Here is a 229102-nt window from a genome sequence, read left to right as displayed (position 1 = left end):
GCCGCAGGCGAAGCCGGCGGTATCACCCAGCACATCGGCGCGTACCACGTTGAAACTGACCGTGGCATGGTGACGTTCCTCGATACCCCTGGTCACGCTGCGTTTACCGCAATGCGTGCCCGTGGTGCCAAGGCGACCGACATCGTGATCCTGGTGGTTGCAGCCGACGACGGCGTGATGCCACAAACCATCGAAGCCGTTCAGCATGCCAAGGCAGCTGGCGTTCCGCTGGTAGTCGCTGTGAACAAAATCGATAAGCCGGGCGCCGATCTCGATCGCATCCGTAGCGAACTGTCGGTTCACGGCGTGACGTCCGAAGAGTGGGGTGGTGACACTCCATTCGTACCGGTTTCCGCGAAGATGGGTACCGGTGTTGACGAACTGCTCGAAGCTGTTCTGTTGCAAGCCGAAGTTCTGGAACTGACTGCTACGCCATCGGCTCCTGGCCGTGGTGTTGTGGTCGAGTCCCGTCTCGACAAGGGCCGTGGCCCGGTTGCGACCGTTCTGGTTCAAGACGGTACCCTGCGCCAAGGCGACATGGTGCTGGTCGGTTCGAACTATGGCCGTGTACGTGCCATGCTCGACGAGAACGGCAAGCCAATCAAGGAAGCAGGTCCTGCTATCCCGGTCGAGATCCTCGGCCTGGACGGTACTCCGGACGCTGGCGACGAAATGAGCGTGGTTGCCGACGAGAAGAAAGCCCGTGAAGTGGCTCTGTTCCGTCAAGGCAAGTTCCGTGAAGTCAAGCTGGCCCGTGCTCACGCCGGCAAGCTGGAAAACATCTTCGAGAACATGGGCCAGGAAGAGAAGAAGACGCTTAACATCGTCCTCAAATCTGACGTACGTGGTTCACTCGAAGCGTTGAACGGCGCCTTGAACGGCCTGGGTAACGACGAAGTGCAAGTGCGCGTTGTCGGTGGCGGTGTCGGTGGTATCACCGAGTCCGACGCCAACCTGGCACTGGCTTCCAACGCTGTACTGTTCGGCTTCAACGTGCGTGCCGATGCCGGCGCTCGCAAGATCGTCGAGCAGGAAGGCCTGGACATGCGTTACTACAACGTCATCTACGACATCATCGAAGACGTCAAGAAAGCCCTCACCGGCATGCTTGGCAGCGACGTCCGGGAGAACATCCTGGGTATCGCCGAAGTACGTGACGTGTTCCGCTCGCCGAAATTCGGCGCGATCGCCGGCTGCATGGTGGTTGAAGGCACCGTGTACCGTAACCGTCCAATCCGTGTACTGCGTGAAGACATCGTTATCTTCGAAGGCGAGCTGGAATCCCTGCGCCGCTTCAAGGATGACGCTTCTGAAGTACGTGCCGGCATGGAATGCGGTATCGGCGTCAAGAGCTACAACGACGTCAAGGCTGGCGACAAGATCGAAGTCTACGAGAAGGTTCAGGTTGCTCGCAGCCTCTAACTCGCGCACTTCAGGAGCCACGCAGCGCGTGGGCATGCAAATGCCCCGCGCAGCGTACGGACTCTAAACGCAACGCCCGGTCTGGCTTTTGTCAGGCCGGGCGTTTGCCGCTTTCAGACCCCACGGGTTTCACCGTGTGGCAGTAACAGGTAACAAGACATGGCAAAAGAATACAGCCGTACCCAGCGTATCGGCGATCAGATGCAGCGCGAGCTGGCCCAACTGATCCGTCGCGAAGTCAAAGATCCACGCGTTGGCCTGGTCACCATCACCGCCGTTGAAGTGAGTCGTGACGTGGGTCACGCCAAGATCTTCATCACCGTGATGGGGCAGGACAACAGCGAAGAAATCGCGCAAAGCATCAAGGTGCTCAACTCGGCTGCAGGTTTCCTACGCATGCAGTTGGCCCGTGAAATGAAGCTGCGCAGCGTGCCCCAGCTGCACTTCCACTACGACGAAAGCGTCGTGCGGGGCGCACACCTGTCGGCCCTGATCGAGCGCGCCGTGGCGGAAGACAGCCAGCATCCGTCCACACCTGAAGACGCCAAGGAGTAAGCGGTGGCTCAGGTCAAACGTATCCGTCGCAACGTCAGCGGCATCATTCTGCTCGACAAACCCATTGGCTTTACCTCCAATGCCGCGTTGCAGAAGGTCCGCTGGCTGCTCAATGCCGAAAAGGCCGGGCACACCGGCAGCCTCGATCCACTAGCCACCGGCGTGTTGCCGCTGTGCTTTGGCGAGGCCACCAAGTTCTCCCAATACCTGCTCGATTCCGACAAGGGTTATGAAACCCTGATGCAACTGGGCAAGACCACCACCACGGCCGACGCCGAAGGTGACGTTTTGCAGGTTCGCGACGTGACCGTTGGTCGTGCTGATATCGAAGCTGCTTTACCCGCTTTTCGTGGGGAAATCAGTCAGATACCGCCGATGTACTCGGCGCTCAAGCGTGATGGCCAGCCTCTTTACAAGTTGGCACGTGCGGGCGAAGTAGTGGAGCGCGAACCGCGTTCTGTTACTATTGCGCGCTTGGAATTGCTCGCCTGTGAAGGCGACACCGCCCGGTTGGCCGTGGACTGCAGCAAAGGCACCTATATCCGTACCCTGGTGGAAGATATCGGTGAAAAGCTCGGTTGCGGCGCGTACGTTGCAGAACTGCGGCGCACCCAGGCCGGTCCTTTCAGCCTGGCCCAGACGGTCACGCTGGAAGAGTTGGAAGCGGTGCATGCCGAAGGCGGCAATGAAGCCGTTGATCGCTTCCTGATGCCATCGGACAGCGGTTTGCTCGATTGGCCATTGCTGCACTTCTCGGAGCACAGCGCGTTCTACTGGCTAAACGGCCAGCCGGTACGCGCTCCGGATGCCCCGAAGTTCGGCATGGTGCGGGTACAGGATCATAACGGTCGCTTTATCGGTATCGGTGAAGTGAGCGAAGACGGGCGTATAGCGCCCCGTCGACTGATTCGGTCAGAATGACCGAACGAGTGTGGCTGTTAACAGGCACGGTCAACACTCATTTTTAGATACAGGGATTTGTCCCTGGCCTGTTGAAACTGCCCTTTGGGTGGTTTCCTGAAAAAAGGATTGCCTCATGGCTCTCGACGTTCAAGAAAAAGCACAAATCGTTGCTGACTATCAGCAAGCTGTTGGTGACACTGGTTCGCCAGAAGTGCAAGTTGCACTGCTGACCCACAACATCAACAAGCTGCAAGGTCACTTCAAGGCCAACGGTAAAGACCACCACTCCCGTCGTGGTCTGATCCGCATGGTAAACCAGCGCCGTAAGCTGCTGGACTACCTGAAAGGCAAGGATCTGGGTCGTTATCAGACTCTGATCGGTCGCCTGGGTCTGCGTCGCTAATAAGCGATTGCGCTAGAGGTTGGTTGTCTGCCGTGTGCCAGTGGGATTCCCGCTGGCCCATGGCAGGCTCCCAGCCTCAAGTTTTATCTGGATACACGTTTTACCCTGGACGAGCGTCGGGCCGATTCCCGGCATTGCCCAAGAATTTCGCAAGAAGACAAGTTCCCCAAGAGCCACAAAGAAGGTAGGACACCGTGAACCCGGTTATCAAAAAATTCCAGTTCGGTCAGTCGACCGTTACCCTCGAGACAGGCCGTATTGCCCGTCAAGCCTCCGGCGCAGTGCTGGTTACCGTTGATGACGACGTTACCGTACTGGTGACCGTTGTTGGCGCCAAGACCGCTGACCCGAGCAAAGGCTTCTTCCCTCTGTCCGTTCACTACCAGGAAAAAACTTACGCTGCCGGTAAGATCCCTGGCGGTTTCTTCAAGCGCGAAGGCCGTCCTTCCGAGAAAGAAACCCTGACTTCCCGACTGATCGACCGTCCGATCCGTCCGCTGTTCCCAGAAGGCTTCATGAACGAAGTGCAGGTTGTCTGCACCGTCGTTTCCACCAGCAAGAAGACCGATCCGGACATCGCTGCGATGATCGGTACCTCGGCTGCCCTGGCTATCTCCGGTATTCCTTTCGATGGCCCGATCGGCGCCGCCCGCGTTGCATTCCACGAAAGCACCGGCTACCTGCTGAACCCGACTTACGAGCAACTGAAAGCATCGAGCCTGGACATGGTCGTTGCCGGTACTTCGGAAGCCGTGCTGATGGTTGAATCGGAAGCCAAAGAGCTGACCGAAGACCAGATGCTGGGCGCTGTACTGTTTGCTCACGACGAGTTCCAGTCCGTGATCAACGCGGTTAAAGAACTCGCTGCCGAAGCTGCCAAACCAACTTGGGCCTGGGCTCCACAGGCTGAAGCCACCGAGCTGCTGAGCACTATCCGCTCCGAGTTCGGCGCTGCCATCTCCGACGCCTACACCATCACTGTCAAGGCCGACCGTTACGCTCGCCTGGGCGAGTTGAAGGACCAGGTTGTGGCCAAGCTGTCCGGTGAAGAAGGCCAGCCTTCCTCCAGCGACGTCAAAGCGGCTTTCGGCGAAATCGAATACCGCACCGTTCGCGAAAACATCGTTAACGGCAAGCCACGTATCGACGGTCGTGACACTCGCACCGTTCGTCCGCTGAACATCGAAGTCGGCGTTCTGCCGAAGACTCACGGTTCGGCCCTGTTCACCCGTGGTGAAACTCAGGCTCTGGTAGTCGCTACCCTGGGTACTGCCCGTGACGCACAGCTGCTGGATACCCTGGAAGGCGAGAAAAAAGACCCGTTCATGCTGCACTACAACTTCCCTCCGTTCTCGGTGGGCGAGTGTGGTCGTATGGGGGGCGCTGGTCGTCGCGAAATCGGTCACGGCCGTCTGGCGCGCCGTTCGGTTCAGGCCATGCTGCCTGCCGCTGACGTGTTCCCGTACACCATCCGTGTCGTATCGGAAATCACCGAATCCAACGGTTCCAGCTCCATGGCTTCCGTTTGCGGTGCGTCCCTGGCACTGATGGATGCTGGTGTACCGATGAAGGCGCCGGTTGCCGGTATCGCCATGGGTCTGGTTAAAGAAGGCGAGAAGTTCGCCATCCTGACCGACATCCTGGGCGACGAAGACCACCTGGGTGACATGGACTTCAAGGTAGCCGGTACCGCCAAAGGTGTGACCGCGCTGCAGATGGACATCAAGATCAAGGGCATCACCGAAGAGATCATGGAAATCGCCCTGGGCCAAGCCCTGGAAGCGCGCCTGAACATCCTCGGCCAGATGAACCAGATCATTGGTCAGTCCCGCACCGAACTGTCGGAAAATGCTCCGACCATGATCGCGATGAAAATCGACACCGACAAAATCCGTGATGTTATCGGTAAAGGCGGCGCGACCATCCGTGCGATCTGTGAAGAGACCAAGGCTTCGATCGATATCGAAGACGACGGCTCGATCAAGATCTTCGGTGAAACCAAGGAAGCGGCTGAAGCAGCACGTCAGCGCGTCCTGGGCATTACTGCCGAGGCCGAGATCGGCAAGATCTACGTCGGTAAGGTTGAGCGCATCGTCGACTTTGGCGCATTCGTGAACATCCTGCCGGGCAAAGACGGTCTGGTGCACATCTCCATGCTGAGCGACGCTCGCGTTGAGAAAGTCACCGACATTCTGAAGGAAGGCCAGGAAGTGGAAGTGCTGGTACTGGACGTGGACAACCGCGGCCGTATCAAGCTGTCCATCAAGGACGTAGCAGCAGCCAAGGCTTCGGGCGTTTAATCACCCCCAAGCTTCACGCTGAAAAAGAGGACTCTTCGGAGTCCTTTTTTATGGGAGCAGGAAAATACCTAAAAATCAGGCGGTTAATGCAAAGCAAAAGCCGCAACTTGCATGCAGGCCCAGACGGCATCATGCAAGTTGCACGAATCCGGATTTTTATGTTTTTTATAAGTCATTGTTTATAAAGGATTTAATTTCTATTGCCGACTTGGCACACTGCCTGCAATAACCCTGTTAACGCTGCAGCATCAAGGTTCACACACTGCAGACTTTCAATAAAACAGGAGTTACTCGTATGAAGAAGTTCGCTCTCGCTACTGCTACCGCTCTGACCCTGGCCATGGGTGCTAACGTGGCCTTTGCCCAGACTTCCCAAGCTCCAATGACCTTGGCCGCCGGTGAAGTCACCAAGGCTAAAGAAACCACTTCGGACACTTGGATCACCACCAAAGTCAAAGCTGACCTGCTGACCGAAAAAGGCATTCCTGGTTCGGACATCAAGGTAGAAACCAACAAAGGCGTGGTTTCCCTGTCCTCGACCGTTGCGATCTCCGATTCGCAAAAAGCTACTGCTGTAGCCATCACCAAGAAGATCAAAGGTGTAACTGCTGTTTCTGCTGACGGCCTGATGGCTGGCGGCGCTACCAAGGCTGACAACATCGACAAAACCAAAGGCGCAGCGGCTGACGCCAAGGAGTCCACTTCGGACACTTGGATCACCACCAAAGTAAAAGCTGACCTGGTTACCGAGAAAGGCATTCCTGGTACCGACATCAAAGTCGAAACCAACAAAGGCGTAGTGTCTCTGTCTTCGACCGCACCGGTTACTGAAGCTCAGAAAACTACCGCGGTGAACATCACCAAGAAAATCAAAGGCGTTAAAGCTGTATCGGCCGATGGCCTGAAAGCAGAGTAACGCTCAACAGTTCGTCTGAACTAGGCGGCGGCGGCGCGTGAGTTAGATATCCACTCAATGCACCTGCGAGGTTCATGCGACCGACCACACGGATGTGGTCATTACAGGCCCCGGCATTTATGTCGGGGCCTGTTCTATTGTGGGGTTCTATTGTGGGTTGGATACATGTGAAGGGCAGATGAAAATAAAGTGTGGGAGCGGGCTTGCCCGCGAATGCGGTAGATCAGCCAATGCATCCGGTGACTGACACTCCGCTTTCGCGAGCAAGCCCGCTCTCACATTTGGATAGTGTTGCTCAGGCGTTACTCTGCATCCAGATGCATTGGCGTGACCACCCGACCATCTTTCTCAGCCTGGCCCAGGTTGGCGTCGATGAAGTACACCCGGTCATCTTCCAACTGGCCTTTGTCCACGAGGTAGTCCTTGATGGTGCTGGCACGGTCCTGGCCAAGTTGGCGTAGCAGCACGTCGCTGCCACTCCAGAACTTGATCACGCCGTCGCGAAGCTTCGCGCTGCGGTCATCGCTGCTCAGGTCCTTCCATTCGGCCGGCGGTTGTTGTTTCAGGCGGGTGCGGTAGATGCCTTCCAGCAATGGCGCTTTTTCCTTCTCGGGTACGACAAGCAACGAGGCCTGGGCAGGTACTTTGTCGCCACGACGCTGAAGAATCTTGTAGTAGTTGTACTGGTATTCACGCTCCAGTCGCTGGGCGGCAAGGAATGGCCCATCGCTGCTGGCCGCCGCTGTGCCTTCGATTTCCAGGCGCAGGGTTGGGCGTTCCTTAAGTGCTTTAGCCAACGTGTTCAGGGCGCCTTCCGCATCCTTGTTCAATTCGCTTGAACCTGCGGCGAACGACACATTGCCGAGGTCTTCCGAGCCGCCGCCCGTCACCAGCCCACCGATAAACTTGAAGGGCGCCGTCGCTGCGCGCACCACGAGGTTGCGCAGGGTCTGCCAGACGATCGGCATCACACTGAATTGCGGGTTGTTCAAGTCACCGGTGACCGGCAGTTCGATCGAGATCTTGCCGTCACTGTCCTTGAGCAAAGCGACGGCCAGGCGAATCGGCAAGTCCACGGCATCGGCGCTGTCGACTTTCTCACCCAGTTGCAGCTGCTCAACCACCACTTTGTTCTCGGCCTTCAACTGGCCCTTGGTGATGACGTAGTGCAGGTCGAGGTTCAGGCGGCCCTTGCGGATACGGAAGCCGGCGAACTTGCCGGAATAAGGCGTCAGGGTGGTCAGTTCGACACGTTTGAAGCTGGTCGCAATGTCCAGAGCCGCCATCGGATCGAACGGGTTCACGCTGCCCTTGATGGTCACCGGTGCATAGCGATCAACCTTGCCCTTGATATCGACGCTGGCCGGTTTGGCCTGGCGACTGTCGATGGTGCCGATCTGCCCGTTGAGCTGTTGAATCGCGGTGGCGAAGTTGGGTGTGAGGCTGAAGTCGGCAAAATTGGCCGAGCCGTCATTGATCGCAATCTGCCCGATGCGAATGCCCAAGGGCTTGTCCTTGCTGGCGGGCTTGGGACCTTTGTCGGGCGCTTGCGGAATCAGCAGGTCATCAACGTTGGTGGTGCGGTCGTCGTTGATCATGAAGCGCGCATACGGCTGCAGCAGGTTGACCTTGTCGATCGACAGGCTGTCGCCGTGCTGGTAGTTCACGCCTTCGAGCACCAGGCGCTGCCATTTGAGGAAGTCACGGGTCTTGAGGGTGTCCAACGTGTGTAATTGATCGACCTGCGCCCGTCCGGTGACCTGCAACTTCAAAGGATCGGTGCTTTTCAGGTTCACATCCAGATTGCTGCCGAGCATGCCGCTGCGCAGCTCCAGGCGGATGAACGGGCTGATGTAGGACTGGGCCACCCGCAGGTCGATGTCCTGGGTATTCACTTTCAGCCTGGCACTGACCGGGTTGAGGTTGACCTCGCCGGATGCTTGGAGCTTGCCTTGCTTGCCTACGCCGGAGTCGACCTTCAAGGTAAACGGGCTCTGGTTGAGGCTGTCGAAGTTCTGCAGGTCGACGTTCAGCGGGCCGAGTTCCAGCGCTACCGCCGGCTTGGCCTGACGGTCAGCCAGGTGCACCTGATAGTTACGCAGTTGCACGTCCTTGAGCAGCACTTGCCAGGGTTTGCTGGGCGCGGCGGGTTCGGCTTTTGGCGAGTCGGCGGTGGCGGGGGCGTTTTTCGGCTCGGGCGCCTTGGCCGGTTTGCTTGGCTGGCTGGCGAACAGTTTCTGCCAGTCCAGTTGCCCGTCGGCCTCAAGGGCCGCCCAGGTTTCCAGTTTATTGCTGCGGATCTTGCCGACCACCACGTGCTGCTTGGCCAGGTCCACCGTGGTCTCGCTGACGTCCAGGCGCTCCAGGCGCACCAATGGGCGGCCGTCCGGTGCCTTGATGGCAAAGGGCGCGATGCTGGCGGCGGTGTTGGTCAGGTTCAGCTCGGTCTCTTTGGCCAGACTGAATTTGTACTCGGTGCTGAAGTTGAGTACACCGTCTTCAAGCACCAGCGGCAGTGCGTCACGTACATAGGGCCACCAGGCTTTCATCTTGCCGTTGGTGACTTTCAACGTACCTTCGGAGGTGATCGGCACCAGGCTGAAATTGCCTTTCCAGTCGATCTGCCCACCTGCCGGGCCGGCTGCGACCAGGGTCATGTCGGCGTTGTCTTCGGGCAGGGTGCTGAGGTTCTTCAGCTCGAAGTCGAGTGTGTCGTAGAGGAATTCGATGGGCTCGCTGGGGCGCAAGTCCTCGAAGTGCACATAACCACCGGCCAGCTTGATGCTGTCGATACGCAAAGGGAACGGTTTGGCATCGGGATTGGCCGGTGTTGGCTCGCTGGGCGGCAGCTTGAACAACTGCGCCAGGTTGAGTTGGCCGGACTTGTCGAACAGCAATTCGGTCTTGGGCTTGTCCAGTTGTACATCGGCCAGGTGCAGGGCGCGGGTCCAGAGGCTGTCGATCTGCAGGTTGGCGTAGAGGCGTTCGAACCCGACCTGTTCCTTGCCGGGCTCACCGATCTTCAGGCCCCACAGGGTCAGTTCCAGGCTGAACGGGTTGAGCTCGATTCGCTCGATCCGCGCCGGCACCGTGGCGTAATTGGCCAGTTGCTGGTTGGCGATGCGAAGGGCGATGCCGGGGAGAATCAAAAAGCCCAGCAAGCTGTACAGGGCAAGGGCAGTCAACAAGGCGCCAGCGGCGCGAATCAATCCTTTGGGCATGGGGCGGCGCCATCTATGTCAAACAGGAGTGCCTTGGAGTATGGCACGGGTTTTCGGTTCCGAAGAGCAAGGGCCTTTGAGAAACGTCTTACAGCTGAAGTATCAGGGTTTTCAGGGGAGGTTGCTGATCCTGGGATGGGAAGTCCGCTCCAGGCGTCATGATTTGCCAGTCACGCGCCGGGCGCCCGGCTTTTTCCGCGCAGCGCAGTACCTGTTCGCGCCAATCCTCCATGCTGACTTTCGCCAGGTTGTTGCAGCAGATCAGCACGCCATTGTCGGCAGTAGCCAGTAGTGCAGGCTTGAGCAGGCTCTGGTAGTCGCGCAGCAGGTCGACGGTGCCGAACGCGCTCTTGGCCCAGGCCGGCGGGTCCAGCAGCACCAGGTCGTATTGACGTTGCTCCAGGCGCGGATAACTCGGCAGCTTTTGCCCACGACGCTGGGTGATCGGCAGGCCCGCCAATTGGCGAATCGCCGGGAAGTAGTCGGACTGTACGAACTGCATGCTCGGCAATTGCGGGTTCAGCAAGCCGTTTTCGCGACCCACCGCCAGGTTGCCCTCGGCGAAGTCCAGGTTGCACACCTCGCGGGCGCCACCGGCGGCGGCGCTCAGGCCCACGCCACAGGTGTAGGCGAACAGGTTGAGCACGCTTTTGCCGGCGCTGTGGGCCTTGACCCAGCCGCGGGTGTTACGCAGGTCGAGGAACAGCAGCGGGTCCTGCCCGGCATGCCGCCCACGTACGCGGTAACTGAGCCCCCACTCATGGCCAACCAGGTCTTCCAGTGCGGCGGGGTCGGCACGGTAGACCGTGTCTTCGCGGTCAATGCGCGAATTGCCCCGTGAGCGATCGTTGTACACCAGCAACAACTCCAGGCCCATGTACTGATTGACCTGTTGATGCAGGTCCAGCAGGTCGGTGGTTTCCAGGGATTGGTGGAAACTCTGCACCAGCAATTGCGGACCGTAGCGGTCGATGGTCAGGCCGCCGGCGCCTTCCTGGCTGCCATGGAACAGCCGGTAACAGTCGGTGCCCTGTGCATGCAGTTCGCTGATCAGGTCTTGGCGATGATCGAGGGCGGCGCGCAGCGCCTGATTCAGGGAAGACATGGAGCGCGCCTTGCTGGGAAATTGAGGGCGCGAAGTTTAACAGCTATGCGCCGTCACCTACATCAACCCCATCCGGCGATGGGCGCGTTGCACCGAACCATTGCGCATCGCCCAGCGCAGCATCGGCGCACTGCGCTTGACGCCGGCACGGATCATCTGGCGTTGCAGCGGGCTCTGGTGCTGATCCAGCATCGCGCTGGCCCAATCCGGCAGCAGGTCGATCCCCGCGCGCATCATCAAGCTACCAAATGGCTTGGCCAGCAGGCTGGGGGAGGGGGCGTTCAACAGTAAGCGCAATACTTCACGGCTGCGATCGTCGCACAGCAGTTGCGGGCGGATGCGTACCAGATAATCCGAAACTTCCTGCCGAGAGCGCGGAACATGCCGCGCACCCAGTTGCTCAGCGACCAAGGCAATTTCACTGTAGTACCGGTCCTGGTCGCGACCGGACAGGTGCGGGTTGCGGTAACGCAAGTGGGCGGCCAGGAAGTTACTGACCTCCGCCACATGCACCCAGGTCAGCAATTCCGGGTCGCTGGCCGCATAGGGTCGACCGTCCGGCGCGTGGCCGACCACCTGCAGGTGAATGGTGCGGACTTTTTCGATCAGCCAGTCGGCGTCTTTTCGCGAGCCGAACGTCGTACCCGAAATGAACTGCGAGGTACGCCGCAAGCGCCCGAGCATGTCCTGGCGAAAGTTTGAATGGTCCCATACGCCCGCCAGTGCCAGCGGGTGCAAGGCTTGCAGCATCAAGGCGCTGATGCCGCCGATGAGCATGCTGCTGAAGTCGCCATGCACTTGCCAACTCACCGAGTCGGGCCCGAACAGGCCGGGGTCGCCCTTGGGGTTTTCCAGGTCCAGTTGGCCCAGCGATAGGCCGGTCAGGCTCATCAGCTGGGTTTCGATACGGCTGCGGATAAATTCCATGGCGACTCAAGGGTTTCCTATCGGTTCAGGCGCTTGTCGATCAAGCCGTCCACCACGCTCGGATCGGCCAGGGTCGAGGTGTCACCCAGGCTGTCCAGTTCGTTGCAGGCAATCTTGCGCAAGATCCTGCGCATGATTTTGCCGGAACGGGTTTTCGGCAAGGCCGGGGCCCATTGGATCAGTTCCGGCTTGGCGAAGCTGCCAATTTCTTTACTGACCAGCTCCAGCAGATGTTTTTTTAACGCATCGCTGGGTTCCACGCCATTCATGGGGGTGACAAAGGCATAGATGCCCTGGCCTTTGACATCATGGGGGTAGCCCACCACGGCGGCCTCGGCCACCTGGTCGTGCAGTACCAGGGCGCTTTCCACCTCGGCAGTGCCGATGCGATGGCCGGACACGTTGATCACATCGTCGATGCGCCCGGTGATCCAGTAGTCGCCGTCTTCATCGCGGCGTGCGCCATCACCGGTGAAATAGTAGCCGGGGTAGGGTTTGAAGTAGGTGTCGACCATGCGCTGCGGATCGCCGTACACACTGCGGATCTGCCCCGGCCAGCTGGCTTTGATCGCCAGCACGCCACTGCCGGCGCCGCTGAATTCCTTGCCGTGTTCATCGAGCAGTACCGGCTGTACGCCAAACATTGGTTGGGTCGCGCAACCGGGCTTGATTCGCTGGGCGCTGACCAGTGGGCTGAGCATGATGCCGCCGGTCTCGGTCTGCCACCAGGTATCCACAATCGGGCAGCGCTGTTCGCCCACGGCATTGAAGTACCAGTCCCAGGCCTCCGGGTTGATCGGTTCGCCGACACTGCCCAACAGGCGCAGGCTGGCGCGAGAGGTGTTCTCCAGCGGGCCGTGGCCTTCGCGCATCAGCGCGCGCAGGGCGGTGGGCGCGGTGTAGAAGATGTTGACCTGGTGCTTGTCGATTACCTGCCAGAAGCGTGAACTGTCCGGATAGCTCGGCACGCCTTCGAACATCAGCGAGGTCGCGCCATTGGCCAGCGGGCCGTACACGATGTAACTGTGGCCGGTGACCCAGCCCACGTCGGCGGTGCACCAGAACACTTCGCCGTCGCGGTAATCGAGCACGTACTTGAAGGTCATCGCCGCTTGCAGCAGGTAGCCGCCGGTGGTGTGCAGCACGCCCTTGGGTTTGCCGGTGCTGCCGGAGGTGTAGAGGATGAACAGCGGGTCTTCGGCTTCCATCGGCTCGGGCGGACAGTCGTCGCTGGCGGCGTCCAGGGCTTGTTGATACTTGAGGTCGCGACCTTCGCTCCAGTTAACGGTCGCCCCAGTGCGCTCCACTACCAGCACCGTAGTCACATTCGGGCAACTGGCCAAGGCCTTGTCGACATTCTGCTTCAGCGCCACCGGCTTGCCGCCGCGCACGCCTTCGTCTGCGGTGATTACCGTGCGGCAGTCGGCGTCGAGAATACGGTCGCGCAGGGCATCCGGCGAGAAGCCACCAAATACCACGGAGTGCACCGCGCCAATCCGCGTGCAGGCGAGCATGGCATAGGCGGCCTCCGGGATCATCGGCATGTAGATGCACACTCGGTCGCCTTTCTTCACCCCACGGCTTTTCAGCACATTGGCCAGGCGGCTGACGTTCTGGTGCAACTGGCGGTAGGTGATGTTGGACGATTTTGTCGGATCATCGCCTTCCCAGATGAAGGCCGGCTGATCGGCGCGTTGCGCCAGGTGACGGTCGATGCAGTTGTAGCTGACGTTCAACTGGCCACCGGCAAACCATTGGGCGGCGCCGGTGTGGATGTCTGAGCGTTGAACGGTGTGCCAGGGGGTTATCCAGTCGAGAAAGCGTTTGGCCTGTTCAGCCCAGAAGGTGTCCGACTGATCGATGGATTGGCGGTAGAGGCGCTGATAGTCCTCTTGACTGAGTTGCGCAGCCCGGCGGACGGCATCGGCGGTGGGGAACGTGCTGATATCGAACATGAGCGATCCTTATTCTTGTTTTCGCGACAAGTCATAAAGATGCACCCAGCAGGGGGAGGGTTCAAGGCCAACCTCCAAACGGACGTTGGCCCTGCAATACCTGGATCAGCCGCGGTGACGACCGCGGAAGTAGTTGATCAGGCCCTGGGTCGACGCATCCTCGGCCGAGGTTTCTTCGGCGCCGGTCAGGCGGTTGTAGACGCCCTTGCCCAACTCTTTGCCCAGCTCCACACCCCATTGGTCGAAGGCGTTGATACCCCAGATCACGCTTTGCACGAACACCTTGTGCTCATACATGGCCACCAGGGCGCCCAGGCGACGCGGGCTGATGCGTTCAACCACAATGGTGTTGCTCGGACGGTTGCCCGGGATCACCTTGTGCGGTGCCAGCTTCTGCACTTCGTCTTCCGGGATACCTTTGTCGCGCAGCTCGGCTTCCGCTTCGGCGCGGGTCTTGCCGAGCATCAGTGCCTGGCTTTGGGACAGGCAGTTGGCGTACAGCCATTGATGGTGGTCGGACACCGGGTTGAAGCTGACGATCGGCACAATGAAGTCGGCCGGGATCAGTTGGGTCCCCTGGTGCAGCAACTGGTGGTAAGCGTGCTGGCCGTTGCAGCCCACGCCGCCCCAGATCACCGGACCGGTGTCGGTAGCGACGGGCGTACCGTCCTGGCGCACGCTCTTGCCGTTGGATTCCATGTCCAACTGTTGCAAGTGTTTGGTGATGTTACGCAGGTAGTGGTCGTACGGCAGGATCGCGTGGCTCTGCGCGCCCCAGAAGTTGCCGTACCACACGCCCAGCAGGCCGAGCAGCACCGGCATGTTCTGTTCGAACGGGGCGTTCTGGAAATGCTGGTCCATGGTGTAGGCGCCGGACAGCAGTTCCTTGAAGTTGGACATGCCGATGGCCAGGGCAATCGGCAAGCCGATGGCCGACCACAGTGAGTAACGGCCGCCGACCCAGTCCCACATCGGGAAGATGTTTTCTTCACGGATACCGAAGGCCACGGCCGCCGCGTTGTTGCTCGACACGGCAATGAAGTGGCGGTACAGCTCGGCTTCCGAGCCACCCTGGGCCAGGTACCAGGCGCGGGCGGCCTGGGCGTTTTTCAGGGTTTCCAGGGTGTTGAAGGATTTCGACGAGACGATGAACAGCGTGGTCTCGGCGCGCAGCTTCATGGTCAGCTCGTGGAACTCGCTGCCGTCGATGTTCGCCAGGTAATGGCAGCGCACGCCTTTATGGGCGTAGGACAACAGGGCTTCGGAGACCAGCTCCGGGCCGAGGAACGAGCCACCGATACCGATGTTCACCACGTCGGTGATCGGTTTTTCGGTGTAGCCACGCCACAGGCCGTCGTGGATGCGGCCGACCAGGTCAGTGATCTGGTTCAGCACTTTGTGCACGTCCGGCATGATGTTCACGCCGTTCACCGACAACTTGTCACCCACCGGGCGGCGCAGGGCGGTGTGCAGCGCAGGGCGGCCTTCAGACGAGTTGACCGGTTCGCCTTTGTACAACGCGTCGATCGCGTCCTTGAGGTGGACCTCTTTGGCGAGGTTCACCAGCAGGTCACGGGTTTCGCCGGTGATCAGGTTTTTCGAGTAATCGAGGAAAAGTCCGCAGCTGCTCAAGGTGAACTGGGAGAAACGCTGAGGATCGGCATTGAACGCTTCGCGCATGCTGAAATCCTGCATGGCTTGGCGATGTTGATTGAGCGCTTGCCAGGCGGGCAGAGCGGTAACGTCATGAGGGGTGCGGTAGTACGCCATCGCTGCGGGTTTCCTTTTATTACGGGGACTGCCTTTAGGACACTTTTTTGCCCGGAACATCCAGTCTTTGATCAAGCAATGGGTTCCAGACAGCGCTAACCATAGCGCAGGGCGATTACATTAAACCTAGCGTGTCGATATGTCTTGGCTTTGTCTGCGCTCATGCCGGTACTTTTTTATACCGGCACTTTTTATTGAGGCAGCAATGAGGGCAACTGGAGGGAGGTCAGTCGAGGGTCAGGTGCAGGTTATCGATCAGACGCGTGGCCCCCAGATAGGCTGCCACCAGGATCACGATATCCCGATCTTCTGCCGCTGCCGGGCGCAAATGCACGCCCTGGCGCACTTCGAGGTAGTCCAGGCGCAGCCCGGCGGCTTCGATCTGGCGGACCTGTTCGGCGCGCAGCTTGGCGAAGTCACGGTCACCGGCCTTGATCGCAGCGCCGATCTGGCTGAGGCTGCGGTACAGCACTGGCGCAATCGCGCGTTGCTCGTCGCTGAGGTAGCCGTTGCGCGACGACAGCGCCAGGCCGTCGTCGGCGCGCACGGTGGGCTCGCCGATGATCTGGATCGGCATGTTCAGGTCATGCACCATGGCGCGGATCACGGCCAGTTGCTGGTAATCCTTCTGGCCAAACACCGCCATATCCGGCTGTACCATGTTGAACAGCTTGCTGACCACCGTCGCCACGCCTTCGAAATGCCCGGGACGGCTGGCGCCGCACAGGCCTTCAGACAGTTGTGGCACGCTGACGCGGGTCTGGCCGGTCATGCCACCGGGGTACATTTCTTCGACGGTGGGCGCGAACAGCAGGTTGCAGCCGGCCTGCAGCAGCTTTTCCTGATCGGCGGCCAGGGTGCGCGGGTATTTGTCCAGGTCTTCGCCGGCGCCAAATTGCAGTGGGTTGACGAAGATGCTGGCGACCACGAAATCCGCTTGCTGGGCGGCCTTGGTCACCAGGGTGGCATGACCGCTGTGCAGGTTGCCCATGGTGGGCACAAAGCCGATGCGCTTGCCGGCGCTGCGGGCATGCGTCACGGCAGCCCGCAGTTCACGTACGGTTTTAACGGTGTTCATGCAGAGAACCCATGTTCGGCGGCCGGGAAGGTCACGCCTTTGACTTCGGCGACGTAAGCGCTCAAGGCGTCATGGATGCTGGTCTGGCCGGCCATGAAGTTCTTCACGAACTTCGGCACGCGGCCGCTGATCGACAGGCCGAGCATGTCGTGCACCACCAGCACCTGGCCATCGGTGGCCGAACCCGCGCCGATACCGATCACCGGCACTTTCACGGCCTGGGTGATTTCTGCCGCCAGTTCGCTCGGCACGCATTCGAGCAGGATCATGGCCGCGCCGGCCTGTTCCAAGGCGATGGCATCGGCCCGCATTTGGCGTGCCTGGGCCTCATTGCGGCCCTGTACCTTGTAGCCGCCGAGGATGTTCACCGACTGCGGCGTCAGGCCCATGTGCGCACACACCGGCACGCCACGCTCCGCGAGCAGGCGGATCGACTCGGCAAGCCACACCGCGCCTTCAATTTTGATCATGTGCGCACCGGCTTGCATCAGCTTGCCGGCGTTCTGGAAGGTCTGTTCGAGCGTCGCGTAACCCATGAACGGCAGGTCGGCGATGATGAAGGCGCCATCGTTACCGCGCTTGACGCTGGCGGTGTGGTACGCAAGTTCATCGGTGGTGACGGGCAGGGTGCTGTCATTCCCTTGAAGAACCATGCCCAGGGAGTCGCCCACCAGCAGCACTTCAACCCCGGCCTGGCAACTGGCGTGGGCGAACGTGGCGTCGTAGCAGGTCAGCATGGTGATTTTTTCACCTTTGAGCTTGAGGCTCTGCAAGGTGGTCAGGGTAATGTCTGGCATGAAAAGGGTCCTCGTTCAGGCGCTTGGAAACAGCGAGTAACGCGCGTGAGTCTTCGTTTATACAGGCGCACTGTCTTGAGAGCAGTGCTTATAAGGCCTGGATTGCGCCCTTCAGCGCCGGGTTGGCGGCAGCGGGACGCCTATAGTCGTGAGGAGGACACGGGAAGTCAATTGGATGTGTTACCGCATTGTTACGATGACGGTGTTACCGCTGTTACTGACGCGATTCAGCAACGGTGAGGCGTTCAAGACCGACAAACGGGCAGGCTTCAAGCAGGTCGTGGAGGGTTTGACCATCGGGTAACGCCAGGCTGGCGGGCGCCAGTTCGGCCAACGGGTACAGCACAAAAGCCCTCAGGTGCATCTGGTAGTGCGGCACCTTGAGGCGCGGTGCATCGATCAGGCGATCGCCAAACAGCAGGATGTCCAAGTCAAGCGTGCGCGGGCCCCAACGCTCAAGGCGTTCGCGGCCCTGGTCATTCTCGATGGCTTGCAGTGCATCCAGCAGCTCAAGTGGGGCTAGGTTGCTGTCCAGGGCCGCAACCGCATTGGTGTAGCGCGGCTGGCCAGGGAGCAGTGAGTCACTTTGATAGAAGGTAGAGACCCCGGCGACGTGGGTGCCGGGCAATTGCGCCAGCGCTTCGATAGCGCTGCGCAATTGCTGCTCCGGGGCAGCCAGGTTGCTGCCCATGCCGATGTAGATGCGTTCCACGTTTATTCGCCCGAGGCGTCGGCCGCGCTACGCTTGCGCTTGCTGCTGCTACGGCGACGTTTCTTCGGCCCGGCGCCTTCGCCGTCGCCTTTGCTGCCGAGGTCACGGATCATGTCGCGGCGTTCGCTGTCATTGGCGTCCTGGTAGTCGGTCCACCATTCGCCCAGGCCGTCGGTCTGCTCGCCGGCGCTTTCACGCAACAGCAGGAAGTCGTAGCCGGCGCGGAAACGCGGGTTGTCCAGCAACAGGTCGGCACGTTTGCCGCTGCGGCGTGGCAGGCGTTCCTGCATGTCCCAGATCTCACGGATCGGCATCGTGAAGCGTTTTGGAATTGCGATGCGCTGGCACTGCTCGGCGATCAGCTCATGGGCGGCTTCCTGCATGGCCGGGATCGGCGGCATGCCACGCTCCTGCAAGCGCAGTACGCGTTTTGGCAACGCTGGCCACAACAGCGCGGCAAACAGGAACGCCGGGGTGACCGGCTTGTTCTGCTTGATGCGCAGGTCGGTGTTGATCAGTGCTTCGCTGATCAAGGTGTGGGTGTACGTCGGGTTGTATTCCAACGCCTCGGCGCTGGCCGGGAACAGCGGGTCGAACAACTGCAGGTCGACGAGCATTTCGAAGGTGTCGGCGGCATAGCCCGAGAGGAATAGCTTGAGCACTTCTTCGAACAGGCGCGCCGAAGGGATCTCGCGCAGCATCGGTGCCAGTTCGCGAATCGGCGCGGCGGTGTGTTTCTCGATGCCGAAGTTGAGCTTGGCGGCAAAACGCACCGCCCGCAGCATGCGCACCGGGTCTTCCTGGTAGCGCTGGACCGGGTCGCCGATCAGGCGGATCAGGTTGTTGCGAATATCGTGTACGCCATTGGCGTAATCGAGAATGCGCTCGCTGACCGGGTCGTAATACAAGGCATTGATGGTGAAGTCGCGGCGCTGCGCGTCTTCTTCCAGGGTGCCATAGACGTTGTCGCGCAGGATGCGCCCGCTTTCGTTGCGGGAGGACTGGTTGGTGTCTTCCTCATCATCGTTTTGCGGGTGGCCGGCGCGGAACGTCGCGACTTCAATGATTTCGCGACCGAAGTGAATATGCACCAGCTTGAAGCGTCGGCCGATGATCCGCGCATTGCGGAATTCGGCACGCACCTGCTCAGGCGTGGCGCTGGTGGCGACGTCGAAGTCCTTGGGCGTGATATTGAGCAGCATGTCGCGTACACAACCGCCCACCAGATAAGCCTGGTAGCCGGCGTTCTGCAAACGTTCGACGATATTCACCGCATAACGGCTGAATTGAGCGCGTTGCAGCGAATGCTGGCTGCTGTTGAGCACTTCAGGCGTGCTGCGTTTGTGTTGCGTACGACGCAAGGGAGAACGGAATGACTGGAACAACTTCTTCAGCATGGGATGCACTGTTTGAAGGAATGTTCGGCCATAACGAAGAATGACCGCATGATGGGCGGGGATTCTAGCATTTAGTCAGGGGATGGTGTAGGAACAAGCTGCAAGCCCCTAGCCAAAAGCTTCAAGAGGTTGCTGGACGGTCAAATCGCGGAAACTACAAGGGGAGCCGAAGCTCCCCCAGAAGTAGTTGCGTGCTCTATTTTTATTATGGGTTGCGGGCTTCTTGTTTTTGTTGATCGCCCTCGCCATGAAGCTTCACCTTCATGACACTCCCAATCGGGAGTCAAGAGCAAACGGATTGCTTTGGTCGCTGTGTTGCTGATCTACGATCCAACCAGTTCAGGCTCTGCCTTAGGGCAGTTTTTGTTGTTCTCGGCCTGGTTGCGGGGCAAGCCCCAAATGCAACGCCTCTCCAAAAGAATCAGTTAGCTGCGCCTCCGCCGTGTTGTTTTTGTTATGCGTGAGTCGATTCGTCTTATTTTTATTGTCTTGTACAAAGCTTGTTATTGTTTTTGTACTAAGCATATAGCAGGGTGCGTGCCAACTTTTGCTCCGCCCAGCAAAACCGGGGGGTTGAGGTGGTTTCGGGTTTTTGACGGACCAAAAAAAGCCGGGGCTTCGTTACCGTAAGCCCCGGCTTTTGTTACGCGAAATATCCGCGGTAACAGTTTTTTCACATCTGCGGGTGTTACCTGTGGGGGCGCGCCCTCAACTCTCGCTGGCCACGCCGGTCTTGCGCCGTGGAATGCCCAGGCGCTGGCGACGTTCCCACAGGCATTTACGGCTCACGCCCAGCTTGCGCGCGAGTTCGGTCTCGGTCATGTGGTCCTGATGCTCAAGGACGAAGTGCTGGAAGTAGTCTTCCAATGACAGATCTTCCGTCGGCTCATGGCTGGTGTTGCTACCGCCGCCCTGTTGTGGGGCCAGGCCGATGAAGTCATCATCTTCCAGATCGCTCAGCTCAATGTCGATGCCCAGCAGCTCGGCGGAAATCTCCGGGCTTTCCGACAGGATCACCGCACGCTCGACCGCATTTTCCAGCTCGCGCACGTTACCCGGCCATGAGTAATGCCGAATCGCCAGCTCTGCGTCCGGGGCAAACTTCAGGTCGGTGCGGTTGATGCGCGCGCTCTGGCGCAGCAGGAAGGCGTTGGCGATCTCGTTGACGTCGGCGCCACGCTCACGCAGGGCCGGCAACTTGAGGGCAATCACGTGCAGGCGGTAATACAAGTCTTCACGGAACTGGCCGATCTTGGCCAGGCTCTTCAAGTCTCTGTGGGTAGCGGCGATCAGTCGAACATCGACCTTCTGCGATTGCACCGAGCCCACTCGGCGAATCTCGCCTTCCTGCAACACGCGCAGTAAGCGCGCCTGGGCTTCCAAAGGCAGTTCGCCGATTTCGTCGAGGAACAGCGTGCCGCCGTCCGCCGCTTCCACCAGGCCCGCACGCCCGGCGCTGGCGCCGGTAAACGCGCCTTTTTCATGGCCGAACAGTTCGGATTCGATCAGGGATTCGGGGATCGCCGCGCAGTTCACCGAGATCATCGGCGCCTTGGCACGCTTGGACAGGTTGTGCAGGGCGCGGGCCACCAGTTCTTTACCGGTGCCAGACTCGCCCTGGATCAATACATTGGAGTCGGTGGGCGCGACTTTGCGGATCTTGCTGTACAGGTCCTGCATGGGTGGGCAGGAACCGATGATGCCGATCTCGCCGTTGCTGTTGTCGACGCCTGGCTTGTCATTGGTTTTGCCCGCCGGGCGTTGCTCGGCCGGCGCGCTGCTGGCCGACTGGCGGTCACGCAGGATACGGGCCACTGCCTGGAGCATCTCGTCATGGTCGAAGGGTTTGGCGATGTAATCCACCGCGCCCATCTTCATGGAGTCCACCGCCGACCGCAGGCTGGCGTAGCTGGTCATGATCAGCACCGGAGTGCCCTGGCCAAGCTTGATCAACTCGGTGCCAGGCGCGCCAGGCAGGCGCAGGTCACTGACAATCAGGTCGAACGTGGGAATGCTGAAACGCTCCTGGGCTTCCTGCACCGAGCCGGCTTCGCTGACCTGGTACTGATTTCGTTCAAGCAGGCGACGCAAGGCAGAGCGGATAATGGTTTCGTCTTCGACGATCAAAATGTGCGGCATTGATTCAATTCTCTCGACGGTCTCAGTTCACAGCGGACGTCGCTTCGACATGACGCGGCAAGGTCACCCGAATACGGGTGCCGCGTTGGCTTTCGGTGTCAGCCGGGCTGTCGATGGTGATTTGTCCATAATGCTCTTCAACGATGGAATAGACCAGTGCAAGGCCCAGACCGGTACCTTCACCTGGATCCTTGGTGGTGAAGAAGGGTTCGAACAATCGGTCCATGATGTTCTGTGGAATACCGCTGCCTTCATCTTCGACGATCAGATCGACCGTATGTTCGAAAGCCTCGGTCTTGACGCGTACGGCACCGCCGGCCGGGGTGGCGTCACGGGCGTTGGACAGCAGGTTGATCAGCACTTGGGCGAGGCGTTGGGAGTCGCCGTCGACCCAATGGTCGGGGTCGCATAAGTTGAAGAACTGTACTTCGAAATTGCGCCGGTTCAAGGCCAGCAGCCCAATAGCGTCCTGTGCCACCTCGGCCAGGCACACGGCTTCGTCGTGGTTCTGGTGGGCGCCGGCATGGGCAAAGCTCATCAGCGACTGCACGATGCGCGAGACACGCTTGGTCTGTTCGAGGATCTGCCCGCTGATCTCGGTGATTTCGCCATCGTCTTCACGCTCTTCCCGCAGGTTCTGCGCCAGGCAGGCAATACCGGTGATCGGATTGCCGATTTCATGGGCCACGCCCGCCGCCAACCGGCCGATACTGGCCAGGCGCTCGGAGTGCACCAGCTTGTCTTCGAGCATCTGGGTTTCGGTCAGGTCTTCTACCAGCAATACCAGGCCGCTGTTGCCGGGGGCGAGGGGTTCGTCGATCGCGGCTTTGTGCAGGTTGAGCCAACGGGTCTGGCCGTCGAGGGCCAGGTGCTGTTTGTGCAAATGCTCGTCGGGCAGATTGATGAAACCTTGCAACAGTTCTTTCCACGGCTCACCCAGTGTATTCAGGCGTGAACCCACCACGCGCTGCGCAGCGATGCCGGTGAGTTCTTCCATGGCCTTGTTCCACATCAGGATCTCTTGATCCTTGGCCAGGGAACATACGCCCATGGGCAATTCCTGCAGAGTCTGGCGGTGGTAGCGGCGCAGGGCGTCAAGTTCGGCGGCGAGGCCGGTGAGGCGCGAGTGATAGTCCTCCAGCCGGCTTTCGATGAAATGGATGTCTTCGGTCACGTAGTTTTCGCCGCCGGCCTTGTAGGGCAGGAAGGTTTCCACCATGTCCTGGGACACACTCGGGCCCATCAAACCGGACAGGTTGGCTTCGATGCGGTCACGCAGTCGCCGTAGCGCGTACGGGCGGCGCTCATCGAACGGCAGGTAAAGATCGCGCAGCGCCTGCTCGACCTCCTTTTGTGCCGCCTTGGCACCCAACGGTTTGGCCAGTTGCGTGGCGAATTCCTGGGGTGAGGCCGCATGCAATTCACGCCGTTGCGGGCGGCGCACGTTGTCCACTGCACAGGCTTCGGCGGCGCTGGTTTCTTCAGGGCTGGCGTTGGTAAACAGTGAGATCAGGGTGAACATCAAGACGTTGGCGGCCAATGACGCAATCGCTGCCATGTGCCAGCTGGTGTCATCCAGTACGTAGATCATGTTCAACAACGGGATATAGAACCCCTGCAGGTTGCCGACCAGCGGCAGCAGCATGGTCACGACCCACACCAGGATGCCCGCCAGCAACCCGGCGATAAAACCACGCCGATTGGCGGTCGGCCAGTACAGTACCGACAGCACGCCCGGCAGGAACTGCAAGGTGGCGACAAATGCGACGATCCCCAGGTTGGCCAGGTCTTGACCCGCGCCCAGCAGCAGGTAGAACCCGTAGCCGGCCATGATGATCGCGACGATCAGCGCGCGCCGCGTCCATTTCAGCCAGCGGTAGATATTGCCCTCGGCTGGCGGTTGGTACAGCGGCAATACCAGGTGGTTGAGTGCCATGCCCGAGAGGGCCAGGGTGGTCACGATGATCAACCCGCTGGCAGCCGACAAGCCGCCTACATAAGCAAGTAGCGCCAAGGCCGGGCTGTTTGCGGCAATGCCGATGCCCAGGGTGAAATACTCAGGTTTGGTGGTGGCGCCCAGTTTCAAGCCCGCCCACAGGATCAGCGGCACCGCCAGGCTCATCAACAACAGGAACAACGGCAAACCCCAGCTGGCGCTGACCAGCGAGCGCGGGTTGAGGTTCTCAGTGAAGGTCATGTGGTACATGTGCGGCATTACGATTGCCGAGGCGAAGAACACCAGCAGCAGTGTGCGCCACGGGCCTTCTTGCAGTGGCGTGTGCAGGGCGGCGAGGGCGGTCTGGTTTTGCAGCAGCCACAGTTCCAGCTGCTGCGGGCCGTCGAACACGCCGTATAGCGCATAGAGGCCGACGCCGCCGATGGCGATCAGCTTGATCACCGACTCAAAGGCAATCGCGAACACCAGGCCTTCGTGTTTCTCGCGGGTGGCAATATGGCGTGAGCCGAAGAAAATCGTGAACAGGGTGATCAGTGCGCAGAAAGCCAGGGCCACTCGATGTTGCACCGGTTCGCGGGTCAGGATGCTGATGGAGTCCGCCACCGCCTGGATTTGCAGGGCCAGCAACGGCAGCACGCCGATCAGCATGAAAATGGTGGTCAGCGCGCCGGCCCAGGTGCTGCGAAAGCGGAAGGCGAACAGGTCGGCCAGGGAGGACAGTTGGTAAGTGCGGGTGATCTTCAGGATCGGGTATAGCAGCACAGGCGCCAGCAGAAACGCGCCGGACACCCCCAGGTAGCTGGAGAGAAAGCCGTAACCGTATTGATAGGCCAGGCCCACGGTGCCATAGAACGCCCACGCGCTGGCGTAGACGCCGAGGGACAGGGTGTAGGTCAACGGATGGCGAATGATCGCCCGCGGAATCATTCCGCGCTCACTGATCCAGGCCACCCCGAACAACGCGGCCAGGTAGGCGGCGCTGATCAGCAGCATCTGGGTGAGGCTAAAGCTCATCGGCATCTTTTTGGCTCTGCAGGATGAAAGTCACGACGATCAGGATCAACCACAGCAGATAGGGGCGATACCAGGCGCCCGTGGCGTCGATCCACCAATCCATGATGGCGGGGGAAAACAGGTAGATCCCGACGACCAGCAGCAGGACCAATCGATAGATGTACATGTTGGCCTCTGTGTAAAAACGTGCGGCGATGGTAACGGATGCTTGGCAAGCTGCAAGCGCCTTCAGCTCAATTGCGCTTCGGCCTGCGTGAGTGTGCGCGGTATCCGCGTGGCGTCCCAGTGCTGGATGCCCCAGTCCAGCAGTTCCCGTGGGCGGGCGTACTCGAGTTCTTCCCCGGTTTGCTGGCCGAGGGCGCGCAGAGCCCTTAATAGCAAAGGCGTGGCCTGGTCGGGTGTCAACGGCGGGGAACGGTAGGACTTGCCCAATTTGTTACCGTCCGGTTGGACGATCAGCGGCACATGCAGGTAGCGCGGCTGACGAAGGCCCAGCAATTCCTGCAGGTAGAGCTGGCGTGGCGTGGAGTCGAGCAGGTCGGCGCCGCGCACGATGTCGGTAACACCTTGCCACGCATCGTCGAGGACCACGGCCAATTGATAGGCATAGAGGCCATCGCGGCGACGGATGATGAAATCGCCTACATCACGGCCCAGATGCTGTCGGAATTCGCCCTGCACACGGTCGGTAAAGTGGTAGGCAAGCTCAGGAACACGCAGGCGGATGGCCGCGTCCTGCTGATCGTGACCGGCATTGCGGCATAGGCCAGGGTAGATCCCGTTATAGGGTTCCAATTGTTTACGTGAGCAGGTGCAGGCGTAGGCCAGGCCGTGGTTGAACATATCGTTCAACACTTTGGCATAGGCTTCGTGCCGTTCGCTTTGTCGGACCAGTTCGCCGTCCCATTCAAAGCCATAACTTTCCAGGGCATGCAGGATAGCTGCCTGGGCGCCGGGCTCTTCACGAGGTGGGTCGAGGTCTTCCATGCGCATCAGCCAGCGGCCTTGGTTGGCGCGGGCGTCGAGGTAGGAGGCGAGGGCGGCGACCAGTGAGCCGAAATGCAAATGGCCGCTGGGTGTGGGGGCGAAACGCCCGATATAGGTAGAGGCTGTCATGGGCCGGATACTACTGGAAATTCGGTAAACGCCAGCAACAAAAATGGGGCGTTCGCACGCCCCATTCGTTCAGCTCGGCTGGATTACTTGCCGACTTGTTTTTCCTTGATTTCGGCCAAGGTCTTGCAGTCTACGCAGAGGTCCGCAGTTGGGCGGGCTTCCAGGCGACGAATACCAATCTCGACGCCGCAGGATTCGCACCAGCCGTATTCTTCGTCCTTGATCAGCTGCAGCGTCTTGTCGATCTTCTTGATCAACTTGCGCTCGCGATCACGTGCGCGCAGTTCAAGGGCGAATTCTTCTTCCTGGCTCGCACGGTCGGCGGGGTCAGGGAAGTTGGCTGCTTCGTCCTTCATATGGTCAACCGTACGGTCGACCTCCTGCATCAAGTCTTGTTTCCACTTGTTGAGGATCTTGGTGAAGTGCTCGCGCATGGGCTCGCCCATGTACTCCTCACCTTTCGTCTCTACGTAAGGTTCGAAGCCGTTGAGGCCTTGAGTCTGCTGTTGCTTTGCTTGGGTGGACATGAATAGACCGCCTCTCACTCTTCTAATCCATTGCGCAGGATTGCAACGTCACCGACACCTGCCGGCCCTGCGGCTGCAAGCGGGCGAACTTACCAGATAGATTCGGGGTGCGCCACTCCCGGTTGTCGAGGCCCATGGCAAATGGCTTGCAAACTGCGACAGCCCGCCATTGCTGGGTATATGTTGCCTCGAATGTAGATTTTAGTCGTTTTGCAGGCGCTTGCCCGGACTGCATATGCCGCCGGGCAGGCAATAGAACATGTTTTACGCCGTGGGTTCGGTAGAATCCTGATTTTGTCCTCACCGTTAAGGAAGGCTAATGGCCCAGCCCTACAGTGCGCGCAGTCGCGCCATCGAACCTTTTCATGTCATGGCATTGCTGGCGCGGGCCAATGAGCTGCAGGCGGCCGGCCATGATGTGATCCACCTGGAAATCGGCGAGCCGGACTTCACCACTGCCGAGCCGATCATCCAGGCCGGCCAGGCCGCACTGGCCAACGGCAAGACTCGCTACACCGCGGCCCGTGGCCTGCCTGAACTGCGCGAGGCCATCAGCGGTTTCTATCAGCAGCGCTACGGGTTGAATGTCGACCCCGAGCGTATCCTGATCACCCCTGGCGGTTCAGGCGCATTGTTGCTGGCCAGCAGCCTGCTGGTGGACCCAGGCAAGCATTGGCTGCTCGCAGACCCTGGTTACCCGTGCAATCGCCACTTCCTGCGCCTGGTAGAGGGCGCGGCCCAGTTGGTACCGGTCGGCCCGGAGGTGCGCTATCAGTTGACCGCCGACCTGGTGGCCAAGCACTGGGACCAGGACAGTGTGGGCGCGCTGGTGGCCTCGCCAGCCAACCCGACCGGGACGATCCTCACCCGTGACGACTTGGCCAGCCTTTCTGCGGCCATCAAGGCGCGTAATGGTCATTTGGTGGTGGATGAGATTTACCATGGCCTCACTTACGGCACCGACGCGGCCAGCGTGCTTGAAGTCGACGACGAGGCTTTTGTCCTGAATAGTTTTTCCAAGTATTTCGGCATGACCGGCTGGCGCCTGGGTTGGCTGGTGGCGCCGCCGGCGGCAGTGGGTGAGTTGGAAAAACTGGCGCAAAACCTCTACATCAGCGCGCCAAGCATGGCCCAACACGCGGCGCTGGCGTGTTTCACCCCGCAAACCCTGAGCATTCTCGAAGAGCGCCGCGCCGAGTTCGGTCGCCGCCGCGACTTCCTGTTGCCCGCCTTGCGCGAGCTGGGGTTCGGCATCGCCGTCGAGCCGGAGGGGGCGTTCTATTTGTACGCCGATATCAGCGCGTTTGGCGGTGATGCCTTCGCATTCTGCCGTCATTTCCTTGAAACCGAGCATGTGGCGTTCACGCCTGGCCTGGATTTCGGTCGCCACCAAGCCGGTCATCATGTGCGTTTTGCCTATACGCAAAACCTCGATCGGCTACAAGAAGCTGTGGAGCGGATTGCCCGTGGTCTGCGGAGCTGGCAAGGCTGATGCGCTTTAATCCTCCCCTTGAAGAAGCGCGCCTGATTCGCCGCTATAAGCGTTTTCTCACCGATATCCAGACCGTTACCGGTGAGTTGCTGACTATTCATTGCCCCAACACGGGCTCGATGCTCAATTGCATGGTGGAAGGCGGACAGGTCTGGTTCAGTCGCTCCAATGACCCCAAGCGCAAATTGCCCGGCACCTGGGAAATCGCCGAGACGCCCCAAGGGCGGTTGGCCTGTGTGAACACGGCGCGCGCCAATCAACTGGTCGAGGAGGCGCTGTATGCAGGGGTGATCACTGAGCTCAACGGCTTTACCGCGTTGAAACGCGAAGTGCCTTACGGTCAGGAGAAAAGCCGCATCGACTTTCGCCTGGACTATCCCGACGGCGCGGCCTACGTCGAAGTCAAAAGCGTGACCCTGGGCTTTGATGGGTCTGCGGTTGCTGCGTTTCCCGATGCGGTGACGCAGCGTGGCGCCAAGCATTTGCGCGAGCTGGCGCATCTGGCGCGGCAAGGTGTACGTGCGGTGCAATTGTACTGCGTCAATCTCTCGGGGATTGAGGCCGTGCGACCTGCGGTGGAAATCGACGCCGGTTACGCCGCCGCCTTGCGTGAAGCCAAGGCGGCGGGGGTGGAAGTGCTGGCGTATGGCGTGCAGGTGACCTGCGAACAAATCTGTGTAGACCGACGCCTGGACGTGCTGATCGACTAGAGTTCCACCCACAAGCCCTGGGCGTCTTCGCAGCCGCGCAGGGCGGTCAGGCTTTGCCCGGCGCAAGGGCCGGCGATGCATTCCCCGTTCTCGATCAGGAACAGGGCGCCGTGGGTCGCGCATTGGATCAGGCTGGCGCTGTCGTCGAGAAACTGGTCGGGTTGCCATTCCAGTGGAATGCCACGATGGGGGCAACGGTTGATGTAGAAGTACGCAACGCCGTCCCGGCGCACAGCCAGCAGCTTGCACCCGTCGATGTCAAAACCGAGGCTGCTGTTGGGCCCGAGTGCGCTGGAGGGGCAGAGAAACTTCATTTCAATCCTTAAGTGCCTTGACGTTCAAATGCAAACAATTATCAAATGCCGGCTTCGCCCGTCAGCTGATCGGGTGCTCAATACGATGCCAGATGGGCGTTTGCTGTCACATCGATGAGTGCTTGAGCGGCCCTGCCCTGGAAGGAAACCCTGTTATGCGCCTGAGTGCCAGCGCTATTGCGCTTGTTGTCGGACTGCTGTTCAACCACGGGGCGCAAGCCTCTGAACTGCCACAACGCTGGGTGAGTGCCGGTGGCGCCCTGTCGGAATGGGTGACGGCCCTGGGCGGTGAGTCGAAGCTGGTTGGGGTGGACACCACCAGCCAGCATCCTGAATCCCTCAAGGCGTTACCGAGCATTGGCTATCAGCGGCAGTTGTCGGCGGAAGGCATTCTGAGTCTGCGCCCGCAGGTGCTGGTCGGCACCGAAGAAATGGGGCCACCGCCAGTGCTGGCGCAGATTCGCAGCGCGGGCGTGCAGGTGGAGATGTTCTCGGCGCAACCGGATCTGCCTACATTGAAAGGCAATCTTCAACACCTGGGTAAGTTGCTGGGCAGCGAGGCCAGGGCCAACGAATTGTTTGCCGGATATGAGCAGGCGCTGGACCAGCAGAAACGCTGGGTGAGCAAGGCCCAGTCCACGCAAAAGGCCCCTGGTGTGCTGCTGTTGCTCGGGCACGCGGGTGGCAAACCGCTGATCGCAGGCAAAGACACGGCGGCTGACTGGATGTTGCAGCAGGCGGGTGGGCGCAATCTGGCGACCCATGAAGGTTACAAGCCGTTTTCAGTGGAGTCATTGGCGGGCTTGAGCCCGGATGTGCTGGTGTTTGCTGACCGTGCCCTGACCGGAGACGCAGCGCGTGCGGCACTGTTCAAGGAAAACCCGATCTTGGCGTCGACGCCGGCGGCCAAGAGCGGGCGGGTGTTTGAGGTCGATCCCACTCTGCTGGTCGGCGGGCTTGGGCCGCGTATGGCGCAAAGCCTCGCGGACCTGTCTGCCGGGTTTTACCCGTCCCAGTCCAAGCCCGCCCCATGACCACTCTGGTTAAACCGAAGACGCTGTTTATTGGGCTGGTGCTGTTGTGTGTCTTGGCGATCTGGCTTTCGCTTGCACTGGGGCCGGTCAGCCTTCCTTTGCTGGATACGCTTAAGGCCGCGCTGCGTTTGATGGGGTTGCCGATCAAGGCGCAAGGGCTGGAGCAGGCTGAGTTGATCCTGGGGCAAATTCGGTTGCCGCGTACGTTGTTGGGGTTGGCGGTCGGCGGTGTGTTGGCCTTGTCCGGTGTGGCAATGCAGGGGCTTTTTCGCAATCCCCTGGCTGATCCGGGCCTGGTGGGAGTTTCCAGCGGTGCCGCGTTGGGGGCGGCGGTGGCGATTGTCGGCGGTTCGTTTTTCGGCGGTTTGCCGGATGCGTTCGGGCCGTATCTGTTGTCACTCTGCGCATTCCTGGGGGGCTTGGGTGTGACGGCGCTGGTCTATCGGCTGGGACGGCGCAACGGCCAGACCAACGTCTCGACCATGCTGCTCGCAGGTATTGCCCTTACGGCCCTCGCCAGTTCTGCGGTGGGTCTGTTCACCTATCTGGCCGACGACGCGACATTGCGTACCCTCACTTTTTGGAACCTGGGCAGTCTCAACGGCGCCAGCTATTCACGGTTATGGCCGCTGTTGCTGGTGAGCGCGGGCGTGGCGCTGTGGTTACCGCGCAGGGCTCGAGCGCTGAATGCCTTGCTGCTCGGTGAGTCAGAGGCCAATCACCTCGGTATTGATGTGGAAGGCCTCAAGCGTGAATTGGTCTTCTGCACCGCCTTGGGTGTGGGCGCGGCGGTGGCGGCTGCGGGCATGATTGGTTTCGTGGGGTTGGTGGTGCCGCATCTGGTGCGTTTGCTGGCGGGGCCGGATCATCGGGTGCTGTTGCCCGCATCGGTCCTGGCGGGTGCGAGTCTGTTGTTGTTTGCCGATCTGGTTGCGCGGCTGGCCCTGGCGCCGGCTGAGTTGCCGATCGGTATCGTCACTGCGTTTATTGGCGCGCCGTTTTTTCTTTACCTGTTGTTGCGGGGACGTGCCTGATGCTGCGTGTAGAAAACTTGCAGATCTGCTGTGGTCGCAAAATCGTGTTGGCGGATGTCACGCTTGATCTGTTGCCGGGTGAAGTACTCGGCGTGCTGGGTCCCAATGGAGCGGGCAAGAGTACGCTGCTCGGTGCGCTGTGCGGCGAGTTGCATCCGGATCAAGGCAAGGTGTACCTGGATCAACGTTCTTTGCAGGAGTGGAATGGGGCACAACGAGCGCAGCGCCTGGCGGTGTTGCCACAAAGCTCGACACTTGACTTCGCTTTCCGTGTTGAAGAGGTTGTCGGTATGGGGCGCTTGCCCCACCAGACTGGGCGCGTGCGCGATGATGCTATTATCGAGGCGGCCTTGCAGGCGGCTGATGTCGGGCACTTGAGCGGTCGCAGCTATCTGGCGTTGTCCGGTGGCGAGCGCCAGCGTGTGCATCTGGCGCGGGTGCTGGCGCAATTATGGCCGGGTGAAGCGGGGCAGACGCTGCTGTTGGATGAGCCAACGTCAATGCTGGACCCTTTGCATCAACACACGACCTTGCAAGCCATCCGTACCTTTGCCGATCGCGGCGCGGCGGTGCTGGTGATCCTTCATGATTTGAACCTCGCAGCCCGTTACTGTGACCGCATTCTGTTGCTGGAGGCGGGGCGCCCGCATGCCTTGGATACGCCGGCGCAGGTGATGCAACCTGAGCCCTTGAAAGCTGTTTTTGGTCTGGATGTACTTGTGCAGGCCCATCCCGAGCGTGGGCATCCTCTGATCATTGCGCGCTGAATCCGGCTTTTCCATAGGCAAAAAAAGACCCGGCAAAAGCCGGGTCAAATAACCGTGATTAGCCTGATGAGGAGATAATCTGAGAGTCCGAACCAATGGTCTTTCAGTTATCGGCTGATCTCGCGACCAGTTGTGATAATCATAACGATTCTCATTTGAGAGTCAACCTTTGTTTTCTCAGTGCCTTCGGGTTTTCTCAAACGCGCGTTCGGAATGTCTGTAAACATGGGGCCTGATAGTCGATCTAATTCTTTTGGCGCGTTGAAATAGCGTCAAGTTGACGATTCAGCGCTTCCTTGCGTTCGGCAGGAATGTCATTCCAATGCATGTCCATCAATGCCCCTTCGATGGCATACAGCAGCACTTTCGATGCGCGAAACCCGCGCGTCCGCACGGCCCGGTAGGCATCAACCGCACCCAGGCGACGCAAGTCGGACGCGCTGTGGATGCCCACCGCATGCAGCCATTGTGCTGACGTCTTGCCAAGGTTTTTCAGGTGTTGCAGCTCATCGTTCATCAAGCCTCCTTGCGACGGCCGAATGGTGCGGTGGGTATCGTGACCAGGCAAGCCTGAACAGAAGTGTAGCGCTCAGTAGGAAAAGCGTAGTTCTTTAGTCGGAAACGGCCTAAAGACGTATAAGCATGATGAGGTCAGTCAGGCGGGAAGTCCCCGGCACGCTTCGCGAAACCGGGGCGGAAGCAGAGGGTTTCAGCGAGTGCGATAGCGCAGGCGTGTGCCGAAATTGACCGACATGAGAATCTCGTCAGCGCTCAGTTCAGGCGGGAAGTACGTGCCGGAAATCTGCGCGTGGGCCAGGCTGGCGCCCTCCAGCGGGCAGTTGCGCAGGTCCAGCCCGCGCAAATCGGCAGATCGGAAATAGGCGTCGGTAAAGTCCACGCCCGCCGCGTTCAGTTCGCGCAAGTCCAGCCCACGGAAGTCACCACCGCGCATGTCGATGACACCGTCTTTTGGGCGTTCCTGGTTGAAGCCTCGGACATCGTCTTTATGCAGGAGCGAGTAAAGCGGAGTATCAAGAAGCTTGGGCTGACTCATGACGGCGACTCCCGTTGGATTTATGACGCCATTATAGTGCCACTATTGCTCGGTCGTGCGCCCCAAGTAGGCGACACGACCAAGAAATTTTTCTTACAGGCCTGGCAGACGCTGGCGAATATGCGCCACCAGTGCATCGAGGGTCCCGCTTTCATTGGTCTCGACGCGCTTGCTGAGGAGCAACTCCTCGGCGGTGAGTGGGTCACGATGGGCTTGCTGTTCTTCGATAACAGTCAGTGTCGCGTCGGAAGGATCGTTTTTGTCCGCCTGACGTTGCGCCAACCAGCTGGCGATAACGGCTTGTGGCGCGTTGCAATCCAGAATCAGGAAAGGCGCACCCGTGGCTTCGGCAACTTTGGCGGCCGCATCGCGTTGTTCACGTTTCAGGAAGGTCGCATCCAGCACGACCGGGTAGCCAGCACGCAGCACGGTATCGGCGATTTCGTTCAGGCGTGCGTAGGTCGCGGCACTGGCGTCGGCTGCATAGATACCGGCCTGTGGTGTGTTTTCCACCTGTTGCTCGCCAAACAGGCGCTTGCGCTCCACGTCCGAGCGCAGGCGCACCGCACCCAGTGCTTCCACCAGGCGCATGGCCACATGGCTTTTACCGACAGCCGAAACGCCGTGGGTAATGGCCAGGAAACGCGATGGAATGGTGCTGTAGCTTTCCGCCAGATTGGCGTAGTTGCGGTATTGGCGCAGGGTCGTGGCGCGCTGTACCGGGCTGGCTTCGCTCGGCATGCTGAACAGCGCGATCTTGGCGCGGACCAGGGCGCGGTAGGCTTTATAGAAGTTCAACACTTCCAGGCCCTGATAGTCACCGGTCAACTCCAGATACTGACTGATGAAGCGGCGTGCCAGGGACTTGAGCCCACGGTCTTCCAGGTCCATGGCCAGGAAGCCGGTATCGGCGTACACATCGGTGAAACGGAAGGGCTCGTTGAATTCGATGCAATCGAAGATGACCACGTGGCCGTCGATCAACGTTGCGTTACCCAGGTGAATATCACCGTGGCATTCGCGGGTGAAGCCGTCCTGCTTGCGCTGGGAAAACAGTGGCTTGAGACGCTCGAAGCTGCTTTCGGCCCAGGCTTGCAAGGCTTCCAGCTGGGTCAGGTCAGCCTTGTCGCTGAGGAATGGGCGGATCTGGTCGAAGTTCTGGCGAACCGGAGCCATTACCTCGTCCGGCGTGCCGGCCGGGTGTCCCTGTGGCACTTTTGGCGCTGAGAGATGGAAATGCGCGATCTGCTTGGCCATTTCATCGATGTGCGCGCTGGTCAGTTCGCCATTGGCTTGCAGGGTGCTGAGCAACTGGCTCTGCGGGAACTGGCGCATTTTCAACGCATACTCGATAACCGGCCCGTTGCCACCCAATTGCGGGGCCTCGGCTGTTCCTGTGATCGGCAACACTTCAAGATACAAATCTTCGGTCAGGCGCTGATTGAGGCGCAGCTCTTCGTTGCAGAAATGGCCGCGCTTTTCCAGATCGGTGAAATCCAGAAATCCGAAGTTCATCGGTTTTTTCAGCTTATAGGCGTAAGGGCCGGTCAGTACAACCCAGGAGATATGGGTCTCGATGACTTGGAACGCTTCAACCGGATGGGGGTATAAAGCCGGATTTTGCAGGGCAGCGATCAGGGACTGGCTCACGGGCGATCCTTCAGAGTCTGGGGAAAAACATGGCGGGCATTATGGCTGCTGCGACCGCTTGTGCAAACCGCCGTCCGGCTCATGTTGATCATCAATAAAGTGCGTATAATCCGCCGCCATGACTCGAACCCGATCTCCCCGTTCCCGTAAAAAACCTCCTTCCCGTGGCCTGCACCCCTGGCTTGGCTGGGCGCTCAAGCTTGGCCTGGTAGGCCTTGTGGTGCTTGCCGGCTTTGCGGTCTACCTCGACGCTGTGGTGCAGGAGAAATTCTCCGGCAAGCGCTGGACCATTCCGGCCAAGGTGTACGCGCGCCCGCTGGAATTGTTCACCGGCCAGAAGCTGAGCAAGGATGACTTCCTGACCGAACTCGACGCCTTGGGCTACCGTCGTGAGCCCGTGAGCAACGGTCCGGGTGCTGCGGCTGTCAGCGGAAATACCGTCGACCTGAACACCCGTGGCTTCCAGTTCTATGAAGGCCTGGAAAAAGCCCAGCCGGTGCGCGTGCGATTCTCCGGCGATTACGTCGCCGAGTTATCATCTCTCAACGGCTCGAAACTGCCTGTGGTTCGCCTTGAACCGTTGATGATCGGTGGTATTTACCCGAAGAACCTTGAAGATCGCATCCTGATCAAGCTCGATCAGGTACCACCTTACCTGCTGGAAACCCTGGTCGCCGTTGAAGACCGTGATTTCTACCATCACTGGGGGGTCTCGCCGAAATCGATCGCCCGTGCAGTCTGGGTGAACACGTCCGGCGGCAAGATGACCCAGGGCGGCAGTACGCTTACGCAACAGTTGGTCAAGAACTTCTACCTGACCAACGAGCGCAGCCTGACCCGCAAACTCACCGAAGCCATGATGGCGATGCTGCTGGAGTTGCACTACAGCAAGCAGGAAATCCTCGAGGCTTACCTCAACGAAGTATTCGTCGGCCAGGACGGTCAGCGCGCGGTGCATGGTTTCGGCCTGGCCAGCCAATTCTTCTTTGGCCAGCCGCTGTCCGAACTGAAGCTGCACCAGGTTGCGTTGCTGGTGGGTATGGTCAAAGGGCCTTCCTACTACAACCCGCGCCGCAACCCCGAGCGTGCGTTGGAGCGTCGTAACCTGGTGCTGGATGTTTTAGAGCAGCAAGGTGTTGCCACCGCTGAACAAGTTGCCGCCGCGAAGAAAATGCCATTGGGTGTCACTACCCGCGGCAAACTGGCAGACAGCTCTTTCCCAGGCTTTATCGACCTGGTCAAGCGCCAACTGCGTGAAGACTACCGCGACGAAGACTTGACCGAGGAAGGCCTACGGATCTTCACCAGTTTCGACCCGATCCTGCAGATGAAGGCCGAAGCCTCGGTCAATGACACGTTCAAACGTATGACGGGCCGTAAGGGCGCGGATGAAGTCGAAGCGGCCATGGTCGTGACCAACCCGGAAACCGGGGAGGTCCAGGCCCTGGTTGGCAGCCGCCTGGCCAGCTTCGCCGGTTTCAACCGTGCGCTGGATGCGGTGCGGCCGATTGGTTCGCTGGTCAAACCGGCGGTGTACCTCACGGCCCTGGAAAAACCGAGCAAGTACACCCTGACCAGTTGGCTGTCTGACGACCCGCTGTCAGTAAAAGGTGCTGACGGGCAGGTGTGGACGCCACAGAACTTTGATCGCCGTTCTCATGGGACAGTGTTCCTGTACCAAGGGTTGGCGCACTCCTACAACATCTCCACTTCGCGTCTCGGCCTCGAAGTGGGAGTACCGAATGTCCTGAAGACCCTCGCGCGCCTGGGCATTACGCGTGAGTTCCCGGCATTTCCATCGATCCTGCTGGGTGCCGGCGCAATGACCCCAATGGAAGTCGCGACGATGTACCAGACCCTGGCCAACGGTGGTTTCAATACGCCGATGCGCGGGATCCGAAGCGTGCTGACGGCTGAAGGCGAGCCGCTCAAGCGTTATCCGTTCCAGATTCAGCAGCGTTTCGATGCGGGCTCCATCTACTTGATCCAGAACGCCATGCAGCGTGTGATGCGTGAGGGTACCGGTAGTTCGGTCTACAAGGTGCTGCCGTCCAACCTGACATTGGCGGGCAAGACCGGCACCAGTAACGATTCGCGCGACAGTTGGTTCGCAGGTTTTGGCCAGGATGTGCTGGCGGTGGTGTGGATGGGGCGTGATGACAACGGCAAGACCCCATTCACCGGCGCCACCGGTGCGTTGCAGGTCTGGACCAGTTTCATGCGCAAGGCCGACCCGCTGCCGTTGAACATGCCGCAGCCGGATAATATCGTGCAGGCTTGGATCGATCCGCACACTGGGCAGGGCTCCGATGCCAACTGTCCGGGCGCAGTACAGATGCCGTATATTCGCGGCAGCGAACCGCCACCCGGCGCCGCATGCGGTGGCAGTGCCCCTGCTGACGCGGAATCGGTGATGGATTGGGTCAAGGGCTGGATGAATTAAGCAAAGAGGGTTTCAAGTGAACAAGTGGTGGATTCCAGCTATTACAGCTCTGGCTTTGCTCAATGGTTGCGCCAGCGTGCAGCGCGGCTCCATTCCCGTGGTGGACTCGAGCACGACCGTGTCCAATAACGACCGGATCTCGGCCAACGGCGGGTTCCGCCAGACCGTGACCAACCGTCCCGCCCAGGCCAAGCCGCAAGCTGTGCCGCAGGATTCAGGTGTGGTGGTGATGGTGCCGGGTGGTGGCGCAGCGACGTCGGCGCCGATCAGCGCCGAGCCGTGGACCCCGGGGCCAAGCACCTCCGGTCCGATTGACTCGACCCCGATTCAGACGGCCCCGATCAACCAGGGCACCTACAGTATGCCATCGACGCCGAGTGGCATTCCCTCGTCCTCCAGCGCCGGCGGCCTGTCGGCTGACGAGCAATTGGATGGCCCGGTACTGGCCTTGCTGACCACTGCCCAGCAACAGCAGGCGGGTGGTGATCTCAACGGTGCGTCGTCCAGTCTCGAGCGCGCCCAGCGCGTTGCGCCGCGTGAACCGCAAGTGCTGTATCGCCTGGCCCAGGTACGCATGGCCCAGGGCGATGCGCCGCAGGCCGAGCAATTCGCCCGTCGTGGTCTGACCCTGGCCAACGGTCGTCCAGACCTGCAAGCCAGCCTGTGGGCCTTGATTGGTGACGCGCGTGCCGCACAAGGCGACGCCGCCGGTGCCGCCCAGGCGCGCCAGAAAGCCAAGGTCAGCCTCTGATGGATGCACGGTTTCCCGCCATTGCCGAACAGTTGCTGCTGATTGAGCGAGAGTTGCGTGTGCAGGGCTGGTGGGATGAGGTTGCCCCCAGCGTCGAGGCGCTCAGCAGTGTCGAACCCTTTTCGGTGGACACCCTGGACTTTCACCAGTGGCTGCAGTGGATATTCCTGGTGCGCATGAAGCAGATCCTCGAACAGGACCTGCCGCTGCCCAATGCGTCGGGCATCCTGGAAATGGCCGAGATGGTCTACGCTGATCGTCCGCTGCAAAGCCTTGGCTTGCGCAATGCGCTGAAAAAGTTCGACCAATTGATCGTCGACGCTCGTTAATTGCCTGACTGCCGGTTTTTCCGGCAGTCTTGCGCATATTTCTACCGCTTGACGACATTCAGGCGAGTTTTATCCCTCCTCAAAGCCCTTTCTTCTACGTTCTCATGCGCTTAGTTGGAAAAAAGCGCAATTATTGCTTGACTTGAAGGGCCTTAAACAGAAGAATCCAAAGTCCGCTGTATCGGGACTGCCAGAAGCAGGCCCGCTCAGCAGATCATGAGGCGCACATCCGCGCCGACCTGTTACACCCGCAACGCGTTACCTCGCGCTGGGTGGGAAAAGCCCGCAACACTTGGGACGATCCCAATACTTGCTCAGTCAGTGCTGACGTAGTCGGCGACCACCGTCGCTCATGCTCTGTTGAGAAGTAAACCTATTAAGACCCGTCGGTTTTCAACGGACGGTATTCTGGCGTTTTAGAGGTGAACAACGTGGAGCTTTTATCTGGCGGTGAGATGCTCGTCCGCTTTTTGCGTGACGAAGGCGTCGACTATATCTACGGGTACCCAGGTGGTGCTCTGCTGCATGTTTACGACGCACTGTTCAAGGAACCGGCTGTTACCCACATCCTGGTTCGCCACGAACAGGCCGCGACCCATATGGCTGACGGTTATGCCCGTGCCACCGGTAAAGCCGGCGTGGTACTGGTAACGTCCGGCCCTGGCGCAACCAATGCCATCACCGGCATCGCGACTGCGTATATGGACTCTATCCCGATGGTGGTCATTTCCGGCCAGGTGCCCAGCACCATGGTGGGGACCGATGCATTCCAGGAAACCGACATGATCGGTATCTCCCGGCCGATCGTGAAACACAGCTTCATGATCAAGCATCCTACGGAAATCCCGGAAGTCATGAAAAAGGCCTTCTACCTCGCACAGTCCGGTCGTCCGGGTCCTGTGGTGGTCGATATCCCCAAGGACATGACCAACCCGGCCGAAAAATTCGAATACATCTTCCCGAAGAAAGCCAAGCTGCGCTCCTACAGCCCGGCGGTCCGCGGGCACTCGGGGCAAATCCGCAAGGCGGCAGAAATGCTGTTGGCGGCCAAGCGCCCAGTGCTGTACTCGGGTGGTGGCGTGATCCTGGGCGGCGGTTCTGCACCGCTGACCGAACTGGCCAAGTTGCTCAACCTGCCGGTCACCAACACCCTGATGGGTCTCGGCGCCTTCCCGGGTACGGACCGTCAGTTCGTCGGCATGCTCGGCATGCACGGCAGCTACACCGCCAATCTGACCATGCACCATGCCGACGTGATCCTGGCCGTGGGCGCGCGGTTCGATGACCGTGTGATCAACGGCGCGAGCAAGTTCTGCCCGAATGCCAAGATCATCCATATCGACATCGACCCGGCGTCCATCTCCAAGACCATCAAGGCCGACGTGCCGATTGTAGGTCCTGTTGAAAGCGTATTGACCGAAATGGTTGCCGCGCTCAAGGACATCGGTGAGACGCCGAACAAGGAATCCGTTGCCAGCTGGTGGAAGCAGATCGACGAATGGCGCGGTGATCGCGGCCTGTTCCCTTACGACAAGGGCGACGGCAGCATCATCAAGCCACAAACCGTGATCGAAACCCTGTGCGAAGTGACCAAGGGCGACGCTTTTGTGACCTCCGACGTGGGCCAACACCAGATGTTCGCGGCGCAGTACTACAAGTTCGACAAGCCTAACCGCTGGATCAACTCCGGTGGCCTGGGCACGATGGGCTTTGGTTTCCCTGCGGCCATGGGTGTGAAACTGAGCTTCCCGGACACTGACGTTGCGTGCGTCACCGGTGAGGGCAGCATCCAGATGAACATCCAGGAACTGTCGACGTGCCTGCAGTACGGCCTTCCGGTGAAGATCGTCTGCTTGAACAACGGCGTGCTGGGCATGGTTCGTCAATGGCAGGACATGAGCTACAACAGCCGTCACTCCCATTCCTATATGGAATCGCTGCCGGACTTCGTCAAGTTGGTTGAAGCCTATGGCCACGTCGGCATTCGCATAACCGATCTGAAAGATCTGAAGCCGAAGATGGAAGAGGCGTTCGCCATGAAGGACCGCTTGGTGTTCATCGATATTCAGGTGGATACCAGTGAGCACGTCTACCCGATGCAGATCAAAGATGGCTCTATGCGCGACATGTGGCTGAACAAGACGGAGCGTACTTAATCATGCGGCACATTATCTCCCTGCTTCTGGAGAACGAACCCGGCGCTCTGTCTCGTGTTGTCGGCCTGTTTTCGCAACGTAACTACAACATCGAAAGCCTGACCGTGGCCCCGACTGAAGACCCGACCCTGTCGCGTCTGACGTTGACCACTGTGGGCCACGATGAGGTGATCGAGCAGATCACCAAGAACCTCAACAAGCTGATCGAAGTGGTCAAGCTGGTCGACCTGTCGGAGAGTGCCCACATCGAGCGCGAGCTGATGCTGGTTAAGGTCAAGGCTACGGGTGCCCAACGTGCCGAGATCAAGCGCACGACCGACATCTATCGCGGGCAGATCGTCGATGTGAGCGCCAGCGTTTATACCGTTCAACTGACCGGTACAAGCGACAAGCTGGACAGCTTCATCCAGTCGATCGGGACGGCCTCGATTCTGGAAACGGTACGCAGTGGTGTCACCGGGATTGCCCGTGGCGACAAAGTACTCAGCATCTAACCCAAATTAGCGAATGGCCTTACGGCCTGGATATATAGAGGAACCTCATGAAAGTTTATTACGATAAAGATTGTGACCTGTCGATCATCCAGGGCAAGAAAGTCGCCATCATCGGCTACGGTTCCCAAGGTCACGCTCAAGCGTGCAACCTGAAAGATTCCGGCGTTGACGTGACCGTTGGCCTGCGCAAAGGCTCGGCCACGGTTGCCAAGGCTGAAGCCCACGGCCTGAAAGTGACTGACGTTGCTTCCGCTGTTGCTGCTGCCGACCTGGTCATGATCCTGACCCCGGACGAGTTCCAGTCCGCGCTGTACAAGAACGAAATCGAGCCGAACATCAAGAAGGGCGCTACCCTGGCCTTCTCCCACGGCTTCGCGATCCACTACAACCAGGTCGTGCCACGCGCTGACCTGGACGTGATCATGATTGCGCCAAAAGCGCCGGGTCACACTGTGCGTTCTGAGTTCGTCAAAGGCGGCGGTATTCCTGACCTGATCGCGATCTACCAGGACGCATCGGGCAACGCCAAGAACGTGGCACTGTCCTACGCTGCTGGCGTCGGTGGCGGTCGTACCGGCATCATCGAAACCACCTTCAAGGACGAGACTGAAACCGACCTGTTCGGCGAGCAAGCCGTGCTGTGTGGCGGTACCGTCGAACTGGTAAAAGCCGGTTTCGAAACCCTGGTTGAAGCGGGCTACGCGCCAGAAATGGCCTACTTCGAGTGCCTGCACGAACTGAAACTGATCGTTGACCTCATGTACGAAGGCGGTATCGCCAACATGAACTACTCGATCTCCAACAACGCCGAATACGGCGAGTACGTGACTGGCCCGGAAGTGATCAACGCCGAGTCCCGCCAGGCCATGCGCAACGCCCTGAAACGTATTCAGGACGGCGAATACGCCAAAATGTTCATCAGCGAAGGCGCTACCGGCTACCCTTCGATGACCGCCAAGCGTCGTAACAACGCCGCTCACGGTATCGAAGTCATCGGCGAGCAGCTGCGCTCCATGATGCCGTGGATCGGTGCCAACAAGATCGTCGACAAAGCCAAGAACTAAGTCGTACGTATCAAGGGAAAACGCGGCCTAGGCCGCGTTTTTTCGTTTGGGCGGCGGGTTCTGGTATAAAGCTGCATCGTTTGCGGGCGAACACTCGCCGCAAGTTTCTGTCGAACTTTTTTCACACCGTTGCAAGGTAAAGTCCATGAGCGAACGTCCCGAAGAGCCAAGCCAGGCTCCTGACGCCGAAAGCCTGCTGCCGATCGATGAACATGTCGAGGAAGGGCATGACGCGGAAGGTCGCAAGGTCCGGCATCGTGGCATCTATCTTCTGCCCAACCTGTTTACCACGGCGAACCTGTTTGCCGGATTCTACTCCATCATCAACTCCATGAGCGCACAGAGTGCCTTGGCAGCGGGTGATGCGGCGAGCGCCAGCAAGTATTTCGGTTTTGCTGCCATCGCAATCTTCGTAGCCATGGTGCTAGACGGCCTTGATGGCCGTGTGGCGCGCATGACCAATACCCAGAGCGCATTCGGTGCCGAGTACGACTCGTTGTCGGACATGGTTGCGTTTGGCGTCGCCCCCGCATTGCTGGCGTTTGCCTGGGCACTGGGTGATATGGGCAAGGTTGGCTGGATGGTTGCCTTCATCTATGTTGCCGGCGCTGCCTTGCGCCTGGCGCGCTTCAATACCCAGGTGGGGACTGCCGACAAGCGTTACTTCATCGGTCTGGCCAGCCCTGCTGCTGCGGGAGTGGTGGCGGGTATCGTCTGGGCCTTCAGTGATTACGGCATCCAGGGGTCGAAGATGTCGTTTCTGGTGGCCTTGATGGTGGCTGCTGCCGGCATGCTGATGGTCAGCAACATCAAGTACAACAGCTTCAAGGAGCTGGACTTGAAGGGGCGTGTACCTTTCGTGGCAATTCTGGCGGTAGTGCTGGTATTTGCCGTGGTGTTCAGTGATCCGCCTCGCATCCTGTTGCTGGCGTTCCTGGTGTACGCCGCGTCCGGGCCGGTTCAGTACTTACTGCATCTGCGCCGGGACAAAACATTGCCTTAATGTAATTTCCCCCATACTCCGCAGTCTATTGGTGCATCAGTCCTCCAATGCTGCGGAGTTGCCATGTTAATCAAATTGCCCAAAACGTCCGATTGCCATGAGTCGGATGTCACACCTGAATCCTTCTATCTCTCTCGCCGCAGTTTGCTCGGCGGTGCGCTTGCCGGTGTTGCAGCCAGCAGCTTGCCGCGTTGGGCCAGTGCCGACGAGGTGTCGCGCTATGCCGATGTTGAAGTGGGCAGGGCGCCGAGTTGGTTTGCCGAGAAGCTGCAGGGCACCAAGTGGCAGGCAGTCACGGTGAAGGACGAGGCGATCACGCCTTTCAAAGACGCCACGCACTACAACAACTTCTATGAGTTCGGTACAGGTAAGGGTGACCCGGCCACGAATGCCGGTTCACTCAAGACCGAGCCGTGGAGCGTTGTTATTGATGGCGAGGTGGCTAAGCCAGGCCGTTATGCCTTGGAAGACTTCATGAAGCCTTATCAGTTGGAAGAGCGCATCTACCGTCTGCGCTGTGTCGAGGCCTGGTCGATGGTTATTCCATGGATCGGTTTTCCCATCTCGGCGCTGCTCAAGCAAGTTGAGCCGACCTCGAAGGCCAAGTACATCCGTTTTGAAACCCTCCAGGATCCCAAGAGCATGCCGGGGCAGCGTTCGAGTTTTGGCTTGATCGATTGGCCTTATGTGGAGGGCTTGCGTCTGGATGAGGCGATGAATCCTCTGGCGATCCTGGCGGTGGGTATGTATGGGCGAGAGTTGCCCAATCAGAATGGTGCGCCGCTGCGCCTGGTGGTGCCTTGGAAGTACGGCTTCAAGAGTGTGAAGTCCATTGTACGGATCAGTCTCGTGAGTGAGCAGCCGAAAACCACGTGGCAGAGCATTGCTGCTGACGAGTATGGGTTTTACGCGAACGTGAACCCTACGGTCGATCATCCACGTTGGACCCAGGCGCGGGAGCGTCGTCTACCGAGTGGGCTGTTCAGTCCTAATGTACGTGAGACGCAGATGTTCAATGGGTACTCGGATGAGGTGGCTTCTCTTTACACCGGTCTCGATCTGCGGAAGAACTATTGATGCGTTATCCGATCTGGCGCGTTGGCGTCTTTATAGCAGCGGCGATTTGGCCACTGTTTTGGCTCTATGAAGCGTGGAGTTCTGTCCTGGGTCCGGATCCGGGCAAGGTACTGGTCGATCGGCTGGGGCTTGGCACGTTGATTCTGTTACTGATTACCCTGGCAATGACGCCGCTGCAGAAGCTCAGCGGTTGGGCGGGGTGGATAGCGGTGCGTCGGCAGCTGGGGTTGTGGTGCTTTGCCTACGTTGTGTTGCATCTGGCTGCTTATTGCGTATTTGTGCTTGGGCTGGATTGGTCGCAACTGGGGGTGGAGCTGCGCAAGCGGCCCTACATTATTGTTGGGGCGCTGGGGTTTGTTTCCCTGTTGGTTCTGGCGGTGACGTCGAATCGTTACAGTCAGCGTCGGTTGGGCGCGCGTTGGAAGAAGCTGCACCGCTTGGTGTATGTAATTCTTGGGCTGGGTTTGCTGCATATGTTGTGGATCGTGCGAGCGGACCTCAAGGAATGGGCTATCTATGCTTCTATAGGTGCATTGCTTTTGGTGCTACGGATACCGCCCGTAATGCGGAGAATCCCACGCCTTATTGCGAAAAAACCACGTTCTGCAACAAAAGCGTAATTAAGGGTTGACGGCAGATTCTGGAAGTCTATAATTCGCCCCACTTCCGGCGCAGTCGAAACGTAAAACTCCTTGGTAAACAAAGAGTTACGCAGGATTCGACAGCGACTTGCTTCAGTTAATCGAAGCCCAGAAGGAGTTGGTAGAGCAAAGTGGTTTGGCTCTATTAACGTTTCGATCCTCTCGGTCGAAAGCGGAGAAAAAGAGGTGTTGACAGCAGCGTGTAACGCTGTAGAATTCGCCTCCCGCTAACGAGAGATCGGAAGCGCAAGTGGTTGAAGTTGTTGAAGAAATCTTCGAAAACTTCTGAAAATAATCACTTGACAGCAAATGAGGCTGCTGTAGAATGCGCGCCTCGGTTGAGACGAAAGATCTTAACCAACCGCTCTTTAACAACTGAATCAAGCAATTCGTGTGGGTGCTTGTGGAGTAAGACTGATAGTCAACAAGATTATCAGCATCGCAAGTTACTCCGCGAGAAATCAAAGATGTAACCAACGATTGCTGAGCCAAGTTTAGGGTTTCTTAAAAACCCAAAGATGTTTGAACTGAAGAGTTTGATCATGGCTCAGATTGAACGCTGGCGGCAGGCCTAACACATGCAAGTCGAGCGGTAGAGAGAAGCTTGCTTCTCTTGAGAGCGGCGGACGGGTGAGTAATGCCTAGGAATCTGCCTGGTAGTGGGGGATAACGTTCGGAAACGAACGCTAATACCGCATACGTCCTACGGGAGAAAGCAGGGGACCTTCGGGCCTTGCGCTATCAGATGAGCCTAGGTCGGATTAGCTAGTTGGTGAGGTAATGGCTCACCAAGGCGACGATCCGTAACTGGTCTGAGAGGATGATCAGTCACACTGGAACTGAGACACGGTCCAGACTCCTACGGGAGGCAGCAGTGGGGAATATTGGACAATGGGCGAAAGCCTGATCCAGCCATGCCGCGTGTGTGAAGAAGGTCTTCGGATTGTAAAGCACTTTAAGTTGGGAGGAAGGGCAGTTACCTAATACGTGATTGTTTTGACGTTACCGACAGAATAAGCACCGGCTAACTCTGTGCCAGCAGCCGCGGTAATACAGAGGGTGCAAGCGTTAATCGGAATTACTGGGCGTAAAGCGCGCGTAGGTGGTTTGTTAAGTTGGATGTGAAATCCCCGGGCTCAACCTGGGAACTGCATTCAAAACTGACTGACTAGAGTATGGTAGAGGGTGGTGGAATTTCCTGTGTAGCGGTGAAATGCGTAGATATAGGAAGGAACACCAGTGGCGAAGGCGACCACCTGGACTAATACTGACACTGAGGTGCGAAAGCGTGGGGAGCAAACAGGATTAGATACCCTGGTAGTCCACGCCGTAAACGATGTCAACTAGCCGTTGGAAGCCTTGAGCTTTTAGTGGCGCAGCTAACGCATTAAGTTGACCGCCTGGGGAGTACGGCCGCAAGGTTAAAACTCAAATGAATTGACGGGGGCCCGCACAAGCGGTGGAGCATGTGGTTTAATTCGAAGCAACGCGAAGAACCTTACCAGGCCTTGACATCCAATGAACTTTCTAGAGATAGATTGGTGCCTTCGGGAACATTGAGACAGGTGCTGCATGGCTGTCGTCAGCTCGTGTCGTGAGATGTTGGGTTAAGTCCCGTAACGAGCGCAACCCTTGTCCTTAGTTACCAGCACGTAATGGTGGGCACTCTAAGGAGACTGCCGGTGACAAACCGGAGGAAGGTGGGGATGACGTCAAGTCATCATGGCCCTTACGGCCTGGGCTACACACGTGCTACAATGGTCGGTACAGAGGGTTGCCAAGCCGCGAGGTGGAGCTAATCCCATAAAACCGATCGTAGTCCGGATCGCAGTCTGCAACTCGACTGCGTGAAGTCGGAATCGCTAGTAATCGCGAATCAGAATGTCGCGGTGAATACGTTCCCGGGCCTTGTACACACCGCCCGTCACACCATGGGAGTGGGTTGCACCAGAAGTAGCTAGTCTAACCTTCGGGAGGACGGTTACCACGGTGTGATTCATGACTGGGGTGAAGTCGTAACAAGGTAGCCGTAGGGGAACCTGCGGCTGGATCACCTCCTTAATCGACGACATCAGCTGCTCCATAAGTTCCCACACGAATTGCTTGATTCATTGAAGAAGACGATAAAGAAGCAGCCCGAAATTGGGTCTGTAGCTCAGTTGGTTAGAGCGCACCCCTGATAAGGGTGAGGTCGGCAGTTCGAATCTGCCCAGACCCACCAATTTTGTGTGGGAAACGCCTGTAGAAATACGGGGCCATAGCTCAGCTGGGAGAGCGCCTGCCTTGCACGCAGGAGGTCAACGGTTCGATCCCGTTTGGCTCCACCACTACTGCTTCTGAAAGTTTTGAAAGCTTAGAAATGAGCATTCCATCAAGGCGATGGTGAATGTTGATTTCTAGTCTTTGATTAGATCGTTCTTTAAAAATTTGGGTATGTGATAGAAAGATAGACTGAACGTTACTTTCACTGGTAACGGATCAGGCTAAGGTAAAATTTGTGAGTTCTCTTAGTTGAGAAATTCGAATTTTCGGCGAATGTCGTCTTCACAGTATAACCAGATTGCTTGGGGTTATATGGTCAAGTGAAGAAGCGCATACGGTGGATGCCTTGGCAGTCAGAGGCGATGAAAGACGTGGTAGCCTGCGAAAAGCTTCGGGGAGTCGGCAAACAGACTTTGATCCGGAGATGTCTGAATGGGGGAACCCAGCCATCATAAGATGGTTATCTTGTACTGAATACATAGGTGCAAGAGGCGAACCAGGGGAACTGAAACATCTAAGTACCCTGAGGAAAAGAAATCAACCGAGATTCCCTTAGTAGTGGCGAGCGAACGGGGACTAGCCCTTAAGTGGCTTTGAGATTAGCGGAACGCTCTGGAAAGTGCGGCCATAGTGGGTGATAGCCCTGTACGCGAAAATCTCTTAGTCATGAAATCGAGTAGGACGGAGCACGAGAAACTTTGTCTGAATATGGGGGGACCATCCTCCAAGGCTAAATACTACTGACTGACCGATAGTGAACTAGTACCGTGAGGGAAAGGCGAAAAGAACCCCGGAGAGGGGAGTGAAATAGATCCTGAAACCGTATGCGTACAAGCAGTGGGAGCAGACTTTGTTCTGTGACTGCGTACCTTTTGTATAATGGGTCAGCGACTTATTTTCAGTGGCGAGCTTAACCGAATAGGGGAGGCGTAGCGAAAGCGAGTCTTAATAGGGCGTCTAGTCGCTGGGAATAGACCCGAAACCGGGCGATCTATCCATGGGCAGGTTGAAGGTTGGGTAACACTAACTGGAGGACCGAACCGACTACCGTTGAAAAGTTAGCGGATGACCTGTGGATCGGAGTGAAAGGCTAATCAAGCTCGGAGATAGCTGGTTCTCCTCGAAAGCTATTTAGGTAGCGCCTCATGTATCACTGTAGGGGGTAGAGCACTGTTTCGGCTAGGGGGTCATCCCGACTTACCAAACCGATGCAAACTCCGAATACCTACAAGTGCCGAGCATGGGAGACACACGGCGGGTGCTAACGTCCGTCGTGAAAAGGGAAACAACCCAGACCGTCAGCTAAGGTCCCAAAGTTATGGTTAAGTGGGAAACGATGTGGGAAGGCTTAGACAGCTAGGAGGTTGGCTTAGAAGCAGCCACCCTTTAAAGAAAGCGTAATAGCTCACTAGTCGAGTCGGCCTGCGCGGAAGATGTAACGGGGCTCAAACCATACACCGAAGCTACGGGTATCACGTAAGTGATGCGGTAGAGGAGCGTTCTGTAAGCCTGTGAAGGTGAGTTGAGAAGCTTGCTGGAGGTATCAGAAGTGCGAATGCTGACATGAGTAACGACAATGGGTGTGAAAAACACCCACGCCGAAAGACCAAGGTTTCCTGCGCAACGTTAATCGACGCAGGGTTAGTCGGTCCCTAAGGCGAGGCTGAAAAGCGTAGTCGATGGAAAACAGGTTAATATTCCTGTACTTCTGGTTATTGCGATGGAGGGACGGAGAAGGCTAGGCCAGCTTGGCGTTGGTTGTCCAAGTTTAAGGTGGTAGGCTGAGATCTTAGGTAAATCCGGGATCTTAAGGCCGAGAGCTGATGACGAGTTAACTTTTAGTTAACGAAGTGGTTGATGCCATGCTTCCAAGAAAAGCTTCTAAGCTTCAGGTAACCAGGAACCGTACCCCAAACCGACACAGGTGGTTGGGTAGAGAATACCAAGGCGCTTGAGAGAACTCGGGTGAAGGAACTAGGCAAAATGGCACCGTAACTTCGGGAGAAGGTGCGCCGGTGAGGGTGAAGGACTTGCTCCGTAAGCTCATGCCGGTCGAAGATACCAGGCCGCTGCGACTGTTTATTAAAAACACAGCACTCTGCAAACACGAAAGTGGACGTATAGGGTGTGACGCCTGCCCGGTGCCGGAAGGTTAATTGATGGGGTTAGCTAACGCGAAGCTCTTGATCGAAGCCCCGGTAAACGGCGGCCGTAACTATAACGGTCCTAAGGTAGCGAAATTCCTTGTCGGGTAAGTTCCGACCTGCACGAATGGCGTAACGATGGCGGCGCTGTCTCCACCCGAGACTCAGTGAAATTGAAATCGCTGTGAAGATGCAGTGTATCCGCGGCTAGACGGAAAGACCCCGTGAACCTTTACTATAGCTTTGCACTGGACTTTGAATTTGCTTGTGTAGGATAGGTGGGAGGCTTTGAAGCGTGGACGCCAGTTCGCGTGGAGCCATCCTTGAAATACCACCCTGGCAACTTTGAGGTTCTAACTCAGGTCCGTTATCCGGATCGAGGACAGTGTATGGTGGGTAGTTTGACTGGGGCGGTCTCCTCCTAAAGAGTAACGGAGGAGTACGAAGGTGCGCTCAGACCGGTCGGAAATCGGTCGTAGAGTATAAAGGCAAAAGCGCGCTTGACTGCGAGACAGACACGTCGAGCAGGTACGAAAGTAGGTCTTAGTGATCCGGTGGTTCTGTATGGAAGGGCCATCGCTCAACGGATAAAAGGTACTCCGGGGATAACAGGCTGATACCGCCCAAGAGTTCATATCGACGGCGGTGTTTGGCACCTCGATGTCGGCTCATCACATCCTGGGGCTGAAGCCGGTCCCAAGGGTATGGCTGTTCGCCATTTAAAGTGGTACGCGAGCTGGGTTTAGAACGTCGTGAGACAGTTCGGTCCCTATCTGCCGTGGACGTTTGAGATTTGAGAGGGGCTGCTCCTAGTACGAGAGGACCGGAGTGGACGAACCTCTGGTGTTCCGGTTGTCACGCCAGTGGCATTGCCGGGTAGCTATGTTCGGAATAGATAACCGCTGAAAGCATCTAAGCGGGAAACTAGCCTCAAGATGAGATCTCACTGGAACCTTGAGTTCCCTGAAGGGCCGTCGAAGACTACGACGTTGATAGGTTGGGTGTGTAAGCGCTGTGAGGCGTTGAGCTAACCAATACTAATTGCCCGTGAGGCTTGACCATATAACACCCAAGCAATTTGACCACTCTAACGAGCATCAGATTGCGGTGTGTGAAGACGAAAATGAACCGAAAGTTCGACGCTCACAAAGCACCGAAAGCTGTCACATACCCAATTTGCTGAAGCGAGGCTTAGGCCGCGACTCAGTACCCGAATTTCTTGACGACCATAGAGCATTGGAACCACCTGATCCCATCCCGAACTCAGTAGTGAAACGATGCATCGCCGATGGTAGTGTGGGGTTTCCCCATGTGAGAGTAGGTCATCGTCAAGATTAAATTCCAGAACCCCTGATTGCTAACGCAGTCAGGGGTTTTGTTTTGGGCGGTAGAAAAGACAGCTAACATCCCCATTCGGCCAACAACTGTCCACAGTGCTAAAGTCGCACCCTCGATTTTGCTTTTCCCAAGGAAGCCGTTATGCCGGATGCGACGTCCCTCAGTGCTGGATTCATGGTGGTTCACGGCAACCGCCTGGACGAACTGCGCAGTCTGGTTGTCAGCTGGATGCGCCGTTACCCGCTGGCCCCCCTGGAAAACGAAATCGCCCTGGTACAAAGCAACGGTATCGCCCAGTGGCTCAAGTTGGCTTTGGCCGAAGACCCGGAAGACGACGACATGGGCGGTTGCGGCATCGCTGCGGCAATCGATGTGCAACTCCCCGGCAGCTTCATGTGGCAGCTCTACCGTATGGTTCTGGGCCGTGACGAAATCCCGCCCAAATCCCTGCTCGATAAAGCCCCACTGACCTGGCGCCTGATGCGTCTGCTCCCGGAGCTTATCGATCAGCCGCACTTCGAACCGTTGCAGCGCTTCCTCACCCACGACACCGACCTGCGTAAACGCTACCAACTCGCCGAGCGCCTGGCTGACCTGTTCGACCAATACCAGGTCTACCGTGCCGACTGGCTGGAAGACTGGGCCGCCGGCCGCCACCAGTTGCGTAACGGTCGAGGTGAATCCAAACCCCTTAACCCAGCCAACTGCTGGCAAGCTGAGCTATGGCGCGCATTGCTGCTAGATGTAGGTGAAGAAGGCATGGCCGAAAGCCGCGCTGGCGTTCACCAACGCTTTATTGAGCGCATCAATACACTGGAAAAAGCGCCCGAGCGCCTGCCATCCCGCGTCATCGTTTTCGGCATCTCCTCTTTGCCCGCCCAGGCGCTGGAGGCCCTCGCCGGCCTCGCGCGATTCAGCCAAGTCCTGCTCTGCGTACATAACCCTTGCCGCCATCATTGGTCCGACATCGTCGCCGACAAAGACCTGCTGCGTAACGAGTACAAGCGCCAGGCGCGTAAAACCGGCATGCCGGTCACCATCGACCCACAAACTCTGCACCAGCACGCACACCCGCTTTTGGCTGCCTGGGGCAAACAAGGCCGTGACTACATCAGCCTGCTGGACAGCTATGACGACCCCAACAGCTACCGTGCCGCTTTCCGCGACGGTCGCATCGACCTGTTCAGCGACAGTGAGCCCACCACACTGCTCAATCAACTCCAGGACGATATCCTCGAACTGCGCCCACTTAATGAAACCCGCGAACTATGGCCTGCCGTGGATCCGGAGCGTGACACCTCCATCCGCTTCCACATCGCCCACAGCGCCCAACGCGAAGTGGAAATCCTCCACGACCAACTGCTCCAACGCTTCAGCGCGGACCCCACGCTGCGCCCCCGGGACATCATCGTCATGGTCCCCGACGTCGACAGCTACGCGCCGCACATCCGCGCCGTGTTCGGCCAGCTTGAGCGTAGTGACCCACGCTTCATCCCGTTCACCCTGACCGACCAAGGCCAGCGTGGCCGCGACCCTTTACTGATCGCCGTCGAACACCTGCTGAAACTCCCCGACAGTCGCTTTCCTGTCAGCGAAATCCTCGACCTGCTCGACGTTCCAGCCTTGCGCGAGCGCTTTGCCATCAAGGAGCGTGACCTGCCCACGCTGCACCGCTGGATAGAAGGCGCTGGCATCCGCTGGGGGCTCAACGCCGAGCAACGTGCCGGCCTCGGCCTGCCAACGGAGCTGGAACAAAATAGTTGGCGTTTCGGCTTGCGCCGCATGTTGCTCGGTTACGCCGTAGGCACCGGCGCAGCGTGTGACGGTATCGAGCCTTACGACGAAATCGGTGGGCTCGACGCTGTCCTGATCGGCCCGTTGGTCGCCTTGCTCGACGCACTCAACGATGCGCACCAAGCCCTGTCACAACCCGCACCCGCGAAGGAGTGGGGCGAACGCCTGCAACGCTTGATGCAACTATTTTTCCTGCCGAGTAGCGAACACGACGACTACCTGTTGGGCCAACTCGAACAACTCAGAGAAACGTGGCTGGAAACCTGCGAGTCCGTTGGCCTGGACGACGACTTACCCCTCACCGTAGTCCGTGAAGCCTGGCTAGCTGGTTTGGATCAAGGGCGACTGTCCCAACGCTTCCTCGCCGGGGCTGTCAATTTCTGCACCCTGATGCCCATGCGTGCAATTCCCTTCAAGCTGGTGTGCCTGCTCGGTATGAACGATGGCGACTACCCGCGCGCGCAACCCCCGCTGGACTTCGACCTGATGGGCAGTGACTACCGCCCCGGCGATCGTTCACGCCGCGAAGACGACCGCTACCTGCTGCTCGAAGCGCTGCTTTCAGCCCGCGACCAGCTGTACATCAGCTGGGTCGGCCGCAGCATCCGCGACAATAGCGATCGCCCGGCCTCGGTACTCATCGGCCAACTGCGCGACCATCTTGCCAGTGGCTGGCGCTCCGCAAACAGTGACACGCCGCTGATCGATGCCATGACCCAAGAGCACCCACTGCAACCATTCAGCGCCCGCTACTTCCATGAGGGTGATGTGCTGTTCAGCTATGCCCGCGAATGGCAGTTGCTCCACGAAGCGGCCGATGCCACCGCAACAGAACCTGACCTGGCGCCCCATCAACAGGACGAACCCCTGAGCCTCGGCCAGCTTCAGGACTTCCTGCGTAACCCCGTCAAACACTTCTTCAGCCAACGGCTGAAAGTGTTCTTCGAGGCCGCCGAAGTACCGTTGGCTGACGAAGAACCCTTCGTGCTCGACGCACTGCAGCGCTATAGCCTGAGCGATAGTCTGCTGAGCGCAGCACTCACCGAGCCCGATCACTTCGACCAGGCCTTGAACGCCCAGGCGCTGCGCCTGCAAGGCAGCGGCCTGTTGCCCATGGTGGGTTTCGGCGAGTGCCTGCGCAACGAACTGATCGAGCCCTTGCCCGATCTGCTGCGACGCTACCAGCAATTACTCGCCCTCTGGCCCACCCCGCACCCTGGCGCCGAGCCGATCAGTTTTGAGCATCGCGGCATTCAGTTGGAAGGCTGGATCAGTGGTCTGCATCGACGCAGCGATGGTGGGTTACTCAGCGTTACCACCATCCCCAACAGCATCGGCTCGATCAAGACCCGCAAGTGGCATCGCCTGATTCGGCCCTGGGTCAATCACGTGGTGGCCTGCGCGTGTGGACTGCCGTTAAGCACGGGCTTGGTGGCCAGTGATGACACCTTGCTGCTGCCACCGCTGGTCCGAACCAATGCCCGGGAAATCCTCGGCAACCTGCTGTTGGCCTGGCATACAGGGATGAGCAAACCGCTGCCCATCGCCGTCAAGACCGCGTTTGCCTGGCTCGGCCAAACCGACCCGACCAAGGCTGAAGCGGCCGCCAGCAAAGCCTACGAAGGCGACGGCCTAACCACCGATGGCGAGCGCCGCGAAACCCCAGCGCTCACCCGGCAATTCCCGGACTACGCCACACTCATCGCCAGCGAAGAATTCGAAGGATGGTGCGAAACCCTGTATCGCCCCCTGCTCAACGCCCCCTGGCGATCACTCACCGGTGAGGAGGCCAGCGCATGAGCCGAAAACCCTTGGCCCTGGCCTTCCCGCTCAACGGCAGCCAGCTGATTGAAGCCAGCGCCGGCACCGGTAAAACCTTCACCATCTCCGCCCTTTATCTGCGCCTGGTCCTAGGTCACGGTGGCGAAGAGTCCGGTTTTGGCCGCGAACTGCTGCCGCCTCAAATCCTGGTGGTGACCTTCACCGACGCCGCGACCAAAGAGCTGCGTGAACGTATCCGCATCCGCCTGGCCGAGGCCGCACGCTTTTTTCGCGCGGAAATCGAACAGCCCGATGCCCTGATCGCCGATCTGCGCGACGAATACCCCGCCGACCAATGGCCGGCCTGTGCCAACCGCCTGGACATCGCGGCACAATGGATGGACGAAGCCGCCGTTTCGACCATCCACAGTTGGTGCCAGCGCATGCTGCGCGAGCATGCCTTCGACAGTGGCAGCCTGTTCACCCAGACCCTGGAAACCGACCACAGCGACCTGCTCGGTGAAGTGCTGCGCGACTACTGGCGGTTGTTCTGCTACCCGATGCACGACGATGCACTCAACTGGGTGCGTAACAACTGGGGCGGGCCCGCTGCGTTGATGCCACGGGTACGAGCACTGTTCGGCAGCGAACGGCCCGCCGATGAAACTCGCGAGCCCGCCGAACTGATCAACGCCTGCCTGCAAGAGCGTCGTGAAGCGCTGGTACAACTCAAGGCGCCTTGGTTGCAGTGGGCTGCCGAGCTGCGTGACATCTGCCTGCAGGCCGTGGCTGCCAAGACCGTCGATGGCCGCAAGATGCAAGCCCGTTACTTCGAGTCCTGGTTCGATAAGATCAGCGCCTGGGCTGCTGACGACACCCTCGAACAACTCGATATCGGCACCGGCTTCACTCGCCTGACACCCGACGGCATGGCCGAAGCCTGGAAGGGCGAACCGCCGCAGCATCCTGGTATCGACGCGATGGCCAGCCTCAAGGCCGCCCTCGACGCCCTGCCGACGCCCGATGCCGCAGTCCTGCAACACGCCGCCGGCTGGGTCGGTAAACGCTTCGAAGAGGAAAAGCGTCGCCGCGCTGAAATGGGCTTCGACGACATGCTCACCCGCCTCAACGCCGCCCTGCAAGCCGACGGCGGCGAACGTCTGGCGAGTGTGATCCGCGAGCAATTCCCGGTGGCCCTGATCGACGAGTTCCAGGACACCGACCCGGTGCAATACAGCATCTTCGACAGCATCTACCGCATCGAAGAAAACCACCGCGACAGTGGCCTGTTCCTGATCGGCGACCCCAAGCAGGCGATCTACGCCTTCCGTGGCGCCGATATCTACACCTACTTGCGCGCCCGCCAGTCCACCACCGGCCGCCATCACACCCTGGGTACCAACTTTCGCTCCAGCCATGCGATGGTCGAGGCGGTGAACCATGTGTTCCAGCGTGCGGAAACGGGTCGGGGTGCGTTCCTGTTCCGCGAACCGGATGGCGAAAACCCCGTGCCGTTCCATTCGGTGCTGTCCCAAGGCCGCAAGGAACACTTGCAGGTCGATGGGCAAACGTTGCCGGCGTTGAACCTCTGGTACCTGCCCACCGATCAGCCGATTTCCAATGTGCTGTATCGTCAGCAACTGGCGGCGGCCTGCGCCACGCACATTGTTGAATTGCTCAACGGCGGGCAGCAAGGCACTGCCGGTTTCCTGCAACCGGACGCGAGCTTCAAAGGCGTGCTGCCGTCAAACATTGCCATCCTGGTGCGCGACGGCAAGGAAGCCCACGCGGTACGCGCCGAACTGGCCGCCCGTGGTGTGCGCAGTGTTTACCTGTCCGACAAGGACTCGGTCTTCGCCGCCCAAGAGGCCCACGACCTGCTGGCGTGGCTCAAGGCCTGCGCCGAGCCGGACGTGGAGCGCCCGCTGCGCGCCGCACTGGCCTGCGTCACCCTGAACCTGTCACTGCCGGAACTGGAGCGTCTGAACCAGGACGAACTGGCGTGGGAAAGCCGCGTCATGCAGTTCCGCGGCTATCGTGCAATCTGGCGCACCCAAGGCGTGCTGCCGATGCTGCGGCGTCTGCTGCACGACTTCAAACTGCCGCAAACCCTGATCGCGCGCAGTGATGGCGAGCGTGTGCTGACCAACCTGCTGCACCTCAGCGAACTGCTGCAACAGGCTGCATCGGAATTGGACGGCGAACAGGCGCTGATCCGCCACTTGGCCGAACACTTGGCGCTCTCGGGCCAGGCGGGCGAGGAACAGATCCTACGCCTGGAAAGTGATGAGCAACTGGTCAAGGTCGTGACCATCCACAAATCCAAAGGCCTGGAATACGACCTGGTTTTCCTGCCGTTCATCTGCTCGGCCAAACCGGTGGACGGTAGCCGCTTGCCGCTGCACTACCACGATGAACACGGCAAATCCCAGGTCAGCCTGCGCCCAACGCCCGATTTGATCACCCAGGCCGACAACGAGCGCCTCGCTGAGGACCTGCGTCTGTTCTACGTCGCCATGACCCGCGCCAAACATGCGTGTTGGCTGGGCATCGCCGACCTCAAGCGCGGCAATAGCAATAGCTCCGTGCTGCACCTTTCGGCACTGGGCTATTTGCTTGGCGCAGGCGCATCGCTGGGCGAGTCCGCCGGTTTGGCGCGCTGGCTCTTGGACCTTCAAGAAGGTTGCACGGCAATCAACTATGCCCAAGTGCCCGAAGCGCAAGACATCCTCTTCCACCCACCGCGCAACCAAGCCACGCTGCGCGCGCCCCTGCTGCCCAAGCGCAAGGCGGCGGAAAACTGGTGGATTGCCTCCTACAGCGCCTTGCGCATCGGCGACAGCATGAGCGCTGCCACGCTCGAAGCGCCGGAAAGCCCACAGGCCCAAAAGCTGTTCGATGACGAACGCCTCGACCCCGACGCACCCCGCGAAGTGGCGGCGTCCGGCGGTGACATTCATCGCTTCCCACGTGGGCCCAACCCCGGGACCTTTCTCCACGGGCTGCTGGAATGGGCCGGGGAGGAGGGCTTCAACGTCACACCCGAGGCCATCGAAAAAGCCGTGGGCGCCCGCTGCAATCGGCGCAACTGGGAGGGCTGGATCACCACCCTCGGCAGTTGGCTCGGCCACCTGCTGCAAACACCATTGCCGGTGGAAAACGGTCACGTTTCCCTCAGCCGGTTGCAGCAGTACCAGATTGAAATGGAGTTCTGGTTCGCCAGCCACAAAGTCGACGTACTCGCCCTCGACAAACTGGTGTGCCAATACACCCATAACGGCGTCTCCCGCGTTGCCGCCGAACCGGTGTTGCTCAACGGTATGTTCAAGGGCTTTATCGATTTGACCTTCGAACACGGCGGCCGCTATTACGTGGCCGATTACAAATCCAATTGGCTGGGCCCTGACGATTCGGCCTACACACCGGACGCCATGGAACAGTCGATCCTTGAGCATCGGTACGACCTGCAATACGTCCTTTACCTGCTGGCCCTGCACCGCCAACTCAAGGCGCGCCTGCCGGACTACGACTACGACCGCCATGTCGGTGGTGCGCTGTACATTTTCCTGCGTGGCACGCAGTCCGCGAGCCACGGTGCGTATTTCACTCGACCGCCGCGGGAACTGATCGAAAGCCTGGACCTGCTGTTCCAGGGCAAGCCTATCCCGCCCAAGGTTGAGCCCGCCTGGGAACAAGGAGTGCTGTTATGAGCCTGTCGCCGTTACCGATGGAGGAGCTGACGCCCCTCAGCCGCGCCGTCGACCTGGTGCAATTGCTGGAGCGTTGGGTCGATCGCGGTTGGTTGCGTGCGCTGGACAAAGCCTTCGTCGCCTTCCTGCACGAACTCCACCCACAGGCTGACCCGCTGGTGCTGCTGGCCGCTGCACTGACCAGCCATCAATTGGGCCATGGTCACGTTTGCCTCGACCTGTTCGAGACCCTCAAGGCGCCGGACTTCGCCCTGTCGTTGCCGCCTGAAGGCGACTTGCAAACCGGCGCCATGCTGCTGCCATCGCAGTTGCTCCACGGCCTCGACGGCGCCCACTGGTGCCACGCGCTCGCCGCCAGCCATCTGGTCGCGCTGGCCATCGATGGCAGCGAGTCCGCCCAAAGCCGTCCGTTGGTCCTATCCGGCAAACGCCTGTATCTGCGCCGCTACTGGACCTACGAGCGGCGCATCGATACCGCCTTGCGTCTAAGGCTCGCCACCCAGGAAAACGTCGCCGCCGATCTGCCACAGCGCCTGAGTCGTTTGTTTGACCAACCCCCGCCCGACGGCGTGATCGACTGGCAAAAACTCGCCTGTGCCTTGGCCACTCGCGGCGCATTCAGCATCGTCACCGGCGGCCCTGGCACTGGCAAGACCACCACCGTGGTGCGCCTGCTCGCGCTGTTGCAGGCGCCCGCCGTGGAAGCCGGCAGCCCGCTGCGCATTCGCCTGGCCGCGCCCACCGGTAAGGCCGCCGCACGCCTCACCGAGTCCATCAGCCAGCAAGTGCTGTCGCTGAAAGTGCCGGACAACGTGAGGGAAAAAATCCCGACCCAGGTCACCACCGTCCATCGTCTGCTGGGCAGTCGCCCGGGCACGCGGCACTTCCGCCACCACCTCGGTAACCCGCTGCCTTTGGATGTTCTGGTGGTGGACGAAGCCTCGATGATTGATCTGGAAATGATGGCCAACCTGCTCGACGCCTTGCCGCCCCATGCACGCCTGGTGCTACTGGGTGACAAGGACCAACTGGCCTCGGTAGAGGCGGGTGCCGTCCTCGGTGACTTGTGCCGCGACGCCGAAGCTGGCTTCTACAGCGCCGACACCCGCCAATGGCTGCAATCGGTCAGCGGCGAAGACCTCAGCGCCAGCGGCCTGCAAGAAGACCTCGACGCCAGCCACCCGTTGGCCCAACAAGTAGTGATGCTGCGTTACTCGCGGCGTTTCGGCGAGGGCAGTGGCATCGGCCAACTGGCGCGTTGGGTCAACCAGCAAAATGCCGAAGAGGCGCGCAAGCTGCTCGCGGCGCGCAGTCACAGTGATCTGTTCTGCATCAGCCTCAAGGGCGAGCACGACCACGCCCTGGAGCGCCTGGTGCTGGACGGGCAGGGTGATGGTGCCCACGGTTATCGCTATTACCTCAACCTGCTGCAAAGCGCCCGCCCGTCACTTGATACCCCGCGCGAAAGCGCTGCCTGGACCCATTGGGCGCAACAACTGCTGCAAGCCTTCGACGCCTTCCAACTGCTCTGCGCGGTACGCAAAGGCCCATGGGGCGTGGAAGGCCTGAACCAGCGCATCACCACCGCCCTGCGCAAGGTGCGTTTGATCGAGGGCGACGAGCAATGGTACGAAGGTCGCCCGGTACTCATGACCCGCAACGACTACGGCCTGGGCCTGATGAACGGCGATATCGGCATCGCGCTGAAATTGCCCGAAAGCGACGGCGGCCCCCAGGTGTTGCGCGTTGCCTTCCCACGCAACGACGGCCAGGGCGGTGTGCGATTTGTGCTGCCTAGCCGTCTGAACGATGTGGAAACTGTTTACGCCATGACCGTGCACAAATCCCAGGGCTCCGAGTTCACCCACACCGCATTGATCCTGCCGGATGCGTTGAACCCCGTGCTCACCAAAGAATTGATCTATACCGGCATCACGCGGGCCAAGCGCTGGTTCAGCCTGATCGAGCCCCGAGGTGGTGTGTTTGAAGAGGCGGTCAGGCGCAAGGTCAAGCGCTTGAGTGGGCTGATGCTGGAATTGGGCCACGAACCGGAAAAAACTGACTGACAGGTCATGCCATTTTTCTGATTCAGTCGACTGATTTTTCTGGAAAAATATCGGCCCCCGTGAAGACCTACTCTTCGCGGGGTTTTGCGCCGCTGTGCTATCGTTGCGGCATCATCTAAAAAACACCTGAGAGAATCGCTGCATGAACGTGGCTGTCTCGCCCACAGAGCGCAGTTTGAGCTGGAGACGCATGCTGCTGGTGGCGTTGCTGTGCGTACTCGCGCCGCGCGCCTTCGCCCAGGCGCCCGACCCCGCTGATCTTGCCGCCCAGCGCGCCCAAGCGGTCACTCAGGTGGTACTCGGTATCCTCAGTTATGCGCGCTGGCCGGTCGAGCCTGCGCAATTGCGCCTGTGCGTCGTCGGCCCGACCCAATACACCGACGACCTGATCAAAGGCACCACCCAGGCCACCGGTCGTCCGGTGGTGGTGCAGCGCCTGCTGGCCAACCATCCCGATATCGTCAACGCGTGCGATGCGGTGTACATCGGCAAACTGAGTGCCGATGAGCGTAGCCAGTTGTTCAACTCGTTGATCGGTCACCCGGTGCTGAGCATCAGCGAAGGCGGCGACCAGTGCACCGTGGGCAGCCTGTTCTGCCTGCGGGTGAGTGATGAGCAAGTGTCCTTCGAGGTCAACCTCGACTCCGTGGCGCGCAGCGGCGTGCGCATTCACCCCAGCGTGCTGCAGTTGTCCCGTCGGCGAGCGCCTGCGCCATGACTGTCACCAAAGTGCGACCTACCCTGCGCTCGGTCATCGGCAGGGGGCACCTGATCCTGGCACTGGTGGCGGTGACCCTGGCCAGCATCTCGCTGACCCTGCTGGGTGTGCTGGCGCTGCGGGTGTATGCCGAACACAACCTGCACCTGATCGCCCGCTCCATCAACTACACCGTGGAAGCGGCGGTGGTGTTCAACGACAGCGCGGCGGCCACTGAAGCCCTCAGCCTGATCGCCTCCACCGAAGAAGTGGCCCAGGCCGAAGTCTTCGACGCCAATGGCAAGTTGCTGGCGCAGTGGATACGTCCGGATACCGGCATGCTCTCGCGAGTTGAGCTGGAGCTGGCGCACACCCTGCTCGAACAACCCATCAGCCAGCCGATCCTCCACCAAGGGCGAGCCATCGGCAGCACTCACCTCACCGGTCACGGCGGTAGCCTGTTGCGCTTCCTGCTCAGCGGCCTGGCCGGGATCCTCATCTGCACCGCGCTCAGTGCTTGGATCGCTCTGCACTTGGCGCGACGCTTGTTGCGTGGCATCACCGGCCCACTGCAAAGCCTCGCCGCCGTGGCCCACGCCGCCCGTAGCGAGCGCGACTTCGACCGCCGCGTGCCGCCGGCGCGAATCGCCGAGTTGGACAGCCTGGGCAGCGACTTCAATGCCTTGCTCGGCGAGATGGAAGCTTGGCAAAACCACCTGCAAAGCGAAAACGAATCCCTCGCCCACCAGGCCAATCACGACAGCCTCACCGGCCTGCCCAACCGTGCGTTCTTCGAAGGGCGCCTGATCCGTGCCCTGCGCAGTGCGGCCAAGGCCAAGGAACAACTGGCGGTGCTCTACCTTGACAGCGACCGTTTCAAAGAGATCAACGACAGCTTTGGCCACGCCGCCGGTGATGCCGTCCTAGTGGCTGTGGCCGAGCGCGTGCGTGCGCAACTGCGTGAGGATGACCTGGTCGCGCGCCTGGGCGGTGACGAGTTCGCCATCCTGCTGGCGCCGCTGCACAAGGTGGAAGACGCCGAGCGCATCGCCGACAAAATCATCGCCAGCATGGACCTGCCGATTCCGGTGCCCGGCAACACCCAGGTGTTGACCTCACTCAGTATCGGTATCGCCATCTACCCTGATCATGGCGCCACACCCGGCACCTTGCTCAATGCCGCCGACGCGGCGATGTACCAGGCCAAGCGTTTGTCCTCGGGCGGCCAGCAAACGGCGGAGTCGGAGAATTCCGTCGTCAACGTTCAACACAGGAGTTGACCCCTTGTTCACGACCGCGCGTTTCATGTTTATCACCTTGCTGGTGGCACTGCTCGCCCTTGGCGGCTGCCAGACAGCCCCACCCAAAGGCCTCACCCCGGCACAGGTCGCGGTTCTCAAGCAGCAAGGCTTTGAACTGACCGACGAAGGCTGGGCCTTCGGCCTGTCCGGTAAAGTGCTGTTTGGCAGCGACGTCGAGACGCTCAACCAACCCAGCACCGACATCGTCCAACGCATCGGCAAGGCCCTGCTGGGTGTCGGCATCGAGCGCGTGCGCGTTGATGGCCACACCGATGCGTCGGGCAAGGAAACCTACAACCAGCAACTGTCCCTGCGCCGGGCGAAAAGCGTGGCGACGGTGCTGACCGGCGTGGGCATGAAAGAAGAAAACATCCAACTGCGCGGGTTGGGCAGCAGCGAGCCGGTGGCGCCGAACAGCACAGTGGCGGGGCGTACGGAGAATCGGCGGGTGTCGATTGTGGTGATTGCAGACTGAGCCCGTCCCACCAATCACAATGTGGAACCCAATCAAAATGTGGGAGGAGCTTGCCCCCGATGGCGGAGTGTCATAACCAAATGCATTGGCTGACCCACTGCTATCGGGGGCAAGTCGAATCGTCGCACCGCCCCTCCCACATTTGAGCTGCGTGCGCTTAACGGCTTGGCGTCATGGCTTGGGTCAGGTCATCAACGACGGCTTTGCCCATCTCACACAGGTAATGCGCGGCCCACGCGTATTGCTCGCCGCGTACATCCATGGCGGCTTCCATCGCGAGTTTCTTGGAGTAGAAAAGCAGGGTGGAGGCGTGCTCTAACGCTTCCTCAATGGGCATGCCGGCGTTGACGCGGAACAGGGGTTTTTCGTTTTCACCGTAGTCGCCGAAGGTGACTACGCCGAGGGTGGTGAGGGATGAAAGCGGTGGATCGGGGACGATCTTGGACATGGTTTTTCCTTAGGTTAACAAGTAGAAACCGCCACGGCATGTCGCTAAACATGGAAAGGTGGCAGCTGTACGCAGGTTAGCGAACCGGTAACCTAGGGAACCCGGTAGACCCCGAAGGTCTCCCGCGCACAGCCGCCATAACACGATCAAGCAGGCAAAGAATGCCGGCCAAAGGAGTTGAGGAGGTCGAACCTACGTTTCTCGGGTCGCTAAACCCAGTCGCTGTTTGCAGCGACCCGAGGAGGCTAGACACTCAAATCTTGCGGCACAATAGGCCAGAGATTCTCTAGGAAACGTCCTGCAAATTAAAGCGAATCATCGTTGATGGCCCTTTAATCCGCGAACCTCATCTCCCTTGTCTCCCCCATCAACAACCCGTGATTTTGCTCCGTCACCTCCCGGATGTAGTCCCACAACAACGTAATCCGCTTCAACTTCCTCAGATCCTCCCGGCAATACATCCAGAACTGGCGAGTGATGGAAATCTGCTCCCCCAACACCGGCAACAACCGAGGGTCCTGCGCCGCCAGAAAGCACGGCAATATCGCCATTGACCGCCCCTGCTGCGCCGCCACGTACTGCGCAATCACGCTGGTACTGCGCAAACTGGCGCTGGCGCCGGGCACCACGTTGGCCAGGTACAGCAGCTCCGAGCTGAACGCCAAGTCATCCACATAGCTGATAAAAGGATGCTCGGCTAAATCCGCAGGTTTGCGGATGGGCGGATGTTGGTCGAGGTATTCCTGGGTCGCGTACAGCTGGAGTTTGTAGTCGCACAGTTTGCAGCACACATACGGCCCGTGTTCCGGGCGCTCCAGGGCGATGACGATGTCGGCTTCGCGCTTGGACAGGCTGATGAAGTGGGGCAGGGGCAGGATGTCCACCGAGATGGCCGGGTAGGTGTCGACGAAGTGGCTCAGTTGCGGGGTGACGAAGAAGCTGCCGAACCCTTCGGTGCAGCCCATGCGTACGTGGCCGGACAGCGCCACGCCTGAGCCGGAGACTTGCTCGCAGGCCATGTGCAGGGTGCTTTCGATGGACTCGGCGTAGCCCAGCAAACGCTGGCCCTCGGTGGTCAGCACGAAGCCGTTGGTCCGGGATTTTTCGAACAGCAGGGTGCCGAGGGACACTTCCAGTGAACTGATGCGCCGCGACACGGTGGTGTAGTCCACCGCCAGGCGCTTGGCGGCCACGCTGGCCTTGCGGGTGCGGGCCACCTCAAGGAAAAACTTCAGGTCATCCCAGTTCAGGGAGCCCAGGGACGTGATGTTTTTTTGCATATTGGTCCGGCTTTTATGTGCGTTCTTATTAGAGATTTGCACATCTATACTCCAAAAACAGTCCGAACGCCTCATTTCCCAAGGCGGTTACGCGCCTTGTCTCTGCATAAATATAAGATTGGAGACCACATGAACGCATCTGCCGATATTTCCGTGCAACAGGTCAAGTTGCTGATCAATGGTGAATGGGTCGAGTCCAAGACCACCCATTGGCAAGACATCGTCAACCCCGCCACCCAAGAGGTGCTGGCCAAAGTCCCGTTCGCCACCTCCGATGAAGTCAACGCTGCCATCGACGCCGCCCACCGCGCCTTCCAGACCTGGAAGCTGACGCCGATCGGCGCGCGCATGCGCATCATGCTCAAGCTGCAAGCCTTGATCCGCGAACATTCCAAGCGCATTGCCGTGGTGCTCAGCAATGAGCAGGGCAAGACCATTGCCGATGCCGAAGGCGATATTTTCCGTGGCCTGGAAGTGGTGGAGCACGCCTGTTCCATCGGCACCCTGCAAATGGGCGAATTCGCCGAGAATGTCGCCGGTGGCGTCGACACCTACACCCTGCGCCAACCCATCGGTGTGTGCGCCGGCATCACCCCGTTCAACTTCCCGGCGATGATCCCGCTGTGGATGTTCCCGATGGCCATCGCCTGCGGGAATACCTTTGTCCTCAAGCCGTCCGAGCAGGACCCGCTGTCCACCATGTTGCTGGTGGAGCTGGCGCTGGAAGCCGGTGTGCCGGCTGGCGTGCTTAACGTGGTGCACGGCGGCAAGGACGTGGTGGATGCGCTGTGCACCCACAAAGACATCAAGGCCGTGTCCTTCGTCGGCTCGACCGCCGTGGGCACCCATGTGTATGACCTGGCCGGCAAACACGGCAAGCGCGTGCAGTCGATGATGGGCGCCAAGAACCACGCGGTGGTGCTGCCGGATGCCAACCGCGAACACACCCTCAATGCCCTGGTCGGTGCCGGTTTCGGCGCGGCGGGCCAGCGTTGCATGGCCACCTCGGTGGTGGTGCTGGTGGGGGCGTCCAAACAATGGTTGCCAGACCTGAAGGCGCTGGCGCAGAAACTCAAGGTCAACGCGGGCAGCGAGGCCGGCACCGATGTCGGCCCGGTGATTTCCAAGCGCGCCAAGGCACGCATCCTGGAGCTGATCGAAAGCGGCGTGAAAGAAGGCGCCAAGCTGGAGCTGGACGGCCGCGACATCAAGGTGCCGGGCTTCGAGCAAGGCAACTTTGTCGGCCCGACCCTGTTCTCGGGCGTGACCACCGATATGCAGATCTACACCCAGGAAATTTTCGGCCCGGTGCTGGTGGTGCTGGAAGTGGCGACCCTCGATGAGGCCATCGCGCTGGTCAACGCCAACCCGTTCGGCAACGGTACTGGCCTGTTCACCCAGAGCGGCGTGGCAGCGCGCAAGTTCCAGAGCGAAATCGACGTAGGCCAGGTTGGCATCAACATCCCGATCCCGGTGCCGGTGCCGTTCTTCAGCTTCACCGGCTCCCGTGGTTCCAAGCTCGGCGACCTCGGCCCGTACGGCAAGCAAGTGGTGCAGTTCTATACCCAGACCAAGACCGTCACCAGCCGCTGGTTCGATGACGACACGGTCAACGATGGCGTCAACACCACCATCAACCTGCGCTGATCCGGGAGACGATCATGAAGATTGCATTTATCGGCTTGGGCAACATGGGCGCACCCATGGCCCGCAACCTGATCAAGGCCGGCCATGCGCTGAACCTGTTTGACCTGAACCAGGCGGTGCTCAAGGAACTGGCCGAGCTGGGTGGCACCATCAGCGATTCGCCGCGTGATGCGGCCACCGGCGCTGAGCTGGTGATCACCATGCTGCCCGCCGCCGCCCATGTGCGCAGCGTCTGGCTGAATGAAGACGGTGTACTTGCCGGCATTGGCAAAGGCGTACCGGCGGTGGATTGCAGCACCATCGATCCACAAACTGCCCGTGACGTCGCCGCTGCCGCCGCCAAACACTGTGTGGTGATGGCCGACGCGCCCGTTTCTGGCGGTACTGGCGGCGCCGCCGCAGGGACGCTGACCTTCATGGTCGGCGCCACCCCGGAACTGTTCGCCACCCTGCAACCGGTGCTGGCGCAGATGGGCCGTAACATCGTGCACTGCGGTGAGGTGGGCACCGGGCAGATCGCCAAGATCTGCAACAACCTGCTGCTTGGGATCAGCATGGTCGGCGTCAGCGAAGCCATGGCGCTGGGCGACGCGCTGGGCATCGACACCCAGGTGCTGGCCGGCATCATCAATAGCTCTACCGGGCGCTGCTGGAGTTCCGACACCTACAACCCGTGGCCGGGTGTGATTGAAACCGCGCCGTCGTCCCGTGGTTATACCGGTGGGTTTGGCGCCGACCTGATGCTCAAGGACCTGGGCCTGGCTACTGAGGCTGCACGTCAGGCCAAGCAACCCGTGATTCTGGGCGCTGTGGCCCAGCAGTTGTATCAATCGATGAGCCAGCGTGGGGAAGGGGGCAAGGACTTCTCGGCGATCATCAATAGCTATCGCAAGCCCAAGTAGGGGCGGTTCCGGGAGCCTGCTAATAGTGGGCTCCCGGGTTTTTGCGGCTCAAGCAAACACAAAATATTTACGCACCGTCTCGACCACTTCCCACGTCCCCTTCATCCCCGGTTCCACCACGAAGATATCCCCAGCTCGCAAGTGAATCGGCTCCAGGCCTTCCGGCGTGATGATGCAGTAGCCTTCCTGGAAGTGGCAGTATTCCCACTTCACGTAGTCCACGTACCACTTGCCCGGGGTGCAGATCCAGGTGCCCATGATCTTGCTGCCGTCTTCGCTGGTGTAGGCGTTGAGGTTGACGGTGTGCGGGTCGCCTTCGAGCTTTTCCCATTTGCAGGCGTCCAGGACGGGCAGGGGGTGGGTGTCGCGCAGTACGGTGATGGGCTTGGACATGATGACTCCGAGGAAGGGAATGGAAGGATGCACCCTAAGGCCTAGGGCGTTGCGTCAGTGGTCTGAACTCGACATCGGGATGCCCAGAAGCGCAGCGGTGTGATGATCCGGAAATTACCGCGAACCCCTGTGGGAGCCGGGCTTGCCCGCGATAGCGGAGTGTCAGGCTATGAAGATGCAAGCGGTGCCACCGTCATCGCGGGCAAGCCCGGCTCCCACAGGGCACGGTGACGCATCCGGACGATATATTTGTGCGATTTCTCGTCCGTTCTTCGCAGTAAGTGCGAAAGATTTCCCGTCTCACGCCAGAATTCGCAAGAAAATTCGCAGCCGGCCCTCGTATCATTCACCCCAGTAACCGCCGAGAGCCTTGAAATGAACCCAATAAAAACGTGGTGGGATATCAGCCCACCCTTGAGTACGGCGACCCCGACCTGGCCGGGGGATACGCCGTTCCAAGAAGAGCGCGTATGGCAGTTTGGCCCGGAGTGTCCGGTGAATGTCGGGCGTATCACCCTGTCGCCACACACCGGCGCCCACGTGGATGCGCCGCTGCATTACAGCGCGGACGGCGCGCCCATCGGCGAGGTGTCGCTGGACGTGTACATGGGCCCTTGCCGCGTGCTGCATTGCCTGGACAGCGGCGCGCTGGTGCAGCCGCATCAGTTGGAAGGCCGTGTGGATAACTTGCCCGAGCGGGTGTTGCTGCGCACTTATCCACAAGCGCCGTTGACCGAGTGGGATTCGAACTTCACCGCCATCGCCCCACAGACCATCGAGTTGCTCGCGGGCCTGGGTGTGCGCCTGATCGGGATCGATACACCCTCGCTGGACCCGCAACAATCCAAGACCATGGATTCCCACAACGCCGTGGCGCGCCATGGCATGGCGATTCTTGAAGGCATCGTGCTCGATGACGTCCCCGAGGGCGACTATGAATTGATCGCCCTGCCGCTGCGTTTTGCCAACCTCGACGCGAGCCCTGTCCGCGCCATTCTCCGCCCGCTCAAGGAGCCCACGCGATGAGCCAATGTCCCTTCTCTGCCGATTACCAACCTCCGGAAGAATGGCATAACGCCGAACTGAATTTTTCCGAGTCCATGAGCTACGGCGATTACCTGGACCTGGGCAAAGTCCTCAGCGCCCAGCACCCGCTGTCGCCGGACCACAACGAAATGCTCTTCATCATCCAGCACCAGACGTCCGAGCTGTGGATGAAACTGATGCTCCACGAACTCAAGGCCGCCCGTGAACACGTGCGCCTGGGCGAGCTGCCACCGGCGTTCAAGATGCTGGCGCGGGTGTCGCGGATCTTCGATCAACTGGTGCACGCCTGGGCGGTGCTGGCGACGATGACGCCGTCGGAGTACAAGGCGATCCGCCCGTTCCTGGGCCAGTCGTCCGGGTTCCAGTCGTTCCAGTACCGCGAGATCGAATTTATCCTCGGCAATAAAAGCGCGGCGCTGTTGCGGCCCCATGCCCACCGGCCGGAGCTGTTGAACCAGCTGAAAGTGGCGATTGCCACGCCGTCGCTGTATGACGAGGCGATCAACCTGATGATCAAGGCGGGCCTGGCGATTGATCCGAAACGGGCCGAGCGCGACCCCACGGCGGCGACGGTTCACGATGAATCGGTGGAGGCGGCGTGGCGCGAGGTGTATCGCGACCCGAACCGTTACTGGGACCTGTATCAATTGGCCGAGAAGTTTATCGACCTGGAGGATTCGTTCCGCCAGTGGCGCTTCCGCCATGTGACGACGGTGGAGCGGATCATCGGCTTCCAGCCGGGCACGGGTGGCACGGAGGGTGTGGGGTATTTGCGCAAGATGCTCGACACCGTGCTGTTCCCCGAGTTGTGGCGAGTACGCTCCACGCTCTAAAAAAAGCCCCGGAATTCCGGGGCTTTTTATTTTGGAGTGCGATCAACACTGTGGGAGCGGGCTTGCTCGCGAAAGCGGTGGGTCAGCCAGCACATCTGGTGACTGACACACTGCATTCGCGAGCAAGCCCGCTCCCACAGGGGTTACTGCGCCACGGCTGCTTTCGTGTTTCGGACCCGCAACCGGTAAGCAATATAGATAATCCCCACCCACACCGGCATCGCATACACCGACTCGCTGATGCCCGGAATCGCCAGCATCACGCTGATGATCATTACCATGAACGCCAGGCACAGGTAGTTGCTGAACGGGAACCAGAAGGTCTTGAACGACGGCGTCAGGCCTTGTTCACCCATGGCTTTGCGGAACTTGATGTGGGTGATGCTGATCAGCGCCCAGTTGATCATCAGCGAGGCAACCACCAGCGCAAACAGCAACTCCAGGGCGCTCTTCGGTGCGACGTAGTTGACCACCACGCACAGCATCGTCACCAGGGCCGAAATCGCCAGGGCGCGGATCGGCACGCCTTGCTTGTTCAACTTCATCAGCGACTTGGGCGCATCGCCTTGCTCAGCCAGGCCGAACAGCATGCGGCTGTTGCAGTACACGCCGCTGTTGTACACCGACAGCGCCGCGGTCAGCACCACGAAGTTGAGGATGTGGGCGGCGGTGTCGTTACCGATTAGCGAGAAGATCTGCACAAACGGGCTGCCGCTGTAGGCATCGCCCGACGCGCCGAGGGTTTGCAGCAGTTGGTCCCATGGGTAGAGCGATAGCAGCACGGTCAGCGCGCCGACGTAGAAAATCAGGATGCGGTACACCACTTGGTTGATCGCTTTCGGGATCACCTTGCGCGGTTCGCTGGCCTCTGCGGCGGTGATGCCCACCAGCTCCAGGCCACCGAACGAGAACATGATGAACGCCATGGACATCAACAGCCCCATGCCGCCATTGGGGAAGAATCCGCCGTGGCTCCACAGGTTGCTGACCGAGGCCTGCGGGCCGCCGGTGCCGCTGAACAGCAGGTAGCAGCCGAGCACGATCATGCCGACAATCGCCACCACCTTGATGATCGCGAACCAGAACTCGGCTTCACCGAAGAACTTCACGTTGAGGGTGTTGATCAGGTTCACCGCCACGAAGAACACCAGCGCGCTGACCCAGGTCGGGATCTCCGGCCACCAGAACTGGATGTACTTGCCCACGGCCGTCAGTTCGGCCATGCCCACCAGCACGTACAGCACCCAGTAGTTCCAGCCGGCCAGGAAGCCTGCGTAGCCGCCCCAGTATTTGTGCGCGAAATGGCTGAAGGAACCGGCCACCGGCTCTTCGACGATCATTTCGCCGAGCTGGCGCATGATCAGGAACGCAATAAAACCGGCAATCGCGTAGCCGAGGATCATCGACGGCCCCGCCGACTTGAGTACCCCGGCCGAGCCGAGGAACAACCCCGTGCCGATCGCCCCTCCCAAGGCGATCAGCTGAATGTGCCGGTTCTTCAGGCCACGTTTGAGGCCCACCGGGTTAACCATGTCATCCGCCATTAACATTCCCTTCTACTTGTTTTTCTCAGGGTGGAGTGCACGCCGCATCTACCCCTCAGAAGTGCTGAGGGTCAGATATTACTCTGCGTGAACTTTTCGTAATACAACTGAACGCCATCAAGTGCCTGATCCGCCAGCCATTGTTGGACGGATTCGACCATCGGAGGGGGCCCGCACAGGTACATATCCGCCGATCTGTCCCGCCATTCGGCCAGGTCGAAATGCTCGGTGAGGTAGCCGCGCTTGCCGGGCCATTCGTCCGAGGACGCGCTAAGCACTTCGGTGTAGCGAAAGTCCGCGATTTTTGCGGCATAGGCCTGGATGCGCGCCGCTTCGCACAAATCTTCTGCGCCACGCACGCCGTAGTACAGGTGCACCGGTTGATCGCAACCATTGGCGGCCAGTTCATCGAGCATACCCAGCAACGCCGATAACCCGGTGCCGCCCGCCACCAGCACCAAGGGCTTGGTGACATGGCGCAGGTAGAAGGCGCCGAGTGGCGCTTCCATCCTCAGTTCATCGCCGACCTGGCAGCGTTCGCGCAGGTAGTTACTCATCACTCCATCGGGTAGCAGGCGCACCAGGAATTGCAGTTGATTGCCTGGCAGGTTGGCGAAGGAATACGAGCGCCAACTGTCTGTGCCAGGCACTGACAGGCGCGCATATTGGCCCGGCAGAAAATCCAGCGCCTGATCCAGCTGCACCCGCAGGATCGCCGTGCTGGCCGACACCTGCTCCAGCGCGCTCACGGTGCCCTTGAGCTGAACCGGCCCCGGCGCATTGCACAGGCCCGAATCAAAGTCGAAATAGAATGTCGCGTCGGACTTCACCCGTGTCTGGCAACTGAGCATCTTGCGCTGTTGCAGGTCGAGGCTGGAGAGCGCTTCTTCGTCGACATAGTCCTGGCTGTATTCGCCGGATTCGCAACGGCCCTGGCAAGTGCCGCACACGCCTTCGCGGCAATCCAGCGGGATTTTTATGCCATTGCGCAGCGCGGCATCCAGCAGGATTTCATGGGCCCCGACCGGGAAGAACAGGGTCTTGCCGTCGGCAAAACTGAAGGCCACTTTGTGATTCATTGGTTGAACTCCACGTATTGATGACCTGTGGCGAGCAGGCTTTTTGTGGCAAGCCCGCTCGCCACAAGAAGCCCGGTTGCCACAAACCCCTGTGCCACAAAAGTTCGCTGCTAGAGGTGATAGAAATCCAGCACCGAGTTAATGGTGTCGTTGAGCAGCAATGCGTGCTTGCGGGTGATCAACCAGCTGTCGCCTTCTGGTTTCAGGGTGTAGGTGGCGTGCCCGTAGAACTGCTCCGACGTGGCCAGGCGATAGAAAAGCGTGTGCCAGTTCAACTTGACCTCCAGCGTGCCATCCGCCTGTTCGGCGATGCGCACGTTATTGATCAAATGCAGCGTGCGCGGCATCGGTGTGGCCGACGCGGCCTTGCCGGTGCGCAGGCGGAACACGCGGTCCTCCAGGCCCGAGCGGTTGGCGTAATAGATCAACGACATCTCGCGCTTGGGATCGCGGGTGTAGACGTGTTCCGAGTCCCACTGCGGCAAGTGGAACTCACTCTGCGGGTCGAACAACTGCACATAGGCGTCCCAGTCCTGGGCGTCGCACAGCTCGGACTTGCGGTAGAAGAACTGTTCGATGCGGTACTGCAATGGGGCATTCATCATTTCACCTCCCGCAATTTCAGCGCTTGTTGATCGAGGCCGTTGAGCAGGAACTGCTGCCAGTTGCGGTGTTGGTTCACGTAGAGGCCTTCATGGGTGAACTCGGTGCCGGTCATCGCCGGTTGAATGCCGATGGCTTCGCTGTTCGGTGTGGGGCCGGTTGCCCAGCGGTGGCTGCCACGGGAGATATCGCTCCAGCGCTCCAGGCGGCCCTGGAACCCGCGCTGGGCTTCGCGGAACTCCACCAGGTCATCCGGCGTGCCCATGCCGGACACGTTGAAGAAGTCTTCGAACTGGCGGATGCGGTTCTCGCGATCGGCGTCGGACTCGCCCTTCACCCCTATGCATTGGCTGATGATCTCGGTCTTGTTCCACGCCACCGGGCGGATGATGCGCAGTTGCGAGCTGATCTGGTCGAGGAAGAACAGGCTCGGGTAGATATTCAGGTTGCGCAGGCGGTGCATCATCCACTCGGCCTTTTGCTGGCCGTGCTCGTGCACCAGGCGCGGCATGATGGTGGCGTAGCCGGAGCGCACGCTGGGGTTGGGCATGTCGCTGAACAGCACGCTGTGGCCATTGTTGAAGGCGAACCAGCCGTCATCGGTATTGGCGTCACCGGCGCCGAGCTTGCTGTAGTCCAGGGTGCTGCCGGCGCCTGTGCCGTTCTCGGTGTTCACCTGCTGGCGATGCTGCACCGTGGCCACGTAGTTGTAGTGCACGGTGCTGACGTGATAACCGTCCAGGCCGTTTTCGTTCTGCAGCTTCCAGTTGCCGTCGTAGGTGTAGGCGGATTTGCCCGGCAGCACTTCCAGCTCACCGGTGGCGGACTGCGCGACCATCATGTCGAAGAACACTTTGGCATCGCCGAGGAAGTTCTCCAGGCTGTCGCTGCCATTCACGTCCAGGCTGATAAATACGAAGCCCTTGTAGCTCTCGATGCGCGCCTTTTTCAGGCCACGTGTGGCCTTGTCGAAACCCTCCGGATATTCCCCCGGCGCCTTGACCTTCACCAGGCGGCCATCGCTCTTGTAGCACCAGGCATGGAACGGGCAGGTGAACGTGGATTGGTTGCCCTTGCCGACCCGCGTCAACGTGGTGCCGCGGTGCTGGCAGGCGTTGATCAGCGCATTGAGGCGGCCTTCGCCATCGCGAGTGATGATCATCGGCTGGCGCCCGGCGCGCATCGTCACGAAGTCGTGGTTGTTGGCCAGTTCGCTTTCGTGGCAGGCGTAGATCCAGTTTTTTTCGAAGATCAGTTCCATCTCCAGATCGAACAGTTCCGGCTCGGTGAACATGTCGCGGGCGATGCGGAACACTTCATCCACCGGGCGAAAGTCCAGGCAACCTTCGATAAACGTTTTCCACTGTTCGACGCTTCTTGCACCACTCATGGGAGGCACCTTTTTGATAGGGGCTAATCGGTGGTTCATTAGAGGCAGTGGGGCAGGGCGTGGGCTATCCGCTTAGTGGGGGAACCTGCGCCGGATAATTGGGCAGCAAATACCCAACCCGGTGCAGGAAGGTGACGGGATGCGCTACTGTCTTGCAGGGCAATGGCCGGAAAAACCGGTGGTTTATCCACTTAGTCGACTATTGCTATCCACCCGCTGGCCATTGCGCCGGCGTGGCGCATTATTTGCTGTCGAACAACAACGACGCGCCGCCAGAGCGCGCAACAGCCTAACCGCCGTGGGTGCACCCTGATGAGCAGCCAAACGATTCAACGCTTCGACCTGGAAGGCGCCCGCAGCTGGATGTCCGGCATCTGCGGCCCCCATCGCCTGGCCACCAATACGCCGGAGCGCCTGCGCTTTCACCACAGCGCCAACGTGTTCAAGTCCCGCGCCACCACCCTGGGCGTGATCGAATACGGCACCGACGTGACCATCGACATCGAAGACGCCGAGCACTTCAGCAGCTACAGCCTGAGCCTGCCGTTGGTGGGCGAGCAGGAGTTGAGCAAGAACGGTGAGCGCCTGAGTTCCAACCGCGACCAGGGCGTGATCATCTCGCCCAACGAGCATCAGGTGCTGGCGATTTCCGGCGATTGCCGCAAGCTGCAGGTGGTGATCACGCGGGCGGCGATGAGTGAATCGCTGGAAGGTCTGCTGCAACGGCCGATTGAGGCGCCGCTGCGCTTTGAGTCGGTGATGGACGCAGTGGACGGGGCTTCGGCATCCTGGTGGCGCATGGCGCGCTACTTCATCGCCGAGCTGGAACACGGCAGCGAGTTATACGAGCAGGCCGCCTTTACCCGCGACCTGGAAAGCTCGCTGATCAAAGGCCTGATCCTGGCCCAGCCGAACAACTACTCCGAAGAATTGCGCGATGTCCTCGGCGTGAAACTGCCGCATTACCTGATCCGTGCGCGGCAGTACATCCATGACAACGCTCGGGACACCGTGCACCTGGAAGACCTGGAAGCTGCTGCGGGGGTGTCGCGGTTCAAGTTGTTCGATGCCTTTCGCAAATATTTTGCCCTGTCGCCGATGGCCTATTTGAAGAAGCACCGGCTGTGCGCGGTACGCCAGGAAATCCTCGAGCACGGCTCTACCCGCACCATTTCCGAAATCGCCCTGGGCTGGGGCTTTACTCACCTTGGGCGGTTCTCGGCGGAGTATCGCAAGCTGTTCGATGAGTCGCCGAGCCAGACCCAGCAGCGCAACGATGCGCGGCGCCTGCGTGGCTAGATCAACTCTTCCACCAATTGCAGGCAATGACTGAGCCCTGGCGACTGATCATTCACCCGTCGGCTGAGGATGATCGGCGAGGTCGCGGTGGCCTCCACCACCGGCGTGTAGCCGATGTCTGCGCGGTGCAGCACTTGCACCGAGGCCGGCACCAGCGTCACGCCCATGCCGGCACCGACCAGGCCGATGGCGGTCTGCAATTCGTTGGTCCACTGCGCCACCTTGAGGCTCAGGCCGTGGGCGTCGAACAGCGCGATCACATGGTCGGCATAGCTAGGCCGTGGGTTACCGGGGTAGAGCACAAAGGGCTCGGCGGCCAATTGGGCGAGGGTGGCGGGCGCATCGAGCAAGGGGTGGCCGGCAGGCAGCACGGCGACCAACCGGTCTTCCACCAGCACGCGCTGGACAATGGCCGGGTCATCGATGCGAATCCGCCCGAACCCCACATCGATGCGCCCGGCCTTGAGGGCTTCGACCTGCTGCAGGGTGGTCATCTCCGACAGGCCCAACTCCAGCTCCAGCGCGTCGTGGGTACGCAGTCGGCGGATCAATTCGGGCAGCACGCCGTACAGGGTCGACGGCGCAAAACCGATACCCAGCCACGTCTTCTCGCCCTGGCCGATGCGCCGGGTGTTGTCACAGACCTTGTTCAATTGCTCCAGCAACACGTTGGCGTGTTCATAAAAAAAACGCCCGGCCTCGGTCAGCCGCAGCGGTCGGCCACGCTCAAGCAAAATGACGCCCAGTTCATCCTCCAATTGCTGGATCTGCCGGCTCAATGGCGGCTGGGCGATGTGCAGGCGTTCGGCGGCGCGGGTGAAGTTGAGGGTTTCTCCCAGCACCTGGAAGTAGCGCAGGTGACGCAGTTCCATGACGGCTCCTTTCATACCTTTAAGGTATTGTGTGAGACCCATTCTATATTGGAAGCCTTGAAAAATACGGCACAGAATCGGCTAAAACCTATAAAGAACCCAACGGGTATTGCCATGCCGATTTGCCCCATCGAGTCGATCGAGACGATCATCGTCGACCTCCCCACCATCCGCCCGCACAAGCTGGCGATGCACACCATGCAAAACCAGACCCTGGTGATCATCCGCCTGCGCTGCGCCGACGGCATCGAAGGCATCGGCGAAGCCACCACCATTGGCGGCCTGAGCTACGGCAATGAAAGCCCCGACAGCATCAAGGTCAACATCGACCGCCACTTCGCGCCGCTGCTGATCGGCCAGGACGCCAGCAATATCAACGCCGCCATGTTGCGCCTGGAGCGCAGCATCCGTGGCAACACCTTTGCCAAGTCCGGTATCGAAAGCGCCTTGCTCGACGCCCTCGGTAAACGCCTGAACCTGCCGGTCAGCGAACTGCTCGGCGGGCGTGTGCGCGACGCGCTGCCGGTAGCCTGGACCCTGGCCAGCGGCAACACCGAGCAGGACATTGCCGAGGCCGAAAAGATGCTCGACCTGCGTCGCCACCGCATTTTCAAATTGAAGATCGGCGCTGGTGAAGTCAGCCACGACCTGGCCCATGTGATCGCGATCAAAAAGGCCCTGGGCGACCGCGCCAGCGTGCGCGTCGACGTCAACCAGGCCTGGGACGAAGCGGTGGCACTGCGGGCGTGCAAGGTGCTTGGCGACAATGGCATCGACCTGATCGAACAGCCCATCTCGCGCAATAACCGCAGCGGCATGGCGCGGCTCAACCTGTCGAGCCCGGCGCCGATCATGGCGGATGAATCCATCGAGTGCGTCGAGGACGCGTTCAACCTGGCCCGCGAAGGCGCGGCCTCGGTGTTCGCGCTCAAGATCGCCAAGAACGGCGGCCCCCGTGCGGTGTTGCGTACTGCTGCGATTGCCGAATCGGCGGGGATCGGCCTGTACGGCGGCACCATGCTCGAAGGGGGCATTGGCACCCTGGCGTCGGCCCATGCCTTTCTTACGCTGAACAAACTGGCGTGGGACACCGAACTGTTCGGCCCGTTGCTGCTCACCGAAGACATCCTCACCGAGCCGCCGGTGTACCGCGATTTCCAGCTGCATATCTCCACCGCACCGGGCCTGGGCCTGGCCATCGATGAAGAGCGCCTGGCGTTCTTCCGCCGTGACAAACACTAAGAGGCGCCTGCCATGTTGTTCCACGTAAAAATGACCGTGAACCTGCCGCTCGACATGAACCCCGAGCGCGCTGCCAGCCTCAAGGCTGACGAAAAAGCCCTGGCGCAGCGCCTGCAACAGGAAGGCAAATGGCGCCACCTGTGGCGCATCGCCGGGCACTACGCCAACTACAGCGTGTTCGATGTCGACAGCGTGCAGGACCTGCATGACCTGCTGATGCAACTGCCGCTGTTCCCCTATATGGCCATCGAAGTAAACGCCCTGTGCCGGCACCCGTCGTCGATCCATGAAGACGACCGCTAGGCTGGTTTCCAAACCAATAACTACAAGATGAGGAATGCACCATGTCCATCCGACTGTCCCAGACTGCCCATGCCCAACAGTTTCTCGAAGAAGCCAGCGGCAACCTCAACGACGCGGGTAACCCGCGTACCAAGGCGCTGATTTACCGGATCCTGCGCGACACCGTGAACATCATCGAAGACCTGGAAGTGACCCCGGAAGAGTTCTGGAAGGCGGTCAACTACCTCAACGAGCTGGGCAAGCACCAGGAAGCCGGATTGCTCGCCGCCGGGCTGGGCCTGGAGCATTACCTGGACTTGCTGATGGACGCTGCCGACGAGGAAGCCGGCAAATCCGGTGGCACGCCGCGCACCATTGAAGGGCCGTTGTATGTGGCTGGGGCGCCGTTGAGCAAGTACGAGGCGCGGCTGGATGATGGCAAGGACGACGCGGTGCCGCTGTTCATGCGCGGGCAGGTGCGTGACACCGATGGCAAGCCGCTGGCGGGGGCGATTGTGGACGTGTGGCAGGCCAACACGGGGGGGACTTATTCGTGGTTCGACCCGACCCAATCCGAATTCAACCTGCGCCGACGCATCGAGACTGATGCCCAGGGCAACTACCGGTTCCGCAGTATCGTGCCATCGGGCTACGGTTGCCCACCAACCGGGCCGACCCAGCAACTGCTGGATCAACTCGGACGCCACGGGCAGCGGCCGGCGCATATCCACTTCTTCATTTCGGCGCCGGGGCATCGGCACCTGACCACGCAGATCAACCTGTCGGATGACCCGTACCTGCATGACGACTTTGCCTATGCGACACGGGATGAGTTGATCGCCGAGATTCGCTTCAGCGACGACCCGCAACTGGCGCAGGAGTTTGGCGTGGAAGGGCGGTTTGCACAGATCGATTTTGACTTTGAGCTGCAGACAGCTGGTGCGCCGGTAGAACAAAAGCGCATGCAACGAGTCCGCGCTCTGGAAGATTAAACGCGATTCAAAAATGTGGGAGGGGGCTTGCCCCCGATGGCGGCGGTGAAGTCAATATATTAATTGGCTGAACCATTGCTATCGGGGGCAAGCCCCCTCCCACATTTGACCGATGGTGTTGCGGTTATTTGCGTACCACCAAGTCCAACACCTCATCCCGATCCTTGATCTTCTGCAACACAATCTCCGAGCGGATATCCATCACCCCCGCCGTGCGGTTCAGGTGGTTCACGATAAAGTCCGAAAAGTGCTTGAGGTTGCGCGCCTGCACCCGCAGCACATAGTTGCTGGCGCCGGTGATCACGTAGGCGCTGGCGACCTCCGGCCAACCTTGCACCTTCTTGATGAACGTCTCGTGCCAATCCTCCACATCCTGACGCAACGACAGGTGCACGATGGCCTCCAGCTCGATCCCCAACTGCTCCGCATTCAACACCGCACGGTAACCGCTGATGATGCCCTCGCTCTCCAGCAGGCGCAGACGGCGCAGGCAAGCGGACGGTGACAGCGCGACTTTTTCGGCCAATTCCTGGTTGCTGATGCGGCCATCCTGTTGCAGGAAATGCAGGAGGCGCAGGTCGGTGGCGTCGAGAATCATGGTTAGAATAAATCCGCGTGTTTGGGGGTTAAATTCGAATTTCCTACAGCTTAATTAGCCTGTTGCCCGCCACTTTGCACGAAAATTCTCTAAAAGTTCGTTCATTATTTGGCCCATCCCTACCTATAAAAACCAGGACAACCCATGACCACTCGAAGCCACTGCCAAGCCCTCGACGAACAGGACCCGCTGGCGCCATTGCGCCGCCAGTTTGCGTTGCCAGAGGGGGTGATCTACCTCGACGGCAATTCCCTCGGCGCCCGCCCGGTGAAGGCATTGGCACGGGCTCAGGCGGTGATTGCCGAAGAGTGGGGCAATGGCCTGATCCGCAGTTGGAACAGTGCTGGTTGGGCGGACCTGTCCCAGCGCCTGGGCAACCGCCTGGCGCCGCTGATCGGCGCGGGCGACGGCGAAGTGGTGATCACCGATACCACCTCGATCAACCTGTTCAAGGTGCTCAGCGCTGCGTTGACTGTGCAGCGTCAGCGCTCGCCTGCGCGCAAGGTGATCGTCAGCGAGGCGAGCAACTTTCCCACCGACCTGTACATCGCCGAGGGCCTGGCCGAGCTACTGCAACAGGGCTATTCCCTGCGCCTGGTGAACAGCCCGGACGAATTGCCCGAGGCCATCGACCAGGATGTGGCGGTGGTGATGCTCACCCACGTCAACTACAAGACCGGCTACATGTACGACATGCAAGCGCTGACCGCCCTGAGCCATGAATGCGGCGCGCTGAGCCTCTGGGACCTGGCGCACTCGGCAGGCGCGGTGCCCATCGACCTGCATCGGGCCGGTGCCGACTACGCGATTGGCTGCACCTACAAGTACCTCAACGGCGGCCCGGGCGCCCAGGCGTTTGTGTGGGTCAACCCGGTTCTGGTGGATGTGGTGCGCCAGCCATTGTCGGGCTGGTTCGGCCACACCCGGCAGTTCGCCATGGAGTCGACGTACGCACCGAGTGCCGGTATCGCGCGTTACCTGTGCGGCACCCAGCCGATCACCTCGCTGGCCACGGTGGAATGTGGGTTGGAGATTTTCGCCCAGACCGATATGGCGAGTTTGCGCAGCAAGTCCCTGGCGTTGACCGATCTGTTTATCGCATTGGTCGAAGCACGTTGCGCTGTTCATGAACTGGTGCTGATCACCCCGCGTGAACACGCCCGGCGCGGCAGTCATGTGAGCTTTGAACACCCCGAAGGCTATGCGGTGATCCAGGCCTTGATCGCCCGTGGCGTGATCGGTGACTACCGCGAGCCGCGCATCATGCGCTTTGGATTCACGCCGTTGTACACGAGTTTTACCGAGGTGTTTGACGCTGTGGAAATCCTGGGTGACATCCTCGACAACCGCACCTGGGACCAGGCGCAATTCAAAGTCCGCAACAGCGTCACCTGACCACAACGCAGATAAAAATGTGGGAGGGGGCTTACCCCCGATTGCAGTGTGCCAGCCAATACAGCGTTGACTGATCCACCGCTATCGGGGGCAAGCCCCCTCCCACAGGGAATCTGTGACAACCGTTCAATAGTGCAATCACAATAATAAAGGGGCACACCACGTGACTACGCCAGACACCGGCTTTGCCGAGATCACCCACCGCGAACTGGGCCTGCGGCGCCAGCTCACTTCCGGCCAGATGAGCATGATCGCCATCGGCGGCGCCATTGGCACCGGGCTGTTCATGGGCAGCGCCTACGCTATCGGGTATGCCGGGCCCAGTGTGCTGGTGAGCTACGCCATCGGCGCGTTGATCACCCTGCTGTTGATGGGCTGCCTGGCGGAGATGACGGTGGCGCATTCCACCTCCGGCTCGTTCGGCGCCTATGCCGAGTTCTACATCAGCCCGCTGGCCGGCTTCCTGGTGCGCTACGCCTACTGGGCGGCGATTGTGCTGGCGGTGGGCGCCGAGGTCACGGCGGTGGCGATGTACATGAAGTACTGGTTCGCCAACGTGCCGGAATGGGTGTGGATCGTGTCGTTTTCCAGCGTGCTGATCCTGCTCAACGCCATCAGCGTGAAGACCTTCGGCAACTTCGAATACTGGTTCTCGACGATCAAGATCAGCGCCATCGTCGGCTTCATCATCCTAGCGGTGTATGTAGTGTTCGGCTCCGGCAACCCGGAGTACGGCGTGCAGAACTACACGGCCCACGAGGGGTTTTTTCCCCATGGCCTGAGCGGCATGTGGATCGCGGTGATCGTGTCGATCTTCAGCTACCTGAGCGTGGAGATGATCGCGGTGGCCGCCGGTGAAGCCGCCGACCCGGAACAGGCGGTGAAGAAAGCCTTCCGTGCAACCATCGTGCGCCTGGTGGTGTTTTACCTGCTGACCCTGGCGCTGATGCTGGCCATCGTGCCGTGGAACCAGGCCGGGCAGACCCAGAGCCCGTTCGTCACGGTGATGCAGACCATCGGCATTCCCGGCGCCACCGGGGTGATGAATTTCGTGATCCTGATCGCGGCGCTCTCGGCCATGAACAGCCAGCTCTACATCACCACCCGCATGATGTTCAGCCTGTCCCGTGCCGGCTTCGCGCCCAAGTCCATGGGCACCTTGAGCAAGAGCGGCATCCCGCTGAACGCGTTGCTGCTGTCCAGCTCGGGCATCGCCCTGGCGACATTGCTCAACGTGGTGTACCCGGAAAGTTCGTTCACCTTGATGATGGCAATCTCGATGTTCGGCGCGATCTTCACCTGGTTCATGATTTTCCTCACCCACCTGTTCTTCCGTCGCTATCGCCAGCGCCACGGCGGGCCGAAGCTGTCGTTCCAACTGCGCTTTTTCCCCTACAGCACCTTGCTGGGCCTTGTGCTGATGGGCGCAGTGATGATCACCACGTATTTCACCGAGGCGTTCAAGATGACGCTGGTATTTGGCGTGCCGTTCCTGCTGATTCTGTCAGCGGTGTATTACGGGTTTTTCCGCAAGGGCAGGGCCAAGGCGTCGAACAAGGCCTTGGCGTAACCGGGCAGGCGTTCGAACGCGCGCGCGCATAACAGCAGCTTCCGGCAGGCCCACTCTTCTTGCAGGGGGTGGGCCTTGAAGGTGGGTTCCAGCGGCCAGCGCTCCAGTGCCGCCTGGGGCACGATACCCAGGCCGGCGCCGCGGGCAACCATGCGGATCACCCCATCAAACCCCTCGGCGCGGATGCGTGTTTGCAGGCGGAAACCTGCGTGCAATGCCTGTTCTTCGAGGTAAACCGTCAACGCGCTGTGGGCGGTGAGGCTCACAAAGTCGTGTTGCAGGCTATCGATAAAGCTCCCGGCGGTGAACGGATGATCCTGCGGTGTGATCAGCACCAGCGGGTCATCGCGAAACGGCAAGGTCTGCAGGCCGTGGGTGTCTACCGCGTCGGAAATGATCCCGAGGTCCGCCGTGCCCTGGCGCAAGGCCTGGGTGATGCGCAGGCTCGGCAGTTCCTGCAGGTCGATGTCGAGGTTGGGGTGTTCGCGCAAAAAATCCGCGAGCAACTCCGGCAGGTATTCGCTGAGGGCGGTGGTGTTGCACAGCAGGCGCACCTGGCCCTTGATGCCGTTGGCGTATTCCGCCAGGTCCTGTTGCAGGTGCTCGGCCTGTTGCAGCAGCAGGCGGGCATGGCGAGCCAGGGCTTTGCCGGCGGGTGTTGGGGTAACGCCACGGCGGCCACGCTCAAGAAACTCGATGCCCAGCGAAGCCTCCATCGCCCGGATACGCGCACTGGCGGCAGCCAGGGACAAATGGCTGCGGGCCGCCCCGGCGGTGATGTTACCGGTGTCGAAGATGTGCAGGTAAAGGCGCAGGTCTATCAGGTCAAAGTGCATGCCGGTGTTCTCGGGTGACTGGACTGGCCCCTTCGCGAGCAAGCCCCACCTTTGGAATGCATTCCAAAGGTGGGGCTTGCTCGCGAAGGCGGCATCAGCCTCTCATAAAACAAGAGGCTGCCTCAGTATATGGCGAATTTCAGCCTTCATCCAAAAGTCGCACAATCACCCCATGAATACATTCCTCGCGTTCTACCAACATATCGGCCCCGCCCTGACACTGCTGGTGATCGGCACCTTCGTGCTCGCCGGCACCGTCAAGGGGGTGATTGGCCTGGGCTTGCCGACAGTCTCCATGGGCTTGCTCGGCCTGGCTATGCTACCGACGCAGGCTGCGGCGTTGCTGATCATCCCTTCGACGATCACCAACCTGTGGCAACTGGCGTTTGGCGGTCATTTGAGTGCGTTGCTCAGGCGCTTGTGGCCGATGCTGCTGCTGATCTTCCTGGGCACTGGGCTGGGCACGTTGTGGCTGGGCATGAGCGGGGGAGGCTGGGTGGGCCATGCGTTGGGCGGGGCGTTGCTGGTGTATGCACTGAGCGGTTTGTTCCTGCCGACGTTCAACGTAAATCCTGCGACTGAACGTTGGCTGGGCCCCGTGTGCGGGGTGATCACCGGCATCATCACCTCGGCGACCGGTGTGTTCGTGATTCCTGCCGTGCCCTATCTGCAAGCCCTGGGTTTGAACCGCGATCAGTTGGTGCAGGCGCTGGGACTGTCGTTCACTGTTTCCACCCTGGCATTGGCCGCAGGGCTGGCCTGGCGCGGCACGCTCGGTGGCGGTGAAATCAACGCGTCGGTGCTGGCGCTGGTGCCGGCGCTGTTGGGCATGTGGCTGGGTCAAGTAGTGCGCCAGCGCATCAGTGCGCTGTTGTTCAAGCGCGTATTTTTCATCGGCATGGCGTTGTTGGGCGCCCATCTGCTGATCAGCGGTTAACAATGCGTGGTTGATTCGTGCTTTTTGGTCAAATGTATTTTGCCTCACCGCTGCTTATTCCGAGGGGGCAATGTCGATAGCCTGCCGGCAGACATTGTTAACCCCTCTGGATACCCCATGAAAAAAGTCCTCTTGCTCAACGGCGGCAAAAAGTTCGCTCACTCCGATGGCCGCTACAACGCTACCCTGCATGACACCGCTGTGGCGGCGTTGGATCGTGCTGGCATCGACGTCAAGGTTACCCATATCGACGACGGCTACGACGTGGCCGAAGAAGTCGGCAAATTCCTCTGGGCCGATGTGATCATCTACCAGATGCCCGGCTGGTGGATGGGCGCACCGTGGATCGTCAAGAAGTACATCGACGAAGTCTTCACCGAAGGCCACGGCAGCCTGTACGCCAGCGACGGTCGCACCCGTTCCGATGCCTCGCAGAAGTACGGCAGTGGTGGCCTGATCCACGGCAAGCAGTACATGTTGTCGCTGACCTGGAACGCACCGCAGCAAGCCTTCGACGACCCGACCGACTTCTTCGAAGCCAAGGGCGTGGACGCGGTGTACTTCCCGTTCCACAAGGCCAATGAGTTCCTCGGCATGACCGGCCTGCCCACGTTCCTGTGTGTGGACGTGATGAAACGCCCGGCCATCGAAGCCGACGTGGCGCGCTACGAGCAGCATCTGGCGCAGGTGTTCAATCTCTCGGTGTAAGCTGCGCTGAACCGATAACGAGGAGCGCCTGTGAAAGCCCGATCCGATGAGCTGCAGATCTTCGTCAGCGTGATTGAATGTGGTTCGATTTCCGCCGCCGCCGAGCAAGTCGGGCAGACGCCTTCGGCTGTCAGCCGCACCTTGTCACGCCTGGAAGCCAAGCTCGACACCACGCTGATCAACCGCACCACGCGACGCATGGACCTGACCGAAGAGGGCAAGTACTTCTTCGAGCAGGCCAAGGTGATCCTGGCGCAGATGGAAGAGCTGGAAGAGCGCCTGTCGTCGCGCCAGCAGAAACCGGCGGGGCGCCTGCGCGTCAACGCTGCCGTGCCGTTCATGCTGCATGGGATCGTGCCGTACATCGCCGAGTTTCGTAGCCTCTACCCGGATATCCAGTTGGAGTTGAACAGCGATGACGTGATCATCGACCTGCTGGAACAGAGCACCGATATTGCCATTCGCATCGGCGCCCTGGCGGACTCGACCCTGCACGCGCGATCTCTTGGCTGTACGCCGCTGCATATCCTCGCCAGCCCCGGCTACCTCAAGCAATACGGCACGCCCACCACGGTGGCCGAGCTGGCTAATCACACGCTGTTGGGGTTCACCCAGACCGAAACCCTCAACCACTGGCCGCTGCGCCATGTGGAAGGCGATCGCTGGCTGATCCAGCCCGGCGTGGCCGCGTCCAGCGGCGAAACCGTGCGCCAGCTGGCGCTGGAAGGGCAGGGTATCTGCTGCCTGTCGAACTTCATGACCATCGACGATATCGAGGCCGGGCGCCTGGTGCCGGTGCTGGAGGCGTTCAACAGTGGGTATCGCCAGCCGATCCACGCGGTGTTCTACCGCAACTCGCAGCTGGCATTGCGTATCCAGTGCTTCCTGGACTTTATCCAGGCCAAGCTGGCGCGGTATGCCTGCTGATTCGTGATCTGCGCGCAAGAGTGAATTGGGCGCCAGGGGCTTATTCGTCAAGGATGAGGCCTTGATACTGGGTCCATCACTTACCCAGTCAGGAGAGTCTTCCATGAACGTATTCATTACCGGCGCAGCAGGTTTTATCGGCGGTTCCATTGCCACCGGCCTGGTCAAGGCCGGCCACACCGTCACCGGCCTGGTGCGCAGCGCCGAACAGGCGGCCGAGATGACCGCACTGGGCATCAACCCGGTGATCGGCACCCTGGATGACGCGGCAGTATTGACCGAGCAAGCGCAACAGGCCGATGCGGTGATCAACGCCGCCAGCAGCGACCACCGTGCTGCCGTGGAAACCTTGATCGCGGCTTTGAAAGGTTCGAACAAGCCGTTTCTGCACACCAGCGGTTCGAGCATCGTCGGGGACGCGTCGGGCGGCAAGGCCAGCGATGTCATCTACTTCGAAGACAACCTGCCGGAGCCGACCGTCGACAAGGCCGCTCGTGTGGCCATCGACAATCTGATCCTCGCGGCGGCCAAAGATGGCGTGAACTCGGCGGTGATCTGCAACACCTTGATCTACGGCCACAGCCTGGGCGTGAAGCGCGACAGCGTGCAATTGCCGCGTCTGCTCAAGCAGGCACGCAAGAACGGCGTAGTGCGCCATGTGGGCACCGGGCAGAACATCTGGTCCAACGTGCACATTGAGGACGTTGTGGCGCTGTACCTGCTGGCGCTGACCAAGAACGTGCCGGGTACGTTCTACTTTGTGGAAAGCGGCGAGGCAGCGTTCATCGACATGACCACCGCCATCGCCGAAGCGCTGAAGCTGGGCAAACCGCAGGATTGGCCATTGGCCGAGGCTGAAGCCGAGTGGGGCTATGAAATGGCCAACTATGGCCTGGGCTCCAACAGTCGGGTGCGTGGCAAGCAGGCGCGTGAACTGTTGGGTTGGGCGCCGAAGCGTACGTCGGTGGTGGAGTGGATTCGCAACGAAATGGTGTGAGTTTCACTTGATCCCCAGGGTGTTGCTATCGGGGGCAAGCCCCCTCCCACAGTTGACCGAGTTCCAACTATGGAGTGCAGTCTAGTGTGGGAGGGGGCTTGCCCCCGATTGGCACGACTCGGTCTTCGAGACTAGCTCCATCTCCCTCAATTCCGTACCATTCCCCGCCTTAACCCCATCGCACTACCCATGGTACTTCATGAACCTCACCCGTCTGCGCGCCGATGCCCTGGCCGGCCTCACCACGTCTTTTGCGCTGCTGCCCGAATGCATCGCCTTTGCCCTGGTGGCTCACCTCAACCCGCTGATGGGGCTCTACGGCGCTTTCATCATCTGCACCCTCACCGCGTTGTTCGGCGGTCGGCCCGGCATGGTGTCCGGTGCGGCCGGCTCGATGGCGGTGGTGATCGTCGCGCTGGTGGTGCAACACGGTATGGAGTATCTGCTGGCGACGGTATTGCTGGGCGGCTTGATCATGGTCGCCTTCGGCCTGCTGCGCCTGGGCAAGCTGGTGCGCATGGTGCCGCACCCGGTGATGCTGGGCTTCGTCAACGGCCTGGCGATCATCATTGCCCTGGCACAGTTGGAGCATTTCAAAAGCGGTGAAACCTGGCTCAGCGGCACGCCGCTGTACGTGATGACCGGCCTGGTGCTGGTGACCATGGCCATCGTCTACCTGCTGCCGCGCATCACCCGCGCCGTGCCGCCTGCGTTGGTGGCGATCCTCGGCGTGGGGCTGGCGGTGTACCTGCTCGGCCTGCCCACCCGCACCCTTGGCGACATGGCCCATATCGCGGGCGGCCTGCCGACTTTCGCGCTGCCGCAGATACCGTGGACCCTGGACACTCTCGGCATCATCGCGCCGTACGCGTTCCTGATGGCGATGGTCGGCCTGCTGGAAACCCTGCTGACGCTGAACCTCACCGACGAAATCACCGAGACCCGTGGCTACCCCGACCGTGAAAGCGTGGCCCTCGGCGCGGCCAACATGGTCTCCGGCCTGTTCGGCGGCATGGGCGGCTGCGCGATGATCGGGCAGACCGTGATCAACCTCAGCTCCGGTGGGCGCGGGCGTTTGTCGGGGGTGTTTGCCGGGGTGATGATCCTGTTGTTCATCCTGTTCCTGTCGCCGTTCATCGAGCGCATTCCGCTGGCGGCGCTGGTGGGCGTGATGTTCGTGGTGTCCCAGCAGACCTTCGCCTGGGCCTCGCTGCGGGTGATCAACAAGGTGCCGTTCAATGACGTGCTGGTGATTCTTGCAGTGACGGTGATCACGGTGTTCACCGATCTGGCTACCGCCGTGCTGTGCGGGATCGTGATTGCGGCGTTGAATTTCGCTTGGCAGCAAGCGCGGGAGCTGTATGCCGATGAGCATCTGGAGGCCGATGGCAGCAAGCTCTATCGCCTGCATGGCACGTTGTTCTTCGCCTCGACCACGCCGTTTTTGAACCAGTTCGACCCGGCCAACGACCCGGCCCAGGTGACGCTGGATTGCCGTCACCTGAGCTTTGTCGACTACTCGGCGATTGCCGCGTTGATGACCTTGCGCGAGCGCTACAGCAAGGCCGGCAAGCACCTGCGTGTGCTGCATCTGTCGGAGCGTTGCAAGAAGCTGCTCAAGCGCGCCAGGGTTCACCACGACTGACTGACTACGGCCCGACCAGGTCCTCGAGTTCCTGCGCGCGGGTCTGGGTCATGTCCAGCACGCAGCCGGAACCGTTGACCCGGTCGATGCTGCCGCCGGTGGCGGAACCGGCGAAGGCGCAATTGGCGTCACGGTATTTTATCCACAGGCGCTGCACGTCTTGCAGTTGCTGCTTGCGCGGGCCTTCCTGGGCGGCGAGGGCGGTCTTGTAGGCGCGGTTCAGGCGTGCGTCCTGCACCTTGGCTTCGTTGGCGTTGCACGTAACCATGTCGGCGGTGGTGTTGGCGCTGTCCATGCACTTCTTCAGCGCTGGGTTGTCGGCGGCCGACGCGGTGCCGCACAGGGCAAGGACCAGGGCGCTGGCGGCAAAGGAGGTGCGAATCATGGTCGTTTTTCCTGGGCATGAGTGGAGGCGCATTTTATGACTCGATGACGGCGTTTGAGTTTCCGGCATCCTCTGATCTTCATGTAAGAACACCCCTCGAATTTTCATTCACGCCTGTCGGGCATATCCCAACGCGACAGCGCTTACCTGTGGGCGAAAGTTACTTTCATAAAAATTGAAAATACTCCTCGGTAATGATTTATGAATTTCACAACCAATTCGACGTGACCCTTTCCGAGGAGTACCGCATGGCCGCATCACCGGGCTTCGGGCTGTTGGCATACGCTGCCATCGCCATCATTGCTTTGATCGTGCTGATTGCACGTTACCGACTCAACCCGTTTATCGTCATCACCCTGGTGTCCATCGGCCTGGCGCTGATGGCCGGGATGCCGGCGGACACCATCATGGGTTCCTACGAGGCGGGTGTCGGCAAAACCTTGGGGCACATCGCCCTGGTGGTGGCGTTGGGCACCATGCTCGGCAAGATGATGGCCGAGTCCGGCGGTGCCGAGCAGGTGGCGCGCACGCTGATCAACCGGTTTGGCGAGCGTAACGCGCATTGGGCGATGGTGTGCATCGCGTTCCTGGTGGGGCTGCCGCTGTTTTTCGAGGTGGGGTTTGTGTTGCTGGTGCCGATCGCCTTTACCGTGGCGCGCAGGGTCGGCGTGTCGATCCTGATGGTCGGTTTGCCGATGGTCGCCGGTCTGTCGGTGGTGCATGCCCTGGTGCCGCCGCATCCGGCGGCGATGATGGCGGTGCTGGCGTATAACGCGTCGGTGGGGCAGACCGTGCTGTATGCGATTTTGATCGGTATTCCTACGGCAATTATCGCCGGCCCGGTCTACGCCAAGTTCATCGTGCCGCGTATTCATCTGCCGGCGGAAAACCCGTTGGAACGCCAATTCATCGAGCGTGAACCACGTACCCGTCTGCCGAGCTTTACCCTGACCATGGGTACGATCCTGTTGCCGGTGGTGCTGATGATGATCGGCGGCTGGGCCAACGTGATCTCTACGCCGGGCACCGGTTTTAACCAGTTCCTGCTGTTTATCGGCAACTCGGTGATTGCGCTGCTGGTGGCGACGTTGGTGAGCTTCTGGACCTTGGGGATTGCACAGGGCTTCAACCGTGAGTCGATCCTCAAGTTTACCAATGAATGCCTGGCGCCGACCGCGAGCATCACCTTGCTGGTGGGCGCGGGCGGCGGGTTGAATCGCATCCTGGTGGACGCCGGTGTCACTAACGAAATTCTCGGCCTGGCCCATGCCTTTCACCTGTCGCCGTTAGTGATGGGTTGGCTGTTCGCCGCGCTGATGCGAATTGCCACGGGCTCGGCCACCGTCGCCATGACCACCGCATCCGGTGTTGTAGCGCCGGTCGCCCTGGGCCTGGGTTATCCACACCCTGAACTACTGGTGCTGGCCACCGGTGCGGGTTCGGTGATCTTTTCTCATGTCAACGACGGCGGCTTCTGGCTGATCAAGGAATACTTCAATATGACGGTGATCCAGACCTTCAAGACCTGGACCGTGTTGGAGACTTTGATTTCAGTGGTCGCCTTCGGTCTGACTTATGGTCTGTCCTGTATTTTGTAACCCGGAGAGCCCATGGACATCCTCTACCAGATCCGCGCTCGCCAGGACGCCTTCAGCGCCGGCGAAGGGCGTATCGCCAAGCTGATGCTGGATGACGTGGGATTTGCCGCGTCGGCCAGCCTGGAGGAGTTGTCGCAACGGGCCGAGGTCAGTACGGCCACGTTGTCACGGTTTGCGCGCAGCGTGGGGTGTCGGGACTTGCGTGACCTGCGCCTGCAACTGGCCCAGGCCAGCGGCGTCGGCAGTCGCTTCCTCGACCCGGCGGGGTTGCCGGAACAGTCGGCGTTTCATCGGCAGATCCTGGGGGATATCGAGGCGACGTTGCGTCAGCACTTGTCGGGCTTCAACCAGGCCAGTTTTGTCGATGCGGTCAGCCTGCTGGGCAAGGCGCGGATGATCCATGCGTTCGGCATGGGCGGCCCGTCGAGCCTGTGCAGCGATGAGTTGCAGGTGCGCCTGGTGCGCCTGGGCTATCCGATTGCGGCCTGCCATGACCCGGTGATGATGCGGGTTACGGCGGCGACGCTGGGGCCTGAGCATGCGCTGATTGTGTGTTCCTTGACCGGCCTCACCCCCGAACTGCTGGACGTGGTGGAGCTGGCGCGCAATTACGACGCGCGCATCGTCGCTATCACCCTGGCCGACTCGCCATTGGCCCAATTGGCCGATGTGCTGCTGCCGCTGCAGCCGGCCGAAACCAGTTTTATCTACAAGCCCACCGCCGCCCGCTACGGCATGCTGCTGGCCATCGACCTGCTTGCCACCGAGTTGGCCCTGGCCTCGCCGGACGACAACCAGGAACGCCTGCGCCGGATCAAGCTGGCCCTGGACGATTATCGCGGCGGCCCTGACAGCCTGCCGCTTGGAGACTGATATGAAGTACGACACGTTGATTCGCCAGGCATTGATCATCGATGGCAGCAACACTCCAGGCTATGTGGCCGATGTGGGGCTGCGCGCCGGACGTATCGAGGCGATTGGTGATTTGTCGAGCGCATCGGGCGCGCATGAGGTTGACGCTCAGGGGCGTGTGCTGGCGCCGGGCTTTATCGACGTGCACACCCACGATGACACGGTGGTGATCCGCCACCCGCAGATGCTGCCCAAGCTCAGCCAGGGCGTGACCACGGTGATCGTCGGCAATTGTGGCATCAGTGCGTCGCCGGTGACGTTGCGCAGTGATCCGCCCGACCCGATGAACCTGCTGGGCAGCGCTGCGGCGTTTGTCTATCCGCGTTTCAGCGACTATCGAGCGGCGGTCGAAAAGGCTCATCCGGCGGTCAACGTCGCCGCGCTGATTGGTCACACGGCACTGCGCAGCAATCATATGGAAGACCTGCATCGTACTGCTTCGGCGGATGAAATCGGTGCCATGCGCGTGCAGTTGCGAGCGAGCCTCGAAGCCGGTGCCCTGGGGTTATCCACAGGCCTGGCCTATGCCAGCGCGTTCAATGCCGAGACGGATGAGGTGCTGCAACTCAGTGAGGAGTTGACGGTCTTTGGCGCGGTGTACACCACCCATTTGCGCAGCGAATTCGAACCGGTGCTGGAGGCGATGGATGAGGCGTTTTTGATCGGTCGGCATGCCCAGGCCCCGGTGATCATTTCCCACCTCAAATGTGCCGGCGCCGGTAATTGGGGGCGTAGTCCGCAGCTGTTGGCGTCGCTGGAGCAGGCGGCGAAAACCCACCCGGTGGGTTGTGATTGTTATCCCTATGCCGCGAGTTCTTCGACCCTGGATCTCAAGCAGGTGACTGATGCGTTTCGGATCACCATCACCTGGTCGACGCCGCATCCGGAAGTAGGCGGGCGGGATCTGCAGGACATCGCTGCTGAGTGGGATGTTTCGCTGATGGATGCAGCGCGTCGCCTGCAACCGGCAGGGGCGGTGTATTACGGGATGGATGAGGCGGACGTACGGCGGATTCTCGCGCATCCGTTGTCGATGGTGGGGTCGGATGGGTTGCCAGAGGACCCGTTCCCGCATCCGCGTTTGTGGGGTGCGTTTCCACGGGTGCTGGGGCATTTCAGCCGGGATGTCGGGTTGTTCCCGCTGCACACCGCCGTGCACAAGATGACTGGCTTGTCAGCGGCGCGATTTGGCCTAGCCGAGCGTGGTGAAATCCGCGAAGGGCACTGGGCCGACCTGGTAATGTTTGACCCGTTGCGCGTGCGCGATGTGGCTGACTTCAAGCAACCGCAGCGGGCGGCGGAGGGCATTGATGGGGTGTGGGTCAACGGCGTGTTGAGCTACAGCGATGGACAGGCGAACTGTCGGCGGTTGGGGCGTTTCCTGGCGCGAAGTGGGGATTTGCGTCGGGGATTTTCGTCTCTATAGTGGGCGCTCTTATAAACGGAGCGATTGCCATGCACTTAGGAAAAGTCACCCCCATCCTGCGGATTTTCGACGAGGCCAAGGCGCTGGAATTCTACGTCGACTTTTTGGGGTTCAAGGTGGATTGGCAGCATCGTTTCGAGGCGAATTTTCCGTTGTACCTGCAGGTATCGCTGGGTGAATGCGTGTTGCATTTGACTGAGCACCATGGCGATGCGTCGCCGGGCGCGGCGGTGCGGATTCAGGCCCAAGGGGTGGACGCGTACCAGCAGCAGTTGGTTGGCAAGGATTACCGGTATGCCAAGCCAGGGGTCGAGGAAACGCCCTGGGGCTCGCGGGAGATGAGCATCAAGGACCCGTTTGGGAATCGGCTGGTGTTTGTTGAGGAAGGTGAGGGCTGAGGGGCAAATCGCGGGCAATAAAAAACCGCCTTGGTAGGGCGGTTTTTTTTTGCAAACCCAGTTAGTGGCTGGGGTTGGTCTCTCAAAGGACGCAATCGACTCGCAGGCCGATACTACCTCCGGTCATTCCAACACGCAAGGCCGAGCGATGCTCATCAAAGAACGCTTTCGCGCATTTTTCTGACCTGATTCAACTGCAAAAGCTTGTAATGAATCTCGCGAGAGACACTGGATATTTAACCACTGGCTGACACACCTTCAGCGAGGATGTTCGTTAGAATTTTCCCCGTTCTGCGTTTGTCGCTTTTGGAGTGAGCCGGGTATGCGCGCGAATTCTGGACCGACTGCCACGGGCTAGTAATCCGTGCCGGATTGATGCGGAAGGACCATCAGCCCGGCCACCTCAAAAGGCGCAATCGACTCGCGTCCGAAGGCCCACGTGTTCCGGTAAGTGTGCTGGAGGTAAGGCCCAACTTACGGAGGGCCGAGTATGTCTAGGTTTGCACGACGTACGTGGAACCTCGTAGTGAACTGCCTGCGTGCTTATCACGTTTGGAAGTTCCTGCGGGACAGCTTCGATGACCGTTAAGGTCTGAGAAGTGGAGCCGCCTCGGCTTTGGCCGAGGCGGCTTTTTGGTTGCTTAAACCCGGAAATGACTGACCATCTGCTGCAACTGGCTGCCCAGCCGCGCCAGCTCCACACTGGACTTGGCCGTCTCGTCACTCGCCGTAGCGGTCTGCTCCGACACGTCACGCACGTTCACGATGCTGCGGCTGATCTCTTCAGCCACTGCGCTTTGCTGCTCGGCGGCGGCGGCGATCTGCTGGTTCATCGACTGGATATTCGACACCGTACGGGTGATGTTCTCCAGCGACACACCCGCCTTGCGCGTCAGCTCGACACTGCTGTCGGTGAGGCTGCGGCTGTTGTTCATCACGTTGGCCACTTGCTGGGTGCCGTTCTGCAAACCGGCGACCAGGCCTTCGATTTCCTCGGTGGACTTCTGCGTGCGCTGGGCCAGGCCACGCACTTCGTCGGCCACCACGGCAAACCCACGCCCGGCTTCACCGGCACGCGCCGCTTCGATCGCCGCGTTGAGGGCCAGCAGGTTGGTCTGTTCGGCCACGGCCTTGATCACGTCCATCACGCTGCCGATCTTGTTGCTCTCTTGTTGCAGATGGGTCATGGCGTCGGTGGAACGCGCCACCTCAGCGGCCAGACGCTCGATCTGGGCGATGGCTTCGGCCACCACTTTATCGCCTGCGCGGGCCTGGCCATCGGCATCGGCAGCGGCCAGGGAGGCTTGCTCGGCGTTACGCGCGACTTCCTGCACGGTGGCGGTCATTTCGTGCATCGCCGTGGCGACCTGGTCGGTCTCGATTTTCTGGCTGTTCACGCCGGCGCTGGTCTGCTCGGTGACGGCCGACAGTTCTTCGGCGGCGCTGGCGATCTGGGTCACGCCGTCGCGGATGCCGCTGATCAATTCGCGCAAGGTGGTGCCCATGCGCTGGATGCCTTGTTGCAGCACGCCCAGCTCATCGCGGCGGGTGATCTGGATGTTGTGGCTCAGGTCACCGGAAGCGATGCGCTCCACCACGGCCAGGGTTTCCTGGATCGGGCGGGTGATCTGGCGGGTGATCACCAAGGCAGCAATGATGCCGACCAGCAGGGCCAGCAAGGTGCTGATCAATTGCAGGCTGCGGGCCTGGGCGCTTTCGGCGTCGCGGCGATCCAACTGGATGTCGTACAGCTTGTCGCTGATCGTCACGATATCGGCGCCCTGGGTGGTCATTTCGGCGCGGGCGGTGACGATGTTGGCGTTGGCGGCTTTGTAGTTCTGCACGGCCGTGCGATAGGCGCCCAGGGCAGTTTCCAGCGCGGTCAGTGCGTTCTGCTGGCTGCTACCGAAGACGGCGCTGAGGTCTTTCAAACCCGCGATGGCTTTTTCAATCTGTGCGGCGGCACGGGCTTCGGTGTCCGGGTTGACGTTGCCGGTGTACCCGCGAACTTCGTAGCGCGCCAATTGGAATTGCATCTTGGCGTCGGCCACGGCCTGGAACTGGGCCAGATGCTCCGCGCTGTCAGGCATTTGCTTGACGCTGTTCTCCAGCGCATTGATCTGCGCATTGGCGATGTCGGCTTTGTCGCCCATCACCTGGCGAGAGGCGTTGCCGTTACGGTAGGCCTCACGCATTTTATTTAGCGACTGCTGGTAAGCGGTGATGATCGCTTTCTGCTCGTTGAGCAGCTTGACGTTCTCCGGGCTCTTGAAGCTGTCCAGCAGTTTCTGTTGCTGGGCAGCGAAGGCATCCAGGTTGGTCTGTACGTTCTGGGCCACGGCCTCGTCGCCGTTGGCGAGCATGTATTGCAGGCGCACGATGCGCAGCTTGGTCAGCGACGCGTTGAGCTGGGTGATGTCGCTCATCCAGTTGCTACGGTCGATCAGGCTGCCCAGGCTGGTCCAGCCAGTGAGGGCGAGGATCGAGGTGAGGACCAGCACCAGGCCGAAGCCCAGGCCGAGTTTGAGGTTGACGCTGATGTTACCGAACCAGCTGTTCATCGAATGCTCCGCAAAGGTGATGTCTGTCTGCTGGGCGGTGTTGTTGTTTGAGCCAGCCAAGATGTGTAGCGCTGTATCGGCGGGTGAGTGGGAATCTGAAACTTTTTATTTGTGAATAGATGGGCGCCCCCCGTGAGTAACCGACCAGCGGAGGCTCGCCGGCGTGAGGCGCCGGGCTCATCGTGCGCGCCGGTTTTGTGCTAGTCTGCGGGCCCTTTTAGTTTTGGATGACACGGGAAACTGTGTCGCCCTACAGCGGAGCCTCTTCATGTCCGAAGTTAATCTGTCCACCGACGAAACCCGCGTCAGCTACGGTATCGGCCGTCAGTTGGGCGACCAACTGCGCGACAATCCGCCACCTGGCGTAAGCCTGGACGCAATCCTGGCCGGCCTGACCGACGCTTTCGCCGGCAAGCCAAGCCGTGTTGACCAGGAACAAATGGCTGCCAGCTTCAAGGTGATCCGTGAAATCATGCAGGCCGAAGCGGCTGCAAAGGCTGAAGCTGCGGCTGGCGCAGGCCTGGCATTCCTGGCTGAAAACGCCAAGCGTGATGGCATCACCACCCTGGCCTCCGGCCTGCAGTTCGAAGTGCTGACCGCCGGCGATGGCGCCAAGCCAACCCGTGAAGACCAAGTGCGTACTCACTACCACGGCACCCTGATCGACGGCACTGTGTTCGACAGCTCCTACGAGCGCGGCCAGCCTGCAGAATTCCCGGTTGGCGGCGTGATCGCCGGCTGGACCGAAGCCCTGCAACTGATGAATGCTGGCAGCAAATGGCGTCTGTACGTGCCGAGTGAACTGGCTTACGGCGCTCAAGGCGTTGGCAGCATTCCGCCGCACAGCGTGCTGGTGTTCGACGTCGAGTTGCTCGACGTTCTGTAAGGCCTGCTGATTACCTGTGGGGGCGAGCCTGCTCGTCCCCACAGTGTTTTGCGGGTGTGTTCATGGATGGAACTTGCCATTGAGCTCCGTCGCCGGGCGCAACGCTCGGGCATAGCAGAACAGAAACAGATTACGCACCACCTCCTTCAGCACCCCAGGTTCACTCGAACTCAGGCCATTCACGTCCAGGTCGCCCTGGTCCTGCAGTTCACTCAGCGCTTCTTCTTCCAGTACCGCACAGACTTCACCGGTTTCCCGATGCAGGATCCGCAGATAAGGGTGTGGGCGGTCCAGCCAGGCATCTATCAAATAAGTCATGGGTCGCATCTCCTTGATGAGTTTCAATGAGAATAATTCTTATTCGTGAAATAGCAAGTGCCTATTGGTGATTTCCGGGTTTTTCTGTGTGGATATTGCGAGAGGTCAACGCAGAGGGCGAAACGCCATCCCGCGGCGGGCGCGGGATGGATGCAGCGGATTCAGACTTTACGCACGAACTCAGACTTGAGCTTCATCGGGCCGATACCCTCGATCTTGCAATCGATATCGTGGTCGCCATCGCACAGGCGGATGTTCTTGACCTTGGTACCGACCTTGACCACCAGGGAGGTGCCCTTGACCTTGAGGTCCTTGATCACGGTGATGGTGTCGCCGTCCTGCAGGACGTTGCCCACAGAGTCTTTCTTCACGGCTTCATCGCCGGCCGCTTCGGCCTCGCCAGTGGCGGACCACTCATGGGCGCATTCCGGGCAGATCAGCTGGGCGCCGTCTTCGTAGGTGTATTCGGAATTGCATTTCGGGCAGGGTGGCAACGTGCTCACTAAAGCTCCTTGAAAGTCAGGATGGCTAAAAGTCGCACATTATATAGGGATTTGTGGTCTTACAGGTTGTATGAAATCTAAATGTGGGAGGGGGCTTGCCCCCGATGCCGGTGTGCCAGTCTATACAGGGGCTGGCTCACTACCGTTATCGGGGGCAAGCCCCCTCTCACATTGGTCGGTGTTTGCAGGTCTGACTTAGTGAGTACGCGCGACCGCAAACTCACTCAGCTCAACCAGAGCGTCCCGGTATTCGCTGGCTGGCAAGGCCTCCAGGCACTGGATGGCACGCGCCACGAAATCACGCGCCAGTTGCGCGGTGTAGTCCAGGGAACCCGACGCTTCGACAGCGGCGCGGATGGCTTCCAGATCTTCGATCCCACCTTTCTGGATCGCCTTGCGCACCAGGGCGGCCTGTTCCGGCGTGCCTTCGCGCATGGTGTAGATCAGCGGCAGGGTAGGCTTGCCTTCGGCCAGGTCGTCACCGACGTTCTTGCCCAGGGTTTCGGCATCGCCACGGTAGTCGAGCAGGTCGTCCACCAGTTGGAACGCCACGCCCAGGTGATCGCCAAAGGTGCGCAGGGCTTCGGCCTGTTCGGCGGTAGCGTTGCACAAGGCTGCGGCGCTGTGAGTGGAGGCTTCGAAGAGCATCGCGGTCTTGCCGCGGATCACTTCCATGTAGGTTTCTTCGGTGGTGCTGGCGTCGCGGACCTTCGACAGTTGCAACACTTCGCCTTCGGCGATGATGCGGGTGGCCTGTGAAAGAATCTTCATCACCGGCATCGAGCCGAGTTCAACCATCATTTCGAACGAGCGCGAGTAAAGGAAATCGCCTACCAGTACGCTGGGGGCGTTGCCCCACATGGCATTGGCGGTCTCGCGGCCACGGCGCATCCCGGACATGTCGACCACGTCGTCATGCAGCAAGGTGGCGGTGTGCAGGAATTCGATGGTGGCTGCCAGCAGGCGCAGGTCATCGCCTTCACGGCCCAGGGCCTTGCCGCACAGCAACACTAATAAAGGACGCAGGCGCTTACCGCCCGCCGACGTAATATAGTCGCCAATTTTGGAGACCAGCGGCACTTTAGAAGTCAGCTGCTTCTTGATGATGCCGTCGACGGCGCTAAAATCGTCCGCGACCGCGCGGTAGAAAGCTTGGGGTTGCATCAGCGACAGTCGCTCCAGAAGGGTTGCGCGGCATGCTAGGACCCAGGCCCCCGGGTGTCAAGGCGCGATGGACGGCCTCTTGCAACGCATCAAAGCCTTGCGTACAATCGCGCACCCTGAACTTCCTGGGCAGCACCTGCCTTACGCAATTGCATTCGGGACGTCCATCCCATGCAGCCATGCCAGCCAATACCTCTTCTTATAAAGCGCTGGGTGAGCAGGATTATCGGAGAAATACCATGTCGTACGCAGTAATTGTTACTGGTGGCAAGCAATACAAAGTCGCCCCAGGTGAATACCTGAAGATCGAAAAACTGGAAGTCGCTACCGGCGAATCCGTTACTTTTGATCGCGTTCTGTTGGTCGCCAATGGCGATGACGTGAACATCGGCGCTCCAGTTGTTGCTGGCGCTACCGTTGTGGCTGAAGTGATCTCCCAAGGTCGTCACGATAAAGTCCGCATCATCAAGTTCCGTCGTCGTAAGCACCACATGAAGCGTATGGGCCACCGCCAGTGGTACACCGAGATCAAAATCACCGGTATTCAGGCTTAATTTCAGCCTAATTCCTCACTAGGAGAATTGACTCATGGCACACAAAAAAGCTGGTGGTAGTACCCGTAACGGTCGCGACTCAGAAGCCAAACGCCTTGGCGTTAAGATGTATGGCGGCCAGAAAATCATTCCGGGCAACATCATCGTGCGTCAGCGCGGCACCCAATTCCACGCCGGTTACGGTGTTGGCATGGGTAAAGATCACACCCTCTTCGCGAAAATCGAAGGCGTGATCAAGTTTGAAGTAAAAGGCGCGTTCAACCGCCGTTACGTGAGCGTTGTCGCAGCTTAATTGCGAGATCGCTGGAAAAGCCCTGTCTTGCGACGGGGCTTTTTCGTTTGTGGGGTGAGTCTCTTGCAAAGCTGTTTGTAATGGGCTCAGGCGCTGGTTTTGCGGTCGCTGATTGAGGTCGCTGCGCTCATTTTTGCAAGAGTCTTATGTCTTGGTTTCTTAAGCTCGTCCATGCGACGAGAGGCGTTTTGTTATGAAGTTCGTTGATGAAGTTTCCATCCGAGTAAAAGCAGGCGACGGCGGTAACGGTTGCATGAGTTTCCGTCGCGAAAAATTCATCGAAAACGGTGGCCCCAACGGCGGTGACGGCGGTGACGGCGGTTCCATCTACATGATGGCCGACGAAAACCTCAACACCCTGGTCGACTACCGTTACACCCGGCACTTCGATGCCGAGCGTGGCTCCAACGGCGGCAGCACCGACTGCACCGGTAAAAAAGGTGAAGACCTGGTACTGCGCGTACCGGTCGGCACCACGATCATCGACTCCGCGACCCAGGAAGTGATTGGCGACCTGACCAAGGCCGGCCAGAAGCTGATGGTGGTGCAGGGCGGCTGGCACGGTCTGGGTAACACCCGATTCAAGTCCAGTACCAACCGTGCGCCACGCCAGACCACGCCAGGCAAGCCGGGCGAGCAGCGTGACCTCAAGCTGGAAATGAAAGTACTCGCCGACGTGGGCCTGCTGGGCCTGCCAAACGCTGGTAAAAGTACCTTCATCCGCTCGGTGTCGGCCGCCAAGCCAAAAGTTGCCGACTACCCGTTCACCACCCTGGTGCCAAACCTGGGCGTGGTCAGCGTCGACCGTTGGAAAAGCTTCGTGATCGCCGACATTCCCGGCCTGATCGAAGGTGCTTCCGATGGTGCAGGCCTGGGGATTCGCTTCCTCAAGCACTTGTCGCGTACCCGTTTGCTGCTGCACCTCGTGGACATGGCGCCGCTGGATGACACCAGTGCACCGGATGCCGCCGAAGTGATCGTCAGCGAACTGACCAAGTTCAGCCCGTCCCTGGCTGAGCGTGATCGTTGGCTGGTGCTGAACAAGTGCGACCAGATCCTCGAAGAAGAACACGAAGAGCGCGTCAAGGAAATCGTCGACCGCCTGGAATGGGAAGGCCCGGTCTACGTGATCTCGGCCATTGCCAAAGAAGGCACCGAGCGCCTGACCCGCGACATCATGCGCTACCTCGAAGACCGTGCCGACCGCCTGGCGGCTGACCCGGTGTTCAAGGCCGAGCTGGCCGAACTCGACCAGCGCATCGAAGACGAAGCCCGCGCTCAACTGCAGGCCCTGGATGACCAGCGCGCCCTGCGCCGTAGCGGCGTGAAGTCGGTCCATGACATCGGTGACGACGATTGGGACGAAGAAGACGTGGATGATGAAGACGGTCCTGAAATCATTTACGTGCGCGACTGATTCGTTGCGATAAACTTGAACGCCGCTCCTTATAGGGCGGCGTTTTAGTATCCGGGTTTAACGTTATGGGCCGCGCTGGGTCGCGCAGCCCTCAATCTAAGGTTGAAGATGATGCGGAGCAAAGTGACAGGTGCGCAGCGCTGGGTCGTAAAGATCGGCAGTGCGTTGCTGACGGCGGATGGCAAGGGGCTGGATCGCGCAGCCATGAGCGTCTGGGTCGAGCAGATGGTGGCCTTGCATGAGGCTGGCGTGGAGTTGGTGCTGGTGTCGTCCGGGGCGGTTGCTGCCGGGATGAGCCGCCTCGGCTGGACCGCGCGACCCAGCGCGATGCACGAATTGCAAGCCGCTGCCGCCATCGGGCAGATGGGCCTGGTGCAAGCCTGGGAATCCAGCTTCGCCGAGCACGGCCGCCACACGGCGCAGATCCTGCTGACCCACGACGACCTGTCCGACCGCAAGCGCTACCTCAATGCCCGCAGCACCCTGCGCGCGCTGGTGGAGCTCAAGGTCATCCCGGTGATCAACGAGAACGACACCGTGGTCACCGACGAAATCCGCTTCGGCGACAACGACACCCTGGCCGCCCTGGTGGCGAACCTGGTGGAGGCCGACCTGTTGGTGATCCTCACCGACCGCGACGGGATGTTCGACGCCGACCCGCGCAACAACCCCGACGCCCAGCTTATTTATGAAGCGCGTGCCGATGACCCGGCGCTGGACGCGGTGGCCGGCAGCGTTGGCGGTGCCCTGGGTCGTGGCGGCATGCAGACCAAGCTGCGCGCTGCGCGCCTGGCGGCACGTTCGGGTGCCCATACCATCATCGTCGGTGGGCGCATCGAACGCGTGCTGGACCGCCTAAAGGCCGGTGAGCGCATCGGTACGCTGCTGTCGCCGGAACGCGGCATGCTCGCGGCGCGCAAACAGTGGCTGGCCGGTCATCTGCAAACCCGTGGCACCCTGGTGCTGGACGAGGGTGCCGTGTCGGCGCTGTCCCAAGGTAACAAGAGCCTGCTGCCGGTGGGCGTCAAGTTGGTGCAGGGCAGCTTCCGCCGGGGTGAGATGGTGGTGTGCGTGGCGCCGGACGGTCGCGAGATTGCACGTGGCCTGGCCAACTACAGCGCGCTGGAGGCCCAGAAAATTATTGGACAATCCTCCGATGCAATTGTCGGACTATTAGGCTATATGGCTGAACCTGAACTGGTTCACCGCGATAACCTGATCCTGGTCTAACCAAAGGAACACACCATGCGTGTCATAAAGGGATTGCTCGGCCTGCTGCTGGCCATGCCGTTGCTGGCCTCGGCCGAGGAAATCGGTCAGGTGTCGACAGTGTTCAAGTTTGTCGGCCCCAACGACCGAATCGTTGTTGAAGCCTTTGACGACCCCAAGGTTGACGGGGTGACCTGCTACCTGTCGCGCGCCAAGACCGGTGGCGTGAAAGGCGGCCTGGGCCTGGCCGAAGATCGCGCCGAAGCCTCGATTGCCTGCCGCCAGGTAGGCCCGATCCGCTTCAAGGGCGAGCTCAAGGACGGCGACGAAGTGTTCAAGGAGCGCACCTCGCTGGTGTTCAAGACCATGCAGGTGGTGCGCTTCCTCGACAAGAAGCGCAACACCCTGGTGTATCTGGTCTACAGCGACCGCCTGATCGAAGGCAGCCCGCAGAACGCAGTGACGGCGATTCCGATTTTGCCCTGGCCTACCGCTCAGTAACTCGCAGGCGCGTTTTGCAATCGGCGTCTATGATTGCAGGCTTGCGAGTTGTAATCTCGAAGCGCCGCAATGCGAAGAACATGGGATATCTGGAGTTCGTCATGAGTGCTTTCCACGACCTGAAACTCAAAGCTTTGGACGGACAAGAGCTGCCGCTGGCGCCCTTCAAGGGGCAAGTGGTGCTGGTGGTCAATGTGGCCTCCAAATGTGGCTTGACCCCGCAATATGCAGCACTGGAGAACCTCTACCAGCAATACAAGGACCAGGGGTTTACCGTGCTTGGCCTGCCATGCAACCAGTTTGCTGGCCAGGAGCCAGGGACAGAGGAAGAGATTCAGGAGTTCTGCAGCCTGAACTACGGGGTGACATTCCCGTTGGGCAGCAAACTTGAGGTCAACGGTCCTGACCGTCACCAGTTGTACCGCCTGCTGGCGGGCGAGGGCGCTGAGTTTCCTGGGGACATCACCTGGAACTTCGAAAAATTTCTGCTGGGCAAGGATGGGCGAGTGCTCGCGCGCTTCTCCCCACGCACCGCACCGGATGACCCGACGATCGTCCAGGCCATCGAAAAAGCCCTGGCCTGAACCCCGGGAGGCTTTTGTGGTGAGCAGGCTGTCTGTTATGAACGGGCTTGTTGTGGCGAGCGGGCTTGCCCCGCGTTGGGTGGCGAAGCCGCCCCAATAAAAACGCCGCATCTTGTCAGGAAAAAATGCAGCGCTTGGTTTCAGGGCTGCTTCGCAGCCCGACGCGGGGCAAGCCCGCTCACCACAAAGGCCTGCCAAGTCTGACCGCTCCAGGCTAGCGGCAACCAGGCTCTCGCGCTTTTACCCTTTAATCACCCAGATCAATAGTGCTACCCAGCCTGTCGCACTCCCCATATTATCCGCATCATAAACCCCGTCTTCCGTGGAGTGCCCCCATGCCTGTCCAAGCCTTGTTCAAACCCTTCCAGCTCGGTGCATTGCAATTGTCGACCCGTGTCGTCATGGCACCGATGACCCGCTCGTTCTCGCCGGGTGGCGTACCCAACTCTAAAGTGATCGAGTACTACCGTCGCCGCGCCGCCGCCGGCGTGGGCTTGATCATCACTGAAGGCACAGTGGTCGGCCACCAGGCCTCCAACGGTTACCCCAATGTCCCGCACTTCTACGGTGAAGCCGCCCTGGCCGGCTGGAAGAAAGTGGTCGACGCGGTACACGCCGAAGGCGGCAAGATCGTCCCTCAGCTGTGGCATGTAGGCAGCGTGCGCCGTATCGGCACTGAACCTGACGCCAGCGTGCCTGCCTACGGCCCGATGGAAAAACTCAAGGATGGCAACGTGGTCGTGCATGGCATGACCCGGCAAGACATCAAGGACGTGATCAACGCCTTCGCCCAAGCCGCCAAGGATGCGCAGCGCATCGGCATGGATGGCGTGGAGATCCATGGCGCCCACGGCTATCTGGTCGATCAGTTCTTCTGGGAAGGCAGCAACCAGCGCACCGACGAATATGGCGGCAGCCTAGCCAACCGCTCACGCTTTGCCATTGAACTGATCCAGGCTACCCGCGCCGCGGTCGGCCCGGATTTCCCGATCATCTTCCGTTTTTCCCAGTGGAAACAACAGGATTACACCGCGCGCCTGGTGCAAACCTCGCAAGCGCTGGGCGAGTTTCTCAAGCCGTTGTCTGATGCGGGTGTGGACATTTTCCACTGCTCCACTCGGCGTTTCTGGGAGCCGGAATTCGAAGGCTCCGACCTCAACCTGGCCGGCTGGACCCGTCAGCTGACCGGCAAGCCGACCATCACCGTGGGCAGTGTGGGCCTGGATGGCGAGTTCCTGCAGTTCATGGTCAACACCGACAAAGTCGCGCAACCGGCCAGCCTGGAAAAACTGCTGGAGCGCTTGAATAACGACGAGTTCGACCTGGTCGCCGTGGGGCGTGCCCTGCTGGTGGATCCGGATTGGGCGTTGAAGGTGCGCGAAGGTCGCGAGGGCGACATCCTGCCGTTCAGTCGTGAGGCGTTGACGACCCTGGTGTAAGCGGCGACAGGGCGGGCACCGGATGCCCGTCCTTGCACACTCCGCGAAGCTGACGCTCGAACTGCTCGATAATCGCTGGCCAACCCTGGCGGCTGGCGTGTTGGCGGGCATTCAGCCGCATGCGGCGCAAACTTTCGGCGTCTTCCAGCAACCAGTTGGCTGCCTCGCAAAACGCATTCTCGTCCCCTGGCATCGCCAGCACGCCGTTGTAGCCGTGGCGGATATGCTGGGTTGCAGCGGCTTGGTCATAGGCCACCACACCCAGCCCCGACGCCATGGCTTCCAACACCACGTTGCCGAAGGTTTCGGTGAGGCTGGGGAACAGGAACACATCGCCCGATGCGTAATGCCGCGCCAGTTCTTCACCGCGCAAGGTGCCGCAGAAGATTGCTTCCGGCAGCTCCTTTTCCAGCGTCGCGCGTTGGGGGCCGTCGCCGACGATGATCAGTTTCATCTGGCGCATTGGGTAGGTGTCTTGCAACGTTTCGAAGCAGCGCTTGAGCAACCCCAGGTTTTTCTCCTGCGCCAGCCTGCCCACGTAGAGCACGGCAGTCTGTTCGCTGTTCAATGCCCAGCTTTCCCGCAGCGCATTGTCACGTTTTGCGGGATGGAACAGTTGGCTGTCCACCCCACGCGACAACATTCCCAAACGTTCGAAGTGCCGGCGCTCGAGCTCCAGGCGCTGGCTGGCGCTGGGCACCAGGGTCAGGGTTGAGCGGTTATGAAACCAGCGTAGGTAGTGGGTGACCATCCGGCTCAGCATGCTCAAGCCGTATTGGTTCGAGTACTGCTGGAAGTTGGTGTGAAAGCCACTGACCACGCTGATCCCCAGGCGCCGCGCTGCACGCAGGGCAGACAAGCCCAGCGGACCTTCCGTGGCGATGTACAGCACGTCCGGACGCTGACGGGTCCAGCGCCGCAGCAGCTTGTGCATCGACGACTGGCCCCACTGCAGGCCCGGATATCCCGGCAGCGGCCAGCCACGGCATAGCAGTAACGCGTCGTCGCTGGGGCGGCTCTGGTCGACGCCTTGGCGCGGTCGCACCAGTTCGACTTGATGGCCACGCGCCCGCAACCCCTCGCACAGGCGGCCAAGGGTATTGGCCACCCCGTTGATCTCTGGCGGGAAGGTTTCGGTGATAAGGGTGATGTGAAGCGAAGCTGTCGTCATGACCCACAGTGTCACCGTGGGCCATGTCGTCATTGTGTCATCGAGATGATGGATTTATGACGGGGTCACCTTTTGCTGCGCTGCCATCGCCTCGGCACCTTGCTCGCGCACCCAGAACAACGTCGCTCCAGCCACCGCCGCTGGCATCATCAGCAGGTTGACCACCGGCACCAGCAACACCAGGTAAACAATCCCGCCAAAGCTCATGCTCTGCCAGCGCTTCTGGCGCAGCCAGGCGAGCATTTCGTTCCAGCCCAGCTTATGGTTGTCGGCCGGATAGTCGATGTACTGGATCGCCATCATCCACACGCCAAACAGCAACCAGAGCGGTGCTGCGACCAGATTGACCACCGGAATGAACGACAGGATAAACAGGCCGATGGCCCGTGGCAGGAAGTAGCCCAGCTTGCGCATCTCCCGGGCGAGGGTGCGCGGAACCATCGCGATCAGCTCGCCCCAGCTGAAGGCTGGGAAGTCATCGGTGCCGCGCACCACCACTTCCACTTTCTCCGAGAGAAAGCCGTTGAAGGGGGCGGCGATGATGTTGGCGAGCATGGTGAAGGTGAAAAACACCATCAATACCACCAGCACCACGAACAATGGCCAGAGCAGGTAGTTCAGGAAGCTCAGCCAGTTCGGCAGCGTCGGCATCAGGTGGTCGACCCACAGGCTGAACTGATGACCGGCAAAATAGATCAGGCCGACGAACAGCACCAGGTTGATCGCCAGTGGCAGCAGCACAAACAGACGCAGGCCTGGGCTCAATACGAGTTTGAGGCCTTCGCGCAGGTATTGCGGGCCGGAAATAGCAGGGGCGGGCATGTAGAACTCCGAGCAAAAGGGCGAACGCGCCGACCTTACCGGCTTTACATCACCGGCGAAAGCCGCGACATCAGCCGTAACAAACCTGTCGATCAGTCGGGCCAACTACATAGTGACCGTCTATGAGCTGGATTGTTATTCCGTATTTCCTTAATCTTGCCCCCCTCGATACGCTGCACCCATTATTTTTCAGGGCCCGCGAATTCAAGCCTTCCCCAAGTGCTTCGTGGTCCCTTTTTTATTCCAGCCGCCTTGTAGTCCGGGCGGTCGATAGGAGTGAGTCATGTCTGATACCCGTCATTCGCGAGTGATTATTCTCGGTTCCGGCCCTGCCGGTTACAGCGCCGCTGTTTACGCTGCCCGGGCCAACCTCAAGCCGCTGCTGATCACCGGCATGCAGGCGGGCGGTCAATTGACCACCACCACCGAAGTCGACAACTGGCCGGGCGACGTCCACGGCCTGACCGGCCCGGTGCTGATGGAGCGCATGAAAGAACACGCCGAACGCTTTGAAACCGAGATCGTGTTTGATCACATCAACCAGGTCGACTTCTCCAAGAAGCCTTACGGCCTGACCGGCGACAGCGGCGTGTACACCTGTGACGCACTGATCATCGCCACTGGCGCCAGCGCTCGCTACCTGGGCCTGCCGTCGGAAGAAGCGTTCATGGGCAAGGGCGTTTCGGCCTGCGCGACCTGCGACGGTTTCTTTTACCGCAACAAACCGGTAGCTGTGGTCGGCGGTGGCAACACCGCCGTGGAAGAGGCGCTGTACCTGGCCAACATTGCCAGCACCGTGACCCTGGTTCACCGCCGCGAGACCTTCCGCGCCGAGAAGATCCTGATCGACAAGCTGCATGCCCGTGTCGCCGAAGGCAAGATCATCCTCAAGCTCAATGCCACCCTGGACGAAGTGCTGGGTGACAACATGGGCGTGACCGGTGCCCGCCTGAAGAACAACGACGGTAGCTTTGACGAGCTGAAAGTCGACGGTGTGTTCATCGCCATTGGCCACACCCCGAACACCTCGCTGTTCGAAGGCGTGCTGGAAGCCAAAGACGGTTACCTGGTGGTGCAGGGCGGCCGTGAAGGCAATGCCACCGCGACAAACATTGAAGGTATCTTTGCTGCCGGTGATGTGGCCGACCACGTCTACCGTCAGGCCATCACCTCGGCCGGCGCCGGTTGCATGGCGGCACTGGATGCTGAGCGTTACCTGGATGGTCTGAAAGACGCTGCGTTCTAACTAACACCGCAAAACAAATGTGGGAGGGGGCTTGCCCCCGATTGCAGTGTGTCAGCTAATGAATACTTGGCTGATACACCGCTATCGGGGGCAAGCCCCCTCCCACATTTTGATCCGCGTATGATTCAGGATTTTCGAGTCAGGGGCTGGGCGGTGAACTTTACGCCGGCCAGGCCGTTTGCGATCAATGCGCGGATATTGCCGTGGTCGCTGCCCTCAGGCGTCGCCACCACTGAGCGGTAATGCTCACCAAATGCCAGCAGCGCTTCCTGGTCGCTCAGTCCTTCCAGCACTGCCAGGCCTAACGTCTTGCACGACCCTTCGTTCTGCCCTGCGGCATTCTCTACCGCGCCATTGGTGAACGCCTGTGGCTGGTACTCATAACCGGCAGCGACAAACGCCAGGGTATCGGCAAAAACGTGTTCGCCGCTGTTGAGGCTGGCGCGCAGGGTGTTCAAATCAGTCATGGGGTTTTCCTTTGGCGAACGCCGCCTGTTGATCGGCGCTGGCTTCTTTCTGGTATTGGGTTTTCCACTCGGCGTACGGCATGCCGTACACCACTTCACGGGCGTCATCGAGGCTCAGCTCGATCTGGCGCTCGTCGGCCTCGGCCTTGTACCACTTGGACAAGCAGTTACGGCAAAAGCCAGCGAGGTTCATCAGGTCGATGTTCTGCACATCCTTGCGGCTGTCCAGATGCGCCACCAGCCGGCGAAAGGCGGCGGCTTCGAGTTCGAGGCGTTGTTGGTCGTTCATAAGGTTCACGCAAATCTCAGGGGTTAACGGCTGGCCGCCAGGGTAATCGAAACCGACTCCGCAAAGCGCAACGCATGGGGCTTGTCCACTTCCACTTCGGCGTACAACACCGACTCATTGCTCATCACCAGGTCCAGCAGTTCCTGGGTCAGGCGCTCGAGCAGGGCAAAGCGGTTGCCCTCGACGTGGGCGATGATCGCCTTGGTGATGGTGCGGTAGTTCAACGCATGGTCGATGTCGTTGTCGCGCACGGCTTCCTGGGCGGCATACAGGATGGTCAGGTTGATCAGCACATCCTGCTTGTTGAGGATTTCGTCCTCGTTGATGCCGATGAAGGTGCGCAGGCACAGGTCCTTGACCCGGATGCGCGCCATGCCTGGTTGAAGTTGTGGCATTGCTACTTGCTCCGTCCGATCAGTTGCAGGAACTCCATGCGCGTGGTGTTCGACTCGCGGAACGCGCCGAGCATCACCGAGGTGTTCATGGTTGAATTCTGTTTTTCCACACCGCGCATCATCATGCACATGTGCTTGGCTTCGATCACCACGGCCACACCGGCGGCCTGGGTCACTTCCTGGATAGCGTCGGCGATTTGCCGCGTGAGGTTTTCCTGGATCTGCAGGCGGCGGGCGAACATGTCGACGATGCGTGCCAGCTTTGACAGGCCGAGCACCTTGCCGGTTGGGATATAGGCCACGTGGGCCTTGCCGATAAAGGGCAGCAGGTGATGCTCGCACAGCGAGTACAACTCGATGTCCTTGAGGATCACCATCTCGTCATTGTCAGAGGCAAACAGCGCGCCGTTGACGATTTGTTCCAAGTTCTGCTCGTAGCCATGACACAGGTACTGCATGGCCTTGGCGGCACGCTTGGGGGTATCGAGCAGGCCTTCGCGCTCGGGGTCTTCGCCCAAGCCCTTGAGGATCTCGCGGTAATGGTGGGGCAGGGATAAGGTCATACAACATCCTCACAAACGGCTTACTTGATATGCCGCCCGCCGTTGACGGTCAGGGTGGTACCGGTGACATAGGGGTTGTCCAGCAGGTAACGCACGCTCTGGTAGATCACCTCGGGCCCGGGCTCGATGCCCAGTGCCGACTTGGCCAGTACCTTGGTGCGGTAGGCCGCGTCGTCGCCGTCGTTGAACATCACCATTGCCGGGGCTATGCCGTTGACCTTGATCAACGGCGCCAACTGCGCGGCAAACGACAGCGTAAGGCTGTCGAGCCCGGCCTTGGTGGCGCAATAGGCGATGTGCTGGCGGCTGCCCTTGCGCACCACGTCATCGCTGATGTGCACGATGTCGGCCGGTGTCGAGCGTTGCAGCAAGGGTGAACAATGCAGGTTGATCAGGTACGGCGCAAGCATGTGTACGCTGAACATGTCGGTAAACGCGCGGCTTTCGTCGTCGGGCGATTCTGCTACCCAGGCCGAGGCGTTATGGATGATCGCGCGCAGGCTCTGGGTATGGGTGTTCAGTTCAGCGATAAACGCCAGGATGCCGGCCTCGCTGGAGAAGTCGGCAAACACAGCAATCGCCCCACGCTCGCGCAGTGCCTGCACGCCGGGCCGTTCGCTGCGGTAGCTGAAAATCACTGAGTGACCTTCGTCCAGCAAGCGCTGGGCGCAATGCAGGCCGACACGCTGGCCGGCGCCGGTGATCAGAATCGGGGCGTTCGTTGCAGTCATGGGAGGCTCGAGTCGCTGGCAGGTTGAAACTATACCAGCGACCGGCCGCCCCTGTATTCACGCCGCGGCTTCAGCTGCCTTGCGCGGTGCCGGGGCAGGATGCAGCCAATTGGCCAGCAGATGGGTCGACAGCGGGATGAACCCGTAAACCATCAGTGGCGTGAGCGCCATCGTGCTGACCAGCACGCGCGGCGCCAGGTCCAGCTGGCTCAGCAGCGGCCCCAGGACAAAATTGAACAAGAGTGACACCGGGAAAAACGCCAGCCAGATCGCCACGGCTTGCTTCCAGCGTGGCGGGCGTGCGCCCACTGCGCCGAACCAGCCGTCGATGCCGCGCACGCGGTGTTCGGACGGGTCGGCAAACAGCTCACTGCCACGGCTCAGCCATGCACTGCGGGACGCAGAAAACTCCCAGGTATGCAGGGTTTTTTCATCGGCGAAGCGGAAAATGATCTGGAATTCATCATCATTGGGTGGCGGCGCAAGCACGCCTGAGCCCAGGTAGCCGGGAAAGTCGGTGGCCAGTTGCTCGCCTTCGCGCAGCCAGGCCATCAGTTCTTCATAGCGCCCCTTGGCCACGCGGCGCGCAACCATCAGGGTGACGGGGGAGGTAGACATTGTGTATCTCCAAATATTCGGGTACGCCGGGCCGGGTAGGGGGCGCACAAACAAAGCGACGGGGTGGTGCCGCTCTGTAAAAACAGGCAAGGATTATTCCTGTTTTGCAGAAATACGCCAGAGGCGTTTGTCTGAATGTGCAGGGGCCTTGAAAAAGACAGGTTTAAAGGCGTTAAATGCGGATCCAATCTTCGTTGGTCCTTTGGTCTCAAATGCCTGTGATTACTGCCTCAAGTGATAGCAATTTGCATCCAAAATCGCTCGACACAGCTGAGCTTCTTCCGATTCGTGAAGTCTCGAGAATGACAGGCATCAACCCGGTCACCTTGCGTGCCTGGGAGCGACGTTACGGCCTGATCCAGCCCGTACGCACCGAAAGCGGGCATCGGTTGTATTCCAAGGCTGATATTACGACCATCAATCGTATCCTCGATTGGATCGAGCGCGGTGTGGCGGTCAGCAAGGTGGGGAAAATTCTCGCCCGTGACGACCAGCAAGCCCTGGCTGTTCGCGCCGAGCAAGACTCGCTGGAGGGAAGGGAATGGGCTCAATGGCAGATGCAGATGATGCAGGCTGTCAGCGCGTTCGACGACCGACGGTTGGAACACCAGTACGCCCGGGTTCTTGCCACCTACCCCCTCAGCGTGGCTTTTCAAGACATCCTCATGCCGCTCTGGCACGAGCTGTTGCGTCATCAGGGCCGGTTCGGCCAGGCCAGCGAGTGGTTGTTTTTCGATAACTTCCTGCGTGTAAGGGCCTTGCAGCGCCTGCAACTGGCCTGTGCTGCGCCCGTGCCGCGAGTGCTGCTTGCTGCCATCCCCGGCGAGTGTCGCAAATTGGAATTGTTGGTGGCTGCACTGCTGATGGGCGCAGAAGACTTGGCGGTGAAGGTCCTGGCGGTCGGCCAGCCGCTGGACGAATTGACGCTGATCTGTGAGAAGACTCATCCCCAGGCACTGATCGTGTTTTCCAATCGCGCACACAATCAAGACTTGGTGGGACGTTTGAATCGCCTGGCGCAAACCCTGGACTGTCCATTGCTGATTGCCGGCGACGCTTCGGACCTGGCGGAAAAAGACCTTGTGGGCTCGTCCGTCGGTTGCCTGGGCAGTGAGGGTCGCTTGATGCAACGCCGCCTGCAGCAGTATCTCAGCGGTACCCTGGATACCTGATATCAGGCGTGCACATGCGGATGCACCAGGCGGTGCTGATGCAGGATGAATTGGCGCAGGCGCTCGGTTTCATCCGCATCGCCCTGGCTCAGGCGGTAGGCGAACAAGCCTCGGGCCGTTTCCCGTTCCAATGTGCCGCGCAGGGCGATGCGCTCGTAGCCGGATGGGCTGAACCATAGGGAAAAGGTTTTGGGTGGTTTGACCCGCCCGCGAATCTCCACCAGCACCCCCTTGAACGACACTTCATGTACCCACAACGCACTGAGGTTGCCCCTGACGTTCTCCAGAGCCACCGGGGTTTCCAGTGCCAGACGCCAGGGACGAATCATCGGCCCGTCTTCGAAAATGCTCGGCACGCCCAAACGCAGGTGCACGGCATTGAACTCGTCTTCCACCAGGCGCAAGGGGAAGGTCAGTTGCTGATTATCGAATTGTGCCTGGATGGTGAGGTGGTCGTGAGCGGCCAGCCGGGTAAGCAAGTCGCGAATCTGTGCACCGCCGTTAACGGTCAGGTTCGACGAAGCATCCCGCAGGTTGAGTTGCGGGTTGTGCTGCATGTTCTGAATGAAATCCAACTCGTCCTGGGTCAGGAGCGCATCGCGTTGCATCACTCGTGCTCATTAGGGGGTGTTAAAACGCCATTATCCCCCCGAATGGCCGCACTTCCTAAATTTTGTTAGATCCGCTCGTCGCTTTGAGCGCGGCCAGTTCGGCCTTGACCTGAGCCAGTTCGCTTTCCAACTGGGTGACGCGCTGCTGGGCCTTGACCTGCAACGTGACGTCTTTTTGTACGCCGACGAAATAAGTCTGCTTATCGGCCTCGTTGTACACCGTCGACAGCGACAGCTCATTCCAGAAATGGCTGCCGTCCTTACGGTAATTACGCAGGATTTCCCGGCAGCCGCCACCATTTTCCAACGCCTCACGAATCGCCATCAGGGCCGGCTGATCACGGTCGCCAGACTGCAGGAAGCGGCAATCCTGGTAGAGGATTTCATCCAGGGTGTAGCCGGTCAGGCGTTCGAAGGCCGGGTTGACATAGATCAGCGGCTTATCCTTGCCTTCGCGTTCGGCGACGACGATACCGTCGTTGGAGGCGTTGACGACCAGTTGCATCAGCTTGGCGTTAATCATTGAGCGGTCCATGGCGTGTTTTTGAAAGCCTGGAGTTTATGGCAAGTCCTGAATGTTGCACGGGGTGCGCCGAAAAAAATGTGGCAGCTGTTAATATCCCAGGCTTTCGCTCAACTACAGGATCAGATTGATGAAAGTCGCCATCCTTTCCGGCTCGGTCTACGGCACCGCTGAAGAAGTCGCCCGTCACGCTGTCGGCATTCTCAATGCCGCCGGTTTCGAGGCCTGGCACAACCCTCGCGCCAGCCTCGCCGATGTGCAGGCGTTTGCGCCGGACGCGTTTCTGGCGGTGACGTCCACCACCGGCATGGGCGAATTGCCCGACAATCTCCAACCCCTGTACTCGACGATTCGCGACCAACTGCCCGCCGCCTGGCGCGGGCTGCCCGGCGCGGTGATCGGCCTGGGCGACGCCAGCTATGGCGACACCTTCTGCGGCGGCGGCGAGCAGATGCGCGAGCTGTTTGGCGAGCTGGGCGTGCGCGAAGTACTGCCGATGTTGCGCCTGGACGCCAGCGAAAGTGTGACTCCGGAAGCCGACGCCGAACCGTGGCTGGCTGAACTGGTCACTGCACTGCGCGCTTGACCGGAAACTCACGCAGCAACGCCAGCCAGGCCTGGGCGGCTTTCGACAGGTAGGCGCCCTCACGCCAGATAAAGGCAATGTCCCAGCGCAGGTAGTCGGGCGCCTTGAGCGTCAGGCGCACCACCCCGGGTCGCACCAGCCCACGCGCGACCACGCTGGGCAGCAGCACCACCCCCTGGCCGGCGGCGACCAATGCGGCGAGGAAGTCCGCTTGGCCGCTGCGACCGATTTCCTTCGGCGTAAAACCCAACTGTTCACACGCCTGCAGCAGACGGTCGTTCAGCACGAAGCTGCGCTGGTACATCAGGAACGGCGTGTCGGCCAATTCCTCCAGGCGCACCTGGGCGTTTTCCGCGAGGGGATGTTCAATCGGCAACAGCGCGTCCAGGGGCTCATCGCAGAACGCTTGCCAGGCAAACGCCGGGTCGCTGGGTTTCAGGCTGCCCCCCACTTCCAGTTCGCCGCTCAGGATGGCCTGTTCGATATTGCGACTGCCGCCCTCCAGCAACTGGATGGTCACATTCGGGTAACGCCTGCGGTATTCGGCAAACAGTCCGGCGAACAACGTATCACCGGCCAACAATGGCAGGCCAAGGCGCAACTCGCCTCGGGTCAACTGGTGCATATCGTCCAACTCGCTGAGTAGCTCGTTTTGCAGGCGCAGCATGGCTTCGGCGCGTAGCAGGACGACTTGACCGGCGGCGGTCAGGCGGATCTGCGAGCCGATCCGGTCGAGCAACGGCGTGCCCAGGCTCTGTTCCAATTGCGCGACCTGTTTGCTGACCGCGGACTGGCTGATATGCAGGGTTTTACCGGCCTGGGTAAAGCCACCCCGATGGATCACCTCGACGAAGCTGCGTAGCTGTTTGAATTCCATGTGCGAAATTCCGATTTGGAATAGTTGGCAGTCTAACAATTCGCTGTGGGGATGGGGCATGCCTCTTTAAAATGAAGGCCTGCGAGGACCCAAAGCCCATGAAACGTTTCACCCGTCTGTTGATTGAACTGGTCGTGCTCCTGGCCATTTATCTGTTCGGCTGCCAACTGGCCGTGTGGTGGGCGTGGCCAATTCCCGGCGGTGTGGTAGGCCTGGGCCTGTTGTTGATGGCCTTCGCCAGCGGCCTGGTCAAACCGGCGGCCCTGCAATTGGGCGCAGGTGTGCTGATGGCGGAGATGCTGTTGTTCTTCATTCCGGCGCTGATGAGCCTGCTCGACTACGGCGGCCTGCTGCGCCATGACGGTTGGCGCATCCTGCTGGTCATCGGCCTCAGCACCTTGGCGGTGATGCTGGTGACCGCGTTCACCGTGGAACTGGTGTGCCGCTGGAGGCTGCGCCATGAAGCTTGAGCTGATGCCAGTGTTCTGGCTCGCCTTGACCTTGGGCGCGTATGTCTTCAGCCGCTGGATCTACCGCCGCACCGGGCGTTACCTGTTGTCGCCGCTGATCCTGGTACCCGTGCTGTTGCTGGCGGTGGCCGTGCCGATGAACACGGCCTACGCCGAATACTCCGCCGACACTCATTGGCTGATGCTGGTACTCGGCCCCGTCACCGTGGCATTCGCCGTGCCGATCTGGCAGCAGCGGCGGTTGCTGGCGCGTCACTGGTCGGCGTTGTTGCTGGGGATGGTGGCGGGCAGCGTGGCGTCCATCGCCACCTCATTTGGCCTGGCCAAAGCCTTGGCCCTGGACAGCTCGGTGACCCTGTCCCTGGTGCCGCGCTCCATCACCACGCCGTTCGCCATGCCGGTGTCCTCCGACCTGGGTGGCGTGCCGGAACTGACGGCGGTGTTCGTGATGTTCACCGGTGTGTTTGGGGCGATGCTCGGCGGTGTGCTGCTCAAGTGGTTGCCACTGCGTACCCCACTGGCGCGCGGTGCATTGTTTGGCGTGGGCGCCCACGGTGCGGGCGTGAGCCGGGCCCATGAAGTGGGTGGCGAAGAGGGCTCGGTCGCAGGCCTGGTGATGGTCCTGACCGGCCTGCTCAACCTGTTCGCCGCACCTTTATTGGCGGCACTTCTCTGACGTCGCTTGCGCGGATTTAAACTATTCTCAAGGCTGACCCGCACGGTCATCAAGCTGGCTGCCAAGGCAACTACGGCGGGCAGGGCGTCTGACTAGACTGGCCCATCACTCAAAAAACAATAAGAAAGTGCGCCAAGGAGGTCGTTGCCGTGAGCCTAGCCCCCGTTCCATCGCCACAGAATGTCAAAGATCAGGTCAGCGCCGCCGAATGGCAGACCCGCGTCGACCTGGCCGCCTGCTACCGCCTGGTGGCGATGCACGGCTGGGATGACCTGATCTTCACCCATATCTCGGCCAAGGTGCCGGGCACCGACGATTTCCTGATCAACCCCTACGGGCTGATGTTTCACGAGATCACCGCGTCGAGCCTGGTCAAGGTCGACCAGGCCGGCAACAAGCTGATGGACAGCCCCTACGAGATCAACCCGGCGGGCTACACCATCCACAGCGCCATCCATGAAGTGCGCCACGATGTGACGTGCGTGCTGCATACCCACACCGCCGCCGGTGTCGCGGTGGCGGCGCAGAAGCAGGGCGTCTTGCCGATCAGCCAGCAATCGATCTTCGTGCTGTCGAGCCTGGCTTATCACGCCTACGAAGGCGTGGCGCTGAACCACGAAGAGAAGGCCCGTTTGCAGGCCGATCTTGGCCAAAACAGTTTCCTGATGCTGCATAACCACGGTCTGCTGACCTGCGGCAGCACCATCGCCGACACGTTTCTGATGATGTTTACCTTCCAGCGCGCCTGCGATATCCAGGTGCTGGCCCAGAGCGGCGGAGCGGAATTGATCCCTATCGGGCCGCAGATCCTCGCCGGTGCCAAGGCGATGGTGGCGGCTGTCACAAAGAGTGCGCAAGGTATGGGGGGCGCGCTGGCCTGGCCGGCGTTGCTGCGCAAATTGGACAGCCTCGATCCTGGGTATAAAACCTGATGCCTCTCGCCGAGATCCCGCTGAGTGTCTGGCGCAAACGCAGCCAGACGTTCGACTTCAACGGCCGCACTATCCGCTACTGGGTGGCGGGGCAGGGCGAACCGTTGCTGTTGATCCATGGGTTTCCCACTGCCAGTTGGGACTGGCATTACCTGTGGCAACCCCTGGCCCAACGCAACCTGGTGATCGCCTGCGACATGCTCGGTTTCGGCGATTCGGCCAAACCCCTCGACCACGGTTATTGCCTGCTGGAACAGGCGGATCTGCAACAGGCGTTGCTCGAGCACCTGCGCGTGGACCAGCCGGTGCATGTGCTCGCCCACGACTACGGCGACAGCGTCGCCCAGGAACTGCTGGCCCGGCACTACGAAGGCCGCTTTCACATGGCCAGCTGCGTGTTTCTCAACGGCGGGTTGTTCCCGGAAACCCATCGTCCGGCGCTGGTGCAAAAGCTGCTGCTCAGCCCCCTGGGCTGGATGATCGGTCGTGCGTTCGGGCGCAATGCCCTGGCCAACAGTTTCAGCCAGATATTCGGCCCCAATACCCGCCCCAGCGAAAGCGCCCTGGACGACTTCTGGAGCCTGATCGACCGCAACGATGGCACGCGCATCCTGCACAAGCTCATCGCCTATATCCCCCAGCGTCGGCGCCTGCGTGAGCGTTGGGTGGCGGCGATGCAACACACTGATGTGCCACTGCGGGTGATCGACGGCGAGATCGACCCGATCTCCGGTGCCCACATGGTGGCGCGTTATCACGAACTGGTGCCCCACGCCGATACGGTGCTACTGGCCAACATCGGCCATTACCCGCAGATCGAGGCGCCGGTGCAGGTACTCAAGCACTACCTGGCGTTTCGTGATCGCATCGGGCAGTCGGCTCCGCGAATGGCCTATTCCTGATCGGACGATTATCCCTCAGCCTTATCGAGCACCATTCAGCCCTGGCCGGCTTTATTGTGACCAGCGCCCCCGTGCCTGACACTCGACCCATTCCCATTGTCACCATCGGAGTTCGGTATGAGTGAGTCAGTGCAGTTCCAGGATAAGGTCGTGATCGTCACCGGTGCCGGTGGCGGATTGGGCCGGGCCCATGCGCTGCTGTTCGCCAGGCACGGCGCCAAGGTACTGGTCAACGATCTCGGCGGTTCCACGCAAGGTGAGGGCGCCAATGCGTCGGCTGCCGATCGGGTGGTGGCCGAGATTCGCGAAGCGGGCGGTATCGCCGAGGCCAACCACGACTCTGTCACCGACGGTGACAAGATCGTGCAGAACGCCCTCGACGCCTTCGGCCGTATCGATGTGGTGGTCAACAATGCCGGGATCCTGCGCGACAAAACCTTCCACAAAATGGACGACAGCGACTGGGATCTGGTTTACCGGGTGCATGTCGAAGGCGCCTACAAAGTCACCCGCGCCGCCTGGCCCCATCTGCGCGAGCAAGGGTATGGCCGGGTGATCTTCACCGCGTCCACCTCGGGCATCTACGGCAACTTCGGCCAGTCCAACTACGGCATGGCCAAGCTCGGCCTGTACGGCCTGACCCGCACGCTGGCGCTGGAAGGACGCAAGAACAACATCCTGGTCAACGCCATCGCCCCCACCGGCGGCACACGCATGACCGAAGGCCTGATCCCGCCGCAAGTGTTCGAGCGCCTCAAGCCGGAACTGGTCAGCCCGCTGGTGGTGTACCTCGGCAGTGAAGCGTGCCAGGAAACCTCGGGGCTGTTCGAAGTGGGCGGCGGCTGGATCGGCAAGACCCGCTGGGAACGCAGCCTGGGTGTGGGCTTCGATCCGGAGGCGGGGTTCTCGCCCGAAGACGTGGCGGCGCACTGGCAGCAGATCTGCGACTTCGAAGGCGCGGCACACCCCAAGGACAACATCGAAGCGTTGAAGGAAATGATGGCCAACTTGCAGAAATACAGCCTGTGATCGTTGCTTGAAAAAGCTTTAATCCTGCGGGGCGCTGATGGCGCCCCGTTTTATTGGGGGCAAAAAAAAGCCGCTGCAAACGCAGCGGCTGAAGTCAGACGTTGGATCAAGGAGCGACAAATCAACGTCAGTGAACACCGGTAACAGATTGAAAGCAGGCATCAATCCATTTAAATCAGGCTTTTCTTCCGGTAGCGGAAGCGGGACGGTTGCCCTGAAAGCCCGCTAAGAATAGTCGTTTGTAACAGGATGAGTAATGCCGGTTCGTGACAAGGACTGTTACTGAAACAGCAACAGTTGCGCTGCCTATCATCTATTCCCCTGATAACCCCCTATCCACACGCTGCATGCCCCCGGCCAGACCCCAGCCAGAGCGTCTTGTCATCCTTTCGAGCGACAACACGAATCCCTCCTTGGTGCGCTTATCGCTCCTGAGACGCGGCAGTAGGGTGGGGCCTTCTGTCACTCACCGGGGAAGACGCATGACAAGAACAACAATGCGCGCCATCTTCAGGCCACAGGCGCTGGCCGCTGCGGTTGCGTTGGGGTGCTGTGCCCAGGCACAGGCTGTTTCGTTCAACATTGGCGAGATCGAAGGGCAATTCGACTCTTCGCTGTCGGTGGGCGCGAGTTGGGGCATGCGTGACGCCGACAAGAAGCTGGTGGGCACCGTCAACGGTGGTACTGGCCAGGCGTCTACCGGGGATGACGGACGCCTGAACTTCAAGAAAGGCGAGACCTTCTCCAAGATCTTCAAGGGCATTCACGACCTGGAACTCAAGTACGGTGACAGCGGCGTCTTCGTGCGCGGCAAGTACTGGTACGACTTCGAGTTGCAGGACGAAGACCGCGAGTTCAAGCAGATCAGCAACCACCATCGCGACGAGGGCGCGCGTTCTTCGGGCTATGAATTGCTCGACGCCTTCGTGTATCACAACTATTCGATTGGCGACCAACCGGGCAACGTGCGCCTCGGCAAGCAAGTGGTCAGTTGGGGTGAGAGCACCTTTATCGGCAACTCGATCAACAGCATCAACCCCATCGACGTTTCGGCCTTCCGCCGCCCCGGTGCAGAGATCAAGGAAGGGCTGATCCCGGTGAACATGCTGTTCGCCTCCCAAAGCCTGACCAACCAACTGACCGTGGAAGGGTTCTACCAGCTCAACTGGGAAAACACCGTGCTGGATAACTGCGGCACGTTCTTTGGTGGAGATGTGGCGGCCCATGGCTGTAATGACAACTACACCGTGGGCAACCCGGCGATTGCGCCGTTGCAACCTGTCGCCGCCGCGTTTGGGCAAGGCTTTCAAGTGACCCGTGAAGGGGTGATCGTGCAGCGTGCACAGGATCGCGACGCCCGTGACAGTGGCCAATTCGGTACGGCGTTGCGTTGGTTGGGGGATGACACCGAATACGGCCTGTACTTCATGAACTACCACAGCCGCACTCCGACCGTGGGCACCATCACCAACAATACGAGCCTGGCCAGGCTTGGTGCGATCGCCGGTGCAGCCAATGGCATCGCGCCCGGCTCCGGCGCAGGTCTGGTCCAAAGCCTGATGCTTGGTCGTGGCCAGTACTACCTGGACTACCCGGAAGATATTCGCCTGTTTGGCGCCAGTTTCTCCACCACCTTGCCCACCGGCACAGCGTGGACCGGCGAGATCAGCTACCGCCCCAACGCTCCGGTGCAACTCAACACCACCGACCTGACCCTGGCCCTGATCAACCCGGTCGCAGGGCAACTGGCCTCGCCGATCCGCAGCAACTTCGGTGACGACAACAAAGGTTACCGCCGCAAGGAAATCACTCAGATCCAAAGCACCATGACCCAATTCTTCGACCAGGTGCTGGGCGCTGAACGCCTGACCCTGGTGGGCGAAGCGGCCTACGTGCACGTTGGCGGTCTGGAGGATAAGTCCAAACTGCGTTATGGCCGCGACTCGGTGTATGGCGCCTACGGTTTCCAGGGTGACACCGACGGTTTTGTCACGGCCAACTCCTGGGGTTACCGCGCCCGCGCGATCCTCGACTACAACAACGCGATTGCCGGGGTGAACCTCAAGCCCAACCTGTCCTGGTCCCATGACGTGGCCGGCTACGGCCCCAACGGCCTGTTCAACAAAGGCGCCAAGGCCATCAGCGTCGGCGTGGATGCGGATTACCGCAGCACCTACACCGCCAGCCTCAGCTACACCGACTTCTTCGGCGGCGACTACAACACCCTCACCGACCGCGACTTCATCGCCCTCAGCTTCGGCGCGAACTTCTGATCTGGCTTAAGGAAGGACAAGACTCTATGCGTAAGATAATTGCGGTAATGGCCCTCAGCCTGTTGGCGGCCCACGTCATGGCGGCGGTGTCGCCGGAAGAGGCGGCCAAGCTCGGCACCACGCTGACCCCGGTAGGCGCCGAAAAAGCCGGCAACGCCGATGGCTCGATCCCGGCCTGGACCGGCGGCATCCCGAAAAACGCCGGAGCCGTGGACAGCAAGGGCTTCCTGGCCGACCCGTTCGCCAGTGAGAAACCGCTGTTCGTGATCACCGCGGCCACCGTCGACAAGTACAAAGACAAACTCTCCGATGGCCAGGTGGCGATGTTCAAGCGCTACCCCGAGACCTACAAGATCCCGGTCTACCCGACCCACCGAACGGTCAACCTGCCGCCGGAGATCTACGAGTCGATCAAGCGCAGCGCGTTGAACGTCAAGCCGATCAACGATGGCAATGGCCTCGAAGGGTTCACCGGCAACCGCTACTACGCGTTCCCGATTCCCAAGAATGGCGTGGAGGTGTTGTGGAACCACATCACCCGGTACCACGGCGGCAACCTGCGCCGCATCATCACCCAGGCCACCCCGCAGACCAACGGCAGCTACACGCCGATCCGCTTCGAGGAAGAGGTGGCGGTGCCGCAACTGATCCCCGACATGGACCCGGCCAAGGCCGCCAACGTGCTGACCTTCTTCAAGCAGTCGGTGACGGCCCCGGCGCGCCTGGCGGGCAACGTACTGCTGGTGCATGAAACCCTCGACCAGGTGAAGGAACCACGCCTGGCGTGGATCTACAACGCCGGCCAGCGTCGCGTGCGCCGGGCGCCGCAAGTGGCCTACGACGGGCCGGGCACCGCCTCCGACGGCCTGCGCACCTCGGACAACTTCGACATGTTCTCCGGCGCGCCGGACCGCTACGACTGGAAGCTGGTGGGCAAGAAGGAGATGTACATCCCCTACAACAGCTACAAGCTGGACCAGCCGACGCTCAAGTACGACGACATCATCAAGGCCGGCCACATCAACCAGGACCTGACCCGTTATGAGCTGCACCGCGTGTGGGAAGTGGTCGGCACGGTCAAGCCGAGTGAGCGGCACATCTACGCCAAGCGCCACATGTACATCGACGAAGACAGCTGGCAGGTGGCGCTGGTGGATCACTACGACGGCCGTGGCCAACTGTGGCGGGTCGCCGAAGGTCATGCGCAGTTCTACTACGACCACCAGACCCCGGCCTACACCGTGGAAACCCTGTACGACATCATCGCCGGGCGCTACATCGCGCTGGGCATGAAGAACGAGGAGAAGAGCAGCTTCGTGTTTGGCTTTGCGGCCAAGGCGGCGGATTACACCCCGGCTGCGCTGAGGGCCGAAGGCGTGCGCTGATCACCCTCTGACCTGGCCGGGACCCTTCGGGCTCCCGGCTTTTTTATGCCCGCCAATCACCCCGCTGAATACTTCTTCAACAACCACCAACCACAGGACTAGGGTAGGCGTCACGTTGCATAACAATAAGAACGCAGGATGCAGCAATGACCGCCATGACACGCTGCCTGGACCGTCCTGGATTCATGCCTCGGCTGTCCGCCCACCATCTGTTGCGCCCACGCCTGGCCGGGCCGTTGCTGGCAGCGCCGGTCAGGGTCAAGTTGCTGTGCGCCCCCGGCGGCAGCGGCAAGAGTGCGTTGCTGGCCGAATGTGCGTTGCAGGCGCCAGCGGAATGCCAGGTGTACTGGTTGCCGCTCAATGGTGTCGCCCTGAGCCCCCTCGACCTTTGCCGGCGGCTGGCGCAAAACCTCGGCCTGGCCTTCATCGACGAAGCCACGCTGCTGGCGGACCTTGGCCGCTGGCCAACATCGGCATGGGTGTTCCTCGATGATTTCTGTCGCTTGCCCACCCCCGAAACCGATGCCTTGCTCGATCGCCTGCTCACGGCGAGCAGCCCTTCGCTGACCTGGTGGCTGGGCGCGCGGCGCCGTCCAGCCTGCAACTGGCCGCGCCTGTTGCTCGACGATGAATTGCTGGAGGGGGGCGCCGAGTTGGCGTTCACCCTTGAAGAAATCCAGCAACTGCTCCCGCTGGGGCCGTCAGCGGACAGCGTGTGGCAGTTCAGCGCCGGTTGGTGCGCCGGCGTGCGCATTGCGTTGCTGGGGGATGGCCACCCGCAGAAAACCTTGCTCGATTACTTGCAGCACGAACTGTTCAGCACCTTGCCGCCCGAACTGACGGAAGCCTGGCGCGTGCTGGCCCACATGCCACGCTTTAATCCGGGATTGTGCGAACACTTGTTCGGCTTTGGCGACGGTGACCACTACCTGCGCGAGTTGCAGGCTCTCGGCGCCTTTATCCAGCCTTGGGAAGATACCGAGTGGTTGCAGGTTTTCCCGCCGCTTGCCCGGCTGATACGCGATGACCCCTGGCCGGCCAAGCGTTCCTGGCATCGGCGTGCCTGCCAGTGGTTCACCGCCGAACAGGACTGGCAGGCCGCGTTCGAGCACGCGCTGCTGGCCGAAGAGTACGAGGTGGCAGTCAGCCTGCTGCAGCATTTCAGTTTCGAAGACCTGTTCCGCCAGCAGAACGCCGTATTGCTGCTGCGCTTGCATGAACAACATGGCGAAGAGTTGATGCTCGGCTCTGCGCAACTGGTGGGGCTGGTGACGGCGGCGTTGCTGTTCGCCGGGCGCTTCGACCAGGCCGCGCAATGCATCGACCAGTTGGCACGGTTCGCGCCGCAACCGACGGCGGCGCAACAACGCTACCTGCTGGCGCGCTGGCAGGCACAGTGGGGCTGGCTGCTGCACTTGGGCGGCGATGCCGAACGCTCCCGCGAGCATTTCCTCGAAGCGCTGCAAGCCTTGCCCGACAGCGCCTGGACGTCGCGGCTGATGTGCCTGTCGGGTCTCACCCAGCAAGCGTTGCTGCGCGGTGAATTGGATGTGGCCCAGGCGCTGAGCCGCGAAGCGTTGTGCCTGGCCCGCGCCCATGGGTCGTTGCTGCTTGAGGCGTTGCTTGAACTGGATCACGCACAGCTGCTGGAGCAGCGCGGCGCCCCGTATCGGGCGCAGAGCCTGCTGGAAAATGTGCAGGCGATGTTGCTCAAGCAACGCCTGAAAGCCGGGCCGCTGGTGGGGCGCATCGCCCTGCGCCGTGGGCATCTGGCCTTGCGTCAGGGCCAGGACAGCCTGGCTGCCGAGTGCTTCGAGAGCGGCATGCAGATGTGCCTGCACAGCCAGGACAAGCGCGTGCTTTATGGGTTTCTCGGCCTGGCCCTGCTGGCCGCCAACCGTGGCGACTACGCCGCGGCCTTTGTGCAACTGCGCGAGGCCGAACGCTTGATGCAGCAACGCCAGGTGCCCGACACGGTGTACCGTGCAGTGCTGCTCTTGGTCAGTGGGCATTTCTGGTTGCAGCAGGGGCGCGCCGAGTTGACGGTGGAAGCGGTACGTCGTGTGCTTCGCCACTTTCGTGGTCCCCAGGCCAAACAGGCGCCGCCGGCCACCCTGGAACTGATCCCGCGCCTGGAATACCTGCTGGTGCTGGCGGAAGTGAAGCTGGGCTGCGCCGAGCATCCGGTGGCACGTATCACGGCTTTGCTGGAGGCAACCCATCAACGCGGCATGCTCTGCCTGGAAACCGAACTGCACCTGGTGCTGGGGGAGGTGGCCTGGCAAATGGGCGACTCGGCCCTGGCGCGTCGCTCACTGCAAACCGGGCTGGAGTTGGCGGCGCGTTGCCAGGTACAGCAAGCGATTCGCGAGCTGCGGTTGCGCTCGCCGGGGTTGCTCAGTGAGTTGGGCATGGAGCCCCAGGCGGCCGTGTCGGGCGCGGCGGAGAATCCCCTGAGCCAGCGCGAGCTGGAAGTGCTGCAATTGATCGCCCTGGGCAACTCCAACCTGGAAATCGCCGATCGCCTGTTTATCTCCCTGCACACCGTCAAGACCCATGCGCGGCGCATCCACAGCAAGCTGGGGGTGGAACGGCGTACGCAAGCAGTGGCCAAGGCCAAGACCCTGGGGTTGATGACCTAGGCGCAGAAGGCCTGGCGGTATTCGCCGGGCGTGGCGCCCATGGCCTGGCGGAAGCGATGGGTGAAGTGGCTGGCGCTGGAAAAACCACACATCAACGCGATTTCACCCAAGGGCAGCGCGCCGCTGCGCAGCAGCGCCTGGGCGCGGGTCAGGCGGCGCGCCAGCAGGTACTGATGGGGCGGCAGGCCGAAGCTTTGGCGGAACATCCGCGCGAAATGGTATTCCGAGAGTGCGCATAAGCCGGCCAATTGACCCAGGCTGATCGGGTCTTCCAGATGCTGGTCGATGTACTCCACCAACAGCCGCCGCAGGTACGCTGCTAGCCCGCCTTTAAGGCGCAGCCCGTCGCGTGCGCCCACTTGGCTGAGCAGGGTGTGGCTGAGCATTTCATGGGCCAGGCTGCTGGTCAGCAGGCGCTCGGCGGGTTCGTGCCAGTTCAGCGCGATCAACTGGTGAAAGCGTCGTGCCTGGCCGGCGTCTTCCAGAAACGTACTTTCGCGCAGTTGCAGGGTGCGCGGTTCGCGGTCGAGCAGGGTGACGCAACCGAGGGCGAATTGCTCAGGGCTGAAATACACATGGGCCAGGCGGATCTCGCCGTTGATCACCCAGGCCGACTGGTGTTCGGCGGGCAGGATGCACAGTTTGTCGGGGCCACCCTTGGTGCCGGGTTGGTCACGCCGAAACGTGCCGGTGCCGCCGCCGATGTAGCAGGACAATGTGTGATGGCTGGGGGCCTGGTAGTCCTGCGCGTCGTGATGGTTGCTCCACAGCGCCGCAGACAAGCCGTCACCGAGCTCGGCGCAGGCTTCGAGGCGTGCGTTGGGCGAGCGGTTAAGCGCTTGGAAGACTTGCAGGGATTCCAGATCTGGCATGGTTCGTACTCTCTGACGCCTTGCATCCTACTCCGCGCGCTTGTTGCTGTGATCCCATCGGCCGACAAAAGCGCAAGATTGTGCAAGAGCACGCCTCGGGTCGGGGGCCACACTGTGGCTCAATCGATGGAGCCCGCTATGAACCTTTCCCTGTATTTACTCACCGTGCTGATCTGGGGCACCACCTGGATCGCCCTCAAATGGCAGTTGGGCGTGGTGGCGATTCCTGTGTCCATCGTCTATCGCTTCGGCCTGGCGGCGCTGGTGTTGTTTGCACTGTTGCTGGTGAGCCGCAGGTTGCAGGTGATGAACCGGCGCGGGCACCTGATCTGCCTGGCCCAGGGGTTGTGCCTGTTTTGCGTGAATTTCATGTGCTTCCTCACGGCCAGCCAATGGATCCCCAGCGGCTTGGTGGCGGTGGTGTTTTCCACGGCCACGCTGTGGAACGCACTGAATGCCCGGGTGTTTTTCGGCCAGCGGGTAGCGCGCAATGTGTTGATGGGCGGTGGCCTGGGGCTGGCGGGGTTGGGCCTGCTGTTCTGGCCGGAGCTGGTGGAGCACACCGCCAGCCCGCAGACCCTGCTTGGCCTGGGCTTGGCGTTGCTGGGGACCATGTGTTTCTCGGCGGGCAATATGCTCTCGAGCCTGCAACAGAAGGCCGGGCTCAAGCCGCTGACCACCAATGCGTGGGGCATGGCTTATGGATCGGCAATGCTGGCGACTTACTGCGCAGTGCGCGGGATTCCCTTCGAGATGGACTGGAGCGCGCGGTATATCGGCGCGCTGTGGTACCTGGTGATTCCAGGTTCGGTGATCGGCTTTACCGCGTACCTGACCCTGGTCGGGCGCATGGGGCCTGAGCGTGCGGCCTATTGCACGGTGTTGTTCCCGGTGGTCGCGTTGAATGTGTCGGCGTTTGCCGAGGGATATCAGTGGACCGCACCGGCGTTGGCGGGGTTGGTGCTGGTGATGCTGGGCAATGTGCTGGTGTTTCGTAAGCCCAGGCCAGCGAGCCCGGCCTTCAAGGCAAAGGCAATCTAAAAATGTGGGAGGGGGCTTGCCCCCGATGGCGGTGGGCCAGTCAGCACATGTATTGCCTGACATTCAGTCATCGGGGGCAAGCCCCCTCCCACATTTGAACCAGTTGTCTGGGTTATTTGAGGCCCAGGCGCTTGGCCATCCGCCCGAGATTGGCGCGGTCCAGGCCCAGTTCGCGGGCGGCGCTGGCCCAGTTGTGCTGGTGGCGTTCCAGGCAGGCGCTGATGACCTGGCGCTGATACTGCTCGGTGGCCTGGCGCAGGTCGCCGGTCACCAGGGCGACCGCCTCGGCGGGTTCTTCGACCAGCGCTGCGCTGACATCGGGCAGGTCTAGGTCCTGTGCATTCAGGCTGAGAATCTTCGGACGCTCGCGACAGTTACCCAGTGCTTTCAGCGCGCTGCGTCCGATCAAATGTTCCAACTCCCGCACATTGCCCGGCCAGTTGTAAGCCAGCAGCGCCGCCTGGGCATCGCTGGTCAGGCGCAGGCTGCCCAGCCCCATGCGTGAGCGGTTCTGTTCAAGGAAGAAACCGGCCAGCAGCAACACATCACGCCCACGCTCGCGCAGCGCCGGGACTTGCAGCGGGTACACACTGAGGCGGTGGTAGAAGTCGGCGCGGTAGCGACCGTTGCGCACCTCGTCGGCCAGGTCGCGGTTGGTGGCGGCGATCAGGCGCACGTCCACCTGGTGTTCCTTGTCCGAGCCCAGGCGTTGCAGCTGGCCGCTTTGCAATACGCGCAGCAGCTTGGCCTGTACGGTCAGTGACAGTTCGCCCACTTCATCCAGGAACAGCGTGCCGCCGTTGGCCAGTTCGAACTTGCCGCGACGTTCGTTCAACGCGCCGGTGAAGGCGCCGCGCACATGACCGAACAGCTCGCTCTCCACCAGGGTTTCCGGCAGGGCGGCGCAGTTGAGGCTGATCAGCGGTTTGTCGGCGCGGGGCGAGGCGGCGTGGATGGCCTGGGCCACCAGTTCCTTGCCCACCCCGGTTTCACCGGTGATCAGCACGGTGAGGTCGCTGCCGCCCACCAGCTTGATTTCCTCGACCAGGCGTTTGTGTGGCTTGCTCTGGCCGATCATTTCCTTGTGCTGTTGGCCGCTGGCCTCGCGGTAGATTTCGGCGCGCAGGGTCAGGCGTTCGATGCGTTCGGCGACGTTCACGGTGGCGGCGGCGAGACTGGCGAACGCCTGTAGGGCGTCCAGCTCCACGCGTTCGAAACGCTCGGTGTCGAGGGCGTCCAGGGTCAGCAGGCCCCAGGGCTGATCGTCGACGAACAGCGGGCAACCCATGCAATCGTGCACTTCCAGGTGCCCGTGCAGACCCTCGACCAGACCGTCGTAGGGGTCGGGTAATTCGCTGTCGCTGTCAAAGCGCGTGGGGCCGGGGCTGCTGAGCAGCACGGCAAAGCGCGGGTGCTCGCTGACCTTGAAGCGTCGACCCAGGGTGTCGGCGCTCAACCCATCCACCGCCAACGGCACCAGCCACTCGCTGTCCAGGCGCAACAATGCGGCGGCATCGCAGGGCAGCAGGGCGCGCATGGCTTGCAGCAGGCGACGGTAACGCTCGCCTTCGGGCAGTTCGCGGGACAGGTCGGCGACCAGGGGCAGCAGGGTGGTGAGCAGCGATTGCGCAGTCATAATGACTCCTTGTAGTCCTAATGACTATAAGGTGTAAGAAGTCATACTGACTACAACTTAATTAAATTATTGAAAATAAACGATTTATTAGTTGGCACGAATACTGAGTAGGTAAAGGCAATCAGTAAAGAAGCCCAGGAGGCTCCCATGCTTAGTGCCCAAGACCGTGCCATCGTCAAATCCACCGTGCCCCTGCTGGAAAGCGGCGGTGAAGCGCTGATCACCCATTTCTACCGCATGATGCTGTCCGAGTACCCGGAAGTTCGCCCGCTGTTCAACCAGGCCCACCAGGCCAGTGGCGACCAGCCACGTGCCCTGGCCAATGGCGTGTTGATGTATGCGCGACACATCGACCAGCTCGACCAGTTGGGCGACCTGGTGGCCAAGATCATCAACAAGCACGTGGCCCTGCAGATCCTGCCGGAGCATTACCCGATCGTCGGTGCCTGCCTGTTGCGGGCGATTTCCGAAGTGCTGGGCAGTGAGATTGCCACCCCTGAGGTCATGAGTGCCTGGGGCGCGGCCTATGGCCAACTGGCGGATATCCTGATCGGCGCTGAAGCGGTGATCTACGACGAGAAAGCCCAGGCGCCCGGTGGCTGGCGTGGGGCGCGGGCGTTTATCGTGGTCAAGCGTGTGGTGGAGAGCGACGAGATCATCTCCTTTTATTTCGCTCCAGTGGACAACGGTCCGATCCTCGCCGCCGCGCCGGGCCAGTACATCGGCATGAAGCTGGTGCTCGACGGTGAGGAAGTGCGTCGCAACTATTCCCTGTCGGCGTTGACCGATAGCGGTATGTATCGCATCAGCGTCAAGCGCGAAGCCGGTGGCCGGGTCTCCAACTACCTGCACGACCAGCTGCATGTGGGCGCGACCATCGACCTGTTCACCCCGTCGGGCGAGTTCACCCTGGCGGCCAGCGATAAACCGCTGGTGCTGATCAGCGGCGGGGTAGGGATCACGCCGACCCTGCCGATGCTCGAAGCCGCCCTGGCGACCCAACGCCCGGTGCATTTCATCCACTGTGCACGTAACGGTGGGGTGCATGCGTTCCGTGACTGGGTGGACGCCCTGGCGGCGCAGCACCCGCAACTCAAGCGCTTCTACTGCTACACCGAAGACGATGGCGTGAGCCCGGCGGCGGACAAGGTGGGCTTGCTCAGCCAGGAACAACTGGGCGCCTGGCTGCCCGAGCAGCGCGACTTGGACGCCTACTTCCTCGGGCCTAAGGGCTTCATGGCCGCGATCAAGCGCCACCTCAAGGCCCTGGGCGTACCCGAGCAGCAAAGCCGCTATGAATTCTTTGGCCCGGCTGCGGCTCTGGAATAGGGTTTAGCCGATACACCGGGTCGGCATCATCGCGGGCAAGCCCGGCTCCCACAGGGGATCGCATTCCTCTGTGGGAGCCGGGCTTGCCCGCGATGGCGTCCGACCCGTCACAACATTTCTCTGGATTAATCCGCTGTTAACCCCCCTCTGTTTAAACGGTGGCCTGTGTGTAAACTTGCGGCCATTGGCACAACCAAACAAAGGGATACGGGGATGAGTGACGAATTGCGTTTAGGCAGGGAGCGGCGCTTTCTGGTGTTGCTGGGCATCATCTGCCTGGCGCTGATCGGCGGTGCGTTGTACATGCAGGTGGTACTCGGCGAGGCGCCATGCCCGCTGTGCATCCTGCAACGTTATGCCTTGCTGTTGATCGCGATCTTCGCGTTCATCGGCGCGGCCATGCGTAAAAAAGGTGCGATCACGCTGTTTGAAGGCCTGGTGGTGCTCAGCGCCCTTGGCGGTGTCGCTGCCGCGGGTCATCACGTGTACACCCAGTTCTTCCCCCAGGTCAGTTGCGGCATCGATGTGCTGCAACCGATCGTCGATGACCTGCCGCTGGCCAAGGTATTCCCGCTGGGCTTCCAGGTCGATGGCTTCTGCAGCACACCGTACCCACCCGTACTGGGGCTTTCCCTGGCGCAATGGGCATTGGTGGCCTTCGTGTTGACCGTGATCCTGGTACCGCTGGGCATCTATCGCAATCGCCAGCGCAAAGCCTGAATCATTCACTCAAACGCCCCGGCGCTTCTTCATGAAGACCGGGGCGTTTTTGCGTGTGGGGATTTGTGAACGGAACGTGACGCCGGACAATTTTGGGTGCGCGCAGTGTGCGACATGTTGTCACACGGAAGCCGCCGCAGGACGTTTCTGACCCGCCGAACACCCGCTTAAATTTGCATAAAACCGCCAAGATGTGCTGTCAGTTCGGGGCGCAGGGAAGGCCGCGCACCTCGCGTCGCGCCAGGGATTCAGTGATGTCCGAATGCCTTGTTTTATGGGGGGTTGCATCGGTTTGGCAGCCCCTTACACGCGGTAAGGGGTGCGGCAGGTTGCCCTATAACACGGCATTTTTTGTGGTTTTTGTTGAGAATCGAACGCGATAAGATCGCGAACCGTTGCAATAATGGTGAAGGATTATTGCTGTAATCGATAAAAATTATTTCTTTATAAGACATGGTTTATACATCGCTAGCTAACTACAATCGCCCGCACTGAATGTCCGGTGCTGTTCAATATTTGAGCACTGGAGCGGTCGAAGGGCAGATGGACGGCTCTGTGCGACCCCAAGGTTCCGACAGCCTTTCAACTATCCGCACCAAATGGAATTGGTCTGTAACAAGGCCTTTAACCACGAAATCGAATAAGAACTCACCGCAGGTCCGTGAAACGTCCCCTTATGACGTGATGGGCAGGCTCTTATTCAATCGAAGAGAAATGCCAACCCTTGGCAGGGTGAAGTGTTGGCGATCAAAACCCAACTGCATTGCGCAAGCTGCTTTAGAGGTCGTGAGATGAGTAAAAACAGGTACCCCCGATTACTAGGCTTTTTGCCGCTGCTTGGCATGATGTTAATGCTGGGAGGCTGCAAGTGGACCTTGATGGACCCGAAAGGACAGATCGGTCTGGATCAACGAAACCTGATCATCACCGCCACCCTGCTGATGCTGCTGGTCGTGGTCCCTGTGATCATCATGACCTTCGCCTTCGCCTGGAAATACCGCGCGTCGAACACCAGCGCCACCTACGCGCCGAAGTGGTCGCACTCCACCAAGATCGAAATCGCGGTGTGGTTGGTCCCGATCCTCATCATCATCGCCCTGGGTTACATCACCTATAAGTCGACCCACGAGCTGGACCCGTACCGTCCGCTGGAGTCCGACGTCAAGCCGATCAACATCGAAGTGGTCGCGCTGGACTGGAAGTGGCTGTTCATCTACCCGGACCTGGGTATCGCCACGGTCAACGAGATCAAGTTCCCCGAGCACACCCCGCTCAATTTCCGGATCACCTCCGACGCCGTGATGAACTCGTTCTTCATCCCAGCCCTGGGTGGCCAGATCTACGCGATGGCAGGCATGCAGACCCGCCTGCACCTGATCGCCAACGAAAAAGCTGAAATGGAAGGCATCTCCGCGAACTACAGCGGCGCTGGCTTCACCGGCATGAAATTCAAAGCGATCTCGACGAGCCAGGAAGATTTCAACGCCTGGGTAGCCGAAGTCAAGGCCGCACCTAAACAGCTTGATCAAGCTGAATACGATGCCCTGACCAAACCAAGCCAGAACAACCCAGTCGCCCTGTACTCCACGTATGAGCCGAACCTGTTTCAGAAAATCGTCGACAAGTACGAAGGTATGAAGCCAGGCAAGCCGGTCAAGCACGAGAAGAAAGAAGTGGCCGTGGTTGAAGGTTCTGACACGGGCTCGCATTCAACTGCTGGGGCAGAGGAGTAAACGATGTTTGGTAAATTAAGTTGGGATGCGGTCCCGTTCCACGAGCCGATCGTAATGGTGACCATCGCCATGATCGCGCTGGGTGGTCTGGCACTGTTTGCAGCAATCACTTATTTCAAGAAGTGGACCTACCTGTGGACCGAGTGGCTGACGTCGGTCGACCACAAGAAAATCGGTGTCATGTACGTCATCGTTGCCATGGTCATGCTGCTGCGTGGTTTTGCCGACGCCATCATGATGCGTACCCAGTTGGCCATGGCCACCGAGGGTTCGCCTGGCTACCTGCCACCTGAACACTATGACCAGATCTTCACCGCCCACGGTGTGATCATGATCATCTTCATGGCGATGCCATTCTTCACCGGCCTGATGAACCTTGCCTTGCCGCTGCAGATCGGTGCGCGTGACGTTGCCTACCCGTTCCTGAACTCCCTGAGCTTCTGGCTGCTGGTTTCCGGCGTGGTGCTGATCAACGTATCCCTGGGCGTCGGCGAATTCGCCAAGACCGGTTGGGTTGCGTATCCGCCATTGTCGGGCATCCAGTACAGCCCTGGCGTGGGTGTGGACTACTACATCTGGGCGCTACAGTTATCAGGGCTCGGGACGACATTGACGGGGGTCAACTTCCTGGCCACCGTCCTGAAAATGCGCGCCCCTGGCATGAAACTGATGGACATGCCGATCTTCACCTGGACCTGCACCTGGGCCAACGTCCTGATCGTGGCTTCGTTCCCGATCCTGGCCGCTACCATGGCGCTGCTGTCGCTTGACCGTTACCTGGATTTCCACATTTTCACCAACGAACTTGGTGGCAATCCAATGATGTACGTGAACCTGTTCTGGGCATGGGGTCACCCTGAGGTGTACATCCTGATCCTGCCAGCGTTCGGTATCTTCTCCGAAGTGATCTCGACCTTTACCGGCAAGCGCCTGTTCGGTCACCACTCGATGGTCTACGCATCGGGCGCGATCTCTGTACTGGGCTTCATGGTGTGGCTGCACCACTTCTTCACCATGGGTTCGGGCGCCAGCGTCAACGCCTTCTTCGGTCTGGCGACGATGCTGATTTCCATCCCGACGGGGGTGAAGCTATTCAACTGGCTGTTCACCATCTACCACGGCCGTTTGCGCATCACCAGCCAGGTTCTGTGGACCCTGGGCTTCATGGTGACCTTCGCCATCGGCGGCATGACCGGCGTACTGCTGGCCATCCCGGGTGCTGACTTCGTCCTGCACAACAGCCTGTTCGTGATCGCTCACTTCCACAACGTGATCATCGGTGGTGCGGTATTCGGTTACATCGCTGGTTTCAGCTTCTACTTCCCGAAAGCGTTCGGCTTCAAGCTGCACGAAGGTTGGGGCAAGGCTGCATTCTGGTTCTGGATCTCGGGCTTCTTCGTCGCGTTCATGCCGCTCTACGCGTTGGGCTTCATGGGCATGACCCGTCGTCTGAACGCCACCACCAACCCTGAGTGGGTGCCGTACCTGTACGTCGCCATGTTCGGTGCGGTGATGATTGCTGTGGGTATCGCCTGCCAGCTGATCCAGCTGTACGTGAGTATCCGTGACCGTAAGCAGAACGCTTGCGACTCCGGTGACCCATGGAATGGCCACACCCTGGAATGGTCGACTTCGTCGCCACCGCCGTTCTACAACTTCGCCGTGATCCCGACTGCGAACACCATCGATGCGTTCACCGAAGCCAAGGAAGACGGTACTGCGTACCAGCGTCCGAAGCACTATGAGCCGATCCACATGCCAAACAACACCGCCACTGGCGTGGTGATGGGCGGCCTGCTGACCGTGTTCGGTTTCGCGATGATCTGGCACATCTGGTGGCTGGCAATCGTGAGCCTGGTGGGCACTATCGGTTACTTCATCATTCACGCTGCCCGTGATGATCAAGGCTACATGGTGCCGGTCGAAACGATCGAGCGCATCGAAGCCGAGCAGCACGCTCGCCTGGTAGCCGAGAAGAAGATCCCGGCCAACCGTGTTGAAACCTCGTTGGAACAGGCTTAAACCATGTCGAACTTAGTGACCAATGCTGGACACGCCCATGTCGATGACCATGGGCACGATGACCATCACCACGACTCGGGGCCGATGACCGTTTTCGGTTTCTGGCTCTACCTGATGACCGACTGCATCTTGTTTGCGTCGATCTTCGCGGTGTACGCGGTACTGGTAAACAACGTAGCGGGTGGCCCGTCGGGCCACGACATCTTCGAACTGCCTTACGTGCTCGGCGAAACCGCCTTGCTGTTGTTCAGTTCGATCACCTACGGCTTCGCCATGTTGGCCTTCTACAAGGGCAACAAGAAAGGCGTACTGAGCTGGTTGGCCCTGACCTTCCTGTTCGGCCTGGGCTTCATCGGCATGGAGATCAACGAGTTCCACCTGCTGATCTCCGAAGGCTACGGCCCGCACCGTTCCGGCTTCCTGTCCGCGTTCTTCACGCTGGTAGGTACTCACGGTCTGCACGTATCTGCCGGCCTGCTGTGGATGGCGGTGATGATGTATCAGGTCAATAAACACGGCCTGACCAACACCAACAAGACTCGCCTGACTTGCCTGAGCCTGTTCTGGCACTTCCTGGACGTGGTCTGGATCTGCGTCTTCACCGTTGTTTACCTGATGGGGACTCTGTAATGGCTAATGCACACTCCCATGACCATGACAGCCATGATGCAAGCCACGGCAGCGTCAAGTCGTACGCCATCGGCTTCATCCTGTCGGTGATCCTGACGCTCATCCCGTTCGGTCTGGTGATGTACCCGACCCTGCCGAAGTCGATCACCTTGATGATCGTGCTGGCATTCGCGGTGATTCAGGTTCTGGTGCACCTGGTGTACTTCCTGCACCTGGACCGTTCCAAGGAGCAGCGCGACAACGTGGTTGCGTTCGTGTTCGCAGGGATCGTAATCGTACTGCTGGTTGGCCTGTCGATATGGATCATGTTCAGCATCCATACGTTCATGATGGCGAAGTGAGGTAAGACCCGATGTCGCTTAAGCACTTTATCCAAATCACCAAACCGGGGATCATTTTCGGTAACGTGCTTTCTGTGGCGGGCGGTTTCTTCCTGGCCTCCAAGGGACATGTCGATCTGGCCATCTTCCTGGCTGCAATGATCGGTACGTCCCTGGTGGTAGCTTCCGGATGTGTGTTCAACAACTGCATCGACCGTGACATCGATATCAAGATGGAGCGCACCAAGAATCGTGTGCTGGTCCAGGGCCTCATCTCCCTGAAACTGGCACTGATCTATGCGACCGTCCTGGGTGTTGCCGGTGTGGCGTTGTTGTACAAGGTGGCCAACCCGCTGGCGGCGCTGTTTGCCGTGATCGGTTTTGTCATCTACGTCGGTCTCTACAGCCTGTACCTCAAGCGCAAGTCGGTTCACGGCACGCTGGTGGGCAGTCTGTCGGGGGCGATGCCGCCGGTGATTGGTTATGTGGCTGTAACCAATAGCTTCGACATGGCCGCGCTGACGCTACTGGTGATGTTCAGCCTGTGGCAGATGCCGCATTCCTACGCCATCGCGATTTTCCGCTTCAATGACTATCTGGCTGCGTCGATTCCGGTATTGCCGGTAAAACGTGGTATCCAGGTCGCCAAGAAACACATCCTGCTGTACATCCTGGCCTTCCTTGTGGCGACCTTGATGTTGACCTTCAGTGGCTACGCCGGCATGAGCTACCTCGCCGTCGCTGCCGCCATGGGCATGTACTGGTTGTACATGGCCTGGACCGGCTACAAGGCGGTGGATGACACCGTCTGGGCACGCAAGCTGTTCGTGTTCTCGATCTTCACCATCACCGCGCTGAGCGTGATGATGTCCCTGGATTTCCAAGTACCGAAAGAGCTGTTGTTGACCTACGCTCACTGAGTGGTCCCGCAGTGAAAAAGCCCCGCCTTCGAGAGAAGAGCGGGGCTTTTTCTTGGGCGAGGGTTTAAATCCCCTGGGGTTTTTCTCGTCATACCCCTCAGTACGAGCTGTGCGAATCCATCACCCGTCTACAAGGAGTAGTCCTATGGTCAGCGTAAGTCGTCGGTCCCTTCTCGCCCTGGGCGCCGCCCTGCCTCTGCTGGGACGCGTCGATTGGGCGGTCGCCAGCCCGCCGCCGACCAAGCCTGACAAGGTGCTGCTCAACTATAACGAAAGCCCCTACGGGCCATCACGGGCTGCCCGCGAAGCCATGCACAAGGGAATCGCAACGTCCGGGCGTTACCCCTACAAACACATGTACGCCCTGGCCGGGCTGTTTGCCCAGCAACAGGGGATTGCTGAAGAACAGGTGGCGGTATTTGCCGGCTCCATGGCTGCTCTGCGCTATGCAGTGCTGGCATTCACCAGTGAAACCCGCGGTCTGGTGATGGCCACGCCATCCTATGAAGTGCCACGCCAGGCCGCTGAGTCGAACAGGGCCTCGGTGAAGGAAGTCAGCCTCAACGCCGACCACGCCCACGACATCCCGGCCATGCTCGCCGCCGATCCCCAGGCTGGCATGCTCTATCTGTGCAACCCCAATAACCCTACAGGCACTGTCACGTCCACTGATGCCATCCGCCAGGCCTTGGCAAACAAACCCAAAGGCAGCGTGCTGGTGGTGGACGAGGCCTATATCGACTTTGCCGATGTTCCCAGCGTGGTCAGTTGGGTCAAGGACCACGACGACCTCCTGGTGCTGCGCACCTTCTCGAAAATCTACGGCATGGCCGGTGCGCGCCTGGGCCTGGCGATCGGTCATCCGGCGCTGCTGGAGCGGCTGGCCGTGTTTGGCGGTGACAACGTGCCGGCAGGCAGCACGTTGCTGGGTGGCCTCGCCAGCCTGGAGGACGTGAAGCTGTTGCCGCAACGCAAGGCCCTCAACACTCAACTGCGTGATGAGACAGTGGTGTGGTTGAAAGGGCGGGGCTTCACCTGCACCGCGTCACAGGCCAATTGCTTCATGATCGACGTGAAACAGCCGGCGGAGCAGGTGATCGAGACGCTGGCGGCACACGGTGTGCTGATCGGCCGGGTGTTTAAAAGCTGGCCGCAGTGGGTACGGGTGACGGTGGGGGACAAGCAGGATATGGCGCGGTTTCGCGAGGTGTTTGCGCAGCAGGTCAGTTGACGCGACGCCGAACACATGTGGGAGCGGTACCCAGCAGTGTTGCGGATTAAGGGGCATCCCTTTCAAGGTCTTTGAAAAACCGACCCTATCTGGCTGAGGACGAACACTGCAACTGTGGCGAGCGGGCTTGCCCCGCGTTGGGTTGCGAAGCGACCCCGGAAGGAGGAATACGGTGAGTCAGGCATCTTCGGCCGCGGGTTTCAGGGCTGCTTCGCAGCCCAACGCGGGACAAGCCCGCTCGCCACAGAGTACTTATCGCCTGTTCTACCTAAAGACCTTGAAACGGCTGGGATTAGGGTTACTGCTGCGCGATGCTGTACCCATCAAACGCCGTCTGCTGCTGCAACGCAGTAATCACACTCTTGCGGCTCAGCGGCTGCTCGGCACCGGCGTTATCCACAAAGCTCTCGACTTCCAGCTCCGCTTCATCGCCTTCACCCACAAAGCTGAAGCCCAGGAACTCGAACGCCTCACGGTCAACGTTCAGCTTTGAGCGCGGCGTGCGCAGCGGCAGGGTGACGCTGATGCCATCCTTGCTGATCACAAACACTTCGGCTTCTTTCTTCGGGCGGGATGCCTTGCTCTTGCCGGCGCTCGGGTTGCTGATGGCCTGGTGGCTCTGGTTCAGCACTTTCAACGCCAGGCCGTAGACCAGCTCCTGGAACTCGGGGTCGTCCTTGAAGCAGGACAGGATGCGGCTGATGGAGAACTGGCTGCTCAAGTTTTCCAGGGCAGCATTGTCGGCGGCCTCGGCGTCCTTGAGCTGCTTGAGCTGGCCCATCAGGTCGTAGGCCTTGTCATCGTCGAAGGCATCGTGGGCCTGACGGATGGCCACGCGCAGTTCGCGGATCTGGTCGCTTTCCTTGGAGGTGTGGAAAGCGTCCAGCACCATCTCGCTGATGATCTTGGCGGCGGGCAGATGCTGTGAAAGATTGATGGCGTTTTCGTATTCGGCTTTGGCGTGCAAGGCGACGACGGATTCTTCGGTGGCGGAGTGTTCGGTGTAAGAATCGGACATTGAAATTTCACTACTTCAGTAAACGAGGACAAAAAAGCGTCGCGCATTTTCAGGGGGGAGGGAGGTCAGGTCAAGGTGGGTTCCTGCGGGTAAATTCATTCAGTAGTCGCCTCTGCCCTCAGGGGAAGCGAGTATTTTCATTCTTCAATCAACTACTTTGGCTTTGCGGGCCCGCAGGCTGTTGGCTGAGCTGATGAGGCGTTTGGCATTTTCTGGCGAGCGCAGCAGATAGCCTGTCTCTTCAAGCGCGTTGAACTCTGACAACGAAATCATCACCACAGGCTCGCCTTTTTTCCGGGTTACCAGCAGTGGGATGCGATCTTCGTTGACCCGATCCATCGTTTCGGAAAGATGGGCGCGGGCGTTGGCGTAGGTGACGGTCTCCATGGTGGTCTCCTCGTTCGATGGCTGAAACCTACAGAATTGTGCACGGGGCTTCAAAGGGCAACTTATCAACGGTCAAGTGCCTGTCGTTGCCATCGATTTCGCCCTGACCCATATCAACATCCTTCGCCCGCATATCCGTTACAACACAGAGGCCTGATGAACCCATAAAAACGACCACTGACCTGCGCCCAGGGGACCACCCCACGCCGGGTTATTAAAGGACTAATGCGATGGCGCTTTCCCTTTCCCGCCTGGCCTTGCTGGGGGCGACACTTTGCCTGTCTCTTCCCCTGCTCGCCAACACGCCTGACCCCTCGCTGATTGAACAGGGCAAATACGTCGCGCAACTGGGCGACTGCATTGCCTGCCACACCGCCAAGCAAGGCAAGGTCATGGCCGGCGGCATGGAGTTGAGCACGCCGATGGGCACGATCTATTCGAGCAACATCACGCCAGACCGCGAGACCGGGATTGGCGGCTACACCTTCGAACAGTTCGACCGCGTCATGCGCGAAGGCGTAACGCCGACGGGCATGAACCTGTACCCTGCGATGCCGTATCCGTCCTACGCGAAGATGAGCGAAACCGACATGCGCGCCCTCTACGCCTACCTGATGCAGGGCGTCGAGCCAGTGCGACAGGCTAACCTGGAGGCGGACATGGGCTTTCCGTTCAACCAGCGCTGGGGCCTGGCGCTGTGGAATTTCGCCTTTCTCGATAAACAGCCCTTCCAGGCCGATCCGGCGCGAGATGATCAGCTCAACCGTGGCGCCTACCTGGTCCAGGGCCTGGGCCACTGCGGCTCCTGCCACACCCCACGGGGCATTGCCTTCCAGGAAAAAGCCATGAACGACGCGGGGCGCAGTGGCCAGCATTACCTGGCCGGCGAGACCGTCGAGCATTGGCGCGCCTTGAGCCTGCGCAACCTGTGGACTGTGGAAGACACTGTGCAACTGCTCAAGACCGGGCAGAACCGCTTTGCCACGGTCTCCGGCAACATGGCCGATGTGATTCACCACAGCACCCAGCACTTCAGTGAAGACGACCTGACGGCCATCGCCCGTTACCTGAAGTCCCTGCCGCCCGGCAAGGACGACCTGCCCATGCCGTCCGTGGCCGTGGCGCCCGCCGCGCCCCCGGCGGACTTATTTAGCAGCCGCGGTGGCCTGGGTTACATGCAGTTCTGCAGCGACTGCCATCGCAGCGACGGGGCGGGCGTGAAAGGCCTGTTCCCGCCCCTGGCGGGCAACCCGAGCATCGCCTCCAGCAACCCGACTTCACTGCTGCACATCACGCTCACCGGTTGGGAGACCGCACAGACGGCGACCCACCCACGGGTCTACACCATGCCGGGTTTCGCCCGTTTGAACGATCAGGAAATCGCCGAAATCCTGACATTCGTGCGCACCCGTTGGGGCAACGAAGGCACGCCGATAAGCGCTGCCCAAGTGAAAAAACTGCGTGACCAACTCAACCCGGCTACTACCGATTCGTCGGCGTTTGAAACCCCGCGACTGGCCGATCTGCTTGCCGCCCCGAATGCCGACCAGGTCATTCGCGGCATGCGCCTGCACCTGCAAACCAAGGCGCTGTTGCCCGCCAATGTCGGTAACGCGCTCAACTGCACCAGTTGTCATCTCAACGCCGGCACCGTGGCGGACGGCTCGCCGTTCGTGGGCGTCTCGGCGTTTTTCCCCAGCTACGCGCCGCGCGCGGGCAAGGTGGTGACCCTGGAAGAGCGCATCAACGGCTGCTTCCGTCGCTCGATGAACGGCAAGCCTCTGCCGCCGCAATCGGCGGATATGCAGGCGATGGTCGCGTACTTCGACTGGATGAAAAACAACACCCGCCCTGAAGACAAAGTCGCCGGGCGCGGCGTGGGTAAGGTCGACCCGGCGCTCAAGCCGGACCTGGCCAATGGCAAGCAGGTGTACGCCAAACAGTGCGCGGTGTGCCATGGCGACAATGGTCAGGGCCTGGCACGCGCTGATGGCGAGCTGATCTACCCGCCGCTATGGGGCGAGCAATCGTTCAATATCGGCGCCGGCATGGCGCGCACCTACACGGCGGCAGCGTTCGTCAAACGCAACATGCCGATCGGCTTTCACGAGAAATTCCCGCTGGGGCAGGGTGGGTTATCGGACCAGGAAGCGGTGGATGTGGCGGCGTATTTCTCAGGTCAACCGCGCCCGGACTTCCCCGACAAGGTCAAGGACTGGCCGAACGGCGGTAAACCGGTGGATGCGCGCTACTAGTCCAATTGCTTGAGGCTGGCCTCGAGGATATCCAGGCCTGCCTCCAGCACCGCAGGCTCGATGGTCAGCGGCGCGAGCAAACGGATGATGTGCCGCGACTTGCCGCTGGGCATCAGCAACAACCCGGCGTCCCGCGCCAGGCTCAAGAGCTGGGCGAGCTGTTGCGGCGCGGGTGTGCCGTCGGCGTTGGCCAACTCGATGCCGCGCATGGCGCCGACACCGGTCAGGCGGCCGATGTACGGCAGGCCTTGCGCGCGCCAGCTTTCATAGCGGCTGACGATGGCGTGTTGCTGCTGTGCGCCCCAGGTCTCCAGGTGTTCGTCGGTCATCGCGTCCAGCGTGGCCAAGGCCGCCGCACACGCGATGGGGTTGCCGGAATAAGTCCCGCCCAAACCGCCTTTGGGCAGGTTGTCCATCAGCGTTTTTCGCCCGACCACGGCGCCCAGCGGTACTCCACCGGCGATGCTTTTGCCGAGCAGGATCAAGTCCGGTTCGATGCCCAGCCGCGAAAAGGCAAAGCGCTGTCCGGTGCGGCCAAAGCCCGACTGGATTTCATCGGCAATCAGCAGGATATTTTTCTCATCGCAAAAGCGTCGCAAGGCTTGGGCAAATTCGATGTCCAGTGCGAGAAACCCGCCTTCGCCCTGTACCGGTTCGATGATGAAACAGGCCACATCGTTGACGTCGATTTCCACACTGAACAGGCGCTCCATGGCCTTCAACGCCTCGGCGCAGCTCACGCCGTTGTCGGCACTCGGGTAGGGCAGGTGATACACCGGACCCGGCAGCACACCGACCTTCTGTTTGTAGGGCGCTACCTTGCCGTTGAGGTTGAGCGTGGCCAGGGTGCGGCCGTGGAAGGCGCCGTCGAAGGCGATCACCGCCGTGCGGCCAGTGGCGCCGCGTACGATCTTCAGGGCGTTTTCCGCCGCTTCCGCGCCGCTGTTGGTGAGCATGCCGCTGACCGGGTAGGTCACCGGGATAAATGCGGTCAGCCGCGCCATCAGTTCGATGTAGGGCGCATGCGGCGCCGCGTTGAACGCGTAATGGGTCAGTTGGGTGGCTTGGTCACGAATCGCCTCGACCACGCCCGGGTGGCAATGACCGAGGTTGAGCACACCGATGCCGCCGACAAAATCGATGTAGCGTTTGCCCGTGGTGTCCCAGACTTCGGCGTTCTTACCGTGGCTGAGGCTGATGGGGTGAACGATGGAAATCGACTGGCTGATGGTTTCGTGGCTCATGAATCGCAAACTCGGCAGTGACGGGCGTCTTTTATCTAAGCCGGGCGCCCACCCTTGTCGCAAACGAAATAAAGTCGCCGGGTCATGACTGAAAATCGCGATGTGCGCCTACATAGTCGACCATCCAGCTCAGGAAAGCCTTCACCTTGGGGATCTCGCCGGCATGTTCGGCATGGGCGATAAAGTGCGCGCCGCTGCTGGGCATCGCATAGTCCCAGGGGATCATCAGGCTGCCCTGGGCCAGCTCCTCGGCCACCAGATACTGCGGCACCAACGCGACGCCATAACCCGACTGTGCCGCGCGAATGCACATGTAGAACGTGTCGAAGCGCGGCCCGTGATAGCTGTTCTGCGAGTGCAGGCCCTGCTCCAGGAACCACTCGTGCCAGGCCTCCGGGCGCGAGGTGCATTGCAGCAGGGTGTGGCGCGACGAAGCATCGCTGCCCTCGGCGACGAAACCCGGCGCACACACCGGCACCACCGCCTCACGGAACAGCTCGATGCAGGTCGCTCCCGGCCATGAACCCTGGCCGAAGAAAAACGCGATATCCGCCTTGGCCTGCAACACATCGAACGGCTCCAACTCGTTGCGCACATCCAGGTGGATGTTCGGATGATGCGCCGCAAAATTCTTGAGCTTGGGTACCAGCCAACGGTCGCCGAAGGTCGGCTGGGTGGCGATGCGCAGCACTTCGGTCTCGCCGCCGTAGGTGAGGATGTAGCGGCTGGAGATGTCGACCTGTGTGAGGATCTTGTGCACTTCGGCCAGGTACAGCGACCCTGCCGGTGACAGGTAAAGACGCTGGCGCACTCGGTCGAACAAGTTGTGGCAGAGCATCTCCTCCAACTGCGCCACTTGTTTGCTCACTGCACTCTGGGTCAGGTGCAGCTCCTCGGCGGCGCGGGTGAAGCTCAAGTGGCGGGCGGCCGCTTCGAAGCATTGCAGGGCTGTCATCGAAGGGGTCAAGCGTTTTGAAATCATGCACTTCATTCCAAATCGGAAGGAGCCTTTGCCTAAAGGTCGTTTGTGGCAGCGGTGCGAAGCCGTAGATACTGCCCGGCAGCACTATAAACCGGCGCGGGCTTTGGGGCGTCGAATAATAAGGAATGACAGGGAGAGCCTTGCATGAACCCATTCAAAACCACCTTGGCCGTGATCGGCACCACCGCTGCATTGGGCCTGGCGAGCAGCGCCTATGCGGGCGTAACCCTGGACGCCATTCAGAAAAAAGGCTTCATCCAATGCGGCGTCAGCGACGGGCTACCGGGTTTCGGCGTACCGGACAGCACGGGCAAGATGACCGGTATCGATGTGGATGTGTGCCATGCAGTAGCGGCGGCGGTCTTCGGCGATGCATCGAAAGTGAAGTTCACCCAGTTGACCGCCAAGGAGCGCTTCACTGCACTGCAATCGGGTGAAATCGACCTGATCTCGCGCAACACCACCTGGACCAGCTCCCGCGATTCGGGCATGGGCCTGGTGTTCACCGGCGTGACCTACTACGACGGCATCGGCTTTCTGGTGAACAACAAACTGGGCGTTACCGGCGCCAAGCAACTGGATGGCGCGACCGTGTGTATCCAGGCCGGCACCACCACCGAGCTGAACGTCTCGGATTACTTCCGCACCCACGGCATGAAGTACACGCCGATCACCTTCGACACCGCCGACGAAAGCGCCAAGGGCCTGGAAGCCGGGCGTTGCGATGTGCTGACCACCGACCAATCCGGTCTGTACGCCCAGCGCATCAAGATGGCCCACCCGGACGAGTTTGTGGTGCTGCCGGAAGTGATCTCCAAGGAACCGTTGGGGCCGTTGGTGCGTAAAGGCGATGACGAGTGGTTCAGCATCGTCAAGTGGACCTTGTTCGCCATGCTCAATGCCGAGGAAATGGGCATCACCTCGCAGAACGTCGAAGAGCAAGCCAAGACCACCAAAAACCCGGATGTCGCGCGGTTGCTGGGGGCGGATGGCGAATACGGCAAGGACCTCAAGCTGCGCAAGGATTGGGTGGTGCAGATCGTCAAGCAGGTCGGCAACTACGGTGAGGTGTTCGAGCGCAATATCGGCCAGGGCAGCGTGCTGAAGATCAAGCGCGGGCTCAACGCGCTGTGGAACAACGGCGGCATCCAGTACGCGCCGCCGGTTCGGTAACACGGGGGCTGTTATTCAGAGACCCCATCCTTCCCCGCCGCCTTGGCGCGGTACAGCGCCTGGTCGGCACGCGCTATCAGGGCGGCGGGGGATTCATCCCGTTCGCGCTCGGCTACACCCAGGCTCAAGGTGACGGTGAAGTCGTGGCTGTGCGAACTGTTGCTCAATTGCTGGCGGATGCTATGTGCCAGTGTCTTCGCGCTTTCCAGCGAGGTCTTGGGCAGGACCAGCACAAACTCATCGCCGCCCCATCGGGCCAACAGATCACCTGGGCGAACACAGCGTTGCAGGCATTGCACCACCTGCACCAGCGTCTGATCGCCCACGCCATGACCGTAACGGTCATTGATCGGCTTGAAGTCATCGATATCCATCGCGATCAACGCCAGCGGCAGGCGAAAGCGCTGGGCGCGGTCGCATTCTTCCAGCAGCACTTTCTCCAGGCGGTAGCGGTTGGCGACCAGGGTCAGGGCATCCCGTTCGGCCAACGAGCGGTTTTCATCCAGCTGTAGCTGCAACTGCTGGTTGACCCGCGACAATTCGCGCGTGCGCTCGGCCACCAGTGCCTCAAGGGATTGATTGCGTTGCTCCAACTGCTCGACGGAGCATTTTCGCAGATGAATGTCGCGGTGGGCGCCCACCATCCGTGCGACCGAGCCGTCGGCGTTACGTGCAATCACGTAGCCACGGTCTTCGATCCACAGGTAGCTGCCATCCTTTTTGCGGCAGCGGTATTCGGCTTGGTAGTAGGGGGCACGACGGTGGATGTAGTCGTCAAACAGCGTCATCACCCGGGGGTAGTCGTCTGGGTGAATCACGTTTTCCCAGGTGAATACACTGTTCTCCAGCGCATGGCGGGGATAACCGAGCATTTCGTACCAGCCTGGGTTGCGGTAGACGAACCCGGTGTTGGCGTTCCAGTCCCAGATCCCGTCGCTGACCAATTCGAGGACGGTGTGCAACATGTCGGCGTTGAAGTGAGAAAAGTCCTGTTTCAACGGGTTGTTGTCGGAGGTATCGCCCATCTGCGCGTTCCTTGCGTGGGCAGGCCTGCAAAGCCTGCCGTTGTTGACGCCGATACTCCGTGGCTGGCGCTACTGTACAACGGGGCTTGGACGCTTTGAATAGGGCAGATGTACGGCGAAAGGTTGATGGCTAATGGCTATGGCTGTCTCTGAAGAGTCCGGCTTCCCGGTGAGCGTCTGGCATGCCGCTTCAGGTAATCGGCAGTATTGCATCCGAGTCAGGTATGAGCCGAACTTCTACCCGTTGGCCTAGAGCCCTTGCCGCACTTGCCAGGGTTGCCAATGTCATGCCTGCATCGTTCTGATCGAGCGCCCGGTCTACTGCGGTACGGCTGGTGTGCATACGCTCGGCCAGCGCTTTTTTGCTGATTTTCTGGGCTTTAATGGCTTCTGCCAACTGCCAGGCGATGACACGTTTCAACGCCCCTGCTGACACTTCCTCAATGAGCCCATCGTCGTTAAGAAAGTCGTCGAAGTTGGAGCCAATATGCTTGTTCATAGGTTGTGCCTCATAGCTTGCGTTTACGACGCCGGGCGGTGTCCAGTTCTACCACAGGTGTTTTTTGGCTTTTTTTGATGAAGCCATGCAGCAGCACAATGTCACAGCCCACCAGCGTAAAAATGATCCGTGCGATTTAAACAGTCACTTGTGATCTTTCTACAAGACTGGCGTGAACGTGTTTTTATGTCTGTGGGAAAGATTACTTCGGCGCCGTCATCCTTGTCCGCACCCGCCCATCCGCGTTGTGCTGGTAGATCGCTTCAGGCTGGCCCTGATCGTTGAAAAACACCTGGCCTATCCCCGCTGAATTCCATAACCGCTCGCCCGCTTCGGCGTCCTCTGGAATATGCGGCACCACCTTCATGCTGCGACGGCGTGTGAACCCGTTGAGCGGCGAGCGCGGTGAGTAGAGCCAACGGTTGAGGCGGTCGAACCATTCCAGCAGGCGTGGGGGGAACTCGTTCTTGATGCCGCTGCTGGTGATCTGCCAGATCCTTGGGCCGGCGTTGCGATGGCGGATCAGCACTTCGTAGACGAACGAATAGTGAACGTCACCTGAAAGGATCACGTAGTTACCCGGCGTACGCGAGTGGCGGAAGATATTGAGGATCACCTGGGCAGCGCCACGATGGGCCATCCAGTTTTCCGCATCCACCAGCAACGGGTGCCCGCACCAGCTGAAAATTTTCTGGACTGTTTCGATCAACTTCACGCCAAAGATGGGGGCGGGTGACACGATAATGGCCGAGGGATGGTCGAGCAGCTCCTGTTGCAGCTCACTCAACGCCTCCCAGTCGAGCAGGCCGGACGGTTGCTTGAGGGTGAACTCGCTGCGCCAGCGGCGGGTGCGGGTGTCGAGTACCACCAGGGCCGGGGTGGTGGGTAGCACGTAGTGCCATTGCTGGAACTTGAGCAGCGCGTCGATCAATTCATCCTGAGCGGCGGCATCCAGGTGATTGGCCTGTGGCTGGCAGGTAAGCGCCTGGGTTTGGCTGACCAGCTTGCTGAACGCATCCGGCTGATTGCCCCAGCCCTGGCACAGCAGGTAGGCCAGCAAAGCGTTGCCGATGATGCGTTTGGAGAACGGGTGGCCGTAGGCGGTAGCTTCCCATTGGGCGCTGAGGTTCCAATCGTCGGTGATGTCGTGGTCGTCAAAGATCATCAAGGTGGACAGGTGGGCAAACACCCGGGCGACACCTGGCAAGCCCTCGCGGAATCGGTCGAGTTGCATCTGTTCGTGGGTGTAGCGCTGCAGTTCTTCTGTGCTCAGTTGCGGCGCTTCAGGCGCGATCAGTTCCCAGGCCGTCGGCGACCATACCAGCAAGTACATCGCAATGACTTCAGCGAAGGTGACCAGGTGATTGTCGGCAGTGCTGCTGGTGAAGATCGGCTTTTTCACACCGCCAAAGAAGCGTTCACGCAAGGTTTCGTTGCTGTCCAGTGCCGGCAGCAGGTCGGCGCGATGGTAGTAACTGGCACGATGCCCGTAGAGGCTGGCGCTGTCATCGATCACGGCGCCCTGCAGGTATTCGTCGAACAGGCCCAGGCGTGTGATCAATGCATGTATTGCGCGCAACATCGGCCCGGCCACATCGTCGGCGTACACCTGGTCACCGCTCATCATCAGCAGGGCCGGGCGCTCGGCTGGGGTGTGGGCATCGGCCAACAGGCGGTCGACACACAACAGGCCTTCATCGGCGCTGTGGTGGGGTTTGCGGCATGAGCCGTGTACCAACTGATGGATACGACTGTGCAAAACAAAACTTGGGAAGTGGGCGTTGGTGTACAGCAGGTGGGGTGCCCAGTCGGCGATGCCGGTGTTGTCGAACAACACGTCGTAACTGATCGCGACGTCCAGGGGCAGGGCCTTGTCCAATGGCACATCGATCAAGTGGATAAAAGCATGGTGCCCAACCGGTACGACCTGGCAATGATCAAGTTTGATCTCCAGGGTTTGGGCGGGTAGATGCAACTGCAGGGTCAGTTCCAGAGCTCGACTTCCCACCAGCCACAATACCAGGCGCCGGGGTTCGAGGCGGCGCAGCAGTGGGCCAGCCAATACGGCGGGCAGTGTGTCGAGGTGCGGCATGCAGGTAATGGTTCCACGCTGGGTTTAACCGGCAAGGTTAGCCCAGTGAATGTCATGGTTTTGTTAAACAACAGTACGAAGGGCCGTGCACTGCCCTTCGCATTAAGGCGGGTTAGAGCAACCTTCCTTGACCCAGGGTGTCTAACCCACCTCCGCTTTTGCGACGGTCGTTGGCGGCCGTGCTCCCAAGATCGGCGGCGTTCAGTTGCGAGTGTGTGACGTCAATGCTGCGCTTCCTGCGCTGGGGCTCTGCATCGTCCTGCTGCAGTGGAGGGTATTGAAAGCTGCCCAGTGTGTGATTGATAGCGCTTAGCATGGATGTTTCCTTCTATTGTGTAGAGGACTACTTCGCCTGTTGCAGCGAAGTGAGGCCAAATTTATAGAGGGCGAAACGAGTCAGCTATAAACGCGCTGCTGCAAGATATGACACGGGCGGCCAGTGCTTTCAGAAGTCATCCGAGGCGCTGTTGGCGCAACCGTCCAGCCCGGGAGATGTCGCGCCTTCCTGGCCCTCGCGCACAAAGGCCGCCCGATTTTCCGCCACCACATTGCGCAACGCGCTGTAGTAATCCGGCAGTTTCTGCAGGCTGTCGGTGAGCGGCAACAATGACGCACGGGTATCGACGGTGCCGCCCACCAGGCTGATGGTGCCCAGGGTTTGCACGGTATTACTGTCGCCCAGTGGCGAAACCAGGAAGCTCAAGACCTTGCCCGCCGCATCCCGGCTATTACTGGTGCCCAGCAACGGCAGTTCGACAATCGGCCCATTGCCGATCCCCCACACACCGAATGTCTGGCCGAAGTCGGCTTTATGGCGCGGGATGCCCAGGCGATCCGACACATCGAACAACCCGACCACGCCCACCGTTGTGTTCACGGCGAAGCGCCCCAGGGTATTGACCGACCGTCTCGGGTTGCCTTGCAGCAGGTCGTTGATGAATATCTCCGGCTCGCTGAAGTTGCTCGCGAAGTTATGCACACCCTGCTGGAAAAAATCCGGCAGGTAACGGTAGCCTCGCGCTACCGGTGCCAGGGCGTAGTCATCTACAGCACGGTTGAACGCGAACACGCCGCGGTTGACCGGCTCGGCCGGGTCATACACCGGGTAATCCACCTGCGCGCAGCGGGCAGTCGGCGCGAATGGGGCCGGGCTTGCGCAGCCCGTCAGGTAGGACACTGTCAGCAACAGCATGGCCTGGCGGGCCAGGTGCTGGGGGTAGGTCAGCGAGCACATGGGCACAGTCTCCGCAAAAAAAGGGAGGCCGATCCTGGCAGTGCGACCTTGCGCAAAGATGTCTGGTTTATTGCGCCGTTGACGCTTTATTGCACGATTGAAATATATGACGGACCGTGCCGAATGGTTTTAGATAGCGCCTCGACCCAACCCAGTGAAGACCGTCGGTGAGCAACTTGTTGATTGTGGACGATGACCTTGAAGTCCTCGCCCTGCTGAAGAAATTTTTCCTGCAACACGGCTATGGGGTCGAGACGGCTGCCAGTGGCGCCGAGCTGTGGGCGGCCATGGAGCGCCAGCCGGCTGACCTGATCATCCTCGACCTGATGCTGCCCGGTGACAACGGCCTGCTGCTGTGCCAGCGCCTGCGCCAGCAATACGTGACGCCGGTGATCATGCTCACCGCCATGGGCGAACTCAGCGACCGCGTGGTAGGCCTGGAAATGGGCGCCGACGATTACTTGAGCAAACCTTTCGATGCCCGTGAATTGCTGGCTCGGGTGCGCGCGGTCTTGCGCCGTGCGGGTGAAACGCGGCTGCCGATGGGGGAGGTCGCACGCCCATTGATCCGCTTTGCTGGCTGGCAACTGGATCTCACGCGCCGCGAATTACGCTCGCCCGACCAGGTGATGATCCCGTTGTCGTCCGGCGAGTTCGACCTGCTGCTGGTGTTCGCCGAACACCCCCAGCGCGTGCTCACCCGCGAACAGTTGTTGAACCTGGCGCGGGGCCACAGCCATGACGCGTTTGACCGCAGCATCGACGTGCAAGTGAGCCGTCTGCGCCGCAAGCTGGAATTCGATACCAAACGCCCGGCGATGATCCGCACGGTACGCAATGGCGGTTACCAATTCACCGCCAGCGTGACCCGCTCATGAGCCGCCGCCCACGCGACACCGTGGCCCGCTGGATCGCCCTGACGGTGCTGATCGCGATGTTCACCGCATTGGCGTTCAACGCCCTGTTCGTGAAGCTGGCGGGGGTTTGGGCACGGCCGCCGCTCACCGAAACCGGCCTGCTGGAAAAAATCGCCGTGGTGGTGCGCGTGGTCGAAGCGTCGGCGCCGGCGCAACGACCGCGTCTGGCAGAAGTAATGGCTGACGACGCGTTCAGCGTGAGGTGGTCGGCGCAGCGAACAGCCTTTGATTTGCCCGTGCTGCAGGACCCGGATTTCCAGTCGGGAGAAGAGGCCTTCGAGCACCTGCTCGACGGCCCGATCCGGCCCATGGAAGCCTATGAACCGTCCGATTGGCCCGACGGCAATGGCCACTACATGCTGCTGATGCAACTGGCTGATCATTCCTGGCTGATGTTCACCGCGCCTGCCCGCAGCTGGGGCCTGGACGAGGGCGCACGCAGTGTGATCGTGGTGTTGCTGGTGCTGGTCTCCACCGCACTGGTCACCCTGGTGGCCACTCGGCGACTGGCGCGACCGCTGCAGGACTTTGCCCACGGCGTTCGGCGCTTTGGTGCAGACTTTCGCGCACCGCCCGTCGAACCGGTGGGGCCTCATGAAATCCGCCAGGCGATCCTTGCGTTCAACAGCATGCAGGCGCAGTTACGCCACTTCATCCAGGACCGCACGCAAATGCTCGCTGCCATCTCCCACGACCTGCGTGCGCCGCTGACGCGCCTGCGCCTGCGCGGGGAGTTCATCGAAGACGTCGACCAGCAGCAGCGACTGTTTCGCGACGTCGATGAAATGCAGGCCATGATCAACACCGCCCTGGAATTCTTCCGCGACGACGCCCGCCTGGAGCAAGCGACCCAACTGGACCTGGCGGAATTGCTGCAAACCCTGATTGACGACTACCGCGACCAGGCGATCGACATCACCTTTCACGGTCCGCCACGCCTGGTGTATTTCGGCAGGCCCCTGGGGCTCAAGCGGGTGATGACCAACCTCGTGGACAACGCGATCCACTATGGCGTCGCGCCGGAGATCGAGTTGCAGCACACACAGGACGAGGTCGTGATTCGCGTGCTGGATCGCGGCCCGGGTATTGCGGCTGAACATCGGGAGGAAGTGTTCCTGCCGTTCTATCGCCTGGAGGGCTCACGCAACAAAAGCACGGGCGGTGTCGGCTTGGGGCTCTCCACCGCCCGGGCGATTGTGCTGGAACACGGCGGCACCCTGACCCTGACCGAACGCCACGGCGGAGGGCTGGAGGCGGTGGTGGTGTTGCCCGTTTAAACATGGCATGTGGCGAGCGGGCTTGCCCCGCGTTGGGCTGCGCAGCAGCCCTCAAACCACCCAACTCGGTGTATCTGGAAGTTCACAGTGGATCTATTGGGGCTGCTGCGCAGCCCAACGCGGGGCAAGCCCGCTCGCCACAAAACACTCTACCTTCACAGTAGGGACGTTCACTCAGGTATGCGAGTCGTCGATCACCTTCGGCACCGTAAACCGGAACTCACTCCCCCGACCCACTTCGCTTTCGGCAACGATCTTGCCGCCATGGGCCTGGACGATACCTTGCGTGATATACAGCCCCAGCCCGCTGCCGGTCGGGTTGTTTTCCGTCTGGGTCCAGTAACGGTCAAACACATGCGGCAGTTGTTCCGGTGCAATGCCTTCGCCCGAGTCGCGCACGGAGAACACAATTTCTTCGCCATTGCTCATGGCACTGATGCCGATGTTGCCCTGGCGCGGAGTGAACTTGATCGCGTTGCCGATCAGGTTCGACAGCACCTGGAACAGACGCTCCGGGTCGGCATTGATCTGCAGGCCCGGCTCGGCGTTGAAGGACAGGTCGATGCCCTTATCCATCGCCAGCGGTGCCAGCAGGGAATAGGCTTCCTCGAAGATCTGGGTCACGTCGAGTGCCACCGGCTTGACCACATACCGCCCGGCCTCGATTTTCGAGGTGTCGAGCAAGTCTTCCAACAGCACGTTCATACGCCCGGCGGCCTGTTGCATGGTGTCGATAGCCGAGGAAATGCGTCGCGAGGTGTGTGGGCCATCGGAGCTGAAGGCCTTTTGCATCATGCCGCACAGCATCGAGATCACCGTCATCGGGTTACGCAGGTCGTGGGACACCACCGCCACCAGCTCATCACGCGCCCGCACCGCTTGTTGCTCGCGCAGCACCTGGCGCGCCAGGTCGTTTTCCAGGGCCGAGCGGCGCAGGTCGTTGGCGGCAAAGTGGTCGCCGTGGCTCCATTTGGTGGAGATGCCGGCCATTTCCACTTTCCAGATTTCAAACGAGGTGCGTGGGCGAAGGCGCAGGCCTGCGTCAGAGTTTTCCAGGTCCAGCGGTTTTTTCGGGTCGCCGCTCCAGTTGATGTTCTCCTTCACTTCCGGGCGGAACCACAGCACACCGTTGTCCACAGGCTTAGGCAGGCTCATGGCCAACACGCCACTGGCTACCTGTTGGAACTCGGCGGCCGGTGGGTACACCGACACCAGGTTATGGCTGGAAAACACCGGCTCGCTGCGCGCTTGCAACCACTTGTGCAAGGCACGGATCTGCGCCGGTTCCGGGCAGTTGCCGTAGCGGTGCAGTTGTTTGTCTTCGATGATCGCAACGCCGCCGGACAAGGTCAGATCCATCAACAATTGCGGTTGCTGGGCCAGGCCGTCGAATACGTTCTCTGCCGAGCGCTTCATGGCCTGGTCGAGCAACGCCAGGGCCTCGACTTTCTCCTCGCGCTGACGGCTAAGGTCCAGGGCCTCCATGGCGCTGATCTGCAGCGACAGCACCTGGCCGATGGTCTGGCAGGCGGTGCGCAAGTCGTTCGGCACCAGCAGCGGCTCGCGGTTGCCGCAGCTGATCAGGCCCCAGAGTTTGTCGCCCTTCATCAACGAGATGCTCATGGACGACAACACGCCCATGTTCTGCATGTACTGGCAGTGGATCGGCGACACACTGCGCAGGGTGGCAAAGCTCAGGTCCAGCGGCTGGCCGGTGTCCGGGCGCAGCTTGGGCAACAGCGGAACCGGCTCGTAGGCTGCGTTCGGGATGATACGTAGCCAGTTGGTGCGATACAGCTCGCGGGCCTGCTCCGGGATGTCGGACGCGGGGAAGAACAACCCGTTGAACAGCTCCATGGACGGCGCCGACGCTTCGGCGATCACCTGGCCGTGGCCTTCATCTTCGAAGCGGTAGATCAGCACGCGGTCGTAGCCGGTCATGGCCTGGATTTCAGTCACGCTGATTTCGTACAGCGCTTGCAGGGTTTTCGCCGACTGCAAACGTTGCAGCATCTTGCCCAGGTCGCTGGTGCGACCGTTCAGTGCCCGTGGGCGGAAGTCTTTGAGACGCGGCTCGAATTCCAGCACCAGCACATTCTGATGGCGGTGCAGCAGGCCTTCGAACTCTGCGCCGTTAAAGGAAACGTGCAGCGGCGGCGCGTCAAAAAACGTGTTGTTTTCGGCCATGGCAGCAACGGCCTGGGCGTGCTCGGCGCCCACCAGCGTGTGCAGCGGCTGGCCCAGCAGCGCCTCGGGCACATGGCCGAACAAGCTGCCCACGTTGGCGCTGACCTGGATGATATTCAGCTCGGGCTCGGACAATGTCAGCAGCACGCCATGGGGCTGGATCGCCCCCGGGAAGCGAATCGGCTCGTCGGCACAGTTGGCAAGCAGCTCTTCAAAGTCTTCGGGTTTCATAGCAGTACCTCCTGGCTGTCGAGCCATTGCTCAAAGCAGCGGAATGTCGAACGGGCTGCCTCTACCGCGCGCTGTTTGGCAGGGGCATCCAGCGGCAGGCGGCCCAGGTAATCGAGAAAGTCTTTCCAGCGTCGACCGGTCTCGGCGCCGTATACATTGAGAAACGCCCCACCGTTATCGGCATTGACGTCCAGGCGCTGGGCCATTTCCCGGCGCAGCACTTGGCCGCCGAGGGTCGCGCCTTCCAGCACGTAGAGGACTCCGAGGCAGGCGGCGGGGGTGTCGAGGTTCGGGAGTTCGGCGCAGCGGGGCAGGGCGCCGATAGCCTGTTCATTCAAACCCAACGCGTCGAGGTCATTCAGCAGCGTGGGTGTTTTCGTACGCAACCCCTGATCAAAGCCTTCAGGGATCAAATCACATTCGTACAGCGCCGCTTCCATTGGCCCATAAAACCCGTAGTACGCCTCAAGCAAGCGCTGATACCAGTCGGCATCCAGGCGCTCGGAGAAAAACGGCAGGCGCTTTTCCAACGCCACATGCAGCAGGGCCGTGCCTGTGCGCAACGTTTCCAGCAAAGAGGGCGCACCAACGTCATGGGCCTGTGAATGCATTCAATGAGCTCGAACTGTGGGCCTCTCGGCCATGAATGACGCGTTTTAATGGGCGACAATTCTACACAACTCAAGGCAGGCAGCTGTACGCACAAGGCGAAAAGGCTGACCAGCGGATCAGAAAAGTCGCTCCTTGCTTCATCAATGACCACAGCGCCCGCCGTGAAGTTCGGTTCGAGTGATGTTGAAGCGCTATCAATGCATGGATAAACCTTGCTGGGTGAGCGCCGTTTGCACACATTGGATCAAATGTTCGGAGCTCCAGGGCTTGGGCAGGAACCGCACCGAGCCGCCCAATTGTGCCGCCAGCTTCGTATTACCGGAGGTCAACACCACTGGCACCGTCGGCCAACGATGCGCCACCACCTTGCTCAGGTCGTAGCCATTGAGCAAACCCGGCATCTGGATATCGCTGACAATCAGGTCCACCGGGTCGTCGCCCCGCTCCAGGTAAATCATCCCTTCATCCGCCGAAGGAAACGACGTCACCACCGCGCCGAAATCTTCCAGCACATCCACCATCAACGCCCGAATGATTTCGTCGTCTTCCAATACCAAAATCGATGGCTGAGCCATGATCCTTACTCCACCATCAGGGTTCATAGAGGTGGAGTAGAACACAGCTGCTTAGGTTCGATTGGATGTGTATGAAGCGATGGATGGTCATTCAGAGTGTCTGGGTTGCACATTTGCGCAAGGGGGGGCGGGAGGATAGCGGCGCTGCGCACCCCAAGGACTGAAACGGTAATCTGGATGAGCATGCGCTCCAGACAAACAGGCATAATCGCCCGCTACACCCTCTGTGGAGTCTGCCATGAAGTACGCCCTGTTCACCCTCGTCCTGGCCCTCAACGCAAGCCCCGCTTTGGCGGCCGGCGACGCCGAGGCGGGCGGCAAACTCTTCACCAAGACCTGCGGCGGCTGCCACAGCATCGGCGAGGGTGCGCGCGGCGGTTTTGGTCCGCAGCTCAACGGCATCATCGGCCGGCCCGCCGGGACGACCACGGACTATCAGTATTCCGACGCGATGAAAAACTCCGGTGTGGTCTGGACCCGCGACAAGCTCGCCGCCTATATCGAAGCGCCGAAGAAGGTGGTGAGTGGCACGCGGATGATTTTTTGGGGCATCAACGACCAGGACAAGATTGCCGACATCCTGGCCTACCTCGAAACTTTCCAGCCCCAATAATCACTCTCGTACGTTGCTGAACAGCATCAACCGCGCACTCTCATGCAGCCCTCGGGTCAATCCCTGCAAGCGTTGAAACTCTTCGGGGTGCTGCGCGGCTACGTTCTCTCGCGGGCTGGGTGAGGCCAGGTCATGCAGGGTCGGCGAGCTACCGTCGTGTTGCATCTGCAGCAGGAAGTGCCGGGTGACGCCGCCGATGATCGGGAAGGTGCCTTCGCGCAACACCAGCGGCACCACGCGTTCGCCTTCGGGCGCCGGCTGCTGGATATCACGCCCCAGCGCGCCATTGCGAAACGGCATGCCCGCCATGCCGGCGACGGTGGGCAAAAGATCCGCCAGGCCCACGGCCTCCTCGATCACCCGGGGGGGCAGGCCAGGGGCGTGGATCAGCAGCGGTACGTTGTTGCTCTCCAAACCAAGCTGCTCAAAGGCCGGCGCCATGTGCGGGATCTGGCTGATGCGCGTGTTGTGGTCGCCGAAGAACACGAAAATGCTGTTGTCGTACCAGCCGCCGGCCTTGGCGATGTCCATCAGGCGGCCGATGTTGTAGTCCAGCAAGCGCACCGCGTTGTACTGCTCGACGCTGCGCGACCCGGCGGCCTGGACGTGCTCCAGGGTCACGTCCTTCACCTGGAAACCGTCGTTGTGCCTGGGGATGGTAAAGGGGCGATGGTTGCCGGAGGTTTGCAGGTAGGCGAAGAACGGCTGTTCCTTGGGCACGGCGCGCAGCAACTGGTCGCCTTCCTTGAACAGGTCCAGGTCGGAAATGCCCCACACGTCCACTCGGGGCGAACGCCAGTGGCTTTCCTCATACAACTGCACGCCGTCGATGCTCTGACGAATCAACGCGTTGATATTCGCCCAGCCGGCATTGCCGCCGATCATGTAGAACTTCTGGTAACCCTCGAAGGCGTTGATCAGCGTGTGCTGGCGCGTGATCAGCGGGTTGCGCGTGGCAGTCTCCTGGCGGGTCACGTCCGGCACGCCGCTGATGCTGGCCCACACGGTCTTGGCAGTGCCGGTGACAGGCACATAGAAGTGTTTGAAGAACCAGCTCTGGCTGGCCAGTTTGTCCAGGTTCGGCGTGGGGTTGAGCGGGTTGCCGTAGGCGCCTACGGCGCTGGTGCCAAGGGATTCGAGCATCACGAAGATCACGTTGGGCGGCCGCTCGCCGGCCAGTCGATAGGGTTGTACGCCTTGGCTGCGGATGAAATTGAGTGACTGCGCATCGGGTGTGTCTACCCCCAGGTAGTCGGCGATCAGCGGGTAATGTTTGCGCACCTGGGCTTCATCGAACTGCGACTGGCCAACCTTGAGGGTGTCGTACAAAAACAGCACCGGGTTCAGCCCCACTGCGGCGACTTGGCTGTTGCCGGAAAAGAACGCATCACTCCAGCGCAGGGGCACCGGGTTTTCCAGATTGAGATGGGCGACGCGACCGAGCAGCGCCAGCAGCACGCCGACCACGGCGATGATGGAAACCGCTACCAGGGACAGTTTGCCGCTGGCGCTGGGTGCGCGGTCCAGTGTCAATCGTTCGAGACAGACGAGCGCCCAGACCCACAGCGCCACCGCCGCCAGCCAACAGGCAGTTATCCACAGCACTGGGTAGGTTTCCCACACCATCTGTTGTGAAATCTGTGCGTCTTGCAGGTAGCGCAGCACCGTCGCATTGATGCGTACGCCGAGGTAGGCGTAATGGCCGAAGTCGATGATGTACACCAGGCCGACCACAGCCAGCGCCACCGTCAGATAAGCGCGTGCCAGCCAGCGCAGGGCGGGCAGAGTGATGAGGTTCCAGCGCGGCAGCCATGCCAGTACGGCCAGCGGCAGTAGGAGCAGCACCGCCAGGCGCAGGTCGAACCGCAGGCCGATGCCCAGGGTTTCCAGCAGGGCCGGGGTCCTCAAATCCAGGCCGGAAAAACCCAGCACAAACACCAGCCGCAACGCAGCCAGCAGCACAAACACCAACCCGATCGCGCCCACGCCGTAGCGCAGGCGGCGTGATTGCAACGCACTCATTATTTTTCCCATTCTTTAAAACGACGCAGAACCCATGTGGGAGCGGGCTTGCCCGCGATAGCGGTGGTTCAGTAAACACAGCGGTAACTGATACACCGCTATCGCGGGCAAGCCCGCTCCCACAGTTTGAATTGCATTAGTCCGGCGACTACGCAGTAGACCGTCAGCAGCGGATCGACCAGATAGTCCCAATAGTTTTCCGATGCCTTGAGCCGCAGCGCGAACGCCAGCGTACCCACCGCCAACATCCACACCGCCAGCGTGTTGCGCAGCCACAGCATCACTAGCGTCGCGACCGCCACCAGCACAATCATCGGGCGAGGGTTGAAGCCCCAGCGATACGGATCGAAATAGGTCAGGCCCAAGGTGGCGGGGTACAGCAACAGGCTCAGCAGCCCAAAGAGCAGTAGCATCTGTACCTGATGGTGTCGATCCAGCGCCCGCACCACGCCCAGCCGGCACAACCCCACCCACGCCAGCAACACCAAGGTGCTGATCGCCAAGTCATCAGTAAAACTGCGCACATACGCCGCCAGGGGCAGCGCATTGACCGGGATAAAACTCACCACCACCAACATCGGTAGCAACCACGGCCGCCACGGTACGGTGAAGCGCAGCGCGCTCAGCGCCACGAAACCCAGCAACACAAAACTCAAATGGGCCTGCCACACAGCAACCATCACAGACGCTCCGCCAGCCAGGCTTCGTTGAAGCTGACATGCTTGATAAAGGTGTTATTCCACGAGTACACCAGGTGGTACATGCCGTCCGGGCTGCGGCTGAAATACGGGTATTCGTATTCGAAATCGCAGCCCTGGGGTTTGCACACGCGGTAGTCGAGGTTGCTGAGGAAGCGCTGCTCCAACGGCAGGCGTCGGGCACCGCTGGAGGCGCGGAAGCCTTCGCCGATGATTGCTTTATAGGCCTCGGGCGAAAACGGTTGACCGAGCGGGTCGGGTGACTGGTCCAGTTCCACCACGGTGCGCCACTGTGTGAGCTGTGCGTCGGTGCCATACAGGCTGAGCTTGAAGCGACCGTCCTCCAAGTCATTGAGAGCCACCAGCAAACCATCATCCTGGGTGCCCACCGCCGCCAGCGATGAATTGGGGTTGGCTGGCGCCAGCGGGTAGGGCTCGCTCCAGGTCTGCCCGGCGTCTTCGGTGCGGCTGGCCAGCACGCGGTGGTGGGTGTCGCCGGCGTAACGCAACATCGCCACAGCGCGCAGGCCATCCTGCGGCACGATGGTCGGTTGCAGGGAATGCTTACCGCGGCTGATGCGGAATTTATCGATCACCGCCCCGTCGGCGCTCAAGTACAGGTACTCGGCAAACTTGCCCATGAACTCGTGATATACCGGCAGCCCGATGGAACCATCGGCATGGAACACCGGCGCGGCGCGCACCAGGGTACTGATATTGAAGAACGGCGACGTCACCAGTTGCCGCGGTGCCGACCAACTGGCGCCCAGGTCATCCGATACCATCACATTGATCGCACTGGCGGCCCAGCCACCCACCGACACCGACACATAAAACATCCACAGGCGTTGGTCTGGCGCCAGGGCAATCACCGGGTTGCCGAGCTTGCGGATATAGCGCTGGGTGCCGTCGCGGGTGCTTTCCCGCGTAGCCAGCACCTGCTCGGCGCCCCATTCGCCGGCGCGTGCGTCGAAGCGCGCGGTACGCACTTGCACATCGGCGGCACCTTCGCGGGAACCGGCAAACCACACCGCCATCAGGTCGCCACCGGGCAGGGCAGTGACGGACGAGGAGTGCACAAAATCGGTGAGCTGTGTCGACACAAACCGGCTGGTGTACTGCGGGGCCGATACCACTTTGGCGGCGTTCGGGCTCACCTGGGCAAACGGTGCCAGCACATGGGGCGGATGGCTCTGCCAGGCGGCGAAAAACACCGCGAGCAGGCCGAAGATCAGGAGGACGGAGCGCATAGGGAACCTGTGGGTCAAAGAATTACGGCGCACGTTCATCCGGCAGGCGCTTCCTGCGACCGGTGAGCATGGATAACGGCAGGTTGTCCCGCACCTGGAGGCTTTCAATGATCGCTGCCAGAACATGGACGCAGACCAGGCCGAGCAGCCCATTGGCGGCGGTTTCGTGGATTTGCAGCGGCCAGTCGGCGCCCCACAGGGCATCGACTTCCTGCATCAGAAAACCGCTGATACCCAGGGTCAGCAGCGCCAGCAACGTCAATAGCATCACCAGCGCGCCAATCGGCGAATGGCCCAGGCGATGCTGTGGCCGACCGCTGAGGAGCGAGCGTAGGTGGGCATTCAGGCGTCGTGGCGTCGGCCAGAAGTCCGCCCATTGGGCGCTACGCGGTCCGACAAATCCCCACACCCCACGTACCAGCAGCCAGGCCATGGCGTAGTAGCCCAGCCAGACATGCCAGTCGTCGCCTGCTTCGTTAAAGAAGTAATTGGCGACAAAGACCCCGGCGATGGAGCCATGAAACAGCCTCACCAACGGGTCCCACAGGCGCAGGGATTCGCCTGGCATCAGCCTTTGATCTCGGTCTTCACGGCTTTGCCGGTGACCGGGTCGTGGTAGATCTCGACCTTGCGCTTGTCTTTGTCAAAGCCGTAGATCTCGTAGCAATTGCCGTCGGTGACCTTGAACTTGCTGATGGTGTAGCCTTCGGCCTTGAGCTTGTCCTGGAAGGCTTTTTCGTCTTGCCATTGTGAGCGTTCGGCGGTGGTGCACTGTGGGCCGGCGACGGCCAGGGGGCTGGCGAGAATCAGGGACAGCAGGAGAATTTTGCGCATGGAAAAGCTCTCAGCAAACGTAGGAGTTTGCACAGTGCAAAACCAACCTTAGTGCAACCTTAGTTGGCAACGAGCCGTAACATCTTTGCCGAGGGGGCTCCGGCGAAACCCGGCATGATTTCGCCGTTTCCTACAGAGAATCCGTAATGCGCCTACTCCTTGTCGAAGATGACCGTGCCCTCGGCCAGGGTATTCGCGTGGCCCTGGGCGCCGAAGGCTACACCCTCGACTGGCTGCAAGATGGCGTTGCCGCCCTGCATGCCCTGCGCACGGAATCGTTCGACCTGCTGCTGCTCGATCTTGGGCTACCGCGCCTCGACGGCCTCGACCTGTTGCAGCAACTGCGCGCCGAGCAACACGACGTGCCGGTGCTGATCCTCACCGCCCGCGACGGCACCGCCGAACGTATCGCCGGCCTGGACGCGGGCGCTGACGATTACTTGGTCAAACCCTTCGACGTGGAAGAACTCAAGGCTCGCGTACGCGCGCTGTTGCGCCGCAGCCAGGGCCGCGCGCAACCGCTGCTGGAACACGCCGGCGTCAGCCTCGATCCGGCTACCCAGCAAGTGCGCTATCAGGACGCCGATATCATCGTCACCCCCATGGAGTACCAACTTCTACACCAATTGATGGTGCGCCCCGGCAAGGTCGTCACCCGCGAGCGGTTGTCCCGCGCGTTGTATGGCTGGCAGGACCGGGTCGAGAGCAACACCTTGGAAGTGCTGATCCATAACCTGCGCAAAAAGTTATCCACCGAGCTGATCCGCACCGTACGCGGTGTCGGCTATGTGCTGGTGCTCACCGCATGACCTCGGTTCGCGCGCGCATTCTCGTCCCGGTGTTGGTGTTGATCCTGTTGGGCGATGCCTTGATCAGCTGGTTGGTCCTGCGCGACAGCCATCACGAAATCGAAGAAGTCTACGACGCCCAACTCGCCCAGAGTGCGCGCCTGCTGCAAAGCGTGCTGCGCCAGCGTGACCCTGGGGACGCGGGTTGGGAGCGGTTGTACCAGGCGTTCGACCAGGCCATGAGCCGAGTCGGCGAGGACGGCGTGGCCCATCCCTATGAAACCCGCCTGACCTTCCAGGTCTGGAACAGCGCAGGGGAGTTACTGGTGCGCTCTGCCGAAGCGCCGGTGCTGGCGGCGCCACCGACCACCCTCGGCTCCCACGACCTGATGGACAACGGCAACGACTGGTGCGCCTTCCTCCTCGCCGACCCGCAACAGGGCGTGTTGATCTGGGTGGGCGAGCGCGACGACATCCGCCAGGACGTGATCCAGCGCATCATGCGCCACACCCTGTGGCCCACGCTGATCGGCGTGCCGTTGCTGACGGTGTTGATCTGGCTGGTGATCGGCTGGGGCTTCAAACCGCTGCGGGCCATGGCTCTTTCCATCCGTGGGAGAACTGCCGAGACCTTGCAACCGCTGCACCTCAAGCCGTTGCCGAGCGACCTGGAACCCATGCAAACCGCGCTGAACCGGTTGCTGGTCCAAGTGGATGAACTGCTCGAACGCGAACGCCGCTTCATCGCCGACGCCGCCCATGAACTGCGCACGCCCCTGGCGATCCTGCGCATTCACGCGCAGAACGCGCAAAGCGCCGTCACTGAAGAACAGCGCCGCGAAGCCTTGGCTTTTCTAGTCAATGGCGTCGACCGCGCCACCCGTATTGGTAGCCAGTTACTGACCATGGCGCGCATCGAACCGCAGTTGCACAATCCTGTGTGCGGGCGCGTGCAACTGACTGAACTGGTGCGCGAAGAACTCGCCGAATTGACCCCCCTGGCCATGGAAAAAGGCGTTGAGCTGGTGCTGGAAGGGGAGGAGGAGTGTTGGGTGAAAACCGAACCGGCGGCGTTGGCGATTGCGTTGCAGAACCTTGTGACCAATGCCCTTAACTTTTCCCCGGCAGGCAGTGAAGTGAAGGTGGTGATTGGTGCTCATTGCCTGAGCGTGAAAGACCATGGGCCGGGGATTGATGAGGCACAAATGGAGCGCCTGTACGAACGGTTCTACAGCCGGGGTAATGCCAATGGCGCGGGCTTGGGGTTGGCCATTGTGCAGATGATCGTGGGCAAGATCGGCTGCCGGTTGGCGCTGCATAACCGCAAGCAGGGTGGATTGTGCGCGCGGTTGGTGTTTGAGAACGCTTGAAACGGCCGCACCGCTAATCCCCTGTGGGAGCTGTCGAGCCCCAGCGAGGCTGCGAAGGGATCACCTCGGTATGCCTGCCAGACCGCAGCGCCCGCATCGCCACCCTTCTAAAGCGGAACAATCCGTTTAAATTCGGGTCCAGTCATCACACTCTTCCCCGATAAGGACATCCCCCGTGAAGCGAATCGCGCTGCTCTCCCTCGCCCTGGCCCTGGGCGCCTGCCAATCCAACCAACGCGACTCATCGCCCAGCCTGCTCAAGGACGGCATTCAGTTTCGCCAGAAAACCGTGGCGGTGGATACGGAACACGCCAAGGTCATCATGAAGTCCAGTGGCGGCACTCCCGCCGTCGACTTCTCGATCAGCCGCGAAGGCGACCCCGACCCACGCATGGAAGCCCTCGGCACGGTGATGGACACCGGCGAAGGCAAGGTCTTCAACTGGATCGCCAAGCTCAACCAGACCGTGGCCAGTGCGGGCTTCAAGCGTTTTCCACAACTGGAAATCCAGGCGGACCCCGGCAAGAAACTCACTGTATCGGGTTACGCGAACGACACCCGCACCGGTTACTACTACACCTGTGGGCCGAAGATGAATACGTTCAGCCCGGAGAAGGCAAAAGTGTATCTGGTGGAATTCCAATTCAAGGGCTCGGGGTGTGAGCAGCATGTGTATGACGTGACGGACCCGGCGAATCGGGTACCGGTGGCTGAGGCGGCGAGTGGGGTTAAGTCGGGTTGAGGGCTATGCATCGAACCGCAATTTGATGGTTTGTCTTTTTCGTTTTTGGTGTACCGCTCATATCGATAGGCGCGGCAACTGCCGTGGCGCATGCCATGGGTTCGGGCGTTGACTGAGCGGTAGAGGAGGGGCTTTTGCATTGCATCAAGACGCCTTTTTAGGTTGCTTTGGCTGCGGTGGCCAGGCGCCTTGGTAGCGAAAGGAGATCTGATAGTCGAGGCGGTCGGGTTCGATCGCGTGCTGGAAGTACGGCTGAATAATCGTTATCCAACTCGGCAGCACGTTGAATACGTCGGCATATATCGAGGTCTCTTCGCTTAAGCCCAATGCTTCAAAAACACTGTCTGAGTCTGCGATATCCGCTGAGTACTCATCCGCTTTCAAGTCGTTGCCGTGCTTTTCGTACCATCGTAGTCTGATTTTCATCACTATTTTTGGACGCCCCTCTCTGTCGGTAATTGCGATAGTTTTGCTGAAGACACAGCTGGGAAACCTGATGTTGTTCCGGGACGGAGAGTGAGATAAATGCGCGTTAGGTGGACGGACCAAACAAATGTGGATGCTGCGCTTGGAAGGACCTGAAGGTTTGATACTTCCAGCGCCCTGCGCCAGGGTCGTCATCGGTCGTGCTGACTTCGCCGAAGTACCAATGCTCTGATTCGAAGGTGTTTCCTTCTTCGTCCTCGTGGATGAACTGAAAGCCAACTTCGTGTAGGCCTGGAGGAACCACCAACCCCCATTCGCAAGCGAGGCTTCGACCGGTGATGCGGATTTGACGGAAGTACTCATAGTCAAAGGGTTGGGTGTGACCGAGGTAGCGGCCTTTGTCGGTATAGACACAGACTCGGCTTGAGAACATGTCCGGGACCATGATGCAGGCGACAATCCAGCACTCAGGGGCATCGTCTGACCGGGCTTTAAATAGGTGGCCTGCCACGTTAATCAACTGTTGAGCGCAATGCGTCAGAATGTCCGGTGTGGTTTGTTTGCCTTCGACAAGGTTTTCAATAACTGGGATTCTTAAATTTACATAGTCCGGTGGCGACGATAACTCTTCGTAAAAGCAGTCTTCGAAGCTTTCTGCCCAGCGGGTTATGGCTCTGAGATGTCTAGGGATGTTGCGGAGTTTTTTGTTTGTGAGTGACAGTCTACGCATGAAGCTGAATTCTCGAAGTCTGTGTTATTCGTTTGTATCTTCGTAATCAAACGCGATGAAGTAATCGCTTTCTGAAAGAGCAATTTCATGAGAGAAGTGTTTCTGTATCAGTGCTAGCCACTCCCGGCGCAGTTCAAACATACCGTTATTGATGTCCTCGGTTGGCGACAGCCTAAGCTCGGAAATAACCGAGTAGTCGTCTCTTAGGTCTGCCGACTCCTCCGCTCCACGTAGCTGCTCTGTGGTTCTGTCGAACCATTCCAATCTCACTTTTAGTCCCATGTAGCCCTCACAGATATTTTCTGATATTTCGCTTTTTCTTCGGCCCTTTTAGCTGCTCGCCGTTTACGTGGCTGAATGCACCTAGATGGCTCCCATCACTTGCGAGATAAACTTCCAATTCCCCATGTTGAGAGTCCCACTCATAGATTCTCCGGCCTTTTTCCTCAATCCAACGCTCCCTCAACCCGGCACCTCCCTGTCTGGGAGTCATAGGTTTTGCTTTGATCAGGCCTGCAAAGCCAGTTATTTGTTCAGTATTAGGTGCCTTGTGGTACTTGTGATCCCCAGCCTTGACACTGACCACCACATACAGCGGCCGAACCCCCGACTCCACCGGGAACACCAGAATAAAATCCCGATACTCCGGTGGATAAATCGGGTTCACCAGAATCTGCGCCGCTTTCTCCGTCGGCGGATAAATCCAGATCACTGGCGCTTGCGGCGCAGCCTCCAATGGCGGAATCCCCAGCGTGTCACTGGGATCAACGGCGGGCGTCCAGATCAGCTCCACACCCTCACCCAAATCCGCTACAAACTGATCGCTACGGTTTTGGAACTGCACCACATCAATCATCTGCCAATCGGCATGATTGCCCGTGTAGAACCCATACCCCTTGAGCGTGCCGTCCGCGCGTTGCTCGACATGCAACCGCATCTGCGACCGCGCCCGTTGCATCGAACGCAACTGCTCCTCGCTGTAGAGCGCGCTATCACCCAGCTCTGACGGCCAGGCCAGCGCCACCAAACCCGTCAGCAGGCCCCCGGCGACCGATCCAACGGCAGTTGCCGCCGACTCCCAAGCCGCCGACCGCAACGCCAACTGGCCCAAACCTGCAGGCAATGTGCTGCCGCCGATCTTGCGCAAGGCAACTGCGCCCCTGCTATCCACCTCACGCCCACCCAGCAGGCTTAAGTGGCCGTATTCCCTGATCAGCTCCAACGGCACATACCCGGCCGGGTTGAAGTAATGAGTGATGCCGTCAGGCAGTTGGCATGGCTTCATGAAGACGCAGCCGGGAGGTTTGGCTCGCGTAGGGGCTGGGGCAGGGGATGGCTCGAAAAAATCAACCGATGGCGAAGACGGCGCACGGGATGGCTGCGGCGTCAGGATGCGTTGTTTGCGTAACTCTTCTTCGGTGGGTGGGTAAAAGCGTTCTGGCATGACGGGCTCACTTCCTTGTGCGAGGAGGTGAGCCTACGAGGGGGGATCAGAACTGGATATCGGCACAAATCGGTGATGGGTGTGGGAAAAGTGGACGGACTCTTGAGTGGGTGTCTCTGTTTCGAATGCTTCGATTATCGTGTGTCTCGTTTTGCGTTGAGCCCATCGGGGGCAAGCCCCCTCCCACATTTTGATCGAGGTACAGCCGTCTAAATGAATGGCCTGCCGATCAGGTCAGCAGATGCTTGGAAATCAACCGCGAGATTTCCACAATCGAGGTCTTGCCGGTGAATTCGAATTTCACTTTGCCCGACGACGAAAAGTAAATTTCCAACTCCGAATCCAGGTCAAACGTCCCGGACGTCTCCACCGAATACGCCACGATGTTTTTATACGGTAGCGACGTGAAGTCTTTCTTGCTGCCGGTAATCCCTTGCACGTTCACCGCAATAATCCGCTTGGTGGTAAACACCACACCGTCGCGCATGGCCTTGTAGGCGTCGACCACTTCTTCTCCGTCCAGCAGCAGGGCGGCGACGCGTTCGGCGTATTCGTTGTTTTGCTTGAGCTTGAAGAAGCCTTTGTTATTGAAGTCGATCATGTCCTGCCTCTTGGGTGTATGCCGTTTTGCTCGCGGATCTGTATCTAACGCGCGCATTTTGAACGCCCTACCATGGCGGCCAAGCCGACAACCTTGGCCAAATGTTTCACGTCGACAAAATACACCCCAGGAGCCCAATAATGCCCGAACTGTCCAGCTGGTTGGCCTATGCGCTGATTTCACTCGGCATGGTGCTCACGCCCGGTCCGAACATGATTTACCTGATCTCCCGTTCGATTTGCCAGGGGCGCACGGCCGGGTTGATTTCCCTCGGCGGCGTGGCGTTGGGGTTTCTGGTTTATATGCTGTGCGCGGCTTTAGGGATCACGGCCTTGGTCATGGCGGTGCCGTTTGCCTATGACGCGCTGCGTTTCGGCGGCGTGCTGTACCTGGCGTACATGGCCTGGCAGGCGATCCGGCCGGGTGGGCGTTCGCCTTTCCAGGTGCGGGATCTGCCCAAGGACAGCCCACGCAAGCTGTTCACCATGGGCCTGGTGACCAACCTGCTCAACCCCAAGGTGGCAGTGATGTATTTGTCGCTGCTGCCGCAGTTCATCGACCCGAACGGTCATGGCAGCGTGTTGACGCAATCCCTGGTGCTGGGCTTTACGCAGATTTTCATCAGCGTAAGCGTCAACGCGACGATTGCCACTATGGCGGGGTCGATCGCAGTGTTTTTCGTCACCCGACCGGGTTGGCAGGTGGTGCAGCGCTGGCTCATGGGCTCTGTATTGATGGGGCTGGCGGTGCGGATGGCGGTGGAGGGGCGGCGCTGAACCGTGCGTTACAGGATGGCTTTCAGGTAATCCTTGAGTGCGTTGAGTGGGTCATTGAGTTCATCCAGTGTCGACGCCTGGCGTACGCCCAGCGCCAAGCGCTGCAACTCGCGCCCCATCACTGTATCGGCCCCGCCCAGTGCTTCAAGCGCTTGATCCACACATTCCGCGACTTTGGATTGAATGGCCGCCAAGTCTCCCTGCCGCACCAGCAGCCCGAATACCTCCCGCTCATACCCATCCATCACCGGATCGTCCCGCAAGACCGGGCTGCCGCCGTCCGTCTCGTGCACCAGCTTCAGTGCAAAAAGCGCAACAGCTTCCAGCGTCAACTCCATGGTCTTGGTTCCTAGGGCTTGGGGGAGGGCGATGATCACCGTTCTAGGCAGGAAAAAAAAGACCCCAATACCGCGAACCGCCAGGCTCACCCTCCTGTGAAGTCATCGTCCCAAGGAACGATATTAATTAGCCATGTTCCAACTCGCCGTGCCAAATGCACCCGGCCACCAGACGGACAGTGTGCAAGGCTTAAACCATTACAAGGACGCAAACACTTATGCAGTCATCCCCTACCCAAGCACCTTCGGCCACCGGCGAGCTGATCGCGAGTTTCCGCCACGGCAAAGGCTTCCTGATTTTCAGTTTGATATTCGGGGTTGTGTTATTGGCCCTCGCCGGTTTTGTGCTGTACCTGGGCACGATACTGCCACCGGGCAACGATGGCCCGGTCAACCTCCAGACATCACGTGGCATGGCCTTGAACTTTGCCAACCCACATACCCTGATCTACGCCACCAGCGCCTTGCTGGTCGTTCTTGCCGTGGGCGTGTTTGCAGCCTACGCCTGGCACAAAAAACTGCGCGCGCCACGCTACAACGTGTTTGAGTTCGGCATCGAACGCATCATCAACGAGCAACGCGAGTACACGGCGTTTGCCGATATCGAAGACCTGTACTTGTTCGGCTCCGGGCAAACCGTGATGACCGGCATGATCACCAACCTGGCCTATCGTCGAAACGCGTCCGAGCCGTTTCATCGGGTGATTGAAAGCCTCAAAGGCTTTTACGAATTCCAACAACGGGTGCGTGAATTGCACGTTCGCGCACGCATGCCGGCAGTGATCGCGACGCTGGAGATGGGCGGGGCTGTGACGTTCAACTGCATCAGCTCGGGGCAGGTCTGGGGCAAACGCGTGAGTGGCAACTTCCTGAAAATCACCACCTCGCCAATCGTCGTCAGCCGCGCATCCCTCGAGTACCAGGGCCACAAAGTGCCGATGTCGTCGCTGCGCAGCGTCGACCTCAACGCCTGGACCGAAAAAGTGGTGATCAAGGACGAGAGCGGCAACCCCGTGTTGTCGACCATCGCCACCGGCATTCTGAGCCACGACCTGTTCCTCAATACCCTCGATGCCGTGTTTGCGGCGCAACAACAAACACGCGAGCTGGCTTGAGCCGGCAGCGTCACAGCTGAGGATTAAATGATGATCTATCGCGGCGCAGGCTGGCTGACGTTATTTACACCGGTGGCGATGGTGCTGCTATTAATGTGGCTATGGCCCGACCCCAGCGTCAAACCCGGCAACACATCGCTGATGCAGGTGTTGCTCGGCTTTGGGGCGGGGTCAGCGATCAACACTGTGCTGGGCTTTGTACTGAACCGACAACCGCACGCCGATGGCGTGCGCCACCACTTCTTTTTCATGCCGATGCAATGGCCGGCGCTGGCGATCACGGTGGTCTGCACGCTGATTGCCTTGCTGAAATAACCCTCCCGGCCGCTCGTCCGGGGCGGCCGCGTCTTGACCTGTTCAAGGCTGACACGGTAAGTGGAGTGAGTGTCTCATAACGGTATGAGCGAGCAGGCGACGCCAGCCTCAGATCCACTGGTCATTCACAGCCGTAAGCTCCCCACCTTCATGTCCGGTATTCAAGATGCCCCGTGGCTCGATCATCATCAGCTTGGCCTCGCCTTCGGCGGCTGTGCGGTGCGCTACGCCCCGAGGGACCACGTACAGCTCACCCGGTGCGACATAGACCGGGCCGTCTGGAAGGTCGATACGCAGGGTACCGTCGAGTACCAGAAAGGCCTCGTCGGTTTCGGGGTGGGAGTGCCAGATGAACTCGCCTTCGATGCGCACGACTTTGAACTGGTAGTCGTTCATCTCCGCAACGACGCGTGGGCTCCATGGTTGGTCGATCAGGTCAGCTTTTTGGATGAGATTTATGGGGTGTGTCGGGGGCTGTGACTGAGACATGTCGGAGACTCTGCTGAATAAGAGTCGTCAGGTTAGCGAACGAGGGAACGAGGGCGCTTGTACGATCCTGCAAGCAGCCTGAGCGTGTCAGCTGGCGTCACCTACACTTAACTCCGTGCTCAGTCACACACCGGTCATAAACCAGACGGAAGGTACTCAACAGACCTAAAGTTGAGCCGCTAGGGGCGGATAGCCTCTATGTCGTTTACATCCGCAACACTGTTCAAGGATCGAACTCATGCCCCAGCGCCCATCCAGCCGCACGCACCTTCCCGTTTATCCTCGTTTCCGTTGGTTCGCCTTGATTCCGGTCGTGCCGGCCGTTGTGTGGATACTCGTGCAATCCACTTCGCCGGCCAATCTGCTGGCCTGCACGGTACTGGTGATGATCGGCCTCGGTGCCTGTGCCTGGAGCGCGGCTTCGCAGCGCAACGCGCTGCAGCGAGCGATTGCGCAGGCGCAGGCGGACCAGTCGAGTGCGCACGCGCATAACGGCTTGGCCTCGCGTGCACAGCTCGATGAGGTATTGCTGGGTGCCATGCCCATCTGGGCCAAGCAGGTGGAAAGCTCGCGCCATCAGACCGAGGAAGCGATTGTGAGCCTGGTGAACCGTTTCACCGGGATCGCCACACGCTTGGAGGAAACGGTACAAGCGTCGCAGCACGCGGCCGGCGAGCTGGACGGGCAGGCCGCTGACGGCGCGCTTGAGGTGCTGGCGCGCAGTGACAGCGAGTTGAGCCAGGTGATCAATTCGCTCAAGGCCACTCAAACCAGTCGTGACCAGACCCTGGCGCAGGTGCGCAGCCTGACCGCCTACACCGGCGAACTGCGTACCATGGCCGCTGATGTGGCAGCGATTGCCGCACAAACCAACTTGCTGGCCCTCAACGCGGCCATCGAAGCGGCGCGCGCCGGTGAGGCCGGTCGCGGCTTCGCGGTGGTGGCCGATGCGGTGCGCAGCCTGTCGAGCAAATCCAGTGAAACGGGCCAGCAGATGTCGGCCAAGGTCGACATCATCAATAACGCCATTACTCAATTGGTGCAGGCCGCGTCCAGCAGTGCCGACCAGGACAGCCATTCGGTGGCCGAGTCCGAAAACAGTATTCAAATGGTGCTCACACGCTTCCAGAACATCACTGGGCGCCTGGCCGAATCCGCCGACCTGCTCAAGCAGGAAAGCTACGGCATCCGCGATGAGATGACCGAGGTGTTGGTCAACCTGCAATTCCAGGACCGGGTCAGCCAGATCCTCAGTCACGTGCGCGACAACATGCACGCGCTGCATGACCATCTGCAACAGGCCAACCAGACCCCGGACCAGCCGCTGGCCATCGACGCCCGCCAATGGCTGGCGCGCATGGAAACCACCTATGCCACTGACGAGCAACGACGCCTCCATCGCGGCGAGGCGGCAGTGCAGTCGAATTCCCAAGACATCACTTTCTTTTAGGAGCACATCATGGCGAAGAATGTATTAGTGGTCGACGACTCCAGCAGCGTGCGCCAAGTGGTCGGCATCGCCTTGAAAAGCGCCGGTTACGACGTGATCGAAGCCAGCGACGGCAAGGACGCCCTGAACAAGCTGACCGGGCAAAAAGTGCACCTGATCATCAGCGACGTGAACATGCCCAACATGGATGGCATCACCTTCGTCAAGGAGGTGAAGAAGCTGGCCAACTACAAGTTCACACCGATCATCATGCTGACCACCGAGTCTCAGGAATCGAAGAAGGCCGAAGGCCAGGCCGCGGGCGCCAAGGCGTGGGTGGTCAAGCCGTTCCAGCCGGCGCAGATGCTGGCGGCGGTCTCCAAATTGATCCTGCCCTGACACCCGGCGCCAGGGAGGCCAACATGCCGATCACTCACGAAACAATCGACGACACCGCCCATGTGGGCATCGACGGCGAACTCACGATCTACACCGTCGCTGAACTGGCGGGCGCGTTGTTGTCGCAGATGGGCGCGGCGCCGCGCCTGGAACTGGACCTGTCCCAGGTGACGGAAATGGACGGTGCCGGCCTGCAGTTGCTGGCCGTCATCCAGCGTGAAGCCGGCATTGCCGGCACCGCCTTGAGTGTGACCGGCCAGAGCCAGGCAGTCATGCAGGCGCTCCAACTGTGTCGCAGCGCCGCGCTTTAAGCGGCACTGTCCCGTTCATTGATCGACAAGGAAAGTCCAGGTGAGCATCAATCTCGATCAGGCACTGCAGACCTTCATCGTCGAGGCGCGCGAGCTGCTGCAGGCCATGGAGCAATCCCTGCTGCAGTTGGAAAGCGACCCCGGCGACCAGGATGCCATCGGCGCGATTTTCCGCGCCGCGCACACCATCAAGGGATCCGCCGGACTGTTCGGCCTCGCGTCGATCGTGGGGTTCACGCATATCGTCGAAGACGTTCTCGATCGCCTGCGCGATGGCAGTGTGGCGGTGGACGCGGCGTTGATCGCGCTGCTGCTCAAGTGCGGCGACCACATGCTTGAACTGATCGACGTGGTCGCCAGTCGCGGTGAGACGCCGACCCCGGCCACGCTGGAGCGCGGTGAGACCTTGCGCGAGGCGCTGAGCGACTACCAGCCGCTGCGAACCGCCACCGCCGACGTCGTACCCGCTGCGGTGCACGACGACACGGGGGGCGACGTGCTTTGGCATATTTCTCTGCGTTTCGGCGTGGACGTGTTCCGTAATGGCATGGACCCGCTGTCGTTCCTGCGCTACCTCGATACGCTGGGGCAAATGGTGCAGGTCACCACCCTGACCGACAGCATCCCCGCCCTGGAGCACTGGGACCCGGAAAGCTGCTACCTGGGCTTTGAAATCGACCTGCGTTCGACGGCCAGCCATGCCACGCTCAACGAAGTGTTCGACTTCGTGCGCGACGACTGTGACGTGCACATCCGCGCGGTCGACGAAACGCCCGCAAGCAGCGTCGCCATCGGCAGTGACCTGATCGCGCAAGCCGAGCCAGGCCTGGCCCCCGCGTCGCCCCAGCGCCAGCCGGCGAACAGCGAGGCGAAAACCCGCGACGGCAGTTATGTTCGGGTCAACGCCGACAAACTCGACGAGTTGATCAACCTGGTCGGCGAATTGGTGATCGCCAGCGCCGGCGCAAGCCTGTTGGCGCGCTCCTGTAACAACGACCCGCTGCAAGAGGCCACCTCGACGGTGTCGGGGTTGGTGGAAGAGATTCTCGATGGTGCCCTGCACCTGCGCATGATCCCCATCGGCGACACGTTCAACCGCTTCCGCCGCGTGGTGCGCGATGTCAGCCAGGAACTGGGCAAGGACATCGAGCTGATCATCAGCGGCGCGGAGACCGAGCTGGACAAGACCGTGGTCGAGAAGATCGGCGACCCGCTGATGCACCTGCTGCGCAACGCCATGGACCACGGTATCGAAAGTGCCGATGCGCGACGTGCGGCGGGTAAGTCGAGCAAGGGTCATCTGAGCCTGAATGCCTACCACGACTCAGGAAGCATCGTCATCGAAATCGCCGACGACGGCGCCGGGCTCAACCGCGACCGCATTCTGGAAAAAGCCCAGGAACGCGGGCTGGTGGCCAGCGGCGCGGTGCTCTCCGACCAGGAGGTCTACAACCTGATCTTCGAGGCGGGCTTCTCTACCGCCGAGGCCGTGACCAACCTGTCCGGGCGCGGCGTCGGCATGGACGTGGTCAAGCGCAATATCACGCTGTTGCGCGGCACCGTGGACCTCGACAGCCGCCCAGGCCAGGGCACGGTGGTACGCATTCGCTTGCCGCTGACCCTGGCGATCATCAATGGCTTCCTGGTCGGCATTGACCAATCCACCTACGTGATTCCGCTGGACATGGTCCAGGAATGCGTCGAGCTGGATGAACGCCAGCGCCAGTCCAGCCGCGATCAGGGCTATCTGGACCTGCGTGGCGAGGTGCTGCCCCTGGTGGACCTGCGCGACCACTTCAGCCACGAAGGCCCGGCCGCCCGCCGTCAGAACGTGGTGGTGGTGCGCTATGCCGAGCACAAGGCCGGGCTGGTGGTCGATGACCTGCACGGCGAGTTCCAGACCGTGATCAAGCCCCTGGGCAAGCTGTTCGGCGCACTGCGCGGTATCAGTGGCTCGACCATTCTGGGCAGCGGCGCGGTGGCCTTGATCCTGGATGTACCGGCGCTACTCAATCAAATCGTACAACTGGAAGCCCGCACGGCCCAGGCGCCTCAGTCGCCACCGCTCGTCGCCCGCTGACGTCTTTGCAATTCCATGGAGGTTCCCCGATGAAATGGTTCTACGATCTTAAAATTTCCACCAAGCTGATCAGCTCGTTCCTGGTGGTCCTGGCCCTCACCGGGGCCATGGGCGCCTTCGCTATCCTTCAGCTCGGTGCCGTCAACCAGGCCGCCCAGGACATCAAGGGCAACTGGATGCCCTCCATGCGTGCAGCCGCAGGCATGCGTTTTTTTGCCGCCAACTATCGTTTGAAAGAAAACCGCCACATCGGTACCGAGATTCCCGAAGAAAAGGCCCAGGCCGAACGCGAAGCCACCGAAGCGCGCCAGGAGTTCGAAACCCGCATGCAGACCTACGAGCAATTGCTGTCGAACGATGAAGATCGTCAACTTCTGCTCAGCGTGAAAAGCGCATGGGACGCCTACATTGCGAGCAGCAAGCAGGTTCTGGAGTTTTCCCGTCAGAACCAGGAAGCCCAGGCGCGCAGTTTGCTCCGGGGTGAATCCAAAGGGCATTTCGATGAGGTGACCAGCCGCCTGCAGAAAATGGTCGAGCTCAATGACGCCGGCGCCACTGCCGCGGGTGACAAGGGCTCGGCGCTGTATGAAAGCTCACGCGTGTCGATCATCGCGGTACTGGCCGCATCCCTGCTGATCGGTCTGGGCCTGGCGATATTCATCGCGCGGATCATTTCCCGGCCGTTGCGCCAGGCGGCGAGCGCCGCCGAGCAATTGGCCGAAGGCAACCTTAATGCGCACATCGAGCCAGGTGGCAAAGATGAAACCGGCATGGTGCTCAACGCCATGCGCAACATGGTCGGCAAGCTGGCCCATATCATCGGCGAAGTGCGTAACGCCTCCGATAACCTCGCCAGCGCCTCCGAACAAGTCAGCGCCACCGCGCAATCGATGAGCCAGGCCACCAGTGAACAGGCCGCCAGTGTCGAGGAAACCAGTGCGTCGGTCGAGCAGATGAGCGCCAGCATCAACCAGAACACCGAAAACGCCAAGGTCACGGATGGCATGGCCAGCAAAGCGGCCAAGGAAGCCACCGAGGGCGGCGAATCGGTACAGCAGACGGTGGTGGCGATGAAGAAAATCGCCCAGCGCATCAGCATCATCGATGACATCGCCTATCAGACCAATCTGCTCGCGCTCAATGCCGCCATCGAGGCCGCTCGGGCCGGCGAGCACGGCAAGGGGTTCGCCGTGGTGGCCGCCGAAGTGCGCAAGCTGGCCGAACGCAGCCAGGTCGCCGCCCAGGAAATCGGCGAACTGTCTTCCAGCAGCGTGGAGATGGCCGAGAAAGCCGGCAAGTTGCTCGACGAAATGGTGCCTTCCATCAACAAGACGTCCGACCTGGTGCAGGAAATCAGCGCGGCGTCCGAAGAACAGGCGGCCGGTGTCGCGCAGATCAACACGGCGATGACCCAGCTCAACCAAGTGACCCAGCAAAACGCCTCGAGCAGTGAGGAACTGGCGGCCACGGCCGAAGAAATGAGCAGCCAGGCCGAGCAACTGCAACAGGCCATGAGTTTCTTCGTGCTGGATTCAGCGTCCAAGGCTGCGGTGCAAAGCACCGGCGTGGACAGCCCCGGCAGCACGCCCCACCGTCAACCGCCGCGCACCAAACCAACGCCGCCGCGCAAGGCGTTCGCCTACACCATGGCCAGTGCCCCGGACGAATCGGATTTCACCCGCTTCTGATCGCACGATCGATGCGGGCCTACAAGGGAGAGTAGTGACATGGGCGCAGTAATGACGACTCGGCAGACCGCGGTGGCGGTCGATGAGGATGCGCAGTACCTGACCTTCATGCTGGGCGGCGAAATGTTCGCCATCGGCATCCTGGGGATCAAGGAAATTATCGAATACGGCAGCCTGACCGTGGTGCCGATGATGCCCGCTTTCGTGCGCGGGGTGATCAACCTGCGCGGCGCAGTGGTGCCGGTGGTGGACTTGTCGGCGCGCTTTGGGCGGGCCAACTCGGCGATCACCCGGCGTTCCTGCGTGATCATCATCGAGGCGAGTACCGAGGACGGTCAGCCACAGGACATCGGGCTGCTGGTCGATACGGTATCTGCCGTGCAGGAGATCCCGGCCACGCAGATCGAACCGCCACCGAGCTTCGGTGCGCGCATTCGCGCCGATTTCATCAGTGGCATGGCCAAGGTCGAGGGCAAATTCGTGATCGTGCTGGAAGTGGACAAGGTGCTGTCTATCGACGAGATGTCCAGCCTGGCCGAGGCCGGCCAGGCGCCGGCCCCTGACCTCGACCTGCGTTGAGGCTCGATCATGTCAGACACCGTCTCCATCGACGACCGTGAATTCGGTCAGTTCCAGACCTGGCTGTACCGGGCGGCCGGCATCAACCTGTCGCCCGCCAAGAAAGCCCTGGTGGCCGGGCGCCTGTTCAAGCGCCTCAAGCACTATGAGCTGCAGAGCTATGGTGAGTATTTCAAGCTGATCATGAATGACCAGCGCAAGGGCGAACTGCAGGTTGCGCTGGATTTGCTGACCACCAACGAAACCTATTTTTTTCGCGAGCCCAAGCACTTCGACTTCCTGCGTCAGCACGTGCTGCCCCAGGCCGCGCCGGGCCGGATGTTTCGCGTGTGGAGCGCGGCCAGTTCCACCGGCGAAGAGCCCTACAGCCTGGCGATGACCCTGGCCGAAAGCCTCGGCACCACGCCCTGGGAAGTGATCGGCTCGGATATCAGCTCCCAGGTACTGGCCAAGGCGCGCACGGGGCATTACTCAATGGAACGCATCGAGACATTGCCCCAGCCGCTGCTGGTCAAGTACTGCCTCAAGGGCATGGGGCGTCAGGAGGGCACCGTCTTGATCGACAAGACCTTGCGCAACCGCGTCAACTTTATCCAGGTCAACCTTAACGAAGCGCTGCCGGCGCTGGGGGAGTTCGAGGTGATTTTCCTGCGCAACGTGATGATTTATTTCGATCAGCAGACCAAGAGCCAGGTGGTCGCGCGTCTGTTGCCGCTGCTTAAGCGTGGTGGTTATTTGATCATCAGTCACTCCGAAAGCCTCCACGGCGTCAATGACACCTTGAAGCTGGTGGCGCCGTCGATTTACCGCAAGCCATGAAAAAGCCCGCGGGTACGACCGAAGTGGTATTGGCGCCTGGCCAAGTCAGTTTTGCAACGCGGCCGACGCGCCTGCGGACCTTGCTCGGCTCCTGCGTGGCGATCACCTTTTGGCATCCGCAGCGGCTGATCGGCGGCATGTGTCACTTCATGCTGCCGGGGCGCCTGCGCAACCATCAGCCCCTCGATGGCCGGTATGCCGACGAAGCCCTGGAACTGCTGCTGCGCCACGCGCAAATCAATGGCACGCATGCACGGGATTACCAGGTCAAGTTGTTCGGTGGCGGCGAGATGTTTCCTGATCTGCAACGCCGCCTGCCGACGCAGGACGTGGCCAGCCTGAATATTCGCGCGGCGCTGGCCCTGGCCGAGCGTCATCACCTGCACCTGACCGCCCAGGACATGGGCAGTACCGGTTACCGCACGATCATGTTCGACCTGTGGAACGGCAACGTCTGGGTTCGGCACCAACCAATGGGAATACTTCAAGAAGATGCCTACCAAAAAAATCAGTGTGCTGCTTGTCGATGATTCGGCCGTGGTGCGCCAGGTACTGCTGGCGATTCTCAGCGATACGCCGGATATCCACGTCATGGGGGCGGCTTCCGACCCGATTTTCGCAATGGACAAACTGGCGCGGGAATGGCCGGACGTAATCGTGCTGGACGTCGAAATGCCGCGCATGGACGGCATCACGTTTCTCAAGAAAATCATGAGCGAGCGGCCGACGCCGGTGGTGATCTGCTCCTCGCTGACCCAGAAATGCGCGGAAACCTCCCTGCAGGCGCTGTCGGCGGGCGCTGTGGACATCATCACCAAGCCCTCAACCGGTTTGAAGAGTTTCCTGATTGAGTCGGCGGCCGAGTTGGTGGCCGCGATCCGGGCCGCCGCAAACTCCAACGTCAGGAACCTGGGAAAACGCAGCGTCAGCCCACCACTGGTTCCGTCCAGCAAGCTCACTGCCGATGCGATCCTGCCTGCCGCCAATGGCCATGCAATGGCCCAGACCACCGAGCGTATCGTCGCCATCGGCACCTCCACCGGCGGCACCCAAGCGCTGGAAGCCGTGCTGACAGCACTGCCGCGCGTATGCCCGGGTATGGTGATCGTGCAGCACATGCCCGAGAAGTTCACCGCTTCGTTCGCCGAGCGCCTCAACAGCGTGTGCGAAATCGAGGTGCGCGAAGCGCGCAACAACGACCGTATCCTGCCTGGCCTGGCCCTGATCGCACCCGGCGGCAAGCACCTGATGGTCAACCGCAGCGGCGCCTATTACCACGCTCAGGTGATCGATGGACCGCTGGTCAACCGCCATCGACCCTCCGTGGATGTGCTATTTCGCTCGGTGGCCCGCTACGCCGGCAGGAATGCCACCGGCATCATCATGACCGGCATGGGCGACGACGGCGCACGCGGTCTCAAGGAAATGCTCGAGGCCGGGGCCGCGACAGTCGCCCAGGACGAAGCCAGTTGCGTGGTGTTCGGCATGCCCAAGGAAGCCATCAAGCTCAACGCCGCTCAGCGCATCATGGCGTTGGAGGATATTTATCGGGCGATCTTGCATAAGTGAGGGGGAAGGGGCGGGGGTGTAGGTAGGTGAGTAGTTGTTGCGTCGACGAGTTACTTTTCTGTAGGCGAAAAAAAAGACCTTGAATTTCAAGGTCTTTTTTTAAGATGGTGCCCCGAGGGAGACTCGAACTCCCACTCCTTTCGAAAACGGATTTTGAATCCGCCGCGTCTACCAATTCCGCCATCAGGGCTCAATGGCGGCGAAGTATAGAGAGGTGATTACCGTTGGTCAATCACGTTTCATGGTCAATTTTGACTATTTCCGCTAGACTTCCCGGCCCTGCTAGACGAACCCCATCATGCGCGTTGCTGACTTTACTTTTGAGCTCCCTGATTCGCTGATCGCTCGCCACCCTTTGGCCGAGCGTCGCGCCAGTCGACTGCTGACCCTGGACGGGCTCAGCGGTGCCCTCGCACACCGTCAATTCACTGATTTGCTTGAGCATTTGCGCCCGGGCGACTTGATGGTGTTCAACAATACCCGGGTGATTCCGGCGCGGCTGTTTGGCCAGAAAGCCTCCGGCGGCAAGCTGGAAATCCTGGTGGAGCGGGTGCTGGACAGCCATCGCGTGCTGGCCCATGTGCGCTCCAGCAAGTCGCCGAAACCGGGCTCTTCCATCCTCATTGATGGCGGTGGCGAAGCCGAGATGGTGGCGCGCCATGATGCGCTGTTCGAGCTCAAGTTCGCCGAAGAGGTGTTGCCGCTGCTGGAGCGTGTCGGCCATATGCCGTTGCCTCCTTATATAGACCGCCCCGACGAAGACTCGGACCGCGAGCGCTATCAGACGGTGTACTCCCAGCGCTTGGGCGCCGTCGCTGCACCGACTGCCGGGCTGCATTTCGACCAGCCGCTGCTGGATGCGATTGCGGCCAAGGGCGTCGAGACCGCCTATGTGACCCTGCACGTGGGGGCCGGGACGTTTCAGCCGGTGCGTGTGGATAACATCGAAGACCACCATATGCACAGCGAGTGGCTGGAAGTCAGCCAGGACGTCGTGGATGCCGTGGCTGCGTGCAAGGCGCGTGGCGGGCGGGTGATCGCGGTGGGCACCACCAGCGTGCGCTCCCTGGAGAGTGCGGCGCGTGATGGCGTGCTCAAGCCGTTCAGCGGCGACACCGATATCTTTATCTACCCAGGCCGGCCGTTCCATGTGGTCGATTGCCTGGTCACCAACTTCCATTTGCCGGAATCCACGCTGTTGATGCTGGTGTCGGCATTTGCCGGTTATCCCGAGACCATGGCCGCATATCAAGCCGCCATCGACAATGGGTACCGTTTTTTCAGCTACGGTGATGCGATGTTTATCACCCGTAACCCGGCGCCACGCGGCCCAGAGGAACAACTATGAGTCGTATGTCGTTTGAATTGCTCGCCACCGACGGTAAAGCCCGTCGTGGTCGCCTGACTTTCCCGCGCGGCACCGTCGAGACCCCGGCCTTCATGCCCGTGGGCACCTACGGCACCGTCAAGGGCATGCTGCCGCGTGACATCGTCGCCACCGGCGCCGAGATCATCCTCGGCAACACCTTCCACCTGTGGCTGCGCCCGGGCACGGAAGTGATCAAGAAGCACGGCGACCTGCATGACTTCATGAAGTGGCAGGGCCCGATCCTGACCGACTCGGGTGGTTTTCAGGTGTTCAGCCTGGGTGCCATGCGCAAGATCAAGGAAGAGGGCGTGACCTTCGCCTCGCCGGTGGACGGTTCCAAAGTGTTCATGGGCCCGGAAGAGTCGATGCAGGTCCAGCGTGACCTGGGTTCTGACATCGTGATGATTTTCGACGAATGCACGCCGTACCCGGCTGACGAAGACGTCGCGCGGATTTCCATGGAGTTGTCCCTGCGCTGGGCGCAGCGATCGAAGAATGCCCATGGAGACAACACCGCGGCGCTGTTCGGCATCGTCCAGGGCGGCATGCATGAAAGCCTGCGCAAACGCTCGCTCGAAGGCCTCGACAAGATCGGCTTTGACGGCCTGGCCATCGGCGGTCTGTCGGTGGGCGAGCCCAAGCACGAGATGATCAAGGTACTGGATTACCTGCCGGGCCTGATGCCTGCTGACAAACCTCGTTACCTTATGGGCGTTGGCAAACCGGAAGATCTCGTAGAGGGTGTGCGCCGCGGTGTGGACATGTTCGATTGCGTGATGCCAACCCGTAATGCCCGCAATGGGCATCTGTTCATCGATACAGGCGTGCTGAAGATCCGTAACGCGTTCCATCGCCATGATGATTCGCCGCTGGATCCCACCTGTGACTGCTACACCTGCCAGAACTTCTCCCGTGCTTATCTGCACCATCTGGACAAGTGCGGGGAAATGCTGGGTAGCATGTTGAATACCATCCACAATTTGCGTCACTACCAAGTCCTGATGGCTGGTTTGCGCGAGGCTATTCAACAGGGTACATTGGCCGCCTTCGTCGATGCCTTCTATGCCAAGCGCGGGCTCCCTGTGCCGCCCTTGGACTGAGTTTTCCGACCCTAAGATTCACTATTTGCAACTGGAGTGCTAAATGAGCTTTTTTATCTCTAACGCCATGGCTGATGCCGCTGCGCCTGCCGCTGCCGGTCCTATGGGCGGTGGTTTCGAGTGGATTTTCCTGGTCGGCTTCCTGGTCATCTTCTACCTGATGATCTGGCGTCCACAGGCCAAGCGCGCCAAAGAGCAGAAAAACCTGCTCGGCAGCCTGCAAAAAGGCGACGAAGTGGTGACCACTGGCGGTATCGCCGGCAAGATCACCAAGGTTTCCGATGCTTTTGTGGTCCTGGAAGTCTCCGACACCGTAGAAATGAAGTTCCAGAAGGGCGCCATCGCCGCCACGCTGCCAAAAGGCACGCTCAAAGCGATCTGAGTAACAACCTTTACCAATCGACGGGGCGCGCAAGGCGCCCCGCGTTATAAGCGGGCGGCGTGATGCTGAACAAATACCCTCTGTGGAAATACGTACTGATCCTGGCGGTGCTGGCGATCGGTTTTATTTATTCCGCTCCCAATCTTTATCCTGATGACCCGGCGATCCAGATCACTGGCGCCAGCACTTCGCTGCAGGTCAATCAGGCCGATCTGGACCGTGCGAGCAAAGCGCTCACCGACGCGGGTATCCAGGTCAAGGCGGCAACATTGGCGGCGGGTGCCAAAGGCGGCTTGTTGCGCCTGACCAAGGCAGAAGACCAATTGCCGGCCAAGGACGTCGTACGCAAGGCCATGGGTGATGACTATGTAGTCGCGCTCAACCTGGCACAGACCACCCCACAATGGCTGCGCAGCATTGGCGCGCACCCGATGAAGCTGGGCCTGGACTTGTCCGGTGGTGTGCACTTCCTGCTGGAAGTCGACATGGACAAAGCCCTCGACGCGCGCCTGAAAGTCTACGAAGGCGACGTGAAGAGCCTGCTGCGCAAAGAGAAGCTGCGCTATCGCAGCCTGCCGCAGTTCAACGGTGCCATCCAGCTGGGCTTCTCTGACGAAGCGTCCCGCGAGCAGGCCCGTGCGCTGGTGCGCAAGAACTTCAACGATTTCGACATCGTACCGGCCGACCTCAATGGTCAGCCTGTACTGCGCCTGGCGATGACGCCGGCCAAGATCGCGGAAATCCGTGAATACTCCATCAAGCAGAACTTGACCACGGTGCGTAACCGCGTCAACGAGCTGGGTGTGGCCGAGCCGATCGTCCAGCGCCAGGGCGCCAACCGCATCGTGGTTGAGCTGCCGGGCGTGCAGGACACGGCTGAAGCCAAGCGTATCCTGGGCAAGACCGCCAACCTGGAATTCCGTCTGGCGGCCGAGCCGGGTGCTACCCGTGCCACTGCCGAGGAGTTCGAGTTCCGCGAAGGCAATCGTCCTCCTGCACTGATTGAGCGTGGCTTGATCATCACCGGTGACCAGGTCACCGACGCCAAGGCCGGTTTCGACTCCCAGCACGGTACGCCTGAAGTGAACATCCGCCTGGATGGCCATGGCGGCGACCTGATGAGCCGCGCCACGCGCAGCAACGTCGGTCGCAGCATGGCGGTGATCTTCATCGAGCAGCGCCCTGTCACCACTTACACCAAGCAGATGGTCGACGGCGTCGAGAAGGACGTGCCGGTCCAGACCTTCAAGGAAGAGAAGAAGATCATCAGCCTGGCGACCATCCAGTCGCCGCTGGGTGCTCAATTCCGCATCACTGGCCTGAACGGCCAGGGTGAATCGTCTGAGCTGGCCCTGTTGCTGCGTGCCGGTGGCCTGGCGGCGCCGATGTACTTCGCTGAAGAACGTACCATCGGCCCGAGCCTGGGTGCCGACAACATCACCAAGGGTATCGACGCGGCGTTGTGGGGCATGCTGTTCGTGTCGCTGTTCATCATCGCCATCTACCGCTTCTTCGGCATCATCGCCACCGTGGCCCTGGCGGGCAACATGGTGATGCTGCTGGCCCTGATGTCGCTGCTGGGCGCTACACTGACCCTGCCAGGTATCGCCGGTATCGTACTCACCATGGGTATGGCGGTAGACGCCAACGTACTGATCTTCTCGCGGATCCGTGAAGAGATCGCGGCGGGCATGACCGTACAGCGTGCAATCAACGAAGGCTTCGGCCGGGCATTTACCGCGATTCTCGACTCCAACCTGACCACGTTGCTGGTCGGCGGGATTCTCTTTGCCATGGGCACCGGCCCGGTCAAGGGTTTTGCGGTGACCATGTCCCTCGGTATCTTTACCTCGATGTTCACGGCCATCATGGTGACCCGCGCAATGGTCAACCTGATCTTTGGCGGACGTGACTTCAAGAAGTTGTGGATTTAAGGGGCTGCCATGTTACGTACAATCAACTTCATGGGCGTTCGCAACATTGCGTTCGGCGTCACCGTGCTCCTTACCGTTCTGGCGTTGTTCAGCTGGTTCCATAAGGGCCTGAACTACGGTCTGGACTTCACCGGCGGTACGCTCATCGAGCTGACCTACGAGAAGCCTGCCGACGTTACCCTGGTGCGCAACGAGCTGGTCAAGGCCGGCTATCACGAAGCCATCGTGCAGAGCTTTGGTGCGACCACCGACCTGCTGGTGCGTATGCCGGGCGAAGACCCGCAACTGGGTCACCAGGTGGCCGAGGCCTTGCAGAAGGTCGGCGGCGACAACCCGGCGTCGGTCAAGCGCGTCGAGTTCGTCGGCCCGCAAGTGGGTGAAGAGCTGCGCGACCAGGGCGGCCTCGGCATGCTGATGGCGCTGGTCGGCATCATGATCTACCTGGCCTTCCGCTTTCAGTGGAAGTTCGGTGTTGGCGCGATTGTGTCGCTGATCCACGACGTGATCGTGACCGTGGGTATCCTGGCGTACTTCCAGGTGACCTTCGACCTGACCGTACTGGCGGCTGTACTGGCGATCATTGGTTACTCGCTCAACGACACCATCGTGGTATTCGACCGGGTTCGTGAGAACTTCCGCGTACTGCGCAAGGCGTCGCTGATCGAGAACATCAACATCTCCACCACCCAGACCCTGTTGCGCACCATGGCGACCTCGATCTCCACGTTGCTGGCGATTGCGGCGCTGATGATCTTCGGCGGCGACAACCTGTGGGGCTTCTCACTGGCACTGTTCATCGGCGTACTGGCGGGTACCTATTCGTCGATCTACATCGCCAACGTGGTGCTGATCTGGCTGAACCTCAACAGCGAAGACCTGATCCCTCCGACCAGCACTGGCAAGGAGGTCGACGACCGTCCTTGATGTGCGCTTGTTGATCCGCTGTTACAAAAAGGCACGAGTATTGAACTCGTGCCTTTTTTTTTGCTCCAAGGCTGGGTATAGCGCGGATCTTTCGATCCGTTTGTGATGGTCAGGAGGTTCACGTGAACAAGTCGTTACTGGTTGGTGCGGTATTGGGTGCTGTCGGTGTGACTGCCGGGGGTGCTGTTGCCACCTACAGCCTGGTAAAAAGCGGCCCTGAGTATGCGCAAGTGCTGGCAGTGCAGCCGGTGAAAACCCAGATCAAAACCCCGCGCGAGGTCTGCAAGGATGTCGCCGTGACCCGGCAGAAGCCGGTGCAGGATCAACATCAGATCGTCGGCACCGTGGTCGGTGCGCTGGCTGGTGGCCTACTCGGCAACCAGGTGGGTGGCGGTAATGGCAAGAAGCTGGCTACGGTAGCCGGTGCGGTCGGTGGTGGTTACGCCGGTAACAAGGTTCAGGAAGGCATGCAGAACCGCGATACCTACACCACCACGCAAACTCGCTGTAACACCGTCAACGACATCAGCGACAAAGTGGTCGGTTATGACGTGCGTTACACCTTGGATGGCAAGGAAGGTTCGGTGCGCATGGACCGTGATCCGGGTGGTCAGATTCCGGTCGACAAGGAAGGCCGCTTGGTGCTGGGCCAGAACCAGCAGTAATTCCAAGCCTGATACCGATGCAAAAAGTTGTGTGAGTTCAAAATGTGGGAGGGGGCTTGTTCCCGATAGCGGTGGATTAGTCAGCTCGTTGGGTGCTGACCCACTGCAATCGGGGGCAAGCCCCCTCCCACAATTGATTTGCGTTGTTGCTGGAGTCGCGGCAAACCTCAAATCCCAGGCATAAAAAAAGCACCCTTCGGGGTGCTTTTTTGTGCTCGCTCGCTTAACGCTTCAGCGAAGCCGGCAGGTGCGGCTGGATAGCTGTGAGTACTGCCTTGAAGCATTTGGTGTTGCCGGCCACCACGTGACCTTTCTCAAGGAAGTCATGACCGCCGGTGAAGTCGCTCACCAAGCCGCCCGCTTCCTGGATCAGCAGGGCGCCCGCAGCCATGTCCCACTCGGACAGGCCCGACTCCCAGAACGCATCAAAACGACCGGCAGCCACATACGCCAGGTCCAGGCTTGCCGCGCCAGCGCGGCGGATGCCGGCAGTCTGGCCAACCAGGGCGCGGAACATGCCCAGGTAGTTTTCCAGGTTGTCCATCTGGTCGTCACGGAACGGGAAGCCAGTGCCCAGCAGGGCGCCGTCCAGGCTAGTACGACCGCTGACACGCAGGCGACGACCGTTCAGTTGGGCGCCGCGGCCACGACTGGCGGTGAATTCTTCCTGGCGGACTGGGTCCAGAACCACGGCGTGTTCCAGGCGGCCACGGTATTTGCACGCGATGCTCACGGCAAAGTGCGGGATACCGCGCAGGAAGTTGGTGGTGCCATCCAGTGGGTCGATGATCCACAGGTAGTCTTCGCCTTCACCGCTGCCTTTGTGCAGGCCGGTTTCTTCGCCGAGGATGCCGTGGGTAGGGTAGGCCTTGCGCAGGGCGTCGATAATTTTCTGTTCGGCGGCGCGATCCACCTCGGATACGTAATCCTTGGCGTCTTTTTCGTCGACCTTGATGGTATCCAGGCGCTCGATGGAGCGGAAGATCAATTCACTGGCGCTGCGGGCGGCGCGCAGCGCGATATTCAGCATGGGCTGCATGGATGTGTCACCTAAGGTTGTTAAAGAAAGCCGAGCATTCTAGCAGAAACTTTCTTCAGGTGAAGGACGACGTTAGCTTTCATGGCATAACCTTAGGCTGTTCTGTAAGATTTGCTCCCCTTTCCCGTGTCCGAGAGCGCCTCCCTTGCTGCAAAACATTCGTGTCGTCTTGGTCAATACCAGTCATCCCGGCAACATCGGCGGAGTGGCGCGAGCCATGAAAAACATGGGGCTGACGCGCCTGGTGCTGGTCGAACCACGCGTGTTTCCGCATCACGAGGCCGATGCTCGCGCATCCGGCGCCAATGACCTGCTTGAAAAAGCCCAGGTCGTCGCCACCTTGGAAGACGCGTTGGTCGGCTGCAACCTGGTGCTCGGCACCAGTGCCCGCGACCGCCGCATCCCCTGGCCATTGCTGGATCCGCGTGAGTGCGGCACCAAGGTGGTGGAAGAGGCCGCCGGTGGTGCTGAAATCGCCTTGGTGTTTGGTCGTGAAGACTCCGGCCTCACCAATGAAGAGCTGCAGCGATGTCATTACCACGTGCACATCCCATCAGACCCTGAATTCAGCTCGCTGAACCTCGGGGCAGCGGTGCAGGTGTTGACTTACGAAGTGCGCATGGCCTGGCTGGTCGCTGCTGGTCAGCCAAGCAAGGTAGAGAAGGAAGAGGTTGCCTCGACCAAAAGTGGCGAATTGGCCACCATGGACGAGCTGGAACGGTTCTATGAGCACCTGGAGCAAACCCTGGTGGCCATCGAGTTCCTCGATCCGGAAAAACCACGGCACTTGATGGCGCGCCTGCGTCGCCTTTACGGACGCAGCTCGGTCAGCCGGGCAGAAATGAATATATTGCGTGGCATCCTCACGGAAACCCAGAAAGCGGCCCGTGGCGAGCTTCTTAAGCGGAAGGATTAAAAATGTTCGAGCGTTTGCGAGAAGATATCCAGAGTGTTTTCCACCGTGATCCGGCGGCGCGCAACGCCTTTGAAGTGCTGACCTGCTACCCGGGCATGCACGCCATCTGGATACACCGCCTGTCCGGCGCCTTGTGGGGCATGGGCTGGAAATGGCTGGCGCGGCTGGTGTCGAACTTCGGTCGCTGGTTGACCGGGATCGAGATTCACCCGGGCGCCAAAGTCGGGCGCCGTTTCTTTATTGACCACGGCATGGGCATCGTGATTGGCGAGACCGCCGAAATTGGTGACGACGTGACGCTTTATCAGGGTGTGACCCTGGGCGGCACCAGTTGGAACAAAGGCAAGCGGCACCCCACGCTGGGTGATGGCGTGGTGGTGGGGGCGGGCGCCAAGGTGCTCGGCCCTTTCACCGTCGGTGCGGGTGCCAAGGTCGGTTCCAATGCTGTCGTGACCAAAGCTGTGCCTCCGGGCGCGACCGTTGTCGGTATTCCAGGCCGGATCATCGTCAAGCCGGAAGCCGGCGACGAGCAGGAGGCCAAGCGCAAGGCTATGGCCGAGAAAATCGGTTTCGATGCCTATGGTGTCAGCGAGGATATGCCCGATCCGGTGGCGCGCGCCATCGGCCAGTTACTCGACCACCTGCAGGCGGTGGACGGCAAGTTGGAGGGTATGTGCGGTGCGCTGAAGGATCTGGGCAGCCCTTACTGTGCGAAAGATCTGCCTGAGTTGCGCGAAGAAGACTTTGCCGAAATCAAGGACGAGGCTGCGTCCAAGGCCGGCTGAGGCCTTTCTGTGGGAGGGGGCTTGCCCCCGATAGCAATGTGTCAGTCACCACTTTCGTGGCTGGTACACCGCTATCGGGAGCAAGCTCCCTCCCACATTTTGGTCTCCGTTGATCCAGCGATCTCCATCCGCCCTTGTTCTCGCTGTTCGTCGTCGACCCATCCTGCTATGATTCGCGCGCCCTTTTTACGGGTAATCCTGACTAAAGTACTAGGTCTTATAGTTGACTTAAATACTCGGGAATCGCATACTTGCTCCCATTCTGAAACACCTTGGTACTTGTCCATGAGACTGACTACAAAAGGCCGATACGCGGTGACCGCCATGCTCGACTTGGCTTTGCACGCGCAAACTGGGCCGGTGTCCCTGGCCGATATCTCTGAGCGCCAAGGCATTTCCCTGTCCTACCTCGAGCAACTGTTCGCCAAATTGCGTCGCAGCAACCTGGTGTCCAGTGTGCGTGGGCCGGGTGGTGGCTATCAGTTGTCCCGTGACATGCAGGGCATTCAGGTCGCCCAGGTGATCGACGCGGTCAACGAATCCGTCGACGCCACCAAATGCCAGGGGTTGGGTGATTGCCATGCCGGCGACACCTGCCTCACGCACCACCTGTGGTGTGATTTGAGCCTGCAGATCCATGAGTTTTTGAGTGGTATCAGCTTGGCTGATCTTGTGACTCGCCGTGAGGTGCAAGAAGTAGCCCAGCGTCAGGACCAGCGCCGTTGCAACACCAAGGCGCCGCGTCTGGACAAGATCGAAGCGTCCGCCGTCGAGTGACAGCCGAAGAGCTAACGGCACGCCAGCCAGCCTGATTTAGGAGAAAGTCCATGAAATTGCCGATTTACCTTGATTACTCAGCGACCACCCCGGTTGATCCGCGTGTCGCGCAAAAGATGAGCGAATGCCTGCTGGTTGACGGAAACTTCGGCAACCCGGCCTCCCGTTCCCACGTATTCGGCTGGAAAGCCGAGGAAGCGGTCGAGAACGCTCGTCGCCAGGTGGCAGACCTGGTTGGCGCAGACCCGCGTGAAATCGTCTGGACCTCCGGTGCCACCGAGTCCGACAACCTGGCTATCAAGGGCGCGGCGCATTTCTACGCGACCAAAGGCAAGCACCTGATCACCACCAAGATTGAGCACAAGGCTGTCCTCGACACCATGCGCCAACTGGAGCGTGAAGGTTTCGAGGTTACCTACCTCGAGCCAACCACCGACGGCATCGTCACCCCGGCCATGATCGAAGCCGCGCTGCGTGAAGACACCATCCTGGTTTCCGTGATTCACGTGAACAACGAAATCGGCACCATCAACGACATCGCAGCCATCGGCGAGCTGACCCGTTCCAAGGGCATCCTGCTGCACGTCGACGCTGCACAGTCCACCGGCAAGGTCGACATCGACCTGTCGAAACTGAAAGTCGACCTGATGTCGTTCTCGGCCCACAAGACCTACGGCCCCAAAGGCATCGGCGCCCTGTACGTGAGCCGCAAGCCACGTGTGCGCATCGAAGCCACCATGCACGGCGGCGGTCACGAGCGCGGCATGCGTTCGGGCACCCTGGCGACCCACCAGATCGTGGGCATGGGCGAAGCCTTCCGCGTGGCCAAGGAAGACATGGCTGCCGAAAACGTGCGCATCAAAGCGCTGAGCGACCGCTTCTACAAGCAGGTCGAAGGCCTTGAAGAGCTGTACATCAACGGCAGCATGACCGCCCGCGTACCGCACAACCTGAATTTGAGCTTCAACTACGTCGAAGGCGAGTCGCTGATCATGGCCCTCAAGGACCTGGCGGTTTCGTCCGGTTCGGCCTGCACCTCGGCGTCCCTTGAGCCTTCGTACGTACTGCGCGCCCTGGGCCGTAACGACGAACTGGCACACAGCTCGATCCGCTTTACGTTCGGCCGTTTCACCACCGAAGAGCAAGTCGACTACGCCGCGCAGAAAGTCTGTGAAGCCGTCAACAAGCTGCGCGTCCTGTCGCCGCTGTGGGACATGTACAAAGACGGTGTCGATATTTCCAAGATCGAGTGGGCGGCACACTAACTATAGAAGCCGCCACCCCAGCTCTGTAGGAACGTGGCGGAAAACGCAGGCGTTTCTACAGGGTTCCAGAGCGGCCCTGATGAGTGAGGATTCAGTACCATGGCTTACAGCGAAAAGGTCATCGACCACTACGAAAACCCGCGCAACGTCGGCAAGATGGACGCGGAAGACCCTGATGTCGGCACCGGCATGGTCGGCGCTCCGGCGTGCGGCGATGTGATGCGCCTGCAGATCAAGGTCAACGACGCTGGCGTTATCGAAGACGCCAAGTTCAAGACCTACGGCTGCGGTTCGGCCATCGCTTCCAGTTCACTGGCGACCGAATGGATGAAAGGCAAGACCCTGGATGAGGCTGTCACTATCAGCAACACCCAACTGGCCGAAGAACTGGCCCTGCCGCCCGTGAAAATCCACTGCTCGGTACTCGCAGAAGACGCCATCAAGGCGGCCGTTCGCGACTACAAGCAGAAGAAAGGCTTGATTTAAGCATTTGGCGACGAGTAAGGAGTCAACGATGGCTATCAGCATGACAGAAGCGGCTGCGCAGCACATTCGCCGCTCCCTGAATGGGCGCGGTAAAGGTGAGGGGATTCGTCTGGGTGTTCGCACCACGGGCTGTTCCGGCCTTGCCTACGTGCTGGAGTTTGTCGACGAGGTGGTTGCGGAAGACCAGGTGTTCGAGAGTCACGGCGAAAAAGTGATCATCGACCCCAAGAGCCTGACCTACCTGGACGGCACCGAACTCGATTTCGTCAAGGAAGGGTTGAACGAAGGCTTCAAGTTCAATAACCCCAACGTCCGCGGTGAATGTGGCTGCGGCGAAAGCTTCAACATCTGAGGCTACTCGTGGGTACTCCTTGTCATTTCGCTTTATTCGAGCTGCAGCCGAGCTTTCGGCTGGACCTTGAGCAGCTTGCCACGCGCTACCGAGAACTGGCGCGTGGGGTGCATCCGGACCGCTTCGCTGACGCTTCCGAGCGTGAGCAGCGCGTGGCGCTGGAGAAGTCGGCCAGCCTCAACGAAGCCTATCAGACGCTCAAAAGTCCCCCGAAACGCGCGCGCTACCTGCTCGCGATGAACGGTGGTGAGTTGCCGCTGGAAGTCACGGTGCACGATCCGGACTTCCTGATGCAGCAGATGCAGTGGCGCGAAGAACTCGAAGACTTGCAGGACGAAGCCGATCTGGCCGGCGTCGCAATCTTCAAGCGTCGTCTGAAAACTGCCCAGGATGAGCTCAACGAAAGCTTCGCAGCCTGTTGGAATGATGCAGCGCAACGCGAACAGGCCGAACGCCTGATGCGGCGCATGCAGTTCCTCGACAAGCTCACCTACGAAGTGCGCCAGCTAGAAGAGCGCCTCGACGATTAACCCAGTGTGCTGCCCGTGATGCACGCCTGATAGACAGATAAGACCTGATTACCATGGCCCTACTGCAAATCGCCGAACCCGGCCAAAGCCCTCAACCGCACCAGCGTCGCCTGGCGGTCGGGATTGACCTGGGCACCACCAATTCCCTGGTTGCTGCCTTGCGCAGCGGCCTGTCCGAGCCGTTGCCCGACGCTGATGGCCAGGTGATCCTGCCGTCTGCCGTGCGCTATCACGCTGATCGCACCGAGGTCGGTGAGTCGGCCAAGCTGGCAGCCTCTACCGATCCTCTGAACACCGTGCTGTCGGTCAAGCGCTTGATGGGGCGTGGTCTGTCGGACGTCAAGCAATTGGGCGACCAGCTGCCATACCGCTTTGTTGGCGGTGAATCCCATATGCCGTTCATCGACACTGTCCAAGGCCCGAAAAGCCCGGTGGAAGTGTCGGCCGATATCCTCAAGGTGCTGCGCCAGCGCGCGGAAAAAACCCTGGGCGGCGAACTGGTCGGTGCCGTAATCACCGTTCCGGCTTATTTCGATGACGCTCAGCGCCAGGCCACCAAGGACGCGGCGAAACTCGCCGGCTTGAACGTACTGCGCCTGCTCAACGAGCCGACCGCAGCGGCCGTGGCCTATGGCCTGGACCAGCACGCCGAAGGCCTCGTCGCTATTTACGACCTGGGCGGCGGCACCTTTGATATTTCGATTTTGCGCCTGACCGGCGGTGTCTTCGAAGTGCTGGCCACCGGTGGCGACAGCGCCCTGGGCGGCGATGACTTCGACCACGCCATTGCGGGCTGGATTATCAGTGGCGCCGGCTTGTCTGCCGACCTGGACCCGGGCGCGCAGCGCAGCCTGCTGCAAACCGCCTGCGCCGCCAAAGAAGCGCTGACGGATTCCGCATCTGTTGAAGTTTCCTACGGCACCTGGTCGGCCCAGCTGACCCGTGAGGCCTTTGATGCGCTGATCGAGCCTATGGTCGCCCGCAGCCTCAAAGCCTGCCGCCGTGCCGTGCGTGATTCCGGTATCGAACTGGAAGACGTGGGGGCCGTGGTCATGGTCGGTGGTTCCACCCGCGTCCCGCGCGTGCGTGACGCTGTCGCCGAAGCTTTTGGCCGCCAGCCGCTGACTGAAATCGACCCGGACCAGGTGGTCGCCATTGGCGCCGCTATCCAGGCTGATACCCTGGCCGGTAACAAGCGCGATGGTGGCGAACTGCTGCTGCTCGACGTGATCCCGCTGTCCCTGGGCCTGGAAACTATGGGTGGCCTGATGGAGAAGGTGATTCCACGCAACACCACCATCCCCGTCGCCCGCGCCCAGGACTTCACCACTTACAAAGACGGCCAGACGGCCATGATGATTCATGTGCTGCAAGGCGAGCGCGAGCTGATCAGCGACTGCCGCTCCCTGGCGCGCTTTGAATTGCGCGGTATTCCGGCAATGGTGGCCGGTGCGGCGAAGATTCGCGTGACCTTCCAGGTTGACGCCGACGGCTTGCTCAACGTCGCTGCGCGTGAGTTGGGTTCGGGTGTTGAGGCCAGCATCCAGGTCAAGCCGTCCTACGGCCTGACCGACGGCGAAATCGCCAAGATGCTCAAGGACTCATTCCAATATGCCGGTGACGACAAAGTCGCTCGCGTGCTGCGCGAGCAACAAGTGGATGCCCGGCGCCTGCTCGAAGCGGTGCAGGGTGCCCTTGAGGTCGACGGCGAGCGCCTGCTGGATGCCGAAGAGCGCATGGTCATCGACCTGCAGATGCAGGAACTGGCCGAATTGATGAAAGGCAACGACGGCTATGCCATCGAGCAACAGACCAAGCGCCTGTCGCAAGTGACGGATGCCTTTGCCGCCCGCCGCATGGATCAGACGGTGAAAGCCGCACTGGCCGGGCGCAACCTGAATGAAATCGAGGAATAATTAATGCCGCAGGTCATTTTTCTGCCACACGCCGAGCATTGCCCGGACGGTATGGTCGTGGAGGCTGAGACCGGCAAGTCCATCCTCGAAGTTGCCCATGACAACCACATCGAGATCGAAAGTGCCTGCGGCGGTGTCTGCGCCTGCACCACCTGTCATTGCATCATCCGCAAGGGTTTCAACACCCTGGAAGAAGCAGACGAGCTGGAAGAGGACTTTCTTGACCGTGCCTGGGGCCTGGAAGCGACTTCTCGCCTAAGCTGTCAGGCAAAGGTCGGTACGAAAGACATCACCGTCGAAATTCCGAAGTATTCCCTCAACCATGCTGCCGAAGCGCCGCATTGATTCAAGGAAGTGTCATGAGTCTTAAATGGGTTGATGTGCAAGAGATCGCTATCCTGTTGGCCGATGCCAACCCGGATCTGGATCCTTACTCCCTGAACTTTGTAGCTTTGCGTGACATGGTCATGGCGTTGCCAGGGTTCGAAGATGAGCGTGATCGCGGTGGTGAAAAGGTCCTGGAGGCTATCCAGACTGCCTGGAAAGAAGAACAGGACTGACGCCTCCCTTACGCAGTTAGGCAATACCCAATAACCCGCGTATAATTCGCGGGTTTAATTTTTCGTAAATTACCGTTTCTGGAGTTACACCATGGCTGTTCAACGTACTTTCTCCATCATCAAGCCTGACGCTGTTGCAAAAAACGTCATCGGCGAGATCACCACTCGTTTCGAAAAAGCCGGCCTGAAGGTTGTAGCTTCGAAACTCAAGCAACTGTCCAAGGCTGAAGCTGAAGGCTTCTACGCTGAGCACAGCGCTCGTGGCTTCTTCGGCGACCTGGTTGCCTTCATGATCTCCGGTCCTGTTGTTGTCCAGGTTCTGGAAGGCGAAAACGCTATCGCTTTGAACCGTGAGCTGATGGGCGCTACCAACCCTAAAGAAGCCGCTGCCGGCACCATCCGTGCTGACTTCGCCGAGTCCATCGACGCCAACGCTGTACACGGTTCGGACTCCGAAGCCGCTGCTGCTCGCGAAATCTCGTACTTCTTCGCAGCTACTGAAGTAACCGCTCGCTAAGCATCGGCTTAAAGAGTGAGGGTGAATCCATGACGACATCGACTGTAAAAACCAACCTGCTGGGGCTGACCCAGCCGGAAATGGAGAAATTCTTCGACTCAATCGGGGAGAAGCGTTTCCGTGCCGGTCAGGTAATGAAATGGATTCACCACTTTGGCGTCGATGATTTCGACGCCATGACGAACGTCAGCAAGGCCCTGCGCGACAAGCTCAAGGCCATTGCCGAGGTACGTGGTCCGGAAGTGGTCAGCGAGGACATCTCCAGCGACGGCACCCGTAAATGGGTGGTGCGCGTTGCGTCCGGCAGCTGCGTCGAGACCGTGTACATTCCCCAGGGCAAACGCGGCACCTTGTGCGTTTCGTCCCAGGCAGGCTGTGCCCTGGACTGCAGTTTCTGCTCCACCGGCAAGCAAGGCTTCAATAGCAACCTCACCGCCGCCGAAGTGATCGGCCAGGTGTGGATTGCCAACAAATCCTTTGGCAGCGTCCCGGCGACCGTCGACCGTGCCATCACCAACGTGGTGATGATGGGCATGGGTGAGCCGCTGCTGAACTTCGACAACGTGGTTTCGGCCATGCACCTGATGATGGACGACTTGGGCTACGGCATCTCCAAGCGCCGTGTGACCCTGTCCACCTCCGGCGTGGTGCCGATGATCGATGAGCTGTCCAAGCACATCGACGTCTCCCTGGCGTTGTCGCTGCACGCACCCAATGACGCATTGCGTAACCAATTGGTGCCGATCAACAAGAAGTATCCGCTTAAGATGCTGCTCGAATCTTGCCAGCGCTATATGTCGTCCCTGGGCGAAAAGCGCGTGCTGACCATCGAGTACACCTTGCTCAAGGACATCAATGACAAGGTCGAGCACGCGGTCGAGATGATCGAGTTGCTCAAGAACATCCCGTGCAAGATCAACCTGATTCCGTTTAACCCGTTTCCACATTCTGGCTACGAGCGGCCGAGCAACAACGCCATCCGTCGTTTCCAGGATCAACTGCACCAGGCCGGCTACAACGTCACCGTCCGCACCACCCGTGGTGAAGACATCGACGCCGCCTGTGGCCAATTGGTCGGGCAGGTGATGGACCGCACCCGCCGCAGCGAGCGTTATATCGCCGGACGTGAAGTGAACGCCGCCGACGATTTACCGCTGATCGCTGTGAATCGAATCTGAGAGAGGATCTCTATGCCCTTGCGCCTTGCGCTGCTTCTGCTTGTTACCGGTCTGTCGGCCGGTTGTGTTTCATCGGGTCATGACAGCCCTTTGCAAACCGGTAAAGGCCGTGATGAGGCGCGAGTTGCCTACGTGCAACTGGGCTTGGGTTACTTGCAACAAGGTATGAGCGAGCAGGCCAAGGTGCCGTTGAAGAAGGCGCTTGAGCTGGACAGCGACGATGCCGACGCCAATGCCGCACTGGCCCTGGTGTTCCAGGCCCAGGCCGAGCCTGAACTGGCTGACCGGTATTTCCACAAGGCTCTGGCGGCACGGCCTGCCGACCCGCGGCTGCTGAACAACTACGGCAGTTTCCTGTTTGCGCAGAAGCGTTATGAGCAGGCCGCCCTTTATTTCCAGCAGGCCAGCATCGATACCCTCTATCCTGAGCGTTCGCGGGTGTTCGAGAACCTTGGGGTCACCTCGATCCGCCTCGGCCAGCGCGACGATGCCCGCCGGCAACTGGAAAAAGCCCTGCATTTGAATGGTCGCCAGCCTCGGGCATTGCTCGAAATGGCTGAGATATCCTTTGATGACAGGCATTATGTGCCGGCACGTGACTATTACGAGCGTTTTAGCCTGCTCAGCGGGCAAAATGCACGTAGTCTATTGCTCGGTGTGCGGCTGGCGACGGTTCATGAAGAACACGACACGGCCGCGCGTTTTGGCCAGCAACTCGAACGACTCTATCCCGGTACGCCGGAATATCAGCAATACCTGTCGGAGCAATGATGAAAGCGGCGCACCCGGAAGTTGTAGCAGCTAATCGCGTAAACCCAGGCGAGACCTTGCGTCAGGCCCGCGAAAGCAATGGTTGGTCGCTGGCTGAAGTGGCCCTCAAGCTCAATTTGACCAGCACATCCCTGGGCAACCTGGAAGCCGGCGCGTTCGATAAGCTGCCTGGGCATACTTTCGCCCGCGGCTATATCCGTGCCTACGCCAAGCTGCTGGGGATCGACCAGGCTGTTTTAGTCCAGGAATTCGACCAGTTCACCGGCACCGACTCTCAAGGCAGCAATGTGCATGGCCTGGGTCGCATCGAAGAACCGGTGCGGGTTTCCCACACGATTTTGCGAATTGTCAGCCTGTTGTTGCTGATCGCTGTCATTGGTGGCGGTTTTGTCTGGTGGCAAGACCAGACCTCCCAGCGCACCAAGGACCTGACCAGCAACGCCATGGAGCACGTCGAAGTCGAAAGCGCCGACGGCACTACCCAGATCCATCCGTTGGACGAGCCGGAAGACCAGGCGGTAGCAGAAGGCCAAGCCGCGCCTGAAGCGCCGCTTGCCACAGAGCAGCCAGCAACGGAAACCGCACCTGCCGCGACCGCTGCCGCAGCTGTTCCCGCGACGCCGGCTGCTTCGGGTGCCACAGCCCATACACCGGCCGCTCCAGTGCAGGCGCCAGCGACTCCAGCGCCAGCCGCTCCGGCAGCCCCTGCGATTTCGCCACCTACCACCCCAGCGTTGATCGCCGGTGATGGGCGCGTACAGATTACCTTCGTCGCCGACTGCTGGACGCAAGTCACCGACGGCAATGGCAAAGTGCTGTTTAGCGGTCTGAAGCGTAAGGGAGATACGCTCGACCAGGGCGGCAAGCCTCCTTTGACGCTGCGTCTGGGCTTTGCCCGTGGCGCGCAAGTGGCCTACAACGGCCAGCCTGTGGACGTAGCGCCGTTCACCACCGGCGAGACCGCTCGCCTGAAGTTGGGACAATAGTCATGCACGGCGAATCTCCAATCAAACGTCGCGTATCGCGCAAAATCTGGGTCGGCTCGGTGCCGGTGGGTGGCGACGCCCCCATCGCCGTACAGAGTATGACCAACAGCGACACCAATGACGTGGCCGCCACCGTTGCCCAGATCAACCGTCTGGAAGCCGCTGGCGTGGACATCGTGCGCGTTTCCGTGCCGGACATGGATGCTGCCGAGGCCTTCGGTCGCATCAAGCAACTGGTCAAGGTGCCATTGGTTGCCGACATTCACTTCGACCACAAGATCGCATTGCGCGTGGCCGAATTGGGTGTGGACTGCCTGCGTATCAACCCGGGCAACATCGGCAGCGAAGCCCGTGTGCGTGCGGTGGTGGATGCTGCTCGCGATCGGGGCATTCCGATCCGCATCGGCGTCAACGCCGGTTCCCTGGAAAAAGACCTGCAAAAGAAATACGGCGAGCCGACCCCGGCGGCGCTGGTTGAATCGGCGCTGCGCCACGTTGAACACCTTGAACGCCTGAATTTCCAGGACTACAAGGTCAGCGTAAAGGCCTCCGACGTGTTCATGGCGGTAGAAGCCTACCGCCTGCTGGCCAAGGAAATCGTGCAGCCGTTGCACCTGGGTATCACTGAAGCCGGCGGTTTACGCTCAGGCACAGTGAAATCTGCGGTGGGTCTCGGTATGCTGCTCGCCGAAGGGATTGGCGATACCATCCGCATCTCCCTGGCGGCAGACCCCGTAGAGGAAGTGAAAGTCGGTTACGACATTCTCAAATCCCTGCGTTTGCGTTCCCGAGGCATCAACTTCATTGCCTGCCCGAGCTGCTCGCGGCAGAACTTCGACGTGGTGAAAACCATGAACGAACTGGAAGGACGCCTCGAAGACCTGCTGGTGCCGCTGGATGTTGCGGTGATCGGCTGCGTGGTCAACGGGCCGGGAGAAGCCAAAGAGGCGCACATCGGCCTGACCGGCGGCTCACCGAACCTGATCTACATCGACGGTAAACCGTCGCAGAAGTTGACGAATGACAATCTGGTGGATGATCTCGAAAGACTGATCCGCGAGAAAGCGGCCGAAAAGGTCGCGGCTGACGCAGCGCTGATCGCGCGTGGCTAAGAACGAATTTAAGGATTTGATGTGAGCAAGTCTCTGCAAGCCATTCGTGGCATGAACGACATCCTTCCGGAGCAGACGCCGCTGTGGCGCTACTTCGAGGGCACAGTTGCGCGCCTGCTGGATAACTACGGTTACAAGCAGATCCGCATGCCGATCGTCGAGTTCACCGAGCTGTTCAAGCGCTCCATCGGTGAAGTGACCGACATCGTCGAAAAAGAGATGTACACCTTTGAAGACCGCAACGGCGACTCCCTGACCCTGCGTCCGGAAGGCACCGCTGCGTGCGTGCGCGCTGTGCTTGAGCATGGTCTCACCGGCGCTGGCCAGCCGCAGAAATTGTGGTACATCGGCCCGATGTTCCGTCACGAACGCCCACAGAAAGGCCGTTATCGCCAGTTTCACCAGATCGGCCTGGAAGTGTTCAACATCGACGGCCCGGACATCGACGCCGAGTTGATCGTACTGACTTGGCGCCTGTGGGGCCTGCTGGGCATCCGCGACGCGGTCAAGCTTGAACTCAACAGCCTGGGCACCAGTGAATCCCGTGGTCGTTATAAAGTGGCCCTGGTCGAGTACCTGTCGGCCCACCTGGACAAGTTGGACGAAGACAGCCAGCGCCGCCTGAAAACCAACCCGTTGCGCGTCCTCGATACCAAGAACGCCGATACCCAGGCCGTGCTGGTCAACGCGCCGAAAATGGCCGATTACCTGGACGACGAGTCCCGTATTCACTTCGAGGGCCTCAAGGCTCGCCTGGAAGCGGCCGGTATTCCGTTTGTGATCAACACCAAGCTGGTTCGTGGCCTCGATTACTACAGCAAGACGGTCTTCGAGTGGGTCACCGACAAGCTTGGCGCCCAGGGCACCGTGTGTGCCGGTGGCCGCTACGACGGCCTGGTCGAGCAGATGGGCGGCAAACCGACCACCGGCGTAGGTTTTGCCATGGGCATCGAGCGGTTGATCCTGCTGCTGGAAACCCTTGAGCAGGTCCCGGAAGAGATCTCCCGTCAGGTGGACGTGTACCTGTGCGCCTTTGGCGAGGCCGCCGAACTGGCAGCCCTGGCCCTGAGCGAACAAGTGCGCGACCAGTTGCCGAACCTGCGCCTGCAGATCAACGCCGGCGCCGGTAGCTTCAAGAGCCAGTTCAAGAAGGCCGACAAGAGCGGTGCGTTGTATGCACTGATCCTCGGCGAAGACGAGCTGGCCCAGCAAGTGATAGGTTTCAAACCCCTGCGTGGCCAGGGTGAGCAACAGAACATTGCCTTTGATGCGCTCGCTGCGCACTTGGCCACCTGCGTCGTGCAGGGTTGAAGCTGTCGAACAGCCGAATTTAGCGATTAAGGAGTATTGGGGTGTCGAGTACTGATGATGAGCAACTGGCCGAGTTCAAGGACTGGTGGCAGCGCAACGGCAAGCCCCTGGTTACTGGCGGCCTGCTGGCTTTAGTGGTGGTGTTCGGCTGGCAAGCCTGGACCAAGTATCAGGCCAACCAGTCCCAAGGCGCCTCGATCCTCTATCAGCAATTGCTGGAAACCACTCTGACGCCGGACGGCAAGCCCAACCCTGCGCAGGTTGCAGACCTGGCCGGCAAGCTGAAGAACGAATTCGGCGGTAGCACCTACGCCCAATACGGTAGCCTGTTCGTCGCGAAAGTCGCGGTCGACACCGGCAAGCTGGACGACGCTGCCGCTGAGCTGAAGGCCATCGCCGACAAGCCGACCAACCCGACCCTGGGTGAAATCGCACGTCAGCGCCTGGCGCAGGTACTGGCGGCACAGAACAAGGCTGACGAAGCACTCAAACTGCTCGACGGCGATGCTGACAAGGCATTTGTAGCCACTCGCGAAGAGCTCAAGGGCGACCTGTTGGTCCAATTGGGTCGTACCGACGAAGCCAATGCTGCGTACAAGAAAGCCAAGGCGGCGCTGTCTGATGAAGCGGCGGTCGGTGGCTTACAAATCAAGCTGGACGACTTGGCCAAAGGGGATGCGTGACGTGATCCGTTGGAAACATGCAGCATTGCTGGCTCTGGCCGTTCTGGCCGCGGGTTGCAGCAGCAACAGTAAGAAAGAATTGCCGCCTGCGGAGCTGACCAGCTTCAAGGAAGAAGTGGTCCTGCAAAAGCAGTGGAGCCGCTCCATCGGTGACGGCCAGGGCGAAACCTATAACATGCTGGTACCGGCCATCGACGGTGACAACATTGTCGCCGCTGACGTAACTGGTGTAGTGGTCTCCATGGATCGCATGAACGGCGACGTGAAGTGGAAGAAAGACCTCGAAATTCCGGTATCCGGCGCCGTAGGCGTGGGTTACGGCATGGTCTTGCTCGGCACGCTCAAGGGCGAAGTCGTGGCGTTGGATTCCAGCACCGGTGAAGAGAAATGGCGCGCTCGCGTGACCAGTGAAGTGCTCGCACCGCCTGCCACCAACGGCGATATCGTCGTGGTGCAAACCCAGGACGACCGTGTGATCGGCCTCGACGCCAGCACCGGCGCACAGCGTTGGTTGTACGACAGCACTCCTGCGGTGCTGACGCTGCGCGGTACCAGTGGTCCGATTGTGACCAACAATCTGGCCGTTGCAGGCCTGTCGACCGGTAAAGTGGTCGCCTTGGATACCCAGAACGGCGTGCCGGCCTGGGAAACCCGTGTGGCCATCCCGCAAGGTCGTTCCGAGCTGGACCGCGTAGTGGACATTGACGGCGGCTTGCTGTTGTCGGGTGAAACCCTCTATGTCGCCACTTACCAGGGCCGTGTTGCGGCTCTGGACCTGCAGAGTGGCCGCGTCAACTGGCAGCGTGATGCTTCCAGCTACGCCGGTGTCGCCCAAGGGTTTGGCAGCGTCTATGTCAGCCTGGCGTCCGGCACCGTTGAAAGTGTCGACGAACGTTCCACCACCGCATTGTGGAGCAACGACTCCCTGGCGCGCCGCCAGCTGTCGGCACCGGAAGTGTTCTCCAGCTATGTAGCGGTCGGCGACTTCGAAGGCTACCTGCACCTGCTGAGCCAGGTGGACGGTCGCTTTGTCGGTCGCGAGCGTATCGACAGCGACGGCCTGCGTGCGCGTCCGCTGGTGGTGGGTAACATGCTTTATGTGTTTGGCAACAGCGGCAAGCTGGAAGCCCTGACCATCAAGTAAGAACTATGCTTGGGGTAACACCCAGGCGGCCCCGCTTCGGCGGGGCATGCGGCATTTGATTATGCTGCCCCGAGCACCAGCCGCTGCCTTGCAGCGGCTTTTGTATTTTCTGAAATAACGAAGTGGAGAGCCGCATGGTTCCCGTAATCGCCCTGGTGGGCCGACCTAACGTCGGCAAGTCCACCTTGTTCAACCGCCTGACCAGGACTCGCGACGCCATCGTCGGCGACTTGTCCGGTCTGACCCGTGATCGCCAATACGGTGAGGCAAAGTGGCAAGGGCGCTCCTACATTATCGTCGACACCGGTGGTATCTCCGGTGACGAGCATGGCATGGACGAAAAGATGGCCGAGCAGTCGCTGCTGGCCATTGAAGAAGCCGATGTCGTGTTGTTCCTGGTGGACGCCCGTGCGGGCTACACCGCTGCCGACCAGATGATTGGCGAGCACCTGCGCAAGCGCAACAAGCGTTCCTATCTGGTCGCGAACAAGATCGACAACATCGATCCTGAAGCTGCCCGTGCCGAATTCAGCCCGATGGGCCTGGGCGATGCGATTCCGGTCGCAGGTGCGCACGGTCGCGGTATCACCCAGATGCTGGAAATTGCCCTGCGCGATTTCTCCAAGGATGACGTCGAGGAAGAAGAGGGCGAAGAAGAAATCGTTGCCGAAGGTGAGGAAGCCAAGCGCATTCCTGGCCCGAGCGAAAAAGACGGTATCAAGATCGCTATCATCGGTCGTCCCAACGTCGGCAAGTCGACCCTGGTCAACCGCATGCTCGGTGAAGACCGGGTCATCGTCTACGACCAGCCCGGCACCACCCGCGACAGCATCTACATCCCGTTCGAACGTAACGAGGAAAAGTACACGCTGATCGACACCGCCGGTGTGCGCAAGCGCGGCAAGATCCACGAGGAAGTTGAAAAGTTCTCGGTGGTGAAAACCCTGCAGGCGATCAAAGACGCCAACGTGGTGATCTTCGTGATGGACGCCCGCGAAGGCGTGGTGGACCACGATCTCAACCTGCTGGGCTTTGCCCTGGAGGCCGGTCGTGCCCTGGTGATCGCGATCAACAAGTGGGACGGCATGACGCCGAGCGAGCGCGACTTCGTCAAGGTCGAGCTGCAACGTCGGCTGTTCTTCGTCGAGTTCGCCGACATCCACTTCATCTCGGCACTGCACGGCACCGGCGTGGGCAACCTGTACGCTTCCGTGCAGAACTCGTTCAAGTCCGCAGTGACCCGCTGGCCGACCAACCGCCTCACCCAGATTCTGGAAGATGCGGTTGGCGAGCACGCGCCGCCGATGGTCAACAACCGCCGGATCAAATTGCGTTACGCCCACTTGGGTGGTGCCAACCCGCCGATTATCGTGATTCACGGTAACCAGATCGAGAAGGTGCCGAAGTCCTATGTGCGTTACCTGGAAAACACCTACCGCCGTGTCTTGAAACTGGTCGGTACGCCGATCCGTATCGAGTTCAAGGGTGGTGAGAACCCATACGAAGGCAACAAGAACACACTGACTGACCGTCAGGTGAACAAGAAGCGTCGTTTGATGACTCACCACAAGAAGGCCGACAAGAAGCGCCGCGATAAGAAGTAACGGCAGCTTCAAGTTGTCAGCTACAAGCTACAAGAGAGGGCTCCTTTGGAGCCCTTTTTTGTGCGCGGTAGTTTCTCGCTTGACCTGCTTGCGGCTTGCAGCTTAAAACTTGTAGCTCACCCGAAGGGGGCTCCCATGATCACCAGCAAGCTGCCGAATGTCGGCACGACCATTTTCACCACCATGTCGCAACTCGCTGCCGAAACCGGTGCGCTGAACCTGTCCCAGGGCTTTCCGGACTTCAATGGCCCCCAGGGTTTGCTCAATGCAGTGGGCAAGCATATCGCCCTCGGGCATAACCAATACGCGCCCATGGCCGGCCTGCCGGTGCTGCGTCAGCAGGTGGCCGCCAAGATCGCCCGTAGCTATGGCGCCACAGTTAATGCCGACACTGAAGTGACCATCACTCCAGGCGCCACCGAGGCGATCTTCTGCGCGATCCAGGCGGTGATTCGCAACGGTGATGAAGTCATCGTGTTCGACCCCAGCTACGACAGCTACGAGCCCTCGGTGGAGCTGGCGGGTGGTCGCTGCGTGCATGTGCAACTGAGCCTCAACGGCTTTGCCCTCGACTTCGAGAAGATCAAGGCGGCGCTGTCACCGCGTACGCGCATGATCATCCTCAACTCCCCACATAATCCGACCGGCGCGCTGATCAGCCGCGCCGAGCTGGACCAATTGGCCGAACTGATTCGCGAGCGTGACATCTACCTGGTCAGCGATGAAGTCTACGAACACTTGGTGTTTGATGGCGTACCCCATGTCAGCCTGCTGGCTCACGAAGAGTTGTACCAGCGTGCGTTCGTGGTCAGTTCGTTCGGCAAGACCTACCACGTCACTGGCTGGAAAACCGGCTACGTCGTCGCGCCGCCGGCCCTCACCGCGGAACTGCGCAAGGTGCATCAATACGTCAATTTCTGTGGTGTAACCCCGCTGCAGTACGCATTGGCCGATTTCATGGCGGAACACCCGGAGCATGTCGACGAGTTGCCAGCGTTCTATCAGGCCAAGCGCGATCTGTTCTGCGACCTGCTGGCGCCATCGCGCTTCAGCTTTACCCCAGTGACCGGCACCTACTTCCAGCTGGTGGATTACTCACAGATCCGCCCGGACCTGGATGACGTCGCCATGTCACTGTGGATGACCCGCGAGCATGGCGTGGCGACGATTCCGGTCTCGGTGTTCTACCAGACCCCACCCCAAGGCCAGCGCCTGGTGCGCCTGTGCTTTGCCAAACGCGAGGAAACGCTGCAACAAGCGGCTGAAAAACTATGCGTGATCTGAGTGCACTGCCGAACCTGAACATCGCCCTGGTCCAGACCAGCCTGGCCTGGCACGACCGCCAGGCGAACCTTGAGCACTTCGAGTTATTGTTGGAGCAGGCGAAAGGTGCCGATCTGATTGTATTGCCGGAGATGTTCACCACCGGTTTTTCCATGGAGTCTGCGACCCTCGCCGAACCCGAGAACGGGCCAACTCACCGTTGGCTCCAGGCCCAGGCCGCGAAGTACAACGCCTTCATCACTGGCAGCGTGATCATCCAGGCCGCCGACGGCAGCCACCGCAACCGCCTGCTGTGGGCTCGGCCGGATGGCGAGGTGTTGCATTACGACAAGCGCCACCTGTTCCGCATGGCCGGCGAGCACAACCATTACACGCCCGGAGAGCGCCAGGTGCAGTTCGAAGTGAAGGGCTGGCGTATTCGCCCGTTGATTTGCTACGACCTGCGCTTCCCGGTGTGGAGCCGCGATGCTCAGGATACAGACCTGCTGCTGTACACGGCCAATTGGCCGGGGGCGCGGCGCTCGCACTGGAACCGACTGCTGCCGGCGCGGGCCATCGAGAACCTGTGTTATGTGGCGGCGGTGAATCGGGTGGGCACGGATGGGAAGGGCTTTGCCTACACCGGGGATAGCCAGGTCTTGGACTTCCAGGGCGAGACCCTGCTGAGTGCGGGGGAGGCGGATGGGGTGTTCCAGGTCAATCTGGATGCGGCAGAACTGGCCGCGTATCGCACGCGGTTTCCGGCGAACCTGGATGCCGATACTTTCCAGTTTGTCTGACAGACCGCTATCGGGGGCAAGCCCCCTCCCACATTTTGAATGTATTCACAAATTAAAGTGTGGGAGGGGGCTTGCCCCCGATGAGGCCCTCACAGACCACAAAAAACAAAAAAAAAGGCCCCAGGATTCATATCCAGGGGCCTTTCACATTTTAAGCAGACTGCTTACGCTGCTTTCGCTTCCTGCTGGCTCAACGAACGGTTCAGCGCACTGAACAGCGCCTTGAAGCTGGCTGTGGTGATGTTTTCATCAATCCCCACACCGTGCACCGGACGCTCGCCGTTCACACGCAGTTCGATGTAGGCAGCCGCCTTGGCGTTGGTGCCCGCACCGATTGCATGTTCGTTGTAGTCCATGATCTCTACGCCAATCGGCAAGCCGGCCACCAACGCTTCCAGGGCGCCGTTGCCTTTGCCTTTCCAGTGCAGGTTGGTTTCGCCCTGGCCCTTGCCCGCGACTTCCACCTCGACAAAGCTGTTGCCGTTTTCTTCCTGCAGGCGATGGCTGACCAGCGCATACGGGGTATTGGCTTGCAGGTATTCGCGCTGCAGCAAGGCGTAGATCTGCGGTGCGGTCATCTCCAGGCCCACGCGGTCGGTTTCGGCCTGTACCACCTGGCTGAACTCGATCTGCATGCGACGTGGCAAGCTGATGTCGTATTCCTGCTCCAGCAGGTAGGCGATGCCGCCTTTGCCCGACTGGCTGTTCACGCGTATCACCGCCTCATAGCTGCGACCGATGTCGGCCGGGTCGATCGGCAGGTACGGCACTTCCCACAGCGCATCGTCTTTCTGCTGGGCGAAGCCCTTGCGGATCGCGTCCTGGTGAGAGCCGGAGAACGCGGTGTGCACCAGGTCGCCGACGTACGGGTGACGTGGGTGAACCTGAATCTGGTTGCACTCTTCGACGACTTTGCGGACGCCGTCGATGTCGGAGAAGTCCAGCTGCGGGTCGAGGCCCTGGGTGTACATGTTCAGTGCCACGGTGACCAGGTCGACGTTGCCGGTACGCTCGCCGTTGCCGAACAGGCAGCCTTCGACACGGTCGGCGCCGGCCATCAGGCCCAACTCGGTAGCCGCTACGCCGGTGCCACGGTCGTTGTGGGTGTGCAGGCTGATGATCACGCTGTCACGGCGATTGATATGGCGACCGAACCATTCAATCTGGTCGGCGTAGATGTTCGGCGTGGCGCATTCAACGGTGGCCGGCAGATTGAGGATCATCTTGTGCTCGGGCGTCGGGTTCCACACTTCGATCACCGCGTCACACACCTCCTTGGCGAACTCCAGCTCAGTAGCGCTGAAGGTCTCCGGGGAATATTCGAAGGTCCACTGGGTTTCCGGCTGCTGGGCGGCGTATTTGACGAACAGCTTGGCGGCGTTGACCGCAATGGCCTTGATGCCTTCCTTGTCCTGGTTGAACACGATACGGCGGAAGGACGGCGACGTGGCGTTGTACAGGTGCACGATGGCTTTCTTGGCGCCGCGCAGGGATTCGAAGGTGCGTGCGATCAAGTCTTCACGGCCCTGGGTCAGCACCTGGATGGTGGTGTCCTCGGGGATGTGGCCGTCTTCGATCAGGGTGCGCACGAAGTCGAAGTCGGTTTGCGACGCAGCAGGGAACGAAGCTTCGATTTCTTTCACGCCGACGGCGACCAGGGTCTTCCAGAAGCGCAGCTTTTTCACTGCGTCCATCGGCTCGATCAGCGACTGGTTGCCATCACGCAGGTCGGAGCTGCACCAGATCGGCGCTTCGGTGATGGTCTTCGATGGCCAGGTGCGGTCCGGAATATCGATGGTCGGGAACGCGCGGTACTTCGAAGACGGGTCTTTGAGCATGCTCATCGGGAAATCCTTTGTTGTAGGGGCCGAGAAAAGGCGGCCTGCCGTAGAACTGTTTTTAGGGATAAAACGTAAAGACGAGGCAGATCGATTCAGCCTGGCAGTCGTGCGCTGACGAGGCACAGGCTGCGGTGCTGGCGGAGCTGAATGAGGGTGTGAGAGGTTTTCATAAGCTCAACCCTAACCGTCAGGGTGAAAGATGGCAAGCAGTCGCTAAAAATTGAGAGAAGTTCTTCTGTTGGCGTAGGAAACGAGATCTTATGCCTGAAGATGATTCAATGCCTGGATATAATTGCGCGCCCATTATCGAGCGCGCAATCCAGCGTTTCAGGGTTGGAACGCGCCGATAAAGATCGCCGGGTCGACCCGCGCATCGTTCAGGCTGACGTTCCAATGCATGTGCGGGCCGGTCGCACGGCCAGTCGAACCGACCTTGCCCACCACTGCGCCGCGTGTGAGCTGATCGCCCACTTTCACGTCGATCTTCGACATGTGGCAGAACATGCTGATAAAGCCCTGGCCATGGTCGACGAACACCGTGTTGCCGTTGAAGAAGTAGTTGCCCACCAGGATCACCTTGCCGTTGGCTGGCGTCTTGATCGGCGTACCGGCCGGCACCGCAAAGTCCAGGCCCGAATGAGGGTTGCGTTCTTCACCGTTGAAGAAACGCCGCACACCGAACTTGCTCGACAGCGGCCCGTTCACCGGTTTGTCCAGCACCAGGTTGCTCGGCAGGCTAGGGCTGAAACTGCGGTAGGCCTTGAGCTGCACCGCCAATTCGCCTTCGATGCGCTTGAGCTGCGCCGGGTCAGGGTTTACCTGGCTTTTGTTTTTCAGGGTGATGCGTTGTTCCGGGTACTTTTTGTAGCCGACGATAAACGGCAGGTTGCGCCCGCCGCTGCTGATGCGCTCATTGCCAGGCTTGATCGTCAACGGAATACCGACAATCGCCAGCCAGGTGTCCGCTTCTTTCACCACCAGTACCGGCTTGCCCAGGTACGTGGCTTTGGGGGCGGCAGCGGAAGGGCCGAGTTCGACCACGGCAACCCCGCCAGGCACGGGCTTGTTGAGGGTTCGGGTAATGTAGCTGTCGGCCTGCGCGTTAAAGGCAAGGCACAGCAGCATCAACACACTGAAGAGACGTGGCATCGATCAATCCAATAACGAAAGGGTGACGGGTGTCAGGTGGTTGTCTTCCACCCGCACTTGCAATTGGCCCTCACCGAGGCGGGCGCTCAGGCGCTGGCCGGTGTGGGTCTGCGCGGCATTGCGAATGGCGTGGCCGCGCTCATCCAAGAGGATGCTGTAGCCACGGCCCAGGGTCGCCAGCGGGCTGACCACGTGCAGCGTCTGCATCTGACTTTGCAATTGCAGGCGCCGTGCCTTGAGGCCTTCGCGCATGGCGCGGGGCAGGCGTTCGGCGAGGCTGTCCAGGCGTTGGCGCAACAGGGTCAACTGGCGGCCCGGGTGCTGGCCGGCAAGGCGCGTTTCCAGGCGGATCAGGCGTTCACGGCGGGTATTGAGGCTGCGCTCTAGGGCGCGGCGCAGACGCATGTCCAGGTCATCCAGGCGCTGGGCCTGCTGACGCAGGCGCTCACCGGGGTGACGCAGGCGTCGGGCCATGCCCTCCAGGCGCAGGCGGTCGTGGCTCAAGCGGTTGCGCATCAGCAGCACCAGGCGGCGGCGCAGGTTTTCGACCTGGCGTACCAGATGGCCGGCGTCTGGCGCGAGCAATTCAGCGGCGGCGGAGGGGGTAGGGGCACGCACGTCGGCCACGAAGTCGCTGATCGATACATCAGTTTCATGGCCAACGGCGCTGACGATTGGCGTGACGCAGGCGTCCACCGCACGGGCCACGGCTTCTTCGTTGAAACACCAGAGGTCTTCCAGTGAGCCGCCGCCACGGGCCAGGATCAGCGCATCGAAGCCACGGGCATCCGCGAGTTTCAACGCGCGCACAATCTGCGGGATCGCTTCGCGGCCTTGCACGGCGGTGGGGATCAGGGTCAGTTCAATGTTGGGCGCACGGCGACGGAACACACTGATGATGTCGCGGATCACCGCGCCGGTCGGCGAGCTGATAATGCCGATGCGCCGAGGATGCGCCGGCAGCGGCACCTTGCGCTCGGCACTGAACAGGCCTTCGGCGCTGAGCTTTTCCTTCAGCGCATCGAACGCCAGGCGCAACGCGCCATCACCGGCCGGCTCCACCGTATCGAGGATCAACTGGTAATCACCCCGGCCCTCGAACAGCGAAACCTTGCCGCGCACTTTCACCGCCAGGCCATCCTTCAGCGCCTGGCGCACCCGCGCAGCGTTGTTGCGAAACAGCGCGCAACGCACCTGGGCGCCGCTGTCCTTGAGGGTGAAATACACATGCCCGGAGGCCGGGCGAGCGAGGTTGGAGATTTCGCCTTCGACCCAGATATTGGTGAACACGTCTTCCAGCAACACCCGCGCGCGGCCGTTGAGCTGGCTGACAGTCAGGACTTCGCGGTCCAGGCCCAGACGGGCAAAAGGATCTTTAATCATGGGCGGCAGTTTATAGGCATTCGTGCAAGGTTTGACAGAACTGCTCCACCAGCGCGCTCGGCGCCTGTGCGCACGCCAGGGCCACGGTACTGAGGCAGTCCGGGTCGGCCAGGGGTAAAAAGTGCACGTTGGCGGGGGCGATGTCCTGCATGGATTTTGGTAACAAGGCAATACCGAAGCCGGCCTGGATCAGTTGCAGCTGGGTGGTCTTGCGTGACATCACCCTTGCGGCCTTGGGGAAAAATCCGGCACGCATGCACAACTCGGCTGACAGATAACTCAAGCCGCCGCGCTGGGGGTGGGGTATTGAAATAAACGCTTCGTCCTTCAATTGCCCTAGCTCGATGGGCGCATGACTACGCGCTAACGCATGGTTGGGCGGTACGGCCAGCAGCAGGCGCTCGCTATACAAAGGTATCACTCGAACCCCCTCGCGCTGGCGCAGCACCGGCAAGCGCAGCACGCCGACCTCAAGGCGACCGTCGGCGATTTCTTCCAACTGCGCTTCGGAGGACAGTTTGACGATATCCATCGATACTCCAGGGCAGCGCTCCAACCAGGTGCTGATGCCCTGCAGCAAAGGGCCGCTCATCGGCACAGTGCTCGAATGGCTCAGGCGCAGCGTGCCCAGTTCGCCATTACCCACTTGGGTCGCCAGTTCGCTGGCCTTGAGCAGTTCACTCAGCAGGTTGCGCGCTCGCGGATAGAACGCCTCACCCGCCGCCGTGAGCCGCGGTTGGCGTGCGGTGCGTTCGAACAGCGGGGTTTGCAGCTGGGTCTCCAGCTCCTTGATCTGTCGGCTCAGGGCCGATTGCGCCACGAACAGGCGCTCGGCGGCGGCACTGAAACTGCCGCTGTCGGCGATTTCGACGAAGTAACGCAGTTGGCGGGTGGAAATCACGCGTCATGCCTTTTCGAGATAAGTAGAGGGTTTCGATGATATTAGTCGCATCCCTCGTCGATCGCTAAAGTGATGGCCATCTCTAACAAGGAATACCCCATGAGCCCGGTTGAGCTGATGAGTCAGTGGTCGTTTGGTGGTGTGGATTGGCTGGTGATCGGCCTGGGCATCGTTGTGGCCTATATCGTGTTCGGTATCGCGGGATTCGGTACCGCGTTGGTGGCGGGGCCGCTGCTGATCCTGTATATGCCGCTGTCGAAGATCATCCCGCTGCTGGTGTTGCTGGATTTTGTCGCGGCGTTTGGCAATCTGCTGCAATCGCGGCGCGATGTGAACAAGCCGGAGCTGCTGCGATTGCTGCCGTGCATGGCGATTGGCTGCACACTCGGTGTGGTGTTTTTGCTCAACTTGCATTCGGACCTGTTGCTGTTGTTGATGGGCCTGTTTATCAGCGCCTACGCGCTCTACAGCCTGGCGGTAAAGGCACGGCCGACGCAGTTGGCGGCGGGGTGGTCGATACCCATGGGTACGGTGGGCGGGTTGTTTGGTGCGTTGTTTGGCAGTGGTGGCTTCTTATATGCGATCTACCTGAACAGTCGTCTGCCCAAAGACGCGGCGCGCGCCACCCAGAGTGCGTTGATCAGTTGCAGCACGGTGGTGCGCCTGAGCCTGTTCCTGGTGGCCGGGGTGTATGCTGATTTACCGTTGTTGATGTTGGCGCTGTGCCTGCTGCCGGCGATGGCCCTCGGGCTGTGGTGTGGGCGCAGGTTGACGATGCGCATGTCGCGCGAGGCGTTTGTGCGGCTGGTGACCTGGCTGGTGCTGGCCAGCGGTATTGCATTGATCGGGCGGTATTTGAGTACTTGACCTGGTTTTTTCAGGGATTAAGCTGCCTGCCTTCAGGGCCTCTTCGGGAGCAAGCCCCCTCCCACATTTGGAATGCATTCCCCTGTGGGAGGGGCTTGCCCCCGATGACGCCAGTGGCCACACCGCAGGACTCCCATGAATTCCCAAAGCATCCTTGTCCCGAAAATCTCCACCTTGCCCGTCCACGAACCCCGCGCCCGGGCGATCGTGCGCTGGCTGGTGCGCAAGAACATCATCAAGGAAGAGCTGACCACCTGTGGCCGCACCGGCAACCGCATGGGCTATGCCCTGGCCGATGGCGCCCGCGCCGTGGTGCTTTACCCCGAGGCACTGCCGTTCAACGAGCCGATCAATGGCCTGGAGATCATCTACAAGCGCTGCATCTACACCCCGGCCAAGGGCTTTCTCGAAGAGGCCGGTTGCCCGGAGTGCCGCAAGGAAGTCGGTGAAGCACTGTTTGAAAGCCTGGAAGACTGGATGCCCGGCCACACCGACAACTTCACCTGCCCGCTGTGCGGGCATGAAGACGACATCAACGGCTTCCTGTTCCTGCAGGAATGCGGGTTTTCCAACCTGGGATTTATCTTCAACAACTGGGCGGAGGCAGGGTTCAAGCAAAGTTTTATCGACGAATTCGCCGATTGGCTGGACCAGAAGATGAGTTGGGTCAAAGTCGAGTTGTAACCCTTATCCTGATCGTTCCCACGCAGAGCGTGGGAACGATCATTTCTCCATCTATCAGTATTACCAAGTTTGTCAGAGTTTTACATTGAGCCCGACAGGGTGCATGTATATAATGGCGCGCTTCCATTTTCCCGCTCGGGAGCCCCCGCGATGCTGCGTATCAGCCAAGAAGCTCTGACATTCGACGACATTCTCCTAGTGCCCGGTTATTCCGAGGTACTTCCTAACGAAGTCAGTCTCAAGACCCGCCTAACCCGTGGCATCGAGCTGAATATTCCCCTGGTTTCCGCTGCCATGGACACCGTCACCGAAGCCCGTCTGGCCATCGCCATGGCTCAGGAAGGCGGCATCGGCATCATCCACAAGAACATGACCATCGAGCAGCAAGCTGCCGAAGTGCGCAAGGTCAAGCGTTATGAAGCCGGTGTGGTGAAAGATCCGATCACCATCGAAGCCGACGCCACCGTGCGTGACCTGTTCGACCTGACCCGCCTGCACAACATCTCCGGCGTTCCGGTACTGCACGATGGCGACCTGGTCGGCATCGTCACTTCCCGAGACGTGCGTTTCGAGAACCGTCTTGAAGTCACCGTCCGCGAAGTGATGACGCCCAAAGAGCGTCTGGTCACTGTCAAGGAGGGCGCCGACAAGAACGATGTGCGCGAACTGCTGCACAAGCACCGCATCGAGCGCGTGCTGATCGTCGACGACAAATTCGCCCTCAAAGGCATGATGACCGTCAACGACATCGAAAAAGCCAAGGCTTACCCACTGGCCAGCAAGGATGACCAAGGTCGTCTGCGCGTTGGCGCTGCGGTCGGCACCGGTAAAGACACCGGCGACCGCGTTTCGGCGCTGGTCGCTGCCGGTGTGGACGTAGTAGTGGTCGACACTGCCCACGGCCACTCCAAAGGCGTGATCGACCGCGTGCGTTGGGTTAAGCAGAACTTCCCTGAAGTACAAGTGATCGGCGGCAACATCGCCACCGGCGCAGCCGCGAAGGCCCTGGCCGAAGCGGGCGCGGATGCGGTCAAGGTCGGTATCGGCCCTGGCTCGATCTGCACCACCCGTATCGTCGCCGGTGTCGGCGTGCCGCAAATCAGCGCCATCGCCAACGTTGCTGCTGCCCTCGAAGGCACCGGCGTACCGTTGATCGCCGACGGCGGCATCCGTTTCTCCGGCGACCTGTCCAAGGCCATCGTGGCCGGTGCTTCCTGCGTGATGATGGGCTCGATGTTCGCCGGTACTGAAGAAGCGCCAGGCGAGATCGAACTGTTCCAGGGCCGCTCCTACAAGGCTTACCGTGGCATGGGTTCGCTGGGCGCCATGTCCCAGGCGCAAGGCTCTTCCGACCGTTACTTCCAGGACTCCTCGGCAGGCGCCGAGAAACTCGTCCCGGAAGGCATCGAAGGCCGTGTGCCGTACAAAGGCACCCTGAGCGCGATCATCCACCAACTGATGGGCGGCCTGCGTTCCTCGATGGGCTACACCGGCAGCGCCGACATCGAAGAAATGCGCACCAAGCCTGAGTTCGTGCGGATCACCGGCGCCGGCATGGCTGAATCCCATGTCCACGACGTGCAGATCACCAAGGAAGCGCCAAACTACCGCGTAGGTTGAGGCTTCCAGCAAAATGTTAAGTAACCGGGGCTGTTCTTCAGCCCCGAGTTGTTTCTGATTCATTAGACGAGACTGACTTCATGGCCCTCGACATTCACGCCCACCGCATCCTGATCCTCGATTTCGGTTCCCAGTACACCCAGTTGATCGCCCGCCGCGTGCGCGAAATCGGCGTGTACTGCGAACTGCATCCGTTCGACATGCACGACGAAGCGATCCGCGAATTCGCACCGAAAGGCGTCATCCTCGCCGGTGGCCCCGAGTCCGTGCACGTAGCCAACAGCCCGCGTTGCCCGCAAGCGGTATTCGACCTGGGCGTACCGGTCTTCGGCATCTGCTACGGCATGCAGACCATGGCCGAGCAACTGGGCGGCAAGGTTGAAGGTTCCGAGCTGCGTGAATTCGGTTATGCCCGTGTCGACGTGGTCGGCAAGAGCCGCCTGCTGGACGGCATCGAAGACCACGTCGACGCCGACGGCCTGTTCGGCCTCGACGTGTGGATGAGCCACGGTGACAAGGTCACCAAGATGCCACAGGACTTCCACATCCTGGCCAGCACCCCGAGCTGCCCGATTGCCGGCATGTTCAGCGACGAGCGTCGTTACTACGGCGTGCAGTTCCACCCGGAAGTGACCCACACCAAGCAAGGCGGCCGCATCCTGTCGCGTTTCATCCTCGACATCTGCGAGTGTGAAGCGCTGTGGACCCCGTCGAAAATCGCTGAAGACGCCATCGCCCAAGTGCGCGCCCAGGTCGGCACCGACAACGTCTTGCTTGGCCTGTCCGGTGGCGTTGACTCCTCCGTGGTTGCCGCGCTGCTGCACAAAGCCATCGGCGACCAGCTGACTTGCGTCTTCGTCGACAACGGCCTGCTGCGCCTGCACGAAGGCGAGCAGGTGATGGCCATGTTCGCCGAGAACATGGGCGTCAAGGTGATCCGCGCCAACGCCGAAGATCAGTTCTTGAATAACCTGGCCGGCGAGTCCGACCCGGAGAAGAAGCGCAAGATCATCGGCCGCACCTTCATCGACGTGTTCGATGCCCAGTCCAACAAACTCGACAACATCAAGTTCCTCGCCCAAGGCACCATCTACCCCGACGTGATCGAGTCGGCCGGCGCCAAGAGCGGCAAGGCCCACGTGATCAAGTCCCACCACAACGTGGGTGGCCTGCCTGAGGAAATGAACCTCAAGCTGGTAGAACCGCTGCGCGAACTGTTCAAGGACGAAGTCCGCCGTCTGGGCCTGGAACTGGGCCTGCCGTACGACATGGTCTACCGCCACCCCTTCCCAGGCCCGGGCCTGGGCGTGCGTATCCTGGGTGAAGTGAAGAAGGAATATGCCGACCTGCTGCGTCGCGCCGACCACATCTTCATCGAAGAACTGCGCAAAGCCGACTGGTACCACAAAGTCAGCCAGGCCTTCGTGGTGTTCCAGCCGGTGAAATCCGTGGGTGTGGTAGGCGATGGCCGTCGCTACGCGTGGGTTGTGGCCCTGCGTGCGGTAGAAACCATCGACTTCATGACCGCCCGCTGGGCACACCTGCCGTACGAACTGCTGGAGACTGTCAGCGGTCGTATCATCAATGAGATCGAAGGCATTTCGCGCGTGACGTATGACGTGTCGAGCAAGCCGCCGGCGACGATTGAGTGGGAATGATCCGGCAGCGCTGCATGAAAAAACCGGCCTAGGCCGGTTTTTTCATTTCAGCTGTAGACGTTGATCAGAAGTCGTAACGCACGTTCGCAGTGAAGGTGTCGGCGTCGAAACCACTGCTGGTCAGGTAGTTGTACGTCCCGCCCACGCTCCACGCGCCCACGCGGTAGTTGGCGCCCAGTCCCAGCTCGTAGCTGTCGCGCGCTGGTGTCGCGCCTGTGGTGGTGAACGGGGTGCCGCCGAGCACGAAGGTGGAGGTGGTGCCGGCCTTGTCGCCGATAAAATCGTGCCAGGCCATCAGCTTGGCTTCCGGTTCAAAGCTGCCCACGCCTACGTCAAAAGCGGCCGCCAGGCGAGCACCCAGGCCCATTTCGCCGATTTCGTAGCGCTGGCTGCCGACGTTGAGGGCGGCTGAGCTGCCTTTTTCACGGTACGAGTCAATCGATACATTGGCATAGCGCGCACCGACTTGTGGTTCCAGCAGCCACTGTTTGTCGAGCTGGAACGTGTAGCCTGCCAGCGCGTTGACGCCGAAGATCTCACTGTCGTAGTCGGCCTTGGCGCGGGTGCCGGCGATGTAGCGTTTGGATTCGTTGTCGTTCCAGCCGTACATCAGCGAGGTGTCGACAAAGAAGTTGTCACGGGCCCAGTTGCCGTACAGGGTCAGTGCATGGCCGCTGACGTCGGTCTTGTTGCCCTGGTCGGTTTTCACGTCGCTGGTCAGGTAGCTGTAAGCCAGGCCCACGGTGGTATCGGCATTGAGCTTGCCGTCGGCACCCACGGCGATGCCGTGGGTGTTGGCGTCATAGCCGTCGATACCGTGGCGGCTGTCCTGGTTGGCATCGCTGGACAGCGCTTGCAGCCATACGCCTTGTTCGGCCAGCACGTCACCGGAGGACAGGCCGCTACGCGCTTTGCTGGCGCGGCGGTTGATGGTACTGGCGACCAGGTTCTGGCTGCTGGTGGCTGCGTTGATCGCGCCACGGCTGACGTCCGGGGTCAGGCTTTCGGCCAGTTTGGCCAGTTCTTCGCTGGAGGAGGCGTTGGCGAATTGCTGGAATACCGGGTCGCTTTCGTCCAGTTGGCCCATGAGCGTGTTCTTGAATGGCTTGATGGCGCTCACCGCGTTGCGTGAACCACGGGCGCTCATCAGGTCTTGCGTGATCACCTCATCACTGCGGGTGGCAACCAGTGCTTTCACGTCCTGGCCTTCAATGCCGAAGTTCCTCACCTCAAGCAGCGCCGAGGAGGAAACCACGGACAGGTTCTGCGGGTCTTCCCAGGTGCCAGAGTTGATCAGGGTGTAGCGCGTGCCCTGGGCCGACGTGCGGAAGTCATCGGAGCGCGCCTGCAGTTCGATCTGGCTGCCTGCAGAGAAGAAGGTATTGCCGGTGACTTTCAGGATCGGCGTGTTGGGCAGTGTGTTGTTGTCCAGCAGCAGGCGCAGGCGCGCGGTGGCGCTGTCCAGGTCGAGGTCGCCCACAATCGTGGTCTGCGGGCGAAGCAGCGTCAGGCGGCCATCGCCGATATCAACGTAACCGGCGCGGATGGTCGAGCCATCGAACAGCGTGTCCCCTCGCACCAGCACACCACTCAGGCCCAGCAGATCACCCTTGACCTGACCACCCTCCCAGTAGAAATACGAACGTGGGGCATTGTCGTCCGCCAGAATGGCTGCGGTGCCGCCTTCGATCAGGCCACCTGTCTGCCTGATAGAGAGAGTGTCGGTACCGCCGGAGGTGTCGAGACTGCGAAAGCGGATACCGATCCCGTCAGCCGAGATAGTCCCGCTGTTGTTGATATCACTCTTGGAGGGAGCGCCTGTCATCTGCCCCGTAAAGCGTGCGTTCTCGATGTCGATACCCACAGAGTCGATGCCACGCGCGGTGATAGTGCCCGAGTTATTGATACGCGCCTGGGTCGAGGTGATCAGCATGCCTTCGGCATTGGCGCCTGTCACAGTGATGTTGCCGTTGTTGTTCACTTCACCCGCGATCTTTGCCAGATACAGGTCCAGCCCGACGACGGCGTTACCGCTCACCGTAATGTCGCCACTATTTACCAAGTCACCACCGACGTTGGAATTGAGGGTCATGGCGATACCGGACGGGAAGTCGGTGGGGGTCGCAGCCGTCAGGTTGATTTTGCCCTGGTTGACCAGGTTGCCCGCCAGGGTCACGTTGGTCAGCTCTACACCTGCGTTTTGCGATGTTCCGGTGAAGGTGGCGTTATTGAATACGTCACCGGAGCTGCTGTATGCCCCTGTGCTCAGGTCGTGGTTCAAGTTGGGGGCGGGTACGGCATATGCTGTCGCAGTAGCAGTCGCGACGGACAGCGCCAACAACGAGCGGCGCAGGTGGGAAATGTTCAAGGCAGTATCCTTACAGGGCAGAAACTGACAGGGAACAGCCCACGCGTCAGCGTCTGTTTTAGGCATCCCTGCCAGCTTGTCAGTGAATTGCTGATTCAAGCGCGTGGGAATTTACACGATGCGTGTAGGACAATTCATTACAAAAAGGATCGGTGAAGAAAAAAAGCTAAAAAATGCGACGTCGCCGTGATTTTTTGTAGTTATACAGGGTGGGTCAGCGGGCCTGTTTACCCTCAATCTCAGGATCTCCATGGGGCAATGGCGCTTTAACCCAGTGGCTCCAGGTCGCTTCCCACCCCTTATCATGGCTTGCTCCCCGTACATGGATGTATTCGCAGAGGGGCGAATCAAGCGCCTGTTGGTACCTATCAGCCAACCCACTTGGAATAATCAGGTCCGCTTCGCCGATGAGATGACGCTGGGGTAACAAGGCGAGTCGGCTACGATAGTCCAGCGGATCCAGTAAACCGTCGAGTGGCGACAGGCCTTTCATCGTCGCCCACAGGCGTGGACTGAGATTGCCAGCGAGGGTTTGCACCTGGGTAACGTCATTGCGTTGCGCCGCTAACAGTAATGCGAGCGCGGCGCCACCGGAGTACCCGACCAGTTCGAACTCACTGTTGCCGTAGCGCTGTTTTAATTGATCCAGCGCCTGGCTGAGGCTTGTGACCACTTCCTGAGAGAATCGTCGATGGGTCCAGAGTGCCGATTGACAGGCAGCGGCCCTGACGAACTGGCAGGGGCGTGCCAGGTATGCATTCGGTGTCGGATCATTGATCGCCAGCCGTGGTACCAACAGATTGTGCGGGCTCGGATCCAGGCTGGGTTGAGTGGCCGTCGCCCATGAATGGCCATCGCCTTCCAGGTACACACGCAGGCGCGTCATCTTTTCTGCAGTGTGCGGCGCAAGAAACAAGAGGGGGAAGTTGTGTCCCGGCAGGACCTCCAATTGGCGGTCATGCTCATCAGCCAGGTGTTGCAGTGCCTCACGCGGCGATTGGCAGGCGATGAGAAGCGCGCTGGCCATCACCATCCAGGCTTTGTAGAAGAGGGCCAATGTCCGACGGCGGGGAAAGTATCTACTCATCATATGCCACAACGGATTTTGAGACGTGGTCGTAGAAATGTTTTTCAAGGTGCAGCAAAGGCTGGTGTAGGGTCTTAGAGAAACTGTGATCGAATCAAATCCGTATCGAACGGTGTTATCCCTTGATCAGGTGCAAACACCGACTCTGCTTGCTGCGGTGAAGCCACTCGTTCTCCCCTTGCTCGAACATGTAAATCGAACAGAGTCTCCAAGTCCGGCCTTGGTGTATGTACCAAAGCCCGCAGCATCAACGATACCCCGCGGAGGTTGTTATCGACGTTGTTCCAGCGTGGTGATGAAGTGAGTCCCAGATCGGCCCAAATCATGTGTCGCTCCTGCAAGTCCATCACGAATGGCAGGCAGATAACCGTGTCGGATGCGATATCGATACGGTCGAACACGGATTTGGGCTCGAATACTTCACCCGACGCCGTGTCGGCGCGGGCCATCCAGCCAGCGAAGCACTCTGGAAGATCACAGTACGGCTGCTCGGTGTATGAGTTGATAGACGTAGCGACATAGCGGATACCCTTCTCGACGAGGATATCAAGGTCGAGGTCGATAAACTCCGAAGCGCCTTTCGGTGCGTCGACGATGTCACCACTGTGGTAGCCGCCGTAACCCTTGAGGTTGTAGTAAGCGACCGTTTCTTTGAACACGAAGTTGGCGTCGAAAAATGCTGCGGACAAGTCGATGTCCGTGCGTCCAAGGCCGTTCTTCCACCACAGGAACAGACGAATGAAGCGGGTGTCAGGCATTGGCAATCGACTACCCCGCACCAGCGTACGTAGTGATTTTGATGAGGCACGCTGTGCCAGCGGTACTTTGTATTCGCTTAATGCGGGATCGATGAAACAGCGACCTAGTGGTGGCAGCGACTCAAAACGCTTTACGAGAGCGTCCTCGCAGATTCGGGCTGCACGAGCCAACACGTCCGGTGTCAGAGATTCGCGTCGATCTTTGATGGCAAAGACTTTGGCCAGTGCACCTTTCGGCGTGAAGGCTCGCAGGGGGAGAGGGCGCGGAGAGCGTACCTGGGCCAGTAGTTGCAATAGAACAGGTGAGGATACTTGTGCCGAGACCGCCTCGAACGCGTCTAGAACCAGCTCTGGTTCCGCCGCACGTCGCAGGGTCGCGTCCAGCCGTCGCGCGAACTCACCAGGACGACTCTGTAGTAGGGGCGTAAGCGTGGCGATATTGCGCTGAGCAAATAATGTTTCGACACGTGATCCAAATGAAGCGGGCGCTTCGTTGCGACGCGCTGCCGTGATCGCCGCTAGCGCTCGTGGGTACTTATCGGCGTAGTCGCCCGGATGCAGTACTTCGGCCAGTCGTTTCCATCGCTCAGCATGCCGCATCAGGTCTTCTGCAGCGTTGGGTATGCGGTCGAGCAGGCGCAACAGCAGACGGCGCATCGAGCGTTTCATCGCAGTGAAACGTGTCGACGCGGTCGCCAGTGACACGTCTCCTCCATTCAGGGCAACCGCGAGTCTTAGCACGTCAGTCGCGGTGTCGACGTTTCGCTCTAGAAATGCCTCTATCCGTACATCGCCGGCTACATGCAGGATCAGTGCGCCGCCAACCAATGCACGGATCTCCCGAGACGGCACGACCTCAGGCAGCAGTCGGAACACATCGCTTTTGTACGCTCGGATAAACCAGGCGACATCGGCGGCGTCCTCTTCGGAGAGCGAGGTGCGCGATGAAATCAGTGGTTCCAGGAGTGATTCGAACTCACAAACGCTTCCCGGCTCGATCACGCGAGTTATGAAGTTGCCTTCAAGCATCGCAGGTCGAGCGTGTTCGGTCGGTGGTAAACGTAGAAGCGTGAAGTAATGAATGACGGCGTTAAGGTACAACTCCGCCTCTGAGGCCGTCAGGACTTGCTCTGGAAAGTCAGGATAAAACGGCCTGTGCTGAACATGTGCACCAGTCTGCCGCTGAAGGACCCCGACAATTTCGCCCAGCCAGTGTTTGAGTTCTGTCGCTGACAACCTGCCGATTTGCTCAATCAGAGGTTCTGACAGTACGCATCGGAACGCCGCGACTTCTCGGACAGCCGACGCAACCTGAGCCCGTGTAGCTCCGCCAGTGCCCATTGGTACGTGAACTTTGCTACGGCGACGTAGGAACAGCTCCTGATTCATGCTTGATTTTCTCCCTTGGCCGCCGTGATAAACGAGTTGCAGCGTCGTGCTACAGCTGATGTAAAAACGCCTGCAAGAAGCAGGCGCAGTGTGGAGAGCGAAACCCCTAGGTCATAGGAGGTTAGAAGGAAGGTGTTCCATAGCCACGAGGGCATTCTACGTAGGGTTTTATCTGTTTGTCTTGTCGCTGCGTATTTCAACAGTAACAAGCTGCTTCGCCAGAAGAACAGGAGCCGCTTCACGATCCAGCAGACAATAGAGTTTCATACGCTGCTCATCGGGCTCCACACCATAAACCTCAGAAAAGGGTTGCACCCATTCCTGCCCAAGGATGCGTTCGAGGTATTGCCCACGCCACTTGTCCGGAATGTTAACGGTGCTTTCTTTCCAACTGAGACCCGTACAAACTCTACTTTAAGCTAGGAAGGGTTGGAGAATTTCCTGAGCTTGCCCATAATCGAAACGAAGCAACGCTCCCTTGTTGTTTCTGTTCGAATTAACAAGCTGATGCCATCGCTCACTGTAAGTGGTCGCAATCTTGGAGGCCTGTACATGAAGCTGGAAGAGCGTATGCAGAATGCTATTGATGGCATGCTGGGAAGCGTGATCCTGCGCATGGATGTTTCTGCGCTTGGTGGGCATTCACAGGTATCTGTTGCGTTGGATGAACTCATACGCAAAGGCGTGATCGTCCGCATGGGCATTGGCATCTACGCGAAAGCTTCGTGTCACCCTGATTCGGGAGTTGTCACTCCTATAGCTGACCTTGAAACACTCGCCGTTGAGGTGCTTCAGCGGTTGGGCGTTAGTGCGTTTGTGCAAGTCACCCAATCCGGGTCCGGACGCTCAGTGGTATCAAAAGACGCAAAAATCTGCGTACAGGGTAGCCGCCGAATTCGACGCAAGTTATCGCTTGGTGGGCGGTCAGTGGTTTATGTCAATGAACGCGCCGCTCCCCGGAAACCGAAAAGCTCGGTAAGGCGTCATCCGAAAACAGGTGCCTTGATCATTCCTAAGTCTGGACTACGGCGTTATGTGATGGATCTGGCGGTTTCATGCCAGGTCGCTTATATCAGGACTTACGCAGATGAGTGGGCAGAAAATGTCTCTCGTCTGGCGGGAGATGATATTCGCACTGACGTCATAGAGAACTTGGTCATCGCGCTGAAGAAAGAGAAAAAGGTCACCGGTCTGGAAGCTGTTCACCTGCTCACTAACTACTTGAGGGAAAAGCAGCGTGTTTGACCCATTCAAGGACTTTGACGCGAAGGGCTATCTCAGAAACGTTGTGGGTGAAAAAGACCTCAATATCGTCAAGCAGCTTGAACATGACCTGTTTACGGCGAACCTTGCTGACGCGATGGCCTATTTGGCGAAGAAACGCACGATCAGGTATCGCGACTTTCTACAGGTCCACGCGCTTCTGTTTGGCGATCTTTATCCGTGGGCTGGCACTGACAGGATGACGACTTCACCTGACTTGGCGATCTCTAAAGCAGGCACCTGTTTTTGCCTTCCGTACGAAGCCAAAAGAGCCGTTGACGAAGGGCTTCGTTTGGGGCAAAACAAGGCAGTTCTTAAAACGTCACCGGGGCTGGTGATGGGCTTTTTTGCATACGGGCATCCGTTTCTTGATGGCAATGGAAGAACGATGCTGGTGGTTCATTCAGTCCTCTGTCATCGCGCAGGGTTTTCGATCAATTGGGGCCGGACGGATAAGTCGGCCTACCTATCTGCCTTGAGTCAAGAGATCGAGATGCCTGATAAAGGCATTCTGGATGCGTACTTGAAAAACTTTATCGAACCGCCGCTTGATTCAGGCGCATGGGAAGCCGCTATTCATTCCGTCCGCGGCCTGAATGGCTTAGTGACGACGGACACTGTCGAAGGGCGTTCAGACGATCCTGCGATTTCCCGAAAATATCAGGAGTTTGATCAGCGGCGGGGCTACACCATCGATTAAGGGGGGTGGCTCTCAAGCCGTTAGCCCCCCAAACCTGCGCGTGGATTTTACCGCCGCGCAATATCCGAAAAGTAAAACTTATCCAACGTATGCCGCGACTCGGTGTACTCGAACTGCCGCCCGTCCTGCAAAAACGTCTGGTTGCTTACCACGATCACATGGCTCTGACCCTCAAGGTCCAGGTGCGCCTGGTCGTCCTTGCTGCGCGGCAGGGCTTCGATGGTGCGTTGGGCGTAGGCAATTTGCAGTTGCAGGGTCTGTTCGATAAACGCGTAGATCGACTGCTCGGCAATCGAGCGGTCCAACCCTGGGATCACGTCGGCCACGAAGTGGTTGATGTCGAGGATCACCCGTTTGCCGCCGATGCGCCGTACTCGTTTGATACGGGTGATCAGGGTGCCGGGTTCGGCTTCGATGTGTTGCAGCAGTGAGCCTTCCAGCGGGAGTTGGGTGAACTCGACCACTTCGGTGCGTACGTCGTCGCCCAGGTCGGCGTGGGTTTCGTGGAAGCTGACGATGCCACCGAGTTGGAACTCGATCGGGTTGGGCGACAACACGAAGGTGCCCTTGCCGTGGATCTTTTGCGCAAACCCGCGCTCCTGCAACTGCTCGATGGCCCGACGCACGGTGCCTCGGCTGGCCTGGTAACTGTCCATCAATTCAGTTTCGGAGGGGAGGCGCGTGCCGCGTTGCAGGCGTTCAGTCGTGATGCTGGCAAGCAGATCCGTATAGATCTGGTTGTATTTGCTCATGGGGATGGCTCTTTGCCGGGGTTGCGGTCAAGGCAGGAACCTTAGTGGCCCGGCTGGGGTTTGTCCATTGGACCCTTGGATTTATGCGGTGCGCAGCGGTGCGGCGTCCTACAAAAAATAAACAATATGTAACTCGTACAGACGAGTTGTTGCTTTAACTCGTACAGACGAGTACTTTTGCCCTCGGCGTGCTGCCAATGACTGCCCCCAATAAAAAAAACCAAAGTGGAAACCAAGCATGAGCCACGACTATTCGACTATCGCCCGCGAGATTCTCGAGAACCTCGGGGGTAGCGACAACCTTGAGCAAGCTGCCCACTGCGTGACCCGCCTGCGCCTGGCGCTCAAGGACCCGAGCCTGGTCAACGGCAACGCGCTGAACCAGGTCGATCTGGTCAAGGGCTCGTTCTTCACCGGTGGATTGTTCCAGGTGGTGATCGGCCCCGGCGAAGTGGAGAAGGTCTACGCCGCCCTGCGTGAGCAGACCGGCCTCGCCGCCGCGACCATCGCCGACGTGAAGAAGAAGGGCGCCGACAAGACCAACGCCATGCAGCGTCTGGTGCGGGTGTTCTCCGATGTGTTCATGCCGATCCTGCCCGCGTTGATCATCGCCGGCCTGTTGATGGGCGTGAACAACCTGATGGGTGCCAAGGGCATGTTCATCGAGGGCAAGACGCTGCTGGAGGCGTATCCGAACCTGGATGGCCTGTGGAGCCTGATCAACCTGATGGCCAACACCTCGTTTGTGTTCCTGCCGGCCCTGGTGGGCTGGTCGGCGGCCAAGCGGTTTGGCGGCAGTGAAATCCTCGGCATCGTGCTCGGCCTGATGCTGGTGCACCCGGACCTGCTCAACGCCTGGAACTACGGCAAGGCGGTCGCTGGTCTCGACGGCCAGAGCCTGCCGTACTTCGATATCTTCGGTTGGTTCAAGATTGAAAAAGTCGGTTACCAGGGGCAGATCCTGCCGATCCTGATGGCGGCCTACGTGATGAGCGTCATCGAGAAATGGCTGCGGGCGCGAGTGCCCAACGCTATTCAATTGTTGGTCGTACCGATCACTACCATCGTTGTCACTGGCGTGCTGGCCCTGGCGATCATCGGCCCGGTGACCCGTCACCTCGGCATCCTGATCACTGAAGGCGTGGTCACCCTGTTTGACCTGGCGCCGATGGTCGGCGGGGCGATTTTCGGCCTGCTGTATGCGCCGCTGGTGATCACCGGCATGCACCACATGTTCCTCGCCGTGGACCTGCAACTGATCTCTACCCAGGGCGGCACCTTTATCTGGCCGATGATCGTCATGTCCAACCTGGCCCAGGGCAGCGCCGCGCTCGGTGTGTTCTACATGACCCGCAATGCGCGGGACAAAAGCATGGCCTCGACCTCGGCGATTTCTGCGTATTTCGGCATCACCGAACCGGCAATGTTCGGCGTGAACCTGCGCTTCAAGTTTCCGTTCTATGCCGCGCTGCTCGGCTCGGCACTGGGCAGCATTTTCCTGTCGCTGAACAAGGTCCAGGCGTCGGCCATCGGCGTCGGTGGCTTGCCTGGATTCATTTCGATCATTCCGCAGTACATCCCCAGTTTTGTGATCGGGATGGTGATCGCGATTGTCGTGCCGTTCGTTTTGACCTGTGCGTTGAGCATGAAGATTGTTCGGCCTGGGTATCGCGTCGCCTGAACCGGCGCAATCGGGGTGTAGCCCCCTCCCACATTGGAACGCATTTCAAATGTGGGAGGGGCGGTGCGACGACTCGACTTGCCCCCGATGAGGCCCCAGAGGCCTGCTCAAAAAATCAACTGAAGGAGCCCACCATGCAAGACTGGCAACACTCGGTGATCTACCAGATCTACCCGAAAAGCTTCCACAGCCACGCGGGTAACGCCACCGGTGACCTGCTGGGCATCGTGGACAAGCTCGACTACCTCAAATGGCTGGGCGTCGACTGCCTGTGGATCACCCCGTTCCTGCGCTCGCCGCAACGCGACAACGGCTACGACATCAGCGACTACTACGCCATCGATCCCAGCTACGGGACCATGGCCGACTGCGACCTGCTGATCAGCGAAGCGGCCAAGCGCGGCATCAAGCTGATGCTCGACATCGTGGTCAACCACACCTCCATCGAACACGAGTGGTTCCAGCAGGCGCGCAGCAGCCTCGACAACCCGTACCGCGACTTCTACATCTGGCGCGACCAGCCGAACAACTGGGAATCCAAGTTCGGCGGCTCGGCCTGGGAGTACGAGGCGCAAACCGGCCAGTACTTCCTGCACCTGTTCGACCACACCCAGGCCGACCTGAATTGGGACAACCCCAAGGTGCGCGCCGAAGTGTTCAAGCTGATGCGCTTCTGGCGCGACAAGGGCGTGGGCGGTTTCCGCCTGGACGTGATCAACCTGATCTCCAAGCCCGCCGATTTCCCCGAGGACAGCACGGATGGCCGGCGCTTCTACACCGACGGCCCGAACGTGCACGAATACCTGCAGGAAATGCACCGCGAAGTCTTCGAAGGGCATGACCTGATCAATGTCGGCGAGATGTCCTCCACCAGCCTCGAGCATTGCATTCGCTACTCGAATCCTGCGTCGAAAGAACTGTCGATGACCTTCAACTTTCATCACCTGAAAGTCGATTACCCGAACCTGCAGAAGTGGGTAAAGGCCGACTTCGATTTCCTGCAACTCAAGCAGATCTTCTCTGACTGGCAACTGGGCATGCAGGCCGGTGGTGGCTGGAACGCGTTGTTCTGGTGTAACCACGATCAGCCGCGGGTGGTCTCGCGCTTTGGCAACGACGGCGAGCATCGCGTGGTCTCGGCCAAGATGCTCGCCACCGCGCTGCACTTTCTCCAGGGCACGCCGTATGTGTACCAGGGCGAAGAGTTGGGCATGACCAATCCGGGCTTCGACCGGATCGAGCAGTACCGCGATGTGGAGACTTTGAACATCTTCCGCCTCAAGCGCGATGCGGGGGAATCCGCGGCGTCGAGCATGGCGGCGATCATGCAGAAGTCCCGCGATAACAGCCGTACGCCGATGCAGTGGCATGTCGGGGAGAACGCCGGTTTCAGTACCGGTGAGCCGTGGATCGGCATCCCGGCCAATGCGGCGCAGATCAACGTCGAAAGCCAACTGGATGACCCGGACTCCGTGCTGCATCACTACCGCGCGCTGATTGCATTGCGTCGTCACGAACCGCTGATCCAGACCGGCGTTTATCGGCCACTGCTGCAAGACCATTTGCAGGTCTGGGCGTACCTGCGCGAAGGCCAGGGCGAGCGCTTGCTGGTGCTGAACAACTTCTACGGGGAACCCTGCGAAATCCAACTGCCGGACAACGTGATCAACCAGGCGACCGAGCAACGCCTGCTGATCAGCAACTACCCCGACTGCCCGGTGCGAACGGGCACGGTTGCATTGCGTCCTTACGAATCGTTCGTGCTGCACCTCAAGGACTGAGACCCGCTGTAACCCCGTGTGGGAGCACGGGGCGCTGCAAAAAACATAATAAAAAAATCGGAGTGCTTCATGAAAACAATAATAAAGCTGGGCCTCGTTGCGTCTTGCCTGGGCCTGCCGTTCGGCGCTCAAGCCCTGGAATTTGCCGGTTACCTGCGCAGCGGCGCGGGCACTTCCACGGGCAGCGGCCCGCAGCAGTGCTTCCAACTGCCGGGGGCGCAATCCAAGTACCGCCTGGGTAACGAATGCGAGCAATACGCTGAGCTGGAGCTGCGCCAAGACCTGCTCACCCTCGACGACGGCTCGGTGCTCAGCGTCGATGCCATGGCATCGCTCTACAACAAGTACGACCGCGCGCTGAAGTTCCAGGGCGAAAACAACGGCACCGCGCGCATGCCGCAGATGTATGCGCAGTGGTCCAACCTGCCAGCCCTTAATGGCGGTTCGCTGTGGGCCGGCCGGCGTTACTACAAACGTAACGACATCCATATCTCCGACTTCTACTACTGGAACCAGAGCGCCACGGGCGGTGGTATCGAGGACGTGCTGATCGGCGACCTCAAGTACAGCTATGCCATTTCCCGCAAGGACAACCTGTACCAGAAGGAATACGCCACCCGTCACGACTTCAACGTCGCGGGCTTCAAGACCAACCCCGGCGGCGAGCTGGAACTGGGCCTGAGCTACATCGAAAAAGCCGGCGGGCGCGACACCAACAGCGGTTGGGCGCTCACCGCGCAGCACGTGCAAAAACCTTTCCTGGGCGGCAAGAACAAGTTCGCCTTGCAGTACGGCGAAGGCCCCGGCACCGGCCTGGGTTACACCGGCAATACCTTCCTGGACAACAGCAGCAAAAGTTACCGCGCCGTGGAGTTTTTCGATTGGCAGGCGACCCCGCGTTTCGGTGGGCAGATCGAAGCGGTGTACCAGAAGGATATTCGTCCGGGCAGCCAGGACCAGACCTGGATGTCCCTCGGTGTGCGTCCGGCGTACGCCATCAGCGAACAGTTCAAACTGGTCGCCGAGCTTGGGCATGATCAGGTCGAGGCTACGGGCGGGACGCGCAAACTGAGCAAATTCACCTTCGCTCCGACCTGGTCGCCCAAAGGCCCGGATTTCTGGGCGCGGCCGGAGGTGCGCTTGTACTACACCTATGCCACCTGGAACGAAGCGGCCAAACGTGCGGCGAATGAGTTGGCGGCGGGATCGGCGTTGTCCGATACCGGCTCGTATGGCACGGCGCGGCATGGCTCGAACTTCGGCGTGCAGGTCGAGTACTGGTGGAAATAGATGTTTGGGTGTACGCGGACAAAATGTGGGAGGGGGCTTGCCCCCGATGACGGTGTACCAGCCAATAAATGCCTGTCTGAAACACCGCTATCGGGGGCAAGCCCCCTCCCACATTTTTCCCTGTCACCCTCAGGATTTGCATCCACCCAATGATATTTACAGAACACAACAACAGGTGACGTCATGACCACAACTCAACCCCTGGAATTGCTGGCGCCCTTGTCGGGTGTGCTGCTGGCGCTGGACAAGGTGCCCGACCCGGTCTTCTCCAGCCGCCTGATCGGCGATGGCCTGTGCATCGACCCGACGTCGCAGACGCTGTGCGCGCCGCTGGCCGGGGTGATCAGCAATATCCAGAACAGTGGCCATGCCGTCAGCATTACCGACGACAATGGCGTCCAGGTGCTCATGCACATCGGCCTGGACACCGTGAACCTGGCGGGCAAGGGTTTCACCCGGTTGGTGCAGGAAGGCCAGCGGGTGGAGGCCGGGCAGGCGCTGATCGAATTCGATGCCGACTATGTGGCGCTCCATGCGCGCAGTCTGCTGACCTTGATGCTGGTGGTCAGCGGCGAGCCGTTCAGCGTGTTGGCCACCGATAGTGTGGCGGTCGGCCAGCCGCTGTTGCAGTTATCCCCAGGTGAAGCCGTTGACACAGTGGACGAAGAGGAGGGCGACGCACTGTTCTCCAAACCGCTGACTTTGCCCAATGCCAACGGTTTGCACGCCCGCCCGGCGGCGGTGTTCGCCCAGGCCGCGAAGGGCTTCAAGGCGAGTATCTACCTGCACAAGCAAACCCAGAGCGCCAACGCCAAATCGCTGGTAGCGATCATGGCGCTGCAAACCGTGCACGGCGACACGTTGCAGGTGAGCGCTGCGGGTGAGGATGCCGAAGTGGCGATAAAGGCGCTCGTGGCCTTGTTGGCTGAAGGTTGTGGCGAGGTAGTGGCGAGCGTTGCCGAGCCGTTGGCAACGCAGTCGTCGGCGACCGTGCTAGGGGGCGTGTGTGCATCGCCGGGGTCGGCGTTTGGCCAGGTGGTTCAAGTGACTGAACCTGAGTTGACCATCACTGAACATGGCACGGGTGAAGCCACTGAGCGTGCTGCTTTGAAGCGTGGCCTGCTGGCTGCCACTGAGGCATTGCAGGCGCTGCGGGACAAGGCTGCTGGCAGTGCCCAGGCCGAGATTTTTCGCGCTCACCAGGAATTGCTCGAAGACCCGACCTTGCTGGAACAAACCCACAGTTTGTTGGCGGAGGGCAAGAGCGCCGCGTTTGCCTGGAACAGTGCCACGTTCGCGACCGTCAAGCTGTTCCAGGGGCTGGGCAATGCGCTGATCGCCGAACGTGCGGCAGACCTGGCGGACGTCGGCCAGCGCGTGCTGAAACTGATCCTGGGCATCCAGGACAGCGCCTGGGACTTGCCGGAGCGCGCGATCCTCATCGCCGAGCAATTGACCCCTTCGCAGACGGCGAGCCTGGATACCCGCAAAGTGCTGGGGTTCGTCACGGTCGGCGGTGGCGCGACCAGCCACGTCGCGATCCTGGCCCGTGCCCTTGGTCTGCCGGCCATTTGCGGTGTTTCCACCCAAGTGCTGGGGTTGGCCAACGGCAAGCAGGTACTGCTCGACGCTGACAAAGGCGAGCTGCACCTGGAGCCGAACCTGGCCGAGATCGAGCAGTTGGAGGCGACTCGCAAGCAACAGGTGCTGCGCCATCAGCACGATGTGGCGCAGGCGTCGTTGCCCGCCACCACCCGCGACGGCCATCACGTCGAAGTCACCGCCAACGTGGCCTCGTTGCAGGAGGTGGAGCAATCCCTGACTCTCGGCGGTGAAGGCGTCGGCCTGCTGCGTTCGGAATTCCTCTACCTGGACCGCAATCGTGCGCCAGGCCCCGATGAACAAGCAGCCACCTACACGGCCATCGCCCGTGCCCTGGGCACCGAGCGCAACCTGGTGGTGCGCACCCTGGACGTCGGTGGCGACAAGCCGTTGGCCTATGTGCCGATGGATGCCGAAACCAACCCGTTCCTCGGCCTGCGCGGTATACGCCTGTGCCTGGAACGTCCTGAGCTGCTGCGCGAACAATTCCGTGCGATCCTCGCCAGTGCCGGTTTTGCGCGGCTGCACATCATGTTGCCAATGGTCAGCCTGCTGTCGGAGCTGCACCTGGCGCGCAAGATTCTGGAAGAGGAAGCGCTGGCGC

At 60.2% G+C, this 229102-nt stretch carries 207 protein-coding genes, 3 tRNA genes, 3 rRNA genes and 3 pseudogenes (2 of these 216 only partly in view); 135 read left to right on the top strand and 81 right to left on the bottom strand.

Annotated features, from left to right (window positions below; translation table 11 throughout):
• The 6 genes from infB to ACZ445_RS25820 form a co-directional block, all read left to right on the top strand.
• Window positions 1-1422 carry the 3' portion of a translation initiation factor IF-2 gene (gene infB / locus ACZ445_RS25845; RefSeq protein WP_058427649.1) on the top strand. The gene continues 1104 nt to the left of window position 1, outside the view, so the window shows 1422 of its 2526 coding nt (coding positions 1105-2526); its start codon lies beyond the left edge, outside the window; it ends in the stop codon at window positions 1420-1422.
• Between the two features lie 159 nt (window positions 1423-1581).
• Window positions 1582-1977: a 30S ribosome-binding factor RbfA gene (gene rbfA, locus ACZ445_RS25840; protein WP_003176137.1), complete on the top strand. Its 396-nt coding sequence runs from the start codon at window positions 1582-1584 to the stop codon at window positions 1975-1977.
• Window positions 1978-1980: 3 nt separating this feature from the next.
• On the top strand, window positions 1981-2898 hold the full coding sequence (truB, locus tag ACZ445_RS25835; RefSeq protein WP_034117853.1) for a tRNA pseudouridine(55) synthase TruB: 918 nt from the start codon (window positions 1981-1983) through the stop codon (window positions 2896-2898).
• Window positions 2899-3013: 115 nt separating this feature from the next.
• A complete protein-coding gene (gene rpsO / locus ACZ445_RS25830; protein WP_003177875.1) occupies window positions 3014-3283 on the top strand; it encodes a 30S ribosomal protein S15 in 270 nt (89 codons plus the stop codon).
• 194 nt (window positions 3284-3477) lie between these two features.
• Window positions 3478-5583: a polyribonucleotide nucleotidyltransferase gene (gene pnp / locus ACZ445_RS25825; protein WP_179028925.1), complete on the top strand. Its 2106-nt coding sequence runs from the start codon at window positions 3478-3480 to the stop codon at window positions 5581-5583.
• Between the two features lie 295 nt (window positions 5584-5878).
• The gene (locus tag ACZ445_RS25820) at window positions 5879-6499 is read left to right on the top strand and encodes a BON domain-containing protein (RefSeq protein ID WP_058427647.1); all 621 of its coding nucleotides are present in this window, start codon (window positions 5879-5881) and stop codon (window positions 6497-6499) included.
• A gap of 302 nt (window positions 6500-6801) precedes the next feature.
• Here the strand turns inward: ACZ445_RS25820 and ACZ445_RS25815 are convergent, their stop codons facing one another.
• The 14 genes from ACZ445_RS25815 to dksA form a co-directional block, all read right to left on the bottom strand.
• Entirely contained in the window at window positions 6802-9720 is a 2919-nt protein-coding gene (locus tag ACZ445_RS25815; RefSeq protein ID WP_179028506.1) for a DUF748 domain-containing protein, read from the bottom strand.
• Window positions 9721-9808: 88 nt separating this feature from the next.
• Entirely contained in the window at window positions 9809-10825 is a 1017-nt protein-coding gene (locus tag ACZ445_RS25810) for a class I SAM-dependent rRNA methyltransferase (protein WP_058427645.1), read from the bottom strand.
• Between the two features lie 57 nt (window positions 10826-10882).
• Window positions 10883-11752 (bottom strand): oxygenase MpaB family protein, encoded by an 870-nt coding sequence (locus ACZ445_RS25805; protein WP_179028507.1) that lies wholly within the window; start codon window positions 11750-11752, stop codon window positions 10883-10885.
• A 17-nt stretch (window positions 11753-11769) separates the two neighbouring features.
• Window positions 11770-13707, bottom strand: coding sequence for an acetate--CoA ligase (gene acs / locus ACZ445_RS25800; protein ID WP_464707726.1), 1938 nt, complete (start codon window positions 13705-13707; stop codon window positions 11770-11772).
• A 105-nt stretch (window positions 13708-13812) separates the two neighbouring features.
• Window positions 13813-15477, bottom strand: a complete 1665-nt coding sequence (pgi, locus tag ACZ445_RS25795) for a glucose-6-phosphate isomerase (protein WP_058427642.1) — start codon at window positions 15475-15477, stop codon at window positions 13813-13815.
• A gap of 226 nt (window positions 15478-15703) precedes the next feature.
• On the bottom strand, window positions 15704-16555 hold the full coding sequence (gene panC, locus ACZ445_RS25790) for a pantoate--beta-alanine ligase (protein WP_058427641.1): 852 nt from the start codon (window positions 16553-16555) through the stop codon (window positions 15704-15706).
• On the bottom strand, window positions 16552-17352 hold the full coding sequence (panB, locus tag ACZ445_RS25785) for a 3-methyl-2-oxobutanoate hydroxymethyltransferase (protein WP_464707725.1): 801 nt from the start codon (window positions 17350-17352) through the stop codon (window positions 16552-16554). Before panB ends, panC begins: the two co-directional genes overlap by 4 nt.
• A 214-nt stretch (window positions 17353-17566) precedes the next feature.
• Window positions 17567-18064 (bottom strand): 2-amino-4-hydroxy-6-hydroxymethyldihydropteridine diphosphokinase, encoded by a 498-nt coding sequence (folK, locus tag ACZ445_RS25780; protein ID WP_464707723.1) that lies wholly within the window; start codon window positions 18062-18064, stop codon window positions 17567-17569.
• A 2-nt stretch (window positions 18065-18066) separates the two neighbouring features.
• A complete protein-coding gene (locus tag ACZ445_RS25775; RefSeq protein WP_058427638.1) occupies window positions 18067-19461 on the bottom strand; it encodes a polynucleotide adenylyltransferase PcnB in 1395 nt (464 codons plus the stop codon).
• Between the two features lie 708 nt (window positions 19462-20169).
• Window positions 20170-21600 carry a sigma-54-dependent transcriptional regulator gene (locus ACZ445_RS25770; RefSeq protein ID WP_058427637.1) on the bottom strand — a complete coding sequence of 477 codons (1431 nt, stop codon included), beginning with the start codon at window positions 21598-21600 and terminating at the stop codon, window positions 20170-20172.
• Window positions 21601-21622: 22 nt separating this feature from the next.
• Window positions 21623-24577: a sensor histidine kinase gene (locus ACZ445_RS25765; protein ID WP_464707722.1), complete on the bottom strand. Its 2955-nt coding sequence runs from the start codon at window positions 24575-24577 to the stop codon at window positions 21623-21625.
• Complete coding sequence (locus tag ACZ445_RS25760; protein ID WP_003176118.1) at window positions 24561-24737, bottom strand: hypothetical protein; 177 nt, start codon at window positions 24735-24737, stop codon at window positions 24561-24563. Before ACZ445_RS25760 ends, ACZ445_RS25765 begins: the two co-directional genes overlap by 17 nt.
• 62 nt (window positions 24738-24799) lie before the next feature.
• A complete protein-coding gene (gluQRS, locus tag ACZ445_RS25755; protein ID WP_464707720.1) occupies window positions 24800-25687 on the bottom strand; it encodes a tRNA glutamyl-Q(34) synthetase GluQRS in 888 nt (295 codons plus the stop codon).
• 83 nt (window positions 25688-25770) lie between these two features.
• The gene (gene dksA / locus ACZ445_RS25750) at window positions 25771-26214 is read right to left on the bottom strand and encodes an RNA polymerase-binding protein DksA (protein ID WP_058427634.1); all 444 of its coding nucleotides are present in this window, start codon (window positions 26212-26214) and stop codon (window positions 25771-25773) included.
• Between the two features lie 319 nt (window positions 26215-26533).
• On the opposite strand from dksA, the gene ACZ445_RS25745 reads away from it, so the two are divergent.
• Window positions 26534-27706 carry a pyridoxal phosphate-dependent aminotransferase gene (locus ACZ445_RS25745; protein WP_179028511.1) on the top strand — a complete coding sequence of 391 codons (1173 nt, stop codon included), beginning with the start codon at window positions 26534-26536 and terminating at the stop codon, window positions 27704-27706.
• On the top strand, window positions 27706-28416 hold the full coding sequence (gene sfsA, locus ACZ445_RS25740; protein WP_058427632.1) for a DNA/RNA nuclease SfsA: 711 nt from the start codon (window positions 27706-27708) through the stop codon (window positions 28414-28416). The genes ACZ445_RS25745 and sfsA overlap by 1 nt, the downstream gene beginning before the upstream one ends.
• Here the strand turns inward: sfsA and ACZ445_RS25735 are convergent.
• Window positions 28413-28730: a Rieske (2Fe-2S) protein gene (locus ACZ445_RS25735; RefSeq protein ID WP_058427631.1), complete on the bottom strand. Its 318-nt coding sequence runs from the start codon at window positions 28728-28730 to the stop codon at window positions 28413-28415. The genes sfsA and ACZ445_RS25735 overlap by 4 nt on opposite strands.
• A gap of 155 nt (window positions 28731-28885) precedes the next feature.
• Here ACZ445_RS25735 and ACZ445_RS25730 point away from each other — a divergent pair, with 155 nt between their 5' ends.
• The 3 genes from ACZ445_RS25730 to ACZ445_RS25720 are packed head-to-tail and all read left to right on the top strand — an operon-like array spanning window position 28886 to window position 31565.
• On the top strand, window positions 28886-29764 hold the full coding sequence (locus ACZ445_RS25730; RefSeq protein ID WP_058427630.1) for a heme/hemin ABC transporter substrate-binding protein: 879 nt from the start codon (window positions 28886-28888) through the stop codon (window positions 29762-29764).
• Entirely contained in the window at window positions 29761-30798 is a 1038-nt protein-coding gene (locus tag ACZ445_RS25725) for a FecCD family ABC transporter permease (protein WP_058427629.1), read from the top strand. The genes ACZ445_RS25730 and ACZ445_RS25725 overlap by 4 nt, the downstream gene beginning before the upstream one ends.
• Window positions 30798-31565 (top strand): heme ABC transporter ATP-binding protein, encoded by a 768-nt coding sequence (locus ACZ445_RS25720; RefSeq protein ID WP_058427628.1) that lies wholly within the window; start codon window positions 30798-30800, stop codon window positions 31563-31565. Before ACZ445_RS25725 ends, ACZ445_RS25720 begins: the two co-directional genes overlap by 1 nt.
• Window positions 31566-31809: 244 nt before the next feature.
• Here the strand turns inward: ACZ445_RS25720 and ACZ445_RS25715 are convergent, their stop codons facing one another.
• The 3 genes from ACZ445_RS25715 to ACZ445_RS25705 all read right to left on the bottom strand — a co-directional run bounded on the left by ACZ445_RS25715 (window position 31810) and on the right by ACZ445_RS25705 (window position 34269).
• Window positions 31810-32082 carry a TfoX/Sxy family protein gene (locus ACZ445_RS25715; RefSeq protein WP_058427627.1) on the bottom strand — a complete coding sequence of 91 codons (273 nt, stop codon included), beginning with the start codon at window positions 32080-32082 and terminating at the stop codon, window positions 31810-31812.
• Between the two features lie 192 nt (window positions 32083-32274).
• A complete protein-coding gene (locus ACZ445_RS25710) occupies window positions 32275-32619 on the bottom strand; it encodes a pentapeptide repeat-containing protein (RefSeq protein ID WP_058427626.1) in 345 nt (114 codons plus the stop codon).
• A gap of 93 nt (window positions 32620-32712) precedes the next feature.
• Complete coding sequence (locus ACZ445_RS25705) at window positions 32713-34269, bottom strand: bifunctional aminoglycoside phosphotransferase/ATP-binding protein (protein ID WP_058427625.1); 1557 nt, start codon at window positions 34267-34269, stop codon at window positions 32713-32715.
• 118 nt (window positions 34270-34387) lie between these two features.
• Between ACZ445_RS25705 and mrcB the strand changes: the two genes are divergently transcribed.
• The 20 genes from mrcB to yfiB all read left to right on the top strand — a co-directional run bounded on the left by mrcB (window position 34388) and on the right by yfiB (window position 61775).
• The gene (mrcB, locus tag ACZ445_RS25700) at window positions 34388-36712 is read left to right on the top strand and encodes a penicillin-binding protein 1B (protein ID WP_058427624.1); all 2325 of its coding nucleotides are present in this window, start codon (window positions 34388-34390) and stop codon (window positions 36710-36712) included.
• A 16-nt stretch (window positions 36713-36728) separates the two neighbouring features.
• On the top strand, window positions 36729-37463 hold the full coding sequence (locus ACZ445_RS25695) for a tetratricopeptide repeat protein (RefSeq protein ID WP_058427623.1): 735 nt from the start codon (window positions 36729-36731) through the stop codon (window positions 37461-37463).
• On the top strand, window positions 37463-37792 hold the full coding sequence (locus ACZ445_RS25690) for a YqcC family protein (RefSeq protein WP_058427622.1): 330 nt from the start codon (window positions 37463-37465) through the stop codon (window positions 37790-37792). The genes ACZ445_RS25695 and ACZ445_RS25690 overlap by 1 nt, the downstream gene beginning before the upstream one ends.
• Before the next feature lie 431 nt (window positions 37793-38223).
• A complete protein-coding gene (locus ACZ445_RS25685; RefSeq protein ID WP_058427783.1) occupies window positions 38224-39948 on the top strand; it encodes an acetolactate synthase 3 large subunit in 1725 nt (574 codons plus the stop codon).
• Window positions 39949-39950: 2 nt separating this feature from the next.
• The gene (gene ilvN, locus ACZ445_RS25680; RefSeq protein WP_003176102.1) at window positions 39951-40442 is read left to right on the top strand and encodes an acetolactate synthase small subunit; all 492 of its coding nucleotides are present in this window, start codon (window positions 39951-39953) and stop codon (window positions 40440-40442) included.
• Window positions 40443-40489: 47 nt separating this feature from the next.
• Complete coding sequence (ilvC, locus tag ACZ445_RS25675; protein ID WP_003176099.1) at window positions 40490-41506, top strand: ketol-acid reductoisomerase; 1017 nt, start codon at window positions 40490-40492, stop codon at window positions 41504-41506.
• 145 nt (window positions 41507-41651) lie between these two features.
• Window positions 41652-42509 carry a CDP-diacylglycerol--serine O-phosphatidyltransferase gene (gene pssA / locus ACZ445_RS25670; protein ID WP_058427621.1) on the top strand — a complete coding sequence of 286 codons (858 nt, stop codon included), beginning with the start codon at window positions 41652-41654 and terminating at the stop codon, window positions 42507-42509.
• Between the two features lie 63 nt (window positions 42510-42572).
• Window positions 42573-43586, top strand: coding sequence for a protein-methionine-sulfoxide reductase catalytic subunit MsrP (gene msrP / locus ACZ445_RS25665; protein WP_058427620.1), 1014 nt, complete (start codon window positions 42573-42575; stop codon window positions 43584-43586).
• The gene (msrQ, locus tag ACZ445_RS25660; protein ID WP_058427619.1) at window positions 43586-44206 is read left to right on the top strand and encodes a protein-methionine-sulfoxide reductase heme-binding subunit MsrQ; all 621 of its coding nucleotides are present in this window, start codon (window positions 43586-43588) and stop codon (window positions 44204-44206) included. The genes msrP and msrQ overlap by 1 nt, the downstream gene beginning before the upstream one ends.
• A 545-nt stretch (window positions 44207-44751) precedes the next feature.
• Window positions 44752-46288 (top strand): 16S ribosomal RNA (locus ACZ445_RS25655).
• A gap of 83 nt (window positions 46289-46371) precedes the next feature.
• Window positions 46372-46448, top strand: a tRNA-Ile gene (locus tag ACZ445_RS25650).
• 30 nt (window positions 46449-46478) lie between these two features.
• Window positions 46479-46554: transfer RNA gene (locus ACZ445_RS25645), tRNA-Ala, on the top strand.
• Between the two features lie 249 nt (window positions 46555-46803).
• Window positions 46804-49695, top strand: a 23S ribosomal RNA gene (locus tag ACZ445_RS25640).
• Between the two features lie 156 nt (window positions 49696-49851).
• Window positions 49852-49967 (top strand): 5S ribosomal RNA (rrf, locus tag ACZ445_RS25635).
• The 16S, 23S and 5S rRNA genes sit together here with 2 tRNA genes alongside, the layout of an rRNA operon.
• A 145-nt stretch (window positions 49968-50112) precedes the next feature.
• On the top strand, window positions 50113-53565 hold the full coding sequence (gene recC / locus ACZ445_RS25630) for an exodeoxyribonuclease V subunit gamma (protein ID WP_310863676.1): 3453 nt from the start codon (window positions 50113-50115) through the stop codon (window positions 53563-53565).
• Window positions 53562-57236 (top strand): exodeoxyribonuclease V subunit beta, encoded by a 3675-nt coding sequence (recB, locus tag ACZ445_RS25625; protein ID WP_464707718.1) that lies wholly within the window; start codon window positions 53562-53564, stop codon window positions 57234-57236. The genes recC and recB overlap by 4 nt, the downstream gene beginning before the upstream one ends.
• The gene (gene recD / locus ACZ445_RS25620; protein WP_464707717.1) at window positions 57233-59302 is read left to right on the top strand and encodes an exodeoxyribonuclease V subunit alpha; all 2070 of its coding nucleotides are present in this window, start codon (window positions 57233-57235) and stop codon (window positions 59300-59302) included. The genes recB and recD overlap by 4 nt, the downstream gene beginning before the upstream one ends.
• A gap of 142 nt (window positions 59303-59444) precedes the next feature.
• Window positions 59445-60020, top strand: coding sequence for a regulatory sequestration protein YfiR (yfiR, locus tag ACZ445_RS25615; RefSeq protein WP_058425684.1), 576 nt, complete (start codon window positions 59445-59447; stop codon window positions 60018-60020).
• Entirely contained in the window at window positions 60017-61279 is a 1263-nt protein-coding gene (gene dgcN, locus ACZ445_RS25610) for a diguanylate cyclase DgcN/YfiN (protein ID WP_058425685.1), read from the top strand. Before yfiR ends, dgcN begins: the two co-directional genes overlap by 4 nt.
• Window positions 61280-61283: 4 nt before the next feature.
• Complete coding sequence (yfiB, locus tag ACZ445_RS25605) at window positions 61284-61775, top strand: outer membrane lipoprotein YfiB (protein WP_058425686.1); 492 nt, start codon at window positions 61284-61286, stop codon at window positions 61773-61775.
• A 157-nt stretch (window positions 61776-61932) separates the two neighbouring features.
• On the opposite strand, the gene ACZ445_RS25600 is transcribed toward yfiB, so the two are convergent.
• Together ACZ445_RS25600 and ACZ445_RS25595 are read right to left on the bottom strand one after the other, a co-directional pair.
• Window positions 61933-62223, bottom strand: a complete 291-nt coding sequence (locus ACZ445_RS25600; protein WP_058425687.1) for a DUF3077 domain-containing protein — start codon at window positions 62221-62223, stop codon at window positions 61933-61935.
• A gap of 332 nt (window positions 62224-62555) precedes the next feature.
• Entirely contained in the window at window positions 62556-63503 is a 948-nt protein-coding gene (locus ACZ445_RS25595) for a LysR family transcriptional regulator (RefSeq protein WP_058425688.1), read from the bottom strand.
• Window positions 63504-63632: 129 nt separating this feature from the next.
• Between ACZ445_RS25595 and ACZ445_RS25590 the strand changes: the two genes are divergently transcribed.
• Both ACZ445_RS25590 and mmsB read left to right on the top strand, forming a co-directional pair.
• Window positions 63633-65150 carry a CoA-acylating methylmalonate-semialdehyde dehydrogenase gene (locus ACZ445_RS25590; protein WP_058425689.1) on the top strand — a complete coding sequence of 506 codons (1518 nt, stop codon included), beginning with the start codon at window positions 63633-63635 and terminating at the stop codon, window positions 65148-65150.
• Between the two features lie 14 nt (window positions 65151-65164).
• A complete protein-coding gene (gene mmsB, locus ACZ445_RS25585; RefSeq protein WP_058425690.1) occupies window positions 65165-66052 on the top strand; it encodes a 3-hydroxyisobutyrate dehydrogenase in 888 nt (295 codons plus the stop codon).
• Window positions 66053-66100: 48 nt separating this feature from the next.
• Here mmsB and ACZ445_RS25580 read toward each other — a convergent pair whose 3' ends face one another.
• Window positions 66101-66445, bottom strand: coding sequence for a cupin domain-containing protein (locus ACZ445_RS25580; RefSeq protein ID WP_010206533.1), 345 nt, complete (start codon window positions 66443-66445; stop codon window positions 66101-66103).
• 375 nt (window positions 66446-66820) lie between these two features.
• Between ACZ445_RS25580 and kynB the strand changes: the two genes are divergently transcribed.
• Window positions 66821-67471, top strand: a complete 651-nt coding sequence (kynB, locus tag ACZ445_RS25575; RefSeq protein WP_058425691.1) for an arylformamidase — start codon at window positions 66821-66823, stop codon at window positions 67469-67471.
• Window positions 67468-68325 carry a tryptophan 2,3-dioxygenase gene (kynA, locus tag ACZ445_RS25570; protein ID WP_058425692.1) on the top strand — a complete coding sequence of 286 codons (858 nt, stop codon included), beginning with the start codon at window positions 67468-67470 and terminating at the stop codon, window positions 68323-68325. The genes kynB and kynA overlap by 4 nt, the downstream gene beginning before the upstream one ends.
• Before the next feature lie 143 nt (window positions 68326-68468).
• On the opposite strand, the gene ACZ445_RS25565 is transcribed toward kynA, so the two are convergent.
• From ACZ445_RS25565 to antA, 4 genes are all read right to left on the bottom strand, one after another.
• Window positions 68469-69869 carry an amino acid permease gene (locus ACZ445_RS25565; protein ID WP_058425693.1) on the bottom strand — a complete coding sequence of 467 codons (1401 nt, stop codon included), beginning with the start codon at window positions 69867-69869 and terminating at the stop codon, window positions 68469-68471.
• Window positions 69870-69940: 71 nt separating this feature from the next.
• Entirely contained in the window at window positions 69941-70948 is a 1008-nt protein-coding gene (antC, locus tag ACZ445_RS25560; RefSeq protein ID WP_058425694.1) for an anthranilate 1,2-dioxygenase electron transfer component AntC, read from the bottom strand.
• 110 nt (window positions 70949-71058) lie between these two features.
• Window positions 71059-71550 (bottom strand): anthranilate 1,2-dioxygenase small subunit, encoded by a 492-nt coding sequence (gene antB / locus ACZ445_RS25555; protein ID WP_058425695.1) that lies wholly within the window; start codon window positions 71548-71550, stop codon window positions 71059-71061.
• Window positions 71550-72941 carry an anthranilate 1,2-dioxygenase large subunit gene (antA, locus tag ACZ445_RS25550; RefSeq protein WP_464707716.1) on the bottom strand — a complete coding sequence of 464 codons (1392 nt, stop codon included), beginning with the start codon at window positions 72939-72941 and terminating at the stop codon, window positions 71550-71552. The genes antB and antA overlap by 1 nt, the downstream gene beginning before the upstream one ends.
• A 312-nt stretch (window positions 72942-73253) precedes the next feature.
• Here antA and ACZ445_RS25545 point away from each other — a divergent pair, with 312 nt between their 5' ends.
• Window positions 73254-74240, top strand: coding sequence for an AraC family transcriptional regulator (locus ACZ445_RS25545; protein ID WP_179028702.1), 987 nt, complete (start codon window positions 73254-73256; stop codon window positions 74238-74240).
• Here the strand turns inward: ACZ445_RS25545 and ACZ445_RS25540 are convergent.
• Window positions 74237-75112 (bottom strand): LysR family transcriptional regulator, encoded by an 876-nt coding sequence (locus ACZ445_RS25540; protein WP_179028703.1) that lies wholly within the window; start codon window positions 75110-75112, stop codon window positions 74237-74239. The two genes, ACZ445_RS25545 and ACZ445_RS25540, sit on opposite strands and share 4 nt — an antisense overlap.
• Window positions 75113-75226: 114 nt before the next feature.
• Between ACZ445_RS25540 and ACZ445_RS25535 the strand changes: the two genes are divergently transcribed.
• From ACZ445_RS25535 to catA, 3 genes are read left to right on the top strand one after another with little or no spacing between them, the layout of a single operon-like run.
• A complete protein-coding gene (locus ACZ445_RS25535) occupies window positions 75227-76354 on the top strand; it encodes a muconate cycloisomerase family protein (RefSeq protein ID WP_179028704.1) in 1128 nt (375 codons plus the stop codon).
• A gap of 12 nt (window positions 76355-76366) precedes the next feature.
• Window positions 76367-76657 (top strand): muconolactone Delta-isomerase, encoded by a 291-nt coding sequence (catC, locus tag ACZ445_RS25530; RefSeq protein ID WP_058425700.1) that lies wholly within the window; start codon window positions 76367-76369, stop codon window positions 76655-76657.
• 41 nt (window positions 76658-76698) lie between these two features.
• On the top strand, window positions 76699-77628 hold the full coding sequence (gene catA, locus ACZ445_RS25525) for a catechol 1,2-dioxygenase (protein ID WP_058425701.1): 930 nt from the start codon (window positions 76699-76701) through the stop codon (window positions 77626-77628).
• 124 nt (window positions 77629-77752) lie between these two features.
• Here catA and ACZ445_RS25520 read toward each other — a convergent pair whose 3' ends face one another.
• Entirely contained in the window at window positions 77753-78226 is a 474-nt protein-coding gene (locus tag ACZ445_RS25520) for an Lrp/AsnC family transcriptional regulator (RefSeq protein ID WP_003176072.1), read from the bottom strand.
• 144 nt (window positions 78227-78370) lie between these two features.
• Between ACZ445_RS25520 and kynU the strand changes: the two genes are divergently transcribed.
• Together kynU and ACZ445_RS25510 are read left to right on the top strand one after the other, a co-directional pair.
• On the top strand, window positions 78371-79621 hold the full coding sequence (gene kynU, locus ACZ445_RS25515) for a kynureninase (RefSeq protein WP_310863672.1): 1251 nt from the start codon (window positions 78371-78373) through the stop codon (window positions 79619-79621).
• A gap of 163 nt (window positions 79622-79784) precedes the next feature.
• Complete coding sequence (locus ACZ445_RS25510) at window positions 79785-81191, top strand: amino acid permease (protein WP_058425703.1); 1407 nt, start codon at window positions 79785-79787, stop codon at window positions 81189-81191.
• Here ACZ445_RS25510 and ACZ445_RS25505 read toward each other — a convergent pair.
• Window positions 81137-82027 (bottom strand): LysR family transcriptional regulator, encoded by an 891-nt coding sequence (locus ACZ445_RS25505; RefSeq protein WP_058425704.1) that lies wholly within the window; start codon window positions 82025-82027, stop codon window positions 81137-81139. The genes ACZ445_RS25510 and ACZ445_RS25505 overlap by 55 nt on opposite strands.
• Before the next feature lie 172 nt (window positions 82028-82199).
• Here ACZ445_RS25505 and ACZ445_RS25500 point away from each other — a divergent pair, with 172 nt between their 5' ends.
• The 5 genes from ACZ445_RS25500 to ACZ445_RS25480 all read left to right on the top strand — a co-directional run bounded on the left by ACZ445_RS25500 (window position 82200) and on the right by ACZ445_RS25480 (window position 87241).
• Window positions 82200-82964 (top strand): sulfite exporter TauE/SafE family protein, encoded by a 765-nt coding sequence (locus tag ACZ445_RS25500; RefSeq protein ID WP_179030025.1) that lies wholly within the window; start codon window positions 82200-82202, stop codon window positions 82962-82964.
• A gap of 117 nt (window positions 82965-83081) precedes the next feature.
• Window positions 83082-83672 carry an NADPH:quinone oxidoreductase MdaB gene (gene mdaB / locus ACZ445_RS25495; RefSeq protein ID WP_179030026.1) on the top strand — a complete coding sequence of 197 codons (591 nt, stop codon included), beginning with the start codon at window positions 83082-83084 and terminating at the stop codon, window positions 83670-83672.
• Between the two features lie 30 nt (window positions 83673-83702).
• Window positions 83703-84599 carry a LysR family transcriptional regulator gene (locus tag ACZ445_RS25490; RefSeq protein WP_179030027.1) on the top strand — a complete coding sequence of 299 codons (897 nt, stop codon included), beginning with the start codon at window positions 83703-83705 and terminating at the stop codon, window positions 84597-84599.
• Window positions 84600-84702: 103 nt separating this feature from the next.
• Window positions 84703-85596, top strand: coding sequence for an NAD-dependent epimerase/dehydratase family protein (locus ACZ445_RS25485; RefSeq protein WP_310863670.1), 894 nt, complete (start codon window positions 84703-84705; stop codon window positions 85594-85596).
• 199 nt (window positions 85597-85795) lie between these two features.
• Window positions 85796-87241 carry a SulP family inorganic anion transporter gene (locus ACZ445_RS25480; RefSeq protein ID WP_310863669.1) on the top strand — a complete coding sequence of 482 codons (1446 nt, stop codon included), beginning with the start codon at window positions 85796-85798 and terminating at the stop codon, window positions 87239-87241.
• A 4-nt stretch (window positions 87242-87245) separates the two neighbouring features.
• On the opposite strand, the gene ACZ445_RS25475 is transcribed toward ACZ445_RS25480, so the two are convergent.
• On the bottom strand, window positions 87246-87626 hold the full coding sequence (locus ACZ445_RS25475) for a lysozyme inhibitor LprI family protein (RefSeq protein WP_058425710.1): 381 nt from the start codon (window positions 87624-87626) through the stop codon (window positions 87246-87248).
• 248 nt (window positions 87627-87874) lie between these two features.
• On the opposite strand from ACZ445_RS25475, the gene ACZ445_RS25470 reads away from it, so the two are divergent.
• Genes ACZ445_RS25470 through ACZ445_RS25455 form a run of 4 tightly spaced genes read left to right on the top strand, consistent with a single transcriptional unit; the run spans window position 87875 to window position 91960 of the window.
• A complete protein-coding gene (locus ACZ445_RS25470; RefSeq protein WP_122304849.1) occupies window positions 87875-89224 on the top strand; it encodes a GntT/GntP/DsdX family permease in 1350 nt (449 codons plus the stop codon).
• Window positions 89225-89236: 12 nt separating this feature from the next.
• Window positions 89237-90097 (top strand): MurR/RpiR family transcriptional regulator, encoded by an 861-nt coding sequence (locus tag ACZ445_RS25465; protein ID WP_058425712.1) that lies wholly within the window; start codon window positions 89237-89239, stop codon window positions 90095-90097.
• A 1-nt stretch (window position 90098) separates the two neighbouring features.
• The gene (locus ACZ445_RS25460) at window positions 90099-91562 is read left to right on the top strand and encodes an N-acyl-D-amino-acid deacylase family protein (RefSeq protein ID WP_464707715.1); all 1464 of its coding nucleotides are present in this window, start codon (window positions 90099-90101) and stop codon (window positions 91560-91562) included.
• A 29-nt stretch (window positions 91563-91591) separates the two neighbouring features.
• The gene (locus ACZ445_RS25455; RefSeq protein WP_058425714.1) at window positions 91592-91960 is read left to right on the top strand and encodes a glyoxalase superfamily protein; all 369 of its coding nucleotides are present in this window, start codon (window positions 91592-91594) and stop codon (window positions 91958-91960) included.
• Between the two features lie 641 nt (window positions 91961-92601).
• Here the strand turns inward: ACZ445_RS25455 and ACZ445_RS25450 are convergent.
• Both ACZ445_RS25450 and ACZ445_RS25445 read right to left on the bottom strand, forming a co-directional pair.
• A pseudogene (locus ACZ445_RS25450) lies at window positions 92602-93195 on the bottom strand (methyl-accepting chemotaxis protein); the annotation flags it as partial.
• A gap of 261 nt (window positions 93196-93456) precedes the next feature.
• Window positions 93457-94521: pseudogene (locus tag ACZ445_RS25445) on the bottom strand (methyl-accepting chemotaxis protein); the annotation flags it as partial.
• A 268-nt stretch (window positions 94522-94789) separates the two neighbouring features.
• Between ACZ445_RS25445 and ACZ445_RS25440 the strand changes: the two are divergent.
• Window positions 94790-95407, top strand: coding sequence for an FKBP-type peptidyl-prolyl cis-trans isomerase (locus ACZ445_RS25440; protein ID WP_003176055.1), 618 nt, complete (start codon window positions 94790-94792; stop codon window positions 95405-95407).
• 60 nt (window positions 95408-95467) lie between these two features.
• Here the strand turns inward: ACZ445_RS25440 and ACZ445_RS25435 are convergent, their stop codons facing one another.
• The 3 genes from ACZ445_RS25435 to ACZ445_RS25425 form a co-directional block, all read right to left on the bottom strand.
• On the bottom strand, window positions 95468-95725 hold the full coding sequence (locus tag ACZ445_RS25435; protein WP_056858344.1) for a PA4570 family protein: 258 nt from the start codon (window positions 95723-95725) through the stop codon (window positions 95468-95470).
• A gap of 161 nt (window positions 95726-95886) precedes the next feature.
• A complete protein-coding gene (locus ACZ445_RS25430; RefSeq protein ID WP_179029463.1) occupies window positions 95887-96228 on the bottom strand; it encodes a zinc ribbon domain-containing protein YjdM in 342 nt (113 codons plus the stop codon).
• 195 nt (window positions 96229-96423) lie between these two features.
• Window positions 96424-97392, bottom strand: coding sequence for a polyprenyl synthetase family protein (locus ACZ445_RS25425; protein WP_058425717.1), 969 nt, complete (start codon window positions 97390-97392; stop codon window positions 96424-96426).
• A gap of 239 nt (window positions 97393-97631) precedes the next feature.
• On the opposite strand from ACZ445_RS25425, the gene rplU reads away from it, so the two are divergent.
• The 7 genes from rplU to ACZ445_RS25390 all read left to right on the top strand — a co-directional run bounded on the left by rplU (window position 97632) and on the right by ACZ445_RS25390 (window position 103388).
• On the top strand, window positions 97632-97946 hold the full coding sequence (gene rplU / locus ACZ445_RS25420) for a 50S ribosomal protein L21 (RefSeq protein WP_007950961.1): 315 nt from the start codon (window positions 97632-97634) through the stop codon (window positions 97944-97946).
• A 34-nt stretch (window positions 97947-97980) separates the two neighbouring features.
• Window positions 97981-98238: a 50S ribosomal protein L27 gene (gene rpmA / locus ACZ445_RS25415; protein WP_003176049.1), complete on the top strand. Its 258-nt coding sequence runs from the start codon at window positions 97981-97983 to the stop codon at window positions 98236-98238.
• A gap of 193 nt (window positions 98239-98431) precedes the next feature.
• On the top strand, window positions 98432-99655 hold the full coding sequence (cgtA, locus tag ACZ445_RS25410; protein WP_010206489.1) for an Obg family GTPase CgtA: 1224 nt from the start codon (window positions 98432-98434) through the stop codon (window positions 99653-99655).
• 111 nt (window positions 99656-99766) lie between these two features.
• Window positions 99767-100885, top strand: coding sequence for a glutamate 5-kinase (gene proB / locus ACZ445_RS25405; protein ID WP_017735025.1), 1119 nt, complete (start codon window positions 99767-99769; stop codon window positions 100883-100885).
• Between the two features lie 15 nt (window positions 100886-100900).
• Window positions 100901-101365 (top strand): CreA family protein, encoded by a 465-nt coding sequence (locus ACZ445_RS25400; protein ID WP_058425718.1) that lies wholly within the window; start codon window positions 100901-100903, stop codon window positions 101363-101365.
• Between the two features lie 101 nt (window positions 101366-101466).
• Window positions 101467-101949, top strand: coding sequence for a glutathione peroxidase (locus ACZ445_RS25395; RefSeq protein ID WP_058425719.1), 483 nt, complete (start codon window positions 101467-101469; stop codon window positions 101947-101949).
• A 335-nt stretch (window positions 101950-102284) separates the two neighbouring features.
• Window positions 102285-103388 carry an NADH:flavin oxidoreductase gene (locus ACZ445_RS25390; RefSeq protein WP_058426786.1) on the top strand — a complete coding sequence of 368 codons (1104 nt, stop codon included), beginning with the start codon at window positions 102285-102287 and terminating at the stop codon, window positions 103386-103388.
• Here ACZ445_RS25390 and ACZ445_RS25385 read toward each other — a convergent pair.
• Window positions 103357-104559, bottom strand: a complete 1203-nt coding sequence (locus ACZ445_RS25385) for a glycosyltransferase family 4 protein (RefSeq protein WP_310863667.1) — start codon at window positions 104557-104559, stop codon at window positions 103357-103359. The genes ACZ445_RS25390 and ACZ445_RS25385 overlap by 32 nt on opposite strands.
• Before the next feature lie 54 nt (window positions 104560-104613).
• Window positions 104614-105381 carry a sulfate transporter CysZ gene (cysZ, locus tag ACZ445_RS25380; RefSeq protein ID WP_179030137.1) on the bottom strand — a complete coding sequence of 256 codons (768 nt, stop codon included), beginning with the start codon at window positions 105379-105381 and terminating at the stop codon, window positions 104614-104616.
• 283 nt (window positions 105382-105664) lie between these two features.
• Between cysZ and trxB the strand changes: the two genes are divergently transcribed.
• Window positions 105665-106627 (top strand): thioredoxin-disulfide reductase, encoded by a 963-nt coding sequence (trxB, locus tag ACZ445_RS25375; protein ID WP_464707713.1) that lies wholly within the window; start codon window positions 105665-105667, stop codon window positions 106625-106627.
• A gap of 125 nt (window positions 106628-106752) precedes the next feature.
• Here the strand turns inward: trxB and ACZ445_RS25370 are convergent, their stop codons facing one another.
• The 6 genes from ACZ445_RS25370 to ACZ445_RS25345 are packed head-to-tail and all read right to left on the bottom strand — an operon-like array spanning window position 106753 to window position 109690.
• Window positions 106753-107094: a HopJ type III effector protein gene (locus tag ACZ445_RS25370; RefSeq protein ID WP_179029940.1), complete on the bottom strand. Its 342-nt coding sequence runs from the start codon at window positions 107092-107094 to the stop codon at window positions 106753-106755.
• Window positions 107087-107383 (bottom strand): DUF1244 domain-containing protein, encoded by a 297-nt coding sequence (locus ACZ445_RS25365; RefSeq protein ID WP_058426782.1) that lies wholly within the window; start codon window positions 107381-107383, stop codon window positions 107087-107089. Before ACZ445_RS25365 ends, ACZ445_RS25370 begins: the two co-directional genes overlap by 8 nt.
• Before the next feature lie 23 nt (window positions 107384-107406).
• The gene (folX, locus tag ACZ445_RS25360) at window positions 107407-107778 is read right to left on the bottom strand and encodes a dihydroneopterin triphosphate 2'-epimerase (RefSeq protein ID WP_003194073.1); all 372 of its coding nucleotides are present in this window, start codon (window positions 107776-107778) and stop codon (window positions 107407-107409) included.
• Between the two features lie 2 nt (window positions 107779-107780).
• A complete protein-coding gene (gene folE / locus ACZ445_RS25355) occupies window positions 107781-108341 on the bottom strand; it encodes a GTP cyclohydrolase I FolE (RefSeq protein WP_464707712.1) in 561 nt (186 codons plus the stop codon).
• A 20-nt stretch (window positions 108342-108361) separates the two neighbouring features.
• Window positions 108362-109072, bottom strand: a complete 711-nt coding sequence (gene folM, locus ACZ445_RS25350; protein WP_058426781.1) for a dihydromonapterin reductase — start codon at window positions 109070-109072, stop codon at window positions 108362-108364.
• 57 nt (window positions 109073-109129) lie between these two features.
• Window positions 109130-109690 carry a putative antibiotic biosynthesis monooxygenase gene (locus ACZ445_RS25345; RefSeq protein ID WP_058426780.1) on the bottom strand — a complete coding sequence of 187 codons (561 nt, stop codon included), beginning with the start codon at window positions 109688-109690 and terminating at the stop codon, window positions 109130-109132.
• A 212-nt stretch (window positions 109691-109902) separates the two neighbouring features.
• On the opposite strand from ACZ445_RS25345, the gene ACZ445_RS25340 reads away from it, so the two are divergent.
• Window positions 109903-110862: a MerR family transcriptional regulator gene (locus ACZ445_RS25340; protein ID WP_058426779.1), complete on the top strand. Its 960-nt coding sequence runs from the start codon at window positions 109903-109905 to the stop codon at window positions 110860-110862.
• 2 nt (window positions 110863-110864) lie between these two features.
• On the opposite strand, the gene ACZ445_RS25335 is transcribed toward ACZ445_RS25340, so the two are convergent.
• Entirely contained in the window at window positions 110865-111470 is a 606-nt protein-coding gene (locus tag ACZ445_RS25335; RefSeq protein ID WP_058426778.1) for a hypothetical protein, read from the bottom strand.
• A gap of 58 nt (window positions 111471-111528) precedes the next feature.
• Complete coding sequence (locus ACZ445_RS25330) at window positions 111529-111996, bottom strand: PAS domain-containing protein (RefSeq protein ID WP_058426777.1); 468 nt, start codon at window positions 111994-111996, stop codon at window positions 111529-111531.
• A 130-nt stretch (window positions 111997-112126) separates the two neighbouring features.
• Here ACZ445_RS25330 and ACZ445_RS25325 point away from each other — a divergent pair, with 130 nt between their 5' ends.
• Entirely contained in the window at window positions 112127-112582 is a 456-nt protein-coding gene (locus ACZ445_RS25325) for a flavodoxin (RefSeq protein ID WP_058426776.1), read from the top strand.
• On the opposite strand, the gene ACZ445_RS25320 is transcribed toward ACZ445_RS25325, so the two are convergent.
• A complete protein-coding gene (locus tag ACZ445_RS25320) occupies window positions 112563-113459 on the bottom strand; it encodes a LysR family transcriptional regulator (protein WP_058426775.1) in 897 nt (298 codons plus the stop codon). The two genes, ACZ445_RS25325 and ACZ445_RS25320, sit on opposite strands and share 20 nt — an antisense overlap.
• A gap of 98 nt (window positions 113460-113557) precedes the next feature.
• On the opposite strand from ACZ445_RS25320, the gene ACZ445_RS25315 reads away from it, so the two are divergent.
• The 8 genes from ACZ445_RS25315 (at window position 113558) to ACZ445_RS25280 (ending at window position 123768) form a co-directional block, all read left to right on the top strand.
• Entirely contained in the window at window positions 113558-113929 is a 372-nt protein-coding gene (locus ACZ445_RS25315; protein ID WP_464707711.1) for a CidA/LrgA family protein, read from the top strand.
• Window positions 113919-114605, top strand: a complete 687-nt coding sequence (locus ACZ445_RS25310) for an LrgB family protein (protein ID WP_464707710.1) — start codon at window positions 113919-113921, stop codon at window positions 114603-114605. The genes ACZ445_RS25315 and ACZ445_RS25310 overlap by 11 nt, the downstream gene beginning before the upstream one ends.
• A gap of 149 nt (window positions 114606-114754) precedes the next feature.
• On the top strand, window positions 114755-115537 hold the full coding sequence (locus tag ACZ445_RS25305) for a class II aldolase/adducin family protein (protein WP_058426772.1): 783 nt from the start codon (window positions 114755-114757) through the stop codon (window positions 115535-115537).
• Window positions 115537-116439 carry an alpha/beta fold hydrolase gene (locus ACZ445_RS25300; protein WP_058426771.1) on the top strand — a complete coding sequence of 301 codons (903 nt, stop codon included), beginning with the start codon at window positions 115537-115539 and terminating at the stop codon, window positions 116437-116439. Before ACZ445_RS25305 ends, ACZ445_RS25300 begins: the two co-directional genes overlap by 1 nt.
• 117 nt (window positions 116440-116556) lie before the next feature.
• Complete coding sequence (locus ACZ445_RS25295; RefSeq protein WP_058426770.1) at window positions 116557-117468, top strand: SDR family oxidoreductase; 912 nt, start codon at window positions 116557-116559, stop codon at window positions 117466-117468.
• A 482-nt stretch (window positions 117469-117950) separates the two neighbouring features.
• A complete protein-coding gene (locus ACZ445_RS25290; protein WP_058426769.1) occupies window positions 117951-119741 on the top strand; it encodes a DUF1302 domain-containing protein in 1791 nt (596 codons plus the stop codon).
• A gap of 26 nt (window positions 119742-119767) precedes the next feature.
• Window positions 119768-121126 (top strand): DUF1329 domain-containing protein, encoded by a 1359-nt coding sequence (locus ACZ445_RS25285; RefSeq protein ID WP_058426768.1) that lies wholly within the window; start codon window positions 119768-119770, stop codon window positions 121124-121126.
• 146 nt (window positions 121127-121272) lie between these two features.
• On the top strand, window positions 121273-123768 hold the full coding sequence (locus ACZ445_RS25280; RefSeq protein WP_464707709.1) for a LuxR C-terminal-related transcriptional regulator: 2496 nt from the start codon (window positions 121273-121275) through the stop codon (window positions 123766-123768).
• Here ACZ445_RS25280 and ACZ445_RS25275 read toward each other — a convergent pair.
• Complete coding sequence (locus ACZ445_RS25275) at window positions 123765-124640, bottom strand: helix-turn-helix domain-containing protein (RefSeq protein WP_464707708.1); 876 nt, start codon at window positions 124638-124640, stop codon at window positions 123765-123767. The two genes, ACZ445_RS25280 and ACZ445_RS25275, sit on opposite strands and share 4 nt — an antisense overlap.
• Before the next feature lie 138 nt (window positions 124641-124778).
• On the opposite strand from ACZ445_RS25275, the gene ACZ445_RS25270 reads away from it, so the two are divergent.
• Window positions 124779-125681: a DMT family transporter gene (locus tag ACZ445_RS25270; RefSeq protein WP_464707707.1), complete on the top strand. Its 903-nt coding sequence runs from the start codon at window positions 124779-124781 to the stop codon at window positions 125679-125681.
• A 112-nt stretch (window positions 125682-125793) separates the two neighbouring features.
• Here the strand turns inward: ACZ445_RS25270 and norR are convergent, their stop codons facing one another.
• Window positions 125794-127317, bottom strand: a complete 1524-nt coding sequence (gene norR / locus ACZ445_RS25265; RefSeq protein ID WP_058426764.1) for a nitric oxide reductase transcriptional regulator NorR — start codon at window positions 127315-127317, stop codon at window positions 125794-125796.
• Window positions 127318-127464: 147 nt separating this feature from the next.
• Between norR and hmpA the strand changes: the two genes are divergently transcribed.
• The 8 genes from hmpA to ptaA all read left to right on the top strand — a co-directional run bounded on the left by hmpA (window position 127465) and on the right by ptaA (window position 136222).
• Window positions 127465-128646, top strand: a complete 1182-nt coding sequence (hmpA, locus tag ACZ445_RS25260; RefSeq protein ID WP_058426763.1) for an NO-inducible flavohemoprotein — start codon at window positions 127465-127467, stop codon at window positions 128644-128646.
• Window positions 128647-128859: 213 nt separating this feature from the next.
• A complete protein-coding gene (locus ACZ445_RS25255) occupies window positions 128860-129366 on the top strand; it encodes a disulfide bond formation protein B (protein ID WP_058426762.1) in 507 nt (168 codons plus the stop codon).
• 791 nt (window positions 129367-130157) lie between these two features.
• Complete coding sequence (cyoA, locus tag ACZ445_RS25250; protein ID WP_058426761.1) at window positions 130158-131099, top strand: ubiquinol oxidase subunit II; 942 nt, start codon at window positions 130158-130160, stop codon at window positions 131097-131099.
• A 3-nt stretch (window positions 131100-131102) separates the two neighbouring features.
• Window positions 131103-133121: a cytochrome o ubiquinol oxidase subunit I gene (gene cyoB / locus ACZ445_RS25245; protein WP_058426760.1), complete on the top strand. Its 2019-nt coding sequence runs from the start codon at window positions 131103-131105 to the stop codon at window positions 133119-133121.
• A 3-nt stretch (window positions 133122-133124) separates the two neighbouring features.
• Window positions 133125-133751 (top strand): cytochrome o ubiquinol oxidase subunit III, encoded by a 627-nt coding sequence (locus ACZ445_RS25240; RefSeq protein WP_058426759.1) that lies wholly within the window; start codon window positions 133125-133127, stop codon window positions 133749-133751.
• The gene (gene cyoD, locus ACZ445_RS25235; RefSeq protein ID WP_016979640.1) at window positions 133751-134092 is read left to right on the top strand and encodes a cytochrome o ubiquinol oxidase subunit IV; all 342 of its coding nucleotides are present in this window, start codon (window positions 133751-133753) and stop codon (window positions 134090-134092) included. The genes ACZ445_RS25240 and cyoD overlap by 1 nt, the downstream gene beginning before the upstream one ends.
• An 11-nt stretch (window positions 134093-134103) precedes the next feature.
• Complete coding sequence (gene cyoE / locus ACZ445_RS25230; protein ID WP_003194050.1) at window positions 134104-134991, top strand: heme o synthase; 888 nt, start codon at window positions 134104-134106, stop codon at window positions 134989-134991.
• Between the two features lie 145 nt (window positions 134992-135136).
• Window positions 135137-136222, top strand: a complete 1086-nt coding sequence (ptaA, locus tag ACZ445_RS25225; RefSeq protein WP_464707706.1) for a pyoverdine biosynthesis transaminase PtaA — start codon at window positions 135137-135139, stop codon at window positions 136220-136222.
• A gap of 298 nt (window positions 136223-136520) precedes the next feature.
• On the opposite strand, the gene ACZ445_RS25220 is transcribed toward ptaA, so the two are convergent.
• Together ACZ445_RS25220 and ACZ445_RS25215 are read right to left on the bottom strand one after the other, a co-directional pair.
• Window positions 136521-137240 carry a hypothetical protein gene (locus ACZ445_RS25220; RefSeq protein WP_179029775.1) on the bottom strand — a complete coding sequence of 240 codons (720 nt, stop codon included), beginning with the start codon at window positions 137238-137240 and terminating at the stop codon, window positions 136521-136523.
• 144 nt (window positions 137241-137384) lie between these two features.
• The gene (locus ACZ445_RS25215) at window positions 137385-137627 is read right to left on the bottom strand and encodes a type II toxin-antitoxin system prevent-host-death family antitoxin (protein ID WP_058423425.1); all 243 of its coding nucleotides are present in this window, start codon (window positions 137625-137627) and stop codon (window positions 137385-137387) included.
• A gap of 230 nt (window positions 137628-137857) precedes the next feature.
• Here ACZ445_RS25215 and ACZ445_RS25210 point away from each other — a divergent pair, with 230 nt between their 5' ends.
• Window positions 137858-139882 carry a c-type cytochrome gene (locus tag ACZ445_RS25210; RefSeq protein ID WP_464707705.1) on the top strand — a complete coding sequence of 675 codons (2025 nt, stop codon included), beginning with the start codon at window positions 137858-137860 and terminating at the stop codon, window positions 139880-139882.
• Here the strand turns inward: ACZ445_RS25210 and ACZ445_RS25205 are convergent.
• Window positions 139879-141126 carry a 2-aminoadipate transaminase gene (locus tag ACZ445_RS25205; RefSeq protein WP_464707703.1) on the bottom strand — a complete coding sequence of 416 codons (1248 nt, stop codon included), beginning with the start codon at window positions 141124-141126 and terminating at the stop codon, window positions 139879-139881. The two genes, ACZ445_RS25210 and ACZ445_RS25205, sit on opposite strands and share 4 nt — an antisense overlap.
• An 82-nt stretch (window positions 141127-141208) precedes the next feature.
• Window positions 141209-142108, bottom strand: a complete 900-nt coding sequence (locus ACZ445_RS25200; RefSeq protein ID WP_464707702.1) for a LysR substrate-binding domain-containing protein — start codon at window positions 142106-142108, stop codon at window positions 141209-141211.
• 144 nt (window positions 142109-142252) lie between these two features.
• Here ACZ445_RS25200 and ACZ445_RS25195 point away from each other — a divergent pair, with 144 nt between their 5' ends.
• On the top strand, window positions 142253-143281 hold the full coding sequence (locus tag ACZ445_RS25195; RefSeq protein WP_058423421.1) for an amino acid ABC transporter substrate-binding protein: 1029 nt from the start codon (window positions 142253-142255) through the stop codon (window positions 143279-143281).
• 11 nt (window positions 143282-143292) lie between these two features.
• Here ACZ445_RS25195 and ACZ445_RS25190 read toward each other — a convergent pair whose 3' ends face one another.
• The 5 genes and pseudogenes from ACZ445_RS25190 to ACZ445_RS25170 form a co-directional block, all read right to left on the bottom strand.
• Window positions 143293-144306: a diguanylate cyclase domain-containing protein gene (locus ACZ445_RS25190; RefSeq protein ID WP_464707701.1), complete on the bottom strand. Its 1014-nt coding sequence runs from the start codon at window positions 144304-144306 to the stop codon at window positions 143293-143295.
• 190 nt (window positions 144307-144496) lie between these two features.
• Window positions 144497-144805, bottom strand: a complete 309-nt coding sequence (locus ACZ445_RS25185; RefSeq protein ID WP_179029771.1) for a helix-turn-helix domain-containing protein — start codon at window positions 144803-144805, stop codon at window positions 144497-144499.
• Window positions 144806-144815: 10 nt separating this feature from the next.
• Window positions 144816-144941: pseudogene (locus ACZ445_RS25180) on the bottom strand (type II toxin-antitoxin system RelE/ParE family toxin); the annotation flags it as partial.
• A 66-nt stretch (window positions 144942-145007) separates the two neighbouring features.
• On the bottom strand, window positions 145008-146897 hold the full coding sequence (locus ACZ445_RS25175; RefSeq protein ID WP_310863656.1) for an alkaline phosphatase D family protein: 1890 nt from the start codon (window positions 146895-146897) through the stop codon (window positions 145008-145010).
• A 445-nt stretch (window positions 146898-147342) separates the two neighbouring features.
• Window positions 147343-148131, bottom strand: coding sequence for an MlaA family lipoprotein (locus tag ACZ445_RS25170; protein ID WP_464707699.1), 789 nt, complete (start codon window positions 148129-148131; stop codon window positions 147343-147345).
• Window positions 148132-148298: 167 nt separating this feature from the next.
• On the opposite strand from ACZ445_RS25170, the gene ACZ445_RS25165 reads away from it, so the two are divergent.
• Both ACZ445_RS25165 and ACZ445_RS25160 read left to right on the top strand, forming a co-directional pair.
• Complete coding sequence (locus ACZ445_RS25165) at window positions 148299-149009, top strand: response regulator (RefSeq protein WP_058423414.1); 711 nt, start codon at window positions 148299-148301, stop codon at window positions 149007-149009.
• On the top strand, window positions 149006-150325 hold the full coding sequence (locus tag ACZ445_RS25160) for an ATP-binding protein (protein WP_310863654.1): 1320 nt from the start codon (window positions 149006-149008) through the stop codon (window positions 150323-150325). Before ACZ445_RS25165 ends, ACZ445_RS25160 begins: the two co-directional genes overlap by 4 nt.
• 174 nt (window positions 150326-150499) lie before the next feature.
• Here ACZ445_RS25160 and ACZ445_RS25155 read toward each other — a convergent pair whose 3' ends face one another.
• From ACZ445_RS25155 to ACZ445_RS25145, 3 genes are all read right to left on the bottom strand, one after another.
• On the bottom strand, window positions 150500-152743 hold the full coding sequence (locus ACZ445_RS25155; RefSeq protein ID WP_058423412.1) for an ATP-binding protein: 2244 nt from the start codon (window positions 152741-152743) through the stop codon (window positions 150500-150502).
• Window positions 152740-153354 carry a biliverdin-producing heme oxygenase gene (locus ACZ445_RS25150; protein ID WP_058423411.1) on the bottom strand — a complete coding sequence of 205 codons (615 nt, stop codon included), beginning with the start codon at window positions 153352-153354 and terminating at the stop codon, window positions 152740-152742. The genes ACZ445_RS25155 and ACZ445_RS25150 overlap by 4 nt, the downstream gene beginning before the upstream one ends.
• Window positions 153355-153549: 195 nt before the next feature.
• Window positions 153550-153930, bottom strand: a complete 381-nt coding sequence (locus tag ACZ445_RS25145; RefSeq protein WP_058423410.1) for a response regulator — start codon at window positions 153928-153930, stop codon at window positions 153550-153552.
• Window positions 153931-154168: 238 nt separating this feature from the next.
• Between ACZ445_RS25145 and ACZ445_RS25140 the strand changes: the two genes are divergently transcribed.
• On the top strand, window positions 154169-154543 hold the full coding sequence (locus ACZ445_RS25140; protein WP_310863653.1) for a c-type cytochrome: 375 nt from the start codon (window positions 154169-154171) through the stop codon (window positions 154541-154543).
• Here ACZ445_RS25140 and ACZ445_RS25135 read toward each other — a convergent pair whose 3' ends face one another.
• From ACZ445_RS25135 to ACZ445_RS25115, 5 genes are all read right to left on the bottom strand, one after another.
• Window positions 154544-156565 (bottom strand): LTA synthase family protein, encoded by a 2022-nt coding sequence (locus tag ACZ445_RS25135; protein ID WP_464693838.1) that lies wholly within the window; start codon window positions 156563-156565, stop codon window positions 154544-154546. It abuts the gene before it with no gap.
• A 98-nt stretch (window positions 156566-156663) separates the two neighbouring features.
• Window positions 156664-157245: a hypothetical protein gene (locus ACZ445_RS25130; protein WP_058423407.1), complete on the bottom strand. Its 582-nt coding sequence runs from the start codon at window positions 157243-157245 to the stop codon at window positions 156664-156666.
• Window positions 157245-158513, bottom strand: coding sequence for a sialidase family protein (locus ACZ445_RS25125; protein ID WP_058423406.1), 1269 nt, complete (start codon window positions 158511-158513; stop codon window positions 157245-157247). Before ACZ445_RS25125 ends, ACZ445_RS25130 begins: the two co-directional genes overlap by 1 nt.
• A 22-nt stretch (window positions 158514-158535) precedes the next feature.
• Window positions 158536-159081, bottom strand: a complete 546-nt coding sequence (locus ACZ445_RS25120; RefSeq protein ID WP_310863652.1) for a cytochrome b/b6 domain-containing protein — start codon at window positions 159079-159081, stop codon at window positions 158536-158538.
• Complete coding sequence (locus tag ACZ445_RS25115) at window positions 159081-159347, bottom strand: PepSY domain-containing protein (protein WP_015885790.1); 267 nt, start codon at window positions 159345-159347, stop codon at window positions 159081-159083. The genes ACZ445_RS25120 and ACZ445_RS25115 overlap by 1 nt, the downstream gene beginning before the upstream one ends.
• Before the next feature lie 146 nt (window positions 159348-159493).
• Here ACZ445_RS25115 and ACZ445_RS25110 point away from each other — a divergent pair, with 146 nt between their 5' ends.
• The 3 genes from ACZ445_RS25110 (at window position 159494) to ACZ445_RS25100 (ending at window position 162247) form a co-directional block, all read left to right on the top strand.
• Entirely contained in the window at window positions 159494-160156 is a 663-nt protein-coding gene (locus tag ACZ445_RS25110; protein ID WP_058423404.1) for a response regulator, read from the top strand.
• A complete protein-coding gene (locus tag ACZ445_RS25105; RefSeq protein ID WP_310863651.1) occupies window positions 160153-161505 on the top strand; it encodes a sensor histidine kinase in 1353 nt (450 codons plus the stop codon). The genes ACZ445_RS25110 and ACZ445_RS25105 overlap by 4 nt, the downstream gene beginning before the upstream one ends.
• 175 nt (window positions 161506-161680) lie before the next feature.
• The gene (locus tag ACZ445_RS25100; RefSeq protein WP_058423402.1) at window positions 161681-162247 is read left to right on the top strand and encodes a hypothetical protein; all 567 of its coding nucleotides are present in this window, start codon (window positions 161681-161683) and stop codon (window positions 162245-162247) included.
• Between the two features lie 144 nt (window positions 162248-162391).
• Here ACZ445_RS25100 and ACZ445_RS25095 read toward each other — a convergent pair whose 3' ends face one another.
• The 5 genes from ACZ445_RS25095 to ACZ445_RS25075 all read right to left on the bottom strand — a co-directional run bounded on the left by ACZ445_RS25095 (window position 162392) and on the right by ACZ445_RS25075 (window position 165448).
• Window positions 162392-162679, bottom strand: a complete 288-nt coding sequence (locus ACZ445_RS25095) for a colicin E3-like toxin immunity protein (protein ID WP_058423432.1) — start codon at window positions 162677-162679, stop codon at window positions 162392-162394.
• A gap of 100 nt (window positions 162680-162779) precedes the next feature.
• A complete protein-coding gene (locus tag ACZ445_RS25090; protein ID WP_058423401.1) occupies window positions 162780-163403 on the bottom strand; it encodes a DUF3916 domain-containing protein in 624 nt (207 codons plus the stop codon).
• A gap of 24 nt (window positions 163404-163427) precedes the next feature.
• On the bottom strand, window positions 163428-163685 hold the full coding sequence (locus ACZ445_RS25085; protein ID WP_058423400.1) for a colicin E3-like toxin immunity protein: 258 nt from the start codon (window positions 163683-163685) through the stop codon (window positions 163428-163430).
• 7 nt (window positions 163686-163692) lie between these two features.
• Window positions 163693-164847: an S-type pyocin domain-containing protein gene (locus tag ACZ445_RS25080; protein WP_464707698.1), complete on the bottom strand. Its 1155-nt coding sequence runs from the start codon at window positions 164845-164847 to the stop codon at window positions 163693-163695.
• 229 nt (window positions 164848-165076) lie between these two features.
• Window positions 165077-165448 (bottom strand): PH domain-containing protein, encoded by a 372-nt coding sequence (locus tag ACZ445_RS25075; protein ID WP_464707697.1) that lies wholly within the window; start codon window positions 165446-165448, stop codon window positions 165077-165079.
• A 140-nt stretch (window positions 165449-165588) separates the two neighbouring features.
• On the opposite strand from ACZ445_RS25075, the gene ACZ445_RS25070 reads away from it, so the two are divergent.
• On the top strand, window positions 165589-166224 hold the full coding sequence (locus tag ACZ445_RS25070; protein WP_464707696.1) for a LysE family translocator: 636 nt from the start codon (window positions 165589-165591) through the stop codon (window positions 166222-166224).
• Window positions 166225-166232: 8 nt separating this feature from the next.
• On the opposite strand, the gene ACZ445_RS25065 is transcribed toward ACZ445_RS25070, so the two are convergent.
• On the bottom strand, window positions 166233-166562 hold the full coding sequence (locus tag ACZ445_RS25065; RefSeq protein ID WP_093128349.1) for a hypothetical protein: 330 nt from the start codon (window positions 166560-166562) through the stop codon (window positions 166233-166235).
• Window positions 166563-166780: 218 nt separating this feature from the next.
• Between ACZ445_RS25065 and ACZ445_RS25060 the strand changes: the two genes are divergently transcribed.
• On the top strand, window positions 166781-167677 hold the full coding sequence (locus ACZ445_RS25060) for a hypothetical protein (RefSeq protein WP_058423395.1): 897 nt from the start codon (window positions 166781-166783) through the stop codon (window positions 167675-167677).
• Between the two features lie 27 nt (window positions 167678-167704).
• A complete protein-coding gene (locus ACZ445_RS25055; RefSeq protein ID WP_058423394.1) occupies window positions 167705-167992 on the top strand; it encodes a hypothetical protein in 288 nt (95 codons plus the stop codon).
• A 108-nt stretch (window positions 167993-168100) separates the two neighbouring features.
• Here the strand turns inward: ACZ445_RS25055 and ACZ445_RS25050 are convergent, their stop codons facing one another.
• Window positions 168101-168481, bottom strand: a complete 381-nt coding sequence (locus tag ACZ445_RS25050; RefSeq protein ID WP_058423393.1) for a cupin domain-containing protein — start codon at window positions 168479-168481, stop codon at window positions 168101-168103.
• A gap of 238 nt (window positions 168482-168719) precedes the next feature.
• Here ACZ445_RS25050 and ACZ445_RS25045 point away from each other — a divergent pair, with 238 nt between their 5' ends.
• Genes ACZ445_RS25045 through ACZ445_RS25005 form a run of 9 tightly spaced genes read left to right on the top strand, consistent with a single transcriptional unit; the run spans window position 168720 to window position 177355 of the window.
• Window positions 168720-169931, top strand: coding sequence for a methyl-accepting chemotaxis protein (locus ACZ445_RS25045; protein ID WP_464704423.1), 1212 nt, complete (start codon window positions 168720-168722; stop codon window positions 169929-169931).
• 9 nt (window positions 169932-169940) lie between these two features.
• On the top strand, window positions 169941-170309 hold the full coding sequence (locus tag ACZ445_RS25040; protein ID WP_058423391.1) for a response regulator: 369 nt from the start codon (window positions 169941-169943) through the stop codon (window positions 170307-170309).
• A gap of 23 nt (window positions 170310-170332) precedes the next feature.
• A complete protein-coding gene (locus ACZ445_RS25035; RefSeq protein WP_058423390.1) occupies window positions 170333-170620 on the top strand; it encodes an STAS domain-containing protein in 288 nt (95 codons plus the stop codon).
• Between the two features lie 40 nt (window positions 170621-170660).
• A complete protein-coding gene (locus ACZ445_RS25030; RefSeq protein WP_464707695.1) occupies window positions 170661-172700 on the top strand; it encodes a chemotaxis protein CheA in 2040 nt (679 codons plus the stop codon).
• A gap of 29 nt (window positions 172701-172729) precedes the next feature.
• Window positions 172730-174388, top strand: coding sequence for a methyl-accepting chemotaxis protein (locus tag ACZ445_RS25025; RefSeq protein WP_310863648.1), 1659 nt, complete (start codon window positions 172730-172732; stop codon window positions 174386-174388).
• A gap of 39 nt (window positions 174389-174427) precedes the next feature.
• Window positions 174428-174967, top strand: a complete 540-nt coding sequence (locus ACZ445_RS25020) for a chemotaxis protein CheW (RefSeq protein ID WP_058423387.1) — start codon at window positions 174428-174430, stop codon at window positions 174965-174967.
• 9 nt (window positions 174968-174976) lie between these two features.
• A complete protein-coding gene (locus ACZ445_RS25015) occupies window positions 174977-175786 on the top strand; it encodes a CheR family methyltransferase (RefSeq protein ID WP_058423386.1) in 810 nt (269 codons plus the stop codon).
• A complete protein-coding gene (cheD, locus tag ACZ445_RS25010; protein WP_464707694.1) occupies window positions 175783-176316 on the top strand; it encodes a chemoreceptor glutamine deamidase CheD in 534 nt (177 codons plus the stop codon). The genes ACZ445_RS25015 and cheD overlap by 4 nt, the downstream gene beginning before the upstream one ends.
• Window positions 176279-177355, top strand: coding sequence for a protein-glutamate methylesterase/protein-glutamine glutaminase (locus tag ACZ445_RS25005; protein WP_464707693.1), 1077 nt, complete (start codon window positions 176279-176281; stop codon window positions 177353-177355). Before cheD ends, ACZ445_RS25005 begins: the two co-directional genes overlap by 38 nt.
• A gap of 105 nt (window positions 177356-177460) precedes the next feature.
• On the opposite strand, the gene ACZ445_RS25000 is transcribed toward ACZ445_RS25005, so the two are convergent.
• Window positions 177461-177545, bottom strand: a tRNA-Leu gene (locus ACZ445_RS25000).
• A gap of 108 nt (window positions 177546-177653) precedes the next feature.
• Between ACZ445_RS25000 and queA the strand changes: the two genes are divergently transcribed.
• The 6 genes from queA (at window position 177654) to ACZ445_RS24970 (ending at window position 183729) form a co-directional block, all read left to right on the top strand.
• Window positions 177654-178703 carry a tRNA preQ1(34) S-adenosylmethionine ribosyltransferase-isomerase QueA gene (gene queA, locus ACZ445_RS24995; protein WP_102591900.1) on the top strand — a complete coding sequence of 350 codons (1050 nt, stop codon included), beginning with the start codon at window positions 177654-177656 and terminating at the stop codon, window positions 178701-178703.
• Window positions 178704-178708: 5 nt separating this feature from the next.
• Window positions 178709-179824 (top strand): tRNA guanosine(34) transglycosylase Tgt, encoded by a 1116-nt coding sequence (gene tgt / locus ACZ445_RS24990; RefSeq protein WP_003175976.1) that lies wholly within the window; start codon window positions 178709-178711, stop codon window positions 179822-179824.
• Between the two features lie 43 nt (window positions 179825-179867).
• Window positions 179868-180206: a preprotein translocase subunit YajC gene (yajC, locus tag ACZ445_RS24985; protein WP_003175975.1), complete on the top strand. Its 339-nt coding sequence runs from the start codon at window positions 179868-179870 to the stop codon at window positions 180204-180206.
• Between the two features lie 62 nt (window positions 180207-180268).
• Window positions 180269-182140: a protein translocase subunit SecD gene (gene secD, locus ACZ445_RS24980; protein WP_058423382.1), complete on the top strand. Its 1872-nt coding sequence runs from the start codon at window positions 180269-180271 to the stop codon at window positions 182138-182140.
• A gap of 9 nt (window positions 182141-182149) precedes the next feature.
• Window positions 182150-183064: a protein translocase subunit SecF gene (gene secF / locus ACZ445_RS24975; protein ID WP_058423381.1), complete on the top strand. Its 915-nt coding sequence runs from the start codon at window positions 182150-182152 to the stop codon at window positions 183062-183064.
• A gap of 122 nt (window positions 183065-183186) precedes the next feature.
• Window positions 183187-183729 carry a glycine zipper 2TM domain-containing protein gene (locus ACZ445_RS24970; RefSeq protein ID WP_015885750.1) on the top strand — a complete coding sequence of 181 codons (543 nt, stop codon included), beginning with the start codon at window positions 183187-183189 and terminating at the stop codon, window positions 183727-183729.
• Between the two features lie 223 nt (window positions 183730-183952).
• Here ACZ445_RS24970 and suhB read toward each other — a convergent pair whose 3' ends face one another.
• Window positions 183953-184768, bottom strand: coding sequence for a type III secretion system regulator SuhB (gene suhB / locus ACZ445_RS24965; RefSeq protein ID WP_003175971.1), 816 nt, complete (start codon window positions 184766-184768; stop codon window positions 183953-183955).
• 145 nt (window positions 184769-184913) lie between these two features.
• Here suhB and trmJ point away from each other — a divergent pair, with 145 nt between their 5' ends.
• From trmJ to ACZ445_RS24860, 21 genes are all read left to right on the top strand, one after another.
• A complete protein-coding gene (trmJ, locus tag ACZ445_RS24960; protein WP_058423380.1) occupies window positions 184914-185684 on the top strand; it encodes a tRNA (cytosine(32)/uridine(32)-2'-O)-methyltransferase TrmJ in 771 nt (256 codons plus the stop codon).
• Window positions 185685-185686: 2 nt separating this feature from the next.
• Entirely contained in the window at window positions 185687-186469 is a 783-nt protein-coding gene (gene cysE / locus ACZ445_RS24955) for a serine O-acetyltransferase (RefSeq protein WP_058423379.1), read from the top strand.
• Between the two features lie 285 nt (window positions 186470-186754).
• Window positions 186755-187246: a Fe-S cluster assembly transcriptional regulator IscR gene (gene iscR / locus ACZ445_RS24950; RefSeq protein WP_003194020.1), complete on the top strand. Its 492-nt coding sequence runs from the start codon at window positions 186755-186757 to the stop codon at window positions 187244-187246.
• Between the two features lie 50 nt (window positions 187247-187296).
• Complete coding sequence (locus tag ACZ445_RS24945; protein WP_058423378.1) at window positions 187297-188511, top strand: IscS subfamily cysteine desulfurase; 1215 nt, start codon at window positions 187297-187299, stop codon at window positions 188509-188511.
• A gap of 99 nt (window positions 188512-188610) precedes the next feature.
• Complete coding sequence (iscU, locus tag ACZ445_RS24940) at window positions 188611-188997, top strand: Fe-S cluster assembly scaffold IscU (RefSeq protein WP_028617851.1); 387 nt, start codon at window positions 188611-188613, stop codon at window positions 188995-188997.
• Window positions 188998-189025: 28 nt separating this feature from the next.
• On the top strand, window positions 189026-189349 hold the full coding sequence (gene iscA, locus ACZ445_RS24935) for an iron-sulfur cluster assembly protein IscA (protein WP_003175963.1): 324 nt from the start codon (window positions 189026-189028) through the stop codon (window positions 189347-189349).
• An 8-nt stretch (window positions 189350-189357) separates the two neighbouring features.
• Window positions 189358-189879 (top strand): co-chaperone HscB, encoded by a 522-nt coding sequence (hscB, locus tag ACZ445_RS24930; RefSeq protein WP_058423377.1) that lies wholly within the window; start codon window positions 189358-189360, stop codon window positions 189877-189879.
• 53 nt (window positions 189880-189932) lie between these two features.
• Window positions 189933-191795 (top strand): Fe-S protein assembly chaperone HscA, encoded by a 1863-nt coding sequence (gene hscA / locus ACZ445_RS24925; protein WP_058423376.1) that lies wholly within the window; start codon window positions 189933-189935, stop codon window positions 191793-191795.
• Window positions 191796-191798: 3 nt separating this feature from the next.
• A complete protein-coding gene (gene fdx / locus ACZ445_RS24920) occupies window positions 191799-192140 on the top strand; it encodes an ISC system 2Fe-2S type ferredoxin (protein WP_464707692.1) in 342 nt (113 codons plus the stop codon).
• 14 nt (window positions 192141-192154) lie between these two features.
• Window positions 192155-192355 (top strand): Fe-S cluster assembly protein IscX, encoded by a 201-nt coding sequence (gene iscX, locus ACZ445_RS24915; protein ID WP_016977667.1) that lies wholly within the window; start codon window positions 192155-192157, stop codon window positions 192353-192355.
• A gap of 91 nt (window positions 192356-192446) precedes the next feature.
• The gene (gene ndk, locus ACZ445_RS24910) at window positions 192447-192872 is read left to right on the top strand and encodes a nucleoside-diphosphate kinase (protein WP_003175956.1); all 426 of its coding nucleotides are present in this window, start codon (window positions 192447-192449) and stop codon (window positions 192870-192872) included.
• 29 nt (window positions 192873-192901) lie between these two features.
• The gene (gene rlmN, locus ACZ445_RS24905) at window positions 192902-194050 is read left to right on the top strand and encodes a dual-specificity RNA methyltransferase RlmN (RefSeq protein ID WP_058423374.1); all 1149 of its coding nucleotides are present in this window, start codon (window positions 192902-192904) and stop codon (window positions 194048-194050) included.
• 12 nt (window positions 194051-194062) lie between these two features.
• On the top strand, window positions 194063-194821 hold the full coding sequence (pilW, locus tag ACZ445_RS24900; protein WP_058423373.1) for a type IV pilus biogenesis/stability protein PilW: 759 nt from the start codon (window positions 194063-194065) through the stop codon (window positions 194819-194821).
• The gene (locus ACZ445_RS24895) at window positions 194821-195807 is read left to right on the top strand and encodes a RodZ domain-containing protein (RefSeq protein ID WP_058423372.1); all 987 of its coding nucleotides are present in this window, start codon (window positions 194821-194823) and stop codon (window positions 195805-195807) included. The genes pilW and ACZ445_RS24895 overlap by 1 nt, the downstream gene beginning before the upstream one ends.
• A gap of 2 nt (window positions 195808-195809) precedes the next feature.
• Window positions 195810-196919 carry a flavodoxin-dependent (E)-4-hydroxy-3-methylbut-2-enyl-diphosphate synthase gene (gene ispG / locus ACZ445_RS24890; RefSeq protein ID WP_058423371.1) on the top strand — a complete coding sequence of 370 codons (1110 nt, stop codon included), beginning with the start codon at window positions 195810-195812 and terminating at the stop codon, window positions 196917-196919.
• A 21-nt stretch (window positions 196920-196940) separates the two neighbouring features.
• Window positions 196941-198230 (top strand): histidine--tRNA ligase, encoded by a 1290-nt coding sequence (gene hisS, locus ACZ445_RS24885; protein WP_058423370.1) that lies wholly within the window; start codon window positions 196941-196943, stop codon window positions 198228-198230.
• Window positions 198231-198271: 41 nt separating this feature from the next.
• Entirely contained in the window at window positions 198272-198913 is a 642-nt protein-coding gene (locus tag ACZ445_RS24880; protein WP_464704420.1) for a YfgM family protein, read from the top strand.
• Window positions 198906-200057, top strand: a complete 1152-nt coding sequence (bamB, locus tag ACZ445_RS24875; RefSeq protein ID WP_058423369.1) for an outer membrane protein assembly factor BamB — start codon at window positions 198906-198908, stop codon at window positions 200055-200057. The genes ACZ445_RS24880 and bamB overlap by 8 nt, the downstream gene beginning before the upstream one ends.
• A 134-nt stretch (window positions 200058-200191) precedes the next feature.
• The gene (gene der / locus ACZ445_RS24870) at window positions 200192-201661 is read left to right on the top strand and encodes a ribosome biogenesis GTPase Der (protein ID WP_464707691.1); all 1470 of its coding nucleotides are present in this window, start codon (window positions 200192-200194) and stop codon (window positions 201659-201661) included.
• 135 nt (window positions 201662-201796) lie between these two features.
• Window positions 201797-202945 (top strand): pyridoxal phosphate-dependent aminotransferase, encoded by a 1149-nt coding sequence (locus ACZ445_RS24865; RefSeq protein ID WP_179028898.1) that lies wholly within the window; start codon window positions 201797-201799, stop codon window positions 202943-202945.
• On the top strand, window positions 202933-203724 hold the full coding sequence (locus ACZ445_RS24860) for an amidohydrolase (protein ID WP_058423366.1): 792 nt from the start codon (window positions 202933-202935) through the stop codon (window positions 203722-203724). Before ACZ445_RS24865 ends, ACZ445_RS24860 begins: the two co-directional genes overlap by 13 nt.
• Window positions 203725-203888: 164 nt before the next feature.
• Here ACZ445_RS24860 and leuA read toward each other — a convergent pair whose 3' ends face one another.
• From leuA to ACZ445_RS24840, 4 genes are all read right to left on the bottom strand, one after another.
• A complete protein-coding gene (gene leuA, locus ACZ445_RS24855; protein WP_058423365.1) occupies window positions 203889-205568 on the bottom strand; it encodes a 2-isopropylmalate synthase in 1680 nt (559 codons plus the stop codon).
• 324 nt (window positions 205569-205892) lie between these two features.
• Window positions 205893-206714, bottom strand: coding sequence for a peptidoglycan DD-metalloendopeptidase family protein (locus ACZ445_RS24850; RefSeq protein ID WP_464707690.1), 822 nt, complete (start codon window positions 206712-206714; stop codon window positions 205893-205895).
• A gap of 3 nt (window positions 206715-206717) precedes the next feature.
• Window positions 206718-208097: an exodeoxyribonuclease VII large subunit gene (gene xseA / locus ACZ445_RS24845; RefSeq protein WP_464707688.1), complete on the bottom strand. Its 1380-nt coding sequence runs from the start codon at window positions 208095-208097 to the stop codon at window positions 206718-206720.
• Window positions 208098-208107: 10 nt separating this feature from the next.
• Window positions 208108-208998, bottom strand: a complete 891-nt coding sequence (locus ACZ445_RS24840) for a LysR family transcriptional regulator (protein WP_179028896.1) — start codon at window positions 208996-208998, stop codon at window positions 208108-208110.
• A gap of 99 nt (window positions 208999-209097) precedes the next feature.
• On the opposite strand from ACZ445_RS24840, the gene ACZ445_RS24835 reads away from it, so the two are divergent.
• The 4 genes from ACZ445_RS24835 to guaA all read left to right on the top strand — a co-directional run bounded on the left by ACZ445_RS24835 (window position 209098) and on the right by guaA (window position 213827).
• The gene (locus tag ACZ445_RS24835) at window positions 209098-209865 is read left to right on the top strand and encodes a sulfite exporter TauE/SafE family protein (protein ID WP_058423361.1); all 768 of its coding nucleotides are present in this window, start codon (window positions 209098-209100) and stop codon (window positions 209863-209865) included.
• Between the two features lie 135 nt (window positions 209866-210000).
• Window positions 210001-210549 carry a hypothetical protein gene (locus ACZ445_RS24830; RefSeq protein ID WP_021492272.1) on the top strand — a complete coding sequence of 183 codons (549 nt, stop codon included), beginning with the start codon at window positions 210001-210003 and terminating at the stop codon, window positions 210547-210549.
• Between the two features lie 150 nt (window positions 210550-210699).
• Entirely contained in the window at window positions 210700-212169 is a 1470-nt protein-coding gene (guaB, locus tag ACZ445_RS24825; RefSeq protein ID WP_010207937.1) for an IMP dehydrogenase, read from the top strand.
• An 80-nt stretch (window positions 212170-212249) separates the two neighbouring features.
• Window positions 212250-213827: a glutamine-hydrolyzing GMP synthase gene (gene guaA / locus ACZ445_RS24820; protein ID WP_464707687.1), complete on the top strand. Its 1578-nt coding sequence runs from the start codon at window positions 212250-212252 to the stop codon at window positions 213825-213827.
• 64 nt (window positions 213828-213891) lie between these two features.
• Here the strand turns inward: guaA and ACZ445_RS24815 are convergent, their stop codons facing one another.
• The 3 genes from ACZ445_RS24815 to ACZ445_RS24805 form a co-directional block, all read right to left on the bottom strand.
• Window positions 213892-216195, bottom strand: a complete 2304-nt coding sequence (locus ACZ445_RS24815) for an autotransporter family protein (protein WP_179040712.1) — start codon at window positions 216193-216195, stop codon at window positions 213892-213894.
• 214 nt (window positions 216196-216409) lie between these two features.
• Window positions 216410-217228: an alpha/beta hydrolase gene (locus ACZ445_RS24810; RefSeq protein ID WP_464708636.1), complete on the bottom strand. Its 819-nt coding sequence runs from the start codon at window positions 217226-217228 to the stop codon at window positions 216410-216412.
• A 128-nt stretch (window positions 217229-217356) separates the two neighbouring features.
• Window positions 217357-219429, bottom strand: a complete 2073-nt coding sequence (locus ACZ445_RS24805; RefSeq protein WP_058423349.1) for a TerD family protein — start codon at window positions 219427-219429, stop codon at window positions 217357-217359.
• Window positions 219430-219981: 552 nt separating this feature from the next.
• On the opposite strand from ACZ445_RS24805, the gene ACZ445_RS24800 reads away from it, so the two are divergent.
• Together ACZ445_RS24800 and ACZ445_RS24795 are read left to right on the top strand one after the other, a co-directional pair.
• Window positions 219982-220674, top strand: coding sequence for a hypothetical protein (locus ACZ445_RS24800; protein WP_464707686.1), 693 nt, complete (start codon window positions 219982-219984; stop codon window positions 220672-220674).
• A complete protein-coding gene (locus ACZ445_RS24795) occupies window positions 220667-221392 on the top strand; it encodes a Fic/DOC family protein (protein WP_058423346.1) in 726 nt (241 codons plus the stop codon). The genes ACZ445_RS24800 and ACZ445_RS24795 overlap by 8 nt, the downstream gene beginning before the upstream one ends.
• 47 nt (window positions 221393-221439) lie before the next feature.
• Here ACZ445_RS24795 and treR read toward each other — a convergent pair whose 3' ends face one another.
• A complete protein-coding gene (treR, locus tag ACZ445_RS24790; protein WP_058423345.1) occupies window positions 221440-222144 on the bottom strand; it encodes a trehalose operon repressor in 705 nt (234 codons plus the stop codon).
• A gap of 238 nt (window positions 222145-222382) precedes the next feature.
• On the opposite strand from treR, the gene treP reads away from it, so the two are divergent.
• The 4 genes from treP to ptsP all read left to right on the top strand — a co-directional run.
• The gene (gene treP / locus ACZ445_RS24785; protein WP_058423344.1) at window positions 222383-223825 is read left to right on the top strand and encodes a PTS system trehalose-specific EIIBC component; all 1443 of its coding nucleotides are present in this window, start codon (window positions 222383-222385) and stop codon (window positions 223823-223825) included.
• A gap of 134 nt (window positions 223826-223959) precedes the next feature.
• A complete protein-coding gene (gene treC / locus ACZ445_RS24780; protein WP_310863639.1) occupies window positions 223960-225606 on the top strand; it encodes an alpha,alpha-phosphotrehalase in 1647 nt (548 codons plus the stop codon).
• A 69-nt stretch (window positions 225607-225675) separates the two neighbouring features.
• Window positions 225676-226896 (top strand): carbohydrate porin, encoded by a 1221-nt coding sequence (locus ACZ445_RS24775; protein ID WP_464707685.1) that lies wholly within the window; start codon window positions 225676-225678, stop codon window positions 226894-226896.
• A 183-nt stretch (window positions 226897-227079) separates the two neighbouring features.
• A protein-coding gene (gene ptsP / locus ACZ445_RS24770; protein WP_464707683.1) for a phosphoenolpyruvate--protein phosphotransferase crosses the window boundary here: on the top strand, window positions 227080-229102 show its 5' portion. Its footprint extends 494 nt past the window's final position; 2023 of the gene's 2517 nt are visible here — the first part of the coding sequence; the start codon lies at window positions 227080-227082; its stop codon lies off the right edge, out of view.

It is taken from the genome of Pseudomonas allii (assembly GCF_055380095.1).
The sequence above is the reverse complement of the archived record's forward strand: the minus strand, read 5'-3'. Positions and strand labels throughout refer to the sequence as shown.

What these genes read in the sequence shown, in the direction of transcription:
- rbfA (WP_003176137.1), top strand. Translation starts at nt 1,582, where the DNA reads ATGGCAAAAGAATACAGCCGTACCCAGCGTATCGGCGATCAGATGCAG.
- rpsO (WP_003177875.1), top strand. Translation starts at nt 3,014, where the DNA reads ATGGCTCTCGACGTTCAAGAAAAAGCACAAATCGTTGCTGACTATCAG.
- ACZ445_RS25820 (WP_058427647.1), top strand. Translation starts at nt 5,879, where the DNA reads ATGAAGAAGTTCGCTCTCGCTACTGCTACCGCTCTGACCCTGGCCATG.
- ACZ445_RS25815 (WP_179028506.1), bottom strand. Translation starts at nt 9,720, where the DNA reads ATGCCCAAAGGATTGATTCGCGCCGCTGGCGCCTTGTTGACTGCCCTT.
- ACZ445_RS25810 (WP_058427645.1), bottom strand. Translation starts at nt 10,825, where the DNA reads ATGTCTTCCCTGAATCAGGCGCTGCGCGCCGCCCTCGATCATCGCCAA.
- ACZ445_RS25805 (WP_179028507.1), bottom strand. Translation starts at nt 11,752, where the DNA reads ATGGAATTTATCCGCAGCCGTATCGAAACCCAGCTGATGAGCCTGACC.
- acs (WP_464707726.1), bottom strand. Translation starts at nt 13,707, where the DNA reads ATGTTCGATATCAGCACGTTCCCCACCGCCGATGCCGTCCGCCGGGCT.
- pgi (WP_058427642.1), bottom strand. Translation starts at nt 15,477, where the DNA reads ATGGCGTACTACCGCACCCCTCATGACGTTACCGCTCTGCCCGCCTGG.
- panC (WP_058427641.1), bottom strand. Translation starts at nt 16,555, where the DNA reads ATGAACACCGTTAAAACCGTACGTGAACTGCGGGCTGCCGTGACGCAT.
- panB (WP_464707725.1), bottom strand. Translation starts at nt 17,352, where the DNA reads ATGCCAGACATTACCCTGACCACCTTGCAGAGCCTCAAGCTCAAAGGT.
- ACZ445_RS25775 (WP_058427638.1), bottom strand. Translation starts at nt 19,461, where the DNA reads ATGCTGAAGAAGTTGTTCCAGTCATTCCGTTCTCCCTTGCGTCGTACG.
- ACZ445_RS25770 (WP_058427637.1), bottom strand. Translation starts at nt 21,600, where the DNA reads ATGCCGCACATTTTGATCGTCGAAGACGAAACCATTATCCGCTCTGCC.
- ACZ445_RS25765 (WP_464707722.1), bottom strand. Translation starts at nt 24,577, where the DNA reads ATGCCGATGAGCTTTAGCCTCACCCAGATGCTGCTGATCAGCGCCGCC.
- ACZ445_RS25760 (WP_003176118.1), bottom strand. Translation starts at nt 24,737, where the DNA reads ATGTACATCTATCGATTGGTCCTGCTGCTGGTCGTCGGGATCTACCTG.
- gluQRS (WP_464707720.1), bottom strand. Translation starts at nt 25,687, where the DNA reads ATGACAGCCTCTACCTATATCGGGCGTTTCGCCCCCACACCCAGCGGC.
- dksA (WP_058427634.1), bottom strand. Translation starts at nt 26,214, where the DNA reads ATGTCCACCCAAGCAAAGCAACAGCAGACTCAAGGCCTCAACGGCTTC.
- ACZ445_RS25745 (WP_179028511.1), top strand. Translation starts at nt 26,534, where the DNA reads ATGGCCCAGCCCTACAGTGCGCGCAGTCGCGCCATCGAACCTTTTCAT.
- sfsA (WP_058427632.1), top strand. Translation starts at nt 27,706, where the DNA reads ATGCGCTTTAATCCTCCCCTTGAAGAAGCGCGCCTGATTCGCCGCTAT.
- ACZ445_RS25735 (WP_058427631.1), bottom strand. Translation starts at nt 28,730, where the DNA reads ATGAAGTTTCTCTGCCCCTCCAGCGCACTCGGGCCCAACAGCAGCCTC.
- ACZ445_RS25730 (WP_058427630.1), top strand. Translation starts at nt 28,886, where the DNA reads ATGCGCCTGAGTGCCAGCGCTATTGCGCTTGTTGTCGGACTGCTGTTC.
- ACZ445_RS25725 (WP_058427629.1), top strand. Translation starts at nt 29,761, where the DNA reads ATGACCACTCTGGTTAAACCGAAGACGCTGTTTATTGGGCTGGTGCTG.
- ACZ445_RS25720 (WP_058427628.1), top strand. Translation starts at nt 30,798, where the DNA reads ATGCTGCGTGTAGAAAACTTGCAGATCTGCTGTGGTCGCAAAATCGTG.
- ACZ445_RS25715 (WP_058427627.1), bottom strand. Translation starts at nt 32,082, where the DNA reads ATGAACGATGAGCTGCAACACCTGAAAAACCTTGGCAAGACGTCAGCA.
- ACZ445_RS25710 (WP_058427626.1), bottom strand. Translation starts at nt 32,619, where the DNA reads ATGAGTCAGCCCAAGCTTCTTGATACTCCGCTTTACTCGCTCCTGCAT.
- mrcB (WP_058427624.1), top strand. Translation starts at nt 34,388, where the DNA reads ATGACTCGAACCCGATCTCCCCGTTCCCGTAAAAAACCTCCTTCCCGT.
- ACZ445_RS25690 (WP_058427622.1), top strand. Translation starts at nt 37,463, where the DNA reads ATGGATGCACGGTTTCCCGCCATTGCCGAACAGTTGCTGCTGATTGAG.
- ilvN (WP_003176102.1), top strand. Translation starts at nt 39,951, where the DNA reads ATGCGGCACATTATCTCCCTGCTTCTGGAGAACGAACCCGGCGCTCTG.
- ilvC (WP_003176099.1), top strand. Translation starts at nt 40,490, where the DNA reads ATGAAAGTTTATTACGATAAAGATTGTGACCTGTCGATCATCCAGGGC.
- pssA (WP_058427621.1), top strand. Translation starts at nt 41,652, where the DNA reads ATGAGCGAACGTCCCGAAGAGCCAAGCCAGGCTCCTGACGCCGAAAGC.
- msrP (WP_058427620.1), top strand. Translation starts at nt 42,573, where the DNA reads ATGTTAATCAAATTGCCCAAAACGTCCGATTGCCATGAGTCGGATGTC.
- msrQ (WP_058427619.1), top strand. Translation starts at nt 43,586, where the DNA reads ATGCGTTATCCGATCTGGCGCGTTGGCGTCTTTATAGCAGCGGCGATT.
- recC (WP_310863676.1), top strand. Translation starts at nt 50,113, where the DNA reads ATGCCGGATGCGACGTCCCTCAGTGCTGGATTCATGGTGGTTCACGGC.
- recB (WP_464707718.1), top strand. Translation starts at nt 53,562, where the DNA reads ATGAGCCGAAAACCCTTGGCCCTGGCCTTCCCGCTCAACGGCAGCCAG.
- recD (WP_464707717.1), top strand. Translation starts at nt 57,233, where the DNA reads ATGAGCCTGTCGCCGTTACCGATGGAGGAGCTGACGCCCCTCAGCCGC.
- yfiR (WP_058425684.1), top strand. Translation starts at nt 59,445, where the DNA reads ATGAACGTGGCTGTCTCGCCCACAGAGCGCAGTTTGAGCTGGAGACGC.
- dgcN (WP_058425685.1), top strand. Translation starts at nt 60,017, where the DNA reads ATGACTGTCACCAAAGTGCGACCTACCCTGCGCTCGGTCATCGGCAGG.
- ACZ445_RS25600 (WP_058425687.1), bottom strand. Translation starts at nt 62,223, where the DNA reads ATGTCCAAGATCGTCCCCGATCCACCGCTTTCATCCCTCACCACCCTC.
- ACZ445_RS25595 (WP_058425688.1), bottom strand. Translation starts at nt 63,503, where the DNA reads ATGCAAAAAAACATCACGTCCCTGGGCTCCCTGAACTGGGATGACCTG.
- ACZ445_RS25590 (WP_058425689.1), top strand. Translation starts at nt 63,633, where the DNA reads ATGAACGCATCTGCCGATATTTCCGTGCAACAGGTCAAGTTGCTGATC.
- mmsB (WP_058425690.1), top strand. Translation starts at nt 65,165, where the DNA reads ATGAAGATTGCATTTATCGGCTTGGGCAACATGGGCGCACCCATGGCC.
- ACZ445_RS25580 (WP_010206533.1), bottom strand. Translation starts at nt 66,445, where the DNA reads ATGTCCAAGCCCATCACCGTACTGCGCGACACCCACCCCCTGCCCGTC.
- kynB (WP_058425691.1), top strand. Translation starts at nt 66,821, where the DNA reads ATGAACCCAATAAAAACGTGGTGGGATATCAGCCCACCCTTGAGTACG.
- kynA (WP_058425692.1), top strand. Translation starts at nt 67,468, where the DNA reads ATGAGCCAATGTCCCTTCTCTGCCGATTACCAACCTCCGGAAGAATGG.
- ACZ445_RS25565 (WP_058425693.1), bottom strand. Translation starts at nt 69,869, where the DNA reads ATGGCGGATGACATGGTTAACCCGGTGGGCCTCAAACGTGGCCTGAAG.
- antC (WP_058425694.1), bottom strand. Translation starts at nt 70,948, where the DNA reads ATGAATCACAAAGTGGCCTTCAGTTTTGCCGACGGCAAGACCCTGTTC.
- antB (WP_058425695.1), bottom strand. Translation starts at nt 71,550, where the DNA reads ATGAATGCCCCATTGCAGTACCGCATCGAACAGTTCTTCTACCGCAAG.
- antA (WP_464707716.1), bottom strand. Translation starts at nt 72,941, where the DNA reads ATGAGTGGTGCAAGAAGCGTCGAACAGTGGAAAACGTTTATCGAAGGT.
- ACZ445_RS25545 (WP_179028702.1), top strand. Translation starts at nt 73,254, where the DNA reads ATGAGCAGCCAAACGATTCAACGCTTCGACCTGGAAGGCGCCCGCAGC.
- ACZ445_RS25540 (WP_179028703.1), bottom strand. Translation starts at nt 75,112, where the DNA reads ATGGAACTGCGTCACCTGCGCTACTTCCAGGTGCTGGGAGAAACCCTC.
- ACZ445_RS25535 (WP_179028704.1), top strand. Translation starts at nt 75,227, where the DNA reads ATGCCGATTTGCCCCATCGAGTCGATCGAGACGATCATCGTCGACCTC.
- catC (WP_058425700.1), top strand. Translation starts at nt 76,367, where the DNA reads ATGTTGTTCCACGTAAAAATGACCGTGAACCTGCCGCTCGACATGAAC.
- catA (WP_058425701.1), top strand. Translation starts at nt 76,699, where the DNA reads ATGTCCATCCGACTGTCCCAGACTGCCCATGCCCAACAGTTTCTCGAA.
- ACZ445_RS25520 (WP_003176072.1), bottom strand. Translation starts at nt 78,226, where the DNA reads ATGATTCTCGACGCCACCGACCTGCGCCTCCTGCATTTCCTGCAACAG.
- kynU (WP_310863672.1), top strand. Translation starts at nt 78,371, where the DNA reads ATGACCACTCGAAGCCACTGCCAAGCCCTCGACGAACAGGACCCGCTG.
- ACZ445_RS25505 (WP_058425704.1), bottom strand. Translation starts at nt 82,027, where the DNA reads ATGCACTTTGACCTGATAGACCTGCGCCTTTACCTGCACATCTTCGAC.
- ACZ445_RS25500 (WP_179030025.1), top strand. Translation starts at nt 82,200, where the DNA reads ATGAATACATTCCTCGCGTTCTACCAACATATCGGCCCCGCCCTGACA.
- mdaB (WP_179030026.1), top strand. Translation starts at nt 83,082, where the DNA reads ATGAAAAAAGTCCTCTTGCTCAACGGCGGCAAAAAGTTCGCTCACTCC.
- ACZ445_RS25485 (WP_310863670.1), top strand. Translation starts at nt 84,703, where the DNA reads ATGAACGTATTCATTACCGGCGCAGCAGGTTTTATCGGCGGTTCCATT.
- ACZ445_RS25480 (WP_310863669.1), top strand. Translation starts at nt 85,796, where the DNA reads ATGAACCTCACCCGTCTGCGCGCCGATGCCCTGGCCGGCCTCACCACG.
- ACZ445_RS25475 (WP_058425710.1), bottom strand. Translation starts at nt 87,626, where the DNA reads ATGATTCGCACCTCCTTTGCCGCCAGCGCCCTGGTCCTTGCCCTGTGC.
- ACZ445_RS25470 (WP_122304849.1), top strand. Translation starts at nt 87,875, where the DNA reads ATGGCCGCATCACCGGGCTTCGGGCTGTTGGCATACGCTGCCATCGCC.
- ACZ445_RS25465 (WP_058425712.1), top strand. Translation starts at nt 89,237, where the DNA reads ATGGACATCCTCTACCAGATCCGCGCTCGCCAGGACGCCTTCAGCGCC.
- ACZ445_RS25460 (WP_464707715.1), top strand. Translation starts at nt 90,099, where the DNA reads ATGAAGTACGACACGTTGATTCGCCAGGCATTGATCATCGATGGCAGC.
- ACZ445_RS25455 (WP_058425714.1), top strand. Translation starts at nt 91,592, where the DNA reads ATGCACTTAGGAAAAGTCACCCCCATCCTGCGGATTTTCGACGAGGCC.
- ACZ445_RS25440 (WP_003176055.1), top strand. Translation starts at nt 94,790, where the DNA reads ATGTCCGAAGTTAATCTGTCCACCGACGAAACCCGCGTCAGCTACGGT.
- ACZ445_RS25435 (WP_056858344.1), bottom strand. Translation starts at nt 95,725, where the DNA reads ATGACTTATTTGATAGATGCCTGGCTGGACCGCCCACACCCTTATCTG.
- ACZ445_RS25425 (WP_058425717.1), bottom strand. Translation starts at nt 97,392, where the DNA reads ATGCAACCCCAAGCTTTCTACCGCGCGGTCGCGGACGATTTTAGCGCC.
- rplU (WP_007950961.1), top strand. Translation starts at nt 97,632, where the DNA reads ATGTCGTACGCAGTAATTGTTACTGGTGGCAAGCAATACAAAGTCGCC.
- rpmA (WP_003176049.1), top strand. Translation starts at nt 97,981, where the DNA reads ATGGCACACAAAAAAGCTGGTGGTAGTACCCGTAACGGTCGCGACTCA.
- cgtA (WP_010206489.1), top strand. Translation starts at nt 98,432, where the DNA reads ATGAAGTTCGTTGATGAAGTTTCCATCCGAGTAAAAGCAGGCGACGGC.
- proB (WP_017735025.1), top strand. Translation starts at nt 99,767, where the DNA reads ATGCGGAGCAAAGTGACAGGTGCGCAGCGCTGGGTCGTAAAGATCGGC.
- ACZ445_RS25400 (WP_058425718.1), top strand. Translation starts at nt 100,901, where the DNA reads ATGCGTGTCATAAAGGGATTGCTCGGCCTGCTGCTGGCCATGCCGTTG.
- ACZ445_RS25395 (WP_058425719.1), top strand. Translation starts at nt 101,467, where the DNA reads ATGAGTGCTTTCCACGACCTGAAACTCAAAGCTTTGGACGGACAAGAG.
- ACZ445_RS25390 (WP_058426786.1), top strand. Translation starts at nt 102,285, where the DNA reads ATGCCTGTCCAAGCCTTGTTCAAACCCTTCCAGCTCGGTGCATTGCAA.
- ACZ445_RS25385 (WP_310863667.1), bottom strand. Translation starts at nt 104,559, where the DNA reads ATGACGACAGCTTCGCTTCACATCACCCTTATCACCGAAACCTTCCCG.
- cysZ (WP_179030137.1), bottom strand. Translation starts at nt 105,381, where the DNA reads ATGCCCGCCCCTGCTATTTCCGGCCCGCAATACCTGCGCGAAGGCCTC.
- trxB (WP_464707713.1), top strand. Translation starts at nt 105,665, where the DNA reads ATGTCTGATACCCGTCATTCGCGAGTGATTATTCTCGGTTCCGGCCCT.
- ACZ445_RS25370 (WP_179029940.1), bottom strand. Translation starts at nt 107,094, where the DNA reads ATGACTGATTTGAACACCCTGCGCGCCAGCCTCAACAGCGGCGAACAC.
- ACZ445_RS25365 (WP_058426782.1), bottom strand. Translation starts at nt 107,383, where the DNA reads ATGAACGACCAACAACGCCTCGAACTCGAAGCCGCCGCCTTTCGCCGG.
- folX (WP_003194073.1), bottom strand. Translation starts at nt 107,778, where the DNA reads ATGCCACAACTTCAACCAGGCATGGCGCGCATCCGGGTCAAGGACCTG.
- folE (WP_464707712.1), bottom strand. Translation starts at nt 108,341, where the DNA reads ATGACCTTATCCCTGCCCCACCATTACCGCGAGATCCTCAAGGGCTTG.
- folM (WP_058426781.1), bottom strand. Translation starts at nt 109,072, where the DNA reads ATGACTGCAACGAACGCCCCGATTCTGATCACCGGCGCCGGCCAGCGT.
- ACZ445_RS25345 (WP_058426780.1), bottom strand. Translation starts at nt 109,690, where the DNA reads ATGTCTACCTCCCCCGTCACCCTGATGGTTGCGCGCCGCGTGGCCAAG.
- ACZ445_RS25340 (WP_058426779.1), top strand. Translation starts at nt 109,903, where the DNA reads ATGCCTGTGATTACTGCCTCAAGTGATAGCAATTTGCATCCAAAATCG.
- ACZ445_RS25335 (WP_058426778.1), bottom strand. Translation starts at nt 111,470, where the DNA reads ATGCAACGCGATGCGCTCCTGACCCAGGACGAGTTGGATTTCATTCAG.
- ACZ445_RS25330 (WP_058426777.1), bottom strand. Translation starts at nt 111,996, where the DNA reads ATGATTAACGCCAAGCTGATGCAACTGGTCGTCAACGCCTCCAACGAC.
- ACZ445_RS25325 (WP_058426776.1), top strand. Translation starts at nt 112,127, where the DNA reads ATGAAAGTCGCCATCCTTTCCGGCTCGGTCTACGGCACCGCTGAAGAA.
- ACZ445_RS25320 (WP_058426775.1), bottom strand. Translation starts at nt 113,459, where the DNA reads ATGGAATTCAAACAGCTACGCAGCTTCGTCGAGGTGATCCATCGGGGT.
- ACZ445_RS25315 (WP_464707711.1), top strand. Translation starts at nt 113,558, where the DNA reads ATGAAACGTTTCACCCGTCTGTTGATTGAACTGGTCGTGCTCCTGGCC.
- ACZ445_RS25310 (WP_464707710.1), top strand. Translation starts at nt 113,919, where the DNA reads ATGAAGCTTGAGCTGATGCCAGTGTTCTGGCTCGCCTTGACCTTGGGC.
- ACZ445_RS25300 (WP_058426771.1), top strand. Translation starts at nt 115,537, where the DNA reads ATGCCTCTCGCCGAGATCCCGCTGAGTGTCTGGCGCAAACGCAGCCAG.
- ACZ445_RS25295 (WP_058426770.1), top strand. Translation starts at nt 116,557, where the DNA reads ATGAGTGAGTCAGTGCAGTTCCAGGATAAGGTCGTGATCGTCACCGGT.
- ACZ445_RS25290 (WP_058426769.1), top strand. Translation starts at nt 117,951, where the DNA reads ATGACAAGAACAACAATGCGCGCCATCTTCAGGCCACAGGCGCTGGCC.
- ACZ445_RS25285 (WP_058426768.1), top strand. Translation starts at nt 119,768, where the DNA reads ATGCGTAAGATAATTGCGGTAATGGCCCTCAGCCTGTTGGCGGCCCAC.
- ACZ445_RS25280 (WP_464707709.1), top strand. Translation starts at nt 121,273, where the DNA reads ATGACCGCCATGACACGCTGCCTGGACCGTCCTGGATTCATGCCTCGG.
- ACZ445_RS25275 (WP_464707708.1), bottom strand. Translation starts at nt 124,640, where the DNA reads ATGCCAGATCTGGAATCCCTGCAAGTCTTCCAAGCGCTTAACCGCTCG.
- ACZ445_RS25270 (WP_464707707.1), top strand. Translation starts at nt 124,779, where the DNA reads ATGAACCTTTCCCTGTATTTACTCACCGTGCTGATCTGGGGCACCACC.
- norR (WP_058426764.1), bottom strand. Translation starts at nt 127,317, where the DNA reads ATGACTGCGCAATCGCTGCTCACCACCCTGCTGCCCCTGGTCGCCGAC.
- hmpA (WP_058426763.1), top strand. Translation starts at nt 127,465, where the DNA reads ATGCTTAGTGCCCAAGACCGTGCCATCGTCAAATCCACCGTGCCCCTG.
- ACZ445_RS25255 (WP_058426762.1), top strand. Translation starts at nt 128,860, where the DNA reads ATGAGTGACGAATTGCGTTTAGGCAGGGAGCGGCGCTTTCTGGTGTTG.
- cyoA (WP_058426761.1), top strand. Translation starts at nt 130,158, where the DNA reads ATGAGTAAAAACAGGTACCCCCGATTACTAGGCTTTTTGCCGCTGCTT.
- cyoB (WP_058426760.1), top strand. Translation starts at nt 131,103, where the DNA reads ATGTTTGGTAAATTAAGTTGGGATGCGGTCCCGTTCCACGAGCCGATC.
- ACZ445_RS25240 (WP_058426759.1), top strand. Translation starts at nt 133,125, where the DNA reads ATGTCGAACTTAGTGACCAATGCTGGACACGCCCATGTCGATGACCAT.
- cyoD (WP_016979640.1), top strand. Translation starts at nt 133,751, where the DNA reads ATGGCTAATGCACACTCCCATGACCATGACAGCCATGATGCAAGCCAC.
- cyoE (WP_003194050.1), top strand. Translation starts at nt 134,104, where the DNA reads ATGTCGCTTAAGCACTTTATCCAAATCACCAAACCGGGGATCATTTTC.
- ptaA (WP_464707706.1), top strand. Translation starts at nt 135,137, where the DNA reads ATGGTCAGCGTAAGTCGTCGGTCCCTTCTCGCCCTGGGCGCCGCCCTG.
- ACZ445_RS25220 (WP_179029775.1), bottom strand. Translation starts at nt 137,240, where the DNA reads ATGTCCGATTCTTACACCGAACACTCCGCCACCGAAGAATCCGTCGTC.
- ACZ445_RS25215 (WP_058423425.1), bottom strand. Translation starts at nt 137,627, where the DNA reads ATGGAGACCGTCACCTACGCCAACGCCCGCGCCCATCTTTCCGAAACG.
- ACZ445_RS25210 (WP_464707705.1), top strand. Translation starts at nt 137,858, where the DNA reads ATGGCGCTTTCCCTTTCCCGCCTGGCCTTGCTGGGGGCGACACTTTGC.
- ACZ445_RS25205 (WP_464707703.1), bottom strand. Translation starts at nt 141,126, where the DNA reads ATGAGCCACGAAACCATCAGCCAGTCGATTTCCATCGTTCACCCCATC.
- ACZ445_RS25200 (WP_464707702.1), bottom strand. Translation starts at nt 142,108, where the DNA reads ATGATTTCAAAACGCTTGACCCCTTCGATGACAGCCCTGCAATGCTTC.
- ACZ445_RS25195 (WP_058423421.1), top strand. Translation starts at nt 142,253, where the DNA reads ATGAACCCATTCAAAACCACCTTGGCCGTGATCGGCACCACCGCTGCA.
- ACZ445_RS25190 (WP_464707701.1), bottom strand. Translation starts at nt 144,306, where the DNA reads ATGGGCGATACCTCCGACAACAACCCGTTGAAACAGGACTTTTCTCAC.
- ACZ445_RS25185 (WP_179029771.1), bottom strand. Translation starts at nt 144,805, where the DNA reads ATGAACAAGCATATTGGCTCCAACTTCGACGACTTTCTTAACGACGAT.
- ACZ445_RS25175 (WP_310863656.1), bottom strand. Translation starts at nt 146,897, where the DNA reads ATGCCGCACCTCGACACACTGCCCGCCGTATTGGCTGGCCCACTGCTG.
- ACZ445_RS25170 (WP_464707699.1), bottom strand. Translation starts at nt 148,131, where the DNA reads ATGTGCTCGCTGACCTACCCCCAGCACCTGGCCCGCCAGGCCATGCTG.
- ACZ445_RS25160 (WP_310863654.1), top strand. Translation starts at nt 149,006, where the DNA reads ATGAGCCGCCGCCCACGCGACACCGTGGCCCGCTGGATCGCCCTGACG.
- ACZ445_RS25155 (WP_058423412.1), bottom strand. Translation starts at nt 152,743, where the DNA reads ATGAAACCCGAAGACTTTGAAGAGCTGCTTGCCAACTGTGCCGACGAG.
- ACZ445_RS25150 (WP_058423411.1), bottom strand. Translation starts at nt 153,354, where the DNA reads ATGCATTCACAGGCCCATGACGTTGGTGCGCCCTCTTTGCTGGAAACG.
- ACZ445_RS25145 (WP_058423410.1), bottom strand. Translation starts at nt 153,930, where the DNA reads ATGGCTCAGCCATCGATTTTGGTATTGGAAGACGACGAAATCATTCGG.
- ACZ445_RS25140 (WP_310863653.1), top strand. Translation starts at nt 154,169, where the DNA reads ATGAAGTACGCCCTGTTCACCCTCGTCCTGGCCCTCAACGCAAGCCCC.
- ACZ445_RS25135 (WP_464693838.1), bottom strand. Translation starts at nt 156,565, where the DNA reads ATGAGTGCGTTGCAATCACGCCGCCTGCGCTACGGCGTGGGCGCGATC.
- ACZ445_RS25130 (WP_058423407.1), bottom strand. Translation starts at nt 157,245, where the DNA reads ATGGTTGCTGTGTGGCAGGCCCATTTGAGTTTTGTGTTGCTGGGTTTC.
- ACZ445_RS25125 (WP_058423406.1), bottom strand. Translation starts at nt 158,513, where the DNA reads ATGCGCTCCGTCCTCCTGATCTTCGGCCTGCTCGCGGTGTTTTTCGCC.
- ACZ445_RS25120 (WP_310863652.1), bottom strand. Translation starts at nt 159,081, where the DNA reads ATGCCAGGCGAATCCCTGCGCCTGTGGGACCCGTTGGTGAGGCTGTTT.
- ACZ445_RS25115 (WP_015885790.1), bottom strand. Translation starts at nt 159,347, where the DNA reads ATGCGCAAAATTCTCCTGCTGTCCCTGATTCTCGCCAGCCCCCTGGCC.
- ACZ445_RS25110 (WP_058423404.1), top strand. Translation starts at nt 159,494, where the DNA reads ATGCGCCTACTCCTTGTCGAAGATGACCGTGCCCTCGGCCAGGGTATT.
- ACZ445_RS25105 (WP_310863651.1), top strand. Translation starts at nt 160,153, where the DNA reads ATGACCTCGGTTCGCGCGCGCATTCTCGTCCCGGTGTTGGTGTTGATC.
- ACZ445_RS25090 (WP_058423401.1), bottom strand. Translation starts at nt 163,403, where the DNA reads ATGCGTAGACTGTCACTCACAAACAAAAAACTCCGCAACATCCCTAGA.
- ACZ445_RS25085 (WP_058423400.1), bottom strand. Translation starts at nt 163,685, where the DNA reads ATGGGACTAAAAGTGAGATTGGAATGGTTCGACAGAACCACAGAGCAG.
- ACZ445_RS25080 (WP_464707698.1), bottom strand. Translation starts at nt 164,847, where the DNA reads ATGCCAGAACGCTTTTACCCACCCACCGAAGAAGAGTTACGCAAACAA.
- ACZ445_RS25075 (WP_464707697.1), bottom strand. Translation starts at nt 165,448, where the DNA reads ATGATCGACTTCAATAACAAAGGCTTCTTCAAGCTCAAGCAAAACAAC.
- ACZ445_RS25070 (WP_464707696.1), top strand. Translation starts at nt 165,589, where the DNA reads ATGCCCGAACTGTCCAGCTGGTTGGCCTATGCGCTGATTTCACTCGGC.
- ACZ445_RS25065 (WP_093128349.1), bottom strand. Translation starts at nt 166,562, where the DNA reads ATGGAGTTGACGCTGGAAGCTGTTGCGCTTTTTGCACTGAAGCTGGTG.
- ACZ445_RS25060 (WP_058423395.1), top strand. Translation starts at nt 166,781, where the DNA reads ATGCAGTCATCCCCTACCCAAGCACCTTCGGCCACCGGCGAGCTGATC.
- ACZ445_RS25055 (WP_058423394.1), top strand. Translation starts at nt 167,705, where the DNA reads ATGATGATCTATCGCGGCGCAGGCTGGCTGACGTTATTTACACCGGTG.
- ACZ445_RS25050 (WP_058423393.1), bottom strand. Translation starts at nt 168,481, where the DNA reads ATGTCTCAGTCACAGCCCCCGACACACCCCATAAATCTCATCCAAAAA.
- ACZ445_RS25045 (WP_464704423.1), top strand. Translation starts at nt 168,720, where the DNA reads ATGCCCCAGCGCCCATCCAGCCGCACGCACCTTCCCGTTTATCCTCGT.
- ACZ445_RS25040 (WP_058423391.1), top strand. Translation starts at nt 169,941, where the DNA reads ATGGCGAAGAATGTATTAGTGGTCGACGACTCCAGCAGCGTGCGCCAA.
- ACZ445_RS25035 (WP_058423390.1), top strand. Translation starts at nt 170,333, where the DNA reads ATGCCGATCACTCACGAAACAATCGACGACACCGCCCATGTGGGCATC.
- ACZ445_RS25025 (WP_310863648.1), top strand. Translation starts at nt 172,730, where the DNA reads ATGAAATGGTTCTACGATCTTAAAATTTCCACCAAGCTGATCAGCTCG.
- ACZ445_RS25020 (WP_058423387.1), top strand. Translation starts at nt 174,428, where the DNA reads ATGGGCGCAGTAATGACGACTCGGCAGACCGCGGTGGCGGTCGATGAG.
- ACZ445_RS25015 (WP_058423386.1), top strand. Translation starts at nt 174,977, where the DNA reads ATGTCAGACACCGTCTCCATCGACGACCGTGAATTCGGTCAGTTCCAG.
- cheD (WP_464707694.1), top strand. Translation starts at nt 175,783, where the DNA reads ATGAAAAAGCCCGCGGGTACGACCGAAGTGGTATTGGCGCCTGGCCAA.
- ACZ445_RS25005 (WP_464707693.1), top strand. Translation starts at nt 176,279, where the DNA reads ATGCCTACCAAAAAAATCAGTGTGCTGCTTGTCGATGATTCGGCCGTG.
- queA (WP_102591900.1), top strand. Translation starts at nt 177,654, where the DNA reads ATGCGCGTTGCTGACTTTACTTTTGAGCTCCCTGATTCGCTGATCGCT.
- tgt (WP_003175976.1), top strand. Translation starts at nt 178,709, where the DNA reads ATGTCGTTTGAATTGCTCGCCACCGACGGTAAAGCCCGTCGTGGTCGC.
- yajC (WP_003175975.1), top strand. Translation starts at nt 179,868, where the DNA reads ATGAGCTTTTTTATCTCTAACGCCATGGCTGATGCCGCTGCGCCTGCC.
- secD (WP_058423382.1), top strand. Translation starts at nt 180,269, where the DNA reads ATGCTGAACAAATACCCTCTGTGGAAATACGTACTGATCCTGGCGGTG.
- secF (WP_058423381.1), top strand. Translation starts at nt 182,150, where the DNA reads ATGTTACGTACAATCAACTTCATGGGCGTTCGCAACATTGCGTTCGGC.
- suhB (WP_003175971.1), bottom strand. Translation starts at nt 184,768, where the DNA reads ATGCAGCCCATGCTGAATATCGCGCTGCGCGCCGCCCGCAGCGCCAGT.
- cysE (WP_058423379.1), top strand. Translation starts at nt 185,687, where the DNA reads ATGTTCGAGCGTTTGCGAGAAGATATCCAGAGTGTTTTCCACCGTGAT.
- iscR (WP_003194020.1), top strand. Translation starts at nt 186,755, where the DNA reads ATGAGACTGACTACAAAAGGCCGATACGCGGTGACCGCCATGCTCGAC.
- ACZ445_RS24945 (WP_058423378.1), top strand. Translation starts at nt 187,297, where the DNA reads ATGAAATTGCCGATTTACCTTGATTACTCAGCGACCACCCCGGTTGAT.
- iscU (WP_028617851.1), top strand. Translation starts at nt 188,611, where the DNA reads ATGGCTTACAGCGAAAAGGTCATCGACCACTACGAAAACCCGCGCAAC.
- iscA (WP_003175963.1), top strand. Translation starts at nt 189,026, where the DNA reads ATGGCTATCAGCATGACAGAAGCGGCTGCGCAGCACATTCGCCGCTCC.
- hscA (WP_058423376.1), top strand. Translation starts at nt 189,933, where the DNA reads ATGGCCCTACTGCAAATCGCCGAACCCGGCCAAAGCCCTCAACCGCAC.
- fdx (WP_464707692.1), top strand. Translation starts at nt 191,799, where the DNA reads ATGCCGCAGGTCATTTTTCTGCCACACGCCGAGCATTGCCCGGACGGT.
- iscX (WP_016977667.1), top strand. Translation starts at nt 192,155, where the DNA reads ATGAGTCTTAAATGGGTTGATGTGCAAGAGATCGCTATCCTGTTGGCC.
- ndk (WP_003175956.1), top strand. Translation starts at nt 192,447, where the DNA reads ATGGCTGTTCAACGTACTTTCTCCATCATCAAGCCTGACGCTGTTGCA.
- rlmN (WP_058423374.1), top strand. Translation starts at nt 192,902, where the DNA reads ATGACGACATCGACTGTAAAAACCAACCTGCTGGGGCTGACCCAGCCG.
- pilW (WP_058423373.1), top strand. Translation starts at nt 194,063, where the DNA reads ATGCCCTTGCGCCTTGCGCTGCTTCTGCTTGTTACCGGTCTGTCGGCC.
- ACZ445_RS24895 (WP_058423372.1), top strand. Translation starts at nt 194,821, where the DNA reads ATGAAAGCGGCGCACCCGGAAGTTGTAGCAGCTAATCGCGTAAACCCA.
- ispG (WP_058423371.1), top strand. Translation starts at nt 195,810, where the DNA reads ATGCACGGCGAATCTCCAATCAAACGTCGCGTATCGCGCAAAATCTGG.
- bamB (WP_058423369.1), top strand. Translation starts at nt 198,906, where the DNA reads ATGCGTGACGTGATCCGTTGGAAACATGCAGCATTGCTGGCTCTGGCC.
- der (WP_464707691.1), top strand. Translation starts at nt 200,192, where the DNA reads ATGGTTCCCGTAATCGCCCTGGTGGGCCGACCTAACGTCGGCAAGTCC.
- ACZ445_RS24865 (WP_179028898.1), top strand. Translation starts at nt 201,797, where the DNA reads ATGATCACCAGCAAGCTGCCGAATGTCGGCACGACCATTTTCACCACC.
- ACZ445_RS24860 (WP_058423366.1), top strand. Translation starts at nt 202,933, where the DNA reads ATGCGTGATCTGAGTGCACTGCCGAACCTGAACATCGCCCTGGTCCAG.
- leuA (WP_058423365.1), bottom strand. Translation starts at nt 205,568, where the DNA reads ATGAGCATGCTCAAAGACCCGTCTTCGAAGTACCGCGCGTTCCCGACC.
- ACZ445_RS24850 (WP_464707690.1), bottom strand. Translation starts at nt 206,714, where the DNA reads ATGCCACGTCTCTTCAGTGTGTTGATGCTGCTGTGCCTTGCCTTTAAC.
- xseA (WP_464707688.1), bottom strand. Translation starts at nt 208,097, where the DNA reads ATGATTAAAGATCCTTTTGCCCGTCTGGGCCTGGACCGCGAAGTCCTG.
- ACZ445_RS24835 (WP_058423361.1), top strand. Translation starts at nt 209,098, where the DNA reads ATGAGCCCGGTTGAGCTGATGAGTCAGTGGTCGTTTGGTGGTGTGGAT.
- ACZ445_RS24830 (WP_021492272.1), top strand. Translation starts at nt 210,001, where the DNA reads ATGAATTCCCAAAGCATCCTTGTCCCGAAAATCTCCACCTTGCCCGTC.
- guaB (WP_010207937.1), top strand. Translation starts at nt 210,700, where the DNA reads ATGCTGCGTATCAGCCAAGAAGCTCTGACATTCGACGACATTCTCCTA.
- guaA (WP_464707687.1), top strand. Translation starts at nt 212,250, where the DNA reads ATGGCCCTCGACATTCACGCCCACCGCATCCTGATCCTCGATTTCGGT.
- ACZ445_RS24810 (WP_464708636.1), bottom strand. Translation starts at nt 217,228, where the DNA reads ATGGTGATGGCCAGCGCGCTTCTCATCGCCTGCCAATCGCCGCGTGAG.
- ACZ445_RS24805 (WP_058423349.1), bottom strand. Translation starts at nt 219,429, where the DNA reads ATGAATCAGGAGCTGTTCCTACGTCGCCGTAGCAAAGTTCACGTACCA.
- ACZ445_RS24800 (WP_464707686.1), top strand. Translation starts at nt 219,982, where the DNA reads ATGAAGCTGGAAGAGCGTATGCAGAATGCTATTGATGGCATGCTGGGA.
- treR (WP_058423345.1), bottom strand. Translation starts at nt 222,144, where the DNA reads ATGAGCAAATACAACCAGATCTATACGGATCTGCTTGCCAGCATCACG.
- treP (WP_058423344.1), top strand. Translation starts at nt 222,383, where the DNA reads ATGAGCCACGACTATTCGACTATCGCCCGCGAGATTCTCGAGAACCTC.
- treC (WP_310863639.1), top strand. Translation starts at nt 223,960, where the DNA reads ATGCAAGACTGGCAACACTCGGTGATCTACCAGATCTACCCGAAAAGC.
- ACZ445_RS24775 (WP_464707685.1), top strand. Translation starts at nt 225,676, where the DNA reads ATGAAAACAATAATAAAGCTGGGCCTCGTTGCGTCTTGCCTGGGCCTG.